This window comes from Psychromonas saccharinae, from assembly GCF_051201515.1.
In the GTDB taxonomy this organism is placed as follows: Bacteria; Pseudomonadota; Gammaproteobacteria; order Enterobacterales; family Psychromonadaceae; genus Psychromonas.
Genome location: NZ_CP195153.1, coordinates 2941245 through 3171930 on the forward strand (window position 1 = coordinate 2941245; position 230686 = coordinate 3171930).

Sequence of the window (230686 nt, forward strand, 5' to 3'; positions counted from 1 at the left end):
TAACCATTGCCTGACAGTCATCAAATGTCCCTTCAATAGCAACGGTTGTAATATTACCGCCGAGTGTACAGAAAAGCTTTTCCTGTAAAGGGCTAATTTTACCTTTTGGATAAAGGATAACTACGTTGATATTTTCCATACCATAAAAAGCATGAGCAACTGCAGCCCCTGTATCACCAGATGTTGCAGTTAAAATTGTAATTTTACCGTCATCGTTAAATTGCGCTAAACATTGCGCCATAAAACGGCCACCAAAATCTTTAAAGGCTAATGTTGGACCGTGAAATAATTCTAATGCACTAATTTGATCAGTTACTTTTTTAACGGGTGCTTCGAAGGTAAATGCATTTGCAACAATACCATGAATTGCTTCTTTACTAAGCTCATCACCAATAAGGTGCGATAAGACTTCCGCAGAGCGATCCACTAGGTTCATTGCTAATAATTCATCGATATTATCAAGTGGCGTGATTGTCTCTGGGAAAAATAACCCTTGGCCACGTCCTAACCCTTGCTTAACAGCTTGTTGAAAGCTGACTTGTTCACTGTTATCGATGATGTTGTATAAATTCATAGTTCTGTTCCTAACACGCGTGCGCCCTGTTCATCAAGACGACATATATGACAAAATCCTTCATCATTCTGAAGAAAGTTTTCTGTTAACCAAGTTTGTAAAGATTCAGCTCGTTCAAGATCGTTCATAACGGCAAACACCGTTGGTCCTGAACCAGATATTCCCATTGCTAATGCACCACTTTGTTCAGCTGCAAGTCGAGCTTCCTTAAAGCCAGGAATCAACTGTGAACGATAGGGTTCAGCGATAACATCCTTAAGCATTTTTGCCGCTAACTCAGGCTGATTGCTATAACTCGCATGCACAAAAGCACCAAGGCGGCGCCCATAGGTCAATGCATCACTTAAACGATATTGCGCAGGTAAAATATTACGTGCAGCTGAAGTTGAGATAGTAATACCCGGATATGCAACGACCCAGTACCATTCTTTAAATGAGGGAATGGTCTGGCTTATAACATCGCCTTCATTAATCATTAATTGCATACCACCAAGGTAACAAGGGGCAACATTATCATAATGAACACTGCCGCTTATTTGCCCTTCCATTTCCCCCATCAATGCCAACATTGTGTTTTCATCGAGTAAATAATCATGCCATGCATTTAATGCTTCAAGCGCAGCAACAATAGAACTTGAGCTTGAACCTAATCCACTGCCTACGGGTAGGTTTTTTTCTAGCGTCATCGTAACCGCTAAAATTTTCTTATTAAGCTTTGCAATCGCAGCTTCGTAGCCAAGATAACATTGATACACAATATTTTTATCTGCTTCGGGGGGAAGTTTGTGCGCATAGCGTCCAATACATTCCAAAGAAAAACCGTAATCACCCTTGGATATTCTCACTCGGTCGCCGAGTAATTCACCGCTAATTGGCGCTAATGCACCACCTAATACATCAAAACCTACACTGACATTAGCGGTCGAGGCAGGTGCATATGCTACAACACTCATTTAAAACTCCTGTTTCTGAATGTTTACAGTTGTGCGCATGACAGAAAAATTGCCTTCACAATTTTGCTTAGCGGCGCTATTTATATAAAATTTAACAGGCATTTTAAAATTCCTGCTTCCAGTTTAACGTACGTAATACATCAGCAAACACACCTGCTGCAGTAACTTCTGTGCCCGCTCCATAACCACGAAGAACAAGTGGGATAGGTTGATAATATTGGCTATAAAAGGCCAATGCATTTTCTCCATCTTTAACTTTATTAAGAGGATCATCTGCATCTACTGCTTTAATGCTACATTTACATTTACCATTTTCAATACTACCGATATAACGCAGTACTTGGCCTTTTTCATCGGCTTTTTCTTGTAACTCTTTAAAGTATGCATCCGCTTCAGGCAAACGCGCCATAAATTCATCTGCGGTACCTGTATCATCGAAACCAGGTGGTAATGCTTGTTCTACTTCGACATCATCTAACGACAATTCCATTCCCGCTTCACGCGCAAGAATTAACAATTTACGCGCCACATCGGTACCACTTAAATCATCACGCGGATCTGGTTCTGTAAAACCCATTTCACGCGCTTGAGTCGTCACATCTGAAAAGGATAAACCATCGTCCAATTTACCAAAGATAAAGGATAGCGACCCCGATAAAATACCATTAAATGTAATTAATTGGTCACCCGCATTGAATAGATTTTGCATATTTTCAATAACCGGTAAACCTGCCCCTACATTGGTATCATATAGGAATTTACGTCGTTTCATTAGGGCTGTTAAACGAAGCTGTTGGTAATAATTCATACTGCTTGTATTGGCTTTTTTATTCGCAGTCACCACATGGAAACCTGCACTTAAAAAGTCAACATAACGTGCCGCAATGGCATCATTACTTGTACAATCTACAATCACAGGGTTAATAATATGAGAGTCATTAACTAATGACTGCATATTTTGTAATGAAAGTGGTTGAGTAGCGTCTTTCAACTGCTCACGCCAATTATCTAGTTCAATACCTTGCTCATTCATTAACATCACACGACTATTCGCAATACCACAAACACGAATTTGAATATTGCGTTCAGCTAAGCGGGCTTGTTGTCGGAAGACTTGATCAACTAATGCACCGCCAACGCCACCACAGCCAATTAAGAACATATCAATGTATTGCACACTACCAAAGAATTTTTGATGGCAAGCAATAACCGCTTCCTGGGCTTTATCTTCATCAACTACAACAGAAATTGAACGCTCTGAAGAGCCTTGAGCAATCGCCGCAATATTTATTGACGATTCAGTCAATGCCGTTAAGAAACGGGCAGCAACCCCTTTGGTTTTCTTCATCCCATCGCCGACAAGTGACACAATCGCTTGATTTTCGACAACATCAATATTGCCTAATAGGTTATTTTTAAATTCAAGTGAAAATTCATCGCTTAGCACACGCAGGGTTTTCTTAGTATCACGAGAAGGAATACAAAAACTTAAACTGTATTCCGATGAAGACTGAGTGATTAAAATAATCGACACACCGGCACGTGAAATAGTGGCAAAAATACGCCCAGCCATGCCAACAATCCCTTTCATTCCCGGACCTGAAAGGCTTAACATACTTAACCCTTTTAGATCAGAAATCCCTTTGACATGTAATTCTTGATCGGATTGTTCCGAACCAATTAGTGTCCCTCTAGCTTGTGGGTTATGGGTGTTTTTAATCAAACAAGGGATAGCATGTTGTGCAATTGGCCCAATGGTTTTTGGATGTAACACCTTCGCACCAAAATAAGAAAGCTCCATCGCTTCTGCATAGCTAAGTTCGCTTAATAATTTAGCATCTTTAACTAATCTTGGATCACAGCTATAGACACCGTCTACATCCGTCCAAATTTCGCAACACTCTGCTTTTAAGCAAGCGGCCAATACTGCAGCAGAATAGTCAGAACCATTACGCCCCAGTACAACAGTTTCACCTTGCTCATTACCCGCTGTAAAGCCAGGCATTAAATAAATGGCGTTGCGAATAATAGGTTGTTTAGTCAATCGCGTTCTAGACGCTTCAATGTCAATTTGCGCCTCGAGATACCCACCTTTATAACAAATTAATTTATCCTGTGGTTTAATCACCTCAACTTGATGACCACGACTTATTAATAATTGCTTCATGCAAGCAATGCTAAGACGTTCGCCCTTCGATAAAATCTGTGCCTCAATACTAGGTGGACATTGCGCTAATAGACGCACACCTTCAAGCAAATTACTAAGATGTGATAATTCCTGTTCAAAAACAGTTTTAAGTAGATCATCCGCAAATTCTTCGTAGGTATTCTTTAATCCTTGAATTAACTCAGCAAAAATACGTTGAATATCGGTTAAATGGCTATCTGCGGATAACCCTTTACTGGTTTTATCAACAAGTGCAACCAGGTTATTGGTCACGCCTGCAGGTGCCGATAAAACTAAAGCAATCTGAGACTGTTGCTGATTATTGATAACAATATCTGCAACTTGATTAAAACGTTCGGCATTTGCTAATGAAGTGCCGCCAAATTTAAGTACGCGCATGTAAACGATCCCTGCTGTAATACAAAAAACCCGCAACTGAATCGCGGGTCCCAAAAAACTTGATTTATTTCATTAATTTAACGTAACCAAGAACCCCAGATAAATAATCTGAGACAAAGTTAAATTGATGAAATAAAACATAAACCATAATCGTGTTCGGTATTCTAATAATAATACTTGAATAGTAAAAGGACATCATAACAAAGCTTTATCTTGACGGAAACAGATGACTGTTTAGTTCTCTCGGTTTTCTTTATAAAAAGAACAATTTCTCCGTTAACAAAGCGAAGTCAAATATTAACACTTGAAATTTTATTTTTAGTTGATAAATAACAACATGTAATTATGAACTAAAAATAAAATCTCCGTATTTACAACGCAAGCTTTTGATGCATATCAATAATAATTTGTTTATATCCTAAGATAACAACTTTTCTGTTGTTATCTTAATGTTAAGCAATTATAGTTATTTCATTACAACGCACTAATTTCGACCGGCCCTTATTTACATTTAATTTACACCAAAATTAATAGGGAAAGTTGAAAAATTATCGTATCCATAAAGGAGTTTTCATGTCTACACCTAACATTTTGATCGTTGAAGACGAATTAGTCACGCGAAACACATTAAAAAGCGTCTTTGAAGCCGAAGGTTATAATGTACTGCAGGCTAGCGATGGTGAAGAAATGAATGAAATTGTGAAAAATCATACCATTCACCTTATTATTATGGACATTAATTTACCCGGTAAAAATGGTTTATTACTTGCACGCGAATTACGTAAAAACCAAAATATCGCTCTTATTTTCCTCACAGGACGAGATAATGAAGTCGATAAAATTTTAGGCCTGGAAATTGGTGCGGATGACTATATCACTAAACCTTTTAATCCGCGTGAATTAACAATTCGTACGCGTAACCTACTTACTCGTACAATGGCTGAATCTGCAGCGGCAGAAGAAACGGCACCTGTTATTCAAAATTATAAGTTTAATGGTTGGACATTAGAAGCAGATAGCCGTTCTTTAGTTAGCCCGCATGGTGATGTCTTTAAATTGCCTCGTAGTGAATTCAGAGCAATGCAATTACTTATCGAAGCGCCTGGTAAAATAAAAACGCGTGAAGACCTGTTAATGAAAATGACTGGCCGTGAACTAAAATCCCATGACCGTACCGTTGATGTTACGATCCGTCGTATACGTAAACACTTCGAAAGTATCCCAAATACACCTGAAATTATTGCAACTATTCATGGTGAAGGTTATCGTTTCTGCGGTGAAGTTGAATAAAAAGATTCATCATCACATTGAAGAATAATGAGAAAAAGTGCTGCCCTAGCACTTTTTTTATGCGTTAAATGAAATTTATTTTCTAAAACCCCTTTCTATATTATTAATCTAATTAATCACTTATTTTACTAACCGATTGGGAAAACATATGAAAATAAAAAATAGTCTACTTTTAATTAGCTTTGCTTTTAGCCCTTCCGTTTTTTCCGCTGAACAAGTTAATATTTCTGATTTTGAATCAAAAAGTTTAACTAACTGGACAGCTAAATCATTTGCAGGAACAACTGAATACTCAGTCATTGACTTAGACAATACGCCAACACTTAAAGCATTCAGTAATGCGTCGGCATCGGGTATAGCCAAAGAACAAAAAATAGATCTAAAAAAGACACCTTATATCACTTGGTCATGGCGCATCGATAATCGTTTACCCAATTTAACCGAAACAAGTAAAGATGGCGATGATTATTCAGCAAGGCTTTATATTGTTAAAGATGGTGGTTGGCAGGTTTGGAAATCACTAGCATTGAATTATGTTTGGTCAAGTAACCAAGCAAAAGGAAGCACATGGGATAATGCCTTTGTGGGCGATAACGCAAAGATGTTAGCCGTTCAAGGCAAGGCAAGTGATACATCTACATGGTATACCGAAAAACGTGATGTATACGCGGATATGATTGCACAATTCGGTGATAAAGGAAGCGATAAAGCAAATGAGAAAGCCTACCGTTATATTGATGCCGTAGCCTTAATGACGGATACCGATAATAGTAAACTTTCTGCAACAGCCTATTACCGTGATATCCATTTTTCAGCAGAATAATCATAGATAAAATGCTTAATACCAATTGTAGCAAATAACTAATCTAAACTTTAAAGTAGATAGTTAGCGAAATTGGTATCAATATTTTCAGCCTTAATGCACGGTATAAGTAAAAATGCGTTACTCTAACTGCTTTAATACTGAATTTTAGATATAAAAAAACCAACTCGAAAGTTGGTTTTTTTATTGAATTGGTGCCCGGAGACGGACTTGAACCGTCACGCTCAGAAAGCGAGGGATTTTAAATCCCTTGTGTCTACCGATTCCACCACCCGGGCAAATCTCTAAGTTATTGGAGGCGGAACCCGGAGTCGAACCGAGATAGATGGATTTGCAATCCACTGCATGGCCACTCTGCCATTCCGCCAATATAACTTGTGCTACGTAATGTAGCTATATCAGCAAGCTAATATATTTATTTAACTATCTTAAACTACTACATGAAACTATAAAACTTCATGCCCCCGACTATTATGGTCAAGGTCGTGCTCTCTTCTAAAATTTGGAGCGGTACACGAGACTCGAACTCGTGACCCCGACCTTGGCAAGGTCGTGCTCTACCAACTGAGCTAGTACCGCTTAAAACTTTGTATAAAACAGCGTTATGCTATTTTATGGAATTGGTGCCCGGAGACGGACTTGAACCGTCACGCTCAGAAAGCGAGGGATTTTAAATCCCTTGTGTCTACCGATTCCACCACCCGGGCAAATCTCTAAGTTATTGGAGGCGGAACCCGGAGTCGAACCGAGATAGATGGATTTGCAATCCACTGCATGGCCACTCTGCCATTCCGCCAATATAACTTGTGCTACATGAAACCACAAAATCTCATGCCCCCGACTATTATGGTCAAGGTCGTGCTCTAAAAAAATAAGCACGTAATGCTCTTTTAAAATTTGGAGCGGTACACGAGACTCGAACTCGTGACCCCGACCTTGGCAAGGTCGTGCTCTACCAACTGAGCTAGTACCGCATCACATATTTTAATTCATCTTAAGGTTAACAATTATCTGCTTTCCCTTTCGATGGATTGGCATTCTAATGATAATCAGAAATGAGTCAACATTATTTTTGTTGTTTTTTACAGTTTGCCTGCTGTTCGCCGTTTTTTTAAACGGAGCAATCACTTATCAAACAATTAGTTATTAATTTTCACTCAATGCTGGCCAAGCCGCTTTCAAATAAACAAACATAGACCAAAGGGTTAGAATAGTCGCAATATATAAGAACGCAAAACCAATCCATTCCATTTCAATCGAGTGTTGCCAAATTAATAGGAACAAAGCAAGCATTTGTGCAGTGGTTTTAAATTTACCGATCCAAGATACCGCCACACTGGCACGTTTACCAAGTTCGGCCATCCATTCACGTAAAGCTGAAATAATAATTTCGCGACAGATCATCACCATCGCGGGGATAGTAATCCAAATAATGGCATAATGTTCAACAATCATCACTAAAGAGACCGCGACCATTATTTTATCTGCAACGGGATCAAGAAAAGCACCAAAGGACGTTTGCTGGTCTAATTTTCTTGCTAAATAACCATCTAATGCATCTGTCAGTCCGGCCATACAAAAGATAAAGGCTGCCGCTTCGCTTGCCCAAGTTAACGGTAAATAATAAAGTACAACAAAAATGGGGATTAAGAAAATTCGAAAGCCCGTTAAAATATTGGGGATGTTAAGCATTAATATGTCCTTAAATATAACTGATCCTCAAATCGCCAGACATATTGTCATAACACTTTGAGCATAAGTCTATTTTTGCATTTTATTGTTTCTCAATGCAAATAGTTAACTCGGATAATTCTAAAATATATCCTTATGTTACCTCAAGAATGCAGCGCTTCATGAATTTTCTCTGCCAATGGGTAACTTATCCCAGGGATTTTTGCTAAATCATCCACGCCTGCCGATTTTACCCCTTGAATACCACCAAAATAGTTGAGCAGATCCTGACGACGTTTTACACCAACCCCCGCAATGCCTTCTAAACTACTTGTACGTCTCTTTTTATCACGTTGTTGGCGATGGCCCATAATCGCAAAACGGTGCGATTCATCGCGAATTTGCTGGATTAGATGTAATGCAGGAGAATCGTCAGAAAGCTCTAAGATTTCATGTGTTTCCGCCATAATTAAAGTTTCCAGTCCCGCCTTACGTGTCACGCCCTTCGCAATACCAATCAATAGAGGATATTTTCCAGGAAAATTCTCTTCTAAGGAATTAACAATATTTTCCGCTTGCTGTAATTGCCCTATTCCACCATCAATAAAAATAATATCAGGCACATTTTCAGGAGATTGTACTTCTTTAAAACGACGCGCGAGTGCTTGAGCCATCGCAGCATAATCATCACCTGGCGTTATCCCGGTAATATTAAATCGTCGATAAGCAGATTTATTGGCCCCTTCACGATTAAAGACCACACATGATGCCACTGTTTTCTCTCCCATCATATGGGAAATATCGTAACACTCCATACGTTGTATCGGCGCACTTAAATCGAGTTTTTCTTCGAGTAACTGGTAGCGTTGCAGAATATTTTTTTTCTGACTAAGGTGTGTTTGTAGGGCAATTTTTGCATTGGTATGCGCGAGTTTAATAAATTTTGAACGTTCTGCACGAACATCAATTTTTAATACTGTTTTATATCCACAGTATTCCGAGAACAGTTCAGAAAAAATATCACGTTCAGGAAAGTCTTCACTTAATAGAATCTCTTTAGGCATGGTTCGCCCATTTTGCCCAGATAAATAAAATTGACTTAAAAAGGCAGTTAATATTTCATCTTTACTCGCATTACGCGGAATTTTAGGAAAATAATTGCGACTACCTAAAATACGCCCTTGACGAATAAACAACATATGGAAACTGGCCACACCTTGCTCGTAAACCATCCCAAGCACATCAAGTTGTTCAATGTCACCACTCACCCACTGTTGCTCTTGTACTTTTTGTAACGACTTAATTTGATCGCGACGCACTGCCGCTTTCTCAAATTCGAGTGCATCACTAGCAGTTTCCATCTCAGCCACAAGTTCACTAATGACTTCTTTACTTTTACCCAGTAAAAAATCACTCGCTAACTCAACTTGATGTTTATATTCTTGCTCACTCATGGCATCAACACAGGGACCTAAACAGCGCTTTAATTGATATTGCAAACAAGGCCGGGAGCGGTTGCTATAATAACTGTCTTCGCATTGTCGAATCGGAAATAACTTTTGCATCAACAATAAACTTTCTCGCACCGCGCCACCACTAGGGTAAGGCCCGAAATAAGTACCTTTACGTTTTTTATTTTGTGCGCGTACCATGGTTAATTGTGGATGTTTATGATCGCTAATAAATAAATACGGGTAAGATTTATCATCACGTAGTAACACATTATATTTAGGTTTATATTGCTTAATAAAATTATGCTCGAGGATCAATGCCTCGGTTTCAGTAAACGTCACCGTCACTTCAATATTCGCAATATGGCTAACTAATGCCAACGTTTTAGGATGTTTTTGGGTCAGACTAAAATAACTAGACAATCGTTTTTTTAGGTTTTTAGCTTTACCGACATAAATCACCGTTTTGCTATCGTCAAACATACGATAGACACCCGGCTCATTGGTAACGGTTTTTAAAAAAGCTTCGGAAGAAAATACACTCATAAAAAAATGACACCCATAGGTGCCATATCCATCTCATCTAAAAAATTAAAGCGTATCAGCATCAAGCATGCCATAGCGAATAGCTAGGTGGGTTAGCTCAACATCACCATGAACGCCTAATTTATCAAATAACCGATAGCGGTAGCTATTAATGGTTTTTGAATTCAAGCTTAATTGTTCAGAGATATCGGTGACACGTTGCCCTTTCGTTATCATCATCATAATTTGCAACTCTCTTTCCGAGAGTGAACCAAATGGATTTTCTGCGGCAGGGGAAATTTGAGAAAGCGCCATTTGTTGGGCTATCTCAGGTGCGAGATAACGTTGTCCTGCATGAACAGAGCGAATCGCATTCAACACTTCATCAGGGCACGCACATTTACTTAAATAACCAGCGGCACCTGCTTGCATAACCTTGGAAGGAAAAGGATTTTCCGTATGCATGGTTAGCATTATTACTTTAATATCTTCATTAATCCGCAAAATACGGTGCATGGCATCTAGCCCACCAATGCCCGGCATATTCATATCGAGTAACACCACATCCGGTACATTACTACGACACCATTTTACAGCCTCTTCTCCGCTTTCTGCTTCTCCTATTACTTTCATGCCTCGAACATCATCAATGATACGGCTAATCCCTGTTCGAACTAATTCATGGTCATCGACCAACAGGATATTTATCACAAAAATTCTCCGTAGATGAATATATACAACACTCATCTATCAAACTTAACCAATTTAAAATCACAACAAGCTGATAATAAATAAAATCTTATAACTTACAAAATTTATACATTATTCGCAATAAAGTATTAATGTAATCAAGTCGATAATAAAGCTCAATCGAATAGCTTAATATACTGAATACTTACTCAGTGAAACTGATACTATTCGCAAGGTATAAATTCATATAATACTTAAAAAAGATAAACACGTTAAAACACAACAAACATTAATGCAACTTCCTATCTTATCTTTGTCGACAAGTTTTTTAAACATTCTAGTACTACTTTTTGCTTAATTAACATGAATATCAACAACTTCTTGAGATAACGATCACAAATGAAACCGGTTGCATTTGATGAATACCTTATTTAATTTTATTCTGAATTCATAAAAATTTCGATTAGTTTGTTGTTATATATCAATTTAAATTGTGAGGAAATTACAATGTCTACTATTGCGTTAGATAACTTCCCAAAAAGTTTTTTATGGGGAGCTTCAACTTCTGCTTATCAAGTTGAAGGAGCTTGGAATGAAGATGGAAAAGGCCCTTCGGTTATCGATATGGCACCGATTGTTGAAGGCACAACCGATTTTAAAGTCACCAGTGATCATTATCATCGTTATAAAGAAGACATTAAGCTATTTGCCGAACTTGGATTAAAAGCCTATCGATTTTCTATCGCTTGGACCCGAATTTTTCCTGATGGTGACGGCGAAATAAACATGAAAGGCATTGCATTTTATAACGATTTAATTAATGAAATAATTGCCAATGACATTATTCCTATTGTTACCATGTACCACTTTGACCTTCCCTATGCACTAGCGATAAAAGGTGGATGGTCAAATAGAACAACGGTTGATGCATTTGCAAATTACAGTAAAATTTTATTTGAATATTTTGGTGATCGGGTTACCTATTGGCTAACAATCAATGAACAAAATATGATGATCTTGCACGGCGATGCAATTGGGACAGCCGCAAATAATGATAATGAAAATCCATTACAGGATCTTTACCAACAAAATCATCATATGTTACTAGCGCAAGCAAAAGCCATGGTACTGTGTCATGAGATGTTACCCACCGCTAAAATTGGCCCAGCTCCCAATATTTCAGCCATCTACCCTGCTTCTTCAAGACCCGAAGATATTTTAGCAGCAAGTAACTGCGCATCAATTCGAAATTGGTTATACCTCGATATGGCAGTTCACGGCCGCTACAATAATATTGCATGGAGCTACCTTAAAGCACGCAATGCACTGCCTATTATTGCCGAAGGGGATATGGTGTTAATGGCCAAAGCTAAGCCAGACTTTATTGCCTTTAACTATTACAACACAGCGACCGTTGCTGAAGCCACCAGCGATGACTTTGCCAATTCTACTGGCGACCAACAAATTGTTATCGGCGAAAAAGGGTTGTTTAAGGGTACGTCTAATCCCAACTTAGTGGTTAATGAATTTGGTTGGGAAATAGACCCAGTTGGCTTTCGCAATACCTTCCGAGAAATTTACGAACGTTATACATTACCACTGATTGTGACAGAAAATGGCCTTGGTGCATTTGATAAAATTGAAGCCGATGGCAGCATTAATGATGACTACCGGATCAATTATTTAACTCAGCATATTGAACAAATTAAATATGCAATCGAAGACGGTGTTGAGGTGTTTGGTTATTGTCCATGGTCAGCGATTGACCTTGTTAGTACCCATCAAGGCTGTGTTAAACGCTACGGTTTTATTCATGTTGATCGCGACGAATTTGATCTAAAAACATTAAAGCGATCTAAGAAAAAAAGCTTCTATTGGTATCAAGCTCTGATCAAATCGAACAATTAATGAAGGCTGCTCTTCTTAACCGAGAAGAGCTCTCCAACACTATCCAGCAAACCGTGACTCAATAATCCCTGGATAAGGAGCACGATAACGTAACAAACTTCCTTCTAAGGGATTAGCCTTCAATTGCTGCTCACTTAACTGCTGATTGGCACTGGTTATATACATGGTTTGTAAATCAACACCACCAAAGGTCACCATTGTTGGATTAGTCACGGGCACAGTTAATTCCTGCAATAATCGCCCATCGGGACTAATACACAAAATTTCTCCGCCACCATATAAAGCACTCCAGTAATTCCCCAAACTATCAACACTACCACCATCGGGTCGGCCTTTATTATCAGAGACTTGATAAAATAGACGTTGATTAGTTGCTATACCCGTTTGTACATCATAATCACATTGATAGATTGAACGCTGCGGGGTATCTGACCAATATAATGTAGTACCATCAGGACTGAATGCTAGACCATTACAAGTCCAACTCCGTCCAATCAAGCGTTTTATTTGATGCATTGCATTGATTTGATAAAACTGCCCAAACGTGTCGTTTTTATCGGGATTCATTGTCCCAGCAATAAAACGCCCTTGTTTATCACAACGACCATCGTTAAAGCGATGACGCGGAAAATCCGACTCTGGATCATTCAAATGTTGCATCGGACCATTAAAACTATCAACCCGCCAAAATCCAGAACTTCCCGCTAAAATAAATCCTCCTGATTCACAGAGAGCAAAGCACCCTATTTCCTCTGAAAACTGCCTAAATATATGCTCTCCACTCTGACTATTGAAACCATGTAGCTGTTGATTAATTATATCAACCCACCATAGCATTTGCTTTTTTTCATCCCAGCGAGGACATTCCCCTAGAGTAAAACATTGTGTTAATACCGATTCCATTATTTGATCCTTTTACCTCAATTATAAATCCATACAAAATTAAGGTTGTTTACATTTCTCTTAACCTCAGCTCTGGATAACGGAAGCGAAATAAATCTAAGTATCAATCACTTAAAAAATATTTCATACAGTACTGTATCTTTAGCTTTAGCTTTAGCTTTAGCTTTAGCTTATCCAGAATTAAGGTTACTTAATCAAAATGAGTGATACTTATTTTATTAATAATATGCTCCCTTTAACCTAAACTTCATCGCCGAAGGAAAAACATTGATGACGGTAACGGATTAAATGAATGCCCTCTCTGCTAAAGAAAATTAATAATAAGTATTAATATGGCCTGCTAGCCACTTTAACGACATACATTGATTAATAAATCGTGATATTAATCGGTAGCACATTAATAAAGTAGCACAATTTTTTGCTATCGCTCACATTTCAAACCAAATGGTACCGGTTTCGGAAACCGGTACCATTTTATATGATATACTCATTTCATCCAATAACGAAACAAGTACTAACACGTTACATTAATCAGGAGTTATCCAATGAAAAAAATATTTCTTTGTTGTTCTGCCGGAATGTCTACCAGTATGGTCGTCGAAAAAATGAAACAAGCTGCCATCGATAAAGGAGTTGATGTAGAGATCACTGCGGTCGGAATGGATGAATTTGAAATCACCCTACCCGAATTCGATTGCTGCCTATTGGGCCCACAAATTAAATACAAATTAGCCGACTTTAAAGTGAAAGGCGATGCACTTGGTAAACCCGTTGGCGTCATTAATGCGATGGATTATGGCATGATGAAGGGCGATAAAATTCTTGACCAAGCACTCACCATGATTGGTTAATATTAGGAGAATATCATGTCTAACGTATTTTTCGATTTTATTGAAAATAAAATTGCTCCCGTAGCCGGTGCGTTTGCTTCACAGCGACATATCGGTGCAGTTCGGGATGGATTTATTGGCGCAATGCCCTTTATGATCGTTGGGTCATTTCTATTGGTATTTGCTTTCCCTCCCTTCTCCGCAGACACCACCTTTGCATTTGGTCAATGGTGGATAGAAATGTCGCAACGTTACTTTGACCAGATCATGACTCCCTTCAATATGTCCATGGGGATCATGTCTTGTTATATCAGTGCCGGCATCGCCTACAATCTGGCACTACATTATAAATTAGACGCTTTTCCAACGTCGATGCTATCGCTAATGACCTTTCTATTAATTGCAGCGCCCATGGAAGACGGGAAATTATCCGCCTCTTTCCTGGGTGGTACAGGTATCTTTACCACTATTATTGTTGCAATTTATGTCACTGAATTGACCCGCTTTCTTAAAGACAAGAATATTGGCATAAAATTACCCGAGCAAGTACCACCTAAAATTCGCCAATCCTTCGATCTGTTAATTCCTGCTATGGTCGTAATATTAACTATTTACCCAGTTAATTTATTTATCGACGGACAATTCGGCATGATTATCCCCGAAGCAATTATGGATGTATTCAAACCTTTAATTTCGGCATCGGATTCATTGCCCGCTATTCTTTTAGCTGTTTTTATTGCCCATGCACTTTGGTTTGCTGGTATTCACGGTGCTGCAATTGTTGCAGGTATTATGTCGCCGTTCTGGTTAGTTAACCTCGGCTTAAATCAAGATGCACTTGCTGCCGGTAATGCATTACCAGCCACTTTTGTTGAACCTCTTTGGAGCTTCTTTATCGTCGTCGGTGGTTCTGGTGCCACCTTTGGGTTAGTTTTACTCTACCTTCGTAGTAAATCGGTTCATCTAAAATCCATCGGAAAATTATGTATCGTGCCATCGATATTTAATATTAATGAACCGGTCATTTTCGGTAGCCCGATTGTAATGAACCCAATCATGTTTTTCCCCTTCATTGGTGCACCGATGATCAATGCCACCATTGCTTATATTGCAGTCAGTACCGATTTAGTGGGTAAAGCCGTATCACTGGTTCCTTGGACAGCACCAGCGCCAATTGGTGCCTCTTGGGCAGCGGGATGGATACCAAGTAACGGTTTACTGGTATTAGCATTAATCGCATTGGATATCGCCATTTACTATCCGTTCTTCAAAATATATGAAAAAGAACTACTCAAACAAGAAGAAACCGACGCAGCTTAAACGCAGTATTAAATAATAAAACAAATAATAATGGGAGCCATAAATTGACTCCCCTCACCGAATAAAAATAGTAGGAGAAAATAATGCAAGCACAAACAACTGACCAAATAACAGCATCCCCACTTGATAATTTAGAAGAAACAGTAATGGAATTAATTATCAATGCAGGCGAATCAAAAAGCTGTGCCATGCAAGCCCTTTATGCCGCAAAAGCAGGTAAATGGGATGATGTTGATGGATTACTTGAAGAAGCAACTGCGGCCTCTAAACGTGCTCATAAAGTTCAAACCGCACTTATTGGTATGGATCAAGGCACCGGAAACGTACAAGTTAACTTAATCATGGTACATGCACAGGACCATATAATGACGGCTATGTTAGCAAGAGAGTTAATTGAAGAGTTAATTGATGTTCACCGCAAACTGCAAGATAAATAAATCCCACTAAACTATCTTTGATTTATCCTTTAATTGATTGAAAAATTTTAGATAGTTTAAAATCTGTTGACCTTATTTATCAAAAAAAAATGGGGGTCAACAGCGCTTATCCAACAATGCATTCAAAGGAATTATCAATGAGTACCATTGGCGATGTATGCAAATTAGCAGGAGTCTCTAAAACCACGGTGTCACGCGTTATCAATGGAACGGGACAAGTTAAACAATCGACCAAAGATATTGTTCAAAAAGCCATGGAACAACTCGGTTATCGACCTAATAGCCTTGCACAAAGCTTAGCCCGTAACCAAACAAACACCATCGGATTAGTTGTATCAGACTTTCAAAACGCCTATTTTAGCACTCTACTTAAACAAACCTCTGCCAGCGCGAAACACGTACATAAAGAATTAATGGTAACCGATGGACATAATAATGCCGACCTTGAATACGAAGCAATACAGCGTTTGCAAGATCATCGCTGTGATGCCATCGTTTTATACAGTCGCAAAATGTCGGAGGCGCAATTAACTAAACTTAAACAACAATTAAATGTGCCTTTGGTATTAATCAACCGACAACTCTCAGCCCCTCTTTTTCATACGGTCACCTTTAATCAAGCAGGAGCAGTACAAATGATGCTCAATAACCTAATTAGTTATGGCCATCGAAAAATAGCTTGTATCACTGGGCCAATGAATCGGCCGTCAAGTCAAACACGATTAAATGCCTATCGGGATACACTAAAAAGTCATGCCATTTCCTTTAACCCTAATATCGTGCTTAACAGTAATTATGAAATTCAAGGTGGTTACGATGCTTGCCAAACATTAATTCGCAACCAAGACCCCTTCAGTGCAGTCTTTGCTTTCAATGACGATATGGCATTAGGTGCATTAAAAGCATTAACCGAGGCAGGTATTTCAGTACCAGAACAGATTTCCGTCGCCGGCATTGATAATATTCCCATGAGCCGTTTCTCACACCCTTCACTTAGCACCGTTTATTTGCCGATCCAAGAAATGACTAAACGAGCTGTTGAAATAGCATTAATGCTCGCAGCTGGAAAAACCTGTCCGATAGCCTCTCAATTTAATGGTACTTTAATTCAACATGACTCAGTCTTACCGCTCAACTCAGTTAAACAAAACTGGTTTAAGTGCTGAAAACTGAAATAGATTTACTGTTAGCATAAGGCTTAACTAAGTAAACCATTAGCGACACTATCCACCATTAACCGGTATTATTGTACGTTGAATGTCACTTGCTTACTCAGTCTACCATCAATAAATATATTGATTTCATAAGGACCTGGCACATCACTATTGTCTAACGTAATTGATAAATGAGTTTCATCAGAAAAATGAAATGTTGAAGTTTCTATTGCTTTTCGTTCTGAAGTAGGAAGATGAATATTTAACTCGGATAAGTTATCAATAATTTTTTTTGAAGATTTAATCATGTAATGAACATCAAAATCGCCACTTTTTTCTATTATGCAACCAAACGAAAATTCAGGGGACTCGGTTTCAGTGACATATGGAATATCTAATGTATTAGTTTTGAGGTAATAATGACTCTCTTTATGGCCGAGTATACCGCAGGTAATTGATTCTTCGCTTAACACCTCCCCCTTCATTGTCATTCCGATTAATTCACTTTCTAAGTCCTTGGGCTTAAAAACAAGTTGCATAAATGCGTTGCCATTCTCAAATTCACAATCCTGTTTTATAACAAACACATCCGATTGCTCAATTTCAACACTCGCAAAATTCTTGCATTGTTTAAGTTTTCCAAGGTAGGAATGTTTAGAAAATAAGTTTTTGTATGCCTCCTCATTTTTTAAAAAATTAGAAGCTGCTATATATTTCTTCATCACACTATGATCCCAGTTTAATGAAATATCATTGGTAAACGAGACCACCGTATTCAACGTACTAAGCGATATATTCTTATCACCTAGTGTTGCAGATTTTATGTCTATTTGATCATGGGGATTGTTTTGTTGGACAAGGTCTGCTGCATCGTCGATGCTAGATGGATTACTTTTTTGCAAATCTTTAATCTTACCGCGTTTAATTGCTTCTGCTTCTATGGCTTTCCTTTGCCATTCAAGATGAGCGCGTTCCCGAGCCTTTTCATCTTTTACTTGGCTCACTAATACACTTAAATTTATAATAATTACCGTAATAATTAATAGGACTACTATTTTAATGGATACCACTTTATTAAATTTTCTGCCAATAAAGTGACTAATTGGAGGAAGTAAGAGTAAAGAAATAAGTATTAAGGCCCCTCCTCCTAATCGAGTTTTAACCATCAAGAGCAAACCCAACAGAACAAAAAACACACCAAATATCCATTTTAATGCAAGACACACATACTTCATTTATTTCATCCATGAATAAAAACAAGGCGGTGCAATGTCTAAACTTACGTTAACAAAGCAGCCATATAATAAAATTAATTATTATAAAACAATAAGTTGAATATTCATATTTACATTACTTGCAAAAGACAAATATGTCGACGACACAACGCCTATCCTTATTACTTGAGTACTTCCTAGGATTGAATAATTTTGCGTGTTTCCATTAAAGCAAAGCCCAATAGGTTTTCACCTTTCCAAAGGTTAGGGTTTTCGGAAGATTTATTATCCTCAGCTAAACCAATTCCCCACACTTTGTCTACGGGACTTGCTTCAACGAGGACTCGATGATGAGTGTTTAACAAAAATTCCTTAAGTGCCGCATTACTTTGAAATTTTGCCACATTTGCTTTTACAACAATTTCAAATCTTTTAGCTAACCATATTTCTTCATTAAATCCTAAAACTTCACGACCTATTGATTTTGCTTCACCAGGATTTTTAGCGCGTAACACTTTTTCCGCAGAGTTAACGTCATTAAATAACATCGCTTTGTGGAACATCATATAATGTTCTGCGGTGATAAATTTATTTCCATCAGCTGAAAATGGCGAATCATACCATTGTGAAAAACAAGTTTTAGAAATACCAACATCCGGCTTTTTGTGCCCCCAAAAGAAGACATATTTCACTTTATTTCCGTAGTTAACATATTCTACTAATTCTTTTTTACTTCTAATTTCCATTTATAAAAACCTAATGTAAGGGTAAAAATGCCTATGTAACGAGGCTATTGCCTCTCTTATTTAGTTTAAATAAACATCACAATAATTTACAGCTACCGGGAATTCAAAAGATTATTCTATTTTCGATAACAAATTGAATAAACTCGAGTATCAATCACTTTATAGGTAAAATATAACGATTAATTAATACCTAATCTCAATGCGCCCGTTGCAATATCTGAAGGAAAAATAACAACCGGTTTACCATTCTGAATTTGGAAAACTAATGGTGCAGATACATTATTTTGTCCGTTTTTTCCAAATCTGATAGGGCCCCAAAAGGTCGTCTCATCAATTTGCGCAAGCGACTCTCTGACCAACTCGCCTTTAATACTATTTGAACGTTCGATAGCAAGTTGAAAAAGCGCACCAGCAAGAGCTGAAGAAGCTTCAACATAATCAGGTAATGTCCCATAACGTTTTTGGAAAAGCGTTACAAAATTGGCCGTTGTGCCAAAAATATCTTTACCTGTATATTGAACGGCAGGATACCACCACCCCGTACTGGTAATATTTTCAGCTAACTCTCCTGTGGCCTCGATAAACTCTTGGTATGCAGGAGCTGCAATCATCGTCAATAACGAAGCTGTCACACCGAATTTTGACATTTCCTTACGCAGCAAAACTAAATCAGATGTATAACCAAGTGCAACAATCCAAGCCGGATTTACTGTTTTTAATTTCTGTAATAGCGCCGAATGTTCTCGCGCTCCAATCGCGTACTGTTGGTAAAAAATAATTTTAATATCTTCTTTTTTAGCGGCTTTTATCAGCTCACGCGCAATTGATAAAGGAAAAAGATCCTTACGTACAATCAATGCAACACTATTAATTTGAGGCAAGGTTTGTTTGATTAAATGCACGAGTGGATCAATTAATGTTTTATTGGGGGTAAATATTCCGAAAATGTATTTATGCCCTCGACTATAAGTTTGAAAGGAAGAGGCCGTCACGGCAATCATTGGGATATGATATTTTTCAGCTATTGGCGAAGCTTCTTTTGCAGCTTTAGATCCATAGGGTGCAAAAAGAAAATTAACTTTATTTTTAATGATCAGGGTTTCCACGGCTTTTCGCGCGTTTTTTGAGTCCGATTGATAATCAAAATACGTTATTTTAACCCGATGATTGACCCCATTTACCTTAATACCACCTTCCTCATTAACCATTTCAGCCCAAAGATCATAACCTCTTTGCTGCTTTCCTGCTTCTAAGGATAGCTTCCCCGTTAAAGGCAATGGTGCACCTATCTGTATAATAGGATTTGCGTAGCTGTATATGCTTGCTAACAACAATAAAACAGACAAAAAAATTCGATGCATTAAGAATAACTCTTCATTAAAATCAATATAATAGGCACCTCTCTATTATAGCATAACTATCGCTAACACTATTTACTCGCCTATCAACATGCAAAATATTCCAGTAAATATTGACATAAAATAAAAGGATCAGTGACAAGTTCAATAACCAGTACCGCCGCTATGCAAACATAGGTCTTGGTGAGTAGTGACTTGACAGTTTTTGAAGTAATAAGAAGAAATTATATATACCCGTTACCATTCAAGATGCAAAAATCAGCAAGACGAGAGGTGAGCAGATTCTAGGCATAAAGGTGAAGATCTAACGGGTAAATCGAGACTTTATAACAATGAAGATGTTTGCCTCTCGTCTTGCCCTGCGGGTCACTAGCTCGTTTCTTATAAACCATGGCAATACTGCGTTATAACTTTCGATAAGGACTAGCCATTAAAGATGTAAAGTCTTGTTTTTACATCTACCGATAGAGGATTAACGCAGTTAATCGCTCGAAAGGTCATCATGTTACGCCTTGCCTTGGTATCCGAGCTAGTGACTGATAAGCGCATCTTGATTGGTAACGGGTATATATCGAAAGATAAAGGAATGCTGCAATACAGTATTAATATTTGAACGAGTGACCCGTAGGGCAATAAGATATAAAAAGTCAGAAACGAAAAAAGGCTTCTCAATGAGAAGCCTTTTTTCTTATTTGGCGGAGGAGGTCGGATTTGAACCGACGGAGAGCTATTAACCCTCGCTGGTTTTCAAGACCAGTGCATTCAGCCGCTCTGCCACCCCTCCGAACGACGTGCATAATACAGACTAACGGGTTCATTTGTAAAGCATTAACTGTTAAAAATAATGAAAAACTTTAGTTTGCATAGCAAATAGACACAAAGCTATCATTTTATAAACAATTGTATTTACAGATGATTTAATTTATCCCTCTTCCAAGTCCGTACCACACTAAAAATACAAGCAGAGAATGATTCACCAATAATAGAATATGTACTTATTCGCAATTAAAACCTATCCCAATAAGGCAATTCGCCATAATAATCACTGATAAAATCAATAAAAACACTCAGTTTATTAGCGATAAGTTTTCGATGAGGATACACCACATACAACCCCATTAAATCGGGTTCATAATCGTCAAGAATAATGGTTAACTTACCTTGCTTTATCGCTTCACCAACAATAAATGTAGGCTGTAATAGGTAACCTTCTCCCCCAATCGCAGCTTCAACAAGAATATCGCCATTGTTACACGACATACTCGGACGCTGCTCTTTGATTGAACGTTTTAACGCATTCATTAATGGCAGCTGCGGCTGATTATATTCCATGTAACTATAATGTAGAAAATGTTCAGGAATCAGTTGATCTGGATGTTGAGGTATACCGTTTCTGTTTAGATAATCCGGTGATGCGCAAACCACCAATCGAATTGGCGCAATACGTTTTGCAATCAATGATGAGCTTTTCAATTGGCCAATACGTAACGCTACATCAAAGCCTTCTTCAATCACATCAATTTTGCGATCATTTAACTGTAAATTAATACCAACAGCAGGATTCACACCCTTAAAATCTCTGAGCAAAGGTGCTAAATGCCTGGTTGCAAAGGAAACAGGCGCATTTATCCTCAATACTCCCTGAGCTTCGTGCTTAAATTGTCCCAAACCGCCTTCCATATCCTGAATACTCTCAAGTATATGTTGAACATGCTCGATACACTGCTCCCCTTCTTCCGTCAGACGAACTTTCCGCGTTGTTCGATTAAATAACCGAACACCTAAATGCGCTTCTAAATGTGAAACATACTTACTCACCAGTTGATTTGACGTCCCTAATTTTTCTGCAGCCTTAGTAAAGCTCCCTTCACTTGAAACAGTAAGAAAGGCCTTCATCGTATCGAGTTTATCCACCAGCATCCCCTTAACAATTACCAACAATTTATTGGCAATACCCCAACGAAACCGATCTTTATCATTTAAAGATAGAACAGTAAACTTATTTTCAATCTAAATCAGTTAAACAAGATAAATAACAAGGATAAAAAATGAATACACAATTCCTAAACAAAATACTGCAGTCCCATGATGGATTAGGCTCTTTAGCAATTCGACTGCCCGTTGGTACGGTGCTTGTAGCTCATGGTGCACAAAAACTATTTGGTTGGTTTGGCGGCTATGGGTTAACTGGCACCGGACAATGGATGGCAAGCATTGGCCTTGAGCCAGGTTTCCTAATGGCATTATTGGCAGGAAGTGCGGAATTCTTTGGTGGCTTAGCCATAATATTAGGTTTGTTAACACGTCCAGCCGCATTACTCTGTGCCTTCACGATGCTCATCGCAATCTTTAGCGTACATATTGGTAATGGATTATTTATCAGTAACAATGGTATTGAATATGCGCTTACATTATTAGCAGCGACCCTCGCACTTACCATTCAAGGTGGTGGACGCTTTTCTATCGATAATAAACTACACAATCAACTTAATTAAAGCGTTAAATCCCTCAACTATGTTCCCCCGAGGGCTTTTTGTGATTGGTTGAATTTTACAGGTGGGCCTATAAACCGTGCCTTTTTTTATTTTCTCACTGCCATTCAAGATGCAATAACATCTTTTAAATCGCAATGGGGATCATTCTTCTAAAATAGATTTTAAATAATCGGTACCAAGCTGACGCATTTGTCGTTCAATCCAGGTAACACGAAGATTAAGATTTGCGGTCAAATTTCGCGGATCACGTGTTTTGGGACTGGGTAATAACACCGCTAATTGCGCTGCTTGGCGAGTTGTAAGTTGACTCGCCGATTTCCCATAGTAATGGCGGCTAGCAGCCTCAACACCATAAATCCCCTTACCAAATTCAGCGACATTTAAATACACTTCTAAAATACGTCGCTTCCCCCAAAGCCCTTCGAGACTGAATGCTAAACCAACTTCTAATCCTTTACGAATAAAACTTCGGCCAGACCATAAAAAAATATTCTTTGCCGTTTGCTGTGTGATAGTACTTGCGCCACGCAAACCATCGCCATCACTATATTGCTCAATAGCATTAATAATCGCGGTAAAATCAACACCAATATGCTCAGGAAAACGTTGATCTTCCGATGCCACAACCGCCAATGGCATCGATGACGGTAGTTTATCAATGCTTATCCATTTTTGTGTCACAGGATAAGGGCTCTGCAACATAAACGCAGTCGTCGGCAAAGGGACAAACCGAAATAACAATACAATTAACACCATGAGTAAAGCTAAACGCCATAAAATATACCAAACCTTACTCAACAAACTAGACTTACGCTTCTTTGTCATATTTTCTCTCATAAAAGCTGATACTCATTTTTATTTTTACCAACCGAATGGGCAAAGTAAAAGAAGAATTTTATGATTTAGGTTAACTTTGTACCAGCACATAAGTTTGTAGGCAGTATGAGCAAAAAAGGATGTTGCTGGGATAATGCAGTAGCAGAAAGCTTTTTCGGTAGCTTAAAACAAGAGAGAGTCCATTGGCGCAATTACCGAACACGCTATGCAGGTCAGCAAGATGTATTGAATTACATCACGATGTGGTACAACAGCCAGCGGATGCATTCATACCTAAATTATCAAAGTCCCAATGCATTTGAGCGTATGGGTAAACCATTAAAAGAAGTAGCTTAAAGAACTTAACTAGGGTGACCGAATTAAGTTGACCAGGTCACTTTGGTCAAATCAAAAAGGTTATACCAATTGTATTAAATATGTGATCTAAATTTTGCGCTGGAAAAATGGTTTAGTTTGAGGCGAAAGTTGATGTAATTGTTCCCTTAACGAAACTTTCAACAAAGAAATAAACTATTTTAACCAGCAAAATAGATCTGCTAATTATTACGATTGGTATTATATGATTTTATAATAATTGCACAGCCAATACTTCTCACCAAGGCGATAAAAAATAGTCAGCAACATTGGCACTAAAAAATAGAATAGGATAAAAATGGATAGGTTTTCAAATATAGTTGTTTGGATCGTTTTTGCCCGTAAAAATTAGCTTATGTTTTGTCTCTATTTTTTGAGCTGAACTATTCATTTTTTTCATTGAAAAAGACTGTTTAAAATACTTTCCTTGCTCATATAAATAGCATTTTACAAGGCGAAAATGAAGCTTACCACTGTTAATTTGTGGCCATAGCATATACGACAAATCATCAAAATAAGAATCGTATTATCTAGCGGTTTCAATTGCAAGTTCTGTTACTTTTTTCACTCCTAATTTTGTATCATCTTCAAAAGAGAAAGATATTACAGAATGCACATACAGGTATTTTTGGCGGAGGTTAGTAGATAATTAAGCATTTGTATCAGCGGATAAAATAAAGTTATCTACAAGCTGTTTAGACTCGTTTCCATCATCAATATTTATAAAATAACCGCTATTTGAATACACACCGATCAAGCGAGGGTTTATATCTGAATTAAAGCCTTTTTTGTTTTTACTGTTATAACGAACAACGTTTCTTAATTGTCATAAATTCTTACCTTTGTGGGCTAATGTGAATATAGCCATATATTATTTATTCCTCCCATTATAGAAAGGAATCACTTTTTTATTAAAGTAGTTTTTGGCTTTAATACCTGCATTAAAAACTCACGCATTTTATTTAATTCAGAATTATCAATTTGACCGTTTTCATTCGCTGTTTTAGCCAGTTGATTTAAGTTATTAGCGTATTTGTTCAAGTGATTGAACACTCTTGCAAAATACCCTTCTTGATCAATATAAACCTTTTTCAAGCCTTTCTTTTCAATCATCAGAAATAAAATAACAGCTTCCCAACTATTGAACTTACCAATCTTTTTTAGATCTTGTAATTCATCAAAAACTGGATCATCTAATCGAATATTGATCCTTTTTCTTTCTGTTTTTATCTCTTTATTATTTTTCATAAAAATCCCTTTTAGTTATCCAAATTCAATGTGGAAAATAACTAGCGATCTTTAATTTTTTAATCCTTTAAATTAGTTTACTAATTTCTATTTTTGTAGAAAATCAAGTAGATCGGGGCACCCGGCCTGAAACTTACAATATAGTCAGGAAATCATATATATGGAGGAAGTCAAATTATATGTAAAGCCTTAAACAAGACTCAATTTACTATTTTGGTAAACTGTTTATATTATCAATAGTTGAATATTGCTTATATAAAGTAAGCTTCGACTCTTCTAGTTGACTCAATAAAACTTCTTTCATTTTGCTTTGAGTTATTCCTGTTTTATTTTCTTTAAATTTAACCCCACTTACACGTATCAAAAGCTCTGCGTCTAAGGCTCCTTTAGCGACAAAATCGGGGAACTCAAAAGAAATACTACATGTTCCATTATAATCACTAAAATCAAACGTATAAGAAGCTTCTACCTTATGCATCTGAATATGTTTATGTAATTCTTTCTTTTTAATAAAAAAAGTTGAATGTAATTTTTTCCCTTGAATAACGAGGTTTTGAACTTTTTCTTGCATCCAGGATATCTCATCAGGAAAATCCATAGATGTATCAGGACAAAAGCCGATATCCTTAGTATCTTTAAAATATAACTCATACGCCATTTGCTTTTGGCTTAAATCTTGAAAAAAATTAATTCGGCTTTCATTTGTAAAATCTTTGAAGTGAATTTTTTTTACTTTTTCAGTATTTTTTACACAACCTGCATCTTTTAATTTTTTTATAAAGTCAGATGCAATTTTGTTTGCAACTTCTTTGGTCTCTTCCGAAGTATGCGAAAGGCTTATATTAATATCCAAAGTGTCATCTTTTTTTCTAAATTTCACCTTCCCTGTAAATTGAGAAGTATTTTTATTCCAACTTTGCGTGTAATCATAACGCTCTATGCTAAAATCTAATTCAATGTGATTACTATCATTTTCGACTGTTTTAAAAGCTGGATTTCCTAATAATTTATAATTTGAAAATTCCTTCTTTACAACATCATTTATTTTATAATCGGTAGGTATTGCTACCATTAAAGAAGAGCTATCACTTTCACATTTTATTGATTGTGTTTGTCTTTTAGGATTAGCTTCCCTTACTTTCAAATTTTCATTAAGTTCAATTAATTCTAATGGGGTAATGCCTGTTCGCACCAATATCGGTATATATGATATTTTTTCTTCTAGGGAAACAAAGATCCCTCTCTTTCTTACGATAGTTCTTAAATCAGACTTCGATATCCCAGAATCATTTAAAAACTCTCTTAATGCATCTCCATATGGTAATAAATATTTTTTATTCATTAATTAAATTCCTAAAATCATTGATATAAGACTTAACTACAATGTTGAGAGATTTATGTTTATCATTTTTCAAACGCTTAGCTCTTTTTAGCACAGGATCATCTTTCAATGGATCATACTCAGGAAATAAAAAGACGAAATCACCAGTGAAATCTTGAGATACATCACTTACTAGATATAATAATCTATTAATTGTTTCTTCTGAAAAATCTTCTCGACTTGCTACACAAAAAGAAACTTTTTTATTAGAGCGATCAATTAGCCTAAAAGGGATAATATTTGAAGTTAAATACTCAACAGGCAGAACACTACCATATTTTGCAATTTCAGGATCCTTATAATTAGATGAGCTAAAAGCATAATGAAAATAGTAATCAGATTCTCTAAAATTATTTCGTATATAATTTATAGAGTTATAAATAAAGGCGGCTCTACTATTGTCAACGATATGTATCGTTGAAAAATTCAATGTTTTATCAAGGTTAATATTGGAAACTTTACTAACGATATCTTGCTCCGATTCTTTATGGTTAGATAGCCAAAAAAGAACCCCTGTATCATTAGCTTTCTCAATCCCCGACATTTCATAGTCTTCATTATTTTGTGCTCTAAGATCTGATTTCATAAAACATTCTACTGTTTCGGCTAAATCTTTTAAGTGTTCCTTAAACTTAGAGGAAGGATTTACAGGGTAGGCACTATTTGTATATTTAACAGATAATATGATATTTTCTAGAGTAAAATCTTGTAGCTGAGACCTTGATGAAAAAAAAGCATCTATACCGTGCGTGGTTCTTTCTTTTTGTGCACTTGCACGTTTATGCTTGCTAGGTGAATGACAATTGATAGACTCGTCATCCTGAAAATCCCCCCAACCAATAATAGAAAGAAATTCAGAAACTAATTTCTCTCCTTTTTCACCAATTTTTCTTGATAACTCTCCCATATAAATCCTTTCTTAGTTATATACCTATAACAAGTTAATAATAAAGAATTAATTATAATGAAATGAACAGGAAAGGATATTAAATACTGATTATTTAATGATGTATTGTGTAATGTTTGAAGTCATGCTAAAACTAAACAACTAATAATTGTTTATTTATGGGAAATCTAACTATAGAATTGATTTTAATACTGTAGATAAGAAAAAACCCACTGAAATCAGTGGGTTTTTTCTTTAATGTGGCGGAGGAGGTCGGATTTGAACCGACGGAGAGCTATTAACCCTCGCTGGTTTTCAAGACCAGTGCATTCAGCCGCTCTGCCACCCCTCCGAACGAGATGAATAATAGCGACTATCGACTTTACTTGTAAAGAGTAAATTGGCAAAAAAAAACCGTTTGCTGTTTTTATCAGCAAACGGTTGAAATAACCATCAATATTAGCGGGGTTTTACACCGGCATATTAATATGTGCCTCGGGAAACTCTTCTGCATGGCATTCAAATAAATATTCATACAGAGAATCTAAGGCACTTTTATCGATCCTTTCACTAATGGAATATGCAACGACTCTTTCGTCAACTCGGCTAATCTGTAATCCGGAAATAGCAAGTTGCTTCCCATTAGGAAGTTGGATAAAAACATCATCAAGTACTTCGGGAAATTCACTTTGGATATTTGGATCAACTAAAAAAGAAATACCCGTGGCAGAAAGATCTTCTATTTGAAAGCGTTGTTGTTCTCCGTGTTTATTCACCAGATACGCTTTTTTATCGTTAGTCGTTAAACGCCAAGCTCGACGTGTTTTGCCTGTTTCAAAAATTTCTGGCGCCCTAAGGGTCATTTTTAATTCGGAAAAATCGCCGGTATGAATGTGTACGGGAAATACAATATGGTGATTATCGTATTGTGCAGATAGCTGTAATGTATTGGCTTGGCCTAATTGCGATAACAAGGTTTCCCCCTTAGCTGAAGAGTGCAAACTAAAGTCGAGTTCCTTTGTATTATCATCATCGTGAGTTAGCATAATTTCAGAAAGCAGATCAATTTCATCCTTTTCTAAGAATAAATTGCTGTTTTTTGTGCTCATCCTGCTCTCCTACACGTTTTTTGGCAATAGCATCTAGTGAAGTCACTGTTATTTATATTAAAATATTAAAAATGCTATCGGTTATTTGTGAATCAATCCCTGCTCACATTATCCCCACTCTAGGTTAAATCATCAATCGAATAAGGTCATCTTTTTATTAAACAATCACCAAAAACTCCATGAAATTTAACGATTCTTCACAAATAAGACAGTATTGTTGCCAAAAAATTCAAATTGTTTAAAAGAGTAAGACAAAATGTTTGGGTATAGTTATTGTTGCCACCTCGTTGCTCCTGTATCCTTACGCATTATTTATTATTTCATTTTTTATTGCAGGCAGACTGAATATGCAAGAGTTATATAATCCAAAAGAGATTGAAAACAAATTTCAAACACAATGGGACGAAAACCAATCATTTAAAGCCATCGAAGATCCCTCAAAAGAAAAATACTACTGCCTGTCAATGTTCCCTTATCCAAGTGGCAAATTGCATATGGGTCACGTACGTAACTACACCATTGGTGATGTTGTATCTCGTTTCCAACGCATGCAGGGTAAAAATGTGATGCAACCAATGGGTTGGGATGCATTTGGTCTACCTGCCGAAAATGCAGCGATCAAAAATAACACCGCACCTGCTGGTTGGACTTATGAAAATATTCAATATATGAAAAAACAGCTAAAACAACTCGGTTTTGGTTATGATTGGGATCGTGAATTAGCGACTTGCCAACCTGAATATTATCGTTGGGAGCAATGGTTCTTTACTAAATTAGTTGAAAAAGATTTAGTGTATAAAAAAATGGCGACGGTAAACTGGGATCCCGTTGACCAAACTGTACTTGCAAATGAACAAGTTATTGATGGTCGCGGTTGGCGATCTGGTGCTTTGGTTGAACAAAAAGAAATCCCACAATGGTTTATTCGCATTTCTGCATACGCACAAGAATTATTAGACGATTTAGATCAACTTGAAGAATGGCCTGAACAAGTGCGTACAATGCAACGCAACTGGATTGGTCGTTCTGAAGGTATTGAAATGGACTTTACAGTAAGCGGAAGTGATGAATCATTTTCCGTTTACACAACCCGTCCAGACACTGTAATGGGGGTAACTTATGTTGCCGTTGCAGCACAACATCCTCTTGCACTTGAAGCAGCGAAAAACAATCCGACTTTAGCGGCATTCTGTGAAAAATGTAAAAACGTTAAATTGGCTGAAGCTGATATTGCCACCATGGCAAAAGAAGGTGTTGATACAGGCCTTAAAGCTATTCACCCTATTACGGGTAAAGAAGTGCCAATTTGGACTGCAAATTTTGTATTAATGGGTTACGGCTCAGGCGCGGTTATGTCAGTCCCCGCTCATGACCAACGTGATTATGAATTTGCAAAAGAATACGGCCTTGATATTAAAGCCGTGATTAAACCAGCTGATAGTGACGTTGATGTTTCTGTTGAAGCCTACACTGAAAAAGGTATTTGTTTTGATTCAGGTGAATTTGATGGCCTAGATTTTACCGCTGCCTTCGATGCGGTAGAAGCTAAACTAGTCAGTGAAAATAAAGGTAAGCGTCAAGTTAACTTCCGTCTACGTGACTGGGGTGTTTCTCGTCAACGTTACTGGGGCTCACCTATTCCAATGTTAAACCTGGAAGATGGTAGCGTTGTGCCTGTCCCTGAAGACCAATTACCGGTTGTACTACCTGAAGATGTACAGATGAATGGCATTACATCGCCTATCAAAGCCGATCCTGAATGGGCAAAAACAACTTATAATGGTCAACCAGCTTTCCATGAAACAGATACTTTTGATACCTTTATGGAATCAAGCTGGTACTACGCACGTTATTGTTCACCACAAAGCGACGATATGATGCTTGATCCAGAAAAAGCAAATTACTGGCTACCGGTTGATCAATACATCGGTGGTATCGAGCATGCTATTTTGCATCTTTTATACTCTCGCTTCTTCCATAAATTATTGCGTGATTTTGGTTTAGTTAACTGTGACGAACCGTTCAAGAAATTACTAACTCAGGGCATGGTATTAGCAGATGCTTATTACTATGAAGATGAGAAAGGCGGTAAAGTTTGGGTATCACCTAACGATGTTGATACTGAAACCAATGAAAAAGGTAAAATCATTTCCGCCAAAACCAAAGATGGTAAAGTCGTTATTTACGATGGCATGAGCAAAATGTCTAAATCTAAAAATAACGGTATTGACCCACAGGTAATGATCGATAAATACGGTGCCGATAGTGTTCGTCTATTCATCATGTTTGCCGCCCCTTCTGACCAAACATTAGAATGGTCTGATTCAGCATTAGAAGGTTCATTACGTTTCTTAAAACGTTTATGGAAATTAAGTTTTGAACATGTTGCTGCTGGCGACGTTGTTCCACTTGATGTTAAATCACACAATGATGCACAAAAATCATTACGCCGAGAGCTACATAAAACAATTGCAAAAGTAAGTGACGATATTGGCCGTCGCCAAACCTTCAATACAGCGATTGCAGCAGTAATGGAGTTAATGAACAAATTAACGAAGGCACCGACTGAAAATGAACAAGATCGTGCCATTCTTCAGGAAGCATTAGTTGCAACGGTTAAGTTACTTTCTCCTATTACGCCTCATATTTGTGGTGAGTTATATACGGCTTTAGGACAAGACGATGAGTTACTAAATACACCTTGGCCAAATGTTGATGAAAGCGCATTAGTTGAAGATTCGAAACTTATCATTGTTCAAGTGAATGGTAAGCTACGTGCAAAAATTACTGTCCCTGCGGATGCACAACAAGATGCTGTTGAAAAGCTTGGCTTCGCCGATGACAATGTCAGTAAATTTACCGATGGAAAAACTGTGCGTAAAATTATTTATGTACCTGGTAAACTACTTAATATTGTAGCGAACTAACCATCCGTTTTAGAGCAGCCATTTAATATTCATTAAATGGCGTTATGACTATCAATGAAAGTAGGTAATAATCTGCTTTCATTGATATTTCAGTAAATAAAGGCCTGTCTATGAACCTTTCTTTTATCGCAACGTATTACCGTAAAATAAGTTTTATACTACTTTCACTTATCTTACTAAGTGGCTGTGGTTTTCACCTTAAACATAACAATGGATTGGCTGATAAATACCCTAAAATATATATCCAAAGTAGTATTCAAAATAAAGAATTAGTTCGCTTTGTTGAAATGCGTTTACATGGTGCTGGCATCGAAGTTGTAAAGACCCCAGCTTATAACGTTACCATCCTTAAAATCGGTCGAGTTTCCAGTTCATCACGTATTATTTCATTATATGTAACGGCGGAAAATGCAGAAGAAGAACTAAGTTATAACCTTGATTATTCTATTCAAGATCCGGGTTACCCTGCACAGGATTTTTCCTTTAACTTATATCGCGACTTCCTTGAAGACTCTGAAGAAGCCTTGGCTAAATCCCGTGAAGAAGAGCTACTTACCGAAGAGATGCACAGTATTGCCGCAGATCATATTATTACGACAATGCTTAGTCTCAATAAAGAGACCGAAGGAAAAAGTCAGTAACCGTGCGTATTTATCCTGAACAATTATTGCAACACCTTAAACAACAAATACCAAGTTGCAGTTTAATATTTGGTGATGAAGCTTTGCTGTGCTTAGAGGCAAAGGATCAGATTCACCAAGTTGCCAAGGCGCAGGGATATTTAGAAAAGATGTCCTTTAGCTTGGATGGGAAATTCCCAAGTGATCAGATTTTTAGTGAGTTTACCTCACTATCGTTATTTTCAGATAAGAAGATTATTGAGCTAAGTTTAACCAAAACAACCAAGGAAAATACTGCGTTTATACGTGAAATCACACCGCTTTTAAATCCAGATATTTTATTAGTGATTGACGGCCCTCGACTCAATACCCAACAAATGGGCAGCGTTTGGTTTAAAACATTAGAACAGCAAGGTATTTACATTAATACCAACTTGCCACCAGCAAGTCGTTTCCCACAATGGGTTTTTCAACGTCTTAAAGCATTAGATCTGCATGCTGATAAAGATATTATTGATTATCTTTGTCTTCATTTTGAAGGTAATTTATTAGCTGCTAAACAAGAATTTGAAAAATTAGCATTACTTTATCCCAAGCAACACTTAACGCTACAACAAGTTGAACAAAGTATCACAACGCATAATCATTTTAGTCTATTTCAATGGGTAGATAGTTTGCTAGAAGGTCAGCAAGCGCGTTCTGTGCGTATTTTGAAACAATTAAAAGCGGAAGGCACTGAATTGCTTTTACTAACAGCAACCCTCGGTAATGAACTGCAAAAATTACTTAAACTAAATTACCAGAGCAAGCATACGCCATTGAACCAATTACTGAATCAACAAAAACCTAAATTATGGCCTGCGAAGCAGAAAATAATTGGCGATGCACTGCAACGTTTAGACACACAACAATTAGAAAAATTAGTCATTGATTGTGCAGGAATGGAAATCGCTATCAAAAGTGAGAATGATATGGATCAGTGGTTGAAACTTGAAGCATTAACCGCTTCATTTTTATAATGTTGCACTGTAGGTAGATAATTATGACCAATCAACGACAAGCAATTGGCTTTTTAGGCGGCACCTTTGATCCGATTCATTTTGGTCATCTCCGCCCTGCCTTAGAAATAAGTGAGCGTTTATCATTACAAAAACTTTTTCTTATGCCAAACCATATTGCACCGCATAAATCTGGCACTCAATGTACTTCCTTACAACGCAGTGACATGGTAAAGCTTGCTATCGCATCTCAGCCCATGATGGAAATTGATACACGAGAACTCAATCGAGATAAAGCCAGCTATACCATTGATACGTTAAAAGAACTGAAACAAGTTTATCCCAATACACCGCTCTGCTTTATAATGGGAATGGATTCTTTATTGAGTTTTAACAGTTGGTATAAATGGCAAGAGATACTGGACTATTGTCATATTGTGGTGAGTCAGCGACCACAATGGCACCCTAATTTCAATACCACAATACAAGAGGTCATTGACCATTGCCAAACAATTAATATTCAAGATTTACATACTCTTGACCATGGTAAGATTTACTTTCAAGACACTTCTCAGCTTGATATTTCATCCTCTTACATTCGTCAACTGATTCATAATCAACTGAGTATTGATTTTTTAGTACCGGACAGTGTTTCTCAATATATCAAAGAAAATAACCTGTATCAGACTAAAGCTAAATAACCTTAGTCCCGAATTAAGATTATTTAGTTAATGCTTTATCTAACCATCCGTCGAATTGCTTTTTCGACAACGCACCACTCAACATATCGACGCGCTGGCCATTTTTAAACACCATTATGGTTGGAATACTGCGTATTTGATAATGTCCTGCAATAGATTGATTCGCTTCAGTATCTACTTTTAAAAATCGAACATCTCCGCTTCTTTCTTTAGCCACTTCTTTATATGTTGGCGCAAACCCTAAACAGGGCTGACACCAAGGAGCCCAAAAATCAATAACAACGGGCTTATCACTAAACAAAATAGCATCAATATTATTATCGGTCGCTTCTACTGGGGCACCATCAAACAGAGATGCTTTACATTTACCGCAAGTCGCAGCATCACTGACTTTATCCTGTGGAACACGATTCATTGCACCGCATGAAGGACAGCGCGTTTTAAATGATGACATGATTACCTCGTAATATTTTTATGGTAGATAGGAGAATTTCTAGAAAACGTTATTAAGATAATACTAATATACCCGTTACTATCCAAAATGCAAAGACAGTAAGCACAATTATTCTCGTCATTTGACAAAATGATAATGTCATCGCAATACACATTTTTTGAACTCGATAGAAATTTAACCAATAATAATTTCTTTGTTATCAATCAATTAACTTTTTTACTTAAAATACCCCATTAAAAACATCAACTATTTATAATAAAATGGAAAATATTGACTAAAATAGAAGGTAAATAAAGATAACTTAGCATGGAATATATTATGCGAGACTCAATTGATTGCAATAAACTAAATGCAAGCAACATATTTACTTATCAACCCTCTCAAACCTACTACAACAGTCCACCAGGTCAGTTGCCATTATATCGTAGAAGGAAAATAAACCTTATTGATAATGCCTATTATGCCAATCATAATCGTCAAACGTTTGAACATGATAATATTTTTACCATCAATCTTATTTCAAGCCCAGGTTCAGGAAAAACAACCCTGTTAACAAAATTAATTAAACGCTTGAAAAGCCAACATCAATTAGCCGTCATTACTGCAGATCAACACACACAATTAGATACACAACGCATTAAAAAAACAGGCATAAAAGCGATTCAAATTAATACGCAAACAAGCAGCCATTTACAGGCACAAATGATAAAGAAAGCCTACCAAGGTTTAACAATAGAGACGAATAGCTTTCTATTTATAGAAAACATTGGCAACCTCATTTGTCCTGCAAATTGTGATTTAGGAGAAGCACTTAAAATTGTTGTATTATCAGTAACCGAGGGAGAAGACAAACCTTTAAAATATCCAGCTATCTTCAAAAATGCTGATTTGCTAATTATTAATAAAATAGATCTTTTGCCCTATGTGAAATTTAACATAAAAATATGCACCCAATATGTACACCAAATAAATCCCAATCTAAAAATCATGACCCTATCAGCAACGACAGGTAAACACATTTCGCAGTTTAGCCAATGGTTGGTTGAGCAAAAAGAGAAATATTAAGCTGATTTTGTTTATTTAAATAACAAATAACTAAAATAATAGATAGCTATCTATTATTTTATAGGATAGTATCCAGTTCTGCTCTGCAACTCAGAGTTATTAATGAAAGTATAAAGTCCAAGTTTCTCTCAGATACATCATCATTTGTTGTCCTCAGTGTTTCCGTAAGCTTCATCGTAACATTCAATAATTCCGTTCCCAGCGCTTCGCTATTTCGCGATATTTTATAATTTATATAAGGGACACACATGTCTAATACAACTGGTTCAGTAAAATGGTTTAACGAGTCTAAAGGTTTTGGTTTTATCTCTCAAGATAACGGCGGAGAAGATGTTTTTGTACATTTCCGTGCGATTGCATCTGAAGGTTTCAAAACATTAGCAGAAGGCCAAAAAGTGTCTTTTGAAGTAGAACAAGGACAAAAAGGTCTACAAGCAGCGAATGTTGTAGCACTTTAGTCTAGACATATAAAGTAGGTGTTATCGCCTACTTTTAATCATCACAATAATACAATGAAAGGAAATTAAATGGCTCGAACTACCGGTAGAAAAAGATTCTGGTTTCAACAAACCCGTATCGAAACTCAAACAGTAAAAAGTACCAAAGAAAAAACAACAAGCAAAAACTAAAAACTGATCCAAAAAAGCTATTTACAAGGAGCCTCTATCCTTCGTAAATAAGCTGTATCTAACATCAATTCCGTTCATGCTTTATCTTCAATTCCAATAAGATTTATTAGCTAATCTACAAGCTCTACATCTGATTTTGGTACACAGCAACAGGCTAATACTTTACCTTCTTCAATTTCACCGGGGAATAAAGCCGGCATATCAGGCTGGTCGACTTTGCCAGACTCAAGGGTCATTTTACAAGCACCACATAAACCTGAACGACAACTACTGGTGATAGCAACACCTGCCTGTTCAGCTTGATCGAGCAATGTGCCTTGGTTATCTCCGTCAAACATATAACCATTAACACTGATCGTAATTGCCTTTAATGTTTCTTCTTCAATGGCATCACCACTGGTATCTGGATAAACTTCTTTCGCTTTACTTTCTAGCACCATCACTTTATCTCCTTGACGAATCATTCCTTCATTTTTGGCTATCACATTTTGTCCAAAAAATATTCCGCCGCTTTCATCTGCACGAAAAGTAGAGAGTGTTTTCAAAGGCTCATTTTGCTCACTACGCATCGCCGTTTCGGGATTCACCGTTGTCAGAACACAACGTGCACAGGGTTTAACAATTTCAAATTCAACCTCACCAATTTTAATGCGCTTCCAGCCATCTTCAGCAAAAGCTTTGGTGCCAGCGACAACAATATTAGGTCGAAATTGTGCCATGGTATGGGTTTTAGGACTACGCTGATTCAGTTCATCGAGTGCGCTCTGACTGACCAATAACAACGGATAGCCGTCGGCAAAACTAACATTGGTTTGGATTTTCTCACGTTGGCGATTTGATTGTTCACCGGTAAATAATAATTGTACTTTTTTACCAATAATATAAGTAAACCAAGCATTAGCCGCTTCAGAAGTTGCGTAAGCTTGAAATTCATCGCCCCACACATTACAACTCACTTCTTCCATCATAAAGTCAGAAAAGGATAAATGCAGAGGATCTGATTCTGGATAAGTCAGCACTAATCCGTTCGCTTGTAAGGCCGATTTAATACGCACCATTTGATTATTATCACGGGCCGTAACCATCTTACCATTCATATCTGCCACCATAAAACGGCGGTCAAAACTTAAACCTTGCTGCTCAACCCATGAGGAAGACAATGAAATACCAGTAATTGATTTAACCGGATAAATATTTATTTGTGAGATTTGAGGAAATGTATATTTGTCTGAATCGACGGTTCCACTCGGGGAAAGTTGCTGTTCTGATTCTATTTTGCTCATTATCACTCCGACATTTTAATGTAATGACAAAGATGTTAGCAGATATCAAGCAAATAGATCAGACAAAATATATAATAAAGTCTCGATTTAACCCATTAGATCTTCACCTTTATGCCTAGAATCTGCTCACCTCTCGTCTTGCTGATTTCTGCATCTTGAATAGTAACGGGTATATTATTTCACATTCCAAGGGTTACTCGGATCGTAAGCAGGCTCTTTTGATAAACGGCTTACAGCATTATCCGTGTATATTCTTAATTTTGCTGCGCGGTCAATCTCTTCAATCACCTCTGCAGTGATATCGACAGGAGAACCACATTGCTGTTCAACGGGAATTAAGCGATCTCGTGGTGGAATAGCCAATTGTTTATCATCGGGACAAGGCAAATTCTTAAATTGATATAAATAAAAATTTTCAACTTTATCCTTTGCCCATTGATAATTGCGTAAGAATTTAACCGTCGATTTCATCCCCGTATGAAATTGAAAACGCTCAATACGTAATGCATCGCTTAATAGTGGCCAACCATAATGTTCAGAAATTTCAGTTAATAACTGATCCATTTTTAAGCCATATAAAGGGTTATTTAATTTATTATCAATCATAAATGTCCTAGTGAGAAAAAGCAGAAAGTATATTCACAATCTGCTTATCTTTCTTAAGCAACTTTTGCCGCTTCTTTTTGGTTTGCTAAATATTCGTCTAGCGTGCCTTGAAAATTAGTTATTTGCTTATTTTTAATATCAATAATGCGTGTTGCTAAAGAAGAAACAAAAGCGCGATCATGACTGACAACAATCAAAGTTCCTTCAAAATCTTTTAATGCATTATTTAATGCTTCAATCGCTTCCATATCCATGTGGTTAGTCGGTTCATCCATCACTAATACATTGATATCACTCATCATTAACTTACCGAATAACAATCTATTTTTTTCACCACCAGAACAATTACGCGCTTTTTTATTTGCATCATCTTCGGTAAATAAAAGACGCCCTAACATACCACGCACCATTAAATCACTGTGCTCGGGTCTTCTCCATTGAGACATCCACTCCATTAAAGTTAAATCATTTTCAAAGGCAGCACTGCTATCCTGTGGACAATAACCAACCGATGCATTTTCAGACCATTTAATCACACCTTGTTTATGCTCGAGGTCATTCACTAAGCAACGCAAGAAAGTTGTTTTACCCACACCATTCTCGCCAATAATAGCCAATTTAGCACCCGCTTCTAAAATAAGGTCACCACCTTGGAATAATAATTCTTCATCAAAGCCATGCCCTAATTCTTCAAGTACAAGTGCCTGACGATGCATTTTTTTACCTGGTGTAAAACTAATGGACGGGACAATTCGGCTCGATGATTTCACATCATCAAGTTTAATTTTTTCCATTTTCTTAGCACGCGAACTGGCTTGTTTGGCCTTAGACGCATTTGTACCAAAACGGTTTACAAAGTCTTGTAATTCATCAATTTCAGCTGCTTTTTTAGCATTCCCTGACAATAGTTGTTCACGTAATAATGCAGACTGTTCTAAAAAATATTCATAATTACCAGGATAGATACGTAATTCACCATAATCGATATCCGCCATGTGCGTACAAACGGCATTTAAGAAATGACGGTCATGAGAAATAATGATCATGGTACATTTACGTTTATTTAATTCACCTTCTAACCAATCAATCGTATGGATATCCAAGTTATTGGTCGGCTCATCAAGTAATAATATTTCAGGATTTGCAAATAATGCCTGAGCGAGTAGCACTCGTAATTTCCACCCTGGTGCAACCTGTTGCATTAATCCATAATGAAAAGATTCCTCTATACCCGCTTCAATTAAGATTTCACCCGCACGACTTTCAGCACTGTAACCATCCATCTCTGCAAATTGACTCTCAAGGTCGCCAACACGCATACCATCGGCTTCGGTCATTTCTGGTTTTGCGTAAATACGATCTCTTTCTTGTTTCACCTTCCAAAGCTCAGTATCCCCCATGATCACCGCATCAATTACGCTATATTGCTCAAACGCAAACTGGTCTTGACTCAAGTTCCCGACTTTATATCCAGGTGTAATAGAAACATTGCCAGAGGTTGGTGTTAATGCCCCACTGAGAATTTTCATAAATGTGGATTTACCACATCCATTTGCCCCAATTAACCCGTAACGATTGCCATTACCAAATTTAGCTGAGATGTTTTCAAAAAGTGGCTCTGGGCCAAATTGCATTGTGATATTAGAGGTAGAGATCAAAGAGAATATTCCTAGGGGTTAATAACAAACATTGAGACATAGCTCACAATAATAAGGTCACGGAGTATACAGCATCCCTAGATCGATACCTAGGTAAAAGGTGATGAAATCGCCAACATTATCGCGTGATTTTCATACTACGATATATAACAAACGGGTATTACAGAATAAATGTAATCCTTTCAGATAGTTAACAAAACGTAAACGGTAAATAAATCTCTGCAACATTTATTAATTTACGCTAATAAATGTATTAATCCACCACGTAAACAACCCACTCTATTTGTATGATTAATAATAATGATATAAATTGACACTATTAGAATAAGATTTGTAAAATAGATAAAAAATGATATCTTAACTACCGCTTCAATACAGCATTAAAATATAACAAAACCCCACTAAACCCCTATAAAATATAGTAAGTACTTTATCATTACAGATCACATTATCACTGGATTCACTTGCCATATTGATTAGAAAACCTGTGCAATAGTTCACTCTATAATAAATAAAAAATATAAAAAAAGTACCTACGTCTCAAAAAATGAAAGTTGTGATAACTTTTATTTGTATTATTATATATCTCGATTATTATTTCTGTATAATCGATCCAAGTAATCTAAGTCTCAGAAAACTTGTTACAGTTTAATTAACTCAGCTTTAATACAAACTCTAATTATTCGTTGGTGTTTGTCCTTCTAAAAACTGACATGGATAAGATAATTATGATCACGCTTGATGAATACGTCATTAAAAAACAAAATGAACATCCTGGTGCTACAGGTGAATTAACCGCACTATTAGGTGCAATAAAGTTAGCAACAAAGGTTGTTAATCGCGAGATCAACAAAGCGGGATTAGTTGATATTATCGGTACAACGGGTGTCGAAAATATCCAGGGAGAAGTCCAGCAAAAAATGGATTTATTTGCCAATGATAAATTCAAAGCCGCACTTGAAGCACGTGGTCAAGTTTGTGGTATTGCTTCTGAAGAAGATGATGAAGAAGTTATCTTTAACACAAAAACCGGTAATAACTGTAAATATGTTGTCTTGATGGACCCACTTGATGGTTCATCAAATATGGATGTTAATGTTTCCGTTGGCACTATCTTCTCTATTTATCGTCGTATTAGCCCACTTGGTCAACCGGCAACATTAGAAGATTTTTTACAACCAGGCAGTGAACAAGTTGTTGCAGGTTATGTCATGTATGGCTCATCCACGATTCTTGTCTACACAACGGGTAATGGTGTACACGGTTTTACCTGTGATCCATCACTTGGTGTTTTTTACCTATCACATGAAAATATTACGTTCCCGGATAATGGTTCAATTTATTCAATCAATGAAGGTAACTATTTGAAGTTTCCTTTAGGTGTTAAAAAATACCTAAAATACTGTCAGGAAATTGATGAACCGACTAAACGTCCTTATACCTCGCGTTATATTGGTTCACTCGCACCTGATGTACACCGTAACATGTTAAAAGGTGGCATTTATATTTATCCTTCAACGGCTTCTGCTCCTAATGGGAAGTTACGTTTATTGTATGAATGTAATCCGATGGCATTCTTAGTTGAACAAGCTGGCGGTAAAGCAACCGATGGTTTCCAACGCATACTAGATATTGAACCCACTGAGATACACCAACGCGTTCCCTTCTTCTGTGGTAATACAAACATGGTTGAAGATGTTGAAGCAATGATGGCGGAATTCTCGGCTGATTGTGATTCAAGAAAGTAGCAACGCTGGAATAATAAAAGTACAAATGTAGGAGATTTATATCATGATAATAGCAGTCGCATGTGACCAGTTAGGTTTTAATTTAAAGGAAGAAGTTAAACTATTATTGCAAAGCCAAGGTCATCAAGTCATCGACTTTAGTGCTGATAAACAACAGGCATCGCATTTACCTGGTTATGTTTATCCAGCAGCCATCGCAGTATCAAAGGGGAAAGCTGATCGCGGTATTTTTATCGATAGTGTTGGCTTTAACAGTGCGCTGATTGCAAATAAAATAACCGGATTATTTGCTGCTGCATGTCAAGATACTTTATGTGCACAATTATCGCGTTCTCAGTCTAACACCAATATTCTTTGCATCGGTTCTCAGCTTATCGGCTTAGAAATCGCGAAAGAAATAGTCAACACATGGATGACGACTGAGTTTCGTTGTGATGAAGAAGAATATAAGAACAATATGGAAACAGTTGTTCGAATCTCTGAAAACCACCTCAAACCACTATTTCGTTGTGAAATAGATAAACAAGAACGCTATATCGATCAAGTGATGACCGAAAGTTTAGCGTAATGTTTTAAAAGGGCTATTTTTCTACTTAATTTTTGAAGTGAAAAATAGCCTTCTTAATTAACTATTTTTTAAGATAATACATCCCCTTTTCAAGGACAATGTTCTTCTACGCGCTAAATTCAAACTGACTTCCAATTAATATGTATTCATTAACCATTCGCTCACCTAGCAATGGGGATATAACCGACCTCACTATTCCTTACTTTTAATGTTACTAAAGTCATACTTTGGCCTGAAATATAAATCACACCACCTAGTCTCATCTATATCCGTTACCAATCAAGACAACTAGCTTAGCAGAAGCGTGCTTACAAGCAGTACGCGCTCGCTTTAGAGCAATATTTATCACATCACTAACAACACTCGCAGGATTAACACCACTGTTAACCGAATCAAGCACGCAAGCTCAATTTCTAATTCCACTTGTCGCCAGTATTGCATTTGGATTATTAGCAACAACGTTGTTAGCATCAATTATTGTTCCTAGCGTATTAATGATACTTGACGATCTTAACTTATTATCTCTTCCCAAAAACCAACTAGAGGCGAGGTCTGTAAAGGATAGCTAGCAGTAGAATCCATTTCCTACTCTACTTATCGCCTCAACAAAGCGAAAGTAATACGGTGCCACTGAGCACACCGTTGAGTAGGAAAAACGCAATGCAATATTAATTAATTTTTTAAGAAGCAATTTACAGCACTTTATACACTGTGTTTGACCACATAAGATAATGCCTTTTATACCCGTTACCAATCAAGATGCGTTTATCAGTCACTAGCTCGGATACCAAGGCAAAGCGTGGCCCCTACAAAAATACAGTCATTACATTTTTACCAAACATACCGTGTAATAATTTTTAAACAATAAAAAATAGATACTATTTATGCATCACCATTAACATCTCTCGCTCCATTATTTCATGCCACCAAACAGCAAGGTTGCAATAACGCACCCTTGCAACCTTTTAGCAAAAACCGCAACCATCAATACTCATAAATGCAACCTTTAAAAAGTTCACAAATATTAAATTTAAACTTAAATATCAACAAGTTAACTTAAATTATAAATATTGGCACAATAGTTGACATATACCCTATATGAAACAACTTAATAATAATTAAAATCGCAAGGGGATTTATGAAAGTTGCATTACTAACAACGCAATCACGGGTGTCTCCGGTGTTTGAAACAACGCAGACTTGGATAGCAATTAATGCTTCACTCACAGAATGCAACATACAGGAAACACATTATTTTAATAGCCAAAATGAAACCGAAATGGTTGATGAATTGCTAAAGGAAAATGTTGAAATGGTTATCTGCGGTGCACTCCCCTTTTATATTGAGGAATCACTTATCAATCAGGGTTGTGAAGTGTTTGCTTTTATTGCCGGTGATGTCAACGATGTTGTTGATGCATTAAATATGAACATCTTAGATAGACCAAAATTCAAAATGCCCGGCTGCCAAAAACGCAAAAGAAGAAGAAATAACTTTTGTATTAATAAAAAGGAAAAATATCATGCAAGTAATGAATAGAGGAAGAAATAATTGTCGTCGTAACCATCCACTAAATATTGGTTTTCAACCATTACAACGTGTTCGTTGCTGCGGTCAGTTTATTGTAGAAGACGAACAAAATAATGGAATAAGAAACAATCAAGCTAAAGGAAGAGGGAGAGGTTTAGGGCGTCGTGATGGTCAGGGGCAAGGTATTGCAAATGGTCAAGGACCTCGTAATGCAAATGGCAGAGGCAATGGACAAAACAATGCCATAAACAATAATGCACCACAAGGCGTTAATGGTCAGGGAATGCGAAATGGACGAGGTCAAAATCGCGGTCAAGGCTTGGGTTATGGTAATGGACGTGGTTTAGGGAATGGACCAAGACAAGCACTAACAACTGAGCAAGAATAATCAATTAAGTCTGTATTAACACACATTAATACAGACTTTCCCTTAGAGGTAAGCATGAATAAACTATCTTGGCTACAAAAAAACTTAATAATAAGCATTCCACTGACCATGTTAGTCGCATTGTTCTATGGCTATTTCAATGATGTCGACTACCTTAAGAATTTAATTATACCGCTTACTTTTTTAATGGTATTACCAATGATGATCACCCTACCGATACGTAAAGTATTTGAAGGTGGTGATATGAAAGTGCAAGTTGCTACGCAATTTATTAATTTTGCGATCACTCCTTTTATTGCCTTTGCCATTGGCATATATTTTTTTCCTGATAATAAATATTTAGCACTAGGATTATTATTAACAGGGCTATTACCCACATCGGGAATGACCATTTCTTGGACCGGTATGGCAAAGGGAAACATGCCTGCAGCAATCAAAATGACTATTTTTGGTTTATTAATGGGCTCAATTCTGACACCTATTTATATTAATCAATTAATGGGGGCTGCTGTTGAAATTGCGATGTTAAAAGTTGTTCAGCAGATTGCGATCATTATTGTTATTCCCCTCATTCTTGGACACTTAATTCAACGTGCACTGATCGCCAACTATGGGATGGCGCATTATCAAGAAAAATTAAAAAAACAATTCCCTCCTATTTCAACTTTAGGTGTGCTGGGGATTGTATTTGTCGCAATGGCTTTAAAAGCAAAAACAATATTCCAAGATCCCGTTGTTCTTCTACATATTTTTATACCGCTACTGTTGTTATATACCTGTAATTTCATTCTGAGTACGGTGATCGGCAAACTATTTTTTAAACGTGGTGATGCAATTGCCCTTCTTTACGGCAGTGTAATGCGCAATTTATCTATCGCATTGGCCATTGCGATGACAGCCTTTGGTAAAGAAGGTGCTGATATCGCGTTGGTTATCTCACTCGGTTATGTCATTCAAGTACAAATGGGCGCATGGGTAGTGAAATTCACTGACCAAATTTACGGTAAAGCAGAGCCCCCCATTGCACAACAATTTGTTCACCAAGGTGTTTTTTCTTTATATCAATCTGACACATTGCAACAAGCCGTTGATTTACTCGCTGAAGAAAAAATTCATTCTTTAGCCATTCTAGACAACGATGAAAAAGTGCAGGGTATATTAACGATTAAGGAAGTAATGGACCAAGTTTCAGAGCAGCGCCCAATGACAACTCCTATTTCTAATTTACAGTTAATTGAACCGTTATTGATGGACATACAACAGCCTATTGCAGATGTTGCGAAGGAAATGAAACGCCATCATAACTACAAAGTATTAATCACCAATAAAGTCGGTCAAGTTGAAGGTATTATTTCGAGCATAGATATTCTCGAATACATCCACAACTAACACCAAAACAACCACATATCTAACGCTATTGAATCAAAGAGGTTATTACTATGGACAACATTGAACCAGCACAAACAAGTGCGTTTCCACAACTAAATAAACCAGCGCCTAACTTTAAAGCAAAAACAACACACGGTGAAAAACAGTTATCGGACTACAAAGGGAAATGGCTAGTTCTTTTCTCTCATCCCGCTGATTTCACGCCTGTTTGTACCACTGAATTCATGGCTTTTGCCAAACATCACGATGAATTCTTAGCAGAAGGTGCTGACTTATTGGGTTTATCAATTGACAGCTATTACAGCCATGTTGCGTGGGTACGTAATATCAAAGAAAAATTTGGTGTTGATGTAAAGTTTCCAATTATCGAAGACCTTTCAATGAAAGTAGCCAAAGCCTATGGCATGGTTCACCCTGGCGCTTCTGATACATCTGCGGTACGCGCTACTTTTATTATCGATCCCGAAGGTATCCTACGAGCAATGGTTTACTATCCAATGAGTAATGGGCGTTCCATTCCTGAGTTTTTGCGTCTATTACGCGCGCTCAAAACTGCAGATGCCCATAAAGTCGCAACACCTGAAGGTTGGCAACCGGGTGATAAGGTCATCGTACCACCACCACAGAATGCGGATGCAGCAGAAGCGCGTTTAGGTGAAGGCTATGAATGCACCGATTGGTATTTCTGTAAAAAAGATCTGTAACCACATTATTATACCAATCGTAATAATTAGCTGATCTATTTTGCTGGTTAAAATAGTTTATTTCTTTGTTGAAAGTTTCGTAAAGGGAACACCATTTACATCAACTTTCGCCTCAAACTAAACCATTTTTCCAGCGCAAAATTTAGATCACATATTTAATACAATTGGTATTATCAAATAGCCATAAATCTATCATGTTTTTTGGCTATTCTTATATTAATCACCACACTGATTAATTCAATTAACGAGTTCAGCATGAATAATTCGAATCATCCATTTATCCAAAATGAAATTGAAAAACTTGATTTCATTGAGTCTCCCATTACCTTAAAACAAGTCGAAAAACACCATAGCCACCAGCATTGTATGTTGTGTGGGACCCAAGCAAGCTTCGGTTTAAAACTCGATTTTTATCAAGATCAAGATGGCATCGTTTGGGCAATAACAAAGGGCAGTATTCATCACCAAGGGTATCAAGGTATATTGCATGGCGGTTTTATCGCAGCATTGCTTGACTCCGCAATGTGCAATACTATTTTTAGTCGCGGTGAAGAAGCCGTTACCGGTGATATTAATATTCGTTACCTCGCCGAAATCCCCCTTACTGCGGATATTCTCATTCGTGCAAAAATCGTTAAAAATTACCTAACACTGTACAAAGTCGAAGCTGAAATATATGTTAATCAGCAACTAATGGCGAAAAGTGCAGCTCGTTTTATGAAACGTCAATAGGTCTAACCATGAAGAACTGCATCACCGTCATCGTTGATAACAAATCACAAATTGGGCTTAAAAATGAACACGGCCTTGCCATTTATATTGAATACAATGGTCAACGAATTTTATTTGATAATGGGCAAAATAAAGAAGCCTTGTTTTATAATGCCGAACAATTAAATATCCCCTTAACTAATTTAGATTTTATTATATTAAGCCACGGCCATTATGATCACAGTGGTAACTTAGATACCCTACTCAAGTTAAATCCCAATGCACATTTTTACGCTCATCCAGATTGTTTACAAACGCGCTATTCGTTGCATCCAAACAAAGCGCCACATACGATATCTATCAAACCAAATATACTCATGGCGCTTTCTGAATTTGCCGATACACAAAAACACTTTATTACCAATGCAACCGAAATAACGCCAGGTATGTGGTTAACAGGGCAAATTCCGCGTATCGCCGCCGATGAAGATACAGGCGGCCCATTTTTTCTTGATACCGATAAAAAACAACCGGATTTACTCAATGATGATATGAGTCTTTGGCTACACACCGAAGACGGTATAGCGGTAATTTGTGGCTGTTGTCATTCAGGTATCATCAATACGTTAACCCATATAAAACAGCGATTACCTTCAGAGACTAAAATGACATTATTATTGGGTGGATTACACCTTGTTCATGCCAATAAAACACGTATTGATGCCACTATTGATTATCTCAATCAACAACATATTGACAATATTTATCCTGCCCATTGCACCGGTGATAATGCGCAGGCTTTACTACAGCAGCATTGTGCAAATGTGCACTCGGCCAAGGCCGGTATAACGCTATTCCTTTAACGATTGATTTATACCGATCGTAATAATTAGCTGATCTATTTTGCTGGTTAAAATAGTTTATTTCTTTGTTGAAAGTTTCGTGAAGGAAACAACTATTTACATCAACTTTCGCCTCAAACTAAACCATTTTTCCAGCGCAAAGTTTAGATCACATATTTAATACAATTGGTATTATCAACATAATACGACGAGCCACATGACATTATGAGTAACACAACATTTAAAAAATCCGAGGTGTTTACCATCTCCTGTGCCCATATGCTACACGACACCTATTCATCATTTTTAGCGCCTTTGTTGCCGTTACTTATTGATAAACTTGGGATGTCGTTGTCCGTCAGTGCATTGTTAGAAATTATCAGAAGAATACCAACGCTTTTCAATCCATTTTTTGGGTTACTTGCAGAAAAAACTGGGGTTAAGTATTTTGTAATATTAACCCCGGCTGTTACCGCTATTGCGATGAGCCTGATTGGCCTAGCTTCGTCCTACAGTATCTTATTTATATTACTGTTTGTTTCGGGCATAAGCGCTGCACTTTTTCACGTCCCTTCCCCCGTTATCATCAAAGAAGCATCGGGTAATCGAGTCGGGACGGGCATGAGTTGGTTTATGGTCGGTGGCGAATCTGCAAGAACCATTGGTCCATTATTAGTCACTGCCGCTGTTTCTCAATGGGGACTTGAAGGGATATACCGATTAATGCCTCTAGGATTACTTGCCTCTTTTATTCTGTATCTCAAACTTAAAAACTTCGGCAATGATCCTGATACAGCGAACCAGAAGATAAGAAAACCACAGGAAAAAGGTGACACTAAAAAGCTACTCAAGAAATATATGCCCTTTTTTTCTATTTTAGGCGCCTATTTATTTTTTCAAGCGGGAATGAAAAGTGCCATAACGCTCTACCTTCCTGTCTATTTAACGAATCAGGGAGCGAGTCTTTGGTACGCAGGTATCTCTTTATCTGTACTACAGTTTTTCGGTGTATTAGGTGCGTTTATGTCAGGCAATACCTCTGATCGCATCGGTAGAAAAAACACATTAGTTATCACCAGCATTGCCTCTGCCTTGTGCATGGCGCTATTTTTAAAATTTGGAAATATTTATATTCTTGCGTTTTTAGGATTCTTTTTATTATCGTCGGGGCCCGTGCTGATGGCAAGCGTACAGGATACACAAACACATATGCCCACATTTATGAATAGCATGTATATGACCATCAGCTTTAGTATCACATCTATGGTTGTGTTTTTCGTTGGGTTATTAGGTGATGGATTGGGATTACACACTACATTTATTATTTGCAATATTTTTGCAGTCGGTGCAATCCCATTTTCATTTTTATTAACAAAATATGTTTAAAATGATTAAAATCTCGCATCGATAATAAAGATGCGCACTCCCATAGGAACTTAAAACAACCAACTATTTTGAATTTCAACATCACCAGTGAAACTCATTTTAGTTGCCGTTTTATCGGTAAACACGCGTGAACTCATCACCGCTTCTCCATCATTAATAAAAATTTCTAACGATGATGTATCCGAAAAAATTTGCAAATGAATACTCGCTGAGTTTGGCAACGCTAATTCACGAAGCGTATCCCCTTCTCGCATTAATGTATTGCTTCTATCTAAATAAAGCGTCCTACTCTGCTCCTCTAAACGAATTTCGCAATAACCAGTCGAAGATTCATGCAACCTAATTCTACTTCCCCACGTTAACAAAACATTTAATTCAAAGGATTTACTCTGTAGATCAAAACAATGCGTGTCCTTAGGGACAATAATTTGCTCACGACGAAGCGCTTTCAGCTCCGATAGTGGCCTTTGCAATAATTTCCCTTGTTCAAAATATAACTCGCGGAAAGTAGTCAGCTGATGTACCCAACCATCACCGCTATCGATACTTGGTTGATTAATCTCATCGGGTAATCCCATCCACGCTGTCATTACGCGACGACCATCAGGTGTTTGTAAAGATTGTGGCGCATAAAAGTCAAAACCAACATCTAAATGCTGAAATTCAGATAAAGTAAATTTATCCTGTGCATCTAATTGAGCTTTAACAATACCATTATGATGTGGCACCGTATGATACTTACTCGATGACTTAATCCCCTGAGGTCCAATCACAATAAAATCTTGATTATTTAAAGTAAAAAAATCAGGACATTCCCACATATAACCAAAATCCCCCAATTCATCGCCGCTTAAACCAACAAAATCCCAACTCTTTAAATCCTCAGAACGATAAACCGCTAATCGGCCAACCTCATCTTCACGTTGAGCACCGAGTAACATTAGCCAATGGTCATCATGACGAAATACTTTAGGATCACGACAGTGAGGCGTAACACCAGGTGGTAATTCAGTAATAACCGGGCCTTGTTTAGTGAAATGAATACCATCCGTCGAACTGGCAACACATTGCATCGTTTGTCGATCACGCTGCTCACCGATACGCACGTTCCCTGTGTAAAACACCATTAACTGATCATTTTGACTCAAAGCATGGCCAGAAAAAACACCATGACTATCGAACCAATCCGATGGTGTTAAGGGAACTGATTGCCAATCCCATTGAATTAAATCTTTACTGGTTAAATGCACCCAGTATTTATCTTTATGTACACAGTCATAGGGATACCACTGATAAAAAAGATGATATTGCCCCTGATGATAAATAAACCCATTGGGATCGTTCAATAATCCCTGTGGTGGAGAAATATGCCAACTAGGCCGGTATTCACATTCAACGGGAGAGGTACAGGAAGCAATTGATAGTTTTTGCTGTTCAGCAATTTTTTTCCCAACTTCCAACAATTCAGAGGCAAGTTGCTCATTATCTTTAATCATCGCCTTATCATATGTTAATTGCTTTAATGCCTTATTGTAATTCTGTTTCTTTGCTTGTGACGACAATAAAGACGTATCTTTGATTTCGACTAAAATACGTGTATCCGGGGCTAGTATACGTAAGACATTGTGAATACCGCCACAGGCGTTGATAATTGAAAATAATAACATAATAGACCTATAACGACGAGTAAAGTTGGGAACGTTTGCAAAACAACATAAGTAAAAGCCTAACCATTTGCAATAATTGAATGAGGTTAACTAACAAAAAGTAGATCTAGATCACTTATAATACCAATCGTAATAATTAGCTGATCTATTTTGCTGGTTAAAATAGTTTATTTCTTTGTTGAAAGTTTCGTTAAGGGAACAACCATTAAAGAATTAATGTCTTTATATTAATTCTCACGTTAGAGGATTCACTTGTTAATCTCTCGGTAGTGGCAACTTTCGCCTCAAACTAAACCATTTTTCCAGCGCAAAATTTAGATCACATATTTAATACAATTGGTATAATTAACAACTTTCCCTACACACATTTTCAAACCCCATGACTAACTTACTGACATCCATTTGTTTTTTATCAATTAAATCCAATAACATCTCAGCAGCTTTTTTACCTGTTAAATCAAATGCATAACTAAAGGTAGATAAACTTGGTGAAGAGATTTGAGCAAGTTCATCATTACCGACGCCTAACACTTTAATATCCTGTCCAGCAATGCGATTAGACTGGGCAATCGCCTTTAATGCACCGATAGCTATACGGTCCGTCGCACAAAATAAACCATCTAATTGTGGCCAATCGATTAATAACTGCTGTGTTTGAATAAAGCCCGACTCAATTGAAAACTCACCACGACTATGAAATAACGGTGAATTTAATTGCGCATGTTGCAAAGATTGCGTTAACCCTTGAAAACGACACTGATCAACGGCGATATCTTGACTATCGACACCAATAAAACCAATATTTTTAGCACCCGATTCAATCAAACGCTGGCCCGCACTAAAGCCGACACTAACATCATCATAGATAATACTTGGTATATGAAATAATGAACCATCTTGTCCAATTAATACCACGGGTGATTCAGACTGTTCAATCGCCTTAACTAAGGCAGAATCTAAATGGGTAGCATACAATAAAATACCTTCGACCCGCTTTTGATTAAAGCGCTTAATATACTCAATTTCTCTCCCATTATCTTGATGACTATTGGCTAATAACACATGTTTACCAGCCTGCTCAATAATAGGACTTAAGCCGTCAAGCCCTTTAGCAGTGGCATTGGACGCAATACGGGGAACAATCACACCAATTAAATTGGTTTTTTGAGACTTCAAATCTCGAGCAACCTGATTAGCGACATAACCACAGGCAATAATCGCCTTTTCCACTTTTTCTTTAGTGCTCGCTTTAACGCCATATTCATTATTAATAACCCGTGAAACGGTGGATTTCGAAACACCGGATAATTTTGCAACATCATGCAGCCCAGCCATAAATTTGTTCCTAACTTTTGGGAATGTTTGCAGTAATTATAACAAATTCCCGCTATTCAACAGTAAAAAGATCCCAATTAAGGGTTAAACCACCAGACAAAAAACGATCTTAATCACAATTAAGCGATAGTATTATTGATAAAAGTACTTAACTAGACAAAAATCATTTTTGCAAACGTTCCCGAAATAGATAATGTAATCTAATTTATCACAATATAACTGTTCTTTACCTGGAGAAAATGATGAATTATCCAAAAGTGGCTAGCCAGCTTATTGATAAACTTGGCGGTAAAAATAATATTAATGCTTTAGCACATTGCGCAACCCGTTTACGCCTTGCTATTGAAGACGAATCGCTGATAGATGAAAAAGCTATCGAAAATATTGAAGGTGTGAAAGGTCAATTTAAAGTGGCCGGTCAATATCAGATTATTTTTGGTTCAGGAATTGTTAATCAAGTTTATGCACAAATGGCTAAACTAACGGGTATCGAAGATATGAGCACGAAAGATGTTGCTTCTGCGGGTGCTGAAAAACAAAATATTGTTCAACAGGCGGTTAAAGGTTTGTCTGATATTTTTGTTCCTATCATTCCCGCCATTGTTGCCGGTGGTTTATTAATGGGGATTTATAACCTATTAGTTGCGCAGGGATTATTTATTGACGGTCAATCCCTAGTGAGTGCGAACCCTGGACTGGCTGACCTCGCAAGTATGATTAATACCTTTGCCAATGCCCCCTTTGTTTATCTACCAATCCTACTCGCCTTTTCGGCCGGTAAGAAATTTGGTGGTAATCCTTTTTTAGCAGCCGCCCTCGGCATGTTAATGGTTCATCCCGATTTACTTAATGGTTGGGGATTCGGTGGTGCTGCTGTATCAGGCAATATTCCCGTTTGGAATATATTTGGATTCGACATTCAAAAGGTGGGGTATCAAGGCTCCGTTTTACCGGTATTAGTCGCAACCTTTATTTTAGCCAAAGTAGAAAATGGACTGCGTAAGTTTATTCCCTCGTTATTAGATAATCTACTAACCCCCTTACTCGCTATCTTCATTACCGGCGTTATAACCTTCACCGTTGTCGGTCCATTCACTCGTGACATTGGTTTTTTACTTGGTGACGGTTTAAATTGGCTATACGATTCAGCTGGCTTTATCGGTGGTGCTTTATTTGGTTTAATTTATGCGCCCTTCGTAATTACCGGTATGCATCACAGCTTTATCGCGATTGAAATTCAACTGCTAGCTGATATTGCAGTAACAGGTGGTAGTTTTATTTTCCCAATTGCCGCTATGTCAAATATTGCACAAGGTGGTGCAGCACTCGCAGTCGGTTTTGCGACAAAAGATATAAAAACCAAAGGGATTGCAATTCCTTCAGGTGTGACTGCGCTACTTGGTATCACAGAGCCCGCAATGTTTGGGGTTAACTTAAAACTACGTTATCCATTTATTGCTGCGATTATCGCATCGGCAATCTCAAGCGCCTTTATTACCCTCTTTAATGTTAAAGCAAGCGCACTCGGCGCAGCAGGTTTACCCGGTATAATCTCTATCCGTAATGGTGATGTGACACCTTATATTATTGGTATGTTGATTTCATTCGTCGTTGCCTTTGCACTTACTTTAGTCTTAGCAAAACGTGCTAATAAAAAAGCGGCTGCATAACTTTATCTGCGAGTCTTAAACCAGCATTCATCATGTAATACTGGTTTAAGACTAATAACAAAGGAATTTCAATGAATAAAATTTGGGTTACTGGGGATGCAGTCGTTGACTTAATTCCAGCAAACGAAAACAATTATTTAAAATGTCCCGGAGGCGCGCCTGCTAACGTAGCAGTTGCCGTTGCACGTTTACAAGGTGATAGCGCATTTTTTGGTCGAGTTGGCCAAGATCCACTAGGGCGCTTTATGAAGAAAACCTTAACGGAAGAAAATGTCGACACCCGTTGGATGAAATTAGATAAACATCAACGTACTTCAACGGTGATTGTTGATCTCGATGAACTCGGTGAACGCAGTTTCACGTTCATGGTCAAACCCAGTGCCGATCAATTTATGCTCCCCGTTGACATTCCATCGTTTTCTAAGCATCAATGGTTGCATGTATGCTCAATTGCATTAGCCAATGAGCCCAGTCGTAGTAGTACTTTTTTAGCCATGGAAAAAATTAAACAAGCAGGTGGATTCGTTAGCTTTGATCCCAATTTACGTGATGAGGTTTGGGCTAATCAAGATGAAATTAAACCCATTGTACTTAAGGCCGTTGCAATGGCCGATGTAGTTAAATTATCCGATGATGAATTACTATTTTTAACCGAGACCGATAGCCTTGATACAGGACTGGATGCGATTACTAAATTCAATAATAAATTGGTACTGATCACCCAGGGGGCAAAGGGCGCATTAGTTATTACTAAAAATAATAAAGAACTCATAGCAGGAAAAGCTATTGTACCCGTTGATACCACAGGAGCAGGCGATGCCTTTGTTGGCGGATTAATGGCCTATTTAGCGCAGCATGATAACTGGTATGAAAGGCAACATATTCGTCAAGCAGTGCAATGGGCAAATGCATGTGGGGCATTAGCAACCACTCAAAAAGGCGCAATGACTGCTTTACCATTAAAAACACAACTTAAACAATACCTAGCTAATTAATCATTTCTCGATTATAAATGGAGGTGCAAATAGCACCTCTAACACTTTTATTTTCTTAATAAATATCTTCCTTAAGATCGTTAAACCTTGCCTACACAATCCTACTTGCAGCCTTTCATTTCCTGAGTATAATCTTCCCTTTTCTTGCTTTTCTAGAAAATAAATTGCAAATAGGATAGCTATTCCGATGGGTAAACCACTTTTACAATCTGCATTTAAGGAAACTATTCCGGTATTATTCGGTTATATTCCCCTTGGTATGGCCTTTGGTATTTTATTTAATGAACTTGGTTTTCATTGGATTTATGCGGCATTAATGTCGTTAACTATCTATGCAGGTGCAGGCCAATTTATGGCGGTTGGCCTATTAGCTAATCATGCCGGATTCGTTGAAGTTGCGATCACTACCCTACTACTCAATTCCCGCCATGTATTTTATGGTATTTCATTAATTAATAAATTTAAAACCAAGGGTTGGCGTAAACTTTACCTAATCTTCGGATTAACCGACGAAACCTATTCATTACTGACCGGCGCACAGCCACCAGACGATAAAGAAAAAACTAAATTTTACCTAATGATCACCGCTTTAAATCAAAGTTATTGGGTTATTGGTTCAATAATTGGCGCGGTATTAGGTGCTAAATTAACACTCGATACAACGGGGTTAGATTTTACCCTACCGGCTTTATTTATGGTGCTCGCCATTGAGCAATATAAAACCATTAAAGAATCACGCCCTTTTATCATGGCGGGTATAGTGGCGTTTGTTTCGATTTGGTTATTCAGCCGCGATAATATGTTACTTATGTCGATTCTATTATCGATTATTGTGTTAGTGTTTTTTCAGAAAAAACAGCAAACAACTCCACCAATATCACAGGGAAATTTATAGATGCAAGAAACCTATTATTTACTCTTTTTTATTGGCGTGATGGCAATTGCAACCTTTGCCACTCGAGTGCTGCCCTTTATTCTTTTATACAAAGTAAGCGAACATCCCATGCTACTTTATCTTGGCCGTTATTTACCGCCTGTAATGATGGTGCTTTTACTCTTTTATTGCTTTAGAGATATACGCTTTGGTAACGTCAGCGATGGCCCTATCGAATTAATTTCACTAACTTTAGTCGTTGGATTACATCTTTGGCGTAACAATGCATTACTTAGTATTATGGCCGGTACTGGGTTGTATATGTTCTTAAGCCAATCTTCACTTCCCTTTCTAAATTAACAATATAAAAAAGCTCCCTTAAAAAGAGAGCTTGAGTTTATTCATTCATCTTGCATAGAATTATGAATTACGCGATTTCCACTACTTTTGCATGGCGCATTTTTTTCAGTGTTAAACAAACTAATGCAGTCACAACGGTCCCAGCTGACATACAAAGTATTGCAAGTAACGGTTTATTCATCGCACCTAATAATGCAACGATTGGACCGCCATGGGCAACGCTATTAGTAATCCCAAAAGAAAACGCCATAACGGCAGCCACCATCGAACCAATCACATTGGCAGGAATCACGGAAAGCGGATCCTGCGCTGCAAATGGAATTGCCCCTTCAGAGATACCCACCAAGCCCATTGCTCCTGCGGCTTTGCCCGCTTCAATCTCAGACGCTTCAAAAAGATGCAATTTTCGACCTAAGACGGTTGCTAATCCCATACCTAACGGTGCTACAGGAATAGCACAGGCCATCGCCCCCATAAATTGGGTTTGACCACTGGCTATCATGCCAACTGAAAAGAGAAATGCGACTTTATTGAAAGGACCACCCATATCAAAGCCAGCCATGCCCCCCAAGACAATACCGAGTAAAATAACGTTACCGGTACTCATATTGGTTAATAATGTATTCATACTGTCCATTAAGCTTGCGATCGGTGCGCCAATCACAAAGATAAATAATCCAGATATAAATAAAGAGCCAGCAATAGGTGCAATCATAATTGGAACAAGTGGTTGAATGTATTTATGGAAATTAAAGCTCACTAACCATTTAATAAAATACCCAACTAATAGGCCCGCAATAATTGCCCCGATAAATCCAGTTCCCGCATCTGCACCATAAAAGGAACCATTATTCGCAATCCAACCGCCAATTAATCCCGGTGCTAATGCAGGCCTATCTGCAATCGCGTAGGCAATATATCCAGCCAAAATAGGGATCATTAGCGTAAAGGCGACGACACCAACATCTAAGACTTTATTCCATAAACTATCTGGTGGAATTGCCATGCCTGCTTCGGTTGGTTGACCGCCAATTGCCAGCGCAAGTGCAATTAATAAACCTCCCGTCACAACAAATGGGATCATATTAGATACGCCATTCATAAGATAACGATAAAGGTTCCCACGGCTATCCGATGCCGTTGTTGCTTGCTCGGTTGCATCATTATCATCATGGAGATAAATAGGTGCATTCAATGCTTTATTAATCACCGCTTTAGCATCGGTGATCGGTGCTTTAACAGCCGTTTCTATCACTTTTTTTCCAGCAAACCGATGTAATTCAACCTGCTTATCGCTAGCCACAATAATTGCATCTGCACGTTCTATTTCTGCCGCTGTTGGACTATTTTTCACACCAATAGAACCATTGGTTTCTACTTTAATTTTGTACCCTAATGCAGCCGCCCCTTTTTCTAACGCTTCAGCCGCAAGGTACGTATGTGCAATCCCCGTTGGACAGCCTGTGACACCAATCAGATAACCTTTATTGGCTTCTATTGCGTCTTCATTAGGCTCAATTTTTTGTAACAGTAAGTCTAACGCTTGTTGCTCATTTTCAGCAGACATAAACTTATCAATAAAGCCCTCTTCAATTAATTTAGATGATATTTCAGCCAATACTTCAATATGGTCATTGGACCCGGTATTTGGTGATGCAATCATAAAAAACAGTTTAGATGGTTGACCATCTTCAGCATTATAATCGATGCCAGCATGACTAACACCAATCGCAACGGCTGGTTTTATCACGGCCGAACTTTTAGCATGTGGCATTGCAACACCTTCTTCAAATCCGGTATTGCCAATGTTTTCACGTGCTTTAACATCCCTTAAAAACTGCGCTTTATTGTCAATTCGTCCTTGCTCAAACAACAGATCAATTAACTCCATAAACACATCATTTTTATTAGTGGCTTTAAGATCTAAACAAATCAATTTAGTATTAATTAATTGCGTGATCATAGTATTACCTCACTTTTTCATTGATAGTGTGAAACATCATTTAATAACACTATTTTGATATAGAGAATGTGTTTCGAATAGTGTATAAAAAATACATCTACTGGATTTTTGTAACCACAAATGATGAATGTGATCTGAAGCATCACCCTTTTGTACTGGGTTAATCATGTCAAATTAAAAGCGGAATAAACCATGAGTGATATTTTTCATAATTTGATCGGCATACTTATCGCTGAAAAAGAAAATTTAAATCGAATTTGGTTTGCTAGAGACAAACTCACGCCCCCTCAATTCAGTTATCAAGTTAATTTTCCACGTTTAGAATTAGTGATTAGCGGCGAATATAAAAATCAAATTGAAGATCCAGACCTAGGGATTGTCGATGTCAATATTCGTGCGGGCGATGTACTTTATATTCCCCCAAACTGTTGGAACAAACCCGATTGGAATACCGATTGCTCTGTCTTAAGTCTTTTATTCGGACAACGCCAATTAGGCTTTAGTTTAGTCAGTAAACGAAAAGACGAAGATACTTTTTTTGATATTCAAAAGCACAGTGTCAAAACCCGAACAGGCCATGCTATCGATAACATATTAGCAGCCTTAAATGCCCTATCACGAGAATCCCATCAAAAACCGATGGATGAATATTTGCTACTCGCACTCATGAGTTACAGTCAACTGATGGTATCAACCCCAGCAAACTCTTCCAAAAAACGCAGCGAAGCGCTATACCAAGGGATTTGTATTTATATTCAAGAAAATTTCCATCGCGGCATTACACGCGCAAGTATTGCAACTCGATTTAATATTTCAGCTAATCATCTGTCTCGATTATTTCGCCAACAGGGACATATGACATTGGCCAATTACATTTCTCAGGTACGCATAGAACGCGCTAAATTTATGTTACAAAAATACAATTTTAGGTTAAATGAAGTAGCAACGCGATGCGGCTATAAAGATGTGAATTACTTTTTCAGAGTGTTTAAACATAAAACCGGCCATACCCCCAACGAATATCGTCGTCTCAGATAAAATACTTATACTAACGCCATTAATTAAATATTTTATTTAAGCAAAGGAAAAGAGATGATAGTAAGGCATTGATTGCACTAACCATTTGGTATAAATAAGCAAGTAGGCATGGTATTAATCCCACGTTAATGACGGCATATCTCTCGCCATAAAATGAAATAGAATGGCTTTAATCGCTTCGGGTTGAGTACTGCTGGTTAATAGATGGCAATTATTACTATTTAATAATGAACGTGTTGTTTTTGTACAGACTTTAACCACTTCAATAGTAGGAGGTGCCGGAATAAATAGGGCGATAATTAAGCTCACCTCGTGCGCACTTTGTCCCCAATTAATGGCTTTATTTAACTTAAACACAACCAATGTCGGTAGGTTAATTTCTTTAATCATAATATGAGGCAATGCAATACGATGACCAATGTAGGTTGACGAAACAGCTTCTCGTTTTAGTAATGCGTCATTAATCGTCTCTTGATGCGTTACACTAACAATACGGCTCAGTTTGCTCAGCATATCTTCCTTACTTACCTCTGCATTAACTGAAATAGATTCAAAAACATATTCAACGTGACATGGTAAATGGAAAGCAGGATGCTGTTCAATCATTAAATCACAATGGGTTGGATTACGTTTATGGGCGGTATTCACAATATCAAATTGATCCGCAACAAAGTCAGTCAAGACCATACAAGCAAGCTCTGCATCTGAACCTTCGATACGTAACTGACAGAGTGCATTTTGTTGTATTCCCAAACTAATCACTTTTAGTACATGCTCTGTATTTGCTTTTTCACCCGTTGTGATATTTTGCAGTATCACCACCGAACGAAAAAATCCAGATAGCGTTTTCAAACGATTTAACTTCCACGAAGCAAAACCGCCCTGACCAATCACGAATGTAATACGCCGTTCAATCCCCATAGTAATTAAGGTTTCTGACAATCAATAAGCACTTGATTAACATCTGTTAACACCTGCTCAATACTGACTCTTTTAATATGACTCTGGTTAAAACGCCGTTCATCTTCAATCTCAATATCAGAGGCAATCAAAACAATATCTGCATGTGCGATATCCGTGGCTGTTAACTGATTTTCAATCCCCATTGCCCCCTGCGTTTCAACCTTAATTTGTATTTGCATTTTATGCGCAGCTTTAGATAACGCATCAGCAGCCATATATGTATGGGCAATGCCTGTCGGACAAGCTGTAATCGCAACAATTCTCATAAATATCCATCTTAGAATAAAGAAACAAGTTTTCTTATTTTACCCCAGTTAATCGTAATTAACTCAATCCATAAGTACGAATGTGATCACAAAAATTAATTAACTTTATACCATTCCTTCCGCAATTATCAGTAATCGATAAAAGAATAAATATAAGCGCCTAACTGATTAATTCCGTGTTACAAAATAAACCCGACTAAATCACTAAAGTATTTTTCAACACAGTCGATATAAGTAAATCACAGATGCTTTTTATAGAAAAAGTACAATTTTTAACACTTTTAAATTAAATGGCAGCCTTAACATGCTCGAACAAATAACCTTACTCTTTCAGTACGACGCCAACAATTTATTTATGCATTCTAACTACAATCCTTGGTTAGTTATTCTCTCGATTGCGATTGCTATTCTTGCTTCTTTTATGGGGTTTCAAATTGCACACCAAGCACAATATTCAGCCCCTTTCAGAAAAAAAATATCTCTGTTTATTGGTAGCTTAGCATTAGGCGGTGGCGTATGGTCTATGCATTTTATTGGTATGCTCGCCTTAGAAATGCATGCGCATGTTAGCTATAACATTCAAATTACGATCATTTCAGTATTACCCTCTATTTTAGCTTCTTGGGTCGCACTACATTTAATGGCTCGGAAAACGATAAAAAAACAACAATTAATTTGGGGGGGAATTTTAATCGGAACAGGCATTGGTTCAATGCATTATATAGGCATGGCTGCAATGGAAATGGCCCCCATGCTACGTTACAACTTACCGATATTTATTGCCTCCATTATAGTCGCCGTAGGATTAGCAATATTAGCACTATGGATAAGTTTTGGATTAAAAGCCACACGTATTAACGGACTGTGTCTAAATGGAAAAATAGGCATTTCAAGTGCCGTGATGGGGGCAGCCGTTTCGAGTATGCATTATATCGGAATGGCGGCTGCGCGCTTTGTACTGCCTCCAAAAATTGAACTGTCTCAACAAACCGGAGAAATCTCAACAATTTTAGCATTAGCCATTACCAGTATTACGCTTATTGTTATTTTTGTTGTGCTAGGCGCTAACCTCATTTTTCGTTACAAAGATATTTCTACAGCAGCAATCAATAATGAACGCCGTTTAATTGCGACCATGAATACGGCCATTGATGGCATCATTACCATTGACTCAAATGGCATCATTATTAGTGTCAACCATGCGGTTTCTAAGCTATTAGGTTGGCAATCGGATGAGATGATCGGTCAAAATGTGAAAATGGTCGTCCCCATGCCAGATCAACACCATCATGACCAATATATTGAAAATTATCTCTTAACCGGCCATGCAAAAATCATCGGTAAAGATCGCGAAGTTGAGGCGTTAACAAAAAATGGGAATACAATTCCGGTTCGCCTTGGTATTGGACATGTAGAGCTAAATAACCAAAATATGTTCGTTGCTTTTATCTCAGATTTGCGTGAACGTAAGGAGATGGAAAATTCATTACGCAGTAAAGAATCCAAAATTCGGTCTCTAGTAACCAATATTCCAGGCATTGCCTATCGGTGTATAGACACCGACGGTTGGCCAAATATGTTTATTAATGATGAAGTCGAGAATATGCTTGGATACCCTGCTGCGGAATTTCTTTTCCCAAATCCCAAACGCAGTATTGCTGACTTTGTGCATCCCGATGATATGGCCATGATCAATAACACCGATTTACGTCATCCAGATGGTTACCAACTCGAATTTAGAATAATCGATCGCGATAAAAACGTGAAATGGGCGCTCGGACATGGTCGTTCTATTAAAGATGAAACATCCAATATCTATTACCTTGATGGTTTTATTATGGATATCACCGAACGCAAAACAATGGAGTCGGCACTCGTTTCAGAAAAAGAAAAAGCAGAACAAGCAGCGGCGACACGAGCTGCATTTTTAGCGAATATGAGTCATGAAATACGCACGCCTATGAATGCCATAATTGGCTTTAGTGATATTCTTTTAGATGAAGAACTCAGCAATAACCAAAGAAAACAAATTAATACTATTAATCAATCAGCCAAATCCTTGTTGCATATTCTCAATGATATTCTTGATAGTGCCAAGCTTGATAAAGGTAAATTCCAGCTAGAATACCGCGACTTCTCCTTAGTAGAAGAAGTCGATTCAGTGGTATCAACATTATGGCTACAGGCACAACATAAAGGGTTAGAGATTAACCTAAATATAGAAAAATCCGCACAGGGTTTATATAACGGAGTGCCCGATAGGCTAAGACAAGTGTTAACCAATCTCGTCGGCAATGCCCTCAAGTTTACAGAACAGGGCCACGTAACAATTGATATTAAAAGCAACCAACCCGGCTATCTTAGTTTCTCTATTTCAGATACGGGGATTGGTATGACCGCAGAACAATTAGACTCAATATTTGATGCCTTTGCCCAGGCGGATGAATCCATGAGTCGTCGATTTGGTGGGACAGGCTTAGGCACCACAATCAGTAAACAATTAGTCGAACTGATGGGCGGCACTATTTCGGCTTATAGTGAACCAGAAAAAGGATCTACCTTTGAATTTAGTGTGCCATTAACTAAAATCCAAGCGTCAGCGATAAAACAACGTTCGGAAAGCTACACTGAATTACCTCAACTTAGCATCTTAATTGTTGATGATATTGAACAAAATTTAGATTTACTCGGTTTAATTTTAAAACGTAATAATCATGTTATTTCCATTGCTAGAAATGGTGAACAAGCCCTATTAAAAATGGAAAGTGAGCGATTTGATTTAGTGTTAATGGATATTCAAATGCCCGTTATGGATGGACTGACCGCATCGAAGAAAAGACGCGAATATGAACTGGACAATAGCTTACCAAGATTACCGATTATCGCATTAACAGCCAGCGTATTGCCTCAGGACAAAAAATCAGCACAACAAGCTGGCATGGATGGATTTGCAAATAAGCCCATTAATATCCAACAGTTATTATCGGAAATAGCCAAAATATTAAAATCCACGGACATCGACATAAGCCCTAATATCGCGCAATCTGATCAACGATTAAGTATTGATATTGAAAAAGGGATTGATTTATGGGGTTCAAAAACCACCCTGTTTAACGAGATCCTTCACTTTATTAATCAGTCCAAACATGAAATAGGTTCATTTTCGACATTAATTCACAATAACAACTGGTCAACCCTTGAAACACTTGCTCATAAGCATAAAGGTGTCGCAGGCAATTTAGCCATGAGTAAACTGATGCTGTCCTTGTCTGAATTAGAAGAAGTGGCACGTAAACAAAAGCAACAGGAAGCGCTAGCTTGTGTTGAACAAGTTAACCGTGATATTAAATCTGTTTCACAATGTGCCAACAAAATAAGCAAAAATGCACAACAGAAAATAGAAACAGAGCAAAAAGAAAATAAAGTAAAATCCAATAAACAATTATTAACAACATTAACGCAACTCGCGACACATGTTGATAACCATGAATTTGATGATCATTTATTGGATCAATTACAGCATATAGCATCGCCATATACCCAACAAACCGGTGCTATTGTGTCGGCCTGTAATGATTTTGATTTTGAACTAGCAAGCGAACGTATTAGTGCACTTATTAGCTTAATAACGTCATAAACTTAATATTTTAATAGGTGAATTAAATGCCCAAAAGTAAACCCCATGTACTCATTGTTGATGACGAACCCGTTAACTTAAAGGTACTTAACAATATATTAAAAGCACAATATAAGCTCACTTTCGCTAAAAGTGGTGCAGACGCGTTACGTTTAATTGAAAAAGAAAAACCAGATCTGATCCTTCTCGATGTGATGATGCCAGAGATGACCGGTTATGAAGTCTGTGAACATTTAAAAAAACAAACGCAATATAAGACCATACCAATTATTTTTGTCACCGCATTAAACGATGCCGTTGATGAGGCAAAGGGATTAAATATTGGTGCAGTAGATTATATTTCCAAACCCGTAACACCCGCAGTCGTTAAAGCAAGGGTTAAAACTCACCTTTCACTGATCGATGTAGAAGAAGTCAAACGTACTCGTTTACAGGTTATCCAACGTTTAGGTCGTGCAGCAGAATACAAAGATAATGAAACCGGTATGCATGTAATGCGCATGAGTCATTATACCAAAATAATTTCACTCGCCTACGGACACTCGGCAAAATATGCAGATGCCTTATTTCACGCAGCGCCAATGCATGATATTGGTAAAATAGGTATTCCCGATAGCATCATGTTAAAACCGGGAAAATTAACACCAGAAGAAATAATGGTCATGCAAAAGCATCCGGAAATAGGTGCGGAAATATTAGGCGAATCGGACTCTGACTTAATTGATTTAGCTAAAATAGTCGCCATGACTCACCATGAAAAATGGGATGGAACGGGTTACCCGAAACAATTAAAGGGTGAAAACATTCCGATTCAAGGACGTATTGTAGCCATTGCAGATGTGTTTGATGCGCTTACCAGTGTCCGTCCTTATAAAGAAGCCTGGCCAATTGAAAAAGCGATAGATTTTATGGTTTCGCAGAAGAGTAAACATTTTGATCCAGATCTTGTTGATCTGTTTATTCAACAGCTAGATAAAATAATTGAAATTAAGGAGCGCTGGAAAGACTAGCTTCACTTTTTCCATTCGACTTAGTGCCACTGAAAGTGACTTGATGTATGATAAAGCCCTTATCATTCATCAAGGAGAGGCAGATGTTAAAGTCTATCCATCACGCCGCAATCATTTGTTCTGATTACGAAAAATCAAAATATTTTTATACAGATATTCTTGGTTTAACCATTATTGCTGAAAATTACCGAGCAAAAAGAGATTCCTACAAACTTGACTTAGCATTACCCGATGGCAGTCAAGTCGAATTATTTTCATTTCCAAGTGCCCCCGAAAGGCCAAGTTATCCTGAAGCCTTAGGTTTACGACATTTAGCCTTTTCAGTCGATTCCGTTGAGCTCGTTTCAGATTATTTACGTTCCTATAATATTGACGTTGAACCTATTCGTGTCGATGAACATACCGGTCAAAAATTTACTTTTTTCAGCGATCCCGATGGTTTACCTTTAGAGGTTTATGAACAAGCTTAATAATAAATATTATTAAACATATTAACACCTGATTTTTTGGAAAATACAATATGATTATTCTTGCACGACACGGCCAAACACTGTGGAATAAAGAAAAAAGATTACAAGGTTGGTTAAATTCACCGCTTTCTGATTTAGGCATTGCCCAAGCAAAAAATGTCGCATCAAAAATTATTCAACTCGTTAATCCAAATGAAGTAGAAATCGTCTCTAGCCCGCTTGGAAGAGCATTTGAGACTGCTAAAATGATTGCAGCTGCACTCACGATTCATGAAAATAACATTAATACGACCTCATTATTAAAAGAATTTTCCTTTGGAATATGGGAAGGAATGACGATGAGTGAGGTAAAAGAAACGCATTTTGTACAATGGAATAATCGTGCCGCAGATAAATGGAATTATCAAATCCCACAGGGAGAGAGCTATCGTTTAATCGCTAAAAGAGCGGAGCAATGGCTAGAAAACACCTCGGACACAGAAACAAAAATTGCCGTTAGCCATCAAGTAATTGGTAGAGTCATTCGCGGCATTTATCTTGGATTAGATGAACACGCAACCATGTCACTGATTCAAGAAAACAACCACATAATCACACTCAAACATGGTCAGGAAAACCTGATTGTCGCTTAATATGCCAAATCAGATGCTTTATCAATACAAAGCATTGTCTAATTATTCGATAGCACACGCTCTAACAAAGCATAAATAGCTTGGTAACGTTGCGGCAACGTGCGGTTTCTTTTTTGTACCAAATAAAGTTTTTCTTTAACCTGTTTTTTTGTTTTCGCTATATACAAGTCATCTTTATCAGGAAACTTATCAACTGCACTTTCCGGCAACACCGTAAAACCAACACCTTTCGCGACGGGCAATAAAATTTGATTAAGCTGATTAATATAACCTGATTTGGGTATTGCTTCTAAATTCAGATTCCTTAATTCATCTTCACCACATAATTCAAAATACAATGACAAATAATGCAATGCATCGGGATGATGAATTAATCCACATTGATGTAATAACGCAAGCGTCACGGGCTGATTTTCATAACATTTAGGAAAAACTAAACAAAGTGCTTCAGAACCAATTAATTTGCTTTGATAGAGATTGCTATTAGGTAAATTTGTGACAATCCCGAGATCAATTCCACCCGATTGAACCGCGTTAAGAATCCTTTGATTAGGCGCAGCTTCGAGTTGCATACTCAAATTGGGATATTGTTGCTGCAGGATTAATAATTCGGGATATAACAACAAAGCCAAAGACCCTGAACATGAAAGTTTGCATTGTCCTGAATGCGGATCATCAAAGCTCAAATTTTCAATTAGCTTATTCTCTTCTTCCACAATCTTAAGTGCATATTCGTAAACAATTCGTCCTTGTTCGGTCAACTCAAAGCTTTTATTTTCACGTCGGATTAACGAGTGCCCCGCTGCATTTTCTAATTTTTTAATATGTTGACTAACACCCGGCTGAGTCATATAAAGCTTTTCTGCCGTTTGCGTAAAATGACCAACTTCGATCAGCGTTTTAAAGGTGTTTAACCAAAGCGGATTCAACATAAATAACACTCTATTTAATAACAAGAAATTATTGTAATGATCATTAATGATAATTTCAAATTAACCAAAAGGTAACTTATTCTCAGTTCTGGATAATGAAAGCGAAAGCAGATGTAACAGATTGTTCTGTTGAGAAATGACCAACAAAAAAATCAACAATACTATTCAATCAAAGAAAGCAGCTAATGATTACGATGGGTGTTATAGCCATTGCTATATACCCGTTACCAATCAAGATGCGTTTATCAGTCACTAGCTCGGATACCAAGGCAAGGCGTAACATGATGACCTTTCGAGCGATTAACTGCGTTAATCCTCTATCGGTAGATGTAAAAACAAGACTTTACATCTTTAATGGCTAGTCCTTATCGAAAGTTATAACGCAGTATTGCCATGGTTTATAAGAAACGAGCTAATGACCCGCAGGGCAAGACGAGAGGCAAACATCTTCGTTGTTATAAAGTCTCGATTTAACCCGTTAGATCTTCACCTTTATGCCTAGAATCTGCTCACCTCTCGTCTTGCTGATTTCTGCATCTTGAATGGTAATGGGTATAAGCACAAACGACACACTCATCATCCATGAGGGCCGTTAATGCACCGGTATGGAAAGTTGTTAGGCTAATTAAATGCTCTAGCCACGCGACCTGCTGCATTTAAGCAATAAGCATCAACATAGGCAGGAATAAATACCGATTGCCCCTGATGAATAGTCACGGTTTCACCATCTTGATGGGTTAAGGTCACGTCGGAATCCAACGCCAACAGAATTTCTGCACTTTGAGTCGAAACAGTTAAATCTGAAACGGATTCAAATAATGCAAATTTAAAATCATCAACGGGAATATCGTAATACAAACCACCGTCTTTTTGCTCGGGTGTAAATTGTAAAGTATCGAAGGGAATCGCCTCAAATTTAGTACAATCCACTAATTCTGCGACATCAATATATTTCGGTGTTAATCCCGCGCGTAACACATTATCAGAATTAGCCATTATTTCTAATCCCGTCCCTTTTAGATAAGCATGCGGTGTACACGCATAAAGGAACATTGCTTCACCCGGTTGTAAGGTGATCACATTTAGCATCAACGGGGTAAATAAACCAATATCTCCCGGATGCTGACCAGCGAGTTCAACAATCGTCGCAAATAATGCATCCTGTTGATGTGCAGTTGCATATTCAAGTAACGCACTAACAGCCGTTTCTTTTTCTTCGCCCTGTAAAGAAAGAATCGCAGAAAAGAATGTCTCTAATCCCTTTGAAGTAGGAGTGCTTGCAAATGCAGCCACTAAATCAGTTAGCACAGGAATGTTGACCTGTTCGAATAAGGCAATAGTTTGTGTAAACTCTCTAAAGCCGTTCATTGCTTGATAAGGTGTCAACGCATAAACAAGCTCAGGTTTATGATTTGGATCTTTATAATTACGGTTACCCGCCGTGCGAGGAATACCCGCAGCCTCTTCCTTTGCAAAACCAACTTCAGCTTGCGCTTTACTTGGATGTACTTGAACCGATAAGGCTTCACCCGCCGCAAGTACTTTAAATAAATAAGGTAACTCACCAAATTCAGTGGCCGTTTGCTCGGTTAATACGGCAGTTTTATCTTGATTAATAAAATCAGATAACAATGTTGATTCACCGTTATTTGTAATTTTTGAGCAACCATTGGGATGTGCTCCCATCCAAATTTCAGCCTGATGTGCATTATCTGGATTGTCGACGGAAAGCAGCTCACTAATGGCCGTACGACTCCCCCAAATATAGTCTTGAATAATGTTTTCCATTGGGAAAAAGCACTGTGGCAGTCCTTTTGTCATGATAATTCCTTAAATTTTGAATGTGTGATTTATAAATTTACAATTAGTTTACAAATCAGAGATAATTATATATTTAAAAAACAATTAGTTAAACCACATATGCCTATTTATCCCTGATTCATTTTTGTCCCTATCAACAGGGTTGCTGCAATATTTCTTGCCGTGCGAGTTAAATTAACTTCCGCTTCATTCAACACCTGTGGTAATGCCTGTGGCGAACGGACGGTTCCAAAAATGCTATTCATGATGTGATAAAGCGCGTCCACTTCAGTCCCCAATGATCCTGCAATGGAAATAACCGGGATATTTCGAGCATGCGCACGTTTAGCAATACCAAAGGGAGTTTTACCATTCAGCGTTTGGTTATCCATCATCCCTTCGCCAGAGATAACTAAATCCGCGTCGTCCAGTTGATCATCCACCTTCAAAATATCCAGCACCATATCTATTCCAGGTTTTATTTGAATATCAAATGCCAATGAAAGCCCTAAAGGTGCACCACCTGCAGCGCCAAATCCAACCGATTGTTTATGATTAATACCCGTTGTTTTTTCTACTATTTCTGCAAAATTCGCTAAAGCACCATCAAGTAATTCAACCATATCAGGCGTAGCGCCCTTTTGTGGACCAAAAATAGCACTCGCGCCATTATCGCCAATTAACGGATTTGAAACATCACAGGCAACAATAAACTCAACGCCTTTACAACGCTTATCGAGTCCAGATAAATCAATTTCAGCAAGATCCGCCAATGCTACACCACCAAGTGCTAATTCATTCCCATCAACATCTAACAGTCGCCCACCTAATGCTTGTAAAATACCCGCACCCGCATCGTTTGTTGCACTGCCGCCTAGACCAATTAAAATTTTATTTACACCAGCATCTAATGCGTGAAGAATGGATTGCCCCGTACCAAAACTGGTTGCTGTTAATGGATCTCGTTGGTCTGAAGTAATTAAATCCAAACCAGACGCTGCAGCAATTTCAATAAGGGCGGTTTTAGCCCCTTCTTCTTGTAACAATGCCCAAACGGCATCAACATCGCCACCTATAGGACCACGCACTGTTTGCTGTTGTCGTGTTCCATTTAATGCGTCAACAAGCACATCAACGGTGCCCTCACCACCATCGGCGAGTGGTATTTTGACATATTCACTGTCGGGGAAAATTTCTGAAAAGCCTTTCTCGATGCACGTTGCAACGGCCATAGCTGAAAGTGATTCTTTAAATGAATCGGGTGCGATAATTATTTTCATCATTGATCCCCTTTGCCCTTATCCCTAAGGTATTTGAATTAAAATTAATATCATCATGCTCAATGATAGAAATAAATTAAAATTTAACGCGGAAGGTCTTAGCCTGACAAGGTGCTAAGGTACCAAAATTCTGCGCTTCTTCTATAACCGTATCAGCTTTTGGCGTTTCATCCAATAATGTTTCAACCCACTCAGTCACGGGCGACGTAAATTCAACGCAACCGGATACCGATTCTGTTTCCGAAGGATTATAAACACGAATGATGAGCGCTTCTTCATCTTCCGCTTTCTTCAACACACTTAACACGATACCTGATTTTTCAGTGCTTAAAAGACTATAGGTTAACGGCAGATTTTGTTCGCCAACATTTAATTTCATCGCATTGTAAGGGATTTTATTGTAGCACTGGATAGGGGTTACATTTTCACGGGCTTCGGCCATCACATTCGCTTCAATGTGATTACCAGCAAAGCCAAGTAATGCAAATTCACAGACAATTTTACCGCGTGTTTGTGAATCTAGTGCAGGAATTTTAATACCAGAAGGACGGCCCGGACGCAGTAGTAGATTTTCTTTACCCAATACGCCGATACCACGGAATAAAGTTAATGCAAAGGTATCACGTTGTTCACCTTGGTTTGCAATCACTTCAAATTCACGTAGACCATTTGACATAATAGCCAAACCTGCTTGCCCATTTTCAAGCGCAGCAAAGTTCATTAGTTGGTAAAGAGGAACAGGCGCTTCTTTCCACTTTTCTTCCTCCCAAACCTGCATTGCAGGATCGTCAGTTGGACGTGTAATCAAACCAAATTGATTATCTGCCACAACCGTATCGGTCACAAATGGTGTTGGTACAAGAACACGAACACGGTGATCATCTGCTTGGTTATCAAGCTCCATGCGTACATCGATACGACGTGCATCTTCTTTTAATACCACCTGGCAAACAACATCAACATAACCATCTTGATTACTGTGTTGTTCACGCGCGGTTAAATTGGCAGGTACATTCATTCGGAATTTAATCGTTGCAACGGATTGCAATGCTTGATGTTCAACCGTGGTTTCAACATCAAATTCATTTGAATACAATAACCACTCTTGACGAGAAGGCGAATAATCGTACTCGTCACCATCGTCTGAACCATCTTCAAGACGAAGCACCTGCTCAAAGGTTTGCTGCGTTTGTTTATCAAATACAGCCAACGTACCGTCATTATTTATGGTTATTTTGTAGAAGCAGTTTTCCAATACATCATCTTGCTTTTGGGTAACTGCTTTAACAGCCCCTGGTTGATTCGCTTTAACATGAAAAGTCGTGAATCCCATTGCGGGTATTTTAGCTTTAAGCTGGATATCAAATTCCATGAATGGGTCATAGTTACCGTAGTGAACGATTTGACGGTCAATTTTACCCGGATCGATTTCACGCTGATCTTCAATAAAGTATTCAACTTCGTTACCTGCATCATCAAAAATACTGAACTCTTGTGCACGGATAGTGATCATGGTGTTAACCACTTCATCACGTTCGTAGGTTGATAGGTTGAATAATGCCAGTTTGTCACAGTCTTCATGTGCAGGCATATGGTCAACAATTTTACGCTTGTAGAAAGTAATTAAGTTGGTCGCCATATCATCGGCAAGGATATAACGGTTTAAAATCTCAGCGTGTACTTTGTCGCTACAACAACAACCGATAGAATCGTGGGCATGGTTTTTCATGCTTTCTTTCCACATTTTCTCGATTAAACCGTGGTGGTAATCAAAGCCAAGTTTGTAAGCAATCGCAGCAAGCGGTTCTAAAATATTAACAATCTTGTTTTCAACTTCAGCATGGATCAATTTGATATCCATACGAGTTGAAGAAATTGAGCGATGAACACGCATGTATTTACCGTCGTTAAACTCACCTTTAATGGTATCTAATTGATCTTTTTCTTCTTCGATGCGTTCAAAAACTTCTTCAAAACGGCTCATTAGGAATTCACGATCAGGGTAAGCTTCACGGAGAATATCCATGACTTCGAAAATATTTTTTTGAATCGGCATTTGATCATGGCCGTTTGGTAATAAAATGTCTTTAGTCACCGACGCATTTTCTAATACTTTTAGATAAGTATCTAAACGTGTTGTTAATGCATCTTTATCTTCAGGCAGATATTTACCAATCGCGTAACCTAAAGGCAATACCTGTGCCGCCACTTCACTACCGTCATTTGACTGCCATAGAAATTCAGTTTTATTGGTACCATGACGCTCAGAACAACCACGCCAGAACATGGTACGATCAATACCAAAGCCATTATAAATCATGGGTAACTGCGAACTCATTGAGAATGAATCCGGTAAATAACCAATTTTCATTGGCTCACCAAGTGCTAAGCAATCACGCATACCATACATCATGTTACGTACAATCGATTCACCGGAAACCTGCATTGTATCGGTTTGAGAATACCAAGGACCAACAATTAATTTACCCGCTTGAACCAATGATTTTACACGCGCTTGATTTTCTGGTTGTACTGCGAAGTAATCTTCTAATAGTGCAGTTTGCCCATCTAATACGTAAAATTTATAGTCTGGATCGGTTTCCAAACGAGTCATAATTTCTTCCATATTGTTCACAAGTAAAATACGAGATTCTTCCGTTGTGAAATACCATTCACGGTCCCAGTGCATGTGTGGTGTGATATGTACGCGAGATGTAGCCATAATTTTTTACCTTAAATCTAAATATAGAGAAAATTGTGAGGGCATTACCATCAATGGCAACACCCTAATTTCATTAACCGTTAACAACAGCATCCGATACTGATTCTAATGCTTGCTTTTTCGCCTCTTTTTTCGCAGCACTTGCTCTCCAACTAATCAACATCGCAGTTGAAATAATCGTGCCGATAATTGCCGCACCAAACCAGATAGCACCAGCCATAAACCCACCTAAACCTGCATCGTGTAATAGGAAGATAGAAACAATACCCGCTCCAGGTGTCGATAAACCAATACCAGCGGCCCCTACCATTGCCCCGGTCACAACAGAACCCACTAGGAATGAACCAATAACGCGAATTGGATCTTCAATCGCCATTGGAATAGCACCTTCAGTAATACCCGCAAGTCCTAATAACCAAGTTGATTTACCAATTTCAATTTCAAAATCTTTGAATAAACGCGGTGCAATCAAGGTTGAAAAAGTGACCGTAAAGGCTGATACCATTTTTACTGAACCAAAAATTGCGTAAGGACCATAAACACCATTCGCCATTGCCCCTAAACAGAACGCATAGGATGCTTTATTAACCGGACCACCTAGGTCAAAGGAAACAAATAAACCAATTACAGCACCGAGTAATAAGGTGTTGCTACCCGATAAACTATTTAACCAGTCAGTTAACCCTTGATTCAAAAATGCAACGGGTTTCCCCACCACAAACATCATTAATACGCCAACCACTAAGGTGCCGATAACAGGGTATAAGTAGAAAGTAACAAAACCGTTAAACGCAGGTTTTAAACGAATATTGTTTTTAATCCAACGCATGACGTAACCGGCGACAATACCACCGACAACACCGCCTAAGAATCCTGAACCAATCATATTCGCAGCAAGACCCGCCGCAAAACCTGGACCTAATGCCGGTTTATCCGCAATTGAATAGGCCGTATAAGCAGCGAGTACAGGCACCATTAACGTACCAAGTAATCCACCACCTAATTTACGGAACATCCATAACCAAGAATCTTCCGTTGCATACAATTCCTGAAGACCAAAAATTTGGGCAATTAAAACCGCCACAGCCAATACCGTACCGCCCGCAATAATGAGTGGAACGGCAAATGAAATTCCACTTAATAGTGCGCGTTTAAGTTCAGTTTTAAGGGGCACTTTTTTCGTCTCATCATTATCTGTCGCCGTTATACGTGCGCCGCTCGCTTTTGCTTCAAGCGCTTCTTTTAAAATCTTTTCTGCATGTTTGATTGGCTCAGCAACTGCGACCTCAACACGCGGAATACCATCAAAACGGTCGGCTTCTTTAACCGCCACTTCAGCTGCAAAAACACAGGCGTCGGCTTTATTTAATTGCTCTGCGGTAATTCTATCTTCAAGACCATTTGCACCTTGTTTTTCAACATAAACATTGATGCCTAATTTTTTACCTGCTTTTTCAAGGTATTCTGCTGCCATATAGGTATGTGCGATACCCGCTGGACAAGCCGTGACACAAACGACCGTTGGTTTCGTTTCATCGAGAGTAACGGTTTCCTTTTCGGTTTCTTTACCATTTAATAAATCAATTAACTGTTCAGCTGAGGTCGCCTTCAATACCGCTTCACGTACATCATCGTCAACTAATGCCGAGGTCAAATCCGTTAAGATTTGCATATGAGTTGAACCTGCTTCAGCATTTGGAATAGCCAATAGGAAGATTAAATTAACATCTTCCATTTCATCTTCATCTATCCCCTGCCATTGCAATGTATTGCTTAAGGTTGCCACGGCAAAACCCGCTTCTTTCACGGCATCGGATTTACCATGTGGTACCGCAAGACCTTCACCTAATGCCGTTGCTCCATGTGCTTCACGTGCAAAAACTGCCTCAAGATACGCTTCTTTATCATTTAGTTTACCTTGCTGATCAAGCTGATCGGCTAATGCTCTAATGGCAGTATCACGATCTGCATAGCGGGTTTGCAAATTGATCAATGCATTATTCGTCAATTTTGTAATATTCATAAATGTCGCCTCGTTTCCATTTAACCGTTGTTTATTTTACGAGCGGAATAATACCTTTTTAAATACAAAAAACCGTGATAAAGATCTACAATGACAAAATATGTATTAATATTTGTATTGTAAATTGTATTTAAGATTATAACAAAGTTAGTTTAACTTATCTCATTTCCTTGTAATTTATCGTTATTGAAAGCGTAAAGCTCATTATTTATATTGCAAATCATTGTCATTAATAGTAAAAATCATATTAGAATAAAAGTAATACAAATTATATTGTGATCTTAAAAAGGGATTAACATGGCCAAAATTCCAATGTATCGACAAATTGCAGATATTATCCGTGAAAAAATTCGTACTGGTGAATATAAAGTCGCGGAAGCCTTACCAACGGAATCGGAATTAAGAACCGCCTTTTCTGTCAGCCGAGTCACCATTAGACAAGCACTTAAATTATTAATTGAAAATGAAGAATTAGAAAGTATTCAAGGCAGTGGTACGTACGTAAAAGAAAATAAAATAAATTACGATATCTACCAACAATCTACTTTTAATGAAAAATGGGCGCACCTTAATCAAGAAACGCACAGTGAAGTACTCGTTTTTGAAATAACCTTGCCAAGTATTACCATGGCGGAATATCTGAATATAGATGAAACAGAGCGTGTTTTTCATATCAAACGTTTACGCTGCCTTGCTGAACATCCTATTACACTTGAAGATACTTGGATGCCCCTGAGTTTATTTCCAGACTTAACCTATCAGGTCATGGAAAATTCAAAGTACGACTATATTGAGAATACCAAGGGCATGACGATTGACCGTAGTGAACAAGAAATCATTCCCATTCTGCCATCTAAGGATGTCGCAGCGTTATTGCAGATAGATCAAAATCAGCCCATTATAGAAAAACGAACGCGTAGTTTTTTAGAAGACGGGACAGTATTTGAATACAGTCGTAACCAATTTACAACCACCGATTATAAATTTACATTAGTTGCCAAGCGACATAGAAAATAAGTTAATCATTTATCTTTGCCGATGCCTGTTGAATATCTTTTCTCATCACAGGCAAACTTTATTCTAAGCACTCATTTCACATTAGTAACTAATAGTGCCTTTTTAGAAAAACGTTAATAATCAACAACCTCAATAAACACCATGGAAATTTTAAACTTAAAAACTGAAATAGATCAGTTATAATCTGTTATTAACTATCATTATTTATAAAGGATTTGCTTTGAATAAATTTGTATTATTAAGCGTATTAAGCCTATTACCAATGGCTTACACCGCCCAAGCACAAAACTGTGACCCGAGCTTAATTGAATGTAATGCAAGTAAAGGAAAAGCTCAGAAGGTCATTAATAGCAAAACTACAATACAAAAAAACAAGACAAAATCGACGATCAAGCAAGTAGCCAACAAAAAAAATGCTAAACAAGTCACTGTTATTAAAGTAAAACAAGTTCAAACAGCTAAAAAAGTACAGCCTGTCGTTAAACAAAAGGCACAGACCAATGTAGGACAATACATCATTATCGCAAATGCATTGAACGTGCGCTCTTTACCACGTCAAGATAGTCGTATTTTAGGTACACTACGAAAAGGAAGTCTTGTTTCTTTAGTAACACCAACCTCACCGACGCCCTACTGGAAACGCATTAAATTCGGTAAAACCTACGGTTGGGTCAGTGCGAAATATATTAAAAAAGTACATTAATCACGGCACCAAAGTTAAAACAACTTGATGATTAACGAATATACCTGATAAAAGGATTTAGAGGTGATCATCTCACCTTTAGTCGCAAGTCGGATTTATCTTAAAAAGCAAAAAACCCACTGTTAATCACTTAACAGTGGGTTTTTTATTAATGAGTGGAGTTGGCCTGTAAGCGGAATACCGCAACAGAAAAAATATTGCACACTTCTTTTACAATTTATGGCACTAAGCAGATTATTCCTAGCGTTATTTCAACCGACAAAGTAAAGTTGCATAACTCCTTGAAATTATGTGTTTGAAACATATCCTAAGCCATTGAATATCGAAAGTATTAACGTCCGTAATTAGCCTTAATTTGCTTAATTAGATGATCACTTTATTCACCATTTTTCCAGAAATAAAAATTTAATTACTATCGCCACACCTAGACATTATATGTCCCTATGTTAGTTAGGTCACAGATGGGTCATAAATACTGGCTAATTGTTCAATAACCGCACTCAACACTTGAATACTCTGAATTAATCCCCATGTATACAGTACCCAAGAATAACCTCACCTTGGGGCATGAAAATCAGTTATGGCCTGTCTCTCAAAAGCAAAAAAGGTAAACGCTTATGAGACACAAACTTAACTACATTTTCAACTTATGTCTAACACTATCAAATAAAGCACCGATGCTTTGTCTTTTGATATATAGATGCCTCAGATTATTTGAAGCATATCAAACAGGAGACTGGTTAATGGGCTTAAGAATGGTATTTTATATAGGTATGACTATCAAAAAGGAGGTTTTATCGAAGAGCAATAAATAGAAGAAATACTATAACCCTTAGCATTAATGTTATACCTAAAGAAATTAGGAGCGCAATGATTACCCTTACTTAAATAGCAGTAAAAGCAATTAGTAATATTATTTTAAACGGAGAAGATTAATTTGAAACGAATACAATTCATTTAATCTGATTTTCAATAGAGAGAAGGTACATTACCTTCTTATTAGCAATAAGTTCACTTAAACATACAGAGGTGAGTTTATTTCAGTGGGGATAAGTGAAAACAGTAGTTAATAAACGCGATGGGAGTCAAGTCCCTTTTAATGCTCAAAGTATTGCAAAAGCCATATTAATAGCCTCAGAAAAATTGATCGTTGGAGATCTAAATGAAGCTATGTTTTTTGGTTCACCTGCAAACGTAACTAAAAGAAAGGTTATTATAACTTTTTTAGCATCTTCCGCGATTTATTTTTTATTTGAGTTAATATTTGATAGACGACAACTTTTAACTTGGGTGAACTCTGTTTTTATCATAAAGCTGTATGTAAATCGTCCTAATAACAAAAGTCCCCCTGCCTACAGCATTCTTTAAATCATCAACAATCAAATCATTACACCGCCCTCTGAGTACCACATTGTCACTACCCTGTATTTTCTCTATTAATCCGGCTCGTTTACATTCCCAAGCACCAAATGGCTAAAAATCATCCTGAAATTAAATATACCCAAAAATCAACAAGATCCCCGAATAAGTAACCTCTTGACTTTATATAGATACATGACTCAAAACAATCTATATCGAGACTTTACTGAATTAGCACTATAAAAACCACCCTCAGATATTTAGCCTAAAAATTAGGTTTTAGACTAAATTGAAGGCATCTTAAATTTTTCATAAAAGTTAAATTTATCAATCGCAGATTACATTATAGAAAGATTAAACCCGTAAAAATAGTTTTTGCCTAGTACACTTTTTTATAGTTAATAGAGCAACAAGTTCATTTATCTTTTCTTGCACAGATACTTCATACATAGTTAGTCCGAGAAATTTTAATTTAAACAATATAGGTGTAATTTTAGCAATAATAAGTTCTGCGTGTTTTTTGCTATCAGTTTTTAAATTCAGTCTAATAATTTTTATGTGATGGGATTCTGAAATTTAAATAGTAAATTCCATTTTTTAATATTGTGTATTTTAATTGATGTGTGTGCAGCCTTTATATAAAAAGCTCTACAAAGAAATTGACACTAGAAGTATAAATCTCTCCCCCCCTGAAAAACAAGGGGACAGAAAAATATAAGAGTTGGCCTGTAAGCCGGGTTCTGTCGTTGAATCGTCATTCGTCTAGGCCTGCAATCGCTCGCAGGCTCAAGCAACCTACCCGCTTCCAGTATGGGCCATACCTCAGGAAGCCTATTTGGTCTTGCTTCGGGTGGAGTTTACCTTGCACCAGACTATTGCTAGCTGGCCGGTGCGCTCTTACCGCACCCTTTCACCCTTACCGGTCTAATAAAAGACGTAGGCGGTTTCCTCTCTGCTGCACTTGTCGTTAGCTCGCGCTACCCAGGCGTTACCTGGCACCCTGCCCGTCGAAGCCCGGACTTTCCTCCCCTCTTATCTCGAAAGATAAAAGCGGCGACGATCTGGCCAACTCCGAGGCGGAATTATACGGAAGGGTTTGACAAATACAAGCGCTATCCGAGTCTTGGCATTCTGTTGCCTATAAATTCTCCAATCCCCATTTATATAAATCATTTTTCTTTTGATCATGAATCTGTGCCGTTAAAGCTGCTGCTTTTTTAAGTGGCAATTCCGCTTTTAATAACGTTAATGTGGTTAAGGCAACTTGAGGAATGCTTTCTTCATCTTTAGTCGCACCGGCAACCATTAATACAAATTCACCACGGCAATGATTAGTGTCTTGATTTAAAAAATCGAGCATTTCCCCCGCAGGCAAACTATAAAACGATTCAAATGTTTTAGTTAATTCACGGGCAATCACTAATTTACGATCGGGACCAAGCACGTTAATAATTTTTTCTATCGTGTCGACAATACGTCGTGGTGATTCGTAAAACACCATGGTGCGAGGCTCTTCTATTAAGGTGCTGAGTTTATCTTTTTTACCCTTTTCTTTGACTGGTAAAAAGCCTTCGTAGGAGAAACGATCCGTTGGTAAACCCGCTGCACTTAATGCTGTAATGACGGCTGAAGGACCAGGGACAGGGACAACATCGACGCCGAGTTGACGACATTCATTGACTAAATGATAGCCGGGGTCATTAATTAAAGGGGTGCCAGCATCGGAAATCAAAGCAATTGATTGCCCTGACTTTATTTTTTCAATCAATACTTTACCGCGTTCACGCTCATTATGATCGTGTAACGGAAACATCGGTTTTTTAATTTGATAATGGCTGAGCAACTTGCCACTATGGCGTGTGTCTTCCGCTGCAATCAAATCAACCTGTTGTAATATTTCAATTGCACGATACGTAATATCGTTAATATTTCCAATTGGCGTGGCAACAATGTAAAGTTTCGCCGGGAGAGTTGATGAAATTTGACTAATTTCAGACATTTTTTCGCCTTAATAAGGAATAGATAAGTGAATAAGATTGTTTAACTGAGGCTGCAATATTACACTATCACCCTATTGATACCTACTTCGAATATTTGCTTGTATATAAAGGATATTATTTTGGAAGCATTAAGATCAGCAAAAAGACTTACACATTATTTTGTAATAAGTTTAACTCTGACAATATTATCAGCATGTACCACGACGCTACTACCACAAAAGGAGTATGCGCCTACACTGTTTTCAACACTTAACGAGGATTCTGCTTTTTATTTAAATAAAGCAGATCAAGCGAGTGAAGAAACAAGAACCGATTGGCAATTAGTGGCTGCTCAGGCGTTAATATCTGAACAAAAACCGCTCCTTGCAGAATCAATTATGGAATATTTGCAAAGTCAGCCACTGACGCTTGATCATCAAAATTCCTTAAAAATATTACAAGCAGCTAATTTAAATCAACAAAACAAGCTTGAGCAAGCATCTGCAATTGCTAACACCGTTGATACCAATCCGCTATCAAAAAATGGCTATATGTATTTTTTAAAGCTCCAAGCACAACTACAAATAGCTAAACAAGAACATAAAAATGCAGTAAATACATTACTACAGCTCGCCCCTCTCGCTGAAACTGAAGAAGAAAAACAAGCCTATCATGACCTGTTATTTTCTCAGTTAATTCAATTACCTAACAATTTGCTTACGCCGCCACAATTAAGCGATGAAGAAAAAATGGCGATTGAAACAATGGCACCGGCAGAACCCGTAAAACAAGGTTGGTATGAATTAGCGAATATTTATCAAAGTAACCAATTACGCCCAAATTTATTGAAACGTTCTATTGAAACTTGGGAAAATAACAATTCAACGCACCCAGCTTTAAGTGCGATGCCAACGTTATTGACGAATATTTCTGAATTAAGCCCATATCAGCCAGAAAATATTGCCGTCTTGTTACCTTTATCGGGTCGATATACACAGGAAGGGCATGCCATTCAATCGGGTATATTAAATGCCTATTATGGGCAGCAGAATAACGATACGGGCGGAGAGAATCCGGTTAAATTACATTTTTTCGATACTGAATTAGCCAGCATGGAAGAAATTGTGGCACAGTTTAGTGCTAAAAATGTTGATTTTGTTATTGGTCCACTGCTTAAAAGTAATGTACAACGCTTTTTACCATTAGTAGACAATATGCCAGTACTGGCGTTAAATAGCTTTCCGAAACAACAAGTTTCAACAACTCAAGATGATAACGCAACCGGGTTAGAGCAAGATGATATCTCTATTTCAGGAGAGTCGGACGATTTTGATGATATAAACGCCCAACATAGCCCGTGGCATTATGCTTTCCCTATTTCACCAGAAGAAGAAGCAAGACAAGCAGCCCGTTTCATTGCCGCTCAGGGACACACCAAACCGATGCTTATTGCAGCAGATTCAGCTTACGGTGCGCGTATTACCAAGGCATTTGATCTTGAATGGGAGAAATTAAACTACGGCAGCCTTCACAGCCCTGAAAGCTACTTTTTCAAACGAAATGAAAATTATACTGAGTTTGTTGCTAATGCGTTGCAACTCAACGACAGCAAAGCACGTATCAGTCAAATGAAAAAAATCACCCGACTTGGCCTTCATTCTGAGGTACGTAGTCGTCGTGATATTGATGCTATTTATATCATCAGCAGACGCCAAGAACTGGTTATGTTAAAAGCCTTTATTGATGTATCCGTTAGCCCATATGCCAAAGCAATCCCTTTGTATGCAAGCTCACGTAGCCATCAAGATGATAACAATGGAAAAGAATTGTCTGACCTGAAATTTTCCGATGTTGCATTACTATTAAATACCGATACAACAGCATTAGATGAAATAGAGCAAAAGCTAAAAAAATCATCGTTTAAAACATTACGTTTATATGCTCTCGGTTTTGATAGTTTTCAAATTGTTGGTCAGTTAATTCAATTACAGAATATGCCTGGCTACCATTATAAGGGACTACTTGGTGATATTTCATTAGGCAGTAATAATATGGTTCACGCTCAATTGAGCTGGGCTGAGTACAAGAAAGGCAAGCGCATTGAAATTACCTCGCCTACTACAGCCGAGTAATTCCAAAGGCGTTAAAGCAGAGAAACAAGCCCTTGCCTTTTTAAAAGAGCAAGGGTTAACACTTGTCTGCCAAAATTATTTTTGTCGATTTGGCGAAATCGATTTAATTATGCGCGATGATGATACACTTATCTTTATCGAGGTAAGGTATCGGAAAAATAATGATTTTGGTGGCGCTTTAGCTTCCATAACAAAAGCAAAACAGGATAAAATAATAAAAACGGCTAGGCATTATCTAGCACAATTGGACTTCGAGCCCTATTGCCGATTCGATGTCATTGCCATTGACCAACAAATGCAAACACCTGAATGGATTCAAAACGCATTTTTAGAATAAATAATACCCATGAACGGATTCAAAACTCTTTTTTAGCATAAGATGATACACCCCATGATAAATGAAAAAATTCAGGCACACTTTGCCGAAAGTATTCAAACCAAAATAGTTGCAGCAGAAGCACTTCCTGAGTTTATTGAAAAAGCGGCAAAAGCGATTGCTGATACCTTAATTAACGGTAATAAGATATTAGTCTGTGGCAACGGTGGTGCTGCAGCGCTCTCTCAAATTTTTGCTTCTCATTTACTTAATAAATATGAAAAAGAACGCCCTTCACTTCCAGCTATTTCCATTACAGCGGATTCGGCATTACTCTCGGCTATCGCTACCGATAGCCATTTCGATGAAATTTATGCGAAACAAATTTCAGCGATGGCACAAACGGGTGATATTTTAATGGTGATCTGTCATGGTGGTAATAGCCGCAATATGATTAAAGCCGTTGAAGTTGCTTTAAGTAAATCAATTCAAATCATCGCATTAAATGGTGTGGACGGTGGTGAATTAGCCGGGTTGTTAGGGTCTGACGATATTGAAATTCGCGCCCCAAGCGATAAAGGTTCTCGCATTGAAGAAGTGCATTTACTGGTCATTAACTGTCTAAGTGATCTTATTGATCAACAAATTTTCCCTGTTCTATAAATCAAATTATCTAACCACTATCCCCCTAAAAAATAAAATAAATACCTTTTTAAATCATGGGGGAAGAGTAATTTTATAATTATGGTAAAGTAATGAACGGTATCATTCGATAACACATGTAATCGTGCTATCAATAATATAATGAACAATATAAATATACTTAAAGGATATCTATAATGAAAAAATTGATAATGGCTCTGTTGTTTATTTCAACTTTCTCACTACTTCAAGGTTGTGCTGCTGGTATCGCCGATGGCAGAACGATGACCGAACAATTTGATGATAATGCCCTATCTCGTGCTGCATTACATAAAATTCAAGAGCTAAATATTAGTAATACAGAATTACGTATAAACTTTTTAACCAATAGTGGATATTTATTAGTCGTTGGTGAAGTTAGCAGTCAGGCGTATCTAACGGCTATTGAAACAAAACTCGCGAGTCTAAAAGAAGCAAAAGGCGTTTATAACCAATTACGAATTGGCCGTCCGATTGGTTTTGCTCAGCAAAGTAAAGACAGCTGGATAACCACCCAAATTAAAGCTAAGTTTACAACAAATGACTATATTGACCCATTCCAAATTAAAGTGGTCACAGAGAACTCTGAAGTCTTTCTCGTGGGTAAAATAACCAAAGAGATGGCGAACGTAGCAACAAACATTGCACGTAATGTAGAAGGTGTTAAATTAGTTAATCGCGCTTTTCAAATCGCAGACGAGTAGTAACAAATAATAAAGTGTGCAGAAGATAAGAGAGTTCTATCCGATGTGCACTTTTTCTAGGAGGGATAAAGATACAATTACGTTTAAAAGCGTATATCAAGCCATATAATGTACTTTAGTCAAGAAAATCACCTCAAGTAATGTACGTAGGATCCTACCTACAAAACTCAAAGTAATCCCTAACTTTGCATCATATCATTGTTTTATGCTTTTTAAGCAAACCAAATAAACGAGCAAAGAAGCCACTAACTATGTGACTTCTTTATTCTTTAAGAGAATTAAAGTTTTTCTTGAGTGTCCGGTAAACTTTCTTCTACTAGCTCTTTTAATTTCTGTCCTGCTCTAAATGTCACAACACGGCGGGCTGCAATTGGAATATCTTCACCCGTTTTAGGGTTACGACCCGGCCGTTCATCTTTATCTTTTAATTCAAAGCTACCAAAACCAGAGATTTTTACTGCTTCTCCCTGCTCTAATGTTGCTTTAATTTCTTCAAAAAAAGTCTCAACAAACTCTTTAGCTTCGCGTTTGCTAAGGCCTATTTTTTCCGATAAATGATTTGATATTTCAGCTTTAGTCAGTGCCATAAGTTAATCTCTCAAAGATGCATTAAACTCCATAGAAACTGCTTCTACGATTTTATTTACGCTATCGGCAATTTCTTGTTCTTCTAAAGTACGAGTCGTGTCTTGTAAAATAAGACCTATTGCTAAGCTTTTTTTACCTTCTTCAACGCCTTGTCCTTTATATACGTCAAATAAGTTTATGCCAACTAGCTCCGAACCGCCAACTTTTTCTATAAATTTTAATACCTTACCTGCATTTATCTGATCATCGACCACAAAAGCCAGGTCACGATTATTCGCTGGGAATTTAGAAATATCTCCAGCTTCTGGTAATTTACGTGTAATTATCTGATCAAGTTCAATTTCAAAGACAATTGCACTACCATTTAAGCCAAATGGCTTACTTAGGCTAGGATGCAAAGTACCAATGTAACCAATGTTTTTTCCATCACGATAAATGCCTGCAGATTGCCCAGGATGTAACGAACTGTGTTTTTCTGCTTTAAATTCAAAGCTACTTGGGTCAACGGTCAAGTCTAAGATAGCTTCAACGTCAGCTTTTAAATCAAAAAAATCAACACTACGAGACTCAATATCCCAGTGCGCATCATTTGCACTTCCGATAATCACACCCGATAGCATACGCTGTTGATTAATACCATTTTCAGCATTTTCATCTTTAATGAAACGTAAACCCATTTCGAATAAACGAACACGATTTTGCTGACGTTTTTGGTTCTTAGAGACACTTTCTAATAAACCTGACCATAAGCTAACACGCATTGCCGACATCTCTTTTGAAATCGGATTAGGTAAAATAAGAGCATCTGCTTCAGGATGTAGTTTTAACTGTTTATCTGGGTCAACAAAACTGTATGTAACTGCTTCGTAATATTCACGGTTTACTAATACATCGCGAATTTTAGTTAGTTTTAAGTTTGCTTCATTATGATGAGGCATAGTAAGCGCAGCAAGTGGTGCAATATTTGGAATATTGTTGTAACCATAAACACGCGCAACTTCTTCAATCAAATCTTCTTCGATATTCATATCAAAACGGTATGTTGGTGCAATGGCAGTCCAACCTTCCGGTGTTGTTGTGACTTCACAACCTAATTGAGTCAAAATAGATTCAACACGGTCACTATCAATACTAATACCGATTAAACGGTCAAGCTTACTTCGACGTAATGTAATTTCAGCTTGGGTCGGTAAATGTTCTGTACTTACTGCTTCCGTAATTGGCCCGACTTGTCCACCACAAATGTCGACCAATAGCTGCGTTGCACGCTCCATTGCTTTCGTTTGTAAAACAGGGTCAACACCGCGTTCATAACGATGAGAAGCATCCGTATGCAATCCGTAGTTACGCGCACGTCCAGCAATTGCTAGTGGCGCAAAGAATGCACTTTCAAGAAATATATCTGTCGTCCCCGGTGCAACACCAGAGTCTTGGCCGCCAAAAATACCCGCCATAGCAAGCGCTTTTTGTTGATCAGCAATCACTAAGGTATCTGCATTTAACTTAACTTCTTTACCGTCAAGTAAAGTCAGCTCTTCATCTTGTGTTGCAAGACGGACTTCAATGCCGCCTTCTAATTTTGATAAATCAAAAGCGTGCATTGGATGGCCAAATTCTAATAAGACATATTGCGTAATATCAACCACGGCATCAACACTGCGTACGCCACAACGACGCAGTTTTTCAATCATCCACAAGGGTGTCGTTGCATCTTGATTAATACCACGAATAACACGGCCCAAGTAACGAGGACAAGCACTAGGCGCTTGCAAGTTAATCGCGACGGTATCATCGATAGTAACAGCAACATTTTCCCAGGTTGGTTCTGTGACAGTCATATTATTTAATACGCCAACCTCACGCGCCAAACCCGACAAACCTAAACAGTCGGCACGATTCGCCGTTAAATCAACGTCAATCATAACGTCATCTAAATTTAAATAATCTCGAACTGGCATACCAATCGGTGCATCACTGGCTAATTCAAGAATTCCATCGGAGCTATCTGCTAGTCCTAATTCTGATTCACTACACAACATCCCAAATGAGGGTTGACCACGTAGTTTTGCTTTTTTAATTTTAAAGTCGCCAGGCAATACAGCCCCTACAACGGCAACAGCAACTTTTAATCCTTGACGACAATTTTTAGCCCCACAAACGATATCGATGAGTTCATCTTCACCCACATTAATTTTGGTAACTTGTAATTTATCTGCATCGGGATGTTGACCACATTCAACTACTTCTCCGACAACGACTTTGGTAAATTCCCCTGCAACAGGTTCAACGTCATCAACCTCTAATCCCGCCATGGTGATTTGATGTGCTAATTCATCACGTGTAATTTCAGGGTTAACCCATTCACGTAACCAAGCTTCACTAAATTTCATTTTCTAACCCTTACTTGAATTGCTTGAGGAAACGAAGATCGTTTTCAAAGAAAGAACGTAAATCATTTACGCCATAACGCAGCATGCTTAAACGTTCAACACCCATACCAAATGCAAAGCCTGAATATTTATCAGGATCAACGCCCATTGAGCGCAATACTTTGGGATGGACCATGCCACAGCCTAAAACTTCTAACCAACCATTTTTACCTTTTACATCAACTTCTGCAGAAGGTTCTGTAAATGGGAAATAAGACGGACGAAAACGCACTTCTAAATCTTGCTCAAAGAAGTTATGTAAGAAATCGTGAAGGATCCCTTTAAGTTGAGTAAAGCTTACATTTTCAGCAATCATCAAGCCTTCAACCTGATGAAACATAGGTGTATGAGTTTGATCGTAATCGTTACGATAAACGCGTCCAGGAGAGATAATGCGAACCGGTGGATTTTCTTTTTCCATCGTACGAATTTGTACACCAGAGGTTTGGGTACGTAAGACTAATTTAGGATTAAAATAGAAAGTATCATGATCAGCACGTGCTGGATGATGTTCAGGAATATTTAGTGCATCGAAGTTATGATAATCATCTTCAACTTCAGGACCATTTTTAACTTCAAAGCCTAATTCACCGAAAAACTCAGTAATACGATCAATCGTACGGGTAACGGGATGAACACCACCCAATTTACCGCTACGACCGGGTAAAGTAACATCAATGGTTTCTTCAGCAAGTTTTGCATTCAAAACTTCCGCTTCCATTGTTTGTTTACGTGCTACTAATACAGCTTGAATTGCTTGTTTAGCTTTATTGATCATCTGCCCTGCCGCAGGTTTTTCTGCTGGCGGTAATTTTCCTAAGCCTTTCATTTGCTCAGTCATCAGACCTTTTTTACCGAGGTACTTTAAGCGAATTTGCTCTAACTCATTGCCATCGGCGGCATTTTCTATCTCTTGTTGCGCAGTAGCAACGATTTCATCGAGGTGCGACATATTATCTCTACTTTAAAAGTGATTAATACCAATCTAGGTAAATATCGAATTTATCCCACATGTTCTAATATAGAATAACGCGTTTATTTACCTAGATTGGTATAACAAAAATATGCGTAATATTTTACGCATATCAGAGAGATATGGCTAGTGTTGAGCTAAAATGAGAGGGGAAAAAGAGTAAAAACCAATAAAATTTATTTAACAATCCATTGTTGTTCTATCAATAGCTTATCACCAACATAAATTCGCCCAACTAAACAATCTTTGGCAATTAATTCTCCGACGCCTTTGGGTGTGCCAGTCATCAAAATATCGCCATCGGAGAAACTCATAAAAGTAGACACTTCCGTAAGTAATTGCTGTGGTTTATACATCATTAAATCAAAGTCAGCCTGTTGAGTGAGTTGATCATTAATAAACAGTTGTAATGATAAATCTTCCAACTTTCCAGAAAAACGAACAAATTCACTAAAAACGGCAGAGCGATCAAACCCCTTTGCGCGCTCCCAGGGTAAACTTTTCGCCTTTAGGGTTGATTGTAAGGCGCGTTTAGTCAAATCTAAACCAAATCCAACCGCTTCTATATGATTATTTTTAATAATAAATGAAATTTCAGATTCGTAGTGAATCGGCTCATCAACACCGCTAAAGGCATGCTCACAGATAGCCGAATTAGGCTTGACAAAAATAACCGCATTATCAGGGATTTCATTGTTTAATTCTTTAATATGCTCAACATAATTGCGTCCTACACAAACCACCTTAGAAGGTGAAATAGGTTGTTTATCTAATATAATTGTATTCATAATGGTAATACTCTATTTCGGCCTAAGCGTTTTGCTTGGTAGAGGTAGTCGTCTGCCCGAGCAATAAAACTGGATAATGAATCCCCAACAATAAACTCAGCGACACCAAAGGAAGCACTGATATTATTGATCATTTTAGTCGTACGCTTATCTTTTAAGACTAACTTTTCAATAACTTTGCGTAATGTTTCAGCGTAATGACGTGCAATACGTAAATTGCTTTTAGGTAAAACAATCACAAATTCTTCGCCGCCAAATCGGTAAGCCGTTGCACCATTATTCGTTTTTTGGCTTAACTTACGCCCAACTGCTTTTAAAACTTGGTCACCAAGTAAATGTCCCCATTGATCATTAAATTTTTTGAAATGATCGATATCCGCCATAATCAAGCATAATCCCTGTGGTTCTTTATCCAGATATAATGACATTTCAGTATCAAAAGCATGACGATTTAATAAACCCGTTAATGAATCGTACAATGCTAATTTTTGGCTTTCTTCTAATTGTTTTTTAAGCGATGCTATTTCCCCCTTAGCAGACGCTAAACTGTGGCTAAAAAATTGTGTCGACCGTTGCATCTCTTTCGAATCAACTTCCAACTTTTTCAATAACCCCATGACTTCTTCAAAGGAGCATCCATCCTCTTCAACACGATGAATACCTACAAAGGTTTTATCAAAGGCTTCTTGGAATTTATCTGTATCGGTCGTTGTATCAGTTAAGGTTTTATCTAATTCTAATAACATTTTGTCGACACTTTGCCTTAATTCCCATGTTTTTGACTCTGCTTTTTCAGCAACAAATTCACGGTATAAGGACTCTGCTTGCATCGGAGGAACAACGTCATGAAGCCCAATAATAGAGTCTAGTTTCTCATTCAACTTGGGCATATCATTGGCAACATAGCGATACCATAATGCATAATTTAAGGGGGTAGTGGGAATTTGATACTTCATCATCAGCGGCACAGCTTTTTTCAAATAATCCGCAGATTGAACGAGCAATTCATTATTAGCCATAGGAATAAGTACTCTATTTTATCTTTTCATTAACATCGTAATTTTATTTAATTATAGCGTCATATATACCCGTTACCAATCAAGATACGTTTATCAGTCACTAGCTCGGATATCAAGGCAAGGCGTAACATGATGACCTTGCGAGCGATTAACTGCGTTAATCCTCTATCGGTAGATGTAAAAACAAGACTTTACATCTTTAATGGCTAGTCCTTATCGAAAGTTATAACGCAGTATTGCCATGGTTTATAAGAAACGAGCTAGTGACCCGCAGGGCAAGACGAAAGGCAAACATCTTCGTTGTTATAAAGTCTCGATTTAACCCGTTAGATCTTCACCTTTATGCCTAGAATCTGCTCACCTCTCGTCTTGCTGATTTCTGCATCCTGAATGGTAACGGGTATACTATAAACCAATTTCACTATTTTATATTTTTTTATCGGTAAAACAGGTTGTTAAACACGCCTCGGAACAAAATAAACATAGTAAACCTGTTCGTTTCAAGCCAAGCGATTCAGTAATAGGAATAAAATATTACCGTTTAACACTGAATAATGATGTCCATTTAGTGAATACAAAAAAAATGGCTAATCAACTTCTTGATTAGCCATTCTCAGCATTAAAGTATTTAAACTCACTCTTTTATACGAATGCCTTTTTCTTCAATATCAATTAAATTTTTACGGTATAATTGACCAATTGATTTTTTAAAGTTCCCTTTGCTCATTTTTAATATTTTAGCAATTTGATCCGGTGAACTTTTATCAGACAGTTGTAAATAACCTTGATGAGTTTTTAAGGTTTGCAAAATACGTTCAGCTAACGCATCAACCTTTGCATAACCTACCTTGGTTAAACCAACATCAAGCTTTCCATCTTCTCGGATTTGCTTGATGTAGCCCTTACACTTTTTCCCAATTCCCATTTCACCAAATACTTCACTGGTAAATAATACCCCCCAGTGTTTATCGTTAATAATGGCTTTAAAACCAAGATCGGTTTGATCTGCAATTAATAAATCAACTTTTTCTCCGACTTTATAATCAGCGGGTTCATTATCTAAAAAGCGATCTAATTTTGAAGAGGCAACTAACCGTTCACTGATATCGTCTTGATACACATAAACGACATAACCATAACCTTCTTTCATCGGTATTTTCTGCTGATTAAAAGGCACTAACAAATCTTTAGGTAGTCCCCAATCTAAAAAAGCCCCTGCTCGGTTTGTATCGATAACTTTCAATGAAGAAAATTTACCAACTTCAGCTTTCGCTTTTTGTGTCGTTGCAATAAGACGATCTTCAGAATCGTAATATAAGAAAACTTCAACTGACTGTCCGACTTTCATATCTTCGGTGATATAACGTTTTGGTAATAAAATTTCACCAAAATCATAACCACCATCCAAGTAAAGACCAAAATCTACCTGTTTAACAATGGGTAACTTATTATAAGTACCTACTTTAATCATAACGCTCTCTTTAATCTCTAATGTTAAATTGTTTTATCAATAACGGATACGGTCAAACGTGAACTGCATATTAACCGCTCAGCTTGATCTGTAATATCTATTTGCCAAACCTGTAATGTACGACCAATACGAACTGCTTTTACTACTCCTATTACACAACCTTCTGAAACACTACGTAAATGACTTGCATTAAGTTCGACACCAACACATATTTTGTCTTCATCGACAGCCAAGTATCCCGCTAAGCTACCGATTGTTTCAGCTAATACCGCAGAAGCACCGCCATGAAGTACACCAAAAGGTTGTTGAGTACGCTGATCGACAGGCATTTCAGCCTTTATAAAATCATCACCAATTTCAGTATATTGAATACCTAAATGAGCAATTAATGTATTTTGACTTAATGCGTTTAATGCATTTAAATTAATATCTCTTTTCCAAATAGACATATTATAAAATCTCTAATAATGCTTGGATTGGATGTTTTAATGTTTGACCTTCGATTCGTTTTACTTGGCTACGGCAGGAGTAGCCAGTTGCAAGACAACTAGATCGTTCATGCTTCGCAATTTCTTCTTCCCAACTTAAACTATAAATCCTTTTTGAGTCCTCAAGATGACCCGCATCGTGACCGTACGTTCCAGCCATACCACAACACCCAACGGCAACATTTGTTAATGTCGCGCCGAAATGTTGGAATATATTTACCCAGTCACTTCCTGAAGCAGGCTCGGCTGTTTTCTCTGTACAATGACCAAATAAGAAGTATTGTTTTGCTGTCGCCTCCTGAGCATCTCCAGTAAGGCGTGGTACTAACCACTCTTGTACCAACTGAACATTAAAATCACCACGCTTATCGCCTAAAGCACGCTTATATTCATCACGATAACACAGTACCATCGCAGGATCAGCGCCAATCATTGGAATGTTAAGCTGGGCCATTTGATTTAGGAAGTCTGCACTATCTTGTGCCGTTTTCGCAAATTCAGTTAAAAAACCTTTAATATGCTGCGGCTTACCATTCGGTTTAAAGGGCAATAATACCGGTTTAAAACCTAATTTTTTAGCGAATAACATTAAATCGCGCACCACATCTGCATCATAAAAAGTGGTAAACGGATCCTGTACAATCAGCACATAGGATTGACGTTCTTCTTCGGTTAACCCCTGCAGCTTAGCTAAATCAAATTCACTAATATCTTCTTTAGCCAATGATGCTTTTAAAGTAGGAAATGAAAGTAATGGGATATCTACCATGCCAACAAACTTTTCAGTCAAGCTAGCGGTTAACTTTTGTTTCATAAAAAAGTTAAAGAAGCGCGGTGCTTTACCCATTAATGGAGCATATTGTTCTACATATGAAACGAAATAATCTTTAACTGGACGCAAATAACTATCGTAATAAATATGCATAAAGCGCGAACGAAAACTTGATACATCTACCTGAATAGGACATTGACTCGCACAGGCTTTACAAGCTAAACACCCTTGCATAGCTTCCATCACTTCATTTGAAAAGTCATATTCGCCTTTCTGTTTACTCCGTGTGTTAATAAACTTCTTAAATAAGCTCGCATTTTTACCTGCATATAACTCATCTTCAAGTTGTAAGACATCAATCTCTTTATTTGCGAGTTGACGCAGCCATTCACGCATTAATCCTGCACGCCCTTTAGGCGAATGAATCCTATTGCTGGTTAATTTAACCGAGGGACACATGGGCGATTTTGTATCGTAATTAAAACAAAGGCCATTACCATTACAGTCCATTGCTTCCGTATAGCTTTCTCGAATTTTGATTGGAATTTGGCGGTCAAAGGTGCCACGTTTAACGGCGTCTACACTCACTAAAGATGCTTCAGAGTTAATCGGTGTACAAATTTTGCCTGGATTAACACGGTTATCAGGATCAAAAGCCGCTTTTATTTTACGTAACTCTTTAAATAACTCTTCACCAAAAAACTCAGGGCCATATTCACTTCGGAAACCTTTACCATGTTCTCCCCACATTAATCCTTTATATTTTGCCGTTAATGCAACCACTTTATCTGAAATCTCTCGCATTAAGACTTCTTGATTAGGATCACAAAGATCAAGCGCTGGACGAACGTGCAATACTCCTGTATCAACATGGCCAAACATACCGTAACGTAGGCCTTTATCATCAAGCAATTGACGAAATTCAATAATATAATCGGCTAAATTTTCAGGAGGAACACAGGTATCTTCAGTGAAAGGTATCGGTTTTGCGCTATCTGATGTTTTACCCAACAATCCAACAGACTTTTTACGCATTGCATAAATTTTATTAATATCTGCTAATTGATCGCAAATTTGATAACCAATCACTCCTGCTTCTTTATTCTTAATCAATGCATCAAGTTGCAGTTGTAATGCAGCGACTTTTTCCCGTTGTAATTCAGCATTTTCATCACAAAACTCAACAATATTTAAACCATCAACCACATGACCAGGTACATCACTGATTAGCGATTTGACACTGTGCCAAATAATATCGCTCTTTGCTAAATTTAAGACTGTCGAATCGACAGTTTCAACGGATAATGCATTCGCTTTTACTAGGAAAGGAGCATTTTGAAGTGCGGATTGAAAACTATCATATTTAATATTTAATAGGGTGCGGTAAGTCGGTATTTTTTGTACATGTAATGTGGCTTCTGTAATGGTCGCCAATGATCCTTCTGCACCACAAAGAATTCGAGATAAATCCACTTGCCCCGTTTCTGCATCATAAACATGCTTTAAATCATATCCAGTTAAAAATCGATTTAACTTAGGAAAACCATCTTCAATCTGTTGCTGCTTTAGTGAACATGTTTCAACAACTTGACGATAAACTTTTCCCACACTATCTTGTCGGCTAATTTGTGTTTGTAATTCATCGCCAACTATTGGCTTACTTTCTAACACTTGCCCATCAACAAGCACTGATGTGAGCCCTAGTACATGATCACTTGTTTTACCGTAAACCAATGACCCCTGCCCCGATGCATCACAACTGATCATGCCACCAATTGTAGCTCGATTACTAGTTGATAATTCAGGGGAAAAGAATAAACCGTATGGACGTAAGTATTCATTTAACTGATCTTTAATCACGCCAGTTTGTACCCGTACCCAACCTTGTTCAACATCAAGTTCAAGAATATTGTTCATATGACGAGAAAGATCCAACACAAGATCGTTAGTCAAAGATTGACCATTTGTGCCAGTACCGCCCCCTCGAGGAGAAAAACGAATATCACTAAATTGTTCTAAATGAGCCAGTTTACAAATTTCAACAATATCTTGGGTTGATTTTGGAAATAAAACAGCCTGAGGCAAGCATTGATAGACACTGTTATCCGTTGCGACAGCTAAACGGCTTGCATAATCTTTTTCAATTTCTCCTGCATAATTAGAATTATCTAATGCCTGTAAAAAGTCGAAATAATCTTGTTTAATATTCTCTTGATGAGTTAATTTGGGGATCATGTTTAAAGCACCCTAGTCCATTGCTGTTCTGAAACTTACCGCTAAAAATGACCTTGGATAATAGCACAATTTTGAATTTGGTTGGATAGAATAATTTTCCCCCAAAATCTATAATTATTTAAGATTTAAAAATAGAAGTCAGTAAGAAGAATAAATTTAACAATTTAATGGGTATCGCTAATGGAGATAGAACCGAGTCATAAATGTAGGCAGTTAAAGAAACCATTTTTTGTTTAGTAAATGGAAAGACAAAAACCTCAAATTTCTTAAAAATATGATTTATAGATCTTAAGAAATTGAGGTTTATTTAAAGATATAACATTTCAACGCTCATTTAATTGAAAGTCGAAATAATTATTGTTCTTTAAATTTGATATTTTGAATTCGTTTAGATTCAGATGAAATATATTGAGATAATTCGTCTGCAGTATTAAATACTTCGGCAATAACACGACGGTTTTTCTGTGCACCTTCATCGGTATTATTATCATAAAGCGGTGAGCTTTCGCCGAAACCCAATGATTTTATTTGCGAAGAACGCACACCTAATTTAATTAATTCAGCTCTTACTTTATTGGCACGATCTGAAGATAATTTATAGTTGTAAGGAGCAGTCGCAAACTTACTTGTATGACCTTCAATCACTGCGTATAAATCAGTTTTTTTAAGGAAATCTGCAAATTCAGCAACTTCTTTTCTTTCACTGTCATTCATGTATACCGTTGAATCATTTTTGAACTCAACGTTTAAATCAGCGACCATAATACAATCTTTGCATTCGGGGCAATCCTCCCCCGCAGCAAATGCAGTACCACTCACTAAACTTAATCCAAGAACCGACGATGTTAACAATAGGTTAAGTGTTTTCAAATCAATCTCCTTTTTCTTTACACTTTAATAACAAACATAATTATTATATTCTATTATAGCAAATAAAAGTGATTTTTGTGCTAAAATGGAACATATATTAATCAAAGGGAGAAAAAGATGGCTAATTATTTCAAAACAACAATCGTTGCAACGGCAATAATGTTAACTGTAACAGGTTGTTCAGTTACGGATAATTCTAGTGATTCATTAACCATGAAGGACCAAGAAATTCAAAAACTGAACCAAGAACTTCAAGCTAAAGATAGCAAAATTGCATCATTATCAGCACTTCAAGGTGTTATGCCTGAAGCTGCAATCAGTGACACAAATGCAGTTGGAAATTCCTTGGTACCACCGAATGCTAAAGCAGGTGAATGTTATGCAAAAGTATTAGTACCTGCTAAATATAGAATAGACCCAATTGAAAGATTGGTTAAAGAAGCACAATCACAAATTATTGTGACACCAGCAACTTATAAAGTAGTCGAGAAAAAAGTAACTATTAGGGAAGCGAGTACAAAATTAGTCCCCGTTCCAGCAACTTATAAAACGGTTACTGAACGTGTCATGGTTGAACCTGAAAAAACAACACTTGTTCCAGTTCCTGCTACCTATAAAACAGTAACAGAAACCATCATGGTTGAACCTGAAAAAATCTCATTGGTTGAAGTGCCGGCCGTGTATAAAACAGTCAATGAAACTGTATTAGTTGAACCTGAAAAAACATCATTAGTGACCATGCCAGCTACGTATAAAACGGTATCTGAGCAAATTATGGTGGAACCAGAAAAAATCACGCTAGTTACGGTGCCTGCAACTTACAAAACAGTATCTGAAAAAGTATTGGTTTCAGCTGCACATACCGAATGGAAAAAAGGCCGTGGAGAAATCGAAAAAATTGATAACTCGACTGGCGACATTATGTGTTTAATCGAAGTACCTGCTGTATACAAAACAGTTAGCACACGTGTACTAGATAAAGATGCTTATACTAAAGAAGTTAAAACGCCTGCTGTATATAAAACAGTTACTACGCGCGCTTTAGATAACGCACCAACATCTAAAGCAGTTAAAACGCCTGCTGTATACAAAACAGTAGCGACTAAAGTACTTGTTTCCCCAGCAACAACAAAAGAAGTTAAAACACCTGCTGTTTACGACACCATTACTAAAAAAGAGCTAGTAACACCCGCTACAACTAAAGCAATGGTAACACCTGCAGTCTATACAAACGTAACCCAAACTGTTTTAGATACACCTGCGACAACGGAAGAAGTTCAAATACCAGCAATCTGTAAAATGGTTAAAACACGTGTTCTTGATACACCAGCAACGGAAAGAAAAGTTTCGATTCCTGCCGTATATGACACTTATAACACGACTGTTAAAACAGATGAACCATACCTAAGATGGCAAGAAATCTTATGTGAAACAAACACAACACCAGATGTAGTTTCTAAATTGCAACAAGCATTAAAGGATAAAAACTATAACATCACACGTGTTGATGGTGTATATGGCGCTGAAACACGAGCTGCTGTAAACGCATACCAAAAAGACCAAAAACTAAATCAAGGTGCACTTACGTTGAAAACCCTAGAAACACTGGGCTTTTAATCGTAATCTAATCTTCAAATAAATCACCTTTAAATGCTTACTTTTCTTAATGGGAAGTAAGCATTTTTTATATCTATAAAATAAATTTTCACTTATCTTCAAAAGACCAATTGTACTAAATATATGATCTAAATATTGCTCAATAAAATGCCTTAGTTAGAAGTGCATATTCCGGCTCAAGGTGAACAGCTATTCTGGCCCAACGTGAACACCAATTCTGGTTTAATCTGAACATAGATTCCGGTTTCAACGTGAACACTTTTATCCAAATTTCCGGAATCAGTGTTCACCATGCCGGAATCGCTGTTCACCATAAACCAGAATCCCTTTCAACGCATTGATTTTTCAACCCTTTAACTGACATATTGGTTCTTTTTTTACTAAAGGAAACCGGTATGGCTGCAAAGAGGATCACAATGCGTAAAATCAGAGACGTTTTAAGGCTGCGTTATGAGGCAAAACTCAGCGTCCGCCAAATCAATACCAGTACCAAAATAAGTGTTGGTGCTATTCAAAAATTACTTACAAAAGCAAAAGAATTAAAGCTATCCTGGCCGCTATCGGCTGAGTTAAATGATGTCGAGTTGGCTAAGTTGTTTTACCCCAAAGCCGATACCCGCAAAGCAAGCCGCTTTCAAATACCAGATTGGCCTGAGGTACATAAAGAACTCAAAGCAAAGGGAGTCACTAAGCTGCTGTTATGGGAGGAGTACTGTCAACAATATCCAAACCGCTGCTTGAGTTATTCTCAGTACTGCGATCGCTATTTAAATTGGGCGAAAAAACAGAAGCGCTCTATGCGCCAGACACATAAAGCGGGTGATAAATTATTCGTTGATTATGCAGGGCAAACTATGTCGGTTGTTTCACCGACAACTGGAGAGGTAAGATCCGCTCAGATCTTCGTTGCCGTCGTTGGTGCATCAAACTACACCTACGCTGAAGCGACATGGAGCCAAAGCCTGCCGGACTGGCTAGCCAGTCATGTACGTACCTTCGAGTTTATCGGTGGTACACCTGTCATGATCGTGCCCGATAATCTGCGCAGTGGTGTCAGTAAGGCATGCCGTTATGAGCCTGAGTTAAATCCCTGCTATCAGCAACTTGCCGAGCATTATGGTGTCGCGGTTGTACCTGCTAGGCCCTACAAACCTAAGGATAAGTCAAAAGCTGAAGTCGGTGTGCAAATAATTGAACGTTGGATCTTAGCGCGATTACGCCACCACACCTTCTTCTCCTTAGCAGAGCTTAATCAGTGTATCGCCTCATTATTAACGGAAGTTAATTTAAAGCCATTTAAGCAGTTACCGGGTAACCGCCTGCAATGGTTTGAGCAACTCGACAAGCCCTTGCTTAATGCTCTACCGGCTCACCCTTACCAATATGTCGATATTAAAATAGCCAAGGTCAATATCGATTACCACATTCAATATGATCAGCACCTGTACTCCGTACCACACCATCTGGTCGGTGAAAACGTCGAGTTGCATGCCGGCGATAAACTGGTGCAAATCTATTTCAAAACACACCTACTTGCCAGCCATGTTAGAAAACATTATCCAGGCACAACAACTGAGCCGGGACATATGCCTAAGAAACATGCTAAGCACCAACAGTGGACGCCTGGCCGCCTTAAAAATTGGGCAAAGGGTATTGGGCCGGAGGTGTTGCTTTGGGTATCAGAGCAACTTGAAAGCCGAGAGCATCCTGAATTGGCATACCGAGTGTGTTTGGGGTTGCTTAATTTAACGCGCTCCTACCCAGCAGTACGTTTGAATAAAGCCTGTGCAATCGCTAATCAGAAGTCGCTTGTGAAGCTTAAAAATATCAAGGCCATCCTCACCAGCAATCAAGACAAACTACCGCTTGATAAAACAGAGGCAACTATAACGCTACCGCAGGATCATGAGAATGTTCGTGGCCCTAAATGCTTTCACTAATAAGGAATATTATGATGATCGACCAGACTTTATCACAACTTCGCCAACTGAAACTCAGCGGTATGGCACAGGCATTACAAACTCAATCTGAACAACCCGGTACCTATGAGGGGCTTTCCTTTAACGAACGGCTCCACCTGTTGATTGAGGGGGAAAAGCTAGAGCGGGACAACCGTAAACAGCAACGACTCCTTCGTGCAGCAAAATTCAAACTTATGGCCAATCTAAGAGATATTGACTACCAACATCCACGTGGAATTCAACAGTCTCAAATTGCCGCATTAGCACAGTGTGACTGGCTAAGAAAAGCGCAAAACCTGTTGTTCACCGGACCATGCGGTACTGGAAAAACGTACCTTGCCTGTGCGTTAGGGCATTCGGCTTGTATGAGCGGCTTCAGTGCTCGCTATTATCGGATCTCCCGTTTGATGTTGGAATTAACGCAATCGAAAGCAGATGGCACTTACAGCAAGCTATTAAGAACCTTAGCAAAGACAGATCTGTTGATATTAGATGATTGGGGATTAGAGCCGTTGAAAGCAGCACAGCGTAATGATCTGATGGAAATAATGGATGATCGACACGGCTCTTCGTCAACGGTCATTATCAGCCAGTTACCGACAGATCAGTGGTATGAAATGATAGGAGACAATACGCTGGCAGATGCCATTTTAGATCGGATCATGCACAACTCACATCGCTTAAAATTGAGAGGAGAATCAATGCGTAAAAAACTAAACAACTTGACCCATGGTGAACACTTAGGGTAAAAAAGAGCTTGGGCAATACGCTGAAAGATCAGGTGTTCACGTTGAACCGGAATCAGTGTTCACCTTCACCGGAATACGCAAGAAGCGAAAGTTGATCTAAACACTTGTTCTATTAGTGAAATTTTAATAAATAAATCAACAGTGTTAACCAATAAAATAGATTAATTAATGATTACAATGGGCATAAATAATTTAAGCATATGCCACTGCATGATTTAAAAGAGGAATTAAGACAAGGACGAACTAGATAGAATAAGAGAAGCCATTAAAAATACTTCCCTTTTATTTGGGGAATAAAATGTAGGGTTTTGTATATTTAACCTCAGCTCTAAATAATAGAAGCGAAATAAAGCTAAGTATCAATCATATAAATAATAGTACTGTGCCGTTTAGCTTATCCAGAATTGAGGTTATTTAATTAAGAGTTTTTATTATCTTTCTTAATCGCAGCTTTATTGGCATACATATTACTGTCCGCAACTACGAGTAACTGCTCAACATTATTGCCATCATCAGGATATTGAGCAACACCAATCGCTCCTCCTAAACTAACAACAGAAATATCAAAAGAATTAAGTGGCTCTGATAATGTTTGTTTTAACGTCGAAATAATATTATCTAAATCTTCACTACGCTTAATATCATTAAGCACAATAACAAACTCATCACCTGCAAATCGAGCCGCTAAATCATGCTCTCGGATAGAGGTATACATCCGGACAGCAAATTCAATCAACACTTGATCTCCAACGTCATGACCATAAACATCATTTATCTTTTTAAAATCATTTAAATCAATAAACAAAATAGCAAAAGGATTTTTTTCTTCCCCTAAATCATACTTTTTAATTTTTGCTTTAAGATGTTGTTCGAAGGCATATCGATTAGGTAAACCGGTCAAGTAATCCGTATGTAACCTTCGTTGCATCGCTGAGAAACTCTTTGCTAAAGCGCCTATTTCATCATTTCTTTGGATATTAATAGGCTCTTCGATATATCCACTACTCACATTATTAACAGCATGTGACAGGATCTTTAAGTCTTTAGTTACCCATTGCAACACCATAAAACCAATGATAACGACTAGTCCCGTTGCCAAAACGCCAAGTAAAATAGTTTGAAAAATATTATTTTTAATATCCCCCATAAAATCAGAACTTGGCATCGCAACGACATTTATCCATTCTAATCCAGCACCATCTTCAAACTTATTATAAGCAACATGTATTTCTCGGTGTAACTCATCGGTAAAACTAAAGGTTTCGGGTGTAAAACTGGCTACCTTAGCTGAAATTAAAGGCACCATTTGCGAATAAATATCCGAAAGCAAAGCATTACCACTTTGACTGGCATTAACTCTTATGTTTTCCCCTTCCTCATTATGCTTAATGTTTTCACTCTGTGAAGAAGCAATGAGTTGGCCATTAGGCTCAATAATAAAAGCAATACCATTTTCTGAAATATTAAGATTACTTACGAAGTCATTTAATGATTTTAACGACATATCCGTCGCGACAACCCCTTCAAACTGTCCATCAAACCCCAACACCTGTCGTGCACGTGTCGCAATTAAATCATGTGTTCTAAAATCGATATACACCGAAGTCCAAGTATCATTATTATTGCTAGAGCCAGCATGAAACCAAGGTCTAACTCGCGGATCGAAGTTCTTTTCTTCGGTAGAAGACAGCATTGGAATACCATTTATGCCATCAAGGTCATAAAACTTGCGGTGCTCTTCAGGTTGAAATTTAACCCGCAATTCGCCTTTATCAATAGAGTATCGATACAACCCTAATGCCTGTCCGGCTTTATTTCCATAATACACATAATTATTCGGATCTAAATGAAGGGATGAAGCGGTCCAAAAACGAGAGCGCATTTCGTCTAAATTAGTCTTAATATCAGAATCCGCCAACATGCCGTCAGGAAAAGCAACTTCTAACGTAGCAACCGAGCCAACTACATGGCGGTCTATCGCCTGACTAATTCGACTAACGGTTTCTTCAAGTAAATGATTCGATACCGTTTGTACGGCATGGGTACCCGCACCATAGGAAAGGAATCCAATCGCAATAGCTAAACAAACGATAAGAATAACGTAGGGGAAAATAAGAACAGAACGTAGAGATAGCTTGGTCATATCAATTCGCAATACAAAAAATGATTTTAAGAAAAAATAACACTAATTCACCACACTCTACAGTATATTTAACAGTCAATTGTTTAGCCAAAAGCGTAGATGGTTAACAACAAACTTTCAAGAATTATTAGCTTAAACAGGCATAAAGGAAAAGAATAACTAAATTCTTTCATATTAATTCTGTTACTTTTTAGCTACTAATTTAATAGTTAAGTCATACAAAAAAGCCCTCAATAATATCAATGAGGGCTTTCATTTTATTTACTTCGCTGTTGATTCTTTAACGCCTTCTTTTTAGCGCGATTTTGTTCAATTTGGGTCAATGCATCGGAACCAATATGTGCTTCACCACGCTCTTTGGCTAAACGCATTTGTAATTCTCGCTGCTCAAAACGATGTCTTTGATCTTCAGTAATAGTATCGAAACACTGATGACAACAAATACCTTCAATATACTTCTCCGATTGTTTATCTTCTTCGGTAATCGGTAAACGGCATCCATGGCATTGATCATAATTCCCTTTCTCGAGTTGATGGTTCACTGAAACACGATTATCAAAAACAAAGCATTCCCCCTGCCACATCGTCTCTTCTTCAGGAATTTCTTCAAGATACTTAAGCACACCGCCTTCTAAATGAAACACTTCATCGAAGCCTTGTTCTTTTAGGTAAGCCGTAGATTTTTCGCAACGAATACCACCAGTACAGAACATCGCCACTTTTTTATGCTTTTCAGGATCAAGATTATCTTTTACATATTTTGGAAATTCACGAAAGCTCGTTGTTTTTGGATCAACTGCATTTTCAAATGTCCCAATACTAATTTCATAATCATTACGCGTATCCACCAGCAATACATCGGGATCACTAATTAACGCATTCCAGTCCTTTGGTTTTACATAAGTTCCGACGGATTTAGTGGGATCAATTCCCTCAACCCCCATGGTAACAATCTCTTTTTTCAATTTAACTTTAGTACGATAAAAAGGATTTTCGTTATCAAAGGATTCTTTCGTGGTGAGATTAGCTAAACGTGGATCGGCTTTTAACCATTGAATTAAATTATCAACGCCTTCACGGGTTCCAGCAACGGTACCATTAATACCCTCACTGGCTAATAGTAACGTTCCTTTAACATGATTAGATTCCATCACTGCTAATAAAGGGGCTTGTATTGCTTGATAATTGTCTAGAGAGACAAATCGATATAATGCACAGACAACTGTGTTTGACATGGTATATTCCTCATAGCTAACTGAAACGTAAATTCAGCGCTGTGGTAAATTGAGGAGGAATTATACGAAGTTGAGAGAAGTTCTCAACTCATTTATTTAACAAAGCTATTACAACTTCTAAATAAATGCATGATTAAACAATTAATCATGCACATGATGCGTCTTGCTCTGTACCCCTAATTTGGGCCTGACCAAGCATCTTGAGGTAACATGGGTATAAAGACTCTATTTTATGAACAACAACTATCAGCTTGGCTACGTTTGATAGGTAACATTTCAATAATGACTTTCACCATCAAAATGGCCAATAGAATTCCCGAAATATAAGCTAAGGGTTCAGGTAAGAGATCATGGTGCTCACCAACCTGAGGCATAACTTCAAATCCCCAAGAATCTACTAAATAATTAACAATAGCACCAGATAATAATGCAACACCTAATACGCCAGCTAGGTAACTCCATAATGCACGTCTACCCAACTCTTTCCCAACGACACCTAATGTTGCGACATTCGTTGCAGGTCCGGCAAGCATAAAAACTAACACAGCGCCGGGAGACACGCCGGCTAATAATAAACCGGCAGCAATTGGAGTCGAAGCCGTTGCACAAATATACATAGGTACAGAGATGATCACCATCACTAACATAGCAAGCAAACCATCGCCCCATTTTGCCATGAAATCGGTAGGGATATAAGTTTGGACAATCGCGGCAAAAAATAGCCCTACCAGCAACCAAATAGCAGTGTCACGCACTAAATCCGTTGCAGCAAAATGTATCCCTTTAGCCATTCGACTTAATACCGATGTTTCCTTTAAGTTTTCCGCCATATCCTCTGTAGAGGCACAACAACTTGATGCTCCTTCACTACATTGACTTTCAGCTTTTTCATTATTTGAACAACAAGAGGCTGTGTTTTCCTCGGTGTTACAACAACTACTTTTTACAGCCACGGCTGGTACCTCATCGTTACAGCATGAACTTAATTTTTCCGTTGTACCGCAACAACTCGCCGAAGATGAAGCTTTATTACCATTAAAAACAAATTTTGTTGATCGATTATCTTCACTATACCGATTACCATTTATTAACGGTTGCGTGCCGGCAAAAACAAACTTAGTTGAATTATCTTTACCACTTACATTATTCTGTCTATCCTCAAGACTATTAGCTTTTTTAGGCAGGTCAGCAGACATAGATTGCTTGTCCAGATGATCTTCATCTTTACCAACCAATAACCCCGCTGTAATAGCACTTACAATCGCAGCAATCGGTCTGACTATCGCCATAAAAGGCCCAAGTAAAACATAAGAAATAGTAACAGAATCGATCCCTGTTTCAGGCGTGGATATTAAAAAAGAAGTTGTCGCTGCTTTAGATGCGCCTGCACGACGTAACCCTACCGCTGCTGGAATAACGCCACAGGAACATAATGGAAGTGGCGCACCGAGAACAGCGGCCTTAACGGTACTTTTAAAGCCATGACCACCGAGTTGCTTATTCATCCATGACATAGGCACAAACATTTTCAGCATACCCGCTAAGAATAGCCCCAATAACAACCAAAAAGCAGACTCAAGAAATAGACCAACAAAATTGCTAACTAACATAATTTATTCCTTACATTGATGCGTATCAATAGGGGTAGATGGATGACAATGATCCGTTTCAGGTTGACATTCAATCGTCTCTGAACTGGATTCTAATGCATCTAAAATGGAACAATTTTCAGCACTAAATTGCCCTCCGCAACAGGCATCGGACAATTTCTTTAACGACACTTGAAAATGCGTCAATTCTTTAATTTTCGCCTCTATATCATTCAGCTTAAGATCCACCACTTCTTTAACATCTGAGCAGGCCCAACTTGATTTATCCAATTCAATAGAAAGCAATTCACCAATATCTGTTAATGAAAACCCAATAGCCTTGGCCCTTAAAATAAAACCTAAACACTCAGCATCACCCTCTGTATACATACGGTAACCAGCTTCACTTCGCGATGAAGGCTTCAATAATCCATGTTTATCATAAAACCGTAATGTATCGGTTTTTAACCCATAATTTTTTGCGAGTTCGCCAATACGATACATATTGAAACCTTATTTAATAAAAAGTAATTAACTAGCCACGCTAACAACTAAAGAAAAGCAAAACTAAATGCACTAGGATAAGTATAACCTTAGAGTTAAATCCAAGGTCAAGAAGAAATTTGAAATGAATTGAAAATAAGATAGGAAAATTTAAAAGCACACTCACAAATAAAGCGTTAAAGGTTTGATCTTTCATCTTCACTTTTGCAGATAAAGGTGCCCTGCACTCGGTTTTGCAGCGTTTACAGGGCATAACCATGCATCACGCCACATGCCTTGTTCAAACACATTTTAAATTAAACAAAATTCGAACTCGAAAGATCCCCCCCCCCTTAAATAGACTTAGTGGGGTTTATTTTGTGCTTTTAGTAACGCCTTTATTTCACTTAACTCCCGTTGTAACTCTTTCATTGTCGGCTGCTGATCATGCTCATTAAGTAAATCGGCTTCAATTTGACGCTCTTGTTCAAGTACATTAACCACAATACCAATGACCATATTCAAAAAAGCAAAGGCAGTGAAGAAAATAAATGTCAGGTAAAAAATCCATGATAATGGATATACCGTCATGGTTTCGTACATCACATCAGTCCAGTCTTCGAAGGTCATCACCCTAAATAACGTTAACAGACTGATCGTAATATTGCCCCACAAATCCGCATTTATTTCAGCAAAAAAAGTACTTCCGATAGCGGCATAAATATAGAAAATTATAAACATTAATAACATTACGTAGCCGAGCTGTGGCAAGGCTTTGATTAACGAATTAATCAAAATACGTAATTCAGGCACAATCGAGACCATTCGAAGGACTCGGAAAATCCGCACTAATCGCCCAAGTACCGCCATTTCACTGTCATCAATAGGTATAAGACTCACTAACACAATAAAAGTATCGAATAAATTCCAGGCATTATGAAAAAACCGTTTTTTATTAGGTTCACCAATAAATCGGATAACAATTTCAACTAAAAAAATAGTTGTAATAATCCCATCTAAAAATGTAAAAATCTGTAACGTTGTTGGTGATACTTGATAACTATTTGCCCCAATCATTAACGCTGAAAAAATAATAATAGTGATCACAAACAATTCGAAAATCTTATTATTACGAATGTCATAGAATCGCCTTTGCAAATTGCTCCGCCCGTCTGACATTAATGTTTTATCGATCGATTTATCAAAGCGCGTCATTTTTTCTCCTAATGGTTACGTCTTCAATTAGAATAGCAATAATAATCACTATCAAAAGACATTTTATGACAAATAATAACGACTGTCATTATCTTAAAATCGATAAGAGTGAGAGGAATTGCGTTCCTTTTATCTTTTCCATGCCTAAAAATAGTGATAGATTTATCAAGCGGCTAAACATTAAACAGTATATTTGTTAGTGATTGAGCCCTTAATCCCATTCTTAACCACCAGAGGTTAGCTATGCCAACAGATCAAGAAACCATTAATCCACCAGAACATTACGATTATGATGCCATTGTTATTGGTACCGGACCTGGAGGCGAAGGCGCGGCAATGAAATTAGCTAAGGGGGGATTGCGAATTGCCGTTATTGAAAAGTACAAAGACATTGGCGGTGGTTGTACGCATTGGGGAACGATTCCTTCAAAGGCATTAAGACACAGTGTGAGTCAATTGATTGAGTTAAAAAACAACTCATTATTTCTGAATAACTATCCACAAAATAAAACCTTTACCTTTAAAGATGTGTTACGTCATAGCCAGCAAGTGATTGCCAAACAAGTGACCATGCGCAGTGGGTTTTACAATCGCAATAATTGTAATTTGTATTTCGGCAAAGCGACATTTGTAAACAAACATACTATTTTAATCACTCGCGGCGATGGTAGTTCGGAAGAAATAACCGCAAAAAATATTATCATCGCAACAGGTTCAAGACCCTACCATCCTGAGGATATTGATTTTGAAGCTGCGAATATTTATGACAGCGACACCATTTTATCCTTAGATTATCATCCTCAACATATTGTGATTTATGGCGCGGGGGTTATCGGTTGTGAGTATGCTTCTATATTCAGAGGATTAGGTGTCAAAACTGACTTAGTTAATACCCGTGATCGTTTATTATCATTTCTGGATGCTGAAATGTCCGATGCCCTTTCCTATCACTTTAGAAATTCCGGTATGATCCTTCGTCACGATGAAGAATATGAAAAAGTAGAAAGCACAGCAAACGGCGTTGTTATTCATTTTAAATCGGGGAAAAAAATGAAAGCCAGCTGCCTACTCTATGCAAATGGTCGTACCGGTAATACGGATAAATTAGCACTCGATAATGTTGGGTTAAACCCAGATAGTCGTGGTCAACTTGCTATTAATGAGCATTATCAAACTGAAGTAGATAATATTTATGCGATAGGTGATGTGATTGGTTACCCGAGTTTAGCGAGTGCAGCCTATGACCAAGGCCGTGTTGCCGCACACTTTATTCTGTGTCGTGAGGGTAAGAAAAAACTGATTAAAGATATTCCTACCGGTATTTATACCATTCCAGAAATAAGCTCCGTCGGTAAGACTGAACAAATGCTAACCCAACAAAAAGTCCCCTACGAAGTTGGCCGTGCTCAGTTTAAAGACCTAGCAAGATCACAAATTTTAGGATCCGATGTCGGCAGTCTGAAAATCCTTTTCCATCGCGACACAAAAGAGATTTTAGGCATTCATTGCTTTGGTGAACGCGCAGCGGAAATCATACATATCGGTCAGGCAATTATGGAACAAAAAGGCAAAGCAAATACTATTGAGTATTTTGTAAAAACGACATTCAATTATCCAACCATGGCCGAGGCTTATCGAGTGGCGGCATTAAATGGTTTAAACAGACTATTTTAAACCGCACATCACGCTCAACGAAGACGTTCTTATTTCATTGATAAGTTCGTCTTTTCCTCTTTTTATTATCGCTTAATTTATCTCCCTTGCTCCTCTAGCCGGCATGTTTACTAATGTTAACTTTTAGTTATCGTCACCAATAAATTATTTTGTTGGACTTTATTTTATCGATTGTTTAAAAAGCGCCCAACCGAACGAGTATAAACTTATTTTGCTTCTTAGACGGTTAATTAACAAAAATTTACCGCCTATTTTTTATGCATTGGAATTAAAAGATGAAACAAGTTAAAGATTTAGAAAGTGTGCGTGCTAACTATAATGTACGTCATTGGAGCCAAGGGTTTTATGGCATAAATGATTCAGGTGAAGTCTATGTCTCACCAACGCCCGATCATCCTGACTACCAAATTCCATTAGGGGATATCGCACAAAAAATTCAACAACAAGGTCTTACTTTGCCCGCTTTGGTGCGCTTTCCGCAAATCTTACACCATCGCGTTCACAGTATTTGTAAAGCTTTTAATCAAGCGATTGAAAGCTATCAATACGATGAAAAATATTTATTAGTCTATCCCATTAAAGTAAATCAACAAAAAGAAGTCGTTGATGGTTTATTAGCAAGCCAACATAACAGTGAAGTCAAACAATTAGGATTAGAAGCCGGCAGTAAAGCAGAGTTGCTAACGGTATTAGCGTTGGCACAAAAAGCAAGCTCAGTCATTATTTGTAATGGCTATAAAGACATTGAATATATTCGTCTTGCATTAATCGGCGAAAAATTAGGCCATAAAGTTCACCTCGTCTTAGAAAAAATGTCTGAACTTGAAATGGTGTTGTCTGAAGCTGCTAAATTAAATGTAAAACCACGTTTAGGTTTACGTGTACGTTTAGCTTCTCAAGGCAAAGGTAAATGGCAAGCAAGTGGTGGAGAGAAATCGAAATTTGGTTTATCAGCATCACAGGTCCTGACCGTGCTAGACACATTAAAAAAACATAATAAAATTGATGCCTTACAACTGGTACATTTTCATCTCGGCTCGCAGATGGCTGATATTAGAGATGTGCGTAAAGGTGTCAGTGAAGCGGCTCGTTTTTACTGTGAACTGCGACAATTAGGTGCGCAACTATCTTGCATGGATGTGGGCGGTGGTTTAGCTGTCGATTATGAAGGCACACGCAGTCATTCATCCAATTCGATGAATTACAGTTTAGCGGAATATGCAAATAACATTGTTTTTACCATTGGTGATATTTGCAAATTATATAATCAACCAATGCCGATGATTATTTCAGAATCAGGGCGAGCATTAACTGCCCATCATGCGGTGTTAATCTCAAATGTAATTGGAGCCGAATCCTATGCACCTGAAACATTAGCAGCACCAGAGGAGGGAGCACCGTTAATATTAAACAATATGTGGAAATCATGGCAACAATTGAATCTACATAATGATGATCGGGCATTAATTGAAATTTATCATGATTGCCAAAGTGATTTAGCTGAAGTACATAGCCAATTTGCAATGGGGCTTGTCAACCTGCATCAACGTGCTTGGGCTGAACAATTAAACTTACGCTTGTGTTACGAATTAAACCAATTAATGGATGTAAAAAATCGTTTTCATCGCCCGATTATTGATGATTTAACCAATAAACTAGCGGATAAGTTATTTGTGAACTTCTCACTCTTTCAATCACTCCCCGATGCATGGGGGATTGATCAAGTATTTCCCGTTTTACCATTAACAGGATTAGAAAGAAGTCACGAACGCCGTGCTATTTTATTAGATATCACCTGTGATTCCGATGGTATTGTGGACCATTACGTTGATGGACAAGGTATTGAAACAACTTTACCTGTACCTGATTGGTCTGCTGATCAAGAATACCTAATGGGCTTTTTCTTGGTCGGCGCTTATCAAGAAATACTAGGTGGCATGCACAATTTATTTGGCGACACACACAGTGTGGTTGTCACCCTCAATGAGTCAGGGGAAGCTGAGATAAATGAAATAAATGAAGGTGACACCGTCGAAGATATGCTTAACTATGTACATCTAGATGTAGCCGACTTTCGAAAAACCTATGAAGAATTAGTGTCGGCTAAACTGCCTACAGACCAACAGCAAAGCATATTAAAAGAATTACATGCAGGTTTAAGCGGTTACACTTATTTGGAAGATTTATAAATACTTAGGAAATTTTAGATAGTTATCAATAAGGGCTTTCAAGATAGCTTGAGAGCCATATTTACTTTTATGAAGGAACAATCAATGCCCCATGTATTTGAACAATCTGATTTCTCTTTATATTCCAATGCCATGACCTTTTTACGTCAACCGTTGGTACAGAATCCAGTTAATGCGGATGCTGATATTGTTGTATTAGGTATTCCCTTTGATATGGCAACATCTGGACGCTCAGGAGCACGTTTAGGACCCGATGCTATTCGTCGTGCATCGGTAAATTTAGCGTGGGAAGCACATCGTTTTCCTTGGCAATTCAACCTACTGAAATATACTAAAATTATTGATGCGGGTGATTTAATCTTCAGCAGTGGTGATTCCCGTGAATTTTGCAACAACCTAGAATCCGCCGCTGATCAAATTTTAGCAAGTGGTAAAACCATAATGGGTTTAGGTGGCGATCATTTTGTCACATTGCCTTTATTACGTGCACACAATAAAAAATACGGCAAAATGGCCTTGATCCATTTCGATGCACATACAGATACATACAGTAACGGTAGTCAATATGACCATGGCACCATGTTTTATCATGCCCCAAAGGAAGGTTTAATTGATGCAGATAAATCTGTACAAATCGGCATTCGCACCGAATATAAACACCAAAACCATCGTTTTAATGTTATCGATGCAGCACAAGCAAACGATTTATCGGTTGCAGAAATCGTTGCATCAATACGCACGACCGTTGGTGATTTACCAATTTATTTAACCTTTGATATTGATTGCCTAGATCCTGCTTTTGCACCGGGCACAGGAACCCCTGTCTGTGGAGGTTTAAGTACCGATAAAATACTAAAGATCATTCGTGGATTAGATAATTTAAATATCGTAGGTATGGATGTCGTCGAAGTGTCGCCGGCTTACGATCAAAGTGAAATAACCGCCCTTGCAGGCGCGACTATTGCACTGGACTTAATGTATTTATGGACATTACAAAACAAAATTAACAAATAACCCAAAATTGATTATTTGAATCTGAAAAACTTTATAGAACAGAGATATAAACGTTTATATCCTGTTCGTTTTCGTAATGTTCATAATCTACCTGATAAGCCCGTTTAAATTCACTATTTTGATCATTGAAGTAAGTCCAGACAGCCCCCCAACATGCAATAACCGCTTCAATACGTGCCGCTTCAGTATTCGTCAAAGCACGTTCCGAAAACATTAAATAACGTCCACTCGGAATAACCACTGACTTTAACTGAGGAGCAAATTTTTCACTACCAGCCAGAACGTCAAATTTACCCGTCACATCGGATTCATATTGATAATAAACGCCGTAAACCCGCTCACCATTTTGATAATCAACATCAACTTCCTGATCAAAACGATGCCAAAGCTGACCTAATTTTGCATTATCAGGATCCATTTCTTCGGTATTACTCGTCCGAACTGAAAGGCCATAAATGGTCTTATTTTTTGTTACATTTATTATTTGCATGCTCAACCTTAACGTTGTTTTTCAGCCGTTTTAATGCCATCAGGAATTTGTACCCATCCTAATTTTTCACTCGTCCAAACATGTATTTTAGGTTCAAATAATGACTCAGATTCCTTATCAACGGGTTTTAATTTAAGTTTAATTGAATCAGGTTGCTCCGGATTAAATTGATAAATACGTGTGCCGCAGTTTGAGCAGAAATAGCCACTATTTTTATTTCCGCTATCGGCAATCCGAGTCCAGTGCTTCATTTCACCGGTAAACTCTATTGCTTTGGTTGGCACAATTGCCGTTATACTGTAGGCACTTGTCGATAGTTTTTGACATTCTTTGCAATGACAAGCGATCACATTTTGTGGTGTTTCAAACAGTTTATAAGTAACCTGGCCACATTGACATGACGCGTTAATTGGAAAATTCATTGGCATTATCCTTATAAAATAACTCAATAATATAAATAAAAAATTTATCCCTATTACTAATCAAGCCACAATGTTAAAAATTGTTCAACGGTTTTATTAAATTGCCATCACGTTTAGCTAACAATAACAAATTCAACGGTGTTAAGTTTGTGACGTTTTTAATCAACACGACAAATTTAACGTATCACTTAGATATTAGTAATATAGCTGGATTCAGTTCCCAATAATACTAAAACAGGCTAGAATCACTGTGTTACTTTACCCATTGAATAATTGAATAATTGAATTAATTTATTATCTATCCATATCACATTCTATTATCAGCATTGGACAAACTTATCCCTATGAAACTCAGACATTTACTTGTTTTTACTTTTTGCCTGATTGTTATTATTCCAATGACATTATTTTGGGTTTGGCCATATTCAAAAGCCTTAGACTCAGAATTACAAGAGGTTAGCCAAAAACACTTAGTTATTGCAAAAAATATTTCCGCTGCTTTTGAACGGTACTATCAAGATGTGACGGGCATTTTTTCAATTGTCGATACCCAATCTGATCATCAACTAAACTCCCCTACTTTTCGCAAACTCCTTCAAAGCTATAACTTCATCACCGTTGTATTAATCGATCATCAAGGGCATTTAAAGCAATGCCTATTCCACACAAAGTCAAATTGCCTCACGGAGGTACCTAAACATATTACCGACCTGGCCATCAAGACAGAGGTCGAAGGAAAAATAGCCATTTCAACGGTAACTGAAGATAAAAATATAAATAGTGGTCCCATCATGCTGGTTGTTAAACATGAACAAGACGATATATTATTGGCGTATCTTTCAACTAAATATATTATCGAAATGGGTGAAAGAGTCGCTTTTGGTGAAAAAGGACATGCTGCGATTGTCGATCAAGCAGGAAATGTATTAGCGCATCCACTGCCTTCTTGGATACAAGAAAGAAAAAATATAGCAAAGATCAGTGCCGTTCAAAAAATGATGGCAGGCCAAACTGGCGTAGAAAAATTTTACTCGCCGGCGTTAAAAGGTGACATGATTGCAGGCTATACCCATGTCGAGCATGCAAACTGGGGGGTTATGGTTCCTCAGCCGATTAAAGAACTCGAAGAAAAAGCATATGCAATTGACCAAACCGCCATTCTAGTGATGTTACTGGGACTAGGACTCGCTTTTTTAATTGCTATTCCATTTTCATTTATTTTAATTAAACCCTTAGAAAACTTATCGAAAACGATTAAATTAATTGAAAAGGGAGATCCAAATGTCATTTTAAAATGGAAATTATCAAAACTTGTCCCATTAGAAATAAGGGATCTCAAAACCTCTTTTTCTAATATGATGAAAAATATTGAAACAAATAAAAAAGAAATTTCAAAGTTAGCCTATTTTGACGCTAACACAAATCTCCCCAATCGAAATTACTTCTATAAACTATCCAATAAAGCCTTATCTGAGATGTTAGAAAAAAATCAAAAAGGCGCACTCGTTTTTATTGATTTTGATGATTTTAAAGCAGTGAACGATACTTACGGACATCGTGTTGGTGATGAATTATTATCTGAATTTGGAAAAAAACTAAGTGTCTACTTATCCCTTAAGGGGCAAAACCAAGAAACCACTTCATTTGAGACACCGCTTCCTAAGATAATACCTGCACGGCTAGCTGGCGATGAATTTATTCTTTTAATACAGGACATAAAAAACCAACAGGAAGTTGAATCAATCGTTGAAAACCTATTTATTAAACTCTTTTGCGAATATAAATTATTTAATGAAATCGAAATTCATTTAACAGGTAGTGCTGGCGTAGCACTATTTCCAAAACACGGCCTACAATATGATGAATTGATGAAACTAGCGGATATTGCGATGTATAAGGCTAAAACATCAGGAAAGAATAAAATACACTTTTCAAACTAAATCAGCTCAGTTCTGATACACAACAAAGCCAACTACAATACTTCATCATTCACCAACGACCAATGATGTGGCATTAATTCACGTAACGTTTTAAATTCAAGATGATTATCGGATGTTGTAATCGCAGCTAAAACATCGCCTCCCCAATGCACTAATCTTTCCTGACAAATACCGCAGGGCGATAAAATAAGATATTCACTATGTTCATCTTCGCGGCAAATACATAAGGAATGTGTAACGGCTTCATCTAATTTATGCGCTTCTAGATACGCCCCCACTTCCATACACAAGGATAAACCGTCATTTTTCACATCGGGTGCGACACTGACTAAAATTTTTCCCGAAGCAACACGTACGGCAGCTGCACCGCCCCAACCAGTCGGATAGCGTTTTTCAATCAACTCAACCGCTTTACTAAATAGCGCTGTACCTATTTCAGACATCGATCTTTCCTTCATCATTAAATACCGACTACGTTACTACGTCTTTCCATGAACACAACATCTCGCCAAACACCATCCATTTGTGCAAGTTTATCGCGAACACCTAACTGACGAAAACCATTGTTTTTATGTACCGCTAAACTGGCTACATTTTCAGGAAAGATAGCAGATTGCAACATCCAAATATTATGTTTTTCTGATTCGGCAATAAGCGCAGAAATTAATGACTGACCAACCCCCTTCCCCTTTGCTTCATTGGCAACATACAAGCTCACTTCAGCAACACCGGAATAAACTTCACGACTTGAAACGGGAGAAAGTGCGGCCCACCCCAATATGTCATTACGTGTAGCGGCAATTAATCGACAGGTAGGCAGCATCGAACTGTCCCATTCTTCCCAGGTTTTTACCGTATTTTGAAATGTTGCATTACGGTTATCAATGCCCTGTTGGTAAATACGCTGGACAGCTAAATAATCCCTTGGTTTAAATTCTCTAATCATTAAGTATTCAATATTCAATATTCAATATTCAATATTCAACTTAAGTCGATTCAAAACATGATTGTCATTAAAAACGACATATCATTAATAATTAAAGCGACTAACAGCCAAAACATCTCCCTGTTGATTTTTTAATGTAACACTCCAATCACCATGCGCATTCAAAGATATGCGTTTTGTTGAATAACTCCGCCAATAATTTGATCCAACGGTTACTTTAACGCGCGCTAATTCCTGGCCATTTAATTGCCAGACATAATAAAGCGTATCATTAATCAAATCATTAGCTTGGGAAAAGGCATATATTTTTGCAACGGGATTATTACCAAATTGAATATTGTTAATAGCGCCAACTGGCTCTCTATCTTTAATTCCTTCAACAAGCTGAAAACGCTTAATAGACGAAGAATATATCTCAGTCTTAATCCGAGTAAAAACAGCGTTATCGTTTTGTGCCTGTGTTGGTACAATAATTTCTAATGGTATATTCTTTTCACTTTTAACTTCAATCTCATCGGGTTGCTCAACAGGGGGGATTGGAATTAAATTAGGTTCAACTTTTTGTTTTTCTACCTGCAAAGCTGCTTCCAGTAAATTTGTATTTTCACGTTGTTGAATAGCATAAACAACTTTTTGAGCAACGTTCTCAGGCGAAGAATGGGTAACCGTCTCTTGCACGCCTTCATCAACATCTACACCTTCATCTACAGGTAGTGAATTAACTTCCGATATTGTTTTTGAAGTTTGTTTATCCGGTACCATCACTTCCTGCACAATCAAATCCGTACTCTCACTTTGATTAACAGAAGCATGACTTGGTTGCACAGAAAAGTTCTGACTTTCGAACCACACAAATAATAAGGCTAAAGAAACAAAACAGACGCCACAAAACCAAATGATCATTGATTTATTAGAAGACGATTGACTTTTTTTGACAGAGGGAACGACTATTTCTTCATTCTTTCCAGGCATCGAATAATCAGGTAATTCATCTAAGAAAAAAGGTTGGGTGGTCGTTTTTATATAAATCGGTGTATCTTCCAACAACTTTATATACTCACCTAACCCACCACTTTTTAAATTATTTAATTCACTTAATATCTTATTTCGATAAGAATTATCAAAGATCATTTTTTCAGTAGAAAGGTGAATATCAAACTCATTTTTAGCAATATATGCCAAAGTTTGAAGGTGTTTTTCATATGTCGGGTTTAAATAATCCATATATAGTATTTAATTCTTCCTGAATATTATTGATTCCATATCATATTCGTATTTATAACTTTTCCTCAAGGGCTAAGCAACTAATTTAAATGAGTTTTTTGTGCAAAATCTCAAAAAAACTGAACATTAATGAATATAGACAAATTGAGCATATTCAGGCATCTTCTGAGTGTTGACAAAATTAACTATTTCAACACAATTAAGCAGCATTAATTTCACCTCTATCCACGAAGCTGGTAAAATTAATTAATATCTTCACTTCGCTCTAACATCCAACATCGCTCATTATGCGTAAACCCGATATGTTGGTAATATTCTTTTGCGGCCGGTGCTGCCAACAATAGTAGAAAACATTTTGGGCCCAATTGCGCTTGAGTCGTAATTTGTAATTGTTTACCAATCCCCTGATATTGATAGTCTTCATCTACCGCTAAATCCGATAAATAACAACAAAAATGAAAGTCTGTCACACTGCGGGCAATCCCAACAAGATGGTTGCCGTCCCAGGCCGTGACAATCAAATTACTATTATCAAGCATTCCTAACATGCATTCTAAATCACCAACTGGACGACGCTCACCTAGGCTAGTACGTGTTAATAACTCGGTAAATTGCAATGCCGAAATGGTATGATTCACTTTATATTCAATTTTCATATATTAGTACTCTTGCCTTTGCTCATCGTCTTCCCAGACTTTATGACAAGGAATATTTCCTTTTACAATTTCACAAAAAACACAGCTCATTAATCCATCCTGACATACAAACCAATCCCAGTTCATCTTCAAATAGTCCCACAGATAATTTCTCCTATCAAGGACTTAACATGCACATTAAAATATCTATTGAATGCTTCAACCATGATATTTTTAAAATGGATAGAATCTTTGTAACTACTCAGGCCGTCGCCCTTTAAGCTTATTTCATCGTTGAAAAATGCTCATTTAAACCACTAAACTGCGCTTTTTCGCCTTGAACTAAGCATAAATGGCTTATCCCTGAGTATTTACACTCTATTTATGACAAAAATTCATGAAATTTTAAAGGGTGCTGAGTAGATAATTGGACTCCCCTACACCTTCATTAGCGTGTAGGGTAATATTATTGTTACCACACAAAAAATATTAAAGGAGTCCAATGATGGATAATACAAGAGTTGGTGTCGATTTAGCAAAAAGATTAATTCAAGTTTGTATTTATACAAACCAAAAAGTGCATTCAAATATTGAAATGACATCTGATGATTTTTTACTTTGGCTATTTCAACAAAAACCAACAACTATTATCTTTGAGGCTTGTAGTGGATCTAACTATTGGAAACAAAAGACGATTGAGGCAGGGCATGTTGCTTTATTGATTTCGGCCCAGTTAGTTTCTACAGTAAGGCAAACCCAGAAAACAGATAAAAATGATGCTTTAGCTATCATTCAAGCATCACAATTGGCTGATATTGGCTTTATTAACGGTAAGACGCATAAACAACAGCAGTTGCAGACAATGATGAAATTGAGAGATTTAGCAATAAAGCACCAAACCGCGCTTAAGAATCAGTTAATCGGTTTACTTGCGGAGTTTAATATTCATTCATATAGCCGAAATGGTGGGATAAAGTCAGCAGTAGCCAGTCTGCTTGAGGATGCTGAGAATGGCTTTACTTGTGAATGCAGAGCTGTCATTCGCGTTGCCTATGCTCATCTTGTTGCACAAGGAGAAGTCGTTGCTCAATACGATAAATATTCTCAGTGTTCAATTGATCAACACAAAGATTGTAAACGATTGTTAAAGCTAGAAGGTGTTGGACCAATTAATGCGATCAATTTATATATTGCACTTGGGTGTGGTGATATAGGCTTATTCAAAAAAGGTAAAGATGCATCTGCGTGCATAGGGTTAACACCAAAGCAATACTCGTCAGGTGGTGTAATAAAGCTTGGGGCAATCGGGAGTCGAGTTAAACATGGTAAGTTACGTAGCCAATTAATTGTTGGTGCCATGGCGGTTGTTTCTCATCTCGATAAAAGAGTACCTAAAACAAAAAAAGAATGTTGGCTCAAGGGGGTGATTGAACGCAAGGGAAAAAAATGTGCAGCCGTCGCCTTGGCAAATAAAACGGTTAGAACAGCTTTTGCGATGATAAAGCAAGGTACAGAATATAAAGCCGAGTTATTAGCGGCTTAAACAAGGTCCTCACAATAAAATGCAATAATGAAGATAAAAATCAGCATATTAATTCAGTTTGTGACTTAGAGCTTCGAGCTCGTTGAGTAGATTTGAAAATATGTTCGCGAAAATATCCTAGAGCCAGAGTTAGCTACTCATTGAGAGCTCGTACATAAGTTCGCATTAATTCTTCAAGTGTTCATTTTGTTGTTGACAAAGGGGGAGTCCACATAAGATGCATCTGCGTGCATAGGGTTAACACCAAAGCAATACTCGTCAGGTGGTGTAATAAAGCTTGGGGCAATCGGGAGTCGAGTTAAACATGGTAAGTTACGTAGCCAATTAATTGTTGGTGCCATGGCGGTTGTTTCTCATCTCGATAAAAGAGTACCTAAAACAAAAAAAGAATGTTGGCTCAAGGGGGTGATTGAACGCAAGGGAAAAAAATGTGCAGCCGTCGCCTTGGCAAATAAAACGGTTAGAACAGCTTTTGCGATGATAAAGCAAGGTACAGAATATAAAGCCGAGTTATTAGCGGCTTAAACAAGGTCCTCACAATAAAATGCAATAATGAAGATAAAAATCAGCATATTAATTCAGTTTGTGACTTAGAGCTTCGAGCTCGTTGAGTAGATTTGAAAATATGTTCGCGAAAATATCCTAGAGCCAGAGTTAGCTACTCATTGAGAGCTCGTACATAAGTTCGCATTAATTCTTCAAGTGTTCATTTTGTTGTTGACAAAGGGGGAGTCCACATAAGTTACGAATCTTTTAGTAGTGTTGTAAATCTAAAAATAAAAAACAGCAACCTTGAAATATGCATCAATTCCCCCATTTATATAACTACTCATCCAAATCACGGTAAGGTGTTATTTTGCTATCACATATTCCATTTTCACTATTAGAACTTGCACCTATGACCAAAGGGTCAACGGTTTCTGAAACATTGCAAAAAACGACCCGCTATGCTCAAAAAGCAGATCAACTTGGTTTTAATCGGTTTTGGTTAGCGGAGCATCATAATATGCCAGGTATTGTCTGTGCCGCGACATCCATTTTAATCGGGCAAGTTGCCGCAAACACAACACGAATTCGCATTGGTTCAGGTGGTGTTATGCTGCCAAATCACTCAACTTTAGTTGTAGCAGAACAGTTTGGTACGCTTGAAAGCTTATATCCTGGACGTATTGATTTAGGACTCGGCCGTGCCCCAGGTAGTGATCAATTAACCAGCCAAGCATTAAATGCGGATATACAGAGAGCAGATAACTTTCCTTCCGAAGTCAGCGAATTACAACAATTATTAGGCCCCTATAATGGTAAACGCCGTGTGAGAGCCATACCAGGAGAAGATACAAATGTGCCGATTTGGTTACTCGGCTCTAGCTTATTCAGCGCTAAGTTAGCAGCACAAAAAGGGTTACCCTACGTATTTGCAGGCCACTTTGCGCCGCGCCTTTTACAGGATGCGCTAGCCCTATATCGTCGAGAATTTAAACCATCAAACACCTTAGCTAAACCCTATTTTATGTTGGCGTTACCAGTTGTTGCTGCGGATACCGACGAACAAGCTCAATACTTATCAACGACATCTAAACAACGTGTCTTATCTCTACTACGAGGCCAACCATTATGGTTAGTACCGCCCGTCGAGACAATGGATGGACTTTGGAGTGAACAAGAAAAAGCACAAGTAAATGACTTTTTAAGTTTAAGTATCGTTGGTGGGCCCAAAAGTATTAAACACAAATTAAAAACAATTACGGAGCAACTCGGCGTAAATGAATTTATATTTACTAACGATTTATACGATAGCGAAGCGCGTCATCACGCCCTTGAAATTTTAATGGATATAAAAAATTAACCATCCAAACTCGATATTTATACCAATAAATTAAAACAGAAATATAATGCCAAATATTGCGCTATTCAAATAATTCTTTAAAACCACTTTTAATAGCGCATCATCAAAACATCAAGAACTAATTGAAAAATATATTTAAATTTTCCTCTTCCCATCTACCCCCTTCATTTTCGTCTAACGAATCAAACAGGTCGACTTGATTAGTTCAAAAAGTGTTCTAATGTATACAGTCGAGAGAATGAGATACGTTGAATAAATAAGTCAATAAAACTCATAATAAGAGCATAAAAGGAAACAAACGCAGAATGAAAAAGTTTAAATTACAAGTCCTTCTTGCACTAGGCGTCGTCGTGGCAGCAATTATATTAATTATCGCCATGTTAGATTTTTTCGCATTTAAGTCAGAAAGTATGACATTGAATAAACAAATACTGCGAGAAAAAAACTTAACCTTAGAAGCTGAATTAAAAGAAAAATTCATCAATTATAAAGACGTATTAGCATCTATCGACTTGAAAGAACATAAAATCAATAGTGACACCTTATCGCCACAAAATACTGCGAGTTTAACGGCTGTCTACAAAATTTTGAAAGAACGCTCCAATGGTGTCTATCTTTTTGATATATCAGGCGCGTCTTACAGAGCGAATGGAACAAATACAAATAAAAATTACAAGGGACGTAGTTATTACAATGCATTATTTAAAGATGGAAAAAGCTTTTATGTCGGTGCGCCTTATAACTATGACAAACCCGATAAAGAAGTTTCTCTTGCAATCTCCATCAAAGTGACACCAGAAATAGCGTTAATGACGACTATTCATTTAGATCGCTTTATAAACAATATAAAAACCAGAAAAGATTTATTTGTATATGCTGCAAATGGCACAATAATGGTTGCCCCTGAAGCATCAATTATTGGTAAGAAGATTAAAGATATTGAACCTGCTTTTGAAGATTTTAGCGATAAAAACCCAGAACTTTCCTACACAAGTAAAGAAAATGAAAAGCAAGTTGACTTAACAGCTTTCTGGGGGCACATGGACATTAATGGTTGGGAATATGTCACTGTAGTAAAAGACAAACTGATCAATAAAAGTGCAACTAGCCAATTAACATATTCCTTAATAATGGGCCTTATTTGCTTTATCATTGCTTGTCTTGTTTTATTGATTGCAATGCAAAAATTAGTATTGAAACCTGTTGGTGGCGCACCTGAAGATATTGCAACCTTGATGGAAAAAATGGCATCGGGAAACCTTAAACTTGAATTAGATACATCAGCAAAAAATACAGGGATTTATCGTTCTCTTGTTTCTTTTGTTTCTCAGCTCACACAATTCGTTAATAATTCGATTGGTATTTCAACCAGTGTTGCGTCTGCATCTGAAGAATTAAATGCGGTTATGAACGACACATTGAAAAATATGGAAAGTGAAAAATTACAGGTTGAATTGATATCAACAGCCATTAACGAACTATCGAGCACCTCTCAAGAAGTCAGCCGAAAAGCAGTGAATGCCGAAGAGGAAACAAAAAATAGCTTAGAAACCATTGATAACAGTAAAGTCACACTAGAAAAAAACATCAACTTAACCAATGAAATTAGCAATTCCGTTAACGAAACCGCGATGATGGTAGATGAGTTAAGAAAATTTTCTATCGATATTGGTACTGTTACTGACGTTATCAAGGGTATTTCAGAACAAACCAACTTACTTGCATTAAATGCAGCTATCGAAGCTGCTCGTGCAGGAGAAGCGGGTCGAGGATTTGCCGTTGTTGCCGATGAAGTCAGAGCCTTAGCATCTAAAACACAATCATCGACAATAAGTATCCAAGACATTATTCAAAAATTACAGGCACAATCTGAAAAAGCCAGTGCGAACATGGTGCAGAATGTTAACTTAATTGAAGGGTCCGTTGAGCTTGCCGATCAAGTCAAAGCCTCCTTTGAAGATATTGCTAAAGCAATTAATGCCATTTCTGAAATTAATGCATTGGTCGCGACGGCTTCTATCGAGCAAACCAATGTAACCGAAGATATATCTAAAAATACAACGCAAGCCTATGACTTAGTTCAACAAAACGTCTCAGCGATTAATCAAACATTACAGGCAACAGAAGAATTAGCTAAATTAGCGCAAACTCAAAAAGACGATTTGAAATTCTTTAAAATTTAAAAAGAGGACATAACAGACTTAAAGGCTTTTACAGCAATATGATGTAACCCTTTTAAGTCTGTTTCATTTTGGATTGATGCATAGGTGATGCCTTTGTAGTCCATCTGTAAATACGCAGCGGTCAGTTCAAAGGGTTTGATAAAACACTCAGGATAGTGACAATCGTACCCGGTCGACAAAACCGACATCGACTTAGTTTTTAAACGCCTACCAAGTTCTTTCTCTATGGTTAACAAATCCGACAAACGATCAAAAAACACCTTCATTTGTGCAGACATGCAATACCAATATACTGGTGAAGCAAATACTAAATGTTCAAATTCACTTAACTTTTCTATCAGTGCAATATAATCATCATCTTTATTGTGATGAGCATAATCGTAAAATGAAAAATCATAATCACTAAGATTAAAAACAGTCGCACCGGATACCTGTGCAAATTGTTGAACTAATTGATGTGTGTTTCCATCCGTAATAGACGTTCCTAATATCACCGCGATTTTCAATACAGCTCCTATTGATAATAATTAGTGTGTATTTTTAACACTCAATAAACTGATTCCCATGCCAATAAACAAACCACCGCTTAATCGATGAAACCACTTCGCTCTCTTCGCATTAATTAATAAGCCTTTTGCACGTTGTGCTAAATATCCATACGTTGATAATGATAAAAATGAGAATGTCATAAAAATCAGTGTCATCACGATAAATTGTAAAGGAATAGGACGACTAACGTCTAAAAACTGTGGAAACAAAGCGGCAAAAAATAGTATCGGCTTAGGATTGGTCGCAGCAACAAATAGTCCTTCTTTAAAATAAGAAGTAAGTGAACGTTGTTGGATATTTTTCTGAACATCAGTGCCATCACAGACTTTTTTTGAAAAACGAATTTGACGAATACCAAGGTAAATTAGATACACGGCCCCTATTACTTTGACAACAATAAATAACGTCGCCGATGCCATTAATATCGCACTTAGGCCACTGATCGATAATGCCGACAAAAACATCAAACCAATAATATTGCCTAATGCGGAGATCATAACGACTTTAGTTCCCTTAGAAACGCCATTATAAATAGCTAAAAAAATAGCAGGCCCAGGACTAATAATGTAGAAAAATGAAACAAAAATATAGATAAGTAAAGTATGGTAATTCATCAATATTTCCTTTCACTCTAAGGCAAGGCAGCCGTACTTTCATCATCTATTTCCGGCAATGAAAGTACTTATACATTAACAACTAAAATGTGAAATTAACGACTCAAACGTGCATTACTGCCCTTTTGCATCGCATTACGGATCTCGGCTTCAGTAACTAAATTTAAATCACCACTGATTGATAATTTAAGTACGCTTGCAGCAATCGCAAACTCAATGGTTTCCTGCGGATCTAATTGTTCAACCATACCATGTACTAAGCCTGCACCAAATGCATCACCGGCTGCAACACCTTCCATTACATTCACATTATGTATTGGTGTATCGTAGAATGTGTCATTTTGGTACAAAATTGCCATCCAATCGCTTTGCTCGACCGAATTGATATTACGTAATACACTGGCTACCACTTTACAGTTTGGGTATCGTTTAGTGACTTCTTTCATGCCTTCACGGAAATCTTCTATTTGTTCAATACCGTGTGAAAGATCTCCATCAAATGCCTTAATACCTAGACACGCTTCAAAGTCTTCATCATTTGCAATACATACATCAACAAATGGCATTAATTTAGCCATAACAATTTGAGCTTGTTCTGGTTTCCACATTTTACCGCGATAGTTCATATCACACACAACGGTAATTTTATTGGCTTTACAGTACTCTAAAGCACTCTCTAATGCTGTTTCTAAATCTTTAGAAATAGCCGGGGTGATACCAGAAAAATAAAAGATACCCACTTCTTTTAATAGCACATCCCAATTAAATTCTGCACTGCTTGCCGTTGCAATAGAACTACCAGCACGGTCATAAACAACACCTGTACCGCGAACGCCATTACCTTTTTCAAAGAAGTACATACCTAATCGTGGACCACCACGCAATACATTACTTGTATCGACACCATATTTACGTAATGCCCCAATTGCGGCTTCACCTAATGGGTTTTCAGGTAATTTAGTTAAATACGCAGAATCATGGCCTAATTGCGCAAGAGAAACGGAAACATTCGCTTCTGCACCGCCGTAAGCTGCTTCAAAGGTGTCAGTTTGTACAATGCGTTCAAATGCAGACGGTTTTAGGCGTAACATCATTTCGCCAAATGTTAATACTTTCATTGGATCATCCTTTAACTCATGAGATTAGGCCAGATAAGCAATTTCATTTTTAGGGATACGGTGAAACTGACTCAATGACCAGCGCTCTGCAAATATACAAAGCTGAAATTAGAGTATGTACTTTACCAATCTATGAGTTAATTATCGACCTCTATTTGTATTATTAATTAAAAATAAATAGCCAATTAAAACATGATTGATTTCAAACAATGAATAGAAACTATTTAAGGGCGAGATCTTATTTTATTTCTGCGGATAAATAATATTCATTTACACTTTTATTTTAATTGACTGATAAGCAGTAAATTGATCCATATAAACATCCCCCGTTAGCATCTCTAAAAAATGACAATGTATTAATTTATCCATCACAGGGCCTTTCACTTCTGAAAGGTGTACGACAACATCACGCTCACTTAAGTCAGATATTATTTTTTTCAAGCTATCTAAGGCACTTACATCAACATCATTAACACCAGAACACATTAATATAAGATGTTTTGCTGCGGGAAACTGGGTAATATATTGCGGAATTTTATCTTCTAAATACTGCGCATTAACAAAATAAAGACTTTCATCAATCCGAATAGTAACAATATGAGAACTGGTTTCGACTTGATGACGCGCTATATTACGAAAATGTTGGCTATTCGGCATAAGCCCAACAATCGCAATATGGGGATGACTCGTGCGCATAATATAAAGAAATATTGCACTAACAACACCTAATACGATACCAATTTCAACATTAATCAGCAGAACACCTAGCACTGTAATTGTCATACTAAACCCATCTATTTTTGACTCTTTCCATACATTTAAAATAGCTTTAAAATCAATCAAAGAGGACACAGCAACAATAATAATTGCCGCTAATACCGATTGTGGAAGGGTTTCAAATAACGGTGTAAAGTAAAGTGCTGTTATGCTGATGCCGACAGCAGTAAGTGCACCTGCTAACGGTGTCGATGCCCCGGCATCAAAATTAACCACGGAGCGAGATAATCCACCTGTGACGGGGAAACCCGCACTAATAGCCGAAGCAATATTTGCTCCACTGAGTGCAATAAGCTCTTGATTAGCTGAAATTTTTTCTTTGCGTTTTGCCGCTAATGTTTGCCCAACGGAAGCTGATTCAACAAAACCAACCAAACTAATGATAATTGCAGCAGGGAGTAAGGTATAAAGATCAGTTAAACTAAAAGTGGGAACAGCAAGCACAGGTAATCCACTTGGAATCTGCCCAACAACCCGAACACCATCATGATTTAATTGGAAAAAACTGACAATAGCGATACATAGTAACATCACCATGACGGGTGATAATTTTACAATTTGCTTGGCGATATGACTCGCGATACCAATTTTCATCAAGCCTGCTGAAAGAAAACGACGACTCATTATTAATGCGATTAAACTCCCAAATCCGATACCCGCAGTATAAACATTGCTTGTAGGAACTTGTTGAATCAAATGAATAAGTAATTCAACCGCATTATCACCCTGTGCCGTCACACCTAATAAGTGCTTAGTTTGACTAATAATAATCAGTATGCCCGAAGCTGTCATAAAGCCAGATAAAACCGGATGACTAATAAAATGAGTCAAAAAACCAAGCCTAAAAATAGCCATAAACAATAAAACCATTCCAGATAACATTGCTAACAGGCTGGCACTATTAATATATTCAGGAGAGCCCATGGGATACATTTCAGTTAACGTTTCCATGGTCATCAGTGCAACAACCGCAACTGGGCCAACGGAAAGTGTTTTACTGGTACCAAGAATCGTATAAACCAATAGAGGTAAAATACTCGCATATAAGCCGTAAACAGGGGGCAACCCCGCCACCATTGCATAGGCTAAACTTTGCGGAATTAGCATTAAAGTGACAATAACAGCGGCAAGGCTATCCTGTGTGGCATCCCCCTGTCGATAATGAGGCAACCACTGGGTAATCGGCAAATAAGACAACATTTTATACATTTTTACATTATCCATTAATAAGCGATGGAACCTGCGCAATGTTAATACCATAGCCTTGAGTACTCACTCTTTCAATACCATCCTCTAAGGCTCGCTTATCCTGTGCAGTGCCTAACCACAGTAGACAAGATCGCGTACCGGTCCGACAAAATGCTAATATAGGTTTTTCCAATTTATTGATCGTTGCACTCATCTCTAGACTATTTTGGGTTGTAACTTGCCCTGAAATAACAGGTAAATACTGATAATCAATGCCTAATTCCAAACACTTCTCTTGAAATTGTAAGTGTGTCGGCTGGGTTAATTCTTCTCCATCAGGTCGATTATTAATGATACTTTTATAACCTAACTTCACGATAGTTGGTAAATCTTCTAATAAAATTTGCGCTGATACTGAGAACTCACTAGTGATCGGTTTAATCTGCAACATAGCTGTATCCTTATACTTTGTTTACCGGAATTTTAATGTATTGCGTACCATTGTCTTCTGCTTCGGGGAAATTCCCCGCACGCATATTCACCTGTATTGAAGGCAATATCAGTCGGGGCATTGAAAGCGTCGCATCTTTTTTACGCCTAAAGTCAATAAACTCAGACTCACTTATTTGACTGTTAATATGTAAATTTTGAGTACGCTCTTCACCTATCGTTGTTTCAAATAAAAATGCATCTCTTCCGGGGGCTTTATAGTCATGGCACATAAATACCCGTGTTTCATCGGGTAAACTAAATAGCGTTTGGATCGAATGATATAATTGAACTGCATCACCGCCAGGAAAATCACAACGAGCCGTTCCGTAATCGGGCATAAAAAGCGTATCGCCAACAAAAACACAATTACTGATGTGATAGCTCATACAAGCAGGCGTATGGCCAGGAGTGTGGATAGCAGTGGCTTGTATCTGGCCAATATTAAATACTTCGCCATCACTAAAAAGATGATCAAACTGACTACCATCACAAAGAAATTCAGAACCATCATTAAAGAGCGTCGAAAACGTTTTTTGTACTAACGTGATATTTTGTCCTATGGCAATCTTCCCCCCCAGTTTGCGTTTTAGATAAGGCGCAGCACTAAGATGATCAGCATGAACATGTGTCTCTAAAATCCACTGTACATTCAACTTGTTGGCAATAACATAATCAATAATTTTATCCACCGACCGATAAGATGTTCGCCCCGAGGCAGCATCATAATCAAGTACAGAATCGATAATAGCGCAGTCATTTCCTGTCGGATCAATAACAACATAACTAAAGGTATTCGTTTCTTTATCAAAAAAGTCAATCACTTGTGCTTTAACCATGGTTTCCCCCTAAATGAAATAGCGTCAATAACTATTTCCCCCTATTCAGGAGTAATATAGATTAACTAATTATATTAGATTTCATTAATTTAGAATTAACTAATAGATATATTGTATGCTCAAATGAGAAAATAACCAACACCTCTATCATTAAATAATATTAAGAAATGTTTGAATTTATTACGTAGCGCCATTTAACATATTTAAAAAATAAATATTAAATCATGATAAAAGCAAGAGTGAGCACTAGAATGTGTAGAAATGACGGTACTCGTTCAGATGAATATTTAATGGAGGCAGTATTAAGAGGCATTTAATACTGAACAAGAGATTTAGAACAGCTAAACCATATGTTTAGCACCTTGATTGAGTGATTTTTAGGCAGCGACAGATACGGTGATGAAAGATCAACAAGCCCCAATATTTATTGAATAAAGTGCTTAAGATCGACACCTTCAAGTAAACCGTGGTTGGTTCTATCATCATAATCAATATCGCGTTGATTATATTTTCTAATCAATCCTCTTGCTTGTGTATTTGCTGTTTGCTTTAATTCCTCACAATTATCGACACCTTTGATACCCAAAAGTGTTGTTTCAATGTCCTGTGCGGCATAGCGTCCTGAAAAACCATGCCCCAATTCATGTTTCATTAATGCAGCGTAATACCCATCAAAGGCTTTTTTAACATTTTCACCGACTTTAAAACCTGGGGCTAATCTTGGAACCGTATAGGTGATATCTAATTCAGTATTAACGCCGCCAACTCTGCAGAGACCATCGGTAATTTCCCAATAAAAACGCCATTTAACTTTCCAATTAGTATTACCACGATATTTTAATCCGCCCTTAACAATGGGGGTTTTACTATCCATTTCCGTTGCTAAACTGTTTTGATTAACCGGAAAAATATCATAAAAATTGAAATAAGTATTCACCGTGGTTTCAGAATAGGCATGATGTGTACTTAATATGGCCAATAAGGTAAGTACTATTTTGATCTTCATATTTATTAATTCCAATATCCCTTGCTAATCAATAACAAGACTACCATCTTCATTAAACTCCCAACAATCGCCGTAGGCAACTTCCCATAAATAACCATCGGGATCAGAAAAATAACCACTATACCCCCCCCAAAAAACATCCTGCGCAGGCTTCTCTATTTTGCCTCCCACCTTCTTAGCAAGCGCTAACACCTTATCAACATCAGATTTAGAGTGAGTATTGTGTGCAAGGGTAATACCAGAGAACCCAGAACGGGGCGTTGCAAAATCAGACGAAATATCTTTGCTTAATGCATCAAGCGGGTAAAGTGCTAAACATACACCACCTGTTTTAAAGAAAATAATACCATCGCTCGGTCTTTTGGTTGTCGGAAAGCCCAGTGCAGAATAAAATACATAAGACCTATCAAGGTTCTCAACACCCAATGTAATAATACTAATTCTAGGTTCCATATTGTATGCACCTTATATTTATTTAACCGTTAATCGATAGCGTAAAATATCAATACCTTCTTCTTCATCGTAAAAGGTATTAAGGTATTGACCGTCGCACTTTTCAATCACTTTTTTAGAACCAATATTCTCTGAATGACAGGTAATAATCATTGAATCAGTTATCAAATTATTTTTCACCCACTCAAGCATAGTCGTTGCAACGCCCTTTCCTCTTAATTTTGGTAAGGTTTCATAACCAATATGGCCAACGATATTTTCAATTTTATCGTTATCACCGCAACGCACTCTAATTGAACCAATAATCTCACCCGATAAAATACAAAAATATGTCGAGATAGGCGGCCAACCATCGGGCAATAACTGGCCAGAAGCATAGGCAATACGCTTTTCCAAGTAAGCATCTGGATCATGAAATGCCGCTTGGTATAAGGCTAAGTGATCATGGCAACAGGCTTTAGTATAAACCCGGAACATATCTCGATGACAACAAGCAGCTAGCATGATTTGCATATTAGCAATCACTGCAAAATCGAAATAAATAACCATCGGGATCCTTAACAACAAATTGTTGTTGCATCGCTACTTTATCATCACATTGATAGGACTTTGTTTCGAGTGAAAGATAAATAGAGGCGGGAGATAAGCGTGTTACGCGTTCGTAAATTGCACCGATATTAATGACGTCCCATTGAAAATTAATGCCTCGACCATATGGCTTTTCCATTTCCCCGGTTACCCAGCGTCGACCAACCCCAGCAATACTTTCAACCATCACATCAACCCCATCCAGTGTAAAGTAGATAAACTGTTCTTCTGGACCTTCATATTTCACCTTGAAGCCAAACACCTCCGTATAGAATTGCCGAGTGACTTCGATATTCTCGCAATACAACTCAGGCACTAACTTTAAATGAGGCATAACAGCAGCATTATTCATTTAATAACTGTTTAAGCTGTTCAATGCGTTTTTTATTGGCCCCAAAATCCTTACGACCAACACGCGAAGATGAACGAAAATGAAGTTGTTGATCATCGCTCACTCTTAATTCTAAATCATCAACAAATCCGAAAAGTTTAGAGGTAAAAGTTGCAGCAATATAATCACCTTCTGCTTTAACGACAACACCGCCCATTGACTTAACCGTTGCTGTCAACTTAATCATAAACGCTTGTTTTTCTTCATTAAATGAAAAAGCATCTACCGTGGCATCATGATTATTAACTCGCTCACTAATCACACAGTTATCTGTGCTCGCGCAGGCCTGTAAGTGACCATCTTTCAATCCTAACGCTTGCCCTTTCTTGGACATTAGGCCTAAAACAAACATTGCAATAACAGCGATGACGATAAGCGCGACGAATATATAAAGTATTTTTTGCATAATTAAAATCCATTATTTTGAATAAAAAATATTTTGCTCTGGAAATAAAAATTTAAGGATATGATACCCTTAGGTTTAGCTGATCAACCACTTTTTCTTTAAAACTAAGATCAGAATAAAATTGTGTCACTAAGTGAATGGGATTAATGTCTGTCCGTTGTATTAAAGGCACCGCACGATCCGTAGCAATGATATAAGGGTGCAGATGCTTATGGCGGGCTAATAAGGGCTTAATAATTTGCTGATACATTCTATCCGCCAATAAACTTGCATAGCCTTTTTTACGATGCAAAGGTTGTGTCACAAAATGAAGCACCCCCAAATCGCGATATAATTTACCATTATGGGATCTCGTTTTATCGGTACGATATTCATAATTCTCGAATAAGCTATAAGCAACTAATTCATCGTTAACATACAATTTAACAATATCCGCTTGCGTACCATAACGGAGCTTTCCATGCACTTTTAACCACTGAAATAGTTGCCACATCTTCATATTGGTTTGTCCTAAGGAAAGCATCTCTTCTGCACAGGTGTTAGTATTACAATATTCAAAACGATACATATTCAAGCCATTCAACATTGAGTAAATAAAATATATCAGCTTAATCTTGGTTTAACCCTAATTCTTTTTGTTTTATCTTACTTAAACCAAGTGAAACTATGCGGTGTGATTCAGATAGGTAATAACATAAATCTTCATCTTTGGTTAAGGTCTCATCAAAAGATTGAATCCATTTCATTCCCCGCGATGCAAAATAAGGTGCAGGTTTATAACCTTCAGATTCACTCAAAAACCAATAATTTTGTTCTGAGACTTTAAATGTAAAAGCCACGTTACCTTCCTTGGAGAGTCCACCAATAGCAAAAACTTTCCCTCCCACTTTCCAAACATGTGAATTTCGCCATTGCATAACATAAGTACTAACAGGTAAAGCACCGCAAAATTGATTAAATTCATCGTAATTCATAAAGCGCCATTTAATTTGGATAATATTAGTAAACAGTGAGCGTAAGGTTAATAGATCATTGAAGTATTAACGCTCATCGTTAAGTTTACAGTGATCAAAGATAATATGTCAGTAAGGGAAATAAAAGAAACTTTCCCTCTGACAAAATATAATGCAGAAATACAGAAACAGGATGAGAAAGCATCCTGTTAGTTGTGCGGAGTTCAAGGCAAATCATCGTAGCAATAAAGGGCTATTGGTAGATGATTTAACGCAAAAATACGCGTAAATAATAGTACTGCTACGTTTAGCTTACCCTGAATTGAGGTTATTTAATTAAATAACTGACCATTAAACACCCGCACGATAGTTTGATAAAACACCCACAAAATAATAATAGTCGTCACCGCAATCAATCCCTGTGCTAAATAAGCATAAAAAACAAATTGGGTATGAGCATACATAACTTGCGTTGCCACCGTCATTGCAGCTAATGGGAAGGTATAGGCCCAAGCTGAAATATAAAACTTTTTACCAAGAAAAATTTTATACATGCTAAAAATCAAGAGAGTAAAAATCAACGCAATGTTAAATAGCATGTTCCCAAAAAAATCAAGATTATTACCATTAATATTTAAATACGCAATCAAACCTGCAGCCGGTGGCGCAATTAAAATAAACAAAGTTGGTAAGAATGGTTCAGCAACGGGCCCATGGAAAATAATGCGATTAACTAAAATCGGTAATAGTATTAACCAGAAAAAAATCCCCACGCTAAAGAAAAACATCAACACCGGAATAGGTACAATACCGACACCACCAAACGGCACAATTAAATTCCCAACGATAGGAATCATCCACGCGGGTGTTGCATGCTGCAATTGCACGTCGTTATTAATCCAAAACCCCAAACAATAGCAAGTAACAAAAAGTTCTAACACGGCCCCTAACCACCAAATAGCAGCAGCACCAGGAATGGCTAAATTCCCCATAATTGTTGCAATCAAAAGAAAAGAAACCGCAATTGCCCCAAAAAACACCGATTTAACTTGATGTCTCAACTCTTCTAAAACCGCATCTTTATGTAACAAACACTTAACCAAAAACGCAACGGAAACCAACGCAAACACCAAGATCGTAATCGCCGCTAATATTTCGCCAATAATTTTTGGATAACCGAGTACATTCGTTGCGCGTAAATACATGAGTGTTAATCCAGAAAGCCCCATTACAGAAGCAAATAACATCACAGCAAAATTTCTTAATTTAGCCGGTTTTTGCGCTAACACTTGTTCAGATTCCATTTCAACCTCTCATTTAATTAATCGTAATTTTACGATTGATTAAGCGCTTGAATATTTTCTTTGTCAAGTTTATTAGTATCTGCAAATGGTATAATATTATTGTTCAATGTATTTTTACGATATTAAGAGCGCACTATGTCTTCTCAACAAAAAATACCAACCGGTATGTTTACAGCAACAACAAATGAATTAGCAAGGGAGCAAAATTTTGCGATGATAGCCAAAGCGTTATCTCATCCAGCAAGATTACGTATTTTGAAAATTCTAATAAAATTAGATAATAAAGAAGGTGGGTGTTTAAATGGCGCACTGGTGCCCCATGTCGGCTTAGCCCAATCAACGGTATCAGAACATATTCGAGTTTTAAAGAAATCAGGACTTATTCGCGCTGAATCTAACCCGCCTAAAGTGTGTTATTTTATCAACAAAGAAAAACTTAAGGCGTTTAGTGTTCTGCTAACCGAAGATTATTTATAGCAACATCAGGTGCAATGGCATTCCTCTCCATAGCAAAACGGTAATGAAAGCGTGTTGATAATAAAAAAACACGCTAGGCATTATTATTTAATAATTAACGAGTTAATGTTTCTGCTGGGCCAAAAAATTCAAAATGTACATTTTCATCGGGAATACCTAGTTTAGGAATAAAATGATACATAGCATTCATAAAAGGTTTCGGCCCAAGGAAATAAAGCTCAACATCACGATCATCACCAATTTGTTCTTCAAGTATTGATAAATCAATAAAGCCTTTTGCATTTGGCTGGCAAGACTCAGTCGCTTCACTATAGATATAATAAGGTTTTATATGCTTATTATTACTTGCAATTTTGTTCACATGATCACGGAATGCATGTACCTGAGTATTTAATGCTGCATGGATAAAATGAACAGAATGCGCGGTGTCTTTTAAATAATTAAGCATGCTAATGGTTGGGGTGATCCCAACACCACCGGTAACAAACACAATAGGCTTATTGTTGTCTTTTAACACAAAATCACCGGCCGGTGCTAAAACAGACAATGAATCGCCAACTTCTATTTGCTGATGAAGATAATTAGAAGCAACGCCCCCCACTTCGCGTTTAACACTAATTCGTAAATACTCTCCATTCGGGGAATCTGATAAGCTATATTGTCGACGAGTTTCCTCTCCATTAATCTGTAAAACAACCCCTATAAATTGGCCCGGAATAAACGAAGGTACAGGTTTTCCATCGGTAGGAGTTAAATAAAAGGAAGTAATATTATCGCTTTCAGGTGTTTTCCTGATAACTGAAAATTCGCGCTCACCTCGCCATCCTCCTAGCTTATCTTCATTTGCTTTATAAGCAGACTCTTCCGCTGCAATTAATAGGTCGGCAAGTTGCCAATAGGCTAATCCCCAGGCTTCAATAACTTCCTCCGTTGCAGCGTCACCTAAAACCGCTTTAATAGACTTCAGTAAACATTCGCCAACGATTTCATATTGCTCAGGTAAAATATTTAATGACACATGTTTATTCACTATTCGATTAACCGCTGTTTCTAATACCGATAAATTCTCAATATTAGCTGCGTAAGCGACAAGTGCGTTTGCTAATGCTTTAGGTTGCGCGTTTCCGGCTTGATTGCTTTGATTAAAAAAACGCTTAACTTCCGGATATTCCTGAAACATTAAAGGATAAAAATGCGCTGTAATTTCATTTGCGTAAGTCGAAACGGCAGGAACAGTCGCTTTAATAATATCAATCGTGTGTTGGGTTAACATAGTAGATACCTTGTGTGGCTGATGAATAACTTGATTTATATCAATTTTTAAACTTAATAAAGCTGTAATAGCAAAGAACAAGCCAAACTTTTAACGACGTATTTTACAAAGGTTTATCCACAACACCGACACCATTTAATGTCTATTTGACACATTTAAAACTGTCAAATAAACAATCACTGTCATAATGACTATGTATCCAAATTCATTTGCAAACATTTCACCTAAGTCAGTCAGCACTGTATTAATCATTTTTCAACTAGATTTGACCCCATATCAATTAATAGTTAATTCCTATCACTTCCATTGAAAACAATTGTTTTACAAAAAACTAATTTAGTATATTCTAATTTACATGAATTAGACGCACCTAATATAACAATAAATTACTAATTTAAGGAGAAAGGAATGAGTTGCGACGTAAAGCTTAAACCTAGAAAACCAAAAACTGAGACAACAACGAATACAACAACAATTTCTGAGGAGAAAAAAACAATGAGTTCAACAATGGTTCGCAATGAAATGCCTAAATTTGAAATGGCCGCATATGATTCAAAAACCGGTCATTACACCACAGTTTCAAGTGAAGATTATAAAGGAAAATGGGTTGCCATTTGCTTTTATCCGGCTGACTTCACCTTCGTTTGCCCGACTGAAATCGCAGCGATGAATGCTAAATATGACGAATTTCAAAAAATGGGTGTAGAAATTTTACCCATATCAGTGGATTCTCAATTTTCTCATAAACGCTTTGTAGAAACTGAACCTATTTTAGCAGGCTTAAAACTAACAATGGGAGCAGATACAACCCAACAAGTCAGTCGTGACTTTGGTGTGTTAATTGAAGAAGAAGGCGTCGCGTTACGTGGTCGATTCCTATTTAACCCCGATGGCATTTGTGTCGCTCAAGAAGTACAAGCAGATTCAGTAGGTCGTAATGTCAATGAATTCCTACGTCAAATAGAAGCGTGGCAATATGCAACTGAAACCGGTGAAGTATGCCCTGCAGGTTGGCGCCCAGGTAAAAAAACATTACCTGTTAATACAGATGTTGAACAAATGACTGGACGTGTTGGTGATTATATTACCATTGAAGACATTTTAAGTTAATTGATTAACTGTTTTGTCAATATTAAGCCGGAATAATAATCCGGCTTAAATACCTACCACATTAATTATCCCCCATTCCCCATCAGTAAATTAGTAAAGTAATATATTAGAAATATTTTTATAGTCTGACAAAAGTGTCATGTTATCGTCGCGATTCAGTCATTTGGTTTAGCGTATTCTTTACACATAGCAAAGGGGCTTCACATTTTTAATGTCGCCGCTCATTAACACAACACACATTAATAATTAAAAGGATACAACCATGAAATTTACTAAATTAGCAATTATTGCATCAACATTATTAGCACTTAGCACTCAAGTTTTTGCAAGTGACATAACAACAATGCACACCACAAAAGTTATCAAAACGACTGAAGTTGCAAGCCAAAGTGCAGCTTACGAAATGGCGCTCGCAAAATTAAATGTTTTAAAAACAGATGACGCAACGGAATTAAACAGAGCAATTGGTCATATTGCACCCGACTCACGTAGTTTAACATTGGAAGACGGCAGTTATATCACGGTTGCTGAGCAAATGAATCCAAATGGGAAAATTGTTTATACCGGCCAAGTAAACATAAATGTTACTTATGATACTAATAGCTAACTCCTGAGTAAAAGAACCCGTTATTAATTAAGATGCATTAAACAGCCCATCTTAATCGGTAACGGGAGTATACCGATAATAGATACAGCAAGAAATCACTAGACCTTCCGCGTCACACAGTTACAAGAACCACCTTCCATGTTAAAGATTGCATCTTTTTTTCACATTTTCATTACAATATTCTGCAATACTTATAACATTCACTTTCTCATTAAATTTGAAGGGGGAATTAGCAAGGTTCAACAAGCTATTGCTAATCAATTTCTTCGCAAAAGGATATTATTATGTATTTATCATCCTCTCGTTCTCCCGCAGGACTCATTGCTTTTAGTACGCTTGCTTTAGTCGGATGTAATGAGACTTCTGAAACCCAACATAAACACGTTGAGCAAACGGAAAATTCAACACAGACAAAGCAAACCAAAATTTCCGAAGGAATAGATCTCTCAATGTTTACAGAGGGGGCATTTGCCCAGCCGCCAAAAATAGTTGACTGTACAACGTCAGAAGGAACAGAAACCATGTGTTATCAATTTGTCACCTCTGGTGCACCTGCAGGGCGAGAACCTGGTCCTTTTTGCCCGAGAAATACCAGCGACGGTGCAGAAGCTGGTGGCGGTTGGTTTAATAAAGAAGGAAGTGGTGATCTCGTTGATATTACCGGTGAATTTATTTTAAAATTGGGTGAATATTATGGTGATGAAAAATGGCTCGTATACGACGCTAAAACCAATAAAGTCCGTTACACAGCAACTAAAGCCGCTTGTTTAGGCGCTGCACGTCCTGACGTTGAAGAACAATATAAACAAAATTGTATTGAATGCGAACTCGCTTACCTTGATGATGATTTTTCACTGACCTACTTGATTCCAACAACACCTATCCCTGCAAAAAAATCTAGTCGTGTTCATACCGTTGGCATTGCCTTGGATGGTGCTGAATTATCAGGTCCAGCACCTGTTAATGCTATTTTAGGTAGTTATACCATTGCAGCATTTGATGACTGTGGCGGCCATATTAATGTTCATCAAGGCTACCATTATCATTCAACAACAGGTTGTACCGATAAAGCCGTTCAAACTGACGATGGACATGCCCCACTTATAGGTTATGCCGCAGATGGTTACGGTATCTATGCAATGAAAAATGCTGAAGGAAAAGAAGAATCACTCGATGAATGTCGTGGCACAACAGACGAGATTCGCGGTTACCATTATCACGCAGCAAGCCCAAGCGAAAATATGTTTATTGGTTGTATGCATGGAGAAACTGTTCGTCCTGCCGGCCCCCCCGCAGGCAGTCCGCCGGATGGCCAACGTCCGCCAGAAGCAAAATAATAAAAGGTAGCACAAGAATGAATCAAAGCAATTTAAAAGGCATTTTTTCTTCCACCACATTGAGTTTATTGCTAGTAACCAGTTATGCTCACGCACATTCTGGTCATCTCAATGAAAAAGCCGTGAGTGTATGTGAAAATAAAGTGCGCTCCGATACTTGCCAATATGAAGGTGGACATCATGATTTATATAGGAAGTTGCCAATATATGTCGACAACATTGATGTGCGTGAGAAATCAACCCATCCAACAAATTGACTCAACGGAAACAACATCAGATCACCACCATCAGGATGAGTAACTAATATCGATAACGGCCATGCACTATGGCCGTCATTTTTATCTGAATTATCCTTCCATCAGCCAAGCATGGCCTCTTATTTAAAAAGACTTAAATTCAATGATACTTCATTCCCTAACCAGTAGGCATGGCTCGTATGATCAGCCAAATCATCACCGGTATCACCATGAATCAATACACTTAATTACTGACGTTGTTGATTTAGCCAAGGTATTAAAACGTCAAAATCTTTATTCATAAATAGAATCTGGCAACTCCATTTTGTATGAGGTCCAACGCAACGCTGATGTACACGCCCAATTTGTAAATCAAATTTTTGCCCCGTCAACGTACATAACTCAGTGGCGAAGTTGAGTGTTGCTTGCTCAAAATAGACATGTGCATGATAACGTTTATGGATATTAACAGGTCGGTTAATATTTTCGATATTATTCACCCCTAATCGCCAATATTAAGGACCTAAATTGACCACACTCGAGTTCTTTATCTTGATAACCAATAAGACTTTCTAATACATTGAAATGAGAAACAATAACAACTTTAGAATAGCCTTTATATTTCCCTAATACTTTTAACACCCTTTCTTTAAGTACTTTAGTTGACTCGTAGGATGTGTCCGTTTGAGGTTTTCCTTCCTTTAATGCATCACGATATGCAAACCATCGATTATCTCTTTCAGCTAACGGCAAAAAACCGCCAGTTAAATCCGCTCGCCACTCTCGTAAATCATGTTCGACGTAAAGCTCTAATTGTAACTCTCGATTAATTAATTCGGCGGTTTGCAATGCGCGTGTATAGGGAGATGAAATAATAACATCGGGCTTCAGTTGCTTAATTTGATTAGCCGTGACATGAATATCGTTAATATAATCACGATTTAGTGGTGCATAATCTTTTTCTAGTTGGGTCATTTTCCGTGAATCAGCTAGGGTGTAATCAGGTACACCATGTCGTACAAATATTATGTCCATGACAGGCAATCTCATTTTCAACGTTAATTATTCAACTTATTATATCTACTCACATTCAATATGCATTCACAACGCCTAAATGGCAGCAGAAATAAATTAGTACCGATAAAATATAGTAGATTAAATTAGCCATTAAAACAAAAGTTTATACATTAATTTCTTTTTTACTTGTGCGGTATATTAAGAAAAATAGTAATGCTGAAATAGGATTCATAAATGGGATTATTTGAATAAAAACCAAAGCAAGTAATTGCTTCGTTTTCCGTTTGCAAATCGCAGTATGAATCCAAAAAATATAAATCAAAAATGCACAATAAAAAGCGATTAAATAAGCAACGGGATATCCTAATCCTTCCCCCATTGCTTCTGGCATAAACGTCCAAATACAAGTGCCCAAGAATAAAATTAAGTTGATAAACCAAATAACGCCAATATAAATCTTCCGCCAAATACCTAATGTAGAAAAGGTAAATTTCTTCTTTCTCATATCCATATATCACTTCCTTTTAAAAATTTTAACAGCACCTTACTGATTTTATTTTTTTATCAATGGTATATTTTTCATTACGTTGCATCTTTTTTACTGGCATAGCATCTTAATTAATATATACCCGTTACCAATCAAGATGCGTTTATCAGTCACTAGCTCGGATACCAAGGCAAGGCGTAACATGATGACCTTTCGAGCGATTAACTGCGTTAATCCTCTATCGGTATATGTAAAAATAAGACTTTACATCTTTAATGGCTAGTCCTTATCGAATGTTATAACGCAGTATTGCCATGGTTTATAAGAAACGAGCTAGTGACCCGCAGGGCAAGACGAGAGACAAACATCTTCGTTGTTATAAAGTCTCGATTTAACCCGTTAGATATTCACCTTTATACCTAGAATCTGCTCACCTCTCATCTTGCTGATTTCTGCATCTTGAATGGTAACGGGTAAGGATAGAAAATTATGTCAGATCATCTCCACCACGAAGAAACTTCCCCTAAACGCATATTCATTACCCTGCTACTTAATTTTAGTATTTCTTTATTATAAATTATTGGCGGTATTGTGTCGGGAAGCTTAGCTTTGGCCTCCGATGCGGTATCTTGTGTGGCTATTATTATCGGTGCATTAACTATTACGTATTATCATCAATATTGGGGGGTTCCGGTATTAACTTTATTGATTGCTATGGATATCAGTTGGGAAAGTTGGAAAGTAGTTCTGGAAGCCATTAATATCTTACTATTTAAAATCCTCACCAGTATTTCAATGACAGATTAGTATTAAGTCAAATATCCGACGTGAATAATATTTATTTGCGGCAACTCGATAAACATAATCTTCATGTGAAAGTCGACTAAGTGTTAATAAGCTCAACCGCTGAAATTGCCAAGTATATGGAAGAAAAATTACATCAACACTTTGGTATTAGCCATATCACATTACAGTTCGAAACAGACGGATGTATCACCAAAGATAATATGATTAAACAAAAAAAGTACGAATAACATGAGCTTAGTATTGCATATCGCTCTGTTATCCGCACTTTAAAGTATTTTTCGTTATGAAATTTATTCCTCTAACGTACTTAAATCACCTTCATCTAATCCTAATGCTCTGGCACGTAAAACACGTCGCATTATTTTACCAGAACGCGTTTTCGGTAGACTTTCAACGAATGTCACTTTTTCCGGTTGCGCTATTTTCCCAAGCTCACTTCCAACATGTTCTTGCAATTCTTTTTGCAATACTTTGTCACCCGTTACGCCTTCATTGAGAATCACATAAGTATAAATACCATGTCCTTTCAATTCATGGGGTAAACCAATTGCAGCCGCTTCAGAAACAGAAGGATGACTCACCAATGCACTTTCAATTTCAGAAGTACCAAGGCGATAGCCCGAGACTTTCAGTACTTCATCCATACGGCCAATAACCCAGATATAGCCATCTTCATCGATTTTGGCAGAATCACCTGCAGTGTAATAACCCTGTTCTTTATAATCACTCCAATATAAATCAGCGTAACGTTGATCATCGCCCATCACCGTTCTAGCCATCCCCGGCCATGGGTTTTTAATCACTAATTTCCCTTCTTGTCCAACCGGTACCTGATTACCTTCTTCGTCGACGACACCAATTTCATTGCCGAAGAAAGGTTGACCTGCAGAACCAGGTTTAAGTGGTGTGATAGGTAAAGGGCACACCATAAAACCACCGGTTTCTGTTTGCCACCATGTATCAATAATGGGGCATTTTCCATTACCGATAACATCATAGAACCAACGCCATGCTTCAGGGTTAATGGGCTCTCCCACACTACCTAATAATCTTAGGGTTGATAGATCGTGACGTTCAGCCCACTGATCGCCAAAACGCATCAAGCCTCGAATCGCAGTTGGAGACGTATATAAAATATTTACGCCATATTTTTCAACCATTTGCCACCAGCGATTTGGATAAGGATAATTCGGGGCGCCCTCATACATAATAATCGTAGAACCATTAATTAACGGTGCATAAACAATATAACTATGACCTGTTATCCAACCGGGATCGGCTGCACACCACCAACGATCTTCCGGCTTAATATCGAATGCCATTTTATGTGTCGTACTAGTATAAACACTGTAACCGCCATGCGTATGCACCATACCTTTTGGTGCCCCGGTGGTCCCTGATGTATAAAGAATAAATAGTTTATCTTCGGCATCCAATATTGTGGTTTTACATTTTGGACTGGCAATCGGTAGAGATTTAAGATCGTGATACCAAAAATCACGCTCTGCTTCCATATTAACATCGAGATTATTGTGTTTAACCGTAATACACACTTCGATAGTGGGCGATCGTTTCATCGCTTCATCGGCGATTTCTTTGAGGTTAATTTTTTTACCACGGCGAGACCCACCGTCGGCAGTAATTAAAATTCGGCTATTTGCCGCACTGATCCGAGAGGCTAACGCTTCATAACTAAACCCGCCATAAACAACACTATGTACAGCGCCTATTTTGGCACATGCTAACATCGCAAAGACCATTTCAGGTAGCTGTGGCATATAAATAGTAACGATATCGCCTTTTTTAATTCCCATACTTTTGAGAATATTTGCAAATTGGCAGACTTCTCGGTTTAACGCGTAATAAGAAAAACTTTGTGTTGTTCCCGATTCGCTTTCCCAGATAATAGCTAACTTATTACGATTAGCACCGGTTAGATGCCTGTCAATCGCATTTTGTATAATGTTCGTTTTGCCACCGACAAACCATTTATAAAAAGGTTTATTACTCTCATCTAACACTTTATCCCAACGCTTATACCAATCGAGTTGCTCCGCTTGTTCCGCCCAAAAACCTTCACGGTCTTCAATAGAACGTTTGTAAAGTTCTTCATATTCCTGGACATTTGCTCTCTCAACAACATCGGTCGAAGGGTAATAAAACTTTGGATTAGATTCAGGCATAACTTTCTCCATATTATATTAGTGTCAATTAGAACTAACGAGTGTCAAAACTCCCTATGAAAGGCATAAATGAATGAAATGGTGGACCGACGAACAGGCCACATTTCTTTATGAAAATTTATATTTTGTTATGAACTAGCAACAATTTGATAATAAATAATAAATATAAATTTTGCTGAGTTTTTATACAATCAGGAACAGTATAGAGAGGTTAACGGGTTATGCTTAGTTCCTAAGTCACACTTTAGAAAGATAATATACACACAATTATAGTATGTTTATTTGCTATTTTTAACAAATAAACAACATCTACCCCAAAAGAAATAAACACTTATTTGCTTGGTGAGACTGACTCCGCGTCAATTAAATCCTCCTCACTATCGGCAAAAGTATAAACACGACTTGAACAAAACGGGGTTAAAGGTAATGCAGAATCGAGACGTTGATCTTCTTCGGATGCAACAGTTTGATCATCCTGACCTAAACGACCTAAAATACGCTGAGACCAAAACCACCCTACCACACCAAAGATAATAGAACCGATAGCTTGGCCACCAACCACACCTAATGCACCAAACCATTGTCCACCCAAATACACTAATGGAATTGTACCAATCGTCGCTTTACCGATATTCATAATGGTTGAAGTATTAGGAAATCCAAGATTATTAAAGGTTGCATTAGCAATAAACAAAACTCCGTTAAAAATGAAACTCACGCATAACCACGTGCAGTAGAAGCGAATTAATTCAGCAGAATCACCCTGCGCATTAAAAATATAAATAATATAGTCTTGTAACAGAAAAATAATCAATGCGACAATAGCGACATAACAGGCCGTAAATTCCAACGCTCGTTTTGTACTTAACCTCACCCTATCGTATAACTTCGCACCAAAATTTTGTCCGATAATTGGGCCCACAGCCCCCGACATAGCAAAAATCATCCCAAAGGAAACGGGTAATAAACGTCCAACAATAGCCCAACCTGCAACATATCCATCGCCGAAAACCGCAATCATCGCAATTACATAAGCATTGCCAATAGGTGTCGCGACATTGGTGATCATCGCCGGTATTGCAACTTTGAATATTTCCTTCTGATCTTCAAGCCATTCCTGATAGGTAAATCGACCTAATAATTGATGTTTATTAATTACCCCATATAAAGCAACCCAAGCCACCATACAACGCGCCAATACAGAAGCAAAGGCGGCACCATGTAGCCCTAGTCCTAATGCAAAGATAAAAATGGGATCAAGTAATGCGTTAATTCCTCCCCCCGCTAAAGTAGAGAACATTGCTTGTTTAGCATCACCGACTGAACGCAATGCCGCACCAGCACTCATTGCAATACATAGGATGGGTAATGAAGGTAATAGTATATGTAAATATTGAACAGCGAGATCATGCGTTTCTCCCTGAGCACCAATCATAGAGACGAATTCGGGCGCAAAGTACCACGCAATAGCGGCAATAACTGCACTGATAACTGCGCCAGTCAACAACACATTCACTACTAATCTGCGCGCTCTATCTCGAGCTTGCTGCCCAATTGCTTTAGAAACAAGCGCGGTCATTGCAATCGATAAACCAATCGAAATTGACGTTGTAAAAAAAGCAATCGTTCCGGCGTAACCGATCGCAGCCGCTAATTCCGTTTGACCCAATAAACTAATAAAAAACAGATCCGCCAAATCAACAATAAATAACGCTGTTAAACCAATAGCATTAGTTGATGACATGACGACGATATGGCGAAATATATTTCCGCTAACAAACTTACCTTGAGCCATAAAAAATCCAAACAAAGAAAAAGCGCTAATGTAACAGGAGAAGATGATGTAGTCATTGCAATCAAAATTACGTTGTTTTGCAAAAACAAAAATATTAGGGGCCGAATACCGAACCATCAAACATCATTATCGTAATGTGATAATTATCGTCGATTTGAGGTAAAAGATAATCTACAAATTTAACCAATGATTGCAGTAAAAATAGCAACAATCATCGATAACACGCCAACTTACTGGGATTCCAATGGAATTCTTACATTATTTAAAAAATTAATCATAAATATATAGATAGATTGTGAATTTTTGTTAAAGTTGTGTAACACACTCGTGAATAATCAAGACTCGATTATCAAATATCCCAATAACACTTAAACGGTAGCATAAATTCACCTAGAAAATATCTAATGAATTTACCTTCCTACCTTCGATCAGGAGACCACCATGAAAGCAATAAAAACGATTGATAGAAAACAAGTAAGACCTACAGATGCTTATATCGAAGATAATATGGAACCCAAAACCGTCGCCTATAGCACCATTACCGTGGTTCAACAAATGATGGATGTCGACGCAAATATTGCAGGCAATGTTCACGGCGGTTCGATCATGAAACTAGTCGATAATACCGCCTGCATGGTCGGAATGCGGCACACTGGTGGCAATGCGGTTACGGCTTCCATCGATCGACTTGATTTTCACTCCCCCGTTTATGTCGGAGATATTTTAAGAATAAAAACCAGTGTCAATTACGTTGGTACAACATCAATGGAAATTGGTGCACGTATTGAAGCCGAATCAGTCTTAACGGGAGAAGTGCGACATACGGCATCCGCCTATCTCACGTTTGTCTCTATTGGCCCGGATGGAAAACCACGACATATACCTAAAATAATCTGTGAAACAGAAATTCAACATGATCGGTTTAATGGTGCGCTCGCGCGTAAGAAAAAGCGTTCTGAAGCGCGTGAATTAGAACAACAAAGACAGTTAAAAAAAGATACGACTAAGTAATTTACTCTGTCCTTGAAACAGCTTACTAGGAACAATAATCTAGTAAGCCATTCCTAGTTTATCGATGATACCCTTATGCCCAGACTTCCTAAAAATTAAACTTTCTTTTCGTATTTATGCGATGTTTTTTTATGTAAAAATCCAGCCGATTTGTAAAATAAATGCGAAGCTTGTCTTTGACTATTTGATGAAACCACTAAGGTGGTCAAACCATGCTTATGCGACCAATTTTCGCAGGCTAAAACAAGTTGCTTTCCAAAACCCAAACGACGAAATTTAGTGTTAGTAACTAACCCGGAGATTTCAGCCTTAAAACCTGTTTCGAGAGATAATCGTTTTTCAACGACTATCCATCCACAAACGACATCATCGTCGGTTACGCCAACAAATACACCATAGTTTGGCGACGCAAGCATTGCGCCTAACCATTCCTCGGTTTCAGTTTCATTAACCACGTAACCTAATTCAATGGTCAACGCAGCAATATCACTAGCATGTGTCAATTCTGCTGATTTAATTATCATGATCATCACTTACCAAAAGACATTAAAAATAAGTAGGCCATATTATACTTAATTTTTCTTTTTCAAAATATGGTAAATGACACCACTCAAGCAAACACCAAAGACAATCCACCAATAAGGCGCTTCAAAAGCAGCAACGAGCGAAAATATAAGTAAGCCAGCTAAAAAGAGCCCTGCTATATCTTTCAATAAAGAAAAGAATATTCGACTCATCATTATAACGCCCTTTCTTATTTTAATTATCCAATGCATTTTGATTGCTTATCTAAAAATAACATATAATAAGTGTTTTTCCACCCCCTTAATTTCGAAATAAAATAAACCATTAAGACATTAAAAAAAGCATTAACATATAACTGTCTTGTATTTATTAAAAATAATGAATTTCTTGATAAGCGGCATGAGGATTAGGGATCGAAATCATTTTACCTGCAGCGATAATATTCCCTTCAGAATCACGTTGGTCAGTATTGAAAGTAATTGAGCCAGTTCGAAAAATAACATCAAAGAAACTTACTTTTACTATAGATTTTGTTACTTTCCCTTCATAAATTGATTCATATGTATTCCCTCGAATCCCCCCTCTAAAAATCAATCTTTTATTGGTTTTTGCATAATAGGTCTGAGAATGGGATTTAATTTTACTGAAAAGGTTCCATATACAAAAGAAAATAGGCACATTTTGATGACAACCGTCAAATGAAATGGCGTATTGGTGATTTCAGATAATATTATATTCCAATCAATCTTAGATTCTCTTAGTTCATTATTAATTAATGAAAAATCAATGTTGATATTGGCTATTTCATTAAAAAATGGGGGAATTACGATTAAATGAGTTGCCTTAAGGTAACAATATAATGAAATTAGTTTGCAAAGAAAGTGATGATATTATTAAGTATACGGCTTACAAAACTTATTTAGACCTTCTTTGGTGCATAAAATTCAAGGTCGATAAATAAGAAAAATTACATAACATATTGTTGAAAGTAATTTAATACCAATAACAAATAACCACTAAATATGAAAAATAATAAAATAGATACCGTCAAAAAAAACTAAAAAAACAGCTCCTATAAGTAATTCGATAAGATCAGAAATACCATAAGCGTCTTCTGGTGCGATATACATATCAGCGTATATAAATGCTCTGAATACAAGCATGCCAATCACATGAAATAGACAAATACTACCTGCCCATATTGCTACTTTAGTTCCCTTACTTAATTCCATATTTTCCTAGCACTTAATATGCAAACTGATGAAAAAGAGATTTCAATCACCATAATTTTCATACACAACGACGATACGATCAAGATATAGCTCATCCGTTACAACATTAATAGTGCGCACTAATTTATCCTCTCGAATATAAATATGATCACTAATTTTGGTATCACCATCATCATATCTCAGTATTACACCATAATTGTTAGTCGGCGTTGCCCAAGAAGGAATATCTTCTGGTTGTAAAAAGGCTCCATATTCATTAGTTTTTACAACACCGTTAAATGGAATAACCTCCGATTCAAGGACGCCCTCATCACTAAACCAATAAATACTTGGAGAACCTTGTTTAACTTCTGTAAATGTTCGATCAGCAGAGACGCTTAAAGTTAACCCTGAAGTTGCCTGGATTTTATCAATAAGTTCTTCCCCTGAATCATTTAACCAATCCGTAACGCCTTTAGGATCAGGCTCCTCCCCAATAAAATTTATTTCACTATTAATGGAAACACTTCCAATTAATAACCACACCCCAACGATTGAATCTATATTCATTTTGATCCTTAGCCCTAACGACATTATTACCAAACGGATATTACTAATACAAACACAGTATTTTATATTTACTTAAAATTCAGAACATTGATTAAATTTGTAAAAATAAAACGCATATTGAAACATCAATTTATTATTTATCACCAAGACAAGTAAAGGGTAATCTACCGATTAAACAAAGTCAGCAACTACGGGTCTGCGGACATGAAAAACTGTACCTGTTGTTTTAGGACACATATAAAAGTTTGAATCGTTACTGCAGATTTTCCTATATTTAGCCCATAATGACTAAGTTAAAAACAATAGGCAAAGTGTTCTTTTAACAACTTAAGCATATTACGCTTTTGTTTGTAAGCTTGACCAATCTGCGTCACCATCTGATAAAATCCCCTAAGCTCTGCTTTATTTTCTTTTAACATATTTTCTAATTTCAGCAGTAAATCTATGGCTTCTTGATAGGCTGAATTATTAGTCTGCTCGATAATTAAGCAAACAACTCGGCGATATAACGCAACGGTATCATCCGGATGCAATGCAATAATTAAATTAGCAAGTTCCAGCAAACTGTCGCTATTAGCTTTATGCGCTAACGCCCAAACCCGCGCTTTGTCTAACTCTTTCCTATCGATATAAAAATCCAGCAGCGCATCGCTATTCGTAGCTAAACCTCGTTCTGTTTCAATATAACAATCTGCCAGTATCTGCTCTGTTTTCTCAATAAATTGCACATCGATCACACCAGTCTGCTCTTGTAAAATAAGTAAATTTTGATAGCGCGTAAAACTCGGGGTATCGCTAAACATCTGCCAAGCGAGTTGCCATGCACTTTTAAACTCACTCAAAGCGACACGAATTTTAACTTCATATGCTTGGCATTCTCTTTTCTCATAGGATGTTTGCGCTGCTTTATAGGCTTGCTGTAACCAGTATTCGCCCTCCAACGCCTCGTTATTTTCTAAACAGACGCCTGCAATGTCTAAATAATCAGAATATCTAACCGCCGTTATCTGCATAAAACGACACTGAGCTTGCCAATCCCCCTTTTCCTTTGCCTCATCAATAAGTGGCTTACTTAATCGCCTGATTGACCATTTATGCTCCCTATCATTCAGGTCGCCCGCTTGTGCTTTCTGCTCAACCATTTTTAAGCATTGTGCTAAAAAAAGCTGTTTAACTTCAGGGCTTAGTTCAAAGTCTTCAGGTACATTAGGAAATACATCGTATTTATATTCCTCTGTGTGACTAAATATCCACTGCGCTTTTTTTTCATCGGACCAAGGGAGCAAATTAAATAGATCGACTAACCGCTGATTCAATTCTCCTTCGATGTAAAAACGAAAACCACCAGAGTCATCAATTTGCTCTAGTACTTTATTCAATCGCTGGATTGCTTTTAATATTAACTTCCATTGATTAACGGTAGATAATTTTTCAATCATCTTGAATAGAGGGTCAAACATTTCATTGGCATGGGCAAAATAATCACTGACTTTATTCCACTCCCACACACTTTTTGCAGGCAAGGCCTTGGTGATCAATTTACTTAATTCAGAGATACTTACATTGTTTTCTTCACTGCGCATAATCAATTGCCACTTATCTAATTCATTGGTTGAATCGTCAATATAGGCCATTAGAATATCGGTGAGTTCATCCACTGGCTTTTGCTTAAACCAGTTTATTAATTCAATTTGCTTTTCATCTTCGTTAACAAACTCTGTTTCTGAGGTATTTTCAACCAACAAAGCAACGGCAACCGCATGTTTACAGATATCTTGATACGCAGCAGCAGGACAGCTACAGCTAATCTGTAGCGTCTCGCCTTGGATTGAATCATCTTTATACAGGCTGACATGGTAATCATGTTGTCCCGAGACAATTGCCGTAGCGCTATCTGCCGTCACCGATAAGCGGCTCACTTTGCCCAAATAGTATAGTTTTTCTCCTAACTGATAGGAGCGACTTTCACTACGCTGTTTTATTTCGTTGAGATCAAACATGGTTAATTGCCCTTTGCATTAACTTCTAGTTCCCATGTTCTGCCGGGAATTCATTTGCACACTTCTAATTACTGCCCATTATCACTCATACTCTATTTCATTAATAAACCACTCTTTTTTGCCTTCCGGCGTTTCGACCAAGAAGTCATCGTCGACTTCTTTTTAAGCATCGCTCTTGCCATTGGGGAATCGATAGACACATATTGCTTGGTATCGTAAATTTCGTCCGGGCCAACGATTTTAAAGTTAAGTAACTCTCCTTGTTCATTTTCAATGCCCTTTGCATTAACTTCTAGTTCCCATGCTCTGCCGGGAATTCATTTGCACACTTCTAATTACTGCCCATTATCACTCGTATTCAATTTTATTAATAAACCACTCTTTTTTACCTTCCGGTGTTTCGACCAAAAAGTCATCGTCGACTTCTTTTTTAAGCATCGCTCTTGCCATTGGGGAATCAATAGACACATATTGCTTGGTATCGTAAATTTCGTCAGGGCCAACGATTTTAAAGTTAAGAATGTCGCCCTGTTCATTTTCTATTTCGACCTTGGCTCCAAAAAAAACTTTACCGTCTTGCTGCGGTGAGTAATCAACAACTTGCAGCTCCTCGAGACGCATTCTTAGGTACCGAACGCGACGATCTATTTGACGTAACAAACGCTTGTTGTACTGATAATCAGCGTTCTCCGACCGGTCTCCTAGGCTTGCAGCCCAGTTCACAATTGCTGTAATTTTTGGACGTTTGTCTCGCCACAGGTAATCGTGTTCTTCTTGTAGTTTTTTATAACCCGCACGAGTAATGAGTTTGCTTTTCAATGTTTGTTCCGATTAATCAAATAATGAAGATTAGATTTTATCTGCAGTTGTATATAAATAAAATAGGAGAGATGTAAATTAAGTAGGATAAGGAAACAGAGTAAGTGCCGAATAGCACTTACTCTGTTTTAGATTAACTATTTTTCCTGTTCGATTGAGTTAAGTTGAGGTTTGGGTTGAGATTTGAATAATTTACAAATCAACACAAAAAACAAAGGCGCAAAAAAGATAACTAAGACGGTAGCAAGAATCATCCCGCCCATTACCGATGTGCCGATTGCATTGCGAGCATTTGCCCCTGCCCCCGTACTAATAACTAATGGTAAGACCCCTAATATAAAGGCAAGTGATGTCATAATAATAGGACGTAAACGCATTGAACAAGCATTGACCGTCGCATCAATCAGTCCAACACCTTTTTCTATTTGTTCCTTAGCAAATTCAACAATCAATATGGCATTCTTTGCCGAAAGACCAATGGTGGTTAAAAGTCCCACTTGGAAGTAAACATCGTTTTCAAGTCCACGGAACATAGTGGCGGATAATGCCCCTAAAATGCCCAATGGTACAACTAGAATAATCGCAATAGGAATCGTCCAGCTTTCATATAGTGCAGCAAGACATAGGAACACCATTAAAATTGAAATACCATATAAAATCGGTGCTTGGTTACCCGCTTCTAGTTCTTGGTATGACATCCCCGTCCAGCTTACTTGCACACTTGGCGACAATTCAGCCACTATCCGATTAATTTCATCCATCGCGTCACCGGTACTGTATCCTGGTGCTGCTTCGCCTAAAATTTCTACCGCAGCATTACCATTATATCGTTTCAGCTGAGGTGAACCTTGTCCCCAATGTGATGAAGTAAAGGCAGAAATAGGTACCATCTCATTTTTATTGTTGCGTACAAACCAAAGGTTCATATCTTCTGGGGTCATACGATATGGCGCGTCAGCTTGAATATAAACTTTTTTCGAACGGCCGCGATCAATAAAGTCATTAACGTAAGAGGCCCCCCAAGCAATTGAAAGTGTTTGATTAATATCAGCAACTTCAATACCAAATGCCTTCGCTTTTTCGTAATCGATATCTAAATAAAACTGCGCATTATCTTCTAAACCGTTTGGTCTTACTTTTGCTAAAATTGGGCTTTGTGCCGCTTGACCAAGCAATTGGTTACGAATTTCTATCAGCTTATCATGACTAATATTACCCACATCTTCGAGATAAAAATCAAACCCTGAAGAGGTACCTAATTCACGAATAGCAGGAGAATTAAAGGCAAAGATAGAAGCCTGCTTGTACTGCGAGAAATAACCCATGCTGCGACCAATAACCGAATTAACATCAGTCCCCTCGGTCGTTCTTTCTGACCAATCTTTTAATTGTACAAAAGCTAAAGCAGCATTTTGACCTGAACCCGCAAAGTTAAAGCCAGAAACGTCAAAGACACCATCCACGGTTTCTTTTTCATTATTTGCATAATATTGGCGCACATCATTCATAACAGCTTCAGTTTGCTTCAAGGTGGATCCATTCGGTAATGATGCCATTATCATAAAAGAACCTTGGTCTTCATTCGGTAAAAATGAACTAGGTAACGTTGAGTACATCCAACCACCAGCACCAAGCAATAGTACATACAGAATAATAAACCGGATCGGGCGCCCTAACACATGAGTAATCGAATTATTGTATCTACTTAATGAACGATCAAACAGTCGATTAAACATGCCGAAAATATGGATGTTTTTTTCTTTGTCGGCTGGTTTTAGTAGTGTGGAACATAAAACTGGCGTTAAAACTAGGGCAACTAACACAGACAAAAACATTGCGGACACAATTGTTAAGGAGAACTGTTGATAAATAACCCCTGTCGAACCTGACATAAATGCCATTGGAATAAAGACCACGGCCAATACCGTTGTCATCCCAATTAAAGCACCGGTGATTTGACCCATCGATTTTTTAGTAGCCTCGAGTGGTGATAATTTCTCTTCATGCATAATACGTTCAACGTTTTCAACAACGATAATCGCATCATCCACCAGCAAACCAATAGCTAATACCATGCCAAACATCGATAAGGTATTAATACTAAAACCCAGTAATGACATAATGCCAAAAGTACCGAGTAAAACCACGGGAACCGCAATAGTTGGAATTAAGGTTGCACGCCAGTTTTGTAAAAATAACAGCATAATGAAGAAGACAAGTACAATTGCTTCAAATAATGTTTGTACTACTTCTTCAATCGAAATTTTAATGAAAGGTGTCGTATCCATCGCTTTTGCAAGTGCTAATCCCTTAGGAAAACCCTTTTCAAGCTCAGCTAATTTTTTATCAACGGCTGTTTGGGTATCTAATGCATTAGCACCAGAAGCCAGCGTAATTGCAATACCAGAAGTAGCTTGACCGTGGTATTTTGGTATCACACTTAAACTAGCCCCATTCAATTCAACACGGGCGACATCTTTAAGACGCACCTGTGAACCGTCTTCATTTACTTTCAACAGAATATCTTTAAATTCATCAACACTTGATAATAAGCTTTGTGCAGTAATTGTTGCGTTAATGAGTTGTGTATCAACGGATGGCGCGCCCCCTAACTGCCCCACGGTAACTTGACTATTTTGTGCGGAAACCGCATTAGACACATCTATTGGTGTTAATTGAAAGCTGTTTAATTTTGCAGGATCCAACCAAATTCGCATTGCATAGGAAGGACCAAATACGGTGACTTCACCGACTCCATTAACACGACTTACAATATCTTTAATATTAGAATTTGCATAATCCTGAATATCTGAAGCCCCCATCGTTCCATCTTCAGAATAGATAGCTGTTACGGAAATAAAGCCCGATGTGCTTTTCGTTACCGATGTACCAGCATTCTGTACTGAAGTCGGCAAACGACTACTAACTTGCGTTAATTTATTTTGTACTTGTACCTGCGCAATATCGGGATCAGTTTCAGCACTGAAGGTTAATGTCACACTTGCACTGCCTGATGAGTCACTGGTAGAGGACATATATAGCAAGTTATCAAGCCCGGTCATACTTTGTTCAATCACCTGTACCACACTGTCTTCGACTGCTTTTGCTGAGGCCCCCGAATAAGTCGCACTAATATTGATAGAAGGTGGCGCTACCGTTGGATACTGAGCGATAGGTAAATTTAGTATTGCGGCGATGCCCGATAGCATGATTACAATGGCAATCACCCAGGCAAATATCGGTCTATTAATAAAAAATTTAGACATCTGATTTTTCCTAATTGGGTTGATTAATTATTTGTTTGAATAGGAATTAATGGCTGTATAGACCGTATTTTCAGTATCGATAACCACGGTTTGATTGGCTTTAATATTAGATAAATTACTCATTACCACTTTATCTCCTACTGCTAAACCTTGTTTAACTACCCAACCACCTTCAACTTCACTACCTAAGACCAAATCAACCCGTTTTGCTTCATTCTCACTGTTAATAACATAGGCCGTAGGTTCACCTGATTGTGTTCTAACCACCAAGGACTGCGGAATAATGATATATTCTTTTTCTTCCGGCGCAGCAATTGTTGCGCGGACAAACATACCTGGTAGTAAACTATGTTCTTCGTTCGGTACTAATGCACGCAATGTAACGCTACCCGTTGAATTATCAACTTGGGAATCAGAGAATTCTAAGTAGCCTAACTGACCATATTCACTCCCATCTTCCAATGTTATTTGAACCGGTACAACGGGTTGTGCTTTGCCTTTATTATTCGCATTTTTGAACTCTTGCTGCTGTGCATACAAAGCAACGGAAGACTGCGTCATATCAACATAAACTTTATTTGATTGAATAATCGACGTTAAATTGGTGTCTTGCTGAGCGGTAACTAATGAACCTTCGGAAACATGAGATAAACCAATTCGGCCTGAAATAGGTGCCGTAATTTTAGTATAAGAGAGTAAAATATTAGCGGTTTCAAGGTCAGCTTGACGGATTGCAACTTCTGCAATGGCCTGTTCATTAGCGGATTCGGCATCGTCATAATTCTGTTGGCTCGCCAGATTTTTCTTAACTAATTCTTTATAACGATCCACGTTTTTTTGAGTTGCTTTTTGATCTGCAATCGCTTTAGCTAACTGAGCTTTACTGCTGTTAACCGCTGCTTGATAACTTTTTGCGTCAATTTGGTAAAGTACATCCCCTTTCTTAACATCTGCACCCTCTGTAAATAAGCGAGATTTAATAATACCACTTACCTGAGGCCTAACTTCTGCTTGATTAAATGCTGAAATTCTCCCAGGTAATTCGGTAGAAAGTCGCAATTTAGTTTTAGCAATAGTTAAGGTGTCGACATGAATATTCGGTACCGCCTTTTGTGTCGAATTTGGCTGCTCACCACAACCAGATAGAATAAAAACAAATAAACAAAGCAAATAACGCTTCGACGATAAAATGGAAGACATAAATAAAATCCTTTAGGCAACATAAACAACATAAAAAGGATTTGTTGTGCATTTATTGCTCACAAACATAAAGCAATACATAAACAACAACCCTACATTCAATATAATAATTTTAAGATGATACAAAGCAGATAGAAGGAATGAGTAAATCATATAATTTAACAATATCAATTCGCTAAATTACAAATGAGTCCTCTTTCTATCGACATTGTTAAATCAAAAAATACAATGTCGACTAAGATAACGAATCTAACGTTAAGACAGGGTTAAAGTTGATTAATTTAATTATATTATTTTGTGAAAAAATAAAGACAAGATTAACGTCGTTCGCAGGAAGTACAACCTCGGCAGGCCGAGCGAGATTTAGGATCTAACCGGCCTCGTTGAATTTTACAGTAGGCATTCTTTAATGCACGGCGATATTCAAACCAAGTTTCGGGCTCAGCTAAAATAACATTACCATTAAATCGTTTAAACAATTTATCCCCATATTCAATTAAAAAGGATTTATCAAAACCAATTTCAAAATAATCGAGAACATCTCCCATATTAGAGAGTGTTTGTATATATGCTTCAATTTTATTTGGCATTTTTTCCGTCATAATCTTGCTCTAAAGTGATTAAATTAAACATACGCCATAAAAGAAAAAAGGCCTACCACAAATTCGCAGTAACCCTTTTTCAATTGTTTCAAATCAAATAATATGAATGTAAACCGTCATATTAATTACTTCCTTTAAACAGTAATTTTAATGTAATCCAAGCATATATTGCCGCACCAACTAACACCGCAAAAAGTGAAGCCCAATCGGTTATTGTGCTTACATAGGCTAATTTTGAATAGGTTATAGAGGGTGCAGCTAAAGCAACTAACACTCCAATAACAAGGCTTAATATATTAATTTTTGAATTAATTAATCGCACTGGTAGCTTAACTAAATAGCTGATAATCGGAATGAGTAACAACAAAATAATCAGCCAAAGATAAGGTTTCGCACTATAATATAAAACCACTAAAATACTTTCAATAGACATAATAGCTCCTTAAACTTTTCCGTTTAGCATGGCGTAATAAGCAGGTTGAAGCATTTTTTCTTCCATTATCCACACCGCCCAAGATTCTTCCTTCGGATCGATAAATGGGAAGGAAGGCATTAATACTCCGCCATAACCAAATTCGGCTAAAATTGCTTTACCAATCGCGGTGATCATCGGGCATGAAGTGTAGCCGTTATATTTTGCTTGTAATGGTTGCCCTTGGATAAAAGACAGAACATTTTGTTCAACAACTGGGGCTTGCATTTTGACACTGGCTGCGGTTTTACCAAAGGGCACACCAGCGACATCACCAATAGCAAATACTTCAGGATAACGAAGGTGCTGCATAGAATATTGATCTACTTCGACCCAATCCCCCGCCATACCACCGGTCTGCCAAACTAATTCACTTTCTCGAATGGCGTCGGGTGCACTCATTGGTGGAACAACATGAATAAAATCATAATCTTTCTCGATTTTATCTCCCGATGGTGTCGTAAAAGTCGCACGTTGATTATCTGCATCAATGGCGGTTAATTTTTGTTGATCAAAAAAGTTTACCTTTTGTTCTTGCCATCGATTCAAGACAAATTCATTGTAGTAGGGAACCGAAAACACTTTATTTTTGAAGGGAGTCATAAAACTCACATCAAAACGATCGCGTTGTCCGGTACGTTCAAATCTATCTAATGTGGTGAAGGTCATTTTAAGTGGCGCACCCGCACATTTAATAAAAGTATCGGATAAAGTAAAAATAGACTTACCTTCCCCCTTATCAATACATTGTTGAATCATGGTATTAGTTTTTGCAGCCCCATCCGGTCCGGCATACACACTCCCAATCCCCTGCTTCCCAATTAAGCTCGCTGACATGCCATCAATTAATTCAAAATTCAACTGACAACCGGTTGCGATAATTAATACATCGTAAGACAGTACTTGCCCATCTGATAAAGACACACGCTTATTATCAAGGTTGAAGTCAGTGGCATCCTCAGAAATCCAATTGACATCATTGGGTAACCATTCTTGGGTTGATGTTATGACTTGGTTTTTATTCCACAAACTTGACGCGATTAAGGTTTGTCCAGGTTGAAAGATATGATCTTTTCTTGCACCAACCAGTGTTATTTTTGCACCATCGAGTGCGTGACTAAAACGGTTAGCCATCGAAATCCCCGCAGCACCACCCCCAATAATTAAAATGCTGGCATTACTCGGTAATTTTTTAGCTTGCGCGAGTTGCCCTGAAAAGCCAGTGAGCAAACCTGCCCCAACCCCCCATTTTAAAAAATGCCTACGATTCATGCTTGAAAGGTATTTATTGAGATCTTTTTCCATACAAACTCCCAGCCAAAACTAAATTAGATTAAACTAATGTAGATGATAATTAACTACTCTGCTGCGATTTCCTCCTCACTTTAACCTTTAGAGCAAGATCAAATTCACATCTTTTATCAAAAAATTCTATTAACGGTAAATAACCAATATTTCTCTCGTTCAGCTTAGATTCATCTTCACGCTGGTTTAATAACGCTATCAAATGAATATAAGGTGATTAACTATGAATAAGCCCCCATTACGTTCAAACAACATTAATCAGACCTATTTAAAATGGCTAGTTATTATATTGACCTTACTGTGCGGTCACCGAGTGCTTGCCGAGGACATTACAAATAATCAATCGACGGTTTCCTATGGTGGATTGCGTTCATCGATCGATGACAGTCATCGTGCAGCTATCATCGAGCAAAATAAAACCCTATTGATAACCGATCAAATTGCAGGTCTAGCAAGCGGAAAAGACAGGGAAAACATCATATCGGAACAAACGGCACAAAGCCCATCAGCAAATATGGCTCAATCGAGGTCATTAAATATTTCTCTCGCAGCTAATTACCAAGTCGAATTTAATATTTATGATGCCACGACCATATTGCATAATGATTCAGACCATGACGGCTTTTATCAAAGCTTTAGTGTGATCTTTGATGCCGATGTGTACGGTGAGATTGATATTGGTAACGTCTATGCTCGATTATATTTGAGTAAAGATGGTGGGCCATGGATTCATTACTACACCACCGATGATTTTACTATCTACAATCAAAGTGACCAAGATGCCTATGAAGTCATCACAACCTTCAGGGATAGCTATCCGTCTGGTTATTACGATGTATTAATTGATTTATATGAGGTGGGCTATAACGGTATCGTCGCAACTTACAGTGCAGATAATAATGCAACGTTATACGCGCTTCCACTTGAAAGCAGTAATAATGATGCGGTTTATGTGTCTGGCATAACTATTCGCCATGGCGGTAGTTTTTCGCTTCTCTCATTACTAATATTATCTATAGGTTTGTTGATGCGTTTACAGAAAAAAAGTAAAAAAAATGCACCGTCATAATGATGAAGGTGCATTGATAAATCAGTATCTAATACTATCTCATTCTTGGTAAAAGTAAATTAAGTGATATAGCAACTAAACCACATAAACTTACCCCTTGGAGGCTAAACGTACCGACACCAAAGGCCATGCCTCCGATACCAAAAACCAATGTCACGGAAACAATACAAAGATTACGAGAATTGGCTAAATCAACTTGATGGCGAATTAAAGTATTTAATCCTACCGATGCGATTGAGCCAAATAACAGAATCATAATGCCGCCCATAACCGCCGAAGGTATGCTCTGCAAAATTGCACCGAATTTACCAATAAAGGCTAATAAAATCGCAATAACAGCCGCCCACATCATAATACGAGGATTAAAATTGCGAGTTAACATCACTGCGCCAGTGACTTCACTGTAGGTCGTATTAGGTGGACCACCAAATAATGCTGATGCACTAGTGGCTAAACCATCACCAAATAAAGTACGGTGTAACCCAGGTTTTTTCAAAAAGTCTTTACCCGCTACATTACTAATAGCAAGAATATCACCCACATGTTCTACTGCTGGTGCAATGGCAACAGGGATCATAAATAACACCGCATGCCAATTCCATTCAGGAGCAACAAAATTCGGCACACTTAACCAAGGCGCAGCGCTAACACTCGTAAAATCCAAAATGCCAAAAAAGAGTGATAACAAGTACCCCACGATAACACCACAGAAAATAGGTACTAATTTAAAAATACCTTTTGCCATAGTAGAAACCAATAAAGTGGTTAACAAAGATGAAAGCGAAATAATCATTGCTGTGCTTTGCTCTATTAACACAAGGCTACCATCGCCTGACTTACCAACAGCCATATTCACCGCAAGCGGTGCCAACCCTAACCCGATCACCATAATAACTGGCCCAACGACCACTGGAGGTAAAAGGCGATGGATAAAATCAACACCACGTAATTTCACGGCATAGGACATGACCATGTACACAACCCCAGCCGCAAAAATACCAGACATAGTCGCAGGGATCCCCCACGTCTGAATCCCGTAGGCAATAGGTGCAATAAACGCAAAGGATGATGCTAAAAAGATAGGTACTTGACCTTTAGTGACGATATGAAAAAGTAAGGTACCGATACCGGCTGTAAATAACGCAACATTAGCGTCTAAGCCCGTAATTAAAGGCATTAACACCAATGCCCCAAATGCAACAAACAACATTTGAGAACCGGCTAAGACCTGTTGAAGTAGCGACAAATTAGCACTATAGTCGTCAACGGTTACTGCTTCATTTTGTTCTAATTCTTGCTCGGAATTAGTGGACATTATATTCTCCAAGATATTGATAAGTAATAATAACGACTATTATTTAGTACCAAATATTTTATCACCTGCATCACCAAGACCTGGGACAATATAACCATTTTTATTAAGGTGTTTATCGATTGAAGCCGTATACACTTCAACATCAGGATGTGTTTCTTCTAATGCTTTTAAACCTTCAGGTGCCGCAACCAGTATTAATACTTTAATATTGGTACAACCGCTTTTTTTGATTAGATCAAGCGTTGAAATCATTGAACCACCCGTCGCTAACATAGGGTCAACAACAAGTGCTAAACGTTCATCTATTTTACTAACTAGCTTAGAGAAATAAGGTACTGGCTCGAGTGTTTCTTCATCACGGTAAATACCGACAACACTTACTTTTGCACTTGGCATATGCTCTAATACACCGTCCATCATACCTAGGCCCGCACGTAAAATTGGCACAACAGTCGCTTTTTTACCTTTAATTTGTTGCACTTCAATTTCGCCATCCCAACCTTGAATTTTAACGGTTTCCAATTCAAGATCCTTGGTTGCTTCATAGGTCAGTAAGCTTGATACTTCGCGCGCTAATTCACGAAAACGTTTAGTACTAATATCACCTTCACGCAATAAACCCAGTTTATGCTGAACTAATGGATGTTTAACTTCAACTATTTTCATTTTCTCTCCAGATATATAATATATTTAAAAAATCGAGCAATCCTACCAAAACTACCCACTTAAATGTAGTTAAATTAAGACCATTCTTGATATCGCGTAATAAATTAATGTTAGCTTAAAATTAACGCATACACCTCACTGTTTACATTACAATAATCAATAACCAATGATATGCGTAAATACCGAACTTAAATTTGAATAGCAAATAGAAGAAACAGAAATGTGTTGAGCGAAGAAGATCGACATAAATATCTTATAAATCAGTCTGTTATGGTATATTTTAGTCTTTATGCTAATCGTCATAATTAGCTGTTCTATTTTATTGGTTAACGTTGTTTATTTCTTACTGAAAGTTAAGCAGGTAATGAATGTAAAAAGACTAAGATTAAAAAACCTTAGCCTTTAATATATTGCCATGATGGCTTAGACCAATATCCCTAAGTTCAGTTACGGAATGAGCTTTAGTTATTATTGAGATTGGTTGCGCCAATTTTATGGACAGTTAAATCAGCGCCATTAAACTCTTCGTCTTCGGTCATACGAAGTGGTGAAATACTATTCACAACGTTATAAATAACAAATCCACCAACCACAGCAATAATAACCCCGGTCAATGATCCGATAAGTTGACTAGCAAAGGTTACACCACCCAGTCCACCTAAGTTTTCTAAACCAAAAATACCAGCTGCGATCCCGCCCCATAATCCGCACACGCCATGCAAAGGCCAAACACCTAATACATCATCAAAACGAGGAAATTTATTTTGTACAAATGTAAATAGCCAAACAAAAACACCACCTGCGACTAATCCAGTCACCAAAGCACCGATCGGATGCATAATGTCAGATCCCGCACAGACAGCAACTAAACCAGCTAATGGACCATTATGAATAAACCCAGGGTCTTTGCGTCCTAAAACTAATGAACTAAGAATCCCACCAACCATCGCCATCAAAGAATTCATTGCTACCAACCCACTAATTCCTTCAATAGTTTGGGCCGACATCACATTAAATCCGAACCATCCAACTGAGAGGATCCATGCTCCAAGCGCTAATAATGGGATATTAGACGGTGCAAATGCGACGACTTTTCCACCACGATAACGGCCATGTCGGCTTCCTAAAACAATCACTGCAGCAAAGGCTATCCATCCCCCAACAGCATGAACAACAATAGAGCCTGCAAAATCATGAAAAACCGCGCCAAAGTTCGATGCGAGCCAATCTTGAAAACCATAATTAGCATTCCAAATAAGTCCTTCAAAAAACGGATAAACAAAACCAACACATAACCCCGCCGCTATTAACATTGGATTAAAACGAGCACGTTCTGCAACACCACCAGAAATAATCGCCGGAATTGCTGCGGCAAACGTCATTAGGAAGAAAAACTTCACTAATTCATAACCATTATTTTCAGCTAAGACCGCTGCACTATCGAAAAAAGTAACGCCGTAAGCAAACCAATATCCAAAGAAAAAATAGACTAAAGCCGACACGCCAAAATCAGACATAATTTTAACTAACGCGTTAACTTGGTTTTTATGGCGGACCGTACCCACTTCTAAAAACGCGAATCCGGCATGCATGGCAAACACCATAACCGCGCCTAATAAAATAAATAATGTATCCGTACCACTTATTAACGCCGTGACGTGATTCTGTGCAACTTCCATTTAATCCTCTCTAACAGTTAAAAATTTGTGCGCACTTTAACGTATCGATGTACATATTTAAATTTTTTTAACGAGATCAAAGCTAAAAACACAACAAACCATACAAAAAACAAGGGAAATGCAAAAAAAGAATAAATAAACGAGGAGATTATGTAACCTTAATTCTGGATAAGCTAAATATTAAGATGGGTATTAACAATATTTTTATTAAAAAACTAAAAAAACCTGCTAGAGGGCTAACAGGTTTTTAATAGTGAGGTATCACGAAATGAGTTCTAGACTTTAATGATCAGTTTGTTTTCATCCATGCGATTAGCACGCGCTCTAATTTTAGCTTCTAACTGATCAATGACATTGTCATTATCAAAACGGTCACGTTGACGTTTACCATCTTCATAAAATCCACTTTTATTTTTACCACCTGTGATGCCTAAATCTGATATCAGTGCTTCACCAGGCCCATTAACAACACAACCAATAATAGAAACATCCATAGGGGTAATAATATCTTCTAAGCGCTCTTCCAGCGCATTCACCGTAGCGATAACATCAAACTCTTGACGAGAACAGGTTGGACAAGCGATAAAATTAATACCACGACTACGAATACGCAGTGATTTTAAAATATCAAAACCTACTTTTATTTCTTCAACGGGATCTGCAGCAAGCGAGACACGCAATGTATCACCAATCCCCTGAGACAGTAATATACCTAAACCAATGGCAGACTTAACGGAACCACTTCGTAGGCCTCCCGCTTCGGTAATCCCTAAATGTAATGGTTGTACGATTTGTTTTGCCAATAACTGGTAAGACTCAACCGCTAACAATGCGTCTGATGCCTTAACACTGACTTTAAACTGATCAAAGTTAAGACGATCTAAAATATCGACGTGGCGTAATGCTGAATCGACCAAGGCCTGCGCCGTTGGCTCGCCATATTTTTCTTGAATATCAGTTTCTAAAGAGCCGCCATTTACCCCAATACGAATTGGAATATTTTTATCGCGAGCACAATCAACAACACTGCGAATACGATTTTCGTTACCGATATTACCAGGATTAATCCGCAGACAATCGACACCGTATTCAGCAACTTTTAACGCAATTCGATAATCAAAATGAATATCAGCAATTAAAGGGATTTTTGTCTGTTGCTTAATTTGTTTAAAAGCTTCAGCAGCATCCATAGTAGGAACAGACACGCGCACAAGATCAGCCCCTACAGCTTCTAATCGTTTAATTTGAGCAACCGTTGCTGCAACATCCGTTGTCAGGGTATTTGTCATAGATTGAACAGTGATGGGAGCGCCCCCACCAACAGGTACATTACCGACCATAATTTGAGTAGATTTACGTCGGATGATAGATGATGAATGACTCATTTTATACTCTTTATAATTCATTATTAACTTGGAAAAAGAAGACTAACACGTCGTTAAACTTTATTCTTCTTCATCCGTTGTTGTAATTTTATCGTGCAAATCGATGGGTTGAACAGTACCCGTTGAAAGTTTAGGTGTCTCAAAGTCGAGTAAATCCGTAATACTTTCGAAAATATGAGTATCACTCACAATCAAACGTTGGATACCAAAGCCAATGCCACTTAGAATCGCTAAAACAACCAGTATCAATATTAACTTTTGACCGTAATGTTTAGAACGAGCCGGCTTTTTCAAAGAAAATGCATCCTTGGACTTATGTTGTTTTGAGGATAATTGCTGATATTCTGAAAATTCATTTAAGTTTTTTAAATCAACTAATTTTGCATAATTAGCCAGATACCCACGTAAATAAATGACAGGAATTTTATTATCTGTTATCAGTTCAACTAAGTCATTTTCAATTTCACCGACTGTCGCAATCCCTAAATTCAGCTGTGTAGCAACTGACTCTATCGTTAATGATGCATGTATTCGAGCATCCTGGAGGGCTTTACCTAACGTAACGGTTATTTCATTTTCAGTTTCATTCATAGTCATGATTCAAATAATGTAAGGCTTGTTCAGATTCAGGGAAATCGGTCAACAAAGCAGTGGCATATTTATTAAGACTTGCGCTTTTCCCTGTCGCATAACTAACACGGATCCACTGCCATAAACTTTCGGCAGTTACTCCGCTACTCTTTTGAAATTGAAAAAGATTTGCACGTGCATTTTTATACTCTTTTTTATCAATTAAGATCTTAGCGAGTGTTAAGTTCAAATACGTTTTTTTAGGGTTATGTGATAATGCAGATTTATAGTAACTTAATGCTTTATCAATATTCCCTGATTTTTCCGAACAAGTGGCCGCATTTTCGTAAATATTTGCAACGCCAGTATAATTAGATACTTTAATTGCTTTTAAAAATGCGGTTTCGGCTTCCTCATAACGTTCTTGTTTACACAAAAATGCCCCATAAACCCCATAGGTTCTGGCGTTATTTTTATCTAAAGAGAGCGATTTTTTATACTGTTCTTCTGCTTCTTCATTTTCGTTTACACGTTGATAATAGTAACCAAAAACACGATATATATCGGCATTATTCGGCTCATATTCCAAGGCTTTCTCAAGGTTTTCCTTTGCCTTTGCCATGTTATCTTTTTCTAAATGTCCAACGGCTAATTTCACTCTTATTTCAGCAGCCGCTTTTGGATCGAATTTGGTCTTTCCTCCAGATGAAGGATTATTTTTAGTTATTGTAGTTTCACTTGAAACACAAGCTGTTAATAAAAATAAAACTGAAAAGATAACAACAAACTGACGCATAATTTCCTCAATGAACAACCCCATTAAAAAAGTAGGGATATATTATAATAGCAATTGCATAAATGATGCTTGTATTGTGTCGAATAAAACAAGACTTGCAAGGCTTGAATCACAAAAATGATTATTTCAAATAAAAATAACAATGTAAATCAGCAACAAGTAACAGAACGTTAACACTTCCGCTTTATTATTAACGGAATTAATCCTATCGGATCGATTTGTAAACATCAAAAAACACACATCTGACGATACAAATAAAATTAAAGTATTAATTTAATAGATTGAAATAATTATCGATTAAATGAGTTTCGTTGAATAACGACGGATGTTTATCATTTGAAAAACTTGATTCATAATTTTACGACTACGAACCAAGTTATTAGTTCAATATTAAGCTTGCTTCACTTCGATGTTGTCACCCATTGCACGCTTTTTCATAGTACGTTTGGTACGGTCAATAACATCGCCAACTAATTGCCCACAGGCAGCATCAATATCATCACCACGGGTTTTACGAACAATAACCGTATAACCATACTCCATCAGCACTTTATTAAAGCGATCCACTCGGCTATTACTTGGTTTCTTATAATCATTATCGGGGAATGGATTAAAAGGTATTAGATTGATCTTACAGGGCGTATCTTTTAATAAATGCGCAAGTTCATGCGCTTGATCCGTGGAATCATTGAAATGATCTAATAATAAATATTCTACGGTCACTTTCCCACGGTTTGCATTCGATTTTTCAATATAACGTTTTACACCCGCTAAGAACTCAGCGATATTATATTTATCATTAATCGGCATCATTTTTGAGCGTAATTCATCATTTGCGGCATGTAATGAAATAGCCAATGCCACATCAATGCGGTCACCCAAAATATCAAGTGCAGGCACAACACCTGAAGTAGAAATTGTTACTCGACGTTTAGATAAAGCATAACCAAAATCGTCTAACATTAGCTCCATAGCAGGAATAACATTATTAAGATTCAATAGCGGTTCACCCATCCCCATCATAACAACATTCGTGATTGGACGTTGACCACTCTCGCCCGTTACCCCTACGATTTTAGCGGCACGCCACACTTGACCGATAATTTCAGAAACAGAGAGATTACGATTAAACCCCTGCTGAGCAGTAGAACAGAAATTACACGCCAATGCACAACCAACTTGAGAAGAAACACAAAGCGTTGCACGATCTTTTTCAGGGATATAAACCGTTTCAACTTCTTGGTCACCCACCGTCATCGCCCACTTTATCGTACCGTCACTACTACGTTGCTCAACTTTTACTTCTGGTGCAACAATTTCTGCGCGATTCTTTAATTTTTCACGTAACTTCTTATTAATGTTACTCATTAAATCAAAATCTTCACAGCCAAAATGATAAATCCATTTCATTACTTGTTCTGCGCGGAAAGGCTTTTCACCTAATTCAACAAAAAATGCACGTAAACCTTCTCGGTTTAAATCTAATAGGTTTACTTTTTTACTACTCATGAAAGCCTCATATAACAAAATGGGTCAAAAATTTAGGAAAGGGATTGTACAAAATTCATACATGCATTGCTAGTCAAAGAAAACGATTTATACAAAAGTTATATTTTCTTTAAATAACCGTCAGCGTGGGTATTTGTGCGGTTTCAGTCCAACTATAATAAATTTCAGGAGGTAATCTACTACCTCGCTGATTAATTGTTTTATGAATTTTACCACGTTTTAGTAGGACTGCCATCATCGGTTCAAGACCCTGATGGCTTAAATGGAAATGTTTAAGCAGTTTCTGCTCTTCAATTCGTTTAGCATCTTTTATAAAATTTGATATTTCTTGTAAAATCATAATGATGCCGCTTTATTAAGAATACTGCCCGTACGTTTTAAAAAGTACAGTACCGTTAAAATAATTACCATTGATGCAATCAAGTACGCAATACTACTGCTCGGCTGCATTGAGAATGTGGCAATTTGGTAGTAACAAACAGAGGTAATATAAGCAACCGTCGTTGTCCAAATAACAATAAAACGCGCCCAGTTTGCCCCGGCTTCATTAACAATGGCACCAATAGCCGCAGCACAAGGGGCATATAATAGAATAAACAGCAGATAAGCAAAGGCAGCTTCTTTACTTGCAAAAGCCTGCTGAATTTTACTGTATACCGTCACATCAACCCCTTGTTCATCGGCAGCAGAGGATAAATCACCAACATCTCCCACACTTAATCCTAAGGGGTCACTGAGATTAATACCAAACAAATTTTCTGGGATAGTTTGTACCGCATTATTAAGTTTTTCAAACAATGTAAGTTCGACACTGACTTCTTCACTTTTAGTCGAATAGAGATTACTTAGTGTTCCTACAACAGCTTCTTTAGCAAATAACCCCGTCACAATACCAACCGTCGCAGGCCAGTTTTCTTGAGTAATCCCTAAGGGAGATAATACAGGGGTAACAAACTGTGCTCCCTTACTTAAAAGAGAGCTATCCGTATCTTGATGGCCAAAGGTACCATCGACACCGACTGAATTAATAACATTTAATAGCGTAACTACGACAATAATTGTTTTACCCGCACCAAATATAAAACCCTTAAGTTTCTGCCAAGTCGTAGTTAAAATATTACGTAACGTTGGCAATTCATAATCGGGTAATTCTAAAAACATACTTTCACTTTTACCTGGTAGCAACGTTCGACTTAATACAAACCCGGTTAAAATGGCAACCACAATACCGATAAAATAAAGTAGGAAAACAATATATTGCCCACTTTCAGGAAAAAATGCACTGGCGAATAAAGCATAAACAGGCAGGCGAGCACCACAGGACATAAATGGAGACATGACAATGGTTAACAACCTTTCCCGCTCCTTTTCTAATGTCCTTGCAGCCATAACAGCGGGTACAGTACAGCCGAAACCAACAATCATGGGTACAAAGGATTTTCCAGGTAAACCAATCCATTGCATTGCTTTATCAATCACAAAAGCAGCACGCGCTAAATAACCCGAACTTTCTAAAAGTGACAAGAAAAGATATAAACAAGCAATCACTGGAATAAAAGTCATCACGGTTTGTATACCGTTACCGATGCCATAGGCAAAAAGATTAATAATCCACTCGGGCGTCGAAATTGCAGATAAAACTTGTTCCGTACCATCAACAAAAATAGCACCGCCCGCAATATCGAAGAAATCAATAAATGCACTACCAACATTAATTGAAAACATGAACATTAAGTACATAACAAAAAGGAAAAAAGGAATGCCAATAAAACGATTCATCACAAAGGTATCTATTTTTTCAGAAATAGAACGACCCAAGACGCCCTGTAAACGAACCGCATGCTGTACCAAATCATAAATAAAGCTATAACGTGTATCTGCAATTAATAGATCAATATCGACATTTAAAGCAGTTTGTTGCTGTAACTGACAAAATTCATTTTTTTGAGCTTGGTTAAGCAGAGTTAGCACACTGTCATCTTTTTCTAGCAATTTCACAGCCAATGCACGAGTTTGTAGGCGCGGTTTATGCTCATTTAAAAATAAAGCGCCCTTAATAACTAAAGGCTCCAATTGTTCACCATAATTGAGAACAATAGGTTCATTTAAATGTTGTTGTTTCAAGGTAAGTAATTGCGACGTTAGTTTATTAACGGATGTTGAATCATGTGCTGACAGTGTAATGACCGGACAACCTAGGCCTTTTGATAGCGATTTTTCATTAATAACCAATTTCTTTTTTTCAGCGACATCCATTTTGTTAATAACAGCAATAACAGGTAATCCTAACTCCTTTAATTGTAAAGTGAGATAGAGACTCCGTTCTAGGCAACTTGCATCAATCACATTAATTAATAAATCCGGATCATTTTGCATAATATAATCAAAGGCAACCCGCTCATCGAGGGAATTACCATCGGCATCCAAATTATAAATACCAGGTAAATCGGTGACTTCAGCTCGACTTCCATCAACAAGTGCAAACTGCCCCGTTTTCTTTTCAACGGTAACACCACTCCAATTTCCAACCTGTTGATTAGCACCTGTTAATGCATTAAATAATGTTGTTTTTCCTGAATTAGGATTACCAATTGTAGCAATGGACAAACTCATCCAATCAACTCCACATGAATTTTACTTAATAGTGATTTACGCAATGCAATACTACTATTTGCACAACGCACAGCAACAGGATCGCCCATTGGCGCAAGGCGAAGCATTTCAATTTGCGCTTTTGGTAAAAAACCTAAATTAAGCAATTTTTTACGCATCGTTGGATCCATATCCAACATACTTATAATGTTTGCTTTTTGGCCTACTTTTAATTCAGATAAAACCATTAACTACCTCGCTTTTAACCTATCAATATGCACGATAACTATTATCACTTGTATTTGATACGGATATAATACGCCTATTTTTTTCATTATTAAAATCAATATTCAAAATAATAATCCCCCCTTTAATTCGATTCACGCTAAGTGTAAATTTATTGTTAACCTTTCTATTAAATTCAAAATTATGTCCTATTAAAACGGCTTAGTTATGGTCACTCTGCAAAGGTTATACCAAAATAAATTCCAAGCCGTTAATGAAAAACAGAATTTAAAGATTACAAAAACAATGGGTTAGAACCAAAGAAGGGAAAAACAAATTATATTCCACAAAACAAAACATTAAATTATTGTTAACATTCGAAACAAACCCAACAAACGTCGTAATAGCAACATAATAATTGTTTATTTAAGGCATCGAATTGCTATGTTAAAATGATTGGAACTAATAGTTAATTGGAAATGAATATGGACTTCGGCGATCTTAACCTTGTTTATTCTACCGATGGTGGAAAAATCGATAAACCAAAACAACCTAAAAAAGCACCTGAAAGTGATGGCATTGTCCGCATTCATCGAGAAACAAAAGGCCGCAAAGGCAAAGGTGTGATACTAATAAAAGGATTACAGCTGGATGCAAAAGCCCTTAAGGAACTGGCGAAAGAAATCAAAAAGCGAACCGGAACGGGTGGTAGTGTGAAAGACTTCGTTATCGAAATTCAAGGAGACCAGCGAGAACTTGTAAAATCCTTATTGGAGAAAAAAGGTTACACAGTCAAATTAGCTGGCGGTTAATCAACTACTTCTTGCCGGCGGCATTAAAAACTACCCAAGCCGGCTATCCCCTGCCTTTATAAAGAGTAAATAAACTTGAAATCGCGTAATACCCTCAGTAAGTAACTGCAGCTAAATTTCTAACCAGTTTTGAAAAACGCGATCGTTTTTTCTAAAATCGTTGATCGAGACTGGTGTATTACAAAAATAATTATTTGCTAAAGGGTCTTTTTTTCGCGCATTATCTGCAAAAGTAAAAATATCTTGGTACATAAAATCAGGATGAAACTGTACGCCCCAAATACGTTTTCCTTTCACTTGAAAACCATGAACCTCACAACGTGCTGAATGTGCGATAACATCAAATTTCTCACCTAAATCAAACACTTCATCGTAATGATAAACACCGGCTTTAAATACACCAATATTATTAAAAAGAGGATTATCTCCGAGTGTTACATCCGTCCACCCAATTTCAGGCGTTGATGACTTACGTACATGTGATTTCCCAAGCAAATGACGAACAATGAATTGATGACCAAAGCAAATTCCAAGAACCGATTTTTCTGCTGAAATAAATAATGTAAGAATGCGGGCAAGGTCGGCATACCAAGCGTTTTCCTCCATGGCACTTTCCGTTGAACCGGAAATCAGCAGATGAGTATATTCTTTACATTGTGTTATCTGGTTAATATTCTCTAAATAAACAGTGTGATAAGACACCGATAAAGGTTCAAAGACTTCTGTAATACGCTGATCAAAACTATTTTTAAATGCACTTTTATCAAAGAGATTAACAATTAAAACCTGTTTATTTTCCATTAATTTTTCCTATGCAACAGCTGCAACAAGATTAGCATGGGTTATTTTATAAATAACCTCGTCAAGAACAATAGCTGATTGTGACGTTTTTTGAACGGTATTATAAACTTCACCACCAAGTGATTCTGGAATTTTTCTACTCGCAATATTAGCCTTATCTACGGGATAGATTAAAAAATCAAATTCAATATGATCAATTAGCCAAATTGATAATCCTTTAATTGCTTCTAAACCATATTTATTGCCATGAGCTCCTTTTTTTAACCAAATACCCAATTCTAATTCGCCTCGCCCATGCAAACCGCAACATCCCAAAAATTCATTATTATCCGATTTAATAATCGCTAAAACAATTTCGTGACCTTGTTTCATCCCGTTAAGAGAACCATCAATAAATGCTAAGGTATCCGTTATATTAACAGCAGGCTTAGGCACCATATAACGCGTTATATCTGCATTAAATTCTGCAAAAATTTCCTCAGCAAAATCAGCATTGATAGCACATAACGTAATGCGTTCACATGAAATGATTAAGGAAGAGAAATCTAAATCAGCTATTTCTTTTATAATTGATAGCGCCACTCTGAATCCTAAATTAATTCAATCAAGTCATCACACTATTCTTTTTTAATTATAAATTCAATATCACCATGCTAATTTCAATAGCAGTCGAATAACAGTATGGTGAGCAGTGCGATAAACATTTTTTAAGGTAGAGATTGATGATGGTAAAAGAAATACAATAATGATGGGTTATTTAATACATTGGGTGGCATTTCCCCTTAACAATCAAGATGTGTTTATCTACCACTCCGTGGGTAAAACAAGGTTAACATGAAGCGCTTTCAGGGAATTAACAATATTAAAACACAGTAAGAGTATTGAGTGATCGACCTGCGGAATAAGCTTAGAGGTGAACACCCAATATTAGCTTTAACTCTATTTTTCAGTTAATGCTTGTTCTGAAAAGTTAATACCTTCCCAACCATTAATCATAAATTGACGAATATTTTGATGATCATTTCCCTGTCGATTTTGAAGGACATCATCACGATAATATGAACCAAAACAAGCTAATGTTTGCATTTTATCTAAGCCGTTTAACTTAGCGAACGAAAATATTTTACAAGATCCTGAATTTTCACCCGCAGCATTAGCTTGCTCGCCATTTTCAAAAGCAGTTTCTGTAAATTGATAAGATGCATCTATGGTCGCCATGGTATCACTGAATGCAATTAATTCAGGCGTTGAAGATAGCTTGTCTAAAAAAGTGGTTAATAACATAAATATATTTCCTTAATCAAAATGAATAGTTTTACCGGTGACCAACTCATCAGGGTTAGCAGGCTCACCTTTTATTCTTTTTTCTTCATCAGCCCATTCACCTAAATCAATCAATTGGCATCGTTTACAGCAAAATGGACGATAAATGCTCTCCGCATTCCATTCCACTTCTTTTTTACACGTTGGACAATTCACTTTCATAATCAATACTCTTATTAGCAAATAATTTGTTTAAAAGGGATATTTAATGCATTGTCATTGGCTTCCGTCGTGCTAATAAAACGCAATGAGAAACGATCTTTATGGCCACTAATCATCGGGTAAACTGCATGCTCTTTTTCAACTTTAATGGTGATAAATCCACTATTTTCAACTTCTCCCTGATAAAACCCAGCTTGCGCAATTTGGTCTGTAATAATACCTTGAGAACGTTTTATTTTTAAAAATAAAGAAAGAGCTTGCTCGAGATTAGCAAAATGACTAAACCATTTTTTAGCATCTTCCTGGCGTTTCTCTAACTTAGTCTCATTCCAAAAGTGAAACTGTGGTAAATCGAAATTACAACAACCACTGGGAATTGAAAAACGCTGTTTAAGTGAAGTCAAAAAGCGATTCGTTTTATAAAAGCGAAGATGCTTCGGCATTGAAAATAATGCATTATTTAGCTGATCAATTTCTGCGATTAATTCACGAATAGCAGTATGATTAACATCTTTATGCTGCAACCACCCTTTCATCTGTTCAGATAAAAGCTCTAAATCTTTAATTAAATCGTGGCGAATATCAGTGCGCTCAGTCAATTCGAGCAAATCAAACAATGCCTTAAAAAAGGCGATGGAATCACTGGTTTGTTTAAAAGAGATGCTTGAATTTATTTGTAAAAATAAAAATTCAAAACGTAAATAACTACGATTTTTTTCGTTGAGAGGATATTCAAAAGTGATCATGTTTTTATCTAGTTTTTAGTCAAATTAAAATGCTTAAAGGGGTATTCTACTTGAAGATACAGTTCAGTGCATCTTTAACTCAATTTTCCGATAATTATACCCGTTACCAATCAAGATGCGTTTATCAGTCACTAGCTCGGATACCAAGGCAAGGCGTAACATGATGACCTTTCGAGCGATTAACTGCGTTAATCCTCTATCGGTAGATGTAAAAACAAGACTTTACATCTTTAATGGCTAGCCCTTATCGAATATTATAACGCAGTATTGCCATGGTTTATAAGAAACGAGCTAGTGACACGCAGGGCAAGACGAGAGGCAAACTTCTTCGTTGTTATAACGTCTCGATTTAACCCGTTAGATCTTCACCTTTATGCCTAGAATCTGCTCTCGTCTTGCTGATTGCTGCATCTTAAATGGTAACGGGTATATTTACAAAGCACGCAATTGTTTATCTAAATCGACGACGCGGCACTCTAAATCACGTAACGATAAATCGTTATTTACAATAATAAAATCAGCTCTTTTTATTCGTTCTATTCGGCTAATTTGCTTATTAATAATAGCTTTAATATTTTTAACCGATACACCATCACGCGCACTAGCTCGCTTCACTTGCAATACGGGGTCAATATCGACCACAATATTATAATTCGTCAAGTCATCTAAATTGTTTTCAAATAATAACGGTGCTTCTAATAACACATACTTTCCCGTTGCCAGCGATAAATCATGCCGTATTTTTTTATTAATTAAAGGATGTAATACACTGTTTAGCCATATCCGTTGGGCATCATCCTTAAATATTTTTTCCCTAAGAAATGGCCTATTTAATTCTCCATCAATTAATACATCTTTACCAAAATGTGATTTTATTTGCTGTAGTACCGGTTGTCCTTTAGCAACAACTTGGCGTGCAACAATATCTGCGTCAACAACCTCGACTTTCAATGCCGAAAAATAACGAGATACCGTTGACTTACCGGAACCAATACCACCGGTTAAACCAATTATCAATGTCATACATGCCTCTACTTTATTATTGGCCCTATTTTATAAGAGTTCACGCTAGAGATCATTGCTATTCACAAGTCATTGCAGGTAATATCTACTTTTTCATCGTTTTTCTGGAAAACATCATGGTTCAAGACGAAATTACACAGAGTGTTAAAATAGCATTACACGAAGATTTAAATGGATTATCCGCTACCGAAGGCGATATTACAGCACATTTAATTCCCGAAGGTAAACAAGCAAAAGCGATGGTTATTACTCGAGAAGATGCCGTATTTTGTGGAAAGGAATGGACCGAAGAGGTATTTCGTCAACTAGGAGATGATGTCACCATCACTTGGTCAGTAAAAGACGGTGATATTATTAAACCAAACGATACGTTATTTACCTTAGAAGGCCCTGCGCGAACCTTACTAACAGGGGAACGCACTGCACTTAATTTTATTCAGACCTTATCGGGTATTTCCACAAAAGTTAAAGCATATATGGACTTAATATCCAGCACTAATTGTAAGCTGCTTGATACACGGAAGACCTTACCAGGCTTACGTAACGCTTCTAAATATGCAGTGTTATGTGGTGGTGGTCATAATCACCGCATTGGTTTATACGATGCCTATTTAATCAAAGAAAATCATATTCTTGCTTGCGGCGGCATTGCTCAGGCAGTTGCAATCGCAAATCAACAGCATCCGGAACGATGGGTTGAAGTTGAAGTTGAAAGTATCACTGAATTAAAAGCAGCATTAGAAGCTGGTGCGCAACGTATTATGCTTGATAACTTTACCATTCCAATGATGGTTGAAGCCGTTGCAATCAATAATGAAAGAAATAAAACAGCAGCGCTTGAAGTGTCGGGCAACGTTAACAGCCAGACTATCCTTAGTTATGCACAAACAGGCGTTGATTACATTTCCGTTGGCGCACTCACTAAACACGTCCAAGCAGTTGATCTTTCAATGCGATTTGTTGAATAAATAAACAAACCTACCAAATTACCTAAAGCCTCCTAAACTTACACTTTTATTTAGGAGGTTTTTTTATGCGCTTTTATTTTATCTTCGTTATTTTATTTGCCTTTTCATCGCTCAGCCAAGCAGCAGCCCCGCCCAACATTCAACTTGCGAGTATTTATAAAGATGATATTGATATTCAGCAATATTGGATCAGTGAAAAACTTGATGGTGTGCGCGGTTATTGGAATGGTACCAACCTTATTTCTCGTCAAGGTAATATTTTCAATGCGCCTAAATGGTTTACGCAACACTTTCCCGACATTCCACTGGATGGTGAGTTATGGATTGGTCGCGAACAATTTGAACTCGTTTCTGGTATCGTTCGCCAATTCAATGCCAGCGAACAGGATTGGCAAAAAATCACTTTTATGATCTTTGATATGCCTGCGTCGAAAGATACTTTTAGTGAACGTATTCGACAAATGAAAAATATTGTTAATCAAACCGACTCCCCTTATTTACAAATGATTCCCCAACAAAAAGTAACCAATAATTCTCAGCTACAAGCGTTATTAGAGACGATACTCAAGGAGGGTGGAGAAGGGTTAATGTTACACCGAGGAGAAGCGTATTATCAGGCTAAACGCAGCAAAGATTTAATGAAACTAAAAAAATATCAAGATGCAGAAGCCATTGTACTTGCACATCTTCCCGGTAAAGGGCGAAATGCAGCACGACTCGGAGCATTACGAGTGAAAACAACAGATGGTATTATCTTCAAAATAGGCACTGGATTTAGCGATCATGAGCGTGAAAATCCCCCTGCTATTGGCTCAACTATCACTTATCAATATATTGGTAAAACCAAAAATAATGTACCGCGATTTGCCAGCTTTATGCGCATACGCGAAGAGAATTAAAGGATATCAATAACACTTTGATTTGCCTTAGGAAAATCATAGTCAGCTAACCCTTCTCTACTCACCCATTTAATAGGCTGGCCTTCCTTACCTTGCGCAATACCGGTAAAACCAGCTACTAAATAAAAATGTAAATTAAGGGCCGCATCTCCATAATCAAAAAACTTGGTTTCTAACAATTGATAATCAATGGCGGTTATTCCGACCTCTTCAAGTAACTCTCGGCACATCGCCTGTTCTGGTTGTTCACCCTGTTCAACTTTACCGCCTGGAAACTCCCATTTCCCACCTTGATGAGCATCTTTAGCGCGTAAGCTAATTAAAAATTGTTTGTCCGTATTTTTTACAATTGCGATACTAATATCTGTTATTTTCATAGATTAAATTTTTCTCAAATTATTTACTGTTTATAACAGGCTTAAATCCATATCAATACATAATACTCAACCAAACCCAGTGAGAGGTAAAATATCCATAATTGCCTTAACAATTATGATTAATTATCGCTCATTCCATCACCACTACCATCATAGTTATCATCAATATAGTTATTTGAACTTGAATTCACGTAACTCTCGTCATCATCGACATTTGAGATAATACAAAAAAGCAATTGAATAAAAGTAAAGAATAAACCACAAGCAGTGCCGACTAAGAATGAATTATATAATAAACTTTGTACAGGCATAACCGTTGGAGAATTTTTCATTGTTAAAATAACTAACACAATAAAAAAACCGATTAGAAACCCATATATAAATTTCAATTTCATTAGATGTAACATATATGTCCTTTTATTTAAATAAAATAAATTAACAAATATTTCCTAGCATATCCCTATATTTTATAACACGTTATTACTTTAATAAGCATTGTCTAATAATTATTGGTGATCTTATAATGTAGCACTAATCAAACTGACCGTTTTCATCTCGACTGCTATTAATATGTGATAAAAAACCACCAATTAGATGGCTTATAATATAAAAAAATATTGTTATCGAATACAATCTTTAGATGATGGGGCAATCTCACAAATTACTTTTTGAGTTTCTTCTTTTGTTCTTTGGCTACTTATCTCTACTTCTTTTATTTTCCCTATTTTTAAACGAAACCCAGCATCTGTCTCACCATTTTCAGCCGCTAAACTAAGCCAATAAAAAGCTAAATACTCATTTTTTGGCAGAGAACATCGACCATTCTGCAAGCAACCTCCAAGATAACCTTGACTAAGCGATAAACCTTTTTCTGCTGTCTGGTTTAATAAGTTAAACCCTTTTAATTGTTCTTCATTTTTTTTACTTTTTAAATAAAGTATACCTAACAGTTCAGTTGACTTTAATACACCGGCTTCAGAGGCTAACTCAATAAAATACAAAGAATTTTTCATATCGTTTTCTCTAGACAAGATTTCGCCATAACGATATTGAGCAGTAGGATTCCCATTTTTTGCTAATAATGCTAGTTTTTCTTTTGCATTATTTCTTGTCGCTTCGTTATCTGAAAATGCTTCTTTTACAATAGCTTTTACATACTCATCATTCTTATTTTTTTCATTGGCGAAAAATAAAGCCATTGATATTAATGTAATAAGAGCAACAATAACCACAGATAACACTATTTTCTTATTTTTCATATTTATTACCATTCACACCTTACGAATAAATTAGCCGTTTCATACAAACTAGGATGATCAATATTACTCATACTGATGCTTTCTAATTTTTCGTTGGGAGACTGAAATTTAAGTTTGCAAATTTCATTAATCAATTTAGTGACATAGTCGTAAACATAAAAATTATCACGAGGATTAATCAACTTATATAAATAAACGCACCGTTAAACATACACTTAAACGCTATTTATAACACTTATAATGCCTTGAAAATATTATACTTTATGTAAATTTCTTATATGGATATATTCAATTTATTCATAATCTCGCGTAGGCAACTGGCTTTATCCGTCACCCATAATCCATAACTAATTGGTAACACATCCACCCCCGCTCGTTTAAATAATTTATAGGTATTAAATTCAAAATAATCAGCCCATGGCCCAGGATAACCAATTAAATCCAATGCTAAATATTGGCCTTGATAACAACATAAAACATCAATATCGATACCTGCTATTGCATACCCTAACCATGTTTCAATATTATGATTATTTAAATCTGCAGTAACACATCGCTGGAAATCGTCGATAGATGGCGACATTGAATGATTAATTTGGTACGTATTTATCGAACTCAAATACAGTCTTAATAAGTTATGTTCTGGTAACTGTTTTTCATTTAGAGAAATAAAGAGATATTGCTGTTGGCGCGCACGTGTTATGGCCACATTAAAAACATCCGCTTTATTGAGATAAGCTGCAGCCCTTTTTGACTCATTATCGAGACTAAATGATATAAGCATAATATCGCGCTCTTCGCCCTGAAAACCATAGGGCGTTGCGACTCTTATTTTGTATTGAGTGATCACTGATTCACTAAACGTAATGGCAATTTCCTTTGCAATATAATCAGCTTGATTCCGAAAAGGAGAAATCACACCAATACTATGCTCTATACCGGCTGTCATTTGTTCACTAATAATCCGTTGAATAGTCGCAATGACTTCGCCTGCCTCTATTCGGTTCACGCCAAATTTATCACGAAAACCATTAATCCGATGTACATGTAAATGACCACTACTTGTGCTGGGGCGATGCTGCATCACTTTTAATTTATTTTGATAAAATTGCTGATTACTAAAATGAATCAATTCCGGTTTACTTCGGAAATGTTCATCCAAAAACGCGAGTTGTTTTTGGCTACTTAAGGCATTCAATGTTAAATCTAAAATAGCATTCTCGCGATAACTCATTACCCCCTCTTCTGAAGCGCTAATATTATTTTTAGCCATTAATTGTAATTCTTTACTTTTGGCTAGAAATGAATAATGTCTTAACTGTTTGGTATCTCCAACAATTAATGCTCTTTTAGCACGATATAATGCGGGAATACAGCTACTAATATTGCACTGAGTTGCTTCATCAATAATAACCAAATCAAAGAGTTCTTTTTGAAGCGGTAATACGCGATATAACGTATTTAAGCTGACTAGCCAGATAGGAAACGCTGACAGTAATGCAGAAAATTCAATATCGGAAAATAACTCAAACTGCCTTTTAGAAGTACGACTCCGAATAGCTTTATTAAATGCTTGAAGTGATTTTCTGTTTGATTCAACAAATGTCCGTAAATTTTTATTTTTTAATATATTAAGGTAATCACTGGCTAATGCTTCACGGTTAATCAATTGTAAATTTATTTCGTCTAATGCTCGCCAATGTTGAGATAACTCGCGTATTCCTCTTCCTGCGATAGCTAAATAAAACCGTTTTAACCATTGCATATTTTTTTGCTCTACACGTCTTAAACGCTGCCCTCTGATAATTGCTTTATGGCAAAACTTCACAAACTTGGTTTCTAACAAACCAAGGGAGTGATTAAGCAACTTTAATTCAGACTCAATTTCCTTAGGCTCTTTTAATTCCTCCTCGGTCAAGTATCCAGCCAGTAAATCTGCTATATAACTTTTTAATTTTTTTAAAAATGCTTTTTGACCCGCTCGTAAAGAAACGTCATTTAAACCAAAGTTAGTTGCCAGTTTTTCAGCGATAACATCTAACGCGACATCATTATTTGCGACGATAAGTACAGATTGTCCCCTCGCCATATGTTCTGCAGCAACCGCAGCAATAGTATAACTTTTTCCTGTGCCTGGCGGTCCAGAAACACAACCAAGGTCGGCATTTGCCGCAATCGAAATAATTTTCTTTTGAGGAGTAGACAATAAACCAGGCAAATAATCATATTTTACAGGAATAGACTGATTCTGTTGGTGTTGAGCAGAGGCTAAATTCAGCAGTGGCTTGGAGAAATTTTCACCCTCAATTATTTCATCTAACTCATGAATAACGCCCCTGCTACTAACCGAACGTTCTACAAATACCAACATTGAAACGGGCAAAAGTGTCGGCGAACTTGCTTTAAGTGCTTTTTTAATGTCAGATGATGTCGATAGTTTAGGAAAACGAAGCAGAGATAATAAATCTAATTGCAATGGACTATTCTTTAAAAAAGAGGTCCATAACGCAGGCGATTGAATACGATCGGAATACGCCATATTAGGCTGACGGTCACCTTCAGGCATCAAGACTTGGACTAAAGATTCGTTAACCTCTGGTGTTTGACTATTAACCGAAAAGTAATAGCAATCGGCCTCCTTCTCAATAACCGCTTCGTTATATAATAGAGGTGAAACAACCTGTTTTTCTTCTCCCTTTATATCAAGTTTTCCGACTAGCATAAAACTCACATACAATAAAACACGTTCACGTTGATAAATTTCAACCTGCTTCATCATTGGTTCTGCAAATGCTTCCGGTATTGGTAATCGAGAAAGAAAACCACAGCCTAAATCGTCTTGTCCCTGTAAAATGAAACGATCGGCGCGCTTTAATTTATTTAAATTCCAAAGGTTAAGATCGGCACTATCTTCTTTATAGCAATCTCTATAATAGGAGAATATATTTTTGTGATTCACACCTTATTACCCCATGTTTTAAATAACAATATAAAAACGATTATATTTCAGATACCTAACGGTTACCAATCCTGATCCATTTATCAGCCTTTATACTTCTCGTTTCAATAATTAAGTTTTTTTTCACGCTGCCGATAAGTTAATTATCTCCCTATTTGTTATTATTCAGGACATTATTATCGATAAAATATGCCCATCAAGTTAAATAGCAGCATGCCAATGTTTGCAATGACGCAATTGAATTTAGCGCAGAGTAATGCATCAACGAGCATGCAAAGACTATCCTCCGGATTACGTGTGAATAGCGCAAGTGATGATGCTGCGGGGCTTGCGATCACCGCTGGAATGACATCACAAATTCGTGGTTACAATCAATCTATTCGTAATGCAAATGACGGCATCAGTTTATTGCAGGTTGCCGAAGGTACCTTAGGTGAAACGACGAATGTATTGCAACGTATGCGAGAACTGACGGTACAAGCAGGTAACGATACTAATTCTCAGGATAACCGAATGGCAATAGCCAATGAAATAACAATGTTATCAAACAGCATTGAAAACATGATGAATCAAACTCAATTTAATGGGATTAAATTATTTTCTGAACGTCAACATGGTTTTAATATTGGCCTTGAGGGAGGCAATATCACACTTGATATCGGTGATTTAAATTATTCACAATTAGGTTTACATCAAACTGAAACGATCAATAAGTTACAGGGTGTAAGTTTGACAGGAGATCCCATCACTTATTCGGATCAAATAATGATTAATGGTTATGCACTAGATATTAACCAACCAATTTCCAGCGCGACGGATATTGCCAATGCATTCAATCAATTATCTGATAAAACAAATGTAACCGTGCATGCCATTAATCAAATTGTATTACCACCGCCTAATTTTACTCAATCACCAAGTAGTTCAACAGGTATTAAAATTAACGATATCGACATTGATCTAACTAACTCTCAAAATATAAATGAAATCATTGAACAGATTAATTTACAGTTGGCTAATACAGATATTATCGCAAGTGAAACAGAACAAGGCGAATTATCGATAACATCCCGTTCTGGCGCAGATATTAGCATTGAACAATCTGAAACTAATCTTTTACAAACTGGAATCGGTTCAACACATTACCATGGCACACTCTCTTTTGAATCAGAAGAAAATGCGATAACAATCAGTGGTGGCCTAGATAATCAAACAGAACAACTTAATGTGTTAACAAAAATAGGGTTAAATGAAGAAACTGGATTTAAAACGACCCAGAAAAATATTAATGTATTAAATCCAGAAGGCGTTTCTGACAGTCTTAACATCATTGATAATGCGTTACAGCAGATAACCAATGAACGGGCAAGCTACGGTGCTCAACAAAACCGTTTAGCCTATACGATCAGTCACCTTGAAACGATGTCAATTAATAGCGAAGCGTCACGTTCGCGTATTTTAGACACTGACTTCGCAGCCGAAAGTGCAGCATTAGCCAAGAATCAGTTACTCATGCAAACATCCAGTGCGATGCTTATTCGTTTTACAAAAATGCATAGCCAACAAATTTTATCATTGTTAAATAGCTTGCGATAATTTGAAGTGGTTTCATAATTTTTAGCTGTTTTTATCAATACCATGATCCAGCCCTGATTCACCAATACTAGTGTTTGCAATTTCAAGGGAAATTATGATTATATATTTTAACTGTCTATTAAATAAGGTGAATAATAATGATTAAAAACTACCAAGATACACTATTCGACGAAATTAAATTATTAGCGAAGTTCCCACAAAAATCACAATTAGAAGGTATTAAAATTCATAATGATGCCAGCCCTGAAATCGTAAATTCCGCAAAATCACTATTTGAAAAAGGATTAATTAGCCAACCAGATGGTGGGTATTTAACCGACAGCGGACTCGAAACCGTAGATCATCTACATCATGTTTTAGCCACATTAAGCTAATTTCTCCTCCACTCTATTGAGTTATCTGCTTTAGCAAGGTACATTCAGCCTTAATATTTATTCCTATTAAGGCGTTTTTCTATGAAAGTTATCTCATTCAATATCAACGGGCTACGCGCTCGTCTTCATCAATTACAAGCCATTATCGACAAACACCAACCCGATGTAATTGGCTTACAGGAAATCAAAGTTGATAATGATGCATTTCCCGTGAAAGCGGTTGAAGCAATGGGATACCATGTTTATTATCACGGCCAAAAAGCCCACTACGGCGTGGCAATGCTATGTAAAAAAGAACCCACAGCAGTACAATATGGTTTTCCGACGGATAACGAAGAACACCAAAAACGCATGATCATGGTAACAACTGAAAATGAACAAGGTGAACCCGTTCAGATCTTAAATGGTTACTTTCCTCAGGGGGAAAATCAAACCCACGAGACTAAATACCCTTATAAACGTCAGTTCTACCTTGATCTAAATACTTACCTAGAAACTCACCATAGCAGTGACGATAACGTTATTGTGATGGGTGATATTAATATTTCACCATTAGATTTAGATATTGGTATTGGCGATCATAACGCTAAACGTTGGTTACAAACTAAAAAATGTAGCTTTTTACCCGAAGAGCGCGAATGGCTGGCTAAATTAATGAGTTTTGGTTTTAGCGATACATTCCGTCTATTAAACCCAGAAGTCGATGATCAATTTAGTTGGTTCGATTACCGTTCACGAGGATTTGATGATAACCGTGGTTTACGTATTGATGTTATTTTAGCGACCCAAAAACTAGCGGATAAAACCATTGATGCGGGCATTGATTACGAATTACGTGGTATTGAAAAACCGTCGGATCATGCACCTATTTGGACAGAATTTGCTTAATCTGATCAGTATAACGGCGGGTAAAAGCCGTTATACTTTAGGCCAATTGAGTAATGCGAAGTTGCCTACTTCGTTAATTGTTTTTACATAACCTTCGCAGTTGAATAAATGCCCCTTTTGCGGCTCACAGTAAAAACTATAATCGTCGCCATTCAAAGTAAAATCAATCTGATAGGCATGCAGATAACCACGGTCATAATGATTCAGTTTTTCAGCATAAAGCGGATCCCCGCATACCGGACTCCCGACACTTTTCAATGCGACCCTAATTTGATGAGTTTTACCCGTTTGAGGTTTAATAAGAAAAACACGCAACCCATCCCCTAAGCTACGGCTAAAAAACTGTGTAATCGCTAAATTATCTTTCTGTTTTGTTAATTTCCACATTCCACGGCGCGACTTTTCCATCCCACCTTTTACCAACCCTTGTTTCTTTTTAGGTTTTTTATCTGAAATTGCTAAATAATACTTTTGGATCGAATGTTCAGTAAATAATAACGTCAATTGCGCTGCAATCTGTGGAGATTTAGCCAACAAAATAATACCTGAAGTCATTTTATCTAGACGATGCACGCTATAAAGTTTGCATCCTAATGCCTTTTCAGCGGCAACCACAACACCAAACTCACCATCTTCACTATGAAAGTTAATATCCGCTTGCTTATTAATAACAATGAAATCGTCATTTTCAAAAACTAATGAGAAGTAATCCGCATAAAAGCTTATCTTTCCGCTATTGTATTCACTCATCATCGTCATCAATCGACACTGAAACATTACCGAGGGTGGTTAGCAATTGCGCTAAAATATCGACAATATCAGGCATATCAGGTAATTCATCAAACAAGGCTTTCATTTCTGGCTCAATCGTATTTGGTGAGGCCATTTTACTAAGTAGTAACATCGTTGTTTGTAATAATTTTTCGGTATTAGAATCCGGTGTTAAATTTAAATTCTGCCAATGACTTTCCGTTAATGTAAAAGCAGATAGATAGCCCGCAGCAAAAAGACTTGCTTGCTCCGTTGGATTAGCATCAGTATCTAGCCAATCATTGGTTGGCAGAAGTAAATGAGAAAACTCACGATAACTAAACAAACAACATTCATAAGAAGCTAATACCGCCGTAGCAAAGTCCACCGCTAACGTTTCGTCTGCAAAGGAAGGATCTATCCCATCTTTCCATAAGTTAGGAAACCATTCATCTAACGCTAATGGCTTAGGAGAAGCAGCAATGCAACACAAAAAACCCACTAACTCATGGGCCGGTCTGATTGTTTTTTTTACTTCCTCATGTTGATATATTTCCATCAATGGCTCAAAAGGGTTAGTCGAATTTGTCATTTTTAGTTCCTTTATTTATGGATAGATAACAAAAAGCCTACCAGAGGCAGGCTTTAAATATTATCAACATCATGTTAATTCGAGTCACTAACATAATAAAGTGTTAAAGCAATTATTCCTAGAATAGTGCTTGAGATAAATTGTACAGATCTTGACGGAATGGACGTTGCATCTCTTCCAAACATTCGATGATATCATGATCAACTAATTTATTATTTTGAATACCAATACAACGAGCACTCTTGCCTTCCATTAACAACGCAACGGCTTTAGCACCCATACGGCTTGCTAAAACACGGTCAAATGCCATTGGAGCACCACCACGCTGAATATGACCAAGTACCGTTGCACGTGTTTCTGAACCCGTTTTAGCTTCAATCGTTTTAGCTAATTCATGCACATTAGTAACATGTTCAGTAATAGCAATAATTGCATGCTTTTTGCCTTTTTCCTGACCAGATTTAATTTGTGCTAATAGATCATCAACATTGAAATCAATTTCAGGAACGATAACGTATTCACTACCACCAGCAATACTTGCCCAAAGCGTTAAATCACCACAATGACGGCCCATAATTTCAACAATAGAAGTACGGTTGTGAGAAGAAGAAGTGTCACGCAAACGGTCAACAGCATCAACAACGGTATTTAAACAAGTCATAAACCCGATAGTGTAATCCGTCCCCGCGATATCATTATCAATCGTGCCAGGAATACCAATACAGGGATAGCCCATTTCACTGAGTTTTTTAGCGCCCATGTATGATCCATCACCACCAATAACAACAAGTGCTTCAATACCATGTTTTTCTAGATTTTTAATTGCTTCTTCACGCACTTTTACTTCTTTAAACTCAGGAAAACGTGCACTACCTAATACCGTACCACCACGGTTAATAATATCGGAAACTGAACTACGGTTCATTTTTTCGATTTTATCTTGATGAAGTCCAGCATAACCATCATGAATACCATATACTTCGATATCATTCCCAAGACAACAACGCACAACAGCACGTACTGCTGAGTTCATGCCTGGGGCATCCCCACCACTTGTTAATACTCCGATCTTTTTAATCATTAATTACCTCGACTAATTTACATAAATTGATTATTACGCAGGATTTGAAAAACAACCTTCAAATAACCTGCACTATTATTTTAAATTTTGGTGTGACCAATGATACGACCCTAGTAGTCTAGTCGTATTTATCCATCACGTGGTATTGAAAATTAATTTCACTCCAACGACTTGGAAATACATTCCTATTTCCAAGTAGCTAGGACATAATTAAGTGGCGTAGTTTACATCTTTTTTCTCAATATGTAGCTATATTGTTATATAAAGAAATAAGAAACATGAACTAGTACAACAATTTTTGAGATTCTATTTAACTTTATTAATGACTGCAAATTTTACAGAATTAACCTCGATAAAAATAGTAAATATTTACCCTTAAATAATCTAAATCAATTTTATTATTCAACAATCTAAGAGTTTAAAAAATATAGATAAAATATTTATTTTTCGTGGAATTTATTTTGTAACATATTGTATATTTAATAGATAAAAACACCAAAAAGACTTGATATAAATAATTATATCTTCATGTTATTAATCACTGACTAGTGAAAGTTAATCATTGTCATTTGTTTGTAATATTAATCCTCTAGATTAACCATCACAAAATAAAATAGGAGCAAAAAAATGAAGCATAAAAAGAAGAATTTACGTCAACAACATATTTGGTTTTCATTATGGAATGCTAAAACAAATACACAGCGCACCAAGGAAGACGAAATTTATTATCCAACGCGTATTTCAAACAAATAAAAACAGGTCATTGACCTGTTTTTTTATCTTGCGGCTAACTTAAGACAATATATCCGAAGCTACTTTATAAGAAGGGTCTTCAATTAAGTTAATTTCTACCAGTATCCCCGCCCGACGTAATAACTCTCGACAATCACGACTCAAATGACGAATATGCAGACGTTTACCTTCACGTGTATAACGCTCATTTAATACACTAATCGCTTCAATAGCAGAATGGTCTGCCACACGCGAGCCAACAAAATCAACAATCACACACTCAGGATCACTGGTCACATCAAATAATTCCAAAAAGTTACTCACTGAACCGAAAAATAAAGGACCATTAACACGATACACTTTTTCATCACCCGCTTCGTTAATATCACTAATTGCGTGAATATGACGCGCATGCTGCCAAGCAAACACCAATGCAGAAACAATAACACCAACAAATACCGCAATCGCTAAATCAGTCATAACCGTAACAGCACTCACCAAAACGATAACAAAGGCATCTTTTTTAGGTACATTACGCATCATTTTAAATGAAGCCCATTCAAAAGTACCTAAAACCACAATAAACATTACACCGACCAATGCAGCCAATGGCACAACTTCAATTAAACCTGAAGCGAAAAGTATAAAGGCAAGCAAACCTAATGCAGCAGTAATACCCGATAGACGACCACGTCCGCCAGAGTTAATATTAATCATCGATTGACCAATCATGGCACAACCACCCATACCACCGAATACACCATTAACCATATTAGACGCACCTTGAGCAATACACTCTTTATTGGCACGACCACGGGTATTTGTCATTTCATCAACAACGGTCAAGGTAAGTAATGATTCAATCAAGCCAACAGCTGCAAGGATCAATGAATAAGGTAAGATAATTTCAAGCGTTTCCAATGAAAATGGCACAGCAGGCAATGCAAAAGTAGGTAAACTACCTGCAATGGTTGCATTTTCATCACCAGACATAGAACGAAGGAAGTCCACTACTGTACGCGTATCTAATGCCGGTACGAAATACACCAATAAAGTAACAACGACAATGGCAACCAACGTTGAAGGAACAGCGGTAGTCAGTTTCGGTAAGTAATGAATAATAGCCATGGTTAGCAACACTAAACCTAACATGATGTAAAGCGGAGGTCCCTGTAACCACTCAAAACCACCTTGTGCATTTTTAACTTTAAATTGGCCAAGTTGGGCAAGAAAAATAACAATCGCTAATCCATTGACAAAGCCAATCATGACCGAGTGTGGCACCATTCGAATAAATTTACCGAAACGCAATACACCAAATAACATTTGAAACAAACCGGCTAGCAATACAGCAGCAAAAAGATATTGCACACCTTGGACACTAACAAGCGAGACCATAACAACGGCCATTGCCCCCGTTGCCCCGGATATCATACCAGGGCGTCCACCAAAGATTGAGGTCACCAAACCCACCATAAAGGCAGCGTACAAACCAATCATCGGATCAACACCCGCCACAAATGCAAATGCCACCGCTTCAGGCACAAGAGCAAGCGCTACGGTTAAACCCGATAACACATCATTTTTTACACTGTTTTTAGTGAATTTTGGAAATTCAAACACGCTTTATTATTCCTTCTTAACATAAGTCAAATTATTTAACCGTGAAGTATAACCAGTTTTAAAATCAATAGATAGTTAACGATTATTGTGATAATTCAGTTTCCCTTTCCCAGGCTTTCTGATGATATTGATACAATTGATTCGTCCCGAGGTAATTCACTTTTATGTCATTGATATTGTCATAAAAATGCCGATTAAAAATAAATGAAGCCTGTGCTAAATCTTTCGTTAACCAATTTGTATTAACATCAATTTTATTAAATTCTTTAAGACGCTGACTAGGACTTCCACCGGATTTAGTGGCAATTGTCCATCCCCACTCGCCAAATGAGGGCACATTTTGATGGTATTGTTCAACGGCAGAAAAATTTGCTGCTTTAACGGTTTTAGCAATCGAAATAAATGCACTTTTAGCATGAAATGGAGAGGTCGATTGAATAACAAAGGCCCCATCCATGCTGAGTAAATGAGCAAGCCGATAATAAAAATTAACACTGTACATTTTATTAAGGTCTGGATGGCTTGGATCCGGTAAATCTACGATAATAGCGTCAAACAATTGTTTCTGTTGTAATAGTTTATCGATTGCAATAAAAGCATCATCGTTAATAACGTTCACACGTGGATCTGAAAAACTATCTTGATTAAGTTGATGAATTTTAGTCGCTAAAAAATCGGGCAAAGCAGCTTCGGGGGTTTTGAATAAAGCGACTAAGTTAGGATCGAGATCAATTAAAGTGACCTGTTTAGGATGCCATTTTAAAACTTCACGCAAGGCTAATCCATCACCACCACCAATAATTAAAATATTATCGTGCTTCTGAGAGATTTGCATAGCAGGATGCACAAGAAACTCATGATAAATTTGTTCATCTAAACTAGAAAATTGTAATCGACCATTAATATAAAAGTTATAAATAGGGGCTAATCCCCCACCAAGTTGGCGCTGAGTAAAAACAAGATTTTGATAAGGCGTTTGGGTTTGATATACCACTTTATCTAAATACAGCATATTTTGCATATGTCGTTGCCATGCTCCCCCATATTGGAAAACAGCAATAACCAGGCAAGTCAGCAATAAATGCCCGAACAACATCACTTTAATAAATCGAATACGTTTACGAAAACGCACTAAAAAAATAAATCCAGCGATAAGATTTAGGGTTGCAGTTAATGCGGCAGCTTGGCTTATTTCAAGATGCAACATAAACATCACCCAAATAGCAGCCCCAATTCCCGCTCCAATATAATCAGCACCGTAAATTGTCCCCGCATTATGGGCTAAATGATAACCATAAACAGTTTCACGAATACGCGCGATTAACGGTATTTCCATTCCGATTAAGAAACCCAGTATAAAAGCGAAAAAATAGGGAAGTCGCGTACTCATCCAAGTAATTTTGGAAAGAATCCCACCAACCGGTAGAACATCTGCAGGAATTTGATAGGTATCAGCAATAAGATGCGGTAAGGTTTGGCTAAAGCCAATAATAGAGGCAATAAAAAGCGTTGCACTACAACCAATAAAGGCAACGACTAACTCTAAAACAACAAACCCTTGAAACGCATCTTTTACATGTTTTGCGGCAAAAGCGCCTAGCCCCATCGACACAATCATAATACCAATAATGGCATAAATAACCGTTTCAACACTGCCTAAAATACGTGCAGAATAATGGGATAATAAATACTCATAAATCAAACCACAACAAGCTAATGTCGCCATGATCAGTATTAACAAACTATCATCTAGCAATAGTTTTATTTTTTTAGAATCGTACATTAAATTTCCGAATTAAAACAAAAAGGCCATCGTCAAATGATGGCCAGATACAAGCTCAGAGCGACGAATAACGAGCTTCGAACTTTATATTTTCGAAGCTAGCAACTCGGTGCTGTTTTTAAGACATTAACGCCATTAACAATAACGCAATAGAGAAGGATGTGGCTAATTCAATGGTAGCAATACCAATATTCTCCTGATCTTCGACTTCTTCGCGGCGATCAATTCCCCACAATACAATTCGTTTCGCTAAACCAGTTAAAAGTGTCAGTGCAATCATTAATAAAAGACTCATTAACGCCCACTGCAAAATACCATTCCAAATATTCTGTGCGTCATAAATAATAAAATAACTTGCAGCAGTCACCGACATCGCAGTTGAAATTAAATAACCGCTATATCGAATGGCTAACGCAAGCTGACCGCTTTCTAAACGAGCCTGAAAGGTTACACCATTATTACGCGCAAAACGCCATTCGAATACACGTGTTATTAGTACTAACATAATCTGTGAAACAATCCATGCCGAAATAAGTGCAATAAATGTCTGTATATCAATACCTTCAACCCAAATCAAAGCTGCGCGAACGACAATTGCAGTAGCGATAACTGAGGCGCCATCGACAATGCCCACGGAAAGATTACGCTGTAATATCTGTTCTTGCTTATTAAATTGCGGCAAGGCAAATTTATCGTGAATGTACCGCCCGGCTTTAATCAATAATAATCCAACAAAACCATAAACAAGCATGCCGAATAACTCAATCAGATAAGAGCCAGCTAATTCTCCAGTAATTGCACCACTTAAGGCAATTCCCATCGCAGCAACACCACCGGCCATACTAACGCCATAGGCAAAATTATCCTTTTTAGAAAGCTCGTCTGTCGTATCTATTTTACCAATAATACCCATAGTAAAACGGATACCACCCAATAATAAAATTGCAACGGCCATATCAATCAGTAAATAACCAAAAAGCCCACTACTATTCGATAATGCTTCTATTAATTCATTCATATTTATACCCTATTTGCCACGACTGATACCACGAGAAGTCGTGGATGAACTGTTTCTAAAGCTACTCGATGATTTTGATTTTGAATAACTTGATTTCCCTGAAAATGAGGTCGATTTTTGTGCTCGCTGACTTGAGCTAGACATACGACTTGCGCCTGATTTTGATTTCGCATAGGGGCTTTTAAAACCACCTTTATTCGCAAACTGTTTTTTAGTTTTCGTTTCTAAATCATTCTGCGATTTCATCTGTTGCGGAGAAGTATAACGATTACGTCCATAATCACTGTAATAGCTATAATCTCGATTAGATGACCAACGGTCGTAATACACTGGTCGTGGCGACAGTGCTGAAAACATTGCATACATTCCATACCACTGCCAAAATGAAGCACCACTACTATTCGTTTGCCAATTACCGTATTGTGGATTACCAATTAACTGGCTACCTGCTCCATTATCTTCAGCACCATTAGCTTGCAAACTCGTTTGCTTGCTAATCGCATTCACCCGGGCTAATTTACCATCGGACATATCGGCAATAACATTAATTGAATCGGACAATAAATCATTAAATAGATTCGGATCCGATGCCTCGATCAATGTTTCGCTTTCGTACAATTGAGCTTCAATATCACCGATTATCGCGGGTTGCTCTTTAAGGGTGTTTAATCGTTTTACCAAACTTTGATATAACGGCCCGTCTTTTTCAGCATCGCGACTTAATTGTTGCAGAAGCGGTTTAAGTTCCGGTCGCTCACTACTGAGTATCTTCGCATACTCACGCAGGATCGTCGTATTATGTATTGCATTCGTTTCCAGTGTTTCGCCTAAATTATCGATCAAAACACCTGCCGTTTTGATATTGCTTGCAAGACGATCTGGACGTTCATCACCACAGGCAGTCAGCATAAGACCAAAACAAAAAACAAGTAACAGTTTAATTTTCATCACTTCCCTTAATTTGATAAGTAATCAATAACGCGTTGTAAATCATCGCTAGTATCAACCCCAGCAGGCGGAATGTCACAGGCTTGTTCTACATGAATTTTAAAACCATGCCATAGGACACGTAACTGCTCAAGTTTTTCAATCAATTCTAATGGTGAAACCGACAATTGCGCATACTGAGCAAGAAAATTAACACGATAAGCATAAATCCCGATATGACGCTGTAATTGTGACATATCAACATGTTTATCTTGCTGACTTTGTTGGTTAAAACCTTCCCGATCCCACGGAATCGTTGCACGACTGAAATACAATGCCATATTATTTTTATCTGCAACAACTTTAACTGCATTAATATTAAATACATCCGCAAAATCATCAATCGGAGCGCTCAGCGTTGCCACACTTGCTTGCTTATTTTCCAACAAGTTTTTTGCAACCTGACTAATCACAGTCGGTGGAATCAAAGGCTCATCACCTTGAACGTTAACGATAATTTCATCGTTAGAAAATTGATATTGTTGGCATACTTCAGCTAATCTATCCGTCCCTGACTCATGGTCTTTAGCCGTCATGCACACATCAATATTGTCCACATGTGCTAATGCATCGACAATGCGTTGATCATCCGTAGCAACAATAACCTGCTTTGCCCCGCTTTTAATCGCCTGCTCAGCAACCCGTTCAATCATGGTTTTACCCAAAATATCAGCAAGTGGTTTTGCAGGAAGTCGTGTGGATTGATAACGTGATGGAATCACCACAATAAAAGACATTAGTAGATTTCCTCATCGGGTGAAATACGGCGAGCACGAGTTTGTAATAACGCAGGAATACCATCAACAATGGGATACGCTAAATGATCATATTTACAGATAAGCTCATTAGTTTCTTTATTAAACGCTAATTTTCCTTTACAAATTGGACAAGCGATAATATCTAGCAATTTAATATCTATCATTGTATTTCCTTAATCTTTTCTAGTAACTGTTGTTCAAGGGCAGTGGGTAACTCAGCTGAAATGGGTAAATACCACCAATTTTCCTGTGCAAATGCGATACACTTGACGGCATCTTTCTCAGTCATCAAGAGTGGTGTGCTTTTATCAAATTGACTAAAATCTTCGGCACGATAAAGGTGATGATCAGCAAATGACACGGTTTTATTCAACACAAACTGTTGATGTTCTAACGTATCAAAAAAACGTTGTGGGTAACCTATCGCGGCACAGGCATTAATCGTGCATCCATGTGGTAATGTGCGAGACTGCCCATCGACTGTCAGGCAATGATCAGGCTGCAGCAACATAGTAAACTCCCCTTCACATTCCTCGCCATTATTAATAATAAAGTCAACCTCTTTTAAACGAGATAAAGGTTCTCTAAGTGGCCCCATTGGCATTAGGTGGGCGTTACCAAAACGCCTCTTACCATCAACGACCACGATCTCTATATCACGCTGAAGAGCATAGTGCTGCAAACCGTCATCGGTAATTATAATATCAGCAAGGTTATGTTCAGATAAATAGGCTGCCGCACGGCTTCTAATTGGATCAACGACAACGGGAAGCCCTAAGCGTTTAAAAATCATCACCGGCTCATCACCCGCCTGCTGTCCATTCGTTTGCTCATCTAACAACAATGGATAAGTATCACTCTTTCCACCATAACCACGACTGACAATCCCAGGACGATAACCTTGCTTAACAAGTAATTCACATAACCAAATAACAAAGGGCGTTTTACCATTTCCACCGACAGAAATATTACCGACAACGATCACCGGTAATTTATTTTTACTACTTTTAAGTAAACCGATGCTAAACATCCAACGTCTACAGGCTGCGACACCAAAAAAAAGTAATGAAATAGGGTATAAAATCCAGCTCCACAAAGGTGTTGCTTGGTACCAAAATCCCATTACAACTCTCCAGCCGATTGCATACGACTTAAACTGTAATAAATTGCCTGTTTTTCCAATAACTGAGCATGCGTCCCCGCTTCAACAACTTTACCCTGATCAATAACTAAGATCTGATCTGCGTGCTCGATGGTAGACAGACGATGTGCAATAACAATCGAGGTACGATTCTTTTGTAATTCATCAAGTGCCGATTGAATATGACGTTCAGATTCAGTATCGAGTGCAGAGGTTGCTTCGTCTAAAATCAAAATTGGGGAATCACGCAATAAAGCACGCGCAATTGCGAGTCGTTGACGTTGTCCACCCGACAACATTGCGCCATTTTCACCAATAATCGTATCTAATCCCTCTGGAAAACGATTAATAAATTCCATTGCGTGCGCTGTTTCAGCCGCTTTAATAATATCTTCTTTTGAATATTTATCTTCGCATGCATAGGCAATATTATGCGCAATAGTATCATTAAATAAATGCACATTTTGCGATACCACCGCAACTTGATTTCGTAAGGAAGCAAGGGTGTAATCTTCAATATTGACACCATCAAGGGTTATCTCACCGCTATCAATGTCGTAAAAACGAGTTAATAAATTAGCAATAGTTGATTTACCACTACCTGAACGTCCTACTAAAGCAACGGTTTGACCTGCGTTTACCTTAAAACTAACTTGATTTAAGGCCGGTTTTTCCGCCGTTGGGTAACTGAAAGTAACATCGTGTAATTCAATATCGCCTTTGGCACGTTCCGTTTCACTTTGTCCTTTATCTTTAGCTGACTCAAGATCAAGAATCGTAAATAAACTGTGACTTGCCGTAATACCTCGTTGTATTTCATTATTAACTTGAGTCACGGCTTTAATCGGTTTCATTAGCATCATCATAGAAGTAATAATGACGGTAAAAGTGCCCGGTGTTAAGTCATCCATAATGCCAGGATAAGTAGCAAGATACAGCACTAAAGCCAAGGCCAATGATGCAAGACTTTGAATAACAGGAACACTAATTGCTGACGCACTCGCCATCTTCATCCGTTGCGAGCGAACCGAGTTGCTCACTTTATCAAATTTTTTGCTTTCTACTGGCTGACCACCAAACATTAAGACTTCTTTGTGTCCCTTCAACATCTGTTCAGATGATGTTGTAATTGACCCCATCACACTTTGTAGATTTTTACTTATTTTCCTAAAGCGTTTACTTACTATATTAATTGCAATGCCAACAATCGGTGCAATTAATAAAAAAACGAGGGATAACTGCCAACTCTGAATAAACATCATAATGACCATGGCAATAACCGTTGCGCCCTCTCGAAAAATTTTAACCATCGCATTACTTGCAGCATTAGACACTTGGTTTGCGTCGTAGGTTATTTTTGAAAGCAAATCACCAGTATTGGTTTTATCAAAAAAGCTAATGGGCAATAACATTAAATGATTAAATAACTCCCTTTGAAGCTTCATAACAACATTATTACCTACCCATGCCATACAATAGGAACTCAAGAAAGCAGCAACACCACGTGCAGCAACAATAAGAATGACAAAAAATGGCATAAAAGTTAACACACTGGGATTAGCCCCGGTCAACCCTTCATCCATCAATGGTTTAATGGAATACACAAACGTAGCATCTACAGCTGCGTATCCAAGCATGCCGATAACAGCCCCTACTAACCCTAATTTAAACTCTTTGACATAGCCCACTAAACGCTTAAAAATCTGCCAGCTATTATTTTCGGTATTTTCCATGAATGTACCCATGATTAATGTTACAGAGAAAAAAGATGATGATACCAATAAGGCGCAAGATCTTCTCTATATGTTTGCATCTGAATATGCTCTTTTTCCATTTTAAATCGAATGAATCCATTCAGTCCAGTATTGACCATCTTAACAGATTGATTTTTATAACGTACTTTTACTTCTTCGGCAGGAAATTTCCAGCGATTAAGAAAGCCAGCACTAAATACAACCCATTGAGGTTTTACACTAGCAATAAACCCTTCACTCGATGAGTGCTTACTGCCATGGTGAGGAGCCAAAAGTATATTACTTATTAAATTATCTTGATGTTTTTCCATTAAGATAGCCTCTTGTTTTTTCTCAATATCGCCAGTTAATAAAACCGCTAGCTCTGTATCACTAATGCGAAGTACACAGGAATTATTATTGTTATTATTGGTTAATTTATAAGGCGCGAATACATCCACGTTCAATTCTCCCAATAACCAAGATTGTCCTGCATGGCAAAATTGCGTATTTATATCTTTATTAATTGAATCATGGGTTAATGGCTCACCGAGTAACAGTTGACCGATAGACACCTTTTCACTAATAACACTGACTCCACCCGCATGATCAATATCACTATGACTAATCACAAAGTAGTCTAAATGCTCAATTCCAAGGGATTGCAAATAAGGCAACACGACCGTCGATGCCGTTGAATATCCAGAAGGATATCGAGGCCCACTATCATACAGTAACACCTTGTCTTGAGTACGAATTAATACAGCTAATCCCTGCCCAATATCAAATACCTCAACATACCATGGTGAATATGACTGATGATTTTTTTGCCATAATGTAACAGCTAGCGTGAGAATATAAATAACTGCAAAGAAAAAATTAATCAACTTATGCTTGGTTTGAAAATAGACAAGAATAACCACCAAAATAAGGCTCATGATTAATATATTATTTTCAGCACTAAAGACTGAAAAATAAGAATAGAATTGCTCGGCTCTAGCAAATAATTCAAAAAATAATGAAATTAAATAGTCTGCAGGTATTAAAAATACTAAGGCTAAGCTTTCCGATACAACAGACAAGAAACATCCCAATAATATTAATGGAATAATTATTAATGAGAAAAGCGGGACAGCAACAAAATTAATCAACGGTGATAACCAATTAAAAGCAGAAAAGCTCATTAATTGCATGGGTAACATCAATATAGTTAGTGCAAGTTGAATTAATATTAAAAATTTAATATATCTCTTTACTTTCATCCATGGCAATTGGCGCTTTGTATTTTCGCGCCCCTGGCTCACAACGGGAAAACGCCACAGCACCATTAAAATAATCGATACGGCTAAAAAAGACATCCATAAACTGATACTTAAAATGGCAAGCGGATCCCATAATAAAATAGCTAATAAAGCCATACTTAACAGGTCAACTAGCCCACATCTACGCTTCATGGACAACACCACCACACCCAATAACAACATTAAAAAAGCACGTTGTGTCGGCAGTGAAAATCCCGCTAAATAAGCATAAAAAAATGCTCCACTTAATGCCGTTAAGTTAACTAAACGCCAGGTTCCCCATCCTAAAAACTGACTAGGCAGTATCCGTGTGATTAATATATGGATGATAAAATACAACAGAGAAAATAGTAGCCCAATGTGCAAGCCTGAAATAGCAAAAAGGTGAGAAATAGCTAATTGTTGAATTAGTTCTTTTTTTTCTAAACTGATCAACGTCTTATCTGCAAAAGAAAGTGCTAATAGAATACCTTGATTATCAAATGCATCTGTTAGATGTTTAATTTTCTGGTAAAATCTTGCACGTAAAGAAATGTCAGCTGAAATACGCGCAATGTGCTCTTTAACACTGGCTTGATAAGCAATATGTTGCGAGTAACGCCATTTTTGACGATCGAATCCGCCTGGATTAGCGTAACCGTAAACCGGCTTAAGACGAATAATAAATTGATGGATTTCACCTTCCTGAACAATAATATCCGGTTTATACCACCGCATTTCGATCAAAGGCGAATATTTTAAATGATTATTATCAATATCGAGTAATTTAGCGGTAAAATAACTTTTATTTTTCTGGTTTATTAACGAATTAACTTGCACAATAACAGCGTGATTTTCACCATCCGACAGTGCCTGTAAAGAAGTGTCATTAACTAACGGTAAATGCTGCTTTAAAGTATCAGGGATGGGTAATGAACCTGTTAGTGTTAAATTAACATAGCAGGTAAAATAAATTGCAATAAATGGCACAATGGCAAGATAGCGTGCACGAGGCACCATTAATAAGCCGACACTAAGTAGTAAGCAGTAGAGAAGCCCATTGCTATCTATCAACTGAGGCCAGAAAACAGTTGATATAAAAATGGCAATTGTAAACCATACAAATATGCGCATTATTATCCGAATTAATTAACAATAAACCCTAATTATATGCCAAAAAATTTTATTAAGCGTTTTTCGCCTAAACCTGAAATATTAAAAGCTCATCCATATTTTAAACATTTTGGCAATGCATTTCAGAACCCTAACCTATGGCATTTAAATCGCAGAAGTGCAGCAGGCGCAGCAGCCGTTGGTCTTTTTTGTGCGTGGATGCCAATCCCTTTTCAAATGATACTTGCAGCTGTTATCGCTATATTTTTTACGGTTAATTTGCCTATTTCTGTCGCATTAGTTTGGCTTTCTAACCCACTCACTATGCCGCCACTGTTTTATGGCGCGTATCGTCTAGGTGCTTGGTTACTGCATGAACCTCCGGTGCACTTTCATTTCCAATTATCATTTCATTGGTTGGTATCAACCTTTGAAACAATTGCCCCTTCCTTAATGTTAGGATGTTTTATACTTGGATTATCATCATCGTTGCTAGGGTATTTTATATTTCGGGCATGCTGGCGATTTAGCGTTTCAAAGAAATGGCTAAGTCGAAAAAGAAAGGTGTAATCAAAAGAGTGCTTATAAAAAAACACGATCTAACTAATTAGATCGTGTTTAATACATTGATATTATTTATTTTTTGGTAGGGCAACATTCACTTCAAGTACAGACATATCATCATCAGCTTTATCTGAAAATTCACATTTCACATCATCACTAGAAATATCCATATACTTACGAATAACAGCAATAATTTCCTGCTGCATCTCCGGTAAATAAGAAGGGCTAATAGCACTTGAATGCTCATGTGCAACAATAATTTGCAGCCTATCTTTAGCTAACTTGGCACTACCTTTTTTAGGTTTATCCTGTCTAAAATACTGTAATAGTCCCATCTTATCCTCCAAATAAACGGCTTAAAAACCCTTTTTTCTCATAGCTAATAAAACGAAACTCTCGCTCTATACCCAACAAACGATCCACGGTATCTTGATATGCTTTACCAGCATCACAATCTTGATTAATAATAACTGGTTCGCCTAAGTTAGATGCATTCAATACATCTTGCGATTCAGGAATAACCCCAATTAAATCAATACCCAATAAATCATCGATATCATCAATACTTAACATCTCTTCTTTCTCTACACGCTCAGGGCTGTAACGGGTAATTAATAGATGCACTTTAACGGGTTCTAGTTTATTTTCAGCACGATGTGATTTGCTCGACAACATCCCCGTAATGCGATCTGAATCTCGCACTGAAGATACTTCAGGGTTAGTCGTAACTACCGCTTCATCGGCAAAGTACAAGGCCATCATAGCGCCTTGCTCAATCCCCGCAGGAGAATCACAAATAATATATTCAAAACCATCTTCTTTCAGTTCAGCGATAACTTTCTCAACACCTTCTCTTGAAAGCGCATCTTTATTGCGGGTTTGTGAAGCGGGTAAGATATACAAATCAGGTATGCGTTTATCTTTGACTAGGGCCTGTTGTAGATTTGCCTCGCCATTAATAACGTTGATCAAATCATAGACAACTCGACGTTCACATCCCATGATTAAATCTAAGTTACGTAGACCGATATCAAAATCGATAATTACCGTTTTTGCACCTGTCATTGCAAGGCCGGTGCCGATCGCAGCACTACTTGTTGTTTTACCCACACCACCTTTGCCTGATGTTACAACAATTACTTTCGCCATTATTCTTCCTTAACTAAATTAACTAAATCTTACTTAAATTGGCTAAGACTATTTGCTCATTTTCTAATGAAACAATACAGCCTTTACCTGCAAAATCTTCGGACAAATCATCGCTTAACTTATAGATACCAGCGACTGAAACAAGCTCTGGACTAAGCAATTGACAAAAGATAGACGCCGTTTTATTTCCCATCGCACCTGCTAATGCTTTACCACGTAAAGCACCATAGATATGAATACTACCATCTGCAATGACTTCTGCTCCAGCACCAACGTCACCATTAATAACAAGATCACCTTCTTTAGCGTAAATTTGTTGACCAGAACGTACGCGTCCCGTGTAAACTTTTGTCTTCACATCCGAGTTAACTTCCGTTTCTCCACTCGAACTCCCCTGCTCTACAGAAGCCTGTTCTTTACGCGCTTGACGTTTAGAACTTCTTAACACTGCAATTTTTTGTGCTTTAACATGCTCTTTTTGTGTGTCAGATAGGTCACCCGAGACGCCAACCAAAATAAACCCTTGTTCAGTAACAACTTGAGTTAATTGAGAGAAATCAACATTCAATGAATGATCATCCAGCTTAACAACAATCGGCGCATCATTAAAAAATTCTGGTGCGGTCATTCTTTTTCTTTGTAATTCTTCAGAAAGAACAGAAAGATCCTCACTATCAATATTCACCACTAACAAGGTGAAATTCAATGATTTCAATGTCATAATTATCCTATTTTTTTGAAATTTTGATTAATTGACTTATAAAACATAATTTTCTATCAAAATTAAACCACTATGCATGTTATAGTTTGCAACCAGATTAGGCAAGTAAAGGCTACATTAGTATTATGTTATGTGCTGTATATAAAAGTATTCAAAAATCACAAACTTATCTTTTTATTGCAAAAAGAGATGATTTCTCATCTGTACCCGATGCACTATTATCGCAATTTGGTCCACCACAACTGGTTTCAATCCTGAACCTCCAAGACAACACTAAGCTTGCACTCGCTGATTCAGCCAATGTACAAGCATCAATCACTAAAAATGGATATTACCTGCAACTTCCCCCTCCTCCCGTTGACTACTTAAAAGAACATAAAAAATGGCAGGAACAGCAAAAAGGATTAACGAATGAAATTAACTAATAATGTATTTAAATATTTATTCTCAATAACTCTGAGCAGTGTCTTAATTATTCAGAGCGCTAATGCAGAGGAACAAGAAAAAGTGCCTTTTGATACCTATGTTCAACAATTAAAAGCAGAAGCTACAGAAAAAGGTATTAGCGAAAAGACCATTACAGAAGCATTTACAAACGTTAAGTTTTTACAGCGCAGTGTTAAAGCAGATAAAGCACAACCTGAATTTAAATTAACATTAGACACTTATATTCCCCGTGCAGTACCGGAATGGAAAATAAAAAAAGCCAGAGAACAATACAAAAAACATTATGTATTACTGCATAAAATAGGTAAAGAATACGGTGTTCAACCCCGTTTCATCGTCGCATTATGGGGAATTGAAACTAACTTTGGTTCGCTTACTGGCGGTCAAAATATTATTTCAGCATTAACAACCATGGCTTATGAAGGACGTCGTGAAGCGTTGTTTAAAAAACAACTATTTGCAGCACTGACTATTTTGGAACAGGGGCATATCACCGCAGATAAATTTATCGGTTCTTGGGCTGGTGCGATGGGACAAGTACAATTCATGCCAACGTCTTATCTTAATTATGCAGTAGATTATGATGGTGATGGTAAAAAAGATATTTGGAATAATTACGGTGATGTTTTTGCATCGGCTGCTAATTACCTAAAAACCGAGGGATGGGATGCCTCACAAACCTGGGGACGTCAGGTTATTTTACCAAAGGATTTCGATACGGAATTAGCCGGTATTAAACAACAAAAAACACTTCAGGAATGGCAGGATTTAGGTGTTCGTCGCTTTAATGGCACTGATTTACCTAATGTTGATATGATGGCATCAATTGTGATTCCTGATGATAAAAATGGCCGAACTTATCTTGCCTATAACAATTATAAAGTATTAATGCATTGGAACCGTTCATATTATTTTGCAACGGCAGTCTCTCACTTATCAGAACGCATTCGTTACCCACAAATTAACGCACCAATAGAATAGGAACAACATGGCAAACTTTTGGGAAGAAAAAACATTAGCACAGATGTCCGAAAAAGAGTGGGAATCACTTTGTGACGGTTGTGGAAAATGTTGCTTAAATAAAATAATTGACGACGATACAGAAGAATTGCACTTTACTAATGTATCTTGTCACTTATTACATACGAAAACCTGTCAATGTCGTAAGTATGATCAACGCTTTGAAATTGTTAAGGACTGCGTCAAAATATCATTAGATGATATCGACCAATTTCATTGGCTCCCCGGAAGTTGTGCCTATCGCTTATTAGTAGAAGATAAGCCCTTACCTGAGTGGCATCCGTTAATTACGGGTAGTAAATCAGCGATGCACAAAGGGGGACACTCAATCAGAGGAAAAATTGTTTCCGAGGCCTCCATTAATACAGATCATTTAGAAGACTATATTGCAATTTGGCCAGCTGAATAATAAACAAAAGGATTAAACCATGACAGACGTTACTATTTATCATAACCCACGTTGCTCAAAAAGCCGTGAGACATTGGCATTACTTGAAAATACAGATACAACTATCACGATTGTTAAATACTTGGACACCCCACCAAGTATCGAAACACTTCAACAAATAATAGCCTTACTCGGCTTTGATTCTGCACGTCAATTAATGCGTACAAAAGAAGCTATTTATAAAGAATTGGCACTGAAAGAAGAACAAAATGAAGCAGCATTATTAACTGCAATGATTGAAAACCCAAAACTGATCGAACGACCTATTGTGCTTGCAAATGGTAAAGCGGCAATCGGGCGACCACCGGAATCAGTACTCGCCATAATATAAGCATGAAGTTACGAGCTGCTAACGTCGAAAAATCTTGTAGCTCGTAGCTCAAAAAGTTAAAGCTCTAGCACTTCCTTCACAAAGGGAATCGTTAGCTTTCTTTTTGCTACTAAAGATGCATTATCTAATTTATCTAATGTTTTTAGTAGCGTCCCCATTTCTCGCGATAAACGATTTAATAAGAAACGACCAACATCAACGGGTAATTTCATCCCCTTTAATTGAGCACGAAGCTGTAATGCACCTAGTTTATCTTCATCGCTCAGCGGCGATAAATAATAACAAGCCCCCCACTCTAATCGTGAGACTAAGTCATCAAGTTTAATACCGAGCTGTTTTGGTAGTGCACTGGCACACAATACAAGGCTAGACCCTGGCTCACGGTTATTTTTATTATCAGACCAACGATTATAAAAATCAAAAAGTGCTTTTTCCCACTTTTTATTGCCCGCAATTGCATCAATATTATCGATGCAAACTAAAGATACTTTTTCCATATTTTCAAAAATATCAAGCGTCATACCTTGATAATGATGTAAAGGAATATAAGCGACACTCTCACCTCGTTCGTCCACTTCAGAACACAACGCATGCAAAAGATGTGAGCGGCCACTACCAGCTTCTCCCCACATATATAAAACAGGTTCACCTAACCCAACCACACTGTTTCTTAGCTGAGTTAATAAGCTTGCATTTTGCCCAGGATAAAAACTAGCAAAGGTTTCATCATCGGGAAATTTAAGCGCTAATAGCGGATATTGAAAACGTAATTCATCCTGCGGCATAATATTCCTTATTAGCGCCAATTAAAGTGTAACGGTTCACTTTGAGAAAGATCCTGCTGTAAATTAGGTTGCGCTAACAACCCATTTTCAAAGCTAGCTATCCCACCATTTACTTTGATATCAACAATCACTTGTGCATTTTGAACCGACACAATTTCATAGGAAGCCACGGAGTTCAATTTTCCTAATAACGCATTAAGCTGGTTAAACTTAGCCAAAGAATTAACATCGCTAATATAAATGGTCTTTAAAAAATTATCGTTTTGATTTTCAAGTACAGCAAACTGATTTGCGTAATAGTCCGCAATATCATTAATCATTTCAGTTAAAAGTAATGCTTTTTCACCCGACGTCGTTTTTTCAATCAGGCGTTGCGTAGGGCTTCCAGATGATGTTGCATTTAACAACGCCCAAGATAACGTCCATTGATGCTCATCTTGCTTTGATAAATTCGCCGAGACAAAATAACCAACACCATAACGCGTTGAAGCAGTTGCAATTTGATCGTAAAAACGCCCTATTACATCGGAAATAGAAATGGCTAAACTATCTTCAAGGTCAATTAAAGGAAACTGAAGGTCAATCCCACGACTATGCTGCTCATCTAACATTGCCCAATCAATTTCTTTATTTTCATTTTGATTCAAGAAATCATCGGAAATAAATTGTCGGCGAGGCTCGTTATCAGTAACCATCCAAATTAAGGTAATCGGACGCGTTGCCCCCCATATGGGTTGCTGAATATTCGTCAGCGCCTGATCAATTTCATTTTTATCAAATACAGCCGTAAAATAACGTTTACCACGGTACATATCATAACTATATTGGGAAATAAATTGATTAATTTTCTCAACCAATAACTGGCTATCGGGTAGTTCGACAATATTCTTATTACCCGATACTTTCACCAACACTTGTTTTAATGCTAATTCTTTTAATACATCTTCATTATGATCTGCGGCAACAATACTTCCTTGATAGGGATTATCAAACTGCCCAGCAAAAACCAGAGAAGAATATAAAAACACCATAATCGATGCATTACGTAAAAGAGAAATAAGTTTCATGAATAAAACAGCCTTTGCCAATAATAAAACAGATCATAAGGAGATCTTATGCTAATGCAAGACGATCTTAACAATTTAGTTAGCAAACCAGTTATTTATCTCAAACACGCTGATAATTTATCCATTATATAAAGAATATCGGGACGTTAATTGACGATTCAAGATCACACTTTAAATATTGACCAAATAGACAACATATTAAACTCAACTAAAACCCCGCAACATCCGATAAATGCACTGATTTGTACCTTGAAGTAGCTTGTCGATAGGTGCTAAAATGCGCGAAATTTAATTCAATAAAAGCGATAATCGCTTTTAAATTTTGCGGGGAATGCAAGTGAGCAACGAAAAAACCTCTTTAAGCTATAAAGACGCTGGTGTTGATATCGATGCTGGGACAGCATTAGTTGAACGTATCAAAGGTGTAGCGAAACGTACTAAACGTCCAGAAGTAATGGGTGGTTTAGGTGGCTTTGGTGCATTATGCCAACTACCAACTGGATATAAAGAGCCTTTATTAGTTGCAGGTACTGACGGTGTTGGTACTAAACTGCGTTTGGCCATTGATCTGAAAAAACATGATACCGTTGGCATCGATTTGGTTGCGATGTGCGTGAATGATTTAATCGTACAAGGTGCTGAACCATTATTCTTCTTAGATTACTATGCAACGGGTAAACTTGATGTTGACGTTGCAGCCGATGTTGTTACTGGTATTGGTGAAGGTTGTGCTCAATCTAACTGTTCGTTAATCGGTGGGGAAACCGCTGAAATGCCAGGTATGTATGAAGGTGATGATTATGATATCGCTGGATTCTGTGTCGGTGTTGTTGAAAAAGCAGACGTTATTGACGGTACCAAAGTTGCTGCAGGCGATGCACTGATTGCGGTTGGCTCTAGCGGTCCTCATTCTAACGGTTACTCCCTTGTTCGCAAAATTTTAGAAGTATCACAGGCCGATACAAGCGCACCATTTGGTGATTCCACGCTTGGCGATACTCTGTTAACACCAACTAAAATTTACGTTAAATCAACGCTTGAATTAATTAAAAACTGTCCAGTACATGCAATCTCGCATATTACCGGTGGTGGTTTCTGGGAAAATATTCCACGCGTATTACCAAAAGGTAGTAAAGCCGTTGTTGATGGTAAAAGCTGGGAATGGCCTGCTATTTTTAACTGGCTACAAGAAAATGGTAACGTCGAAACTGAAGAAATGTACCGCACATTTAACTGTGGCGTTGGTCTAATGATTGTTGTACCAGCATCGGAAAAACAAAAAGCCGTTGAAATACTAACTGCACAAGGTGAAAACGCTTGGGTACTTGGTCATATCGAAGATGCGACTGAAGACGAAGCACAAGTAGAGATTAAATAATCCGATGACAATTCCAGCAACAAAAAAAGTAGTTGTACTTATTTCTGGTAACGGCACTAACCTTCAGGTCATTATCGATAAATTACATAATAGTAAATTAAACGATAACACCGTTGAAGTTGTTGCTGTCATTAGTAATAAATCAGATGCCTATGGTTTAGAACGCGCAGCAGAAGCAAATATCAACAGCCAAGTTGTGCTAAAAACAGCGGATATGTCTCGTGATATGTACAGCAAAATACTGGGTCAAGCAATAGATACATATCAACCTGACCTTATTCTTATGGCTGGTTTTATGTGTATTTTAAGCGCACCATTGGTGAATAAATACCAAGGTAAAATGCTTAATATCCACCCGTCTTTATTACCTAAATATCAAGGCACAAAAACACATCAAAAAGCGATTGATGCGGGTGATAAAGAGCACGGTGCAACGGTTCACTTTGTTACGCCAGAACTCGACAGCGGCCCGACTGTATTACAGGGTAAAGTCCCAATTTTTGCAGAAGATAGTGCTGAAGAGTTAGCTGAACGCGTGTTAACACAAGAGCATATGATTTACCCATTAGCAGTAAAATGGTTTTTATCTGATCGCCTTAAAATGGTGAATGACCAAGCATTTCTTGATGGTACTTTATTATCAGAAAATGGATATGCAGCTGACTAACTTCAGTATTTAATAGCCATAAAAAAGCCGAAGTTCACTTCGGCTTTTTTATACAAGATACTTTTTAATAAAGAATTGAATAAAAAAGAGGCATAAGAAGCGCAGATAAAATAGCACAGAGTATCAGTGCAACAGATGAAAATGCACCCGCTATACTATCAACTTCCAACACTTTAGCTGTCCCTAAGGCATGAGAAGCACATCCAATCGCAATGCCTCTTGCTTGTCTGTTAGTCACCCCGACAAGTGTTAGAAAGCTCAAACCAATACTTGATCCAATAATACCAGCAAAGATCACCATCGCAGCCGTTAAAGAGACGATTCCATGTAAGCTTTTACTGATCTCCATTGCAATGGGCGTCGTAACAGACTGTGGTGCAAATGAAGCAGAAGTTAACATATCTGCGCCAAATAACGGCATAATATAAAAGGCGCTCACAAATGCAGTGATAACAGAAAGCAAGCAAGCCAGCAGAATATGATTCAGCTTCTCTCGTAACATATGTAACTGTCTATATAATGGCAAGGCCAATACAACAACGGCAGGCTCTAATAGAGCAGTCAAGGGATAGGTGCCTAGTTTATACTGTTCGTAATCTAAATTAGGCAGATAAATAATTAACACCAAAAAAACAATAGACAATAAAACTGGGTTTAAGATGGGCCAAGGTTTAATCATATAAAGGTATCGGCAGGCGAAAAATACTAAAATAGTTAAAGGTAGTGATAAATACAGGAACATATTAACTCTCCTTTTTTTTATCTAAAAATTGAAAAAAGTGCCCGACTAACAACATGATAAATAGTGTTGTAAATAATAGAGAGCAAACAATCGCTAACCAATGTGTTAGAAGTAAATCTAAATAATTAACCAACCCAGCACCAATTGGAATAAATAAAAGCGCCATATACCTTAATATAAAGTCGCCGGATAAGGTGATCCACTCCGCCTTCACTAAGGGTGTTGAAAGCGCGATAAAGAGTAAAATCAAACCAATAATACTAGCAGGAAATGGCACAGGTAAATAAGCACTAATGAGTTTCCCTAAAAAGAGAAAACCCATAATAATTAAAAATCCCCTTAAAAATTCAAGAATCCATTTTGTTATTTTTACGGAGCGAGATTGCGAAGAAGAATCAGATAACTTTGTCATAATAATTTACGGAGTTTAAACAGGTTAAGCCTAATAATACTGCATTCTTAACACATTCACTAACTGAAATTCACGAAGACGCATTTTCTGAATAAGTTAATTCATACAAATAGCATTCGCTAATCAAATTAATTATTTAAAAGTACAAATTCAATAATAACAACAGCCAATAACACCACTGAAACACCTTTCCAAAAACTAACAGGATCACGTTCAATAAGAGGAAGTTGCACTTTATTTTGTAAAAGTAAAGGATTTGGCGTCGCTAAATCCGTCGTAAATTCACTCAATGCTTGATAACGTTGCCCAACAAGCGGTGCCGTCGCCTTCTCAAAAACAGCATCAATCCAATTGGGTAAGTCTTCTCTAAATTGTGTAATCGGACGATAATGCCACTGCATCTCACGTACCCGTTTTAATGATTGAGATTGGAGTGACTTATAGGGAAATTCGCCGGTTAATAACTCATATCCAATCACAGCGATTGAAAATAGATCTGAAAATGTCGTCGCTTTATGGCCATTTAAATATTCAGGGGCAATATAATCCGTTGCGCCTAATGGTTGATCATCGGCAGGCACAACAGCAATTTCATCTAAAGCATCAATTTGAACTGTACCAAAATCGATTAATTTAACGGAATTATCAGCTAGAATCATAATATTTTCAGGTTTGAGATCACGATGAACTAAGCCAGCTCGCTGAAAAATTCGCGCACAACTAATGATATTATTTATAATTTCGCGGGCGACGCTTAAAGTAGGCTTAGGATTATCAAACATCCACTGCCTTAAAGTAATACCTTCAATATTCTCACAGATATGATATAAAAACGGCGAAGATTTTATCCGTGGAAAAATTTTCATAATACGTGGGTCCGCTAATTTACAACCTACCCAGCGTTCCTTAGAAAATCCATCTAGGTAAACCATATCATCGGCAAAACTTTCCGACGGCATTTTTAATACAACCCGTTTCTGACTCTGTTTATCTAAAGCAAGATATATATGACTTCGCGCCCCCTGATGAATCACTTTCTCAATAATAAAGTGATCTATTTCATTATTGCGTTGTAAAGCCGGTGGAATAGTTAAATGTGTTAAACGTTGATATAACTCGTTCGCATCAAGGGAGGGAAGATTGGTTATTTGCACCAACAAGCAAGTTAAGTTATCAGTACTTTCACGCTTTTTCGCATCTTTAATAATATTTTTAGCAATGTCCTCAAGCTCCGATGACGACAATATTTTATCTTTAAAATCGGCTAAATGTGTTTCTAATTGTGCTTCATAAAGCCAATCATGAACACCGTCCGTAGACAGTAAAAATAAATCGCCAACCTGTAAATCAAGACGCTGAAAATCGACATCAACATGATTATCCATGCCAAGTGCTCGAATTAATACACTATTACTACCATATACTTCGCGCACATGATCCGTGGTCAGTCGCTTTAATTCACCATTTCGATAGCGATAAATTCGGCTATCGCCGACGTGACAAAGGTAAGCATGTGCAGACTTGAAAATAATGCCACTGAAAGTAGTAATCAGTCCATTATGACGTAGTTCATTTTCATTATTTTGTTGGTAAAGTGCATTATTAAGGGAGGTTAAAACATCACTAACCGCCATTTTAATGCTCCAACTTTCAGGCTTACTGTAATAATCAGTAATAAATTGATTAACACTCTGCTTACTGGCATGTTGACTCTTATCACTACAACTCACGCCATCGGCAATCGCCGCCACTATTCCTTTGTATTTTTTTTCTGAATGTAAGGTTGGCTGTTTTATTGCGAAGGCGTCTTGGTTAATATCACGCGTTCCGATGTCAGAATAACCACCAGTAGAGAGGGCTAATTTTTGAATGGTTTTTGATTGGTTATTGGCATCTTTTTTCATAGAATAAATTACTTTCCCTGTAATGCAAACGCAGCAAATTAATGCTGCGTTATGCTGGTTATAACAAATAATATTAGTTAGTGACTGACATCAATCATTGTCACACTACCATCTTCATTGACTTCTGCCATTTGCCCTTTAGGTTCAGCCATTAACGATAATGTCACTAAACCAATGAATGCCGTTACTGCAATCACATAAAAGAACGTTTGATAGCTTACAAAGGACAGAACAGTTAAGTAAACAACCGCACCAACATTACCATAAGCGCCGGTCATCCCTGCAATTTGTCCCGTCATACGACGTTTAATAAGCGGTACTGTAGCAAACACCGCTCCTTCGCCCGCTTGCACAAAGAAAGAACACAGCATAGCAGCGACAACCGCAATCCACAATGTCCATCCACTTGTGATTTGTGCCATCAATAAATAACCTAATGCGAGCCCTGCTGTCAAAATAACAAGCGTAATTTTACGACCAAACTTATCGGAAATCCAACCACCGCCTGGACGTGAAACTAAATTCATAAATGCATAAGCAGAAGCAACCATCCCCGCAACAACAGGTGTCAATTCAAAGGTTTCTAAGAAAAACAATGGCAACATAGAAACAACTGCCAGTTCAGAACCAAAGGTTGCAAAATACAAGATATTTAAAACCGCTACCTGTTTGAATTTATACTGATGAATTTCAGGAACAGGTGTAGTAAATATATTTTTATTAACCTTCCACACTTGTGACCATTCATAACCATAGATACCAACAAGGATGGCATAAATAAAATACGTCACTTCAATTGAAATCATATTGATATTAGTTGGTGATAATTTCCATGCTAATAATGCCAACGCAGCGTACATTGGCACTTTCATTATTAACAACAGAAAGAAATCGCCCTTAGAAGTGACTTCCATTGCAGTTAAATTTGCCGGTTTAAAATACGTAGACCCCTTTGGAGTATCGCTAATATTGACATAAAAAACACCCGCAAAGATAAGACTCATGATACCGGTCACCGCCATTGCATAACGCCAACCATCTTCGCCACCAAACATCAAAGCAATTGTCGGTAATGTGAATGCAGCAGCTGCTGAACCAAAGTTGCCCCACCCGCCATAAATACCTTCAGCAGTACCTAATTCATTATGCGGAAACCATTCAGAGACTAAACGAATACCAATAACAAAACCGGCACCAATAAAGCCCAAAGCAAAACGCGCAATAGCAGCTTGTGTAAATGTTTGTGCAAAGGCAAACATAAAACAAGGAATTGCACAGATAGCTAACAAGGCAGAATAAACAATACGAGGCCCGTATTTATCGGTTAATGAACCAATAATAACCCGAGCGGGAATAGTTAAAGCGACGTTTAATATAAGTAATGTTTTAATTTCTTCCGTGGTCAAGCCAAGTGTTTCTTTTACTGCATGCAATAAGGGTGCAAAGTTAAACCAAACAGCAAAAGTAATAAAAAATGCTATCCAACTTAAATGTAGTATTTTCATCTTTCCGTTAAAAGAAAAGAGATTAAAAGTAGATTTTTCCACAACGTTATCCTTTAATAAAAATTTATAATTGAGCTGCGTAAACTAAGTTGTTAAACCGCTTGCTTTAATTGAATTTGATCATTCTCATTTCGAATTTGATAAACTTTTAACGTATGCTCGGGCGACTCTAAACATTCGCCGGTTTTTAAATTAAAGTGTTGTTTATAAAGTGGTGAAGCAACATACATTTGATCCTGCAAGGAAGCCATAATCCCGCGAGATAACACACTCACCTTCGCGATGGGATCCACATTACTCACCGCATACAATTGTTCGCTACGTTTGCAATAAAAAATAGCAACATGCTCCTTTTCAAAAAGTGCACAAATACCCGTATTTGGAGTCAGATCTTGATACTGACAAACCGTTGTCCATTCGCTCATAGTCACACCTATTATTTGCTTAATTCTAAAATTTGGATTTTTTCATCTACCGGAGTAGCAGGAATGCGTTGTTTACGTTCACGTTTAAATGCAAGGTGCTCATCAATTTGATCACTATTAATAAATTGTTTAAAGCGTTTCAGTTTCTGAGGATTACTCATCGTGGTTTTCCATTCACATTGGTAATTATCAACATTACTTTGCATCGCAGCTTCAAGCTCAGCATTAATATTCAACTTATCATCAATCACCACTTGTTTAAGGTATTCCAACCCACCTTCCAGATTCTCTAACCAAACCGAGGTACGTTGCAGGCGATCTGCCGTGCGAATATAAAACATTAAGACACGGTCAACGTATTTTACTAATGTCTCTTCATCTAAATCTGATGCCAATAAATCTGCATGACGAGGACGCATCCCGCCATTACCACAGACATATAAATTCCACCCCTTATCCGTTGCAATCAGGCCTATATCTTTACCCTGTGCCTCGGCACATTCACGCGTACAACCAGAGACACCAAACTTAATTTTATGTGGCGAACGTAAGCCTTTATAACGATCTTCAAGTTCAATGGCAAAACCGGCACTATCTTTAACTCCATAACGACACCAAGTACTACCAACACAGGATTTTACCGTGCGTAAAGACTTACCGTAGGCATGGCCAGTTTCAAAACCAGCATCAATTAATTGTTGCCAAATAAGCGGTAACTCATGTAATTGCGCACCAAATAAATCGACACGTTGCCCACCGGTTATCTTGGTATAAAGGTCAAATTGTTGTGCAACTTGTCCGAGTACGATTAATTTATCCGGTGTAATTTCTCCACCAGCAATACGTGGAACAACGGAGTAAGTACCATCTTTTTGAATATTACCAAGGAAGATATCGTTACTGTCTTGCAGTTCCATATGCTCATCTTCAAGAATATAATCATTCCAAAATGACGCTAAGATCGATCCAACGGCTGGCTTACAAATCTCACAACCTAAACCATGACCATGTTCAGACAATAACTGATCGTAACTTTTTATTTCTTTAGCTCGGACAATATCGGCGAGCTCTTGACGTGAATATTCAAAATGCTCACAAATATTATTGTTTACTTCAAAGCCTAAATTCGCTAATTCAGCATCTAAGACTTGTTTACTTAATGCAGCACAACCACCACAACCAGTAGATGCTTTAGTCGCATCTTTAAGGTCGCCCATTGAACAACAACCTGCAGCAACTGCGTCCTTAATATCACCTTTAGTAACATCAAAACATGAACAAATTGCCGCACTATCAGGCAATGAATCCACACCAAGCCCCGCACTATCATCATCACCAGTGCTTGGTAAAATAAGTACCGACGGATTAGCGGGTAATGTCATATCATTTAATAAAATTTGTAGCAGCGATCCGTAAGCTTCCGTATCTCCAACTAACACCGCCCCCACTAACTTCGTTCCATCTTCAGAAACAATCAAGCGCTTATAAACCTGTTCTACTTCGTCGTGATACGTGTAAGACTGCGCGCCGGGCGTTTTGCCGTGTACTTCACCAATACTGGCAACATCAATGCCCAGCAACTTCAATTTGGTGCTCATATCAGCACCAGTAAATTCAAGTGAATCACCTTTAATATGCGCTGCTGCAACCTTAGCCATTTGATAACCTGGTGCCACTAACCCGAAAATAAAGTTGTTCCATAATGCACACTCACCAATCGCATATACATTTTCAATGTTGGTTTGGCATTGATTATTAACAACGATACCGCCACGTTCACCGATAGTTAAATCAAACTGACGCGCTAATTCATCTTGAGGACGAATACCCGCAGAAAAAACAATTGTATCGGTTTCTAAAAATGTCCCATCGGCGAAATTCATTCTGTAACGACAGGTTTCCCCCGTCACTATTTCCGTTGTCGCCTTTTCAGTATGAACTTGCACACCGAGGTCTTCAATTTTACGACGCAGTAATTGCCCACCATTGTCATCAAGCTGAACGGCCATCAAGCGAGGAGCAAATTCAACCACATGTGTTTCTAAACCAAGATCCATGACGGCTTTAGCGGCTTCTAGCCCTAATAACCCACCACCGACAACAACACCAACTTTACTGACCTTACCCGATGCTGTAATTGCCTCAAGATCATCAATTGTTCGGTAAACATGACAATGTTCTTTATCATTACCGGGAATAGGCGGCACAAAGGGAAAAGATCCCGTTGCTAAAATAAGTTTATCGTAAGCTTCTACACGACCACTTTGAGTAACGACTTGATTATTTGCAGTATCAAGCTCAATTACTTTGTCATTTAACACAAAGTTAATACCATTTTTATTATAATAATCAGCATCAGTTAAGGCTAAATCATCGGCACTTTTGCCCGAAAAGAAACCACTTAGTTGTACACGGTCATAGGCCAATCGAGATTCTTCCGAAAAAGTAATCACATCGTAATCGACGCTATCGTCATTGATTACGTTATCGATAAACTTATGGCCTACCATGCCATTACCAACTACTACAATGCGTTGTTTTGTCATCATTAATACCTTTGCTGTTGTTAATTTAAATTGTAAATTATGTTTGTGGTTAGTCGTCTAGGCAGACAAAACCGCACTATGTGTTATTTTCTCGTATACCGATGTATTCATCTCAACCCACTGTAATTGTTCCGAGAGAGAAACCACCTCACCAACAATAATCAACGCAGGAGATTTAACCTGCTGTTCAACCACTAATGCATTCAATTCCGTTAATGTTCCGGTGATCACTCGCTGATCTGGGCAACATCCATTTTCAATCAAAGCCACAGGAGTATTACTCGCTAATCCAGCCTGTTGTAATTCAGTTTCAATAAGTTGTGCTTTACTTAATCCCATATAAAACACTAGCGTATGATTTAGGTTCGCCAATGCCTGCCATTTAATATCGAGCGTTTTCTCTGCATGTGCCGTGACAAACGTACAACCTTGAGATAACCCACGATGCGTCAGTGGAATACCTGCATAACTGCTGCATCCTGCACCAGCGGTTATACCTGGAATAATATCCACATGAATACCTGCGGACTTAAGCATTAACATTTCTTCACCACCGCGCCCAAACACAAAAGCATCTCCCCCTTTTAATCGACAAACATTCAAACCTTGCTTAGCTTTCTTGAGTAATAATCGATTAATTTCATCTTGGGTTGAACTATGTGCCCCTTTAATTTTTCCAACATAAATGGCTTCGCTGCCTTTAGGAAAAAGCGCTCGAATACGCTCACTAACTAAATTATCAAAAATAATGACATCGGATGTTTCAATACTACGTAATGCTTTAATAGTCAGTAAATCGGGATCCCCCGGACCTGCACCTACTAAGGAAACTTGCCCTAAACTACGCTGCTGCTTTTGTTTAAATCGACTGATACTCATGGGCGACAAGCTCTCCGTTAAGCTATTTATACTGTTAGATGCAAATATCTTTATTACATCTTGTTATTAATCCATATCACAAATATAAAATTAACATTTAATTAACAACTAGCAACTGATGTGCCAAAAAATTATAAAAATCAAATAAACAATAAAAACACATTAAAAACATACGCTTAAACATAATTGTGAATTTAATTTAAGTATTTAAGAGACTAAATTCATGATATTGATCACAATCACGCCCGATAAATGAGCAAGACGCACCAAATTAATACAAAAAATTAACAAACGGAAAACATTATTACTTTCTTTAAAAGAAACAATAAGAAACAGCCACAACAAAAACAGTAAGCAATTGTTTTACAAACATTTATTTATTTATGATTTAATATTAAAAAACAAAAAATAATGGTGTGTTAATTGCTTGGTATATATTAAGTTACAATTTATTAACATATATTTTTAAGTAATATCTAAGAGAGGAAGCATGACGATTAATAAAAGCTTATGGACTAAAACGACCTGCGCTTACTGTGGTGTTGGTTGTGGTGTTGAAGCAAAGTCCAATGCACAAGGCTTACTCGATATTCGTGGAGATAAAGAGCATCCAGCCAATTACGGTCATTTATGCTCTAAAGGGTTAGCGCTTGGTGAAACCGTTGTTCACGAAGGACGCTTACTCCATCCGGCTATTGATGGACTGCGAACTGATTGGCCAACGGCCATTAGTCATATTGCGGCACAATTCTCTCAAACAATTAAAGAATTCGGGCCTGATTCCGTCGCTTTCTATGTATCAGGACAATTATTAACAGAAGATTATTACGTCGCGAATAAACTAATGAAAGGCTTTATTGGTAGCGGTAATATTGATACAAACTCCCGTCTTTGCATGTCATCAAGTGTCGCAGGCTATAAACGCGCCTTTGGTGAAGATGTCGTGCCTGTTTGTTACGAAGATTTAGATACAACGGATATGGTGGTATTAACCGGCTCAAACTTTGCCTGGTGCCATCCGGTCTTATTCCAACGCTTAAAAGCAGCGAAGCAAGCACGTCCGGAACTATTTATTGTTGTTATTGATCCACGCAAAACCGATACCTGTGATATCGCCGATCTATATTTACCAATTCAACCCGGCGGTGATGTTGCCCTTTTTAATGGTTTATTAGCACACCTTGCACAACATAATAAAATCAACAAAAATTATATCGAAACCTATTCAGATGGTTTCGATGCTGCATTAGATAGCGCAAAACAAGATTGTGCGGATCTCGATGATTTTATTAAACGCACGGGTATCAGCCATAAACACCTGCAAACCTTTTATCAAAAATTCAGTGATACTGAAAAAGTCCTTACCATATACTCTCAAGGTGTGAACCAATCTTCACAGGGAACCGATAAAGTAAACAGTATTATTAACTGCCATATCGCAACAGGACGTATCGGAAAGTCGGGTATGGGACCATTTTCGATTACCGGTCAACCTAATGCAATGGGTGGGCGTGAAGTCGGCGGTCTAGCTAATATGTTAGCCACACATATGGATTTTAATAACCCCGAACATCATAAATTAGTCAGTGATTTCTGGAGTACGGACCGACTAGCGACAAAACCTGGATTAAAAGCAGTGGATCTTTTCGATGCCATTGATGAAGGTAAAGTAAAAGCTGTTTGGATAATCGCAACCAATCCCGCCGTAAGCTTACCAGATACCCAAAAAGTAATAAGAGCGTTAAAGAAATGCCCACTTGTTGTCGTATCCGATTGCATCAAAGATACCGATACAGCAAGATTGGCGAATGTCTTATTACCAGCACAAGGATGGAGTGAACGTTCAGGCACAGTAACAAACTCAGAACGTAGAATTTCACGTCAGCGTCGTCTTTTACCTACGCCAGGCGACGGAAAGCCCGATTGGTGGGCAATAAGTCAAGTTGCACAAAAGATGGGATTCAATACTGCCTTTGATTATCTCCACGAAGGACAGATTTTTGATGAATATGTAAAAATGACCGCGATTGGCAATGAACAAGGTAAAAACCGCGCATTAAATCTAATCGGTTTAGCAAATCTTGGCAATGAAGGTTATCACAATCTACAACCTCAACAGTGGCCAGTGAGTGAATATCAAACAGAAGTGGTGCATAAACGCCTATTTAGCAATAATCATTTTTTCACTGAAAACGGTAAAGCACAGTTTATTAGTGTCAGCCATCATCGCCCACAGAGTCAAACTACTGATGTTTTCCCATTTTCACTCAACAGTGGACGCATTCGAGATCAATGGCATACGATGACTCGAACCGGTCTATCAAGCCGTTTAAGTGCGCATAAAACAGAACCTTTTATTGATATCCATCCAGAAGATGCACTTGCAGCAGGTCTAATAAATGGGAATTTGATTGAATTAAGTAGTGAATATGGGCAAGCCGTTGTACGTGTAAATATTTCAACACAAGTACAACCCAAACATCTTTTTATGCCAATTCATTGGAGTAGAACCACCAGCAGCCAAGGTAATGTTGGTGTGCTTATCAAACCAAATACCGATAAAAACTCCGGACAACCTGAATATAAACATACACCGGTAAGTATTAAAAAATGGCAATATAATAGTGAAGCAATGTTACTCACTCGCTCTCCATTAGACCTCAGTGAGTTTGGCTATTGGGTAAAACAAAAGGTTGAAGCCGGCTATTTATATCGCGTCGCAGAAAAAATAACACCGACTCAGCTAATGAAAAAATGTCATGCCCTGCTTCAGCAAAATAAAGGTAAAAACTTAAATTACTCACCAAGCAGTAATAGCACAACACCGATTTATCGTTATGCCAATATTCAACAACAGCAAATGCAAACGGCCTATGTTGTCGGTCAAGATTTGCAACAACAGGAACTTGATTGGCTACAAACCTTACTCGATGAGCAAGTGGACGCAACCGTAGAGCGTTCAATTATTTCTGGTCAAGTCGAAGGAAAACTCGCGGCGGGCAAAATAATCTGTGCCTGCAAACAAGTCGGCATTAATACTATTAAAAATGCTATTCAAGATAATCAACTGACTAGCGCACAAGGTATTAGTGAGTGTACGGGAGCTGGTACCGGCTGTGGTACGTGTATGAGTGAAGTGGAAGCCATTTTAATGGAACATTCTGCAGAAACAATAACACAGGAAAATCCTGTGCAATATATTGCAGTTTAGTCTTTTTTCCATTTAAACAATGCCTGAGAATCACTTTCTCGGGCATCTACCCAATAACTTTCCCCCTGCTCATTTGCCTCTTTTTTCCAAAAGGTCGCCTTTGTTTTTAGGTAATCCATAATAAATTCACAACTCGCAAAAGCTTCCTGACGATGTAAACTCGCCACACCCACCAATACAATTTGATCCTGTATTTGTAATTCTCCAACGCGATGAATCACAGTACAATCCAATATATTCCAACGGGCCTTTGCCTGTTCGACAATATCCGCTAAGCATTTTTCTGTCATGCCAGGATAATGCTCTAGGGTCAATGCCGTGACGGTTTCACCTAAATTACAATCACGCACTAATCCAGAGAAAGTAACGACAGCCCCCACACTCGACTGTTCTCGCAATTTATCGTATTCATCCTGCAGGCTAAAATCTTCCTGTTGTACCGAAATTAACATTTATCCTCCAGTTACTACGGGGAAAAAAGCCACTTCATCGCCATCTTTTAATGCGCAATTACTGCTAACCATTGTTTGATTGATTGCCATCATTAAAGATTTTGTATTAAGTGCTTTATTCCAAACAGTTCCCTGCTTAATCAAGTTCGCTAACAAACTATCAAGGTCTGTATTATCTTGATTAGTAACCTGTAATTCACTTACACCTAATTGATCACGTACACTAGCAAAAAAAAGCACTTTAATCATGATAGCTCCTTATTTTCAGGTGCATGAAACTCTCCTGATTTACCACCTTTTTTCTCAAGTAACTTTACTTCAGAAATAATCATATCTTTTTGCACCGCTTTGCACATATCGTAGATAGTTAATGCGGCCACGGAAGCGGCTGTTAAAGCTTCCATTTCTACGCCCGTTTTTCCTGAAAGTTTACATAAACTGGTTATTCGCACTCGCTTTAATGTAGGTTCAGCAACCAACTCAACTTCCACTTTAGTTAACGCAAGCGGATGACAAAGTGGAATAAGATCAGCTGTTCTTTTTGCCGCCATGATCCCTGCAATACGGGCCGTTGCAAATACATCCCCTTTATCGTGATCACCATTAATAATAAGCGCAAGCGTTTTTTCTGACATCAACACATAAGCCTGTGCAATCGCCTGACGCTCAGTTATTTTTTTATCTGACACATCAACCATATTAGCTTGCCCATCTTGGTTAATATGGGTAAATTTTTCAGCCATCAGTCAGTCCTATTGCCCAATGTTCGGCATAAAATTACACGGTTTATGGCGAGAATCTAATTGTTCTTCCAATATTTTCGTCCATGCTGTTTTGCAAGCACCTGTTGAACCTGGCATACAGAAAATAACAGATTTATTGGCAAAACCAGCGAGTGCTCGACTTTGAATGGTAGAAGTACCAATTTCAAGATAAGAAATATGACGGAATAACTCACCAAAACCTTCAATTTGCTTATCAAATAAGACAGAAACGGCTTCCGGCGTTGTATCTCGAGCAGTAAAGCCTGTTCCACCAGTAACAAGAATAACGTCAATATTTTCAGCAGCAATCCAAGCCGACACGATAGCGCGGATTTTATATGGATCATCAATTACAATTTGTTTATCGGCAAGTTTATGTCCCGCAGCGCTTAAGGCTTTAACAAGGTACCCACCTGATGAATCGGTCTCTTCAGTACGTGTATCTGAAACCGTTAATACGGCAATATTGGCGGGTTCAAATGTACTACTTGCATGATCACTCATGGTTTATCCTTATATTCAGGTAAATTATGATAGGTATATAAGCAATTATCCCACTCTTCAGGGGTATTACTATTTTGAAAACGAAAAGACTGCGCCGCTGCACAATCTACACCTTGCAGACTAAAGGTGGTAAATAATCGATATAAAGAACGTGCTTTTTTATCATTATCGAGCATTATTGCAGATAAATAATCTTGCACAGCTCGATTCAAAGGTAAAATAAAGGGAAATATTGATGCTTGGTAAAAAACGCCTTGCGGGTATTGTGTCAATTTATTTAATAAAAACGTGCATTCGGCCAAGCTTAATAATGGCATATCGACGGGAATAACAAAAATCGCATCAAAGGTTGCCGATAAAGATTCAACACTGGCATGAATCCCCGATAAGGGACCTAAATGACGGTAAATATCAGCAATGCAATTATAACCGGGTTGTTCACCACTCACAAAGACAGCGTCTAATGAAAGTTGTTCGAGTAGACTAACCGTCCTGGCTAATAGCGTTTTATTCTCAAGAATTAACTGTGTTTTATCCTTTCCCATTCGAGACGATAACCCACCAGCCAGAACAACGCCTGCAATCTTCATTATTTATCCGCCAATTGACGCTAAATGAGGAGTGCCACCAGTTTGCCCAAGCGCTAAATAATGACTAATTTTTTTATCGCCAAGAGAAGCAATAATTCGTGCTTTTAGTTTTTCTTTGTCGTCGGGCGAACTTAATAAATCGCGTAAATCAATCCCTTCTTCACCGAATAAACAGAGATGTAAACGCCCTAGTGATGACACTCTTAATCGATTACAGTTTTCACAAAAGTTTTTACTGTAAGGCATGATTAAACCAATTTCACCTTGATAATCGGAGTGCGTAAACACTTGCGCAGGGCCATCATGGCTAGAACGTACTTTTTGAATCCACCCTGCATTCAATAATTTTTCTTTAATGGATTGTCCAGAGATATGATATTTATTGAAGAAATCACTATTATCCCCCGTCTGCATTAACTCAATAAAACGCAGTTGAATGGGTTGCTCTTTAATCCAATCAATAAATAATTCAAGATTATTATCATTCAGGCCTTTCATTAAAACACTATTAATTTTGACCTGCGAAAAACCAGCCAGTGAAGCAGCATCAACACCATCCATCACCTTTTGGAATATATTTTTCCCGGTAATTAAATGAAAAGTTCTTGCATCTAAACTATCTACGCTGACATTAATTGCACTCAATCCGGCATCAAACCAGTTCTGTGCATTTTTCTTCAGATTAAATCCATTTGTCGTTGTTGCAACTTTAACAATACCTGCAGTATTAGAGACAGTTGATATGATACTTGAGAAATCTTTTCGCAAGCTAGGTTCGCCACCGGTGATTCGCACTTTTTTAGTGCCAAGTTCAGCGAAAGCAGAGACTAAATTTTTAATTTCAGCTTCACTTAAAAACTGTTTTTGATGAGTACGCTGATATCCATCGGGAAGACAGTAATTACATTTAAAATTACATTCATCAGTAATAGACAGGCGCAAATACTCAAACTTCCTATGGAAGTTATCCGTTAATTGTTGCATCGTAAGTTCCTTTCCAAACACGGGAGGCAACGTTATTTCTAACATTACCCTTCTTAAGACCAACATTCAGGTTGGTTAAGCGGCTTGAGATGCATATCTATATTAAAAAACATAAACTTAGCAAGACAAAGCTCGGAGCTATTGTTTTGTGTAGCATGATAAATTAGCATTAACCTAGTTGACCAGTCAATTATTTAACCATGCAAATTATTTAATTTAATAAATGTGTATAAGGCTCAATCGTTACCGTATCTCCGGCAGACACATTGCCACTTTCCTGAGCAAGTACAATAAAGCAATTCGATTGGCTCATCGAGCTTAAAATACCAGAGCCTTGTTTACCGGCACTTTGTACCACAACACTTCCTTGCTCATTCACTCTATAATAACCTCGTTGAAAATCAGCACGTCCAGGGCGTTTTTTTAAATTGTTTTCAGTGATTGCATTAAAGCGAACTCGCGGTTTACTGGTGATCCCACTTAATTTTTCAATCGCAGGCACCGCTAACTGATAAAGCGTTGCAATTGAAGCAACGGGATTACCAGGTAAACCCAAAAAGACACTGTTAGGTAAATGTCCAAAAGCAAAGGGTTTACCAGGTTTTATTGCTAATTTCCAAAAACTAATACTGCCAAGTTCGTTTAAAATATCTTTAACAAAATCAGCTTCACCGACGGACATTCCACCACTACTAATAACAACATCTGCTTGTGCATCCGCTTGAATAAAAGCAGCGCGCAATGCATCTTTATCATCTTTTATTATGCCTAAATCAATAACTTCAACATTTAATCGTGAAAGTAACGCGACCATACCATAACGATTACTATCGTAGATATCCCCATTATTAAGCTCTTCACCAACGGTTTTCAATTCATCACCGGACGAAAATATAGCAACATTAAGTTTGCTAAATACATTAATTTTAGCAAAACCAAGAGAGGCTAATAGTGGAATATCTCGAACTGTCAGTTGGTGACCTTTAACGAGCACACTTTGCCCTTTTTTTAAATCTTCACCTTCGAATCTAACATTATCGCCACACTTAGGATTATGGTTAAAAGTAATTTGCTTACCATTTACCTCAACTTGCTCTTGCATAACAACGGTATCAAGCGCACTAGGTAACACTGCCCCTGTCATTATACGGATACATTCTCCAGCAGCAATATCACCGAGATATGGAGCCCCCGCCATAGATGTACCAACAAGCGTTAAAGAAACTGGATTATCTTGACTACAATTTTGCAAATCAAACTGTGAAAGCGCATAACCATCCATTGCTGAATTGTTAAATGGCGGCACATTTAAGGGTGACAACAAGTCTTCGGATAATGCATAACCGAGTGAATCAGATAAAGGTAACGTGATAGGTTTACATACATTTTTCAACTCATTCAACATATTTTCTAATGCCAACGCTAACGGCATCAAACCAGGTACATCACAACATCCCATCTTTTTTGTCCTTTAAAATAAAATATATTTTATTGTGACGCTTTCAAGCCTTGAGTGCAATGTAAAGACTCAGAATGAAAAAAATTGCAGGTTATATTCTTATATTACGACGCTTATTTTTCGAGGGGGATACCAACTACATTAAATATATGATTTCAATTTTGCTCAGAAAAATGATTTAGCTTGAGGAAAAGTTGATATAACATTAAACCATGCATTTTACAGATAAGATACAAACAAAAAAGCCTAGGTCAATGACCTAGGCTTTAAATGTGGCTCCTCTTGCTGGGCTTGAACCAGCGACACACGGATTAACAGTCCGTTGCTCTACCAACTGAGCTAAAGAGGAATTATTTTTACTTAAATCTTTATCGTGTTTTCACACGTTCAATCTCGACTAATCATAATCAAAACTGAATAAAGTGGCTCCTCTTGCTGGGCTTGAACCAGCGACACACGGATTAACAGTCCGTTGCTCTACCAACTGAGCTAAAGAGGAATTGTTCTTTCAACTGATAATCCGTTTAATAATGAATTAACAGTATTCTCTAATAGCTCTACAAACCGAGCTAAAGAGGAATTGTTCTTTCAACTGATAATCCGTTTAATAATGAATTAACAGTCTGCTTACGCTTTTAGTTTTGACTAATCATAATCAAAACTAAATAAAGTGGCTCCTCTTGCTGGGCTTGAACCAGCGACACACGGATTAACAGTCCGTTGCTCTACCAACTGAGCTAAAGAGGAATTGTTCTTTTTAACTGTTAATTCGTTTAATAATGAATTATCAGTGTTCTCTAATAGCTCTACAAACCGAGCTAAAGAGGAATTGTTCTTTTTAACTGTTAATCCGTTTAATAATGAATTAACAGTCTGCTTACGCTTTCAGTTTCGACTAATCATAATCAAAACTAAATAAAGTGGCTCCTCTTGCTGGGCTTGAACCAGCGACACACGGATTAACAGTCCGTTGCTCTACCAACTGAGCTAAAGAGGAATTGTTCTTTTAAACTGTTAATCCGTTTAACAATGAATTATCAGTGTTCTCTAATAGCTCTACAAACCGAGCTAAAGAGATATTGTTCTTTCAGCTGTTAATCCGTTCAATAATGAATTAACAGTATTCCTTTACAACTCTACAAACCGAGCTAAAGAGACATTGTTCTTTTTAACTGTTAATCCATTTAGTAATGAATCAACAGATTTTCTAGAAGCGCCAAAATTGAGCTTAATAGAAATACAAATTTTATCAAAAATACTTTTTAAGATAGAAGTATCGAAGACGGAGCGCAGTATATTTTTTGCTATTGTTTCTGTCAACAAAAAAGGTCGATAAAAAGATTGGTTGCCGATAAATCAAGCAACCTATCACAAATAACCTTCATACCACATACCAACCCTAGCTATTTACTAAGGTTCTAATTGCTCAAGATGCCAATGATTAAAGCGAGACATAAACATAATCGCCAATAAGCTTACAGCAACAATACCGACTAACAATATAATAGAATCAGGCCCACTTAAACCTATTTTTTGAACTAATCCTGATAATAATGCAGCACCACTCATTTGAATGCATCCTAACATGGCTGTTGCGGTACCAGCACGTTCACCAAAAGAACTAAGTGCCATACTGGTTGCAGGGCCCAGCAATAAAGCAAAACCAATACATAAAATCATCATGGGTAGCATAAAATTAAAAGCAGCCATCAATCCAGTATTGATACCATACTCTTGTGTAACATAAAGCGATAACGCAGATAAAAACAAACAAAATAATGCAATGATGACAGTAGGACGATTACCAAATTTTTTCATCACAAAGGGAGCAACAAAACAAGCAATAATATTAATGGCTGCATTTAAACCGAATAATAAGCTAAAAGTAATTTCAGAAACACCAATATGATTAATCAACCAAGTCGGCGCATAGGAGACATAAGTCAAAATTGCTGCCATGCCAGCCATGCAAGTTATTGCATAAAAAAGAAAATGCGGATCCTGAAGGACTGGTTTAAAACGTGCCCAATGATACAGAGAACCACTGCTATCGGTTGAAGTCGGTTTTGTTTCTGGTAATCGAAAAATAACCAAAAGTAAAACGATAGTTGCATATAAAGCCATGACTAAAAAAGTTGAACGCCAGCCAAACTGTAACGCTAACAATCCCCCTAGTGTTGGCGCCAATGCCGGAATAATACAAATCATGCCATTTAAATAACTATAATATCGTGCCCCTTCTTTAGGGCTAAAACTATCCCTTACTGCGCTAAAAACAACAATAGAAGAAGAACAAGCTGCAATGCCTTGTAATACACGAGCAGTTTGAAGCCAGCTAAAATCCTTTGCGATCACAGCAATAAAACTGCTGATGATATAAAGCGAAATACCTGCAATTGCAATTGGACGACGGCCATAACGATCCGCAAGAGGACCTATTAATATTTGTCCTGCCCCCAATGCAAAGATAAATAAAACAATCGTTGACTGCACTTGATTGGCGGTAATATTAAATTCAGTTGCCATAATCGGCATAGATGGTAAATAAATATCAATGGCCAAGGGACCAAGTATTACCATTGGCATTAATATCGATAGAATATTGTTGCGCATTTTTTTCCTCTATAAATAATGTAAAACTTAACGGTGTGTAGTTTACGCAAATGTTGATATGAATCATAATGGCATAATTTCAAAAGCTAATTTCCTTTAAGGAATAACTATGAATATTGACAATCTTGCTAAAATTGACCTTAACTTATTAGTGACCTTACAGGTATTACTCGAAGAGGAGAGCGTCACTCGTGCTGCAGGACGTTTACATTTAAGCCAGTCGGCCTTAAGTAAAAGTTTAAACCGTTTGCGTATTACTTTTGGTGATCCACTTTTTTTACGCAGTGCCCACGGACTAAAACCGACTACGCATGCTTTATACCTAAAACAACAATTACCAACTTTACTGCAAGGATTATATCAAGTCACACTGCCATCGGACTTCACTCCGGGGAATAGCCAACGTCACTTTACCTTCTCGATGATAGAAAGTGCCTACGAAACGTTACTCCCCTACTATATAGGGCCATTATTAAAGCAAGCCCCCGAGATCATTTTAGATGTCTATGGGTGGACTGAAAAATCAATGCAAGACTTACAACAGGGGCAAATTGACTTTGCCATTACCGCGAGAGACCTTCATCCTATTTCTGACTATCGACTCAATAACCTACCAGAAGGCATCACTCAAACACCTTTATTCACTGATCAACAAACCTGTTTAGTACGTAAAAATCATCCTATATTATCTATGCTCAAAAATAACACTTGGGATATGGAAGCTTATTTAAACATGTCACACATACAAGTACGTTGCGAAGGAAAAGAATGGTGGGCCTTAGACTACCACCTTGCCGAGCTCAATCAGCATCGCCACATTAGCTGCACACTACCCGATTTCTATGGCGCTAGTAGTGTTTGTGCCAACAGTGATTTGATCTTTACCTTGCCCTCTAAATTTGCCGAACATGCGCAAAAGCTTCATTCATTAGAACAACTACCCTTACCAATAGAATTTACCTCCATGGTATATGTGTTGTTATGGCATAAACGTAACGACGATGAACCTGGACACAAATGGATACGTGAAACCATTTGTGGAAATGTGGCCAAAGCCATTCATTTATCCAGCAATCTAACAGAGTAAAAAACAAACAACTTAATATGATTTTTTAGAGATTCTTTAAGCGACTGTTATTACTGGCCTTTTGCTAACTTGATCTCTACAATACAGCTCCTTTTTTACTCTCCGCTTTTAAATGAATAACATCATGAAAAATAAAAACAATACACATATACGTCATGCAAAAGGGCCATTTGCAATGACCGTTGTCTACAGCTTTACCGGTGCCGCTATTTTGGCATCGATTATATTTTCCCTATTATTATTTCTTTCTCTCGATGAAAACCTTTGGATGAAGGTACTTTTCGGATCCTTAGCTGTCATCTTTGAACTGGGTAAATTTTTTGCTTGGTATGAATTCGGTGAGCGCCTATCAAGAAGAAATATCAGCGCATCCTTTTCTGCACTGTTCTTTTATAGTGTATTAGCAGCGATTTCGATTGGTGGTAGCATCGGTGGAATCAACAGTGCGACAAATACGGCCCATCAGCATGTCGATGTACAACAGAGCAAAATATCGAGTTTTAATTTACAAATTACAGCCATTGATAAACAAATTGCATTGAATAATGTTGCAGCAGAAAAATATATTGAGCTAAATCGTATCGCCACGGGGGTTGCGAGAATTCAAAGAGAAAATGCCAAACTAAGAAAGCAACAAGTTGCGTTAGCACAACAAAGAGATTCGCTCCCAAATACAAATCAGGGATCTGTATTTGGACTGATCGGGAGTATTGCCGACGGACTGTCAATTAAAACCCAAGATGCGCAACTTGGGTTGGTGATATTTTTGTCTGTTTTACTCGATCTATTTGCTGCATTTTTTGTTGGATTAATCGGCGAAGAACTTCGATTTACTCGAAACTTAGCAAAATCAAAACAAACGAAAAAAACAGATAATAATGAACAATCTGAAACTCAACAAACAGCTTTAACGCCCGCTAATAAAGCACAACATGCGATATCACACAGCGAATATTTATTTCAACAAACAATAGCAGTTTTGCGCAATGGTGACGTACGTTGTAGTAAAAAAGCAGTGGCTAATACACTAAAAATTAAAGCGGAAGAAGTTGATCAAATATTTATTGATTTATTGGCAAAAGGGTTTGTATCTAAAAAAGCCAATCATCACTTCACTTGGCAAGGTGAATCGGCATAAATACACGTTGGATGATGAATAAATTAATTTATCATCCAACGCTTTATTTTATAAACAATCTACAATCCCATTGCATAACGCATAACTTGCTTTTTTAATGGCCCGCTATTTTGAGCAACACCTAACAGACCTTTTCGCAATAAACGCAGAACGGGCATTTCACTCTTACTGCTTTTATAAAAGAAATCCATCGCCGTTTGCATAATTAAATTAGCGGGCTTACGTTTAGCTTGATAACTCTCTAACACCTTATCAATCGGCATATCAGACTGACTCATTAAATCAACAAGACACTCCACATCTTTAAAGCCTAAATTAACCCCCTGCCCAGCCAATGGGTTAATAGTATGCGCAGCATCACCAAGTAACGCACAATGTCCTTTTATATAATCATGAGCATGGCGCCTGACAAGCGGAAAGGCGCCTTTATTCTCGACAGAGAAATCAAAATCTAATAATGGAAATTGTTCAATAAGAGCGAGTTTTAATTGTGCGTTAGATAAACCACACAGTTGCTTTATTTTTGCCGGGCTGTGATACCACACTAAACTAGCATTATTTTCAGCTAAGGGTAAAAAAGCACAGGGCCCCGTTTCTCGAAACTCTTGCCAAGTCACATTCTGTTGTTCAGTATCGGTTTTAATATTAATCAACATACAATGATGGCGGTAATCCCAGGCAGTGACTCCAATTGCTAATTGCTGACGAATATCCGAATGGGCACCATCACAGGCGACTAATATATCAGCGTGCAGTCTTTGATTATCGTCAAGCTCAATAGACACGACAGACTCAAGATGCTCAATAGCAACAACCGATCTATTTTCATAAAAATGTACATTATCGAAATCACGCAGCTTCTGCCACAGTGCACTTTGAATACAACGATTCTCTGCAATATAGCCAAGCTGATCAAAACCAATTTCACGCGCGTTAAATGTCAATTTTTGACTGCCTTTCTCCCAAGTCTGTAATCCGTTATAACCACAAAGACGTTGTTTAGGTAATAAGTGCCAAATATCTGCAGACTCCAATAATTTAATACTTTGCGCACTAAAGGCTGAAACACGCAAATCAAAGGGAGCATTTTCATCAATAGGAACACAAGGTGTCTTTTCAACAAGGTATATAAGTTTTCCCTGCTTGGCTAATAGTAATGCAGTTAACGCGCCTACCATTCCCCCACCAACAACAATTACCTTTGTGTCTTTCATTATTTATTTCCCATTTAAATTTTCTAACCGATATTGTAAATAAATTTCACAATTAATGCAGAAAAAATCGATATCGTAAAAGGGTAGCAAGTTAGCTTTGATCTGCGTAAAATGCGATCTCTTTATTTTAGAACCACGGTATGAGCAGCAAAATTATGAGTATGAAATTACACGTCAAAACTTGGGGTTGTCAGATGAATGAATATGATTCATCAAAAATGGCCGATCTTTTAAATTCCACAAATGGTTATGTTACAACGGATAATCCTGAGGATGCTGATGTTATTTTATTAAATACCTGCTCTATCCGTGAAAAGGCACAAGAAAAAGTATTTCATCAACTTGGTCGTTGGAAAAAACTCAAAGATAAAAAACCGAGTTTAGTTATTGGTGTTGGTGGTTGCGTGGCCTCTCAAGAAGGTAAAGCCATTCGTCGTCGAGCACCTTATGTTGATATTGTTTTTGGACCACAAACATTACATCGTTTACCTGAAATGATTAAAACCGTTAAAGAAGAAAGCGGTTCTGTCGTTGATGTTAGTTTCCCTGAAATCGAGAAATTTGACTGTTTACCAGAGCCCAAGGCAGACGGCGCAACAGCATTCGTATCAATTATGGAAGGCTGTTCAAAATATTGTACATTCTGTATTGTCCCTTATACACGTGGCGAAGAAGTCAGCCGTCCAGTCGATGATATTTTACTTGAAATCGCACAGCTTGCAGAACAGGGAGTTCGTGAAGTTAACCTGCTTGGCCAAAACGTAAATTCATATATTGATATGACTCATGAAGAAGGCCCTTGTTCCTTCGCACAATTATTACGTTACGTCGCATCAATTGACGGCATTGATCGCCTTCGTTACACCACGAGTAATCCAGTTGATTTTAGCGACGAGATTATCGACGTTTACCGTGACACACCAGAATTGGTCGACTTTTTACATCTTCCCGTGCAATCAGGCTCAAACCGTATTCTTAACTTAATGAAACGTGGCAACACAGCTGAATACTATAAAGAACGTATCGCAAGCTTAAAAGCAATACGTCCTAATTTAACCGTTAGCTCTGATTTTATTGTTGGCTTCCCTAATGAGACCGATCAAGACTTCCAAGAAACAATGGATTTAATCAATCATATTGGTTTCGATACTAGCTATAGTTTTATCTACAGCCAACGTCCAGGCACGCCCGCAGCAGATATGCCCGATGATGTGTCATTGGAAACGAAAAAGAAACGTTTAGCGATTCTTCAGGACCGTATTCATCAAAATTCACAGTTAATTGGTCGTCGTATGGTCGGCAGTATTCAACGTATTTTAGTTGAAGGGCCTTCACGTAAAAATATTATGGAACTTTATGGGCGTACCGAAAACAATCGTATTGTAAACTTCGAAGGAGACCATCGTTCAATTGGTGGATTCGTTGACGTTGAAATCACTGAAGTGCATACCAATTCAATACGTGGTAAGTTTATTCGAGGTGAAGATGAAATGAACCTTCGTGAATCAATTCGCCCAAGTGATATAATGAACAAACATAAAGACACACTGGGTGTTTCAACATTTATTCCTGAGTAAAAGGCCCCAAATATTTTGAATACCAAATTAACAACGCTTCATATTGACCTTGTGCCAGAAGACTCGCACCGCCTTGCTGTTTTATGCGGTGCATTTGATGATAATATTAAACAAATTGAACGCCGTTTAGGTGTCGAAATCGTCTATAAAAATGCACATTTTCAAGTAATGGGTGAGCATCGTTATGCACAAGCATGCGTTGATCTATTGAAAAACCTGTATATAGAAACACAAACAATTAAGGGTAAAGCAGCGGCTCTTCCTTCAGAGGATGTGCATCTGGCCTTGCAAGATTTATTTTCAAATCACCGTTTATTGGAAGTACAGTCATCAACGGAATCGGT

General features: G+C 37.6%; 213 protein-coding genes, 12 tRNA genes, 1 other RNA gene, 3 pseudogenes and 1 riboswitch (2 of these 230 only partly in view). Of the genes and pseudogenes, 79 read left to right on the top strand and 150 right to left on the bottom strand.

The features are described 5' to 3' along the window. The 3 genes from thrC to thrA form a co-directional block, all read right to left on the bottom strand. Positions 1 to 574: the 5' end (the start) of a threonine synthase gene (thrC, locus tag ACR30L_RS13040; protein ID WP_435234689.1), read on the bottom strand. The gene continues 704 nt to the left of window position 1, outside the view; the window shows 574 of its 1278 coding nt (coding positions 1–574); it begins with the start codon at positions 572 to 574; its stop codon lies off the left edge, out of view. Beyond that, on the bottom strand, positions 571 to 1527 hold the full coding sequence (gene thrB / locus ACR30L_RS13045) for a homoserine kinase (RefSeq protein ID WP_435234690.1): 957 nt from the start codon (positions 1525 to 1527) through the stop codon (positions 571 to 573). The genes thrC and thrB overlap by 4 nt, the downstream gene beginning before the upstream one ends. A 103-nt stretch (positions 1528 to 1630) precedes the next feature. Beyond that, positions 1631 to 4093, bottom strand: a complete 2463-nt coding sequence (gene thrA / locus ACR30L_RS13050; RefSeq protein ID WP_435234691.1) for a bifunctional aspartate kinase/homoserine dehydrogenase I — start codon at positions 4091 to 4093, stop codon at positions 1631 to 1633. A gap of 573 nt (positions 4094 to 4666) precedes the next feature. Here thrA and arcA point away from each other — a divergent pair. Together arcA and ACR30L_RS13060 are read left to right on the top strand one after the other, a co-directional pair. Beyond that, positions 4667 to 5383 (top strand): two-component system response regulator ArcA, encoded by a 717-nt coding sequence (gene arcA, locus ACR30L_RS13055; RefSeq protein WP_435234692.1) that lies wholly within the window; start codon positions 4667 to 4669, stop codon positions 5381 to 5383. Between the two features lie 148 nt (positions 5384 to 5531). After that, the gene (locus ACR30L_RS13060) at positions 5532 to 6206 is read left to right on the top strand and encodes a DUF3047 domain-containing protein (RefSeq protein ID WP_435234693.1); all 675 of its coding nucleotides are present in this window, start codon (positions 5532 to 5534) and stop codon (positions 6204 to 6206) included. Between the two features lie 192 nt (positions 6207 to 6398). Here the strand turns inward: ACR30L_RS13060 and ACR30L_RS13065 are convergent. From ACR30L_RS13065 to uvrY, 9 genes are all read right to left on the bottom strand, one after another. Then, a tRNA-Leu gene (locus tag ACR30L_RS13065) sits at positions 6399 to 6484 on the bottom strand. 15 nt (positions 6485 to 6499) lie between these two features. Next, a tRNA-Cys gene (locus ACR30L_RS13070) sits at positions 6500 to 6573 on the bottom strand. A gap of 136 nt (positions 6574 to 6709) precedes the next feature. Continuing rightward, positions 6710 to 6785 (bottom strand) — tRNA-Gly (locus tag ACR30L_RS13075). A gap of 42 nt (positions 6786 to 6827) precedes the next feature. Further along, positions 6828 to 6913 (bottom strand) — tRNA-Leu (locus ACR30L_RS13080). A 15-nt stretch (positions 6914 to 6928) separates the two neighbouring features. Beyond that, positions 6929 to 7002: transfer RNA gene (locus ACR30L_RS13085), tRNA-Cys, on the bottom strand. A gap of 102 nt (positions 7003 to 7104) precedes the next feature. Beyond that, a tRNA-Gly gene (locus tag ACR30L_RS13090) sits at positions 7105 to 7180 on the bottom strand. 172 nt (positions 7181 to 7352) lie between these two features. Next, positions 7353 to 7898 (bottom strand): CDP-diacylglycerol--glycerol-3-phosphate 3-phosphatidyltransferase, encoded by a 546-nt coding sequence (gene pgsA, locus ACR30L_RS13095; RefSeq protein WP_435234694.1) that lies wholly within the window; start codon positions 7896 to 7898, stop codon positions 7353 to 7355. A gap of 143 nt (positions 7899 to 8041) precedes the next feature. Beyond that, complete coding sequence (gene uvrC, locus ACR30L_RS13100) at positions 8042 to 9874, bottom strand: excinuclease ABC subunit UvrC (RefSeq protein WP_435234695.1); 1833 nt, start codon at positions 9872 to 9874, stop codon at positions 8042 to 8044. A 45-nt stretch (positions 9875 to 9919) separates the two neighbouring features. Then, positions 9920 to 10564, bottom strand: a complete 645-nt coding sequence (gene uvrY, locus ACR30L_RS13105; protein ID WP_435234696.1) for a UvrY/SirA/GacA family response regulator transcription factor — start codon at positions 10562 to 10564, stop codon at positions 9920 to 9922. 486 nt (positions 10565 to 11050) lie between these two features. Here uvrY and ACR30L_RS13110 point away from each other — a divergent pair, with 486 nt between their 5' ends. After that, positions 11051 to 12451, top strand: coding sequence for a glycoside hydrolase family 1 protein (locus ACR30L_RS13110; RefSeq protein WP_435234697.1), 1401 nt, complete (start codon positions 11051 to 11053; stop codon positions 12449 to 12451). A 39-nt stretch (positions 12452 to 12490) separates the two neighbouring features. Here the strand turns inward: ACR30L_RS13110 and ACR30L_RS13115 are convergent, their stop codons facing one another. Continuing rightward, the gene (locus ACR30L_RS13115) at positions 12491 to 13354 is read right to left on the bottom strand and encodes an SMP-30/gluconolactonase/LRE family protein (protein ID WP_435234698.1); all 864 of its coding nucleotides are present in this window, start codon (positions 13352 to 13354) and stop codon (positions 12491 to 12493) included. A 545-nt stretch (positions 13355 to 13899) separates the two neighbouring features. Here ACR30L_RS13115 and ACR30L_RS13120 point away from each other — a divergent pair. From ACR30L_RS13120 to ACR30L_RS13135, 4 genes are all read left to right on the top strand, one after another. Then, positions 13900 to 14205, top strand: coding sequence for a PTS sugar transporter subunit IIB (locus ACR30L_RS13120; protein ID WP_435234699.1), 306 nt, complete (start codon positions 13900 to 13902; stop codon positions 14203 to 14205). A gap of 15 nt (positions 14206 to 14220) precedes the next feature. Then, positions 14221 to 15504 (top strand): PTS sugar transporter subunit IIC, encoded by a 1284-nt coding sequence (locus tag ACR30L_RS13125; RefSeq protein ID WP_435234700.1) that lies wholly within the window; start codon positions 14221 to 14223, stop codon positions 15502 to 15504. A gap of 83 nt (positions 15505 to 15587) precedes the next feature. Further along, the gene (locus ACR30L_RS13130; protein WP_435234701.1) at positions 15588 to 15941 is read left to right on the top strand and encodes a PTS lactose/cellobiose transporter subunit IIA; all 354 of its coding nucleotides are present in this window, start codon (positions 15588 to 15590) and stop codon (positions 15939 to 15941) included. A gap of 137 nt (positions 15942 to 16078) precedes the next feature. Next, positions 16079 to 17107, top strand: coding sequence for a LacI family DNA-binding transcriptional regulator (locus ACR30L_RS13135; RefSeq protein ID WP_435234702.1), 1029 nt, complete (start codon positions 16079 to 16081; stop codon positions 17105 to 17107). A 77-nt stretch (positions 17108 to 17184) separates the two neighbouring features. Here the strand turns inward: ACR30L_RS13135 and ACR30L_RS13140 are convergent, their stop codons facing one another. The 5 genes from ACR30L_RS13140 to ACR30L_RS13160 form a co-directional block, all read right to left on the bottom strand. Then, complete coding sequence (locus tag ACR30L_RS13140; RefSeq protein ID WP_435234703.1) at positions 17185 to 18321, bottom strand: hypothetical protein; 1137 nt, start codon at positions 18319 to 18321, stop codon at positions 17185 to 17187. 185 nt (positions 18322 to 18506) lie between these two features. Then, positions 18507 to 19055 (bottom strand): NADAR family protein, encoded by a 549-nt coding sequence (locus ACR30L_RS13145; protein ID WP_435234704.1) that lies wholly within the window; start codon positions 19053 to 19055, stop codon positions 18507 to 18509. Between the two features lie 179 nt (positions 19056 to 19234). Beyond that, a complete protein-coding gene (locus ACR30L_RS13150) occupies positions 19235 to 20416 on the bottom strand; it encodes an amino acid ABC transporter substrate-binding protein (protein ID WP_435234705.1) in 1182 nt (393 codons plus the stop codon). A 690-nt stretch (positions 20417 to 21106) separates the two neighbouring features. Then, positions 21107 to 21197 (bottom strand) — tRNA-Ser (locus ACR30L_RS13155). A 221-nt stretch (positions 21198 to 21418) separates the two neighbouring features. After that, the gene (locus ACR30L_RS13160; protein ID WP_435234706.1) at positions 21419 to 22327 is read right to left on the bottom strand and encodes a LysR family transcriptional regulator; all 909 of its coding nucleotides are present in this window, start codon (positions 22325 to 22327) and stop codon (positions 21419 to 21421) included. Between the two features lie 134 nt (positions 22328 to 22461). Between ACR30L_RS13160 and ACR30L_RS13165 the strand changes: the two genes are divergently transcribed. Beyond that, positions 22462 to 22908 (top strand): DoxX family protein, encoded by a 447-nt coding sequence (locus ACR30L_RS13165; protein WP_435234707.1) that lies wholly within the window; start codon positions 22462 to 22464, stop codon positions 22906 to 22908. Positions 22909 to 23049: 141 nt separating this feature from the next. Here the strand turns inward: ACR30L_RS13165 and mtgA are convergent, their stop codons facing one another. After that, positions 23050 to 23733 (bottom strand): monofunctional biosynthetic peptidoglycan transglycosylase, encoded by a 684-nt coding sequence (gene mtgA, locus ACR30L_RS13170; protein ID WP_435234708.1) that lies wholly within the window; start codon positions 23731 to 23733, stop codon positions 23050 to 23052. A gap of 96 nt (positions 23734 to 23829) precedes the next feature. Between mtgA and ACR30L_RS13175 the strand changes: the two are divergent. Next, a pseudogene (locus ACR30L_RS13175) lies at positions 23830 to 24081 on the top strand (IS3 family transposase); the annotation flags it as partial. Positions 24082 to 24999: 918 nt separating this feature from the next. Here the strand turns inward: ACR30L_RS13175 and ACR30L_RS13180 are convergent. From ACR30L_RS13180 to ACR30L_RS13200, 5 genes are all read right to left on the bottom strand, one after another. Further along, positions 25000 to 25347: a hypothetical protein gene (locus tag ACR30L_RS13180; protein ID WP_435234709.1), complete on the bottom strand. Its 348-nt coding sequence runs from the start codon at positions 25345 to 25347 to the stop codon at positions 25000 to 25002. Positions 25348 to 25555: 208 nt separating this feature from the next. Then, positions 25556 to 26689 (bottom strand): GapS4b family protein, encoded by a 1134-nt coding sequence (gene gapS4b / locus ACR30L_RS13185; RefSeq protein ID WP_435234710.1) that lies wholly within the window; start codon positions 26687 to 26689, stop codon positions 25556 to 25558. After that, positions 26682 to 27635 (bottom strand): GapS4a family protein, encoded by a 954-nt coding sequence (gapS4a, locus tag ACR30L_RS13190; RefSeq protein ID WP_435234711.1) that lies wholly within the window; start codon positions 27633 to 27635, stop codon positions 26682 to 26684. The genes gapS4b and gapS4a overlap by 8 nt, the downstream gene beginning before the upstream one ends. A 240-nt stretch (positions 27636 to 27875) precedes the next feature. Beyond that, positions 27876 to 27966 (bottom strand) — tRNA-Ser (locus tag ACR30L_RS13195). Positions 27967 to 28084: 118 nt separating this feature from the next. Then, the gene (locus tag ACR30L_RS13200) at positions 28085 to 28723 is read right to left on the bottom strand and encodes a hypothetical protein (RefSeq protein WP_435234712.1); all 639 of its coding nucleotides are present in this window, start codon (positions 28721 to 28723) and stop codon (positions 28085 to 28087) included. Positions 28724 to 29070: 347 nt separating this feature from the next. Here ACR30L_RS13200 and leuS point away from each other — a divergent pair, with 347 nt between their 5' ends. The 4 genes from leuS to nadD all read left to right on the top strand — a co-directional run bounded on the left by leuS (position 29071) and on the right by nadD (position 33969). Beyond that, positions 29071 to 31650, top strand: coding sequence for a leucine--tRNA ligase (gene leuS, locus ACR30L_RS13205; protein ID WP_435234713.1), 2580 nt, complete (start codon positions 29071 to 29073; stop codon positions 31648 to 31650). A gap of 110 nt (positions 31651 to 31760) precedes the next feature. After that, entirely contained in the window at positions 31761 to 32291 is a 531-nt protein-coding gene (gene lptE / locus ACR30L_RS13210; RefSeq protein WP_435234714.1) for an LPS assembly lipoprotein LptE, read from the top strand. A 2-nt stretch (positions 32292 to 32293) separates the two neighbouring features. After that, complete coding sequence (holA, locus tag ACR30L_RS13215; RefSeq protein ID WP_435234715.1) at positions 32294 to 33289, top strand: DNA polymerase III subunit delta; 996 nt, start codon at positions 32294 to 32296, stop codon at positions 33287 to 33289. Between the two features lie 23 nt (positions 33290 to 33312). Beyond that, positions 33313 to 33969, top strand: a complete 657-nt coding sequence (gene nadD / locus ACR30L_RS13220; RefSeq protein ID WP_435234716.1) for a nicotinate-nucleotide adenylyltransferase — start codon at positions 33313 to 33315, stop codon at positions 33967 to 33969. Positions 33970 to 33988: 19 nt separating this feature from the next. On the opposite strand, the gene trxC is transcribed toward nadD, so the two are convergent. Further along, positions 33989 to 34423, bottom strand: coding sequence for a thioredoxin TrxC (gene trxC / locus ACR30L_RS13225; RefSeq protein ID WP_435234717.1), 435 nt, complete (start codon positions 34421 to 34423; stop codon positions 33989 to 33991). Between the two features lie 318 nt (positions 34424 to 34741). Here trxC and hypB point away from each other — a divergent pair, with 318 nt between their 5' ends. Beyond that, complete coding sequence (gene hypB, locus ACR30L_RS13230) at positions 34742 to 35488, top strand: hydrogenase nickel incorporation protein HypB (protein ID WP_435234718.1); 747 nt, start codon at positions 34742 to 34744, stop codon at positions 35486 to 35488. A 248-nt stretch (positions 35489 to 35736) separates the two neighbouring features. Next, the gene (cspE, locus tag ACR30L_RS13235; RefSeq protein WP_435234719.1) at positions 35737 to 35946 is read left to right on the top strand and encodes a transcription antiterminator/RNA stability regulator CspE; all 210 of its coding nucleotides are present in this window, start codon (positions 35737 to 35739) and stop codon (positions 35944 to 35946) included. Positions 35947 to 36227: 281 nt separating this feature from the next. Here the strand turns inward: cspE and ACR30L_RS13240 are convergent, their stop codons facing one another. The 3 genes from ACR30L_RS13240 to ACR30L_RS13250 all read right to left on the bottom strand — a co-directional run bounded on the left by ACR30L_RS13240 (position 36228) and on the right by ACR30L_RS13250 (position 39664). Further along, a complete protein-coding gene (locus tag ACR30L_RS13240; protein ID WP_435234720.1) occupies positions 36228 to 37400 on the bottom strand; it encodes a YcbX family protein in 1173 nt (390 codons plus the stop codon). A 174-nt stretch (positions 37401 to 37574) separates the two neighbouring features. Then, positions 37575 to 38006: a VF530 family DNA-binding protein gene (locus ACR30L_RS13245; RefSeq protein WP_435234721.1), complete on the bottom strand. Its 432-nt coding sequence runs from the start codon at positions 38004 to 38006 to the stop codon at positions 37575 to 37577. Between the two features lie 53 nt (positions 38007 to 38059). Further along, positions 38060 to 39664, bottom strand: a complete 1605-nt coding sequence (locus ACR30L_RS13250; protein ID WP_435234722.1) for an ABC-F family ATPase — start codon at positions 39662 to 39664, stop codon at positions 38060 to 38062. Positions 39665 to 40392: 728 nt separating this feature from the next. Here ACR30L_RS13250 and fbp point away from each other — a divergent pair. The 10 genes from fbp to ACR30L_RS13300 all read left to right on the top strand — a co-directional run bounded on the left by fbp (position 40393) and on the right by ACR30L_RS13300 (position 48931). Next, entirely contained in the window at positions 40393 to 41412 is a 1020-nt protein-coding gene (gene fbp, locus ACR30L_RS13255) for a class 1 fructose-bisphosphatase (RefSeq protein ID WP_435234723.1), read from the top strand. 43 nt (positions 41413 to 41455) lie between these two features. Next, a complete protein-coding gene (locus ACR30L_RS13260; protein ID WP_435234724.1) occupies positions 41456 to 41980 on the top strand; it encodes an RpiB/LacA/LacB family sugar-phosphate isomerase in 525 nt (174 codons plus the stop codon). Positions 41981 to 42258: 278 nt separating this feature from the next. After that, a complete protein-coding gene (locus tag ACR30L_RS13265) occupies positions 42259 to 42549 on the top strand; it encodes an efflux RND transporter permease subunit (RefSeq protein ID WP_435237910.1) in 291 nt (96 codons plus the stop codon). 569 nt (positions 42550 to 43118) lie between these two features. Continuing rightward, positions 43119 to 43520 carry a hypothetical protein gene (locus ACR30L_RS13270; protein WP_435234725.1) on the top strand — a complete coding sequence of 134 codons (402 nt, stop codon included), beginning with the start codon at positions 43119 to 43121 and terminating at the stop codon, positions 43518 to 43520. Beyond that, positions 43504 to 43899, top strand: coding sequence for a hypothetical protein (locus tag ACR30L_RS13275; protein WP_435234726.1), 396 nt, complete (start codon positions 43504 to 43506; stop codon positions 43897 to 43899). The genes ACR30L_RS13270 and ACR30L_RS13275 overlap by 17 nt, the downstream gene beginning before the upstream one ends. A gap of 54 nt (positions 43900 to 43953) precedes the next feature. Further along, the gene (locus ACR30L_RS13280; protein WP_435234727.1) at positions 43954 to 45288 is read left to right on the top strand and encodes a bile acid:sodium symporter; all 1335 of its coding nucleotides are present in this window, start codon (positions 43954 to 43956) and stop codon (positions 45286 to 45288) included. A 50-nt stretch (positions 45289 to 45338) separates the two neighbouring features. Then, positions 45339 to 45992, top strand: coding sequence for a peroxiredoxin (locus tag ACR30L_RS13285; protein WP_435234728.1), 654 nt, complete (start codon positions 45339 to 45341; stop codon positions 45990 to 45992). 255 nt (positions 45993 to 46247) lie between these two features. Continuing rightward, positions 46248 to 46724 (top strand): hotdog domain-containing protein, encoded by a 477-nt coding sequence (locus tag ACR30L_RS13290; RefSeq protein ID WP_435234729.1) that lies wholly within the window; start codon positions 46248 to 46250, stop codon positions 46722 to 46724. A gap of 8 nt (positions 46725 to 46732) precedes the next feature. After that, positions 46733 to 47566 carry an MBL fold metallo-hydrolase gene (locus ACR30L_RS13295; protein ID WP_435234730.1) on the top strand — a complete coding sequence of 278 codons (834 nt, stop codon included), beginning with the start codon at positions 46733 to 46735 and terminating at the stop codon, positions 47564 to 47566. A 204-nt stretch (positions 47567 to 47770) separates the two neighbouring features. Further along, positions 47771 to 48931, top strand: coding sequence for an MFS transporter (locus tag ACR30L_RS13300; RefSeq protein WP_435234731.1), 1161 nt, complete (start codon positions 47771 to 47773; stop codon positions 48929 to 48931). 50 nt (positions 48932 to 48981) lie between these two features. On the opposite strand, the gene ACR30L_RS13305 is transcribed toward ACR30L_RS13300, so the two are convergent. Both ACR30L_RS13305 and ACR30L_RS13310 read right to left on the bottom strand, forming a co-directional pair. Next, positions 48982 to 50598: a glycoside hydrolase family 32 protein gene (locus tag ACR30L_RS13305; protein ID WP_435234732.1), complete on the bottom strand. Its 1617-nt coding sequence runs from the start codon at positions 50596 to 50598 to the stop codon at positions 48982 to 48984. 345 nt (positions 50599 to 50943) lie between these two features. Further along, the gene (locus ACR30L_RS13310) at positions 50944 to 51933 is read right to left on the bottom strand and encodes a LacI family DNA-binding transcriptional regulator (RefSeq protein WP_435234733.1); all 990 of its coding nucleotides are present in this window, start codon (positions 51931 to 51933) and stop codon (positions 50944 to 50946) included. Between the two features lie 242 nt (positions 51934 to 52175). Between ACR30L_RS13310 and ACR30L_RS13315 the strand changes: the two genes are divergently transcribed. The 4 genes from ACR30L_RS13315 to ACR30L_RS13330 all read left to right on the top strand — a co-directional run bounded on the left by ACR30L_RS13315 (position 52176) and on the right by ACR30L_RS13330 (position 55832). Continuing rightward, the gene (locus ACR30L_RS13315) at positions 52176 to 53603 is read left to right on the top strand and encodes a sucrose-specific PTS transporter subunit IIBC (protein ID WP_435234734.1); all 1428 of its coding nucleotides are present in this window, start codon (positions 52176 to 52178) and stop codon (positions 53601 to 53603) included. Between the two features lie 71 nt (positions 53604 to 53674). Continuing rightward, the gene (locus tag ACR30L_RS13320) at positions 53675 to 54598 is read left to right on the top strand and encodes an aminoimidazole riboside kinase (RefSeq protein WP_435234735.1); all 924 of its coding nucleotides are present in this window, start codon (positions 53675 to 53677) and stop codon (positions 54596 to 54598) included. Between the two features lie 187 nt (positions 54599 to 54785). Continuing rightward, positions 54786 to 55493, top strand: a complete 708-nt coding sequence (locus ACR30L_RS13325) for an AzlC family ABC transporter permease (RefSeq protein WP_435234736.1) — start codon at positions 54786 to 54788, stop codon at positions 55491 to 55493. Further along, positions 55494 to 55832, top strand: a complete 339-nt coding sequence (locus ACR30L_RS13330) for a branched-chain amino acid transporter permease (protein WP_435234737.1) — start codon at positions 55494 to 55496, stop codon at positions 55830 to 55832. It begins immediately after the preceding gene. 67 nt (positions 55833 to 55899) lie between these two features. On the opposite strand, the gene ACR30L_RS13335 is transcribed toward ACR30L_RS13330, so the two are convergent. Beyond that, a complete protein-coding gene (locus tag ACR30L_RS13335) occupies positions 55900 to 57795 on the bottom strand; it encodes a PTS fructose transporter subunit IIABC (protein ID WP_435234738.1) in 1896 nt (631 codons plus the stop codon). A 192-nt stretch (positions 57796 to 57987) separates the two neighbouring features. Here ACR30L_RS13335 and ACR30L_RS13340 point away from each other — a divergent pair, with 192 nt between their 5' ends. Then, a complete protein-coding gene (locus ACR30L_RS13340) occupies positions 57988 to 58833 on the top strand; it encodes a helix-turn-helix domain-containing protein (RefSeq protein WP_435234739.1) in 846 nt (281 codons plus the stop codon). 114 nt (positions 58834 to 58947) lie between these two features. Here ACR30L_RS13340 and ACR30L_RS13345 read toward each other — a convergent pair whose 3' ends face one another. Both ACR30L_RS13345 and ACR30L_RS13350 read right to left on the bottom strand, forming a co-directional pair. Beyond that, complete coding sequence (locus tag ACR30L_RS13345) at positions 58948 to 59775, bottom strand: PTS sugar transporter subunit IIA (RefSeq protein WP_435234740.1); 828 nt, start codon at positions 59773 to 59775, stop codon at positions 58948 to 58950. Then, positions 59760 to 60062 (bottom strand): PTS fructose transporter subunit IIB, encoded by a 303-nt coding sequence (locus ACR30L_RS13350; protein WP_435234741.1) that lies wholly within the window; start codon positions 60060 to 60062, stop codon positions 59760 to 59762. Before ACR30L_RS13350 ends, ACR30L_RS13345 begins: the two co-directional genes overlap by 16 nt. Positions 60063 to 60366: 304 nt before the next feature. Here ACR30L_RS13350 and ACR30L_RS13355 point away from each other — a divergent pair, with 304 nt between their 5' ends. From ACR30L_RS13355 to ACR30L_RS13370, 4 genes are all read left to right on the top strand, one after another. Continuing rightward, the gene (locus ACR30L_RS13355) at positions 60367 to 63699 is read left to right on the top strand and encodes an MHYT domain-containing protein (RefSeq protein WP_435234742.1); all 3333 of its coding nucleotides are present in this window, start codon (positions 60367 to 60369) and stop codon (positions 63697 to 63699) included. A gap of 26 nt (positions 63700 to 63725) precedes the next feature. Then, positions 63726 to 64709: a response regulator gene (locus tag ACR30L_RS13360; RefSeq protein ID WP_435234743.1), complete on the top strand. Its 984-nt coding sequence runs from the start codon at positions 63726 to 63728 to the stop codon at positions 64707 to 64709. Positions 64710 to 64792: 83 nt separating this feature from the next. Beyond that, entirely contained in the window at positions 64793 to 65179 is a 387-nt protein-coding gene (gloA2, locus tag ACR30L_RS13365) for an SMU1112c/YaeR family gloxylase I-like metalloprotein (protein ID WP_435234744.1), read from the top strand. Positions 65180 to 65229: 50 nt separating this feature from the next. Next, on the top strand, positions 65230 to 65811 hold the full coding sequence (locus ACR30L_RS13370; RefSeq protein WP_435234745.1) for a histidine phosphatase family protein: 582 nt from the start codon (positions 65230 to 65232) through the stop codon (positions 65809 to 65811). Positions 65812 to 65849: 38 nt separating this feature from the next. Here the strand turns inward: ACR30L_RS13370 and ACR30L_RS13375 are convergent, their stop codons facing one another. The 5 genes from ACR30L_RS13375 to mngA all read right to left on the bottom strand — a co-directional run bounded on the left by ACR30L_RS13375 (position 65850) and on the right by mngA (position 74568). Then, positions 65850 to 66743, bottom strand: coding sequence for a LysR family transcriptional regulator (locus tag ACR30L_RS13375; protein WP_435234746.1), 894 nt, complete (start codon positions 66741 to 66743; stop codon positions 65850 to 65852). Between the two features lie 621 nt (positions 66744 to 67364). After that, on the bottom strand, positions 67365 to 68564 hold the full coding sequence (gene manA / locus ACR30L_RS13380; protein WP_435234747.1) for a mannose-6-phosphate isomerase, class I: 1200 nt from the start codon (positions 68562 to 68564) through the stop codon (positions 67365 to 67367). Between the two features lie 107 nt (positions 68565 to 68671). Then, the gene (locus ACR30L_RS13385) at positions 68672 to 69826 is read right to left on the bottom strand and encodes a glycerate kinase (RefSeq protein ID WP_435234748.1); all 1155 of its coding nucleotides are present in this window, start codon (positions 69824 to 69826) and stop codon (positions 68672 to 68674) included. A 73-nt stretch (positions 69827 to 69899) separates the two neighbouring features. Continuing rightward, positions 69900 to 72545 (bottom strand): mannosylglycerate hydrolase, encoded by a 2646-nt coding sequence (mngB, locus tag ACR30L_RS13390; protein ID WP_435234749.1) that lies wholly within the window; start codon positions 72543 to 72545, stop codon positions 69900 to 69902. Positions 72546 to 72618: 73 nt separating this feature from the next. Beyond that, positions 72619 to 74568 (bottom strand): PTS 2-O-a-mannosyl-D-glycerate transporter subunit IIABC, encoded by a 1950-nt coding sequence (gene mngA, locus ACR30L_RS13395; RefSeq protein ID WP_435234750.1) that lies wholly within the window; start codon positions 74566 to 74568, stop codon positions 72619 to 72621. 297 nt (positions 74569 to 74865) lie between these two features. Between mngA and ACR30L_RS13400 the strand changes: the two genes are divergently transcribed. The 3 genes from ACR30L_RS13400 to ACR30L_RS13410 all read left to right on the top strand — a co-directional run bounded on the left by ACR30L_RS13400 (position 74866) and on the right by ACR30L_RS13410 (position 77656). Then, positions 74866 to 75585 (top strand): GntR family transcriptional regulator, encoded by a 720-nt coding sequence (locus ACR30L_RS13400; RefSeq protein WP_435234751.1) that lies wholly within the window; start codon positions 74866 to 74868, stop codon positions 75583 to 75585. Positions 75586 to 75805: 220 nt separating this feature from the next. Further along, positions 75806 to 76288: an SH3 domain-containing protein gene (locus ACR30L_RS13405; RefSeq protein ID WP_435234752.1), complete on the top strand. Its 483-nt coding sequence runs from the start codon at positions 75806 to 75808 to the stop codon at positions 76286 to 76288. Positions 76289 to 77341: 1053 nt separating this feature from the next. Continuing rightward, positions 77342 to 77656 (top strand): hypothetical protein, encoded by a 315-nt coding sequence (locus tag ACR30L_RS13410; protein WP_435234753.1) that lies wholly within the window; start codon positions 77342 to 77344, stop codon positions 77654 to 77656. A 704-nt stretch (positions 77657 to 78360) separates the two neighbouring features. Here the strand turns inward: ACR30L_RS13410 and rnpB are convergent. Next, an RNA gene (gene rnpB, locus ACR30L_RS13415) (RNase P RNA component class A) lies at positions 78361 to 78720 on the bottom strand. 65 nt (positions 78721 to 78785) lie between these two features. Next, a complete protein-coding gene (gene rsmI, locus ACR30L_RS13420) occupies positions 78786 to 79646 on the bottom strand; it encodes a 16S rRNA (cytidine(1402)-2'-O)-methyltransferase (protein ID WP_435234754.1) in 861 nt (286 codons plus the stop codon). A 120-nt stretch (positions 79647 to 79766) separates the two neighbouring features. Here rsmI and ACR30L_RS13425 point away from each other — a divergent pair, with 120 nt between their 5' ends. The 4 genes from ACR30L_RS13425 (at position 79767) to ACR30L_RS13440 (ending at position 83459) form a co-directional block, all read left to right on the top strand. Beyond that, positions 79767 to 81758, top strand: coding sequence for a penicillin-binding protein activator (locus ACR30L_RS13425; RefSeq protein WP_435234755.1), 1992 nt, complete (start codon positions 79767 to 79769; stop codon positions 81756 to 81758). Further along, positions 81727 to 82095, top strand: a complete 369-nt coding sequence (locus ACR30L_RS13430; protein ID WP_435234756.1) for a YraN family protein — start codon at positions 81727 to 81729, stop codon at positions 82093 to 82095. Before ACR30L_RS13425 ends, ACR30L_RS13430 begins: the two co-directional genes overlap by 32 nt. 57 nt (positions 82096 to 82152) lie before the next feature. Beyond that, positions 82153 to 82737 carry a D-sedoheptulose-7-phosphate isomerase gene (locus tag ACR30L_RS13435; protein ID WP_435237911.1) on the top strand — a complete coding sequence of 195 codons (585 nt, stop codon included), beginning with the start codon at positions 82153 to 82155 and terminating at the stop codon, positions 82735 to 82737. 176 nt (positions 82738 to 82913) lie between these two features. After that, on the top strand, positions 82914 to 83459 hold the full coding sequence (locus ACR30L_RS13440) for a BON domain-containing protein (protein ID WP_435234757.1): 546 nt from the start codon (positions 82914 to 82916) through the stop codon (positions 83457 to 83459). A gap of 278 nt (positions 83460 to 83737) precedes the next feature. Here ACR30L_RS13440 and ACR30L_RS13445 read toward each other — a convergent pair whose 3' ends face one another. The 9 genes from ACR30L_RS13445 to ACR30L_RS13485 form a co-directional block, all read right to left on the bottom strand. Then, entirely contained in the window at positions 83738 to 84046 is a 309-nt protein-coding gene (locus ACR30L_RS13445) for an integration host factor subunit alpha (protein ID WP_435234758.1), read from the bottom strand. 3 nt (positions 84047 to 84049) lie between these two features. Continuing rightward, positions 84050 to 86437, bottom strand: coding sequence for a phenylalanine--tRNA ligase subunit beta (gene pheT, locus ACR30L_RS13450; protein ID WP_435234759.1), 2388 nt, complete (start codon positions 86435 to 86437; stop codon positions 84050 to 84052). A gap of 10 nt (positions 86438 to 86447) precedes the next feature. Continuing rightward, positions 86448 to 87428: a phenylalanine--tRNA ligase subunit alpha gene (gene pheS, locus ACR30L_RS13455; protein WP_435234760.1), complete on the bottom strand. Its 981-nt coding sequence runs from the start codon at positions 87426 to 87428 to the stop codon at positions 86448 to 86450. A 197-nt stretch (positions 87429 to 87625) separates the two neighbouring features. Further along, on the bottom strand, positions 87626 to 88237 hold the full coding sequence (locus ACR30L_RS13460) for a fumarylacetoacetate hydrolase family protein (protein ID WP_435234761.1): 612 nt from the start codon (positions 88235 to 88237) through the stop codon (positions 87626 to 87628). Beyond that, a complete protein-coding gene (locus ACR30L_RS13465) occupies positions 88234 to 89256 on the bottom strand; it encodes a GGDEF domain-containing protein (RefSeq protein WP_435234762.1) in 1023 nt (340 codons plus the stop codon). Before ACR30L_RS13465 ends, ACR30L_RS13460 begins: the two co-directional genes overlap by 4 nt. 634 nt (positions 89257 to 89890) lie before the next feature. Continuing rightward, positions 89891 to 90727, bottom strand: a complete 837-nt coding sequence (locus ACR30L_RS13470) for a CvfB family protein (RefSeq protein WP_435234763.1) — start codon at positions 90725 to 90727, stop codon at positions 89891 to 89893. Between the two features lie 23 nt (positions 90728 to 90750). Continuing rightward, the gene (locus tag ACR30L_RS13475; RefSeq protein ID WP_435234764.1) at positions 90751 to 91176 is read right to left on the bottom strand and encodes a hotdog fold thioesterase; all 426 of its coding nucleotides are present in this window, start codon (positions 91174 to 91176) and stop codon (positions 90751 to 90753) included. A 1-nt stretch (position 91177) separates the two neighbouring features. Then, complete coding sequence (gene ydiJ / locus ACR30L_RS13480) at positions 91178 to 94222, bottom strand: D-2-hydroxyglutarate dehydrogenase YdiJ (RefSeq protein WP_435234765.1); 3045 nt, start codon at positions 94220 to 94222, stop codon at positions 91178 to 91180. Between the two features lie 354 nt (positions 94223 to 94576). Then, positions 94577 to 95092, bottom strand: coding sequence for an OmpA family protein (locus ACR30L_RS13485; RefSeq protein ID WP_435234766.1), 516 nt, complete (start codon positions 95090 to 95092; stop codon positions 94577 to 94579). A 117-nt stretch (positions 95093 to 95209) separates the two neighbouring features. On the opposite strand from ACR30L_RS13485, the gene ACR30L_RS13490 reads away from it, so the two are divergent. The 3 genes from ACR30L_RS13490 (at position 95210) to istB (ending at position 99419) form a co-directional block, all read left to right on the top strand. Continuing rightward, positions 95210 to 96709, top strand: a complete 1500-nt coding sequence (locus tag ACR30L_RS13490) for a peptidoglycan-binding protein (RefSeq protein WP_435234767.1) — start codon at positions 95210 to 95212, stop codon at positions 96707 to 96709. A 395-nt stretch (positions 96710 to 97104) separates the two neighbouring features. Beyond that, complete coding sequence (istA, locus tag ACR30L_RS13495; protein ID WP_435234768.1) at positions 97105 to 98649, top strand: IS21 family transposase; 1545 nt, start codon at positions 97105 to 97107, stop codon at positions 98647 to 98649. 11 nt (positions 98650 to 98660) lie between these two features. Beyond that, on the top strand, positions 98661 to 99419 hold the full coding sequence (istB, locus tag ACR30L_RS13500) for an IS21-like element helper ATPase IstB (RefSeq protein ID WP_435234769.1): 759 nt from the start codon (positions 98661 to 98663) through the stop codon (positions 99417 to 99419). Between the two features lie 418 nt (positions 99420 to 99837). Here the strand turns inward: istB and ACR30L_RS13505 are convergent, their stop codons facing one another. The 5 genes from ACR30L_RS13505 to ACR30L_RS13525 form a co-directional block, all read right to left on the bottom strand. Continuing rightward, positions 99838 to 101562 (bottom strand): sensor domain-containing diguanylate cyclase, encoded by a 1725-nt coding sequence (locus tag ACR30L_RS13505; protein WP_435234770.1) that lies wholly within the window; start codon positions 101560 to 101562, stop codon positions 99838 to 99840. A gap of 257 nt (positions 101563 to 101819) precedes the next feature. Continuing rightward, on the bottom strand, positions 101820 to 102797 hold the full coding sequence (locus ACR30L_RS13510; protein WP_435234771.1) for a rhodanese-related sulfurtransferase: 978 nt from the start codon (positions 102795 to 102797) through the stop codon (positions 101820 to 101822). Between the two features lie 230 nt (positions 102798 to 103027). Further along, on the bottom strand, positions 103028 to 104407 hold the full coding sequence (locus ACR30L_RS13515; RefSeq protein ID WP_435234772.1) for an SO_0444 family Cu/Zn efflux transporter: 1380 nt from the start codon (positions 104405 to 104407) through the stop codon (positions 103028 to 103030). 3 nt (positions 104408 to 104410) lie between these two features. Then, positions 104411 to 104890: a Zn(2+)-responsive transcriptional regulator gene (gene zntR / locus ACR30L_RS13520; RefSeq protein WP_435234773.1), complete on the bottom strand. Its 480-nt coding sequence runs from the start codon at positions 104888 to 104890 to the stop codon at positions 104411 to 104413. Between the two features lie 342 nt (positions 104891 to 105232). Further along, positions 105233 to 106084 carry an ion transporter gene (locus ACR30L_RS13525; protein WP_435234774.1) on the bottom strand — a complete coding sequence of 284 codons (852 nt, stop codon included), beginning with the start codon at positions 106082 to 106084 and terminating at the stop codon, positions 105233 to 105235. A gap of 243 nt (positions 106085 to 106327) precedes the next feature. Between ACR30L_RS13525 and sthA the strand changes: the two genes are divergently transcribed. From sthA to speB, 3 genes are all read left to right on the top strand, one after another. Further along, entirely contained in the window at positions 106328 to 107758 is a 1431-nt protein-coding gene (gene sthA / locus ACR30L_RS13530) for a Si-specific NAD(P)(+) transhydrogenase (RefSeq protein ID WP_435234775.1), read from the top strand. 275 nt (positions 107759 to 108033) lie between these two features. Next, the gene (gene speA, locus ACR30L_RS13535; RefSeq protein ID WP_435234776.1) at positions 108034 to 109947 is read left to right on the top strand and encodes a biosynthetic arginine decarboxylase; all 1914 of its coding nucleotides are present in this window, start codon (positions 108034 to 108036) and stop codon (positions 109945 to 109947) included. 84 nt (positions 109948 to 110031) lie between these two features. Then, entirely contained in the window at positions 110032 to 110961 is a 930-nt protein-coding gene (gene speB / locus ACR30L_RS13540) for an agmatinase (protein WP_435234777.1), read from the top strand. Positions 110962 to 110992: 31 nt separating this feature from the next. On the opposite strand, the gene ACR30L_RS13545 is transcribed toward speB, so the two are convergent. Together ACR30L_RS13545 and ACR30L_RS13550 are read right to left on the bottom strand one after the other, a co-directional pair. Next, complete coding sequence (locus ACR30L_RS13545; protein ID WP_435234778.1) at positions 110993 to 111451, bottom strand: GyrI-like domain-containing protein; 459 nt, start codon at positions 111449 to 111451, stop codon at positions 110993 to 110995. 8 nt (positions 111452 to 111459) lie between these two features. Beyond that, positions 111460 to 111873, bottom strand: coding sequence for a GFA family protein (locus ACR30L_RS13550; RefSeq protein ID WP_435234779.1), 414 nt, complete (start codon positions 111871 to 111873; stop codon positions 111460 to 111462). A 344-nt stretch (positions 111874 to 112217) separates the two neighbouring features. On the opposite strand from ACR30L_RS13550, the gene ACR30L_RS13555 reads away from it, so the two are divergent. After that, a complete protein-coding gene (locus tag ACR30L_RS13555; protein ID WP_435234780.1) occupies positions 112218 to 113813 on the top strand; it encodes a diguanylate cyclase domain-containing protein in 1596 nt (531 codons plus the stop codon). A gap of 32 nt (positions 113814 to 113845) precedes the next feature. Here the strand turns inward: ACR30L_RS13555 and ACR30L_RS13560 are convergent, their stop codons facing one another. The 4 genes from ACR30L_RS13560 to ACR30L_RS13575 all read right to left on the bottom strand — a co-directional run bounded on the left by ACR30L_RS13560 (position 113846) and on the right by ACR30L_RS13575 (position 116639). Further along, a complete protein-coding gene (locus tag ACR30L_RS13560) occupies positions 113846 to 114256 on the bottom strand; it encodes a cytidine deaminase (protein WP_435234781.1) in 411 nt (136 codons plus the stop codon). 17 nt (positions 114257 to 114273) lie between these two features. Further along, positions 114274 to 114759, bottom strand: a complete 486-nt coding sequence (locus ACR30L_RS13565; protein ID WP_435234782.1) for a GNAT family N-acetyltransferase — start codon at positions 114757 to 114759, stop codon at positions 114274 to 114276. A gap of 84 nt (positions 114760 to 114843) precedes the next feature. Then, a complete protein-coding gene (locus ACR30L_RS13570) occupies positions 114844 to 115983 on the bottom strand; it encodes a DUF2914 domain-containing protein (RefSeq protein WP_435234783.1) in 1140 nt (379 codons plus the stop codon). A 242-nt stretch (positions 115984 to 116225) separates the two neighbouring features. Further along, positions 116226 to 116639: a GNAT family N-acetyltransferase gene (locus ACR30L_RS13575; RefSeq protein WP_435234784.1), complete on the bottom strand. Its 414-nt coding sequence runs from the start codon at positions 116637 to 116639 to the stop codon at positions 116226 to 116228. A gap of 484 nt (positions 116640 to 117123) precedes the next feature. On the opposite strand from ACR30L_RS13575, the gene ACR30L_RS13580 reads away from it, so the two are divergent. The 4 genes and pseudogenes from ACR30L_RS13580 (at position 117124) to ACR30L_RS13595 (ending at position 122190) form a co-directional block, all read left to right on the top strand. Beyond that, positions 117124 to 118161: an IS110 family transposase gene (locus ACR30L_RS13580; RefSeq protein WP_435234785.1), complete on the top strand. Its 1038-nt coding sequence runs from the start codon at positions 117124 to 117126 to the stop codon at positions 118159 to 118161. A gap of 216 nt (positions 118162 to 118377) precedes the next feature. Then, positions 118378 to 118686: pseudogene (locus tag ACR30L_RS13585) on the top strand (transposase); the annotation flags it as partial. Positions 118687 to 119017: 331 nt separating this feature from the next. After that, entirely contained in the window at positions 119018 to 120007 is a 990-nt protein-coding gene (locus tag ACR30L_RS13590) for an LLM class flavin-dependent oxidoreductase (RefSeq protein WP_435234786.1), read from the top strand. Between the two features lie 305 nt (positions 120008 to 120312). Then, a complete protein-coding gene (locus ACR30L_RS13595; protein WP_435234787.1) occupies positions 120313 to 122190 on the top strand; it encodes a methyl-accepting chemotaxis protein in 1878 nt (625 codons plus the stop codon). On the opposite strand, the gene ACR30L_RS13600 is transcribed toward ACR30L_RS13595, so the two are convergent. From ACR30L_RS13600 to ACR30L_RS13665, 14 genes are all read right to left on the bottom strand, one after another. Further along, positions 122187 to 122696 carry a flavodoxin family protein gene (locus tag ACR30L_RS13600; RefSeq protein ID WP_435234788.1) on the bottom strand — a complete coding sequence of 170 codons (510 nt, stop codon included), beginning with the start codon at positions 122694 to 122696 and terminating at the stop codon, positions 122187 to 122189. The genes ACR30L_RS13595 and ACR30L_RS13600 overlap by 4 nt on opposite strands. Positions 122697 to 122717: 21 nt before the next feature. Next, positions 122718 to 123353 carry a LysE family translocator gene (locus ACR30L_RS13605; protein WP_435234789.1) on the bottom strand — a complete coding sequence of 212 codons (636 nt, stop codon included), beginning with the start codon at positions 123351 to 123353 and terminating at the stop codon, positions 122718 to 122720. 95 nt (positions 123354 to 123448) lie between these two features. Further along, positions 123449 to 124471 (bottom strand): sugar kinase, encoded by a 1023-nt coding sequence (locus ACR30L_RS13610; protein ID WP_435234790.1) that lies wholly within the window; start codon positions 124469 to 124471, stop codon positions 123449 to 123451. Between the two features lie 270 nt (positions 124472 to 124741). After that, complete coding sequence (locus tag ACR30L_RS13615) at positions 124742 to 126457, bottom strand: SulP family inorganic anion transporter (RefSeq protein ID WP_435234791.1); 1716 nt, start codon at positions 126455 to 126457, stop codon at positions 124742 to 124744. Positions 126458 to 126464: 7 nt separating this feature from the next. Beyond that, positions 126465 to 126887: a TIGR01244 family sulfur transferase gene (locus ACR30L_RS13620; protein WP_435234792.1), complete on the bottom strand. Its 423-nt coding sequence runs from the start codon at positions 126885 to 126887 to the stop codon at positions 126465 to 126467. A 10-nt stretch (positions 126888 to 126897) separates the two neighbouring features. After that, positions 126898 to 127764 (bottom strand): MBL fold metallo-hydrolase, encoded by an 867-nt coding sequence (locus ACR30L_RS13625; RefSeq protein ID WP_435234793.1) that lies wholly within the window; start codon positions 127762 to 127764, stop codon positions 126898 to 126900. Positions 127765 to 128188: 424 nt separating this feature from the next. After that, positions 128189 to 128770 (bottom strand): DUF922 domain-containing protein, encoded by a 582-nt coding sequence (locus tag ACR30L_RS13630; protein WP_435234794.1) that lies wholly within the window; start codon positions 128768 to 128770, stop codon positions 128189 to 128191. 24 nt (positions 128771 to 128794) lie between these two features. After that, on the bottom strand, positions 128795 to 129223 hold the full coding sequence (locus tag ACR30L_RS13635; protein WP_435234795.1) for a VOC family protein: 429 nt from the start codon (positions 129221 to 129223) through the stop codon (positions 128795 to 128797). 18 nt (positions 129224 to 129241) lie between these two features. Next, complete coding sequence (locus tag ACR30L_RS13640; RefSeq protein ID WP_435234796.1) at positions 129242 to 129772, bottom strand: GNAT family N-acetyltransferase; 531 nt, start codon at positions 129770 to 129772, stop codon at positions 129242 to 129244. Further along, entirely contained in the window at positions 129738 to 130163 is a 426-nt protein-coding gene (locus tag ACR30L_RS13645; protein WP_435234797.1) for a bleomycin resistance protein, read from the bottom strand. The genes ACR30L_RS13640 and ACR30L_RS13645 overlap by 35 nt, the downstream gene beginning before the upstream one ends. After that, positions 130156 to 130608 carry a DUF1499 domain-containing protein gene (locus ACR30L_RS13650; RefSeq protein ID WP_435234798.1) on the bottom strand — a complete coding sequence of 151 codons (453 nt, stop codon included), beginning with the start codon at positions 130606 to 130608 and terminating at the stop codon, positions 130156 to 130158. The genes ACR30L_RS13645 and ACR30L_RS13650 overlap by 8 nt, the downstream gene beginning before the upstream one ends. Positions 130609 to 130660: 52 nt before the next feature. After that, on the bottom strand, positions 130661 to 131176 hold the full coding sequence (locus ACR30L_RS13655; RefSeq protein ID WP_435234799.1) for a GNAT family N-acetyltransferase: 516 nt from the start codon (positions 131174 to 131176) through the stop codon (positions 130661 to 130663). Between the two features lie 40 nt (positions 131177 to 131216). After that, positions 131217 to 131582 (bottom strand): MmcQ/YjbR family DNA-binding protein, encoded by a 366-nt coding sequence (locus ACR30L_RS13660; RefSeq protein ID WP_435234800.1) that lies wholly within the window; start codon positions 131580 to 131582, stop codon positions 131217 to 131219. Between the two features lie 311 nt (positions 131583 to 131893). Continuing rightward, the gene (locus tag ACR30L_RS13665) at positions 131894 to 132865 is read right to left on the bottom strand and encodes an SLAC1 anion channel family protein (RefSeq protein ID WP_435234801.1); all 972 of its coding nucleotides are present in this window, start codon (positions 132863 to 132865) and stop codon (positions 131894 to 131896) included. A gap of 135 nt (positions 132866 to 133000) precedes the next feature. Between ACR30L_RS13665 and ACR30L_RS13670 the strand changes: the two genes are divergently transcribed. Further along, positions 133001 to 133342 carry an ArsR/SmtB family transcription factor gene (locus ACR30L_RS13670; protein WP_435234802.1) on the top strand — a complete coding sequence of 114 codons (342 nt, stop codon included), beginning with the start codon at positions 133001 to 133003 and terminating at the stop codon, positions 133340 to 133342. 94 nt (positions 133343 to 133436) lie between these two features. Here ACR30L_RS13670 and hmpA read toward each other — a convergent pair whose 3' ends face one another. Continuing rightward, positions 133437 to 134615, bottom strand: coding sequence for an NO-inducible flavohemoprotein (gene hmpA / locus ACR30L_RS13675; RefSeq protein WP_435234803.1), 1179 nt, complete (start codon positions 134613 to 134615; stop codon positions 133437 to 133439). A gap of 408 nt (positions 134616 to 135023) precedes the next feature. Between hmpA and ACR30L_RS13680 the strand changes: the two genes are divergently transcribed. From ACR30L_RS13680 to ACR30L_RS13695, 4 genes are all read left to right on the top strand, one after another. Further along, the gene (locus tag ACR30L_RS13680; protein WP_435234804.1) at positions 135024 to 135725 is read left to right on the top strand and encodes a peroxiredoxin; all 702 of its coding nucleotides are present in this window, start codon (positions 135024 to 135026) and stop codon (positions 135723 to 135725) included. A 262-nt stretch (positions 135726 to 135987) separates the two neighbouring features. After that, on the top strand, positions 135988 to 136332 hold the full coding sequence (locus tag ACR30L_RS13685) for a DUF3316 domain-containing protein (RefSeq protein ID WP_435234805.1): 345 nt from the start codon (positions 135988 to 135990) through the stop codon (positions 136330 to 136332). Positions 136333 to 136616: 284 nt separating this feature from the next. After that, the gene (locus ACR30L_RS13690) at positions 136617 to 137669 is read left to right on the top strand and encodes a YHYH protein (RefSeq protein ID WP_435234806.1); all 1053 of its coding nucleotides are present in this window, start codon (positions 136617 to 136619) and stop codon (positions 137667 to 137669) included. Positions 137670 to 137686: 17 nt separating this feature from the next. Then, positions 137687 to 137926, top strand: coding sequence for a hypothetical protein (locus tag ACR30L_RS13695; RefSeq protein ID WP_435234807.1), 240 nt, complete (start codon positions 137687 to 137689; stop codon positions 137924 to 137926). Positions 137927 to 138045: 119 nt separating this feature from the next. Here ACR30L_RS13695 and ACR30L_RS13700 read toward each other — a convergent pair. From ACR30L_RS13700 to ACR30L_RS13710, 3 genes and pseudogenes are all read right to left on the bottom strand, one after another. Beyond that, positions 138046 to 138405: pseudogene (locus tag ACR30L_RS13700) on the bottom strand (DOPA 4,5-dioxygenase family protein). Then, positions 138398 to 138940: a histidine phosphatase family protein gene (locus ACR30L_RS13705; protein WP_435234808.1), complete on the bottom strand. Its 543-nt coding sequence runs from the start codon at positions 138938 to 138940 to the stop codon at positions 138398 to 138400. Before ACR30L_RS13705 ends, ACR30L_RS13700 begins: the two are co-directional and overlap by 8 nt. 145 nt (positions 138941 to 139085) lie before the next feature. Beyond that, entirely contained in the window at positions 139086 to 139433 is a 348-nt protein-coding gene (locus tag ACR30L_RS13710) for a hypothetical protein (RefSeq protein WP_435234809.1), read from the bottom strand. 567 nt (positions 139434 to 140000) lie between these two features. On the opposite strand from ACR30L_RS13710, the gene ACR30L_RS13715 reads away from it, so the two are divergent. Then, positions 140001 to 140216, top strand: a complete 216-nt coding sequence (locus ACR30L_RS13715; protein ID WP_435234810.1) for a hypothetical protein — start codon at positions 140001 to 140003, stop codon at positions 140214 to 140216. 290 nt (positions 140217 to 140506) lie between these two features. Here ACR30L_RS13715 and acs read toward each other — a convergent pair whose 3' ends face one another. Then, positions 140507 to 142399 (bottom strand): acetate--CoA ligase, encoded by a 1893-nt coding sequence (gene acs / locus ACR30L_RS13720; RefSeq protein WP_435234811.1) that lies wholly within the window; start codon positions 142397 to 142399, stop codon positions 140507 to 140509. Positions 142400 to 142730: 331 nt separating this feature from the next. Continuing rightward, complete coding sequence (locus ACR30L_RS13725) at positions 142731 to 144194, bottom strand: MATE family efflux transporter (protein ID WP_435234812.1); 1464 nt, start codon at positions 144192 to 144194, stop codon at positions 142731 to 142733. A 441-nt stretch (positions 144195 to 144635) separates the two neighbouring features. On the opposite strand from ACR30L_RS13725, the gene ACR30L_RS13730 reads away from it, so the two are divergent. Further along, positions 144636 to 145205 carry an acyl-CoA thioesterase gene (locus ACR30L_RS13730; RefSeq protein ID WP_435234813.1) on the top strand — a complete coding sequence of 190 codons (570 nt, stop codon included), beginning with the start codon at positions 144636 to 144638 and terminating at the stop codon, positions 145203 to 145205. 95 nt (positions 145206 to 145300) lie between these two features. Here the strand turns inward: ACR30L_RS13730 and ACR30L_RS13735 are convergent, their stop codons facing one another. From ACR30L_RS13735 to ACR30L_RS13795, 13 genes are all read right to left on the bottom strand, one after another. Beyond that, positions 145301 to 145729, bottom strand: a complete 429-nt coding sequence (locus ACR30L_RS13735; protein WP_435234814.1) for a GNAT family N-acetyltransferase — start codon at positions 145727 to 145729, stop codon at positions 145301 to 145303. Between the two features lie 48 nt (positions 145730 to 145777). Next, positions 145778 to 145945: a hypothetical protein gene (locus ACR30L_RS13740; protein ID WP_435234815.1), complete on the bottom strand. Its 168-nt coding sequence runs from the start codon at positions 145943 to 145945 to the stop codon at positions 145778 to 145780. Between the two features lie 154 nt (positions 145946 to 146099). Continuing rightward, entirely contained in the window at positions 146100 to 146408 is a 309-nt protein-coding gene (locus tag ACR30L_RS13745; RefSeq protein WP_435234816.1) for a hypothetical protein, read from the bottom strand. 338 nt (positions 146409 to 146746) lie between these two features. Then, positions 146747 to 146962 (bottom strand): hypothetical protein, encoded by a 216-nt coding sequence (locus ACR30L_RS13750; RefSeq protein WP_435234817.1) that lies wholly within the window; start codon positions 146960 to 146962, stop codon positions 146747 to 146749. A 42-nt stretch (positions 146963 to 147004) separates the two neighbouring features. Then, a complete protein-coding gene (locus ACR30L_RS13755; RefSeq protein WP_435234818.1) occupies positions 147005 to 147511 on the bottom strand; it encodes a hypothetical protein in 507 nt (168 codons plus the stop codon). Positions 147512 to 147804: 293 nt separating this feature from the next. Beyond that, positions 147805 to 149511: an SWIM zinc finger family protein gene (locus tag ACR30L_RS13760; protein WP_435234819.1), complete on the bottom strand. Its 1707-nt coding sequence runs from the start codon at positions 149509 to 149511 to the stop codon at positions 147805 to 147807. Between the two features lie 92 nt (positions 149512 to 149603). Further along, positions 149604 to 149828 carry a GreA/GreB family elongation factor gene (locus tag ACR30L_RS13765; RefSeq protein WP_435237912.1) on the bottom strand — a complete coding sequence of 75 codons (225 nt, stop codon included), beginning with the start codon at positions 149826 to 149828 and terminating at the stop codon, positions 149604 to 149606. 31 nt (positions 149829 to 149859) lie between these two features. Beyond that, positions 149860 to 150330, bottom strand: coding sequence for a transcription elongation factor GreB (greB, locus tag ACR30L_RS13770; protein ID WP_435234820.1), 471 nt, complete (start codon positions 150328 to 150330; stop codon positions 149860 to 149862). Positions 150331 to 150467: 137 nt separating this feature from the next. Then, on the bottom strand, positions 150468 to 153596 hold the full coding sequence (locus tag ACR30L_RS13775; protein WP_435234821.1) for an efflux RND transporter permease subunit: 3129 nt from the start codon (positions 153594 to 153596) through the stop codon (positions 150468 to 150470). A gap of 27 nt (positions 153597 to 153623) precedes the next feature. Further along, complete coding sequence (locus tag ACR30L_RS13780) at positions 153624 to 154796, bottom strand: efflux RND transporter periplasmic adaptor subunit (protein WP_435234822.1); 1173 nt, start codon at positions 154794 to 154796, stop codon at positions 153624 to 153626. 317 nt (positions 154797 to 155113) lie between these two features. Then, entirely contained in the window at positions 155114 to 155398 is a 285-nt protein-coding gene (locus ACR30L_RS13785; protein WP_435234823.1) for a nitrogen fixation protein NifW, read from the bottom strand. 121 nt (positions 155399 to 155519) lie between these two features. Then, positions 155520 to 155831: a hypothetical protein gene (locus tag ACR30L_RS13790; protein WP_435234824.1), complete on the bottom strand. Its 312-nt coding sequence runs from the start codon at positions 155829 to 155831 to the stop codon at positions 155520 to 155522. A gap of 9 nt (positions 155832 to 155840) precedes the next feature. After that, positions 155841 to 157175, bottom strand: coding sequence for an FAD-dependent oxidoreductase (locus ACR30L_RS13795; RefSeq protein ID WP_435234825.1), 1335 nt, complete (start codon positions 157173 to 157175; stop codon positions 155841 to 155843). A gap of 223 nt (positions 157176 to 157398) precedes the next feature. Here ACR30L_RS13795 and ACR30L_RS13800 point away from each other — a divergent pair, with 223 nt between their 5' ends. After that, the gene (locus ACR30L_RS13800; RefSeq protein WP_435234826.1) at positions 157399 to 158244 is read left to right on the top strand and encodes a choice-of-anchor H family protein; all 846 of its coding nucleotides are present in this window, start codon (positions 157399 to 157401) and stop codon (positions 158242 to 158244) included. Between the two features lie 34 nt (positions 158245 to 158278). On the opposite strand, the gene ACR30L_RS13805 is transcribed toward ACR30L_RS13800, so the two are convergent. From ACR30L_RS13805 to ACR30L_RS13850, 10 genes are all read right to left on the bottom strand, one after another. Continuing rightward, positions 158279 to 159559, bottom strand: a complete 1281-nt coding sequence (locus tag ACR30L_RS13805; protein ID WP_435234827.1) for a uracil-xanthine permease family protein — start codon at positions 159557 to 159559, stop codon at positions 158279 to 158281. A gap of 39 nt (positions 159560 to 159598) precedes the next feature. Further along, positions 159599 to 160225 (bottom strand): uracil phosphoribosyltransferase, encoded by a 627-nt coding sequence (gene upp / locus ACR30L_RS13810; RefSeq protein ID WP_435234828.1) that lies wholly within the window; start codon positions 160223 to 160225, stop codon positions 159599 to 159601. Between the two features lie 461 nt (positions 160226 to 160686). Then, on the bottom strand, positions 160687 to 161904 hold the full coding sequence (locus ACR30L_RS13815) for an ammonium transporter (RefSeq protein WP_435234829.1): 1218 nt from the start codon (positions 161902 to 161904) through the stop codon (positions 160687 to 160689). 275 nt (positions 161905 to 162179) lie between these two features. After that, on the bottom strand, positions 162180 to 163289 hold the full coding sequence (gene ispG, locus ACR30L_RS13820) for a flavodoxin-dependent (E)-4-hydroxy-3-methylbut-2-enyl-diphosphate synthase (protein WP_435234830.1): 1110 nt from the start codon (positions 163287 to 163289) through the stop codon (positions 162180 to 162182). A gap of 60 nt (positions 163290 to 163349) precedes the next feature. Next, entirely contained in the window at positions 163350 to 163880 is a 531-nt protein-coding gene (locus tag ACR30L_RS13825) for a helix-turn-helix domain-containing protein (protein ID WP_435234831.1), read from the bottom strand. After that, positions 163873 to 164655, bottom strand: a complete 783-nt coding sequence (pilW, locus tag ACR30L_RS13830) for a type IV pilus biogenesis/stability protein PilW (RefSeq protein ID WP_435234832.1) — start codon at positions 164653 to 164655, stop codon at positions 163873 to 163875. Before pilW ends, ACR30L_RS13825 begins: the two co-directional genes overlap by 8 nt. A 390-nt stretch (positions 164656 to 165045) precedes the next feature. Beyond that, positions 165046 to 166164, bottom strand: coding sequence for a bifunctional tRNA (adenosine(37)-C2)-methyltransferase TrmG/ribosomal RNA large subunit methyltransferase RlmN (locus ACR30L_RS13835; RefSeq protein ID WP_435234833.1), 1119 nt, complete (start codon positions 166162 to 166164; stop codon positions 165046 to 165048). A gap of 109 nt (positions 166165 to 166273) precedes the next feature. Continuing rightward, positions 166274 to 166504, bottom strand: a complete 231-nt coding sequence (locus tag ACR30L_RS13840) for a FeoC-like transcriptional regulator (protein ID WP_435234834.1) — start codon at positions 166502 to 166504, stop codon at positions 166274 to 166276. Next, on the bottom strand, positions 166501 to 168777 hold the full coding sequence (gene feoB / locus ACR30L_RS13845; protein ID WP_435234835.1) for a Fe(2+) transporter permease subunit FeoB: 2277 nt from the start codon (positions 168775 to 168777) through the stop codon (positions 166501 to 166503). Before feoB ends, ACR30L_RS13840 begins: the two co-directional genes overlap by 4 nt. Then, positions 168774 to 169004 carry a FeoA family protein gene (locus tag ACR30L_RS13850; protein WP_435234836.1) on the bottom strand — a complete coding sequence of 77 codons (231 nt, stop codon included), beginning with the start codon at positions 169002 to 169004 and terminating at the stop codon, positions 168774 to 168776. The genes feoB and ACR30L_RS13850 overlap by 4 nt, the downstream gene beginning before the upstream one ends. A gap of 462 nt (positions 169005 to 169466) precedes the next feature. Between ACR30L_RS13850 and yciH the strand changes: the two genes are divergently transcribed. Further along, a complete protein-coding gene (gene yciH / locus ACR30L_RS13855) occupies positions 169467 to 169793 on the top strand; it encodes a stress response translation initiation inhibitor YciH (RefSeq protein WP_435234837.1) in 327 nt (108 codons plus the stop codon). 111 nt (positions 169794 to 169904) lie between these two features. Here yciH and ACR30L_RS13860 read toward each other — a convergent pair whose 3' ends face one another. The 6 genes from ACR30L_RS13860 to coaE all read right to left on the bottom strand — a co-directional run bounded on the left by ACR30L_RS13860 (position 169905) and on the right by coaE (position 173848). Next, the gene (locus ACR30L_RS13860; protein ID WP_435234838.1) at positions 169905 to 170594 is read right to left on the bottom strand and encodes a type 1 glutamine amidotransferase; all 690 of its coding nucleotides are present in this window, start codon (positions 170592 to 170594) and stop codon (positions 169905 to 169907) included. A gap of 9 nt (positions 170595 to 170603) precedes the next feature. Further along, complete coding sequence (locus ACR30L_RS13865; RefSeq protein WP_435234839.1) at positions 170604 to 171176, bottom strand: GNAT family N-acetyltransferase; 573 nt, start codon at positions 171174 to 171176, stop codon at positions 170604 to 170606. A 357-nt stretch (positions 171177 to 171533) separates the two neighbouring features. Further along, the gene (locus ACR30L_RS13870) at positions 171534 to 171878 is read right to left on the bottom strand and encodes a HopJ type III effector protein (protein ID WP_435234840.1); all 345 of its coding nucleotides are present in this window, start codon (positions 171876 to 171878) and stop codon (positions 171534 to 171536) included. Positions 171879 to 171890: 12 nt separating this feature from the next. Next, entirely contained in the window at positions 171891 to 172079 is a 189-nt protein-coding gene (gene yacG, locus ACR30L_RS13875) for a DNA gyrase inhibitor YacG (RefSeq protein WP_435234841.1), read from the bottom strand. A gap of 14 nt (positions 172080 to 172093) precedes the next feature. Beyond that, positions 172094 to 172825: a cell division protein ZapD gene (zapD, locus tag ACR30L_RS13880; protein ID WP_435234842.1), complete on the bottom strand. Its 732-nt coding sequence runs from the start codon at positions 172823 to 172825 to the stop codon at positions 172094 to 172096. A 432-nt stretch (positions 172826 to 173257) separates the two neighbouring features. Beyond that, the gene (gene coaE / locus ACR30L_RS13885) at positions 173258 to 173848 is read right to left on the bottom strand and encodes a dephospho-CoA kinase (protein WP_435234843.1); all 591 of its coding nucleotides are present in this window, start codon (positions 173846 to 173848) and stop codon (positions 173258 to 173260) included. Between the two features lie 116 nt (positions 173849 to 173964). On the opposite strand from coaE, the gene nadC reads away from it, so the two are divergent. Next, complete coding sequence (gene nadC, locus ACR30L_RS13890; RefSeq protein ID WP_435234844.1) at positions 173965 to 174816, top strand: carboxylating nicotinate-nucleotide diphosphorylase; 852 nt, start codon at positions 173965 to 173967, stop codon at positions 174814 to 174816. A 65-nt stretch (positions 174817 to 174881) separates the two neighbouring features. Next, positions 174882 to 175715 carry a DNA ligase gene (locus ACR30L_RS13895; protein WP_435234845.1) on the top strand — a complete coding sequence of 278 codons (834 nt, stop codon included), beginning with the start codon at positions 174882 to 174884 and terminating at the stop codon, positions 175713 to 175715. On the opposite strand, the gene mutT is transcribed toward ACR30L_RS13895, so the two are convergent. The 4 genes from mutT to ACR30L_RS13915 form a co-directional block, all read right to left on the bottom strand. Then, the gene (gene mutT, locus ACR30L_RS13900) at positions 175712 to 176092 is read right to left on the bottom strand and encodes an 8-oxo-dGTP diphosphatase MutT (RefSeq protein WP_435234846.1); all 381 of its coding nucleotides are present in this window, start codon (positions 176090 to 176092) and stop codon (positions 175712 to 175714) included. The two genes, ACR30L_RS13895 and mutT, sit on opposite strands and share 4 nt — an antisense overlap. Positions 176093 to 176211: 119 nt before the next feature. Further along, positions 176212 to 176424, bottom strand: coding sequence for a hypothetical protein (locus tag ACR30L_RS13905; RefSeq protein ID WP_435234847.1), 213 nt, complete (start codon positions 176422 to 176424; stop codon positions 176212 to 176214). Positions 176425 to 176712: 288 nt separating this feature from the next. Next, positions 176713 to 177351, bottom strand: coding sequence for a hypothetical protein (locus tag ACR30L_RS13910; RefSeq protein WP_435234848.1), 639 nt, complete (start codon positions 177349 to 177351; stop codon positions 176713 to 176715). A gap of 274 nt (positions 177352 to 177625) precedes the next feature. Next, on the bottom strand, positions 177626 to 180310 hold the full coding sequence (locus ACR30L_RS13915; protein WP_435234849.1) for a DEAD/DEAH box helicase: 2685 nt from the start codon (positions 180308 to 180310) through the stop codon (positions 177626 to 177628). Between the two features lie 189 nt (positions 180311 to 180499). Here ACR30L_RS13915 and ACR30L_RS13920 point away from each other — a divergent pair, with 189 nt between their 5' ends. From ACR30L_RS13920 to xthA, 3 genes are all read left to right on the top strand, one after another. Beyond that, positions 180500 to 181906, top strand: a complete 1407-nt coding sequence (locus tag ACR30L_RS13920) for a flagellin (protein ID WP_435234850.1) — start codon at positions 180500 to 180502, stop codon at positions 181904 to 181906. A gap of 137 nt (positions 181907 to 182043) precedes the next feature. After that, positions 182044 to 182280 (top strand): TIGR02647 family protein, encoded by a 237-nt coding sequence (locus ACR30L_RS13925; protein ID WP_435234851.1) that lies wholly within the window; start codon positions 182044 to 182046, stop codon positions 182278 to 182280. An 81-nt stretch (positions 182281 to 182361) separates the two neighbouring features. Beyond that, a complete protein-coding gene (gene xthA, locus ACR30L_RS13930) occupies positions 182362 to 183168 on the top strand; it encodes an exodeoxyribonuclease III (protein ID WP_435234852.1) in 807 nt (268 codons plus the stop codon). Positions 183169 to 183198: 30 nt separating this feature from the next. On the opposite strand, the gene ACR30L_RS13935 is transcribed toward xthA, so the two are convergent. From ACR30L_RS13935 to pfkA, 3 genes are all read right to left on the bottom strand, one after another. Then, a complete protein-coding gene (locus tag ACR30L_RS13935) occupies positions 183199 to 183921 on the bottom strand; it encodes a TIGR01621 family pseudouridine synthase (RefSeq protein WP_435234853.1) in 723 nt (240 codons plus the stop codon). Next, positions 183911 to 184510, bottom strand: a complete 600-nt coding sequence (locus ACR30L_RS13940; protein ID WP_435234854.1) for a UPF0149 family protein — start codon at positions 184508 to 184510, stop codon at positions 183911 to 183913. Before ACR30L_RS13940 ends, ACR30L_RS13935 begins: the two co-directional genes overlap by 11 nt. A gap of 118 nt (positions 184511 to 184628) precedes the next feature. Next, the gene (gene pfkA, locus ACR30L_RS13945) at positions 184629 to 185591 is read right to left on the bottom strand and encodes a 6-phosphofructokinase (protein ID WP_435234855.1); all 963 of its coding nucleotides are present in this window, start codon (positions 185589 to 185591) and stop codon (positions 184629 to 184631) included. Between the two features lie 627 nt (positions 185592 to 186218). On the opposite strand from pfkA, the gene ACR30L_RS13950 reads away from it, so the two are divergent. Then, a complete protein-coding gene (locus ACR30L_RS13950; RefSeq protein ID WP_435234856.1) occupies positions 186219 to 186344 on the top strand; it encodes a hypothetical protein in 126 nt (41 codons plus the stop codon). 39 nt (positions 186345 to 186383) lie between these two features. Here the strand turns inward: ACR30L_RS13950 and ACR30L_RS13955 are convergent, their stop codons facing one another. The 9 genes from ACR30L_RS13955 to ACR30L_RS13995 all read right to left on the bottom strand — a co-directional run bounded on the left by ACR30L_RS13955 (position 186384) and on the right by ACR30L_RS13995 (position 197780). Next, positions 186384 to 187946, bottom strand: a complete 1563-nt coding sequence (locus tag ACR30L_RS13955) for a SulP family inorganic anion transporter (protein WP_435234857.1) — start codon at positions 187944 to 187946, stop codon at positions 186384 to 186386. Between the two features lie 82 nt (positions 187947 to 188028). Then, positions 188029 to 189729, bottom strand: coding sequence for a polyamine aminopropyltransferase (locus tag ACR30L_RS13960; RefSeq protein WP_435234858.1), 1701 nt, complete (start codon positions 189727 to 189729; stop codon positions 188029 to 188031). A 118-nt stretch (positions 189730 to 189847) separates the two neighbouring features. Next, positions 189848 to 190747 (bottom strand): DUF350 domain-containing protein, encoded by a 900-nt coding sequence (locus ACR30L_RS13965; RefSeq protein WP_435234859.1) that lies wholly within the window; start codon positions 190745 to 190747, stop codon positions 189848 to 189850. Between the two features lie 9 nt (positions 190748 to 190756). Further along, on the bottom strand, positions 190757 to 191695 hold the full coding sequence (locus tag ACR30L_RS13970; protein ID WP_435234860.1) for a hypothetical protein: 939 nt from the start codon (positions 191693 to 191695) through the stop codon (positions 190757 to 190759). Positions 191696 to 191703: 8 nt separating this feature from the next. Next, positions 191704 to 192471 (bottom strand): 3-deoxy-manno-octulosonate cytidylyltransferase, encoded by a 768-nt coding sequence (kdsB, locus tag ACR30L_RS13975; protein ID WP_435234861.1) that lies wholly within the window; start codon positions 192469 to 192471, stop codon positions 191704 to 191706. Continuing rightward, on the bottom strand, positions 192471 to 192656 hold the full coding sequence (locus tag ACR30L_RS13980) for a Trm112 family protein (protein WP_435234862.1): 186 nt from the start codon (positions 192654 to 192656) through the stop codon (positions 192471 to 192473). The genes kdsB and ACR30L_RS13980 overlap by 1 nt, the downstream gene beginning before the upstream one ends. After that, a complete protein-coding gene (lpxK, locus tag ACR30L_RS13985; RefSeq protein WP_435234863.1) occupies positions 192653 to 193615 on the bottom strand; it encodes a tetraacyldisaccharide 4'-kinase in 963 nt (320 codons plus the stop codon). Before lpxK ends, ACR30L_RS13980 begins: the two co-directional genes overlap by 4 nt. Next, a complete protein-coding gene (gene msbA, locus ACR30L_RS13990; protein ID WP_435234864.1) occupies positions 193615 to 195366 on the bottom strand; it encodes a lipid A ABC transporter ATP-binding protein/permease MsbA in 1752 nt (583 codons plus the stop codon). Before msbA ends, lpxK begins: the two co-directional genes overlap by 1 nt. A 20-nt stretch (positions 195367 to 195386) precedes the next feature. Next, positions 195387 to 197780, bottom strand: a complete 2394-nt coding sequence (locus tag ACR30L_RS13995; RefSeq protein WP_435234865.1) for a DNA internalization-related competence protein ComEC/Rec2 — start codon at positions 197778 to 197780, stop codon at positions 195387 to 195389. A gap of 36 nt (positions 197781 to 197816) precedes the next feature. Between ACR30L_RS13995 and ACR30L_RS14000 the strand changes: the two genes are divergently transcribed. Then, positions 197817 to 198329 carry a DUF2062 domain-containing protein gene (locus tag ACR30L_RS14000; RefSeq protein WP_435234866.1) on the top strand — a complete coding sequence of 171 codons (513 nt, stop codon included), beginning with the start codon at positions 197817 to 197819 and terminating at the stop codon, positions 198327 to 198329. A 62-nt stretch (positions 198330 to 198391) separates the two neighbouring features. Here the strand turns inward: ACR30L_RS14000 and minE are convergent, their stop codons facing one another. From minE to minC, 3 genes are read right to left on the bottom strand one after another with little or no spacing between them, the layout of a single operon-like run. After that, on the bottom strand, positions 198392 to 198658 hold the full coding sequence (gene minE, locus ACR30L_RS14005) for a cell division topological specificity factor MinE (RefSeq protein ID WP_435234867.1): 267 nt from the start codon (positions 198656 to 198658) through the stop codon (positions 198392 to 198394). Position 198659: 1 nt separating this feature from the next. Then, positions 198660 to 199472, bottom strand: a complete 813-nt coding sequence (gene minD, locus ACR30L_RS14010; RefSeq protein WP_435234868.1) for a septum site-determining protein MinD — start codon at positions 199470 to 199472, stop codon at positions 198660 to 198662. Between the two features lie 22 nt (positions 199473 to 199494). After that, on the bottom strand, positions 199495 to 200193 hold the full coding sequence (gene minC / locus ACR30L_RS14015) for a septum site-determining protein MinC (RefSeq protein ID WP_435234869.1): 699 nt from the start codon (positions 200191 to 200193) through the stop codon (positions 199495 to 199497). A 125-nt stretch (positions 200194 to 200318) separates the two neighbouring features. On the opposite strand from minC, the gene ACR30L_RS14020 reads away from it, so the two are divergent. The 4 genes from ACR30L_RS14020 to arsC are packed head-to-tail and all read left to right on the top strand — an operon-like array spanning position 200319 to position 202439. Beyond that, positions 200319 to 200618 (top strand): YcgL domain-containing protein, encoded by a 300-nt coding sequence (locus tag ACR30L_RS14020; RefSeq protein ID WP_435234870.1) that lies wholly within the window; start codon positions 200319 to 200321, stop codon positions 200616 to 200618. Then, entirely contained in the window at positions 200605 to 201621 is a 1017-nt protein-coding gene (locus ACR30L_RS14025; protein WP_435234871.1) for a lytic murein transglycosylase, read from the top strand. The genes ACR30L_RS14020 and ACR30L_RS14025 overlap by 14 nt, the downstream gene beginning before the upstream one ends. A gap of 7 nt (positions 201622 to 201628) precedes the next feature. Then, positions 201629 to 202069, top strand: coding sequence for a YcgN family cysteine cluster protein (locus tag ACR30L_RS14030; RefSeq protein WP_435234872.1), 441 nt, complete (start codon positions 201629 to 201631; stop codon positions 202067 to 202069). Positions 202070 to 202088: 19 nt separating this feature from the next. Beyond that, on the top strand, positions 202089 to 202439 hold the full coding sequence (arsC, locus tag ACR30L_RS14035) for an arsenate reductase (glutaredoxin) (protein WP_435234873.1): 351 nt from the start codon (positions 202089 to 202091) through the stop codon (positions 202437 to 202439). Between the two features lie 56 nt (positions 202440 to 202495). On the opposite strand, the gene hda is transcribed toward arsC, so the two are convergent. Both hda and ACR30L_RS14045 read right to left on the bottom strand, forming a co-directional pair. Further along, positions 202496 to 203224, bottom strand: a complete 729-nt coding sequence (gene hda / locus ACR30L_RS14040; RefSeq protein ID WP_435234874.1) for a DnaA inactivator Hda — start codon at positions 203222 to 203224, stop codon at positions 202496 to 202498. Between the two features lie 11 nt (positions 203225 to 203235). Beyond that, positions 203236 to 204291 (bottom strand): DUF2066 domain-containing protein, encoded by a 1056-nt coding sequence (locus tag ACR30L_RS14045; RefSeq protein ID WP_435234875.1) that lies wholly within the window; start codon positions 204289 to 204291, stop codon positions 203236 to 203238. Positions 204292 to 204628: 337 nt separating this feature from the next. Here ACR30L_RS14045 and purM point away from each other — a divergent pair, with 337 nt between their 5' ends. Both purM and purN read left to right on the top strand, forming a co-directional pair. Continuing rightward, positions 204629 to 205669, top strand: a complete 1041-nt coding sequence (gene purM / locus ACR30L_RS14050; protein ID WP_435234876.1) for a phosphoribosylformylglycinamidine cyclo-ligase — start codon at positions 204629 to 204631, stop codon at positions 205667 to 205669. 10 nt (positions 205670 to 205679) lie between these two features. Then, positions 205680 to 206336 carry a phosphoribosylglycinamide formyltransferase gene (gene purN, locus ACR30L_RS14055; RefSeq protein WP_435237913.1) on the top strand — a complete coding sequence of 219 codons (657 nt, stop codon included), beginning with the start codon at positions 205680 to 205682 and terminating at the stop codon, positions 206334 to 206336. Between the two features lie 64 nt (positions 206337 to 206400). Here purN and ACR30L_RS14060 read toward each other — a convergent pair whose 3' ends face one another. The 7 genes from ACR30L_RS14060 to cobA all read right to left on the bottom strand — a co-directional run bounded on the left by ACR30L_RS14060 (position 206401) and on the right by cobA (position 214749). Further along, positions 206401 to 207078, bottom strand: coding sequence for an LrgB family protein (locus tag ACR30L_RS14060; RefSeq protein ID WP_435234877.1), 678 nt, complete (start codon positions 207076 to 207078; stop codon positions 206401 to 206403). 1 nt (position 207079) lies between these two features. After that, a complete protein-coding gene (locus tag ACR30L_RS14065) occupies positions 207080 to 207490 on the bottom strand; it encodes a CidA/LrgA family protein (RefSeq protein ID WP_435234878.1) in 411 nt (136 codons plus the stop codon). A gap of 128 nt (positions 207491 to 207618) precedes the next feature. Further along, positions 207619 to 209394, bottom strand: a complete 1776-nt coding sequence (locus ACR30L_RS14070) for a protein kinase domain-containing protein (protein WP_435234879.1) — start codon at positions 209392 to 209394, stop codon at positions 207619 to 207621. A gap of 77 nt (positions 209395 to 209471) precedes the next feature. Continuing rightward, positions 209472 to 210899 (bottom strand): NarK family nitrate/nitrite MFS transporter, encoded by a 1428-nt coding sequence (locus ACR30L_RS14075; RefSeq protein ID WP_435237914.1) that lies wholly within the window; start codon positions 210897 to 210899, stop codon positions 209472 to 209474. A gap of 92 nt (positions 210900 to 210991) precedes the next feature. Continuing rightward, complete coding sequence (gene nirD / locus ACR30L_RS14080; protein WP_435234880.1) at positions 210992 to 211324, bottom strand: nitrite reductase small subunit NirD; 333 nt, start codon at positions 211322 to 211324, stop codon at positions 210992 to 210994. Between the two features lie 11 nt (positions 211325 to 211335). Continuing rightward, positions 211336 to 213870, bottom strand: a complete 2535-nt coding sequence (gene nirB / locus ACR30L_RS14085; protein WP_435237915.1) for a nitrite reductase large subunit NirB — start codon at positions 213868 to 213870, stop codon at positions 211336 to 211338. 57 nt (positions 213871 to 213927) lie between these two features. Continuing rightward, a complete protein-coding gene (gene cobA, locus ACR30L_RS14090; protein WP_435234881.1) occupies positions 213928 to 214749 on the bottom strand; it encodes a uroporphyrinogen-III C-methyltransferase in 822 nt (273 codons plus the stop codon). 490 nt (positions 214750 to 215239) lie between these two features. On the opposite strand from cobA, the gene ACR30L_RS14095 reads away from it, so the two are divergent. After that, positions 215240 to 217960, top strand: coding sequence for a molybdopterin-dependent oxidoreductase (locus tag ACR30L_RS14095; RefSeq protein ID WP_435234882.1), 2721 nt, complete (start codon positions 215240 to 215242; stop codon positions 217958 to 217960). Here ACR30L_RS14095 and moaE read toward each other — a convergent pair. From moaE to ACR30L_RS14155, 12 genes are all read right to left on the bottom strand, one after another. After that, complete coding sequence (gene moaE / locus ACR30L_RS14100) at positions 217957 to 218412, bottom strand: molybdopterin synthase catalytic subunit MoaE (protein ID WP_435234883.1); 456 nt, start codon at positions 218410 to 218412, stop codon at positions 217957 to 217959. The two genes, ACR30L_RS14095 and moaE, sit on opposite strands and share 4 nt — an antisense overlap. Continuing rightward, the gene (gene moaD / locus ACR30L_RS14105) at positions 218413 to 218661 is read right to left on the bottom strand and encodes a molybdopterin converting factor subunit 1 (protein ID WP_435234884.1); all 249 of its coding nucleotides are present in this window, start codon (positions 218659 to 218661) and stop codon (positions 218413 to 218415) included. After that, positions 218658 to 219155, bottom strand: coding sequence for a cyclic pyranopterin monophosphate synthase MoaC (gene moaC / locus ACR30L_RS14110; protein ID WP_435234885.1), 498 nt, complete (start codon positions 219153 to 219155; stop codon positions 218658 to 218660). The genes moaD and moaC overlap by 4 nt, the downstream gene beginning before the upstream one ends. A 9-nt stretch (positions 219156 to 219164) precedes the next feature. After that, positions 219165 to 219680 (bottom strand): molybdenum cofactor biosynthesis protein B, encoded by a 516-nt coding sequence (gene moaB, locus ACR30L_RS14115; protein WP_435234886.1) that lies wholly within the window; start codon positions 219678 to 219680, stop codon positions 219165 to 219167. Next, entirely contained in the window at positions 219677 to 220270 is a 594-nt protein-coding gene (locus ACR30L_RS14120) for a molybdenum cofactor guanylyltransferase (RefSeq protein WP_435234887.1), read from the bottom strand. Before ACR30L_RS14120 ends, moaB begins: the two co-directional genes overlap by 4 nt. Before the next feature lie 3 nt (positions 220271 to 220273). Continuing rightward, complete coding sequence (gene moaA / locus ACR30L_RS14125) at positions 220274 to 221254, bottom strand: GTP 3',8-cyclase MoaA (protein ID WP_435234888.1); 981 nt, start codon at positions 221252 to 221254, stop codon at positions 220274 to 220276. Then, positions 221245 to 221404, bottom strand: a riboswitch (molybdenum cofactor riboswitch). (Overlaps the previous gene by 10 nt.) Positions 221405 to 221465: 61 nt before the next feature. Beyond that, the gene (gene moeA / locus ACR30L_RS14130) at positions 221466 to 222713 is read right to left on the bottom strand and encodes a molybdopterin molybdotransferase MoeA (protein ID WP_435234889.1); all 1248 of its coding nucleotides are present in this window, start codon (positions 222711 to 222713) and stop codon (positions 221466 to 221468) included. A gap of 273 nt (positions 222714 to 222986) precedes the next feature. Beyond that, positions 222987 to 223062, bottom strand: a tRNA-Asn gene (locus tag ACR30L_RS14135). Positions 223063 to 223136: 74 nt separating this feature from the next. Next, positions 223137 to 223212, bottom strand: a tRNA-Asn gene (locus ACR30L_RS14140). 172 nt (positions 223213 to 223384) lie between these two features. Continuing rightward, positions 223385 to 223460, bottom strand: a tRNA-Asn gene (locus ACR30L_RS14145). Between the two features lie 174 nt (positions 223461 to 223634). After that, positions 223635 to 223710: transfer RNA gene (locus tag ACR30L_RS14150), tRNA-Asn, on the bottom strand. A 413-nt stretch (positions 223711 to 224123) separates the two neighbouring features. Then, entirely contained in the window at positions 224124 to 225326 is a 1203-nt protein-coding gene (locus tag ACR30L_RS14155) for a multidrug effflux MFS transporter (RefSeq protein ID WP_435234890.1), read from the bottom strand. A gap of 109 nt (positions 225327 to 225435) precedes the next feature. On the opposite strand from ACR30L_RS14155, the gene ACR30L_RS14160 reads away from it, so the two are divergent. Next, positions 225436 to 226413: a LysR family transcriptional regulator gene (locus ACR30L_RS14160; RefSeq protein ID WP_435234891.1), complete on the top strand. Its 978-nt coding sequence runs from the start codon at positions 225436 to 225438 to the stop codon at positions 226411 to 226413. A 124-nt stretch (positions 226414 to 226537) separates the two neighbouring features. Further along, positions 226538 to 227551, top strand: coding sequence for a Preprotein translocase subunit SecY (locus tag ACR30L_RS14165; RefSeq protein WP_435234892.1), 1014 nt, complete (start codon positions 226538 to 226540; stop codon positions 227549 to 227551). 59 nt (positions 227552 to 227610) lie between these two features. Here the strand turns inward: ACR30L_RS14165 and ACR30L_RS14170 are convergent, their stop codons facing one another. After that, complete coding sequence (locus ACR30L_RS14170) at positions 227611 to 228765, bottom strand: FAD-dependent monooxygenase (RefSeq protein WP_435234893.1); 1155 nt, start codon at positions 228763 to 228765, stop codon at positions 227611 to 227613. A 155-nt stretch (positions 228766 to 228920) separates the two neighbouring features. On the opposite strand from ACR30L_RS14170, the gene miaB reads away from it, so the two are divergent. Next, a complete protein-coding gene (gene miaB / locus ACR30L_RS14175; protein WP_435234894.1) occupies positions 228921 to 230342 on the top strand; it encodes a tRNA (N6-isopentenyl adenosine(37)-C2)-methylthiotransferase MiaB in 1422 nt (473 codons plus the stop codon). 15 nt (positions 230343 to 230357) lie between these two features. Next, positions 230358 to 230686, top strand: the 5' portion of a protein-coding gene (locus tag ACR30L_RS14180) for a PhoH family protein (RefSeq protein ID WP_435234895.1). The gene runs 703 nt beyond the window's last position; only the first 329 of its 1032 coding nucleotides appear in the window; it begins with the start codon at positions 230358 to 230360; the stop codon falls past the right edge of the window.

What these genes read in the sequence shown, in the direction of transcription:
- ACR30L_RS13120 (WP_435234699.1), top strand. Translation starts at nt 13,900, where the DNA reads ATGAAAAAAATATTTCTTTGTTGTTCTGCCGGAATGTCTACCAGTATG.
- ACR30L_RS13835 (WP_435234833.1), bottom strand. Translation starts at nt 166,164, where the DNA reads ATGAGTAGTAAAAAAGTAAACCTATTAGATTTAAACCGAGAAGGTTTA.
- ACR30L_RS13290 (WP_435234729.1), top strand. Translation starts at nt 46,248, where the DNA reads ATGAATAATTCGAATCATCCATTTATCCAAAATGAAATTGAAAAACTT.
- ACR30L_RS13470 (WP_435234763.1), bottom strand. Translation starts at nt 90,727, where the DNA reads ATGATTAAAGTAGGTACTTATAATAAGTTACCCATTGTTAAACAGGTA.
- ACR30L_RS13525 (WP_435234774.1), bottom strand. Translation starts at nt 106,084, where the DNA reads ATGACGCGCTTTGATAAATCGATCGATAAAACATTAATGTCAGACGGG.
- ACR30L_RS13730 (WP_435234813.1), top strand. Translation starts at nt 144,636, where the DNA reads ATGAAAGCAATAAAAACGATTGATAGAAAACAAGTAAGACCTACAGAT.
- ACR30L_RS13115 (WP_435234698.1), bottom strand. Translation starts at nt 13,354, where the DNA reads ATGGAATCGGTATTAACACAATGTTTTACTCTAGGGGAATGTCCTCGC.
- moaB (WP_435234886.1), bottom strand. Translation starts at nt 219,680, where the DNA reads ATGAGTGATCATGCAAGTAGTACATTTGAACCCGCCAATATTGCCGTA.
- acs (WP_435234811.1), bottom strand. Translation starts at nt 142,399, where the DNA reads ATGCCTGAATCTAATCCAAAGTTTTATTACCCTTCGACCGATGTTGTT.
- moaA (WP_435234888.1), bottom strand. Translation starts at nt 221,254, where the DNA reads ATGCAACAATTAACGGATAACTTCCATAGGAAGTTTGAGTATTTGCGC.
- ACR30L_RS13300 (WP_435234731.1), top strand. Translation starts at nt 47,771, where the DNA reads ATGAGTAACACAACATTTAAAAAATCCGAGGTGTTTACCATCTCCTGT.
- ACR30L_RS13335 (WP_435234738.1), bottom strand. Translation starts at nt 57,795, where the DNA reads ATGATCACGCAATTAATTAATACTAAATTGATTTGTTTAGATCTTAAA.
- ACR30L_RS14075 (WP_435237914.1), bottom strand. Translation starts at nt 210,899, where the DNA reads ATGAAAATACTACATTTAAGTTGGATAGCATTTTTTATTACTTTTGCT.
- ACR30L_RS13925 (WP_435234851.1), top strand. Translation starts at nt 182,044, where the DNA reads ATGATTAAAAACTACCAAGATACACTATTCGACGAAATTAAATTATTA.
- ACR30L_RS13795 (WP_435234825.1), bottom strand. Translation starts at nt 157,175, where the DNA reads ATGGAAAAAGATCTCAATAAATACCTTTCAAGCATGAATCGTAGGCAT.
- xthA (WP_435234852.1), top strand. Translation starts at nt 182,362, where the DNA reads ATGAAAGTTATCTCATTCAATATCAACGGGCTACGCGCTCGTCTTCAT.
- ACR30L_RS13245 (WP_435234721.1), bottom strand. Translation starts at nt 38,006, where the DNA reads ATGATTGATAATAAATTAAATAACCCTTTATATGGCTTAAAAATGGAT.
- ACR30L_RS13725 (WP_435234812.1), bottom strand. Translation starts at nt 144,194, where the DNA reads ATGGCTCAAGGTAAGTTTGTTAGCGGAAATATATTTCGCCATATCGTC.
- istB (WP_435234769.1), top strand. Translation starts at nt 98,661, where the DNA reads ATGATGATCGACCAGACTTTATCACAACTTCGCCAACTGAAACTCAGC.
- ACR30L_RS13755 (WP_435234818.1), bottom strand. Translation starts at nt 147,511, where the DNA reads ATGAATATAGATTCAATCGTTGGGGTGTGGTTATTAATTGGAAGTGTT.
- ACR30L_RS13060 (WP_435234693.1), top strand. Translation starts at nt 5,532, where the DNA reads ATGAAAATAAAAAATAGTCTACTTTTAATTAGCTTTGCTTTTAGCCCT.
- ACR30L_RS13615 (WP_435234791.1), bottom strand. Translation starts at nt 126,457, where the DNA reads ATGTATAAAATGTTGTCTTATTTGCCGATTACCCAGTGGTTGCCTCAT.
- ACR30L_RS13125 (WP_435234700.1), top strand. Translation starts at nt 14,221, where the DNA reads ATGTCTAACGTATTTTTCGATTTTATTGAAAATAAAATTGCTCCCGTA.
- speA (WP_435234776.1), top strand. Translation starts at nt 108,034, where the DNA reads ATGAAACAAGTTAAAGATTTAGAAAGTGTGCGTGCTAACTATAATGTA.
- pfkA (WP_435234855.1), bottom strand. Translation starts at nt 185,591, where the DNA reads ATGATTAAAAAGATCGGAGTATTAACAAGTGGTGGGGATGCCCCAGGC.
- ACR30L_RS14065 (WP_435234878.1), bottom strand. Translation starts at nt 207,490, where the DNA reads ATGACAAAGTTATCTGATTCTTCTTCGCAATCTCGCTCCGTAAAAATA.
- nirD (WP_435234880.1), bottom strand. Translation starts at nt 211,324, where the DNA reads ATGAGCGAATGGACAACGGTTTGTCAGTATCAAGATCTGACTCCAAAT.
- ACR30L_RS13505 (WP_435234770.1), bottom strand. Translation starts at nt 101,562, where the DNA reads ATGACCAAGCTATCTCTACGTTCTGTTCTTATTTTCCCCTACGTTATT.
- rsmI (WP_435234754.1), bottom strand. Translation starts at nt 79,646, where the DNA reads ATGTCTGAAATTAGTCAAATTTCATCAACTCTCCCGGCGAAACTTTAC.
- ACR30L_RS13385 (WP_435234748.1), bottom strand. Translation starts at nt 69,826, where the DNA reads ATGATGAAAATAATTATCGCACCCGATTCATTTAAAGAATCACTTTCA.
- ACR30L_RS13330 (WP_435234737.1), top strand. Translation starts at nt 55,494, where the DNA reads ATGCAAGAAACCTATTATTTACTCTTTTTTATTGGCGTGATGGCAATT.
- ACR30L_RS13840 (WP_435234834.1), bottom strand. Translation starts at nt 166,504, where the DNA reads ATGATTTTACAAGAAATATCAAATTTTATAAAAGATGCTAAACGAATT.
- arcA (WP_435234692.1), top strand. Translation starts at nt 4,667, where the DNA reads ATGTCTACACCTAACATTTTGATCGTTGAAGACGAATTAGTCACGCGA.
- mngA (WP_435234750.1), bottom strand. Translation starts at nt 74,568, where the DNA reads ATGAATATTACAAAATTGACGAATAATGCATTGATCAATTTGCAAACC.
- ACR30L_RS13640 (WP_435234796.1), bottom strand. Translation starts at nt 129,772, where the DNA reads ATGGTTATTTATTTCGATTTTGCAGTGATTGCTAATATGCAAATCATG.
- ACR30L_RS13400 (WP_435234751.1), top strand. Translation starts at nt 74,866, where the DNA reads ATGGCCAAAATTCCAATGTATCGACAAATTGCAGATATTATCCGTGAA.
- ACR30L_RS13710 (WP_435234809.1), bottom strand. Translation starts at nt 139,433, where the DNA reads ATGGATATGAGAAAGAAGAAATTTACCTTTTCTACATTAGGTATTTGG.
- ACR30L_RS13580 (WP_435234785.1), top strand. Translation starts at nt 117,124, where the DNA reads ATGGATAATACAAGAGTTGGTGTCGATTTAGCAAAAAGATTAATTCAA.
- ACR30L_RS14060 (WP_435234877.1), bottom strand. Translation starts at nt 207,078, where the DNA reads ATGTTCCTGTATTTATCACTACCTTTAACTATTTTAGTATTTTTCGCC.
- ACR30L_RS13460 (WP_435234761.1), bottom strand. Translation starts at nt 88,237, where the DNA reads ATGAATACAATTATATTAGATAAACAACCTATTTCACCTTCTAAGGTG.
- moaC (WP_435234885.1), bottom strand. Translation starts at nt 219,155, where the DNA reads ATGGCTGAAAAATTTACCCATATTAACCAAGATGGGCAAGCTAATATG.
- ACR30L_RS13625 (WP_435234793.1), bottom strand. Translation starts at nt 127,764, where the DNA reads ATGGTTAAAGCACAAGTGATTGACTTTTTTGATAAAGAAACGAATACC.
- ACR30L_RS13375 (WP_435234746.1), bottom strand. Translation starts at nt 66,743, where the DNA reads ATGTTGAATCCGCTTTGGTTAAACACCTTTAAAACGCTGATCGAAGTT.
- ACR30L_RS13180 (WP_435234709.1), bottom strand. Translation starts at nt 25,347, where the DNA reads ATGAAAAATAATAAAGAGATAAAAACAGAAAGAAAAAGGATCAATATT.
- ACR30L_RS13750 (WP_435234817.1), bottom strand. Translation starts at nt 146,962, where the DNA reads ATGGAATTAAGTAAGGGAACTAAAGTAGCAATATGGGCAGGTAGTATT.
- ACR30L_RS13200 (WP_435234712.1), bottom strand. Translation starts at nt 28,723, where the DNA reads ATGAGCACAAAAAACAGCAATTTATTCTTAGAAAAGGATGAAATTGAT.
- minE (WP_435234867.1), bottom strand. Translation starts at nt 198,658, where the DNA reads ATGGGACTATTACAGTATTTTAGACAGGATAAACCTAAAAAAGGTAGT.
- mutT (WP_435234846.1), bottom strand. Translation starts at nt 176,092, where the DNA reads ATGAAAATAACAGATATTAGTATCGCAATTGTAAAAAATACGGACAAA.
- msbA (WP_435234864.1), bottom strand. Translation starts at nt 195,366, where the DNA reads ATGGAAAATACCGAAAATAATAGCTGGCAGATTTTTAAGCGTTTAGTG.
- ACR30L_RS13920 (WP_435234850.1), top strand. Translation starts at nt 180,500, where the DNA reads ATGCCCATCAAGTTAAATAGCAGCATGCCAATGTTTGCAATGACGCAA.
- hda (WP_435234874.1), bottom strand. Translation starts at nt 203,224, where the DNA reads ATGCCGCAGGATGAATTACGTTTTCAATATCCGCTATTAGCGCTTAAA.
- ACR30L_RS13645 (WP_435234797.1), bottom strand. Translation starts at nt 130,163, where the DNA reads ATGAATAATGCTGCTGTTATGCCTCATTTAAAGTTAGTGCCTGAGTTG.
- lpxK (WP_435234863.1), bottom strand. Translation starts at nt 193,615, where the DNA reads ATGGGATTTTGGTACCAAGCAACACCTTTGTGGAGCTGGATTTTATAC.
- ACR30L_RS13655 (WP_435234799.1), bottom strand. Translation starts at nt 131,176, where the DNA reads ATGTATCGTTTTGAATATTGTAATACTAACACCTGTGCAGAAGAGATG.
- istA (WP_435234768.1), top strand. Translation starts at nt 97,105, where the DNA reads ATGGCTGCAAAGAGGATCACAATGCGTAAAATCAGAGACGTTTTAAGG.
- minC (WP_435234869.1), bottom strand. Translation starts at nt 200,193, where the DNA reads ATGACATTGAAATCATTGAATTTCACCTTGTTAGTGGTGAATATTGAT.
- ispG (WP_435234830.1), bottom strand. Translation starts at nt 163,289, where the DNA reads ATGAGTCATTCATCATCTATCATCCGACGTAAATCTACTCAAATTATG.
- ACR30L_RS13775 (WP_435234821.1), bottom strand. Translation starts at nt 153,596, where the DNA reads ATGTCTAAATTTTTTATTAATAGACCGATATTTGCCTGGGTGATTGCC.
- ACR30L_RS13940 (WP_435234854.1), bottom strand. Translation starts at nt 184,510, where the DNA reads ATGACAAATTCGACTAACCCTTTTGAGCCATTGATGGAAATATATCAA.
- ACR30L_RS13595 (WP_435234787.1), top strand. Translation starts at nt 120,313, where the DNA reads ATGAAAAAGTTTAAATTACAAGTCCTTCTTGCACTAGGCGTCGTCGTG.
- nadC (WP_435234844.1), top strand. Translation starts at nt 173,965, where the DNA reads ATGGTTCAAGACGAAATTACACAGAGTGTTAAAATAGCATTACACGAA.
- ACR30L_RS14165 (WP_435234892.1), top strand. Translation starts at nt 226,538, where the DNA reads ATGAAAAATAAAAACAATACACATATACGTCATGCAAAAGGGCCATTT.
- ACR30L_RS13705 (WP_435234808.1), bottom strand. Translation starts at nt 138,940, where the DNA reads ATGGACATAATATTTGTACGACATGGTGTACCTGATTACACCCTAGCT.
- ACR30L_RS13905 (WP_435234847.1), bottom strand. Translation starts at nt 176,424, where the DNA reads ATGAAAAATTCTCCAACGGTTATGCCTGTACAAAGTTTATTATATAAT.
- coaE (WP_435234843.1), bottom strand. Translation starts at nt 173,848, where the DNA reads ATGACATTGATAATTGGTTTAACCGGTGGTATTGGTTCCGGTAAGTCA.
- ACR30L_RS13370 (WP_435234745.1), top strand. Translation starts at nt 65,230, where the DNA reads ATGATTATTCTTGCACGACACGGCCAAACACTGTGGAATAAAGAAAAA.
- ACR30L_RS13440 (WP_435234757.1), top strand. Translation starts at nt 82,914, where the DNA reads ATGAAAAAATTGATAATGGCTCTGTTGTTTATTTCAACTTTCTCACTA.
- ACR30L_RS13650 (WP_435234798.1), bottom strand. Translation starts at nt 130,608, where the DNA reads ATGCAAAAAATACTTTATATATTCGTCGCGCTTATCGTCATCGCTGTT.
- ACR30L_RS13630 (WP_435234794.1), bottom strand. Translation starts at nt 128,770, where the DNA reads ATGAAGATCAAAATAGTACTTACCTTATTGGCCATATTAAGTACACAT.
- ACR30L_RS14170 (WP_435234893.1), bottom strand. Translation starts at nt 228,765, where the DNA reads ATGAAAGACACAAAGGTAATTGTTGTTGGTGGGGGAATGGTAGGCGCG.
- ACR30L_RS13310 (WP_435234733.1), bottom strand. Translation starts at nt 51,933, where the DNA reads ATGGCTGGGCTGCATGATGTTGCAAAATTATCCGGTGTTTCGAAATCC.
- manA (WP_435234747.1), bottom strand. Translation starts at nt 68,564, where the DNA reads ATGACAAAAGGACTGCCACAGTGCTTTTTCCCAATGGAAAACATTATT.
- gloA2 (WP_435234744.1), top strand. Translation starts at nt 64,793, where the DNA reads ATGTTAAAGTCTATCCATCACGCCGCAATCATTTGTTCTGATTACGAA.
- gapS4a (WP_435234711.1), bottom strand. Translation starts at nt 27,635, where the DNA reads ATGGGAGAGTTATCAAGAAAAATTGGTGAAAAAGGAGAGAAATTAGTT.
- ACR30L_RS13785 (WP_435234823.1), bottom strand. Translation starts at nt 155,398, where the DNA reads ATGACGGAAAAAATGCCAAATAAAATTGAAGCATATATACAAACACTC.
- ACR30L_RS13275 (WP_435234726.1), top strand. Translation starts at nt 43,504, where the DNA reads ATGCAAGTAATGAATAGAGGAAGAAATAATTGTCGTCGTAACCATCCA.
- ACR30L_RS13150 (WP_435234705.1), bottom strand. Translation starts at nt 20,416, where the DNA reads ATGCATCGAATTTTTTTGTCTGTTTTATTGTTGTTAGCAAGCATATAC.
- ACR30L_RS13280 (WP_435234727.1), top strand. Translation starts at nt 43,954, where the DNA reads ATGAATAAACTATCTTGGCTACAAAAAAACTTAATAATAAGCATTCCA.
- moaD (WP_435234884.1), bottom strand. Translation starts at nt 218,661, where the DNA reads ATGATTAAAGTGCTTTTTTTTGCTAGTGTACGTGATCAATTAGGTGTA.
- nadD (WP_435234716.1), top strand. Translation starts at nt 33,313, where the DNA reads ATGACCAATCAACGACAAGCAATTGGCTTTTTAGGCGGCACCTTTGAT.
- ACR30L_RS13135 (WP_435234702.1), top strand. Translation starts at nt 16,079, where the DNA reads ATGAGTACCATTGGCGATGTATGCAAATTAGCAGGAGTCTCTAAAACC.
- ACR30L_RS13350 (WP_435234741.1), bottom strand. Translation starts at nt 60,062, where the DNA reads ATGAGAATTGTTGCGATTACAGCTTGTCCGACAGGCATTGCCCATACA.
- cobA (WP_435234881.1), bottom strand. Translation starts at nt 214,749, where the DNA reads ATGAGTATCAGTCGATTTAAACAAAAGCAGCAGCGTAGTTTAGGGCAA.
- minD (WP_435234868.1), bottom strand. Translation starts at nt 199,472, where the DNA reads ATGGCGAAAGTAATTGTTGTAACATCAGGCAAAGGTGGTGTGGGTAAA.
- ACR30L_RS13110 (WP_435234697.1), top strand. Translation starts at nt 11,051, where the DNA reads ATGTCTACTATTGCGTTAGATAACTTCCCAAAAAGTTTTTTATGGGGA.
- ACR30L_RS13790 (WP_435234824.1), bottom strand. Translation starts at nt 155,831, where the DNA reads ATGTCTATTGAAAGTATTTTAGTGGTTTTATATTATAGTGCGAAACCT.
- ACR30L_RS13490 (WP_435234767.1), top strand. Translation starts at nt 95,210, where the DNA reads ATGGCTAATTATTTCAAAACAACAATCGTTGCAACGGCAATAATGTTA.
- moeA (WP_435234889.1), bottom strand. Translation starts at nt 222,713, where the DNA reads ATGGGATGTTGTGATGTACCTGGTTTGATGCCGTTAGCGTTGGCATTA.
- zapD (WP_435234842.1), bottom strand. Translation starts at nt 172,825, where the DNA reads ATGATCACTTTTGAATATCCTCTCAACGAAAAAAATCGTAGTTATTTA.
- ACR30L_RS13360 (WP_435234743.1), top strand. Translation starts at nt 63,726, where the DNA reads ATGCCCAAAAGTAAACCCCATGTACTCATTGTTGATGACGAACCCGTT.
- ACR30L_RS13560 (WP_435234781.1), bottom strand. Translation starts at nt 114,256, where the DNA reads ATGTCTGAAATAGGTACAGCGCTATTTAGTAAAGCGGTTGAGTTGATT.
- ACR30L_RS13760 (WP_435234819.1), bottom strand. Translation starts at nt 149,511, where the DNA reads ATGTTTGATCTCAACGAAATAAAACAGCGTAGTGAAAGTCGCTCCTAT.
- pilW (WP_435234832.1), bottom strand. Translation starts at nt 164,655, where the DNA reads ATGCGTCAGTTTGTTGTTATCTTTTCAGTTTTATTTTTATTAACAGCT.
- uvrC (WP_435234695.1), bottom strand. Translation starts at nt 9,874, where the DNA reads ATGAGTGTATTTTCTTCCGAAGCTTTTTTAAAAACCGTTACCAATGAG.
- ACR30L_RS13660 (WP_435234800.1), bottom strand. Translation starts at nt 131,582, where the DNA reads ATGAATTACGATGAATTTAATCAATTTTGCGGTGCTTTACCTGTTAGT.
- yciH (WP_435234837.1), top strand. Translation starts at nt 169,467, where the DNA reads ATGGACTTCGGCGATCTTAACCTTGTTTATTCTACCGATGGTGGAAAA.
- pheS (WP_435234760.1), bottom strand. Translation starts at nt 87,428, where the DNA reads ATGTCGCACCTCGATGAAATCGTTGCTACTGCGCAACAAGAGATAGAA.
- ACR30L_RS13740 (WP_435234815.1), bottom strand. Translation starts at nt 145,945, where the DNA reads ATGATGAGTCGAATATTCTTTTCTTTATTGAAAGATATAGCAGGGCTC.
- hypB (WP_435234718.1), top strand. Translation starts at nt 34,742, where the DNA reads ATGCGAGACTCAATTGATTGCAATAAACTAAATGCAAGCAACATATTT.
- mtgA (WP_435234708.1), bottom strand. Translation starts at nt 23,733, where the DNA reads ATGACAAAGAAGCGTAAGTCTAGTTTGTTGAGTAAGGTTTGGTATATT.
- ACR30L_RS13260 (WP_435234724.1), top strand. Translation starts at nt 41,456, where the DNA reads ATGATAATAGCAGTCGCATGTGACCAGTTAGGTTTTAATTTAAAGGAA.
- gapS4b (WP_435234710.1), bottom strand. Translation starts at nt 26,689, where the DNA reads ATGAATAAAAAATATTTATTACCATATGGAGATGCATTAAGAGAGTTT.
- ACR30L_RS13355 (WP_435234742.1), top strand. Translation starts at nt 60,367, where the DNA reads ATGCTCGAACAAATAACCTTACTCTTTCAGTACGACGCCAACAATTTA.
- ACR30L_RS13315 (WP_435234734.1), top strand. Translation starts at nt 52,176, where the DNA reads ATGAATTATCCAAAAGTGGCTAGCCAGCTTATTGATAAACTTGGCGGT.
- cspE (WP_435234719.1), top strand. Translation starts at nt 35,737, where the DNA reads ATGTCTAATACAACTGGTTCAGTAAAATGGTTTAACGAGTCTAAAGGT.
- ACR30L_RS13325 (WP_435234736.1), top strand. Translation starts at nt 54,786, where the DNA reads ATGGGTAAACCACTTTTACAATCTGCATTTAAGGAAACTATTCCGGTA.
- ACR30L_RS14155 (WP_435234890.1), bottom strand. Translation starts at nt 225,326, where the DNA reads ATGCGCAACAATATTCTATCGATATTAATGCCAATGGTAATACTTGGT.
- hmpA (WP_435234803.1), bottom strand. Translation starts at nt 134,615, where the DNA reads ATGTTAACCCAACACACGATTGATATTATTAAAGCGACTGTTCCTGCC.
- ydiJ (WP_435234765.1), bottom strand. Translation starts at nt 94,222, where the DNA reads ATGATCCCCAAATTAACTCATCAAGAGAATATTAAACAAGATTATTTC.
- ACR30L_RS13910 (WP_435234848.1), bottom strand. Translation starts at nt 177,351, where the DNA reads ATGAAAAATAAGAAAATAGTGTTATCTGTGGTTATTGTTGCTCTTATT.
- ACR30L_RS13605 (WP_435234789.1), bottom strand. Translation starts at nt 123,353, where the DNA reads ATGAATTACCATACTTTACTTATCTATATTTTTGTTTCATTTTTCTAC.
- ACR30L_RS13145 (WP_435234704.1), bottom strand. Translation starts at nt 19,055, where the DNA reads ATGGAAATTAGAAGTAAAAAAGAATTAGTAGAATATGTTAACTACGGA.
- lptE (WP_435234714.1), top strand. Translation starts at nt 31,761, where the DNA reads ATGAACCTTTCTTTTATCGCAACGTATTACCGTAAAATAAGTTTTATA.
- ACR30L_RS13295 (WP_435234730.1), top strand. Translation starts at nt 46,733, where the DNA reads ATGAAGAACTGCATCACCGTCATCGTTGATAACAAATCACAAATTGGG.
- ACR30L_RS14025 (WP_435234871.1), top strand. Translation starts at nt 200,605, where the DNA reads ATGAAATTAACTAATAATGTATTTAAATATTTATTCTCAATAACTCTG.
- ACR30L_RS13665 (WP_435234801.1), bottom strand. Translation starts at nt 132,865, where the DNA reads ATGGAATCTGAACAAGTGTTAGCGCAAAAACCGGCTAAATTAAGAAAT.
- ACR30L_RS14070 (WP_435234879.1), bottom strand. Translation starts at nt 209,394, where the DNA reads ATGAAAAAAGATGCCAATAACCAATCAAAAACCATTCAAAAATTAGCC.
- arsC (WP_435234873.1), top strand. Translation starts at nt 202,089, where the DNA reads ATGACAGACGTTACTATTTATCATAACCCACGTTGCTCAAAAAGCCGT.
- yacG (WP_435234841.1), bottom strand. Translation starts at nt 172,079, where the DNA reads ATGAAAGTGAATTGTCCAACGTGTAAAAAAGAAGTGGAATGGAATGCG.
- ACR30L_RS13860 (WP_435234838.1), bottom strand. Translation starts at nt 170,594, where the DNA reads ATGGAAAATAAACAGGTTTTAATTGTTAATCTCTTTGATAAAAGTGCA.
- ACR30L_RS13680 (WP_435234804.1), top strand. Translation starts at nt 135,024, where the DNA reads ATGAGTTGCGACGTAAAGCTTAAACCTAGAAAACCAAAAACTGAGACA.
- ACR30L_RS13610 (WP_435234790.1), bottom strand. Translation starts at nt 124,471, where the DNA reads ATGAAAGTATTAACATTTGGCGAAATGATGTTACGCCTAAAACCGTCT.
- ACR30L_RS14120 (WP_435234887.1), bottom strand. Translation starts at nt 220,270, where the DNA reads ATGAAGATTGCAGGCGTTGTTCTGGCTGGTGGGTTATCGTCTCGAATG.
- moaE (WP_435234883.1), bottom strand. Translation starts at nt 218,412, where the DNA reads ATGTTAATTTCGGTACAACAGGAAGATTTTAGCCTGCAGGATGAATAC.
- ACR30L_RS13995 (WP_435234865.1), bottom strand. Translation starts at nt 197,780, where the DNA reads ATGCGCATATTTGTATGGTTTACAATTGCCATTTTTATATCAACTGTT.
- ACR30L_RS13285 (WP_435234728.1), top strand. Translation starts at nt 45,339, where the DNA reads ATGGACAACATTGAACCAGCACAAACAAGTGCGTTTCCACAACTAAAT.
- ACR30L_RS14045 (WP_435234875.1), bottom strand. Translation starts at nt 204,291, where the DNA reads ATGAAACTTATTTCTCTTTTACGTAATGCATCGATTATGGTGTTTTTA.
- pheT (WP_435234759.1), bottom strand. Translation starts at nt 86,437, where the DNA reads ATGAAATTTAGTGAAGCTTGGTTACGTGAATGGGTTAACCCTGAAATT.
- ACR30L_RS13895 (WP_435234845.1), top strand. Translation starts at nt 174,882, where the DNA reads ATGCGCTTTTATTTTATCTTCGTTATTTTATTTGCCTTTTCATCGCTC.
- ACR30L_RS13305 (WP_435234732.1), bottom strand. Translation starts at nt 50,598, where the DNA reads ATGTTATTATTTTCAATTATCAACGCCTGTGGCGGTATTCACAATGTC.
- ACR30L_RS13780 (WP_435234822.1), bottom strand. Translation starts at nt 154,796, where the DNA reads ATGTCTTCCATTTTATCGTCGAAGCGTTATTTGCTTTGTTTATTTGTT.
- ACR30L_RS13475 (WP_435234764.1), bottom strand. Translation starts at nt 91,176, where the DNA reads ATGTCTATTTGGAAAAGAGATATTAATTTAAATGCATTAAACGCATTA.
- ACR30L_RS13815 (WP_435234829.1), bottom strand. Translation starts at nt 161,904, where the DNA reads ATGGAAGTTGCACAGAATCACGTCACGGCGTTAATAAGTGGTACGGAT.
- ACR30L_RS13635 (WP_435234795.1), bottom strand. Translation starts at nt 129,223, where the DNA reads ATGGAACCTAGAATTAGTATTATTACATTGGGTGTTGAGAACCTTGAT.
- ACR30L_RS13850 (WP_435234836.1), bottom strand. Translation starts at nt 169,004, where the DNA reads ATGGTTTTATCTGAATTAAAAGTAGGCCAAAAAGCAAACATTATAAGT.
- fbp (WP_435234723.1), top strand. Translation starts at nt 40,393, where the DNA reads ATGATCACGCTTGATGAATACGTCATTAAAAAACAAAATGAACATCCT.
- ACR30L_RS13620 (WP_435234792.1), bottom strand. Translation starts at nt 126,887, where the DNA reads ATGTTGCAGATTAAACCGATCACTAGTGAGTTCTCAGTATCAGCGCAA.
- thrA (WP_435234691.1), bottom strand. Translation starts at nt 4,093, where the DNA reads ATGCGCGTACTTAAATTTGGCGGCACTTCATTAGCAAATGCCGAACGT.
- ACR30L_RS14160 (WP_435234891.1), top strand. Translation starts at nt 225,436, where the DNA reads ATGAATATTGACAATCTTGCTAAAATTGACCTTAACTTATTAGTGACC.
- ACR30L_RS13950 (WP_435234856.1), top strand. Translation starts at nt 186,219, where the DNA reads ATGAAGCATAAAAAGAAGAATTTACGTCAACAACATATTTGGTTTTCA.
- ACR30L_RS13970 (WP_435234860.1), bottom strand. Translation starts at nt 191,695, where the DNA reads ATGAAAATTAAACTGTTACTTGTTTTTTGTTTTGGTCTTATGCTGACT.
- miaB (WP_435234894.1), top strand. Translation starts at nt 228,921, where the DNA reads ATGAGTATGAAATTACACGTCAAAACTTGGGGTTGTCAGATGAATGAA.
- ACR30L_RS13965 (WP_435234859.1), bottom strand. Translation starts at nt 190,747, where the DNA reads ATGAATGAATTAATAGAAGCATTATCGAATAGTAGTGGGCTTTTTGGT.
- pgsA (WP_435234694.1), bottom strand. Translation starts at nt 7,898, where the DNA reads ATGCTTAACATCCCCAATATTTTAACGGGCTTTCGAATTTTCTTAATC.
- ACR30L_RS13320 (WP_435234735.1), top strand. Translation starts at nt 53,675, where the DNA reads ATGAATAAAATTTGGGTTACTGGGGATGCAGTCGTTGACTTAATTCCA.
- ACR30L_RS13685 (WP_435234805.1), top strand. Translation starts at nt 135,988, where the DNA reads ATGAAATTTACTAAATTAGCAATTATTGCATCAACATTATTAGCACTT.
- ACR30L_RS13270 (WP_435234725.1), top strand. Translation starts at nt 43,119, where the DNA reads ATGAAAGTTGCATTACTAACAACGCAATCACGGGTGTCTCCGGTGTTT.
- mngB (WP_435234749.1), bottom strand. Translation starts at nt 72,545, where the DNA reads ATGGCTACATCTCGCGTACATATCACACCACACATGCACTGGGACCGT.
- sthA (WP_435234775.1), top strand. Translation starts at nt 106,328, where the DNA reads ATGCCAACAGATCAAGAAACCATTAATCCACCAGAACATTACGATTAT.
- ACR30L_RS13510 (WP_435234771.1), bottom strand. Translation starts at nt 102,797, where the DNA reads ATGTCAAACACAGTTGTCTGTGCATTATATCGATTTGTCTCTCTAGAC.
- ACR30L_RS13240 (WP_435234720.1), bottom strand. Translation starts at nt 37,400, where the DNA reads ATGAGCAAAATAGAATCAGAACAGCAACTTTCCCCGAGTGGAACCGTC.
- ACR30L_RS14000 (WP_435234866.1), top strand. Translation starts at nt 197,817, where the DNA reads ATGCCAAAAAATTTTATTAAGCGTTTTTCGCCTAAACCTGAAATATTA.
- ACR30L_RS13570 (WP_435234783.1), bottom strand. Translation starts at nt 115,983, where the DNA reads ATGGATTATTTAAACCCGACATATGAAAAACACCTTCAAACTTTGGCA.
- ACR30L_RS13545 (WP_435234778.1), bottom strand. Translation starts at nt 111,451, where the DNA reads ATGCAAATAATAAATGTAACAAAAAATAAGACCATTTATGGCCTTTCA.
- ACR30L_RS14020 (WP_435234870.1), top strand. Translation starts at nt 200,319, where the DNA reads ATGTTATGTGCTGTATATAAAAGTATTCAAAAATCACAAACTTATCTT.
- upp (WP_435234828.1), bottom strand. Translation starts at nt 160,225, where the DNA reads ATGAAAATAGTTGAAGTTAAACATCCATTAGTTCAGCATAAACTGGGT.
- ACR30L_RS13465 (WP_435234762.1), bottom strand. Translation starts at nt 89,256, where the DNA reads ATGGCTAATAATGAATTGCTCGTTCAATCTGCGGATTATTTGAAAAAA.
- ACR30L_RS13870 (WP_435234840.1), bottom strand. Translation starts at nt 171,878, where the DNA reads ATGTTATTAACCACTTTTTTAGACAAGCTATCTTCAACGCCTGAATTA.
- ACR30L_RS13695 (WP_435234807.1), top strand. Translation starts at nt 137,687, where the DNA reads ATGAATCAAAGCAATTTAAAAGGCATTTTTTCTTCCACCACATTGAGT.
- ACR30L_RS14030 (WP_435234872.1), top strand. Translation starts at nt 201,629, where the DNA reads ATGGCAAACTTTTGGGAAGAAAAAACATTAGCACAGATGTCCGAAAAA.
- ACR30L_RS13445 (WP_435234758.1), bottom strand. Translation starts at nt 84,046, where the DNA reads ATGGCACTGACTAAAGCTGAAATATCAAATCATTTATCGGAAAAAATA.
- ACR30L_RS13555 (WP_435234780.1), top strand. Translation starts at nt 112,218, where the DNA reads ATGAAACTCAGACATTTACTTGTTTTTACTTTTTGCCTGATTGTTATT.
- feoB (WP_435234835.1), bottom strand. Translation starts at nt 168,777, where the DNA reads ATGAGTTTGTCCATTGCTACAATTGGTAATCCTAATTCAGGAAAAACA.
- leuS (WP_435234713.1), top strand. Translation starts at nt 29,071, where the DNA reads ATGCAAGAGTTATATAATCCAAAAGAGATTGAAAACAAATTTCAAACA.
- ACR30L_RS13960 (WP_435234858.1), bottom strand. Translation starts at nt 189,729, where the DNA reads ATGTACGATTCTAAAAAAATAAAACTATTGCTAGATGATAGTTTGTTA.
- ACR30L_RS13340 (WP_435234739.1), top strand. Translation starts at nt 57,988, where the DNA reads ATGAGTGATATTTTTCATAATTTGATCGGCATACTTATCGCTGAAAAA.
- zntR (WP_435234773.1), bottom strand. Translation starts at nt 104,890, where the DNA reads ATGTATCGTATTGGCGAACTCGCAAAAAATTATGGGTTAAAAACCGAT.
- ACR30L_RS13165 (WP_435234707.1), top strand. Translation starts at nt 22,462, where the DNA reads ATGAATACACAATTCCTAAACAAAATACTGCAGTCCCATGATGGATTA.
- ACR30L_RS13515 (WP_435234772.1), bottom strand. Translation starts at nt 104,407, where the DNA reads ATGTTAGTTAGCAATTTTGTTGGTCTATTTCTTGAGTCTGCTTTTTGG.
- ACR30L_RS13805 (WP_435234827.1), bottom strand. Translation starts at nt 159,559, where the DNA reads ATGTCCACTAATTCCGAGCAAGAATTAGAACAAAATGAAGCAGTAACC.
- ACR30L_RS13935 (WP_435234853.1), bottom strand. Translation starts at nt 183,921, where the DNA reads ATGATGAGTGAATACAATAGCGGAAAGATAAGCTTTTATGCGGATTAC.
- ACR30L_RS13130 (WP_435234701.1), top strand. Translation starts at nt 15,588, where the DNA reads ATGCAAGCACAAACAACTGACCAAATAACAGCATCCCCACTTGATAAT.
- ACR30L_RS13575 (WP_435234784.1), bottom strand. Translation starts at nt 116,639, where the DNA reads ATGAAAATTGAATATAAAGTGAATCATACCATTTCGGCATTGCAATTT.
- ACR30L_RS13690 (WP_435234806.1), top strand. Translation starts at nt 136,617, where the DNA reads ATGTATTTATCATCCTCTCGTTCTCCCGCAGGACTCATTGCTTTTAGT.
- ACR30L_RS13550 (WP_435234779.1), bottom strand. Translation starts at nt 111,873, where the DNA reads ATGAATTTTCCAATTAACGCGTCATGTCAATGTGGCCAGGTTACTTAT.
- ACR30L_RS13825 (WP_435234831.1), bottom strand. Translation starts at nt 163,880, where the DNA reads ATGAATGAAACTGAAAATGAAATAACCGTTACGTTAGGTAAAGCCCTC.
- ACR30L_RS13670 (WP_435234802.1), top strand. Translation starts at nt 133,001, where the DNA reads ATGTCTTCTCAACAAAAAATACCAACCGGTATGTTTACAGCAACAACA.
- ACR30L_RS14095 (WP_435234882.1), top strand. Translation starts at nt 215,240, where the DNA reads ATGACGATTAATAAAAGCTTATGGACTAAAACGACCTGCGCTTACTGT.
- thrB (WP_435234690.1), bottom strand. Translation starts at nt 1,527, where the DNA reads ATGAGTGTTGTAGCATATGCACCTGCCTCGACCGCTAATGTCAGTGTA.
- ACR30L_RS13800 (WP_435234826.1), top strand. Translation starts at nt 157,399, where the DNA reads ATGAATAAGCCCCCATTACGTTCAAACAACATTAATCAGACCTATTTA.
- ACR30L_RS13565 (WP_435234782.1), bottom strand. Translation starts at nt 114,759, where the DNA reads ATGATTAGAGAATTTAAACCAAGGGATTATTTAGCTGTCCAGCGTATT.
- nirB (WP_435237915.1), bottom strand. Translation starts at nt 213,870, where the DNA reads ATGACAAAACAACGCATTGTAGTAGTTGGTAATGGCATGGTAGGCCAT.
- ACR30L_RS13735 (WP_435234814.1), bottom strand. Translation starts at nt 145,729, where the DNA reads ATGATAATTAAATCAGCAGAATTGACACATGCTAGTGATATTGCTGCG.
- kdsB (WP_435234861.1), bottom strand. Translation starts at nt 192,471, where the DNA reads ATGTCTTTTATTGTGGTGATTCCATCACGTTATCAATCCACACGACTT.
- ACR30L_RS13980 (WP_435234862.1), bottom strand. Translation starts at nt 192,656, where the DNA reads ATGATAGATATTAAATTGCTAGATATTATCGCTTGTCCAATTTGTAAA.
- speB (WP_435234777.1), top strand. Translation starts at nt 110,032, where the DNA reads ATGCCCCATGTATTTGAACAATCTGATTTCTCTTTATATTCCAATGCC.
- trxC (WP_435234717.1), bottom strand. Translation starts at nt 34,423, where the DNA reads ATGTCATCATTTAAAACGCGCTGTCCTTCATGCGGTGCAATGAATCGT.